Origin of the sequence: Jejudonia soesokkakensis (assembly GCF_042664795.1) — a bacterium.
GTDB lineage: Bacteria > Bacteroidota > Bacteroidia > Flavobacteriales > Flavobacteriaceae > Jejudonia > Jejudonia soesokkakensis.
On sequence record NZ_JBHTBN010000005.1, the window covers coordinates 57,672 to 280,169 of the forward strand.

Genomic DNA, 222,498 nt, shown 5'->3' on the forward strand with positions numbered 1-222,498 from the left:
AGAAATTACTGGTTATATATTTGTTACCTTTCCAGCCATCTTTTAAACTACCAATATTAAATTTTGGAGTTCGTATAAATTCACTTTTCTTCCCAAAATGCCCTTCCAAAACTGCAATTGAGTTGTGGACACTAAAGCCCATAGCGATGGAGAAGAAGGTAAAAAACATTCCAATGTATCGTATGAAACTTTTAAATCCGCCACCATGAATTTTTGAATACGTTAGCCAGTAACACATAAAAAAAATAACAGTACTAAAAGCGAATCCTGCCAGCATAAAAAAAACAGGTTTTAATTCTGGATTGTTTGCTTTAATGTATAACATGGGAACACTCAAAACAGCGACCGTCAGTACTAATAAGAACATACTGCTATTGAGTAAGTGAAAAAAACTATGAAACTTGGTTCTCCATGAAACTGATGGATCCCGCAATAGTTTGAGGTATAATTTCTGAAAGTTCTCTGCAGCACCTTTGTTCCAGCGAAACTGTTGTGACTTAGCAGCACTGATCACTACGGGTAATTCGGCTGGAGTTTCTACATTCTCCAGGTATTTAAATTTCCATTTTTTTAATTGAGCACGGTAGCTTAGATCCAGATCTTCGGTAAGAGTATCCCCTTGCCAGTTCCCAGCATCGATGATGCATTCTTTACGCCAGACACCAGCAGTACCATTAAAGTTAATAAAATGTTTTCCGAAATTTCGTCCCACTTGTTCCATAATAAAGTGGAAGTCTAAAGCGAACGCCTGAATTTTGGTCAATAATGAATAATTTCTATTGATATGTCCCCAGCGGGTTTGAACGACGCCAATTTCAGAATCTTTAAAATAAGGAATGGTTTCTAATAACCAGTTTTTCTTCGGAAGGAAATCTGCATCAAAGATGGCGATAAATTCACCCTTAGCCGACTTTAACCCTTCTTTAAGTGCACCCGCCTTAAAACCGGAACGTATGTCACGACTCATATGTTTAATGTCCAGCCCAGTTTTTTGAAGCTCGGCAATATGCAAAGCAGTTTGCGTAAATGATTCGTCTGTAGAATCATCAAGCACCTGAATTTCGAGCTTTTCTTTTGGATATTCCAATTCCGAAATATTTTTCAGAAGACGTTCCATCACATATAATTCATTATATACAGGAAGCTGAACAGTTACATAAGGAATTTCGGCAGGATTGTTAAAATTGAAGGTTGGAGCATTGTCTGTTTGTTTTTTGGCACGCAGATAATTTACAAACAAGTTGAGCTGTGCTAATGCATACAGGAAAATAAGTATGAGAGCAACAGCATAGATACCAACAATAATGTATTCTAGTATCATTTTTTAAAGGTGTATTTAAAGATCCAACCTAATATTTTAAAGCCTGCAAAGATAGCACCTTTTATCGTTCCCGAAACTTTAGATGTTCCAATCCTGTTTCGGTAATGAACAGGTACTTCTACATACGTGAATTTTCGTTTTAAAGCCTTTAATTGCATCTCTACGGTCCAGCCATAGGTTTTGTCTTGCATTTCTAGTTCAAGTAATTTACCATATTTTATAGCTCTAAACGGTCCCAAATCGGTAAATCTAGAACCAAAAAAAAGCTTCATTAAGCTTGTTGCGAGCCAATTTCCAAATTTCTGCGGAAACGTCATTGATCCGGCTTCACGAAATCGTTTTACTCTGGCACCAATTACAAAATCAATGTTTTGTTCAATAATAGGTTTGATTATTTCTGAAAGTTCTTCGGGATAGTCGCTATAATCACCGTCGAGAAATACTATGATATCGGGTTTTGAGACTTTTTCAGAAACATATTGCATTCCTTTAAGACAGGCATATCCATACCCTCTTCGATTTTCTGAAAGTACAGTCGCTCCCGCCTTTCTCGCATTCCTTTCAGTAGCATCTGTAGAATTGTTACTCACTACGATCACTTCGTCAACGATTGGAGGAATATCTCGAACCACTCGTCCAATGGAATCTGCTTCGTTAAAGGCTGGAATGATAACAGTAATAGTACTCATTTATAAAGAAGCATTTGGATTATCTTTTTTAAAAGCGGCTAGAGAAGTCCATTCCCCTAGCTTTTTATCATTTTTATATTTCTCTGCCTTGATAAGAGTTCCATTTTTATAAATAAGTGCAAAGCCATTTTTTTTGTTAAATTTATACTGATAGCGATGCTCAATTTTCAAATCTTCAGAATAAAAAATCCACCAATTTTCGGCACTACCTTTTTTATAATGTCCTTCTTTAACAGGTTTTCTATTCTGGTCGTAAAAATACCAATATCCGTTGCGTTTCCCATCATCAAAATGTCCTTTTGATGCTATACTACCATTTTCGTGATAAAAGATCCAATAATCGGTCTTTATATCCATTTGTTTCCAGCCTTCAGCTTTAAGAGTTCCATTGGAGTAATAGGACTTAGAGTACAATTTTTCAATAGGATGTGCTGAAGTATAAAAAGCCAGCAGTACCATTCCGAAGAAAATAAAAAAGACACTATTTTGAAATCTCATAAGAGGGTAGACGTAGTAGCTATCGTAACCTAACTTTTCGGCATTAAAAAACCTCCCTCATTATTCTTTCTGAAGGTTTTGTGACTACTATATAGTTGTAAGTTATTTTGAATTAACCAGATCCATAAGGTTTACATCATTGCCAAGCAATATTTCATTACTGTCAATTCGTTCTTTTTGAGAGCCATTTTCCAGTTTTAAGACTCCGCGCGGACATACAGCAGAACAGATGCCACAACCTACACAACTGGAGCGCACAATGTTTTCACCTTTTTGAGCATAGGCTCTTACGTCTATTCCCATTTCACAATAGGTAGAACAATTTCCACAGGAAATACATTGTCCGCCATTCGTCGTTATCCGAAATTTTGACAATAAGCGTTGCTGAAACCCTAGTATTGCGGCCATTGGACAGCCAAAACGACACCAGACACGACTCCCAAAAATAGGATAGAACCCAACACCAATGACTCCGCTAAACATGGCGCCAATTAAAAACCCATAGGTCTTCTGAAGCTGGTAGGAGTCAAAGAAAAATAGTTTTCCAGGAGCACTGAAATACGTAAATAATAAGATTCCAATGATGACCACAAAATAACCTATAGCACCATATTTGGCATCTTTTGCTAATTCTTTTCTTTTAAAGAGCATGACCCACGCAAATACCAAAGTAAGCAACCCAATCACGAACCAGATAAAAAACTCTTTACTAATCCAAAGGTTATCATAGAATACTGTTTTTTGCCCTTCAGCAATAGTAACACCAGTCCCTTCGGGCTTGTCTGTTATTAGTGTGGCAGCTTCTCCATCATTAATTTTATCCAGCGCTTGTTGATTTTCGGCTTTTGACGCAAAGAAATAGTCAATCGTAATCCCATCTGTGTTTTGAAGAGTAGGAGCAGACGCATTTGGATCTTCATTTAAAAAAATAATATGTGTAGCTCCTGCTTTTTGAGCCGCCAAAATTCTTTCATTTAGAGGTTTTCCTTCCGGATCACTCATAAATACCGTTTTATTTTCAAGGTTACTCCATTCGCTAATAGAAGATGATTCGTTTCCTCGTAAGTATGAAAAAATAACAGCAGTGGTCATTATAGTGACAAAAACGACAACACTATGAATTACCCAACGTTCTACTTTCCAGGCTACTTGACGTTTATCACTTAGATGTCGAAAAGGATCTCCGGCAGTTTCAGCAAGGCCGCCACAACCACAAACCCAAGAGCAGTACCATCGCTTTCCATATTTATAAGTTAGGATGGGTGTAATAATAAATACAGAGACCACTCCAAAAATGAGCATGATTAATCCTACATCTCCAGCACTTAAAAACTCATCAATTTTGTATCCTGCAAAAAGATCATAATTTAAGGGCCATATATTTTTAAAATCGTAATACGGTTGGTTCAGTCTTACCAACATTTCCGGTATCAAGAATGCAAATCCTAATTGAAAAAACATGACAGAACAAGTTCGAATGACTTCATACCGATTGTGGCGATATTTCCAAATAAATTTTATCCCAAAGCTAAGAATTGCAAGGGTATAGAGCGTTCCGTACACAAACCATTGGCTCGCAGGATTACCACTAAGCACTTTGCTTAAAGGATCAAACAACGTGATAAGCCCTGTATTATCACCTTCTTTTACAAGTCCTAGATACTGCGGAAACCAGTAGAGAATGATATAAAAACCCGTCATGGTGATTCCCAAAACCCATGCCCAAAACCCTCTAGAGGTCAAGGATTTAAAATAAACCCCATTGTTTTTTATACCTTCATGTTCGTTGAGATAGGCTGCTTTTGCAAACCAGACTGTCCCAATAAAAATGGAAAGTATCGACACAGAAAGCCATATTGGTTTATTTGGAAAATTTAGATTAAACAATGCAAGAAATAATATTGTTAAACCGAGTAGGCCTAAAACAGTCGCTAATTTTTGTTGTGTATTAATAGATTTTGGGGGTTGCCCAGTTAATGACATATCTCTCTGAATTGTACTCATAGTTTTGTCTGAAATTAGGAATGCTTTAAATTAAATAGCTACTTGATTTGTTTTATTAAATTCTGCTAGAATATCTTTCTCATAATGAGCGTAAAATTCTGGATCAAAATTGGCTTCTTTTAAATGGTTTATCACATAGTCTACCTCTCGTTGTTCATTTAGCCATGAGTTAAAAACGTCATGTCTCATTCTAATTCCGAAGGTATTAATACCTAAAAAATGATTAGAATTTTTATCGTAAGCTATTGTAATACATTTTGTGTCATCAGCGTGATGCCAGTGAAAATGCATCTCGTTTTCTTTTTTATGATCTCCACTAAAGACCCAACCATAGGTCTGGTATTCAATATCAAAAAACTTTGCACTGTTGAACCAGTGTCCAGGATTATATTTAATGGGATTTCCACAGATTGTCTGAGCCACAGTTTCTCCCATCATACGGCCAGTATACCAGACAGCCTCAATTGATTTTCGATGACCAATAGCTTCGCGTTGTTGTGCACAATCGCCAATAGCATAGATATTTTTGATGTTTGTTTCTAATCTTCGATTTACTAAAATCCCTTTATCAGTTTCGATTTTGCTATTTGCTAAAAAAGAGATGGAAGGCTTTACACCCGTACAGATCCCGACCATATCACACGCAATTTCTTCTCCAGTTTCTTTGGTTACAACGGCTCTTACTTTTCCATTTTTATCTGATAAAATCTTATCTAAATTTGTATTGTTTCTTAAGTCTACACCATGACTTTTTACATGTCTGGAAATCATTGCAGCTTCGTCGTCTGGCAAGACCCCACTCCAAAAATGTTCTTCCCGTATCAAAAAAGTAACCTCTATATTTCTAGTACGAAGCATTTCGGCAAGTTCAACGCCTATCAATCCGCCACCTACTAAAACGGCTCTTTTACATTCTTTGTTATTAGGTGCATATTTTTCTATTGCTTCAAGATCCTGTTTACTTACCATTCCTACTACTCCATCACTATCGAGACCTTCCCATCCAAATGTGTTGGTAGTTGAGCCAGAAGCTATTATCAATGTGTCATAGGTAAGTGTGTCTCCTTCTTTAAAATAAAGTGTATTGGAGTCAGTTTCTATTTTTTCTACATATCCTTTTTTGAGGTTGAGATTATTTTTATCCCAAAACCAATGTTCATAGGGTTCTATATCTGTCCATCGCATGTGCCCCATGTATACATACATTAATGCGGTACGTGAAAAAAAGTATTCTGTTTCTGCAGAAATTATGGTGATTTTTTTGTCTGAAAGTTTTCTGATGTGTCGAGCGGCAGTTACTCCTGCGATACCATTACCAATAATAACAACGTGTTCCATATAAAAGCCCGAGAAATCAGGTGATTTTTTGATGATTGTACATAGGTCGTAAAATGACCGATGACCTTTACATTATTTTTTGCAAGAGTAAGATACGGTATTTTTTATGTTCTTAGATCATTGAAAACACTTGTCTTAGTAAAAATTTATGTAATTCAAATGTAAGCTAATGAACAATGCATTGACTTAACCAACATAAAATTCAACACATGAAAAAACACGTCATCCTATTATTTGCACTCCTTTTTCTTACAATCTCCAACACCAAAGCACAGACTATAGATACCTTTTTTACTGAAGCCAATTCCTTTTTCTCAGCTTATGTTTCTAAGGGAGAAGTTGATTACACCGCAATCCATAAAAATAAAAATGAACTTACATCACTACTTTCTATTGCCTCAGATATAAAGGTGTCACCTTCTGAAGCTACTAATTTTCAAGCTTTCTGGATCAATGCTTATAATTTGGCAGTTATAAAAGGGATTATCGATAACTACGGAATTAATTCTCCGTTGGATAAAAACGGATTTTTTGATACCACAACATATAGCCTTGGCGGAACAAAGATCACTCTTAATGATATTGAAAATAAAATGCTTCGTGCAAAATTTGACGATGCCCGGTTTCATTTTGTACTGGTATGTGGGGCAAAAGGATGTCCGCCGTTAATTGCTGAAGCTTACATGCCCGGAACCTTGGATGCTCAACTTCAAAGACAAACAAAAAAAGCCCTAAATGATCATTCGTTTATAAAAGTTTCAGATGGGAAAGTTGCTGTTTCAGAAATATTTAAATGGTATAAAGAAGATTTTGTGAAGAACGGAAGCGAGATTGATTTTATTAATACATTCAGAAAGGATACAATTTCAGAAAATACAAAACTTACCTACTATTCCTACGATTGGCGTCTTAATTCGAAATAATTAGGTAGAATTTATAAATGTATTATAGGTCAGGCTGACTTCAATTAACAACAGACTGACGGATATAGCACAATTCTAAAAAACAACTTTACACCAAAATGATGATCCATTCAAAAAAATTAATTTCTCTCAGTATCCTGATATTATTTTCAGGATTTGTAGTTGCTCAAGATGATGAAGATGCGGGAGGCTCGGTAATACAAACCTTAACACCTTCAAAATTAATTGCTAAAGGTCAGTTTGACATTAAATGGTTTAACAATTTATATACGCAAACCGAAAGTACGTTCAGCCCAGACAAGGAACCCAGAGAAACTTTCTTTACTTCAACAATTGAAGGATACACTGGAATAAGTGATGCTCGTAGAATCAACCTTGGTTTAATTCTCGAATTCAGGAGTAATACAGTAGCCGATCGTAGTGCGTTAGATGTTTTTAAATTTGATGGGGAACGAGGTTCGGCACGAAGCGGTTTTACCTCTTTTGCACCTAGTGTAAAATTTGTTCCATTTTCGAGTGTCAACAACTTTTCAATACAATCTTCTTTCTTTATACCCTTAGTGGATAATGAAACAGAAGAGGGAGTCTTTCTGGATCAGAAAGGATTTACATGGCAAAACAGATTCTTTTACGATTATACCTTTCCTGGAGATTCGTTTCAATTATTTACGGAGTTGAATACAGAATTGAATCTTGGGGATAAAGAAGAGAGTTTTGCAAACAACAGTTTAAATCTAACTCCAGGAGTATTCTTGAGTTATTTTCCATCTTCAAAATTTACTGTTTTGGCACTAATACAGCATAGTCAACGGATTGATCTTGGAAATGAATTTACACAGGATTTTACTGCCCTAGGTGGCGGTGCAAAATATCAGCTTACAGATTCCTTAAATCTAGAAGCCTTATATACCAATTTTGTGAGAGGTAATGATACAGGATTGGGCGAAACATTTAACTTGGGAGTAAGAGCTGTTTTTTAATGCTGAAAAATGTATCTTCCACTTCATTAATTCCCATAAAATGAAAAATGTAATACCCTTTTTACTGTGTAGTTTGCTTCTTCAAAGTTGTGACTCACAGACAAAAAAAATAAATGCGATAAGCTTTGTAGCTTCTAGAGAACAAGTAAATCAAGAACACCTAGATCCTATAGTAAAACTCAACGCTAATTATGCAGCGGTCATGCCTTTTGGATTTATTAGAGATCTGGCTTCTCCAGAAGTGCTTTTTAATACAGACAGGCAATGGTTTGGAGAAAGGAAAGAGGGTGTCACACAATATGTGGAGCAACTTCATGCGAATGGAATTGCTGTTATGATGAAACCTCAAATATGGATCAGAAGGGGTGAATTTACCGGATATTTAAAAATGACTACGGAAGAAGATTGGAAGGTGTTTGAAGAATCCTACCAAGATTTTATTTTAACTTTTGCTGAAGTAGCTGCGGAAACCGATGTCGCGCTTTTTTGTATAGGAACCGAATTAGAACAGTTTATCATCGAAAGACCTCAATTTTGGAATACGTTAATAGCTGAAATTAAAAAGGTCTATAAAGGCAAATTGACGTATGCTGCCAATTGGGATGAATACAAGCGCGTTCCGTTTTGGGAACAATTGGATTATATAGGTGTGGATGCCTATTTTCCTGTTTCAGAAAGTAAAACTCCTACTGTTGCTGAAGCCAGACAAGGTTGGCAGCCTTGGAAAAAGGAACTGAAAGAGGTTTCAGAAGAAAATAATAGACCGATTCTTTTTACCGAATACGGTTACCGAAGCGTAGATTTTTCGGGAAAAGAGCCCTGGAAAAGTGAACGTGAAATGCCCGGTCTTAATTTAGAAGCACAAACAAATCTAACCAAAGCGATATTTGAAGAAATGTATCCGGAAAATTGGTTTGCTGGCGGATTTATATGGAAATGGTTTATTAATCATAAAGAAGCCGGCGGGATGGAAAATCATATGTTCACACCACAGAATAAGCCTGTCGAAGATATTATTAGGCAGCATTTTAAGGAAACACGATGAAATATTTCTTGTACATGGTAACCCTATTTGTAGGAACTACTACAGCTGCGCAAACTATTTCTGAAGTGATAGTTCAGGAAAACACGAAGACCAGAACTTCATTTGTGCGAAAAATTACCAATGTAAAAGAAGGACAAACTCTTGATACTTTAGTATTGGAAGCCGACATTATAAGATTAAAGAGATTGCCAGGCACCTCTCATGCGTATTATCAGATCCATAAAAAAGAGGATGGAACATATAAAATTGTATATGGGCTTCAGGAAAATTTTACAATCATTCCTTCAGCAAATGTCTATACGACCAATGATGATGAATTTGCATACAGGATAGGTCTCTATGAGTTTAATGGCTTCGGAAGAAATATCATTTTTGGAGGCTTTTACCAAAAGGACATTTTTAGTAGTTATGGTATCAATTTCAGAGCTCCGTATCTTTTCAGTAAAAAAACAGGAGTTGCTTTAAATTTCCAAGATCTTACCACCGAAGAACCTGTTTTTCTCGATAGTGGTACTGCAACATATAAATACAATAATACCTCTTACGAAATGCTGGGTTTGTACGAGTTTAACTTTAAAAATAGAATAGAGGCCGGGATCAATTATTTTACCGAAAAATATGTCTATCGTGATGGAGCTACCAGTCCAGAAGTTCCACAGAACTTGAAGGTGAAAAAATTATTATACAAGGTCGTGTATGAGTATAATAATGTCGAACGAAATTTTCAATATGTGGACGGATTTAAAAGTACGTTTAACTTCCAATATGTAACAACCAGAAGTGAAGCATTGCCAGAATTTGTCATAGGATTTAACGATTTCGTGTATTATAAAAGAGTAGGAGAGAAGGGCAACTGGGCAACTAGATTGCGTTTAGGAGTCGCAACAAACAACGAAAGCCCTTTTGCACCCTTTGCAGTAGATAACAATCTTAATATTCGAGGGGTTGGAAATACGATAGACAGAGGTACAGCGGCAATCGTTTTAAATACAGAATACCGCCACACAATATATGAGAAGGATTGGTTTGTATTACAAGGAAATGCTTTTATAGATGGAGGAAGTTGGCGTAATCCGGGAGGAGATTTTGGAGACTTTGGAGATGATCAAAACCTACGTATTTATCCTGGAGTAGGGGTCCGATTTATTCATAAAAGGATTTTCAACACTATTTTTAGAATTGATTATGGCTACGGAATTACTACAGATTCAACAAACGGATTTGTAATAGGTATTGGACAATATTTTTAAATCTGCTCAAACTTTAAAAATAAAGGCAATTAGAAAGTTTGAGCAGATTAGATTTTTTTAATATTGAAGTTTTTTACCGCTGTTCTTTCATAGCAGCTTGATATTCTTTTGAAAGTTCTGTCTTTTGTTTTTCAGTAAATACCTTTCCTGCTAGTTGAAAAAAACTGTGCTCTTCATCTTCCAGGTGATGTTCTACTTTGTCGGCCAATTGTTTTGCGTAAGTTAACCATGCAGCACTGTCCATGTCTGCTTCATCAACTTTTTCAATCAATTCATCAATCTCATGATGTTCTGCAATGCCATGACGTGCGTGTTCTATCATCATGTCATTGTCGATAAGAGGTTTGTAAAAGTGACGTTCTTCGGCGATCTCATGCCCTTGTAGTTCGGCTTTTAAGGCTTTCCAAAGTTGTTTTCGGTCTTTTGTTTCTCCAGACGTTTCTAAAATTCTTTTACACAAATCCCGTTGAATGTCATGATCGTCACGAATGGCTTCAAAAATAGTTTTCATAATTGTTAGTTTTTCTGAAAAATACTACCAATATCTGTAGAAGAGTGTTTAAAAAATCCTAAAGTTTATTCGTCTGCAAATACTTCTTGAGGAGCAAGAGGTTTTTCTGAAGAGATAGAAGTCGAATTTCTCAAAATTTGAGGAGCCGGCTGTTTCTTTATGTTTTTAAGGTAATACGCAAATAATTGATCGGCATCTGCACCCAACCATCTTTTTACGTAGATAGTCCAAAAGTGAAATTGAAGTGTCCAGACACCATGTTCACGATAGAGCCGTGCAGAAGAACTAAGCCACTCCTGTATGACAACAAATTTCTTGCGTTCATATAGCTCGTTTATTAAAATATTGTCTTCATAAATAATAAAGGATTCGTCGTAGCCGCCAATTTCATCAAATAATGTTTTAGTAATAAACTGGCTCTGGTCCCCTCCACGGCAAGCTCGCCATGAGAATTTTGTTAACCAACTGGCAAGGCGTAACCACCAATGAGTACTGTCAAATTTCATTTTAAAGCATCCGGCAGGGTTTCCTTTTTTTACTTCTGAAAGTATAAAGGTGTCAAAATTGTTAGGAGGGAAACTATCTGCGTGTAAAAAATATAAGATTTCCCCTGTTGCCTTTCTGGCACCCGAATTCATCTGTTTTGCACGTCCTTTTTCCGAAGCAACTAAAGAAATATCATAGGTGGATTTTTCAGAAAATGACCGTATTAGATCCTGAGTTCCATCCACACTTCCGCCATCGACCAAAATAATCTGAGCGATGTTCTTTTCAGAAGAAAATGTAGTAAGGTGGGTTAAAAGCTTCGAGATATTAGAAGCCTCGTTCAATACAGGAATAATGATACTTATCATAGGTGTAAACATACGAAATAACTTGTCCAAAGGTTTTATTTACACCATAAAAAAACGTTGGTAAATTTTTTTTACCAACGCTTGTTTGTATAATAGGATGGATTCTATTGCTCGTTTAAGCTCCAGTCATACTCTTTGTAGGTAATTGTTGCACCCGCATCAATTTTTACAGTACTGTATTTGTTAATATATCCAGGAATATCCTGCTTTCCATCCACTGTAAAATCTTTCGGATAGAATTTAAAGATTGATGATATTTTAGGATTGTTAGGCTTTATTTCATTCTTGTCGCTATTGATAAACTCTGTAGTCGCTTTATCTAACTGCTCATTAATTTTCCCCGCTGTATAAGCTTCCCTAAGAAGTTTTGGGCATGACATAGAGGCGCAATTAATTGCAAAATGAATTCTGGGTTCATTCATTTTTCTAAGAATACCATTTTCTATACCACCTAAAGAAAGTGCTCTCCCATCGACCATCGCTCTTCCTTTTGTCCAAGCTCCATCAATATCTTTAATACTTTCAGTAGGATAATTTTCAAGAATCAATTTAACAGTATCTGCATTATATAAATTGATATAAAAGGCCAGTAATTCTTGAACGCTCCAGTCGTTGCTTGGATCTTTTCCAGCTAGAAAGGATAAGTAGGCGTCAAGTTTTGCTTCATCTTTTTGAAAGCCTTTATAATCTACGAGTCCTTCACTATTTACGTGTTTTTTTAAAAGAGCATCCCACTCACTGTGATCTACATTTTTGGAGGAGTTTGCAGTAGTTGAGGTCAATTCACCTTCTACCTGTTTTGTGGGTTGTGCCTGACTTCCAATTCCCGCTGCGGAAAGTAAATTGCAACTTTGTAATATAATGGTAGCAAGGGCTACTATTGCGAAGTATTTTAAAAATTTCATGTTTTTGGTTTTGATTAAAGATATATGAAGCCTCTAAAATACTGGGCTTACTTAACATTAAGTTAAGTGTGTTTTAATAAATATTTGGCTTAATCGTTCAGCGCCCAGTCATATTCTTTATATCGTACTCTTGCATTGCTGCTTATTGTTACTTCGGAATATTGGTTGAGGTAGTCAATAAGGCTTCCATTTTGCTTAAAATCTTTACCAAACCAGTCAAATATCTTGGAGATTTCTACCCGATCTGAAGCAATCGTGTTTCGAGACCTGTCATTAATAAACCGATTGGCTAAAAAATCTAATTGAGCATCCACTTCTCCTGCGGTAAATGCGACATTTAATAATGGCGGACAAGAAAAAGAAGCACAATTGATCCCGAAATGTATTCTGGGTTCATCCATCTTGCGTAGAATTTGGTGTTCAATCTCGTCGAGATTGTAGTACTTCTCTCCTAGTTTCCAGTAGCGTTGGTCCCAAGGATCTTTTATATCCTTGATACTCTCCAACGGCATATGACGTAAAATTAAATCGACGGTCATAGCATTGTACGCATTCATCCAATACGCAAGTTTATCTTCTTGTGTCCAGCTATCAGTTGGCATTTTTTGCCCTAAGGAGGTAATGTATTTTCGAAGCGTTAGTTTTTGAGATTCAAATCCGTTGTAGTTTACATTTCCTTCTTTGGTTACATACGCTTTGAGTAACTCATCCCAAAGGGTATGATTAAAAGCTTCAGAAGGAATAACGGCCTCCATTTCTATTTCCGTTTCCGTTTCAATCTCCTCTTCAAGTATACTTTCTTGTTCGGTTTCGGTTTCTTCTGAATTAGTTTCAGGAATTTTAATGGTTACTTCTAATGGTATTACGATCGCTGTTGTGTCTGCGGTCATTTCGGTAGTTTCCGAAGCAGTTTCCGAGGTCATTTTTTTAGAACTTCCGCAGGCTGCTACAAAAAGAACGATTACTAAGACAAAGATGAGTTGTTTCATACTATTATTTTTTTGTTTTAGAAAGTGGATACACCTCCTGATTAAAAAAGCCTTTTGGAAATTGCTCATCCCCATCAAAACCTAATTCGATATCTCTACCGCTGTAAGGTACATGATTTGTACCAAACAAATAATCCCAAATACTAAGGGTTAAACCGTAATTTACTCCATACTTAGTATGTGCTGGCAAGTCTTTTGCGTGATGCCAGATATGCATCTTTGGGTTGTTAAATATGTATTTTAAAAATCCGTAGTCCCAGCCTAGGTTCGCATGGTTCAAATGTCCAACTGTTAATGCGAAAAAATGAACAATGGCGACCTGTTCTACTTCAAATCCGCCAATGATAGCTAATGGTATGTACAAAATTGATTTGTACACCACAGGTTCCATCCAGTGGTATCGTAAATGTGCGGCAAAGCCCATTTCTTTTACTGAATGATGTAATTTGTGAAAATTCCAGAGAAAAGGGACGCGATGTAACAATCTGTGAGTATTCCACTGAACAAAATCTGAAACCAGAAAGAAAATCAGCAGACCTAAGCCAAACGGTAGTGAGTTAAGATTTACTAACTGAAAATCTTTTAAATAGATATGTACAGTGCCAAGCAGATCATTAAAAATCTGTTCTGAAGCATTGGAAAGAAAAATAAGGACAATTAGATTCAGAAGAAAAAAATTGAAAAACATATAAAAGGTGTCCAACCAGAAATCTTTCCTAAAGATTTTCTGATTTCTTCTCCAAGGAAATGCCAGTTCTAATCCCCAGACGATAAGTGATACGATAATTAATCCGTAGAAATAATTTTCCCAGTGAAAACGAGTGATTTCATCCAGTAAATAATTAAAGTATCCTTGATAGGAGTTTTTAAATATGTCGAGATATTTTTCCATAAAAAAGTCTGTTGTAAGGTCGTACAACAGACTTTAAAATTACAATTATAAGTTTACATTAACAGCAACCGCCACCGTCATAATGAAAGGTTGATTCACTAAAATAAATATCATCCCTGTTGAGTGCTTTTAAAGCTGCTGCAGTTTTATCACAGATTGCCAATGGTTGATTTTTTAGTAAGATGTGTCCTTTTTTATCATCAAAATAATCTTGACTTCCGTAGTAAATTGCCGCTTTACCTGTAAAAACACATGGCCCATCTTCGGGCATAGGATCTTTGATGGCTGCGATCTCAATACTTTCGATATAAATTAACTCATCTGTAGGATAATTTTTAGGATCTAATATCCGGTAGGGTTTTCTTGCTCTAATTTCTATGGTGCCAAAACCAACATCGGTCAATGCTTTTACATAGTCTGCAATAGGAAGACTTCCGCTTAAGCAAAGGGCACGTAGGCGTTCATCATTGCGAAGGGTGTCATTCATAGGCTGTTCGCAAGTAGGATCGCTCATTACCAGTTTTCCATGTGGCTTAAGTACACGATACATTTCTTCGATCGCTTTTGTAAGATCTTCTGCTTTAAAAATATTAAATAAGCAATTTTGTGCAGCCACATCAATACTGTTATCTTCTAAGGGTAAATTGAGCGCATCTCCTTTTTTAAGATCTACGAACTCACTTTTAAACCAATCGTTTTGCGCTTCGGCTACTTTAAAGTTTTTGCGGGAGGCTTCCAACATTTCATCCACCACATCGACACCAACGACCCCGCCTTTTTGACGATTAAAGTAAGCAAACTGTAATAATTCCATCCCGCCGCCAACGCCTACATAAAGCATTTTGGGTTGGTTGGAGAGATCACGGGCATGAACGGTGCTTCCGCAGCCATAGTTCATTTCCTGCATAATTTTTGGGATTGTAAGTCCAGGTAACTCCCAGATAGGATTGGTTGTACAGCAAAGCCCAACATCTGGTGTAAGTGCTGCTTCTTTATAAACGTCGTGTGTAGTATCTAAATAGCTCATAGTGTAGTTCCGTCGAGACGGTATTTTAAATGTTTTATTGTTTTTCTGAAATCTTTTTACGCGTTCTATAAATAGCAAAGACTGAGAGCGCGCCTGCTGCTAGCCATACGAGTCTATAGATCCATATGTTTACTTCTGCTCCAAAGAGGGTGACAGCTTCTAACGGATTCACAAACGAAGCACTTAATTTAAAGCCTGCAGCAAATATGATAATAATGGAAAGTGCATATTTAAACATGTTTAAAGAGATTTAATTAATTCTGTAAATAGGGTGATCATTTGTGGTTCTGCTTTTCCAGCTTGTTTGATAATATCTGGAATATCGACCGGCTTTAGGTTATCAGGATCACACTCATCAGTTAATACTGAAACAGCAGAAACAGGCAGTCCTAAATGATTGGCTACGATGATCTCCGGGACAGTACTCATGCCAACAGCATCGGCTCCTATAATTTTTAAATACCGATATTCTGCTCTGGTCTCCAGTTGTGGACCTACCACACTTGCGTATACTCCTTCGTGTAAGGCAATAGTGTGTTTTTTTGCAATTTCTTTGATTTTAGTATTCATTTCAACGTCGTAAGGAGCGCTCATATCTGTAAAACGTTCTCCGAGTTTTTCAACACCTTTGAAGGCCAATGGTGAACCCCCTTGTAAATTAATATGATCATCAATTAGCATGATTTCTCCCTTTCTAAACGAAGGGTTTATCGCGCCAGAAGCGTTACTTACCAATAATTTTTCAATGCCAAGTCCTTTCATCACTCGAACGGGAAAAGTAACATCCAGTAGCGAGTATCCTTCATATACATGAAAACGGCCTTGCATCAAGACTACCTTTTTTCCGCCCAGTTCTCCATAGATCAATTTTCCTTTATGAAATTCAACCGTTGCCGTTGGAAAGTTCGGAATATGATTGTAGCTCATTTCGGCTTCAATTGATACCTCCTCTATTATTTTTCCCAATCCTGTACCTAAAATAATTCCTACTTCGGGTTTTCCAAATCCTCTAGTTTGTAAAAATTCTACCGCTTCTTTTATAAATTTTTTCATAGTTGCTGTTCGATTATTCGAGTTGTACTTTAACTTATATTTTTTATTTCTGAAGGCAAAAATTGCTGAAAGACCTCGATATCCTTGATGTCTTCAAAATAATCCACATCATTTTTTTCTTTTAAGATAGCTATTTTTTCTCCTTTTAAATCTGATAGGGTTGCTGCTTGGACCATGGCAGTTCCCCAAACTTTATTTTTAAATAGTTTAGGCATTATCTTTTTCATTCCTAATAAATAATAACCACCATCTTGAGCAGGCCCTAGTACAAAATCATTTTTTTCAAGTTGTGTAAAAGCGTCCTGTAATTCTGAAGTACTCAAATCATACATGTCACTTCCTATAATAATAGCACGCTGATATCCTAGTTCAAAAATTTCAGTAAACGCATTTTGCATTCGGATGCCTAGATCATTTCCTTGCTGTACTTTTTTACTGAAAATTTCAGTATCCCAAATATCCTTTTCACTATGCTTTTCAGAATAAAATACAAATTTATCAGCTTTCAAGTTTTTTGTGATCGCAACGGTATGATTTAGTAAGAATTTATAAATTTCTAAGGCACTTTCATCTCCCACCGTAGCAGCTAATCTGGTTTTACATTTCCCTAATTCCGGATTTCGGGTAAAAATAATAAGCGCATTTTTTGAAGTTGGGTAGTGAAAAACTTCTTCAGCCTTTTCTTTTCCTCCTGTTTCTTTTACTCCTAATATCCCCATTATTGGTCTATATTTTTATTTAGATTTTTTCTTGAAACAAACATTGCAACACACAGCAACCCGTTAGAAATGATGCCTAGATAATTCGACTTGTTTTCTGAAAAACTTAAGTTATTATAGTTTAAAGAGGCAATGTTAAATAGCATGAATACTAAAAAGGCAACCATTAATACAGAGAAAATTAATTTTTTATTCATATTAATATTTTTTAATTCCTTTGTTCAGCCATTTGCTCCAAACCCTATTAAAAGTATGCACGCTGTCAGTTTCTTTTTCTGAAAGATCTAGTATTGGATAGTCTTTGTTTTTCCATTCAAAAATTCCACCATACAAATTTTGAACATTAGTATACCCCGCTTTTTTCAATTTTTCTCCTACTTGTTCAGATCGAATTCCCAATGAGCAGTACACTACAATGGGTGTGTTTTTATCTTTAATTTTCTCTGAAAATGCTTCCGCAGAAAATTGATTAAACCCTACACATTGTGAGGTTGCAATATGACTCGTTTCAAATTCTGAAGATTCTCGCGCGTCTAAAATGACCACCTCCTCATTGAGCTGAAGCATCCTTAATTCTTCTACAGAAATGTATGGAACACTTCTGGTATTATACAATTGTAATAGCTCGTCCAACGACTTTTGAGCCGTCGCCGATACGCTAAGCAATACTGTAAATAATATGAAGCTAATTTTTTTCAAGGCGTAAATCTAAGTATTTAAAGTTGTATCCCGAAGCCCTGCAACCCACTTTCCACAGGGGGTAATATTTCAGTATTATCCCAAATCCCTGTGACAATGGTGCGTGCATATTCTTCAGGTAATAATCCGTTTTGCATGAGTTGACTTGTCAATCTGTAATTGTACTCCATTGTATGATGAGCATACTCAAATTTTCCATTGCTATCATCCAGTATCGCATACCAAACATGTGGTTCGCCATCGTTTGCAGGCATTCCAATAACACCTGGATTAAGCCATAGTTTTTTCTTTTCAGAATCGTGAAAGGGCAATCCGCAATGTCCTGCAATAATCACGTCACTTTCTGTCGCGTTGAAACTAGCTTCCTTTCGTTTCCACGGAGTCGATTTATAGATAAATTCTGAAATATTCTCAAAACCACCATGCAGGACACATACTTTTTTGTCAGCATAGGTAAACTCCAGATGGTCTGGTAATTTTGAGATATAGGCTAATGAACTTTTAGATAATTTGCTCTGTGCATACGGATACCATAATTGCGAAAAATTATCGCAACGAGAACCTTCTCTAAAGTCACAGCCACAATCTTCTGCGCCATCCCGCAACTGAATTTCGACATTTCCAACTATGCTTTCCACACCCCAAAGCTTAAAGAGCTGCATGGTTTCTTCGGGCTGAGCACAATAGCCTATAATATCACCTGTGCAGATACAATTTTCTGGTGGAATGTTTTGCGCTTCAGCAATTGTTTTAAGCTTCTCAAGCGCCTGCAAATTACTATAGACGCCACCAAAGAGTAACATTTTACCCTTTTTATAACCCAATTGTACTATTTTTTTATCCATGACGGAGCTATATATAAAATGATACACAATATAATTCCCCATACATTCACCCAAAGAAGGTCTGCATATTTGCCTTCCGTAAAAATTAAGGAATGTGGGAAGATTTTAAAAACCAATAATAATCCAAAAACCAATCCGCAAATCACACTTAAATGAAAACTGATTTTAGGCACTTTTTTATTCCAAAAAACAAAGACTGGCGTTAAACCAATAACCATAGTACCACTAATGGTGGTTGCTGAAAGTATTTCGGCATCTAAGAATACAGGTATTGTTCCTATAATGGCTATGACAGCCATTGAAGCCCGACCAAATGTTAGGTTGTTGCCCATTTTTAAGTCGACCGCAAGTAATTTTGAAAAAGAAGAAAAAGTACTGTCGAGTGTTGAGGCTGCAGAGGTGATCATAATAAAGTTGATGACCAACAATATTACAATACCGAAAGCTTTACCTACTTCTACAGCGGCTTGTCCTTTCATTCCTTGCGTTTGCGCATACACTCCAATCAAACTAAATAATACAATGCATAGAGCCCCTAATACACTAGCCCACAAAAAACTTTTTCGAGTCACTTTTGGGGAACTCAAAAAGGCTCTGTCAGTTAGTACAGGATCGTGAAATGGATAGCTAAACGACTGAATAATTGCTGCAAAAAATAAATTTAATCCTAATTCAAAACTCCAGACTCCAGAAGTGGCAGCTTCAGTAACCGTGAATTCACCAGATGAGAAGATAACGCCTAAAATTACAATGAGCAACACCGAAAATAAAACCATCTGGATCACATCTGTAAAAATTGAACTACTCAAACCTCCTTTAATCGCATACGCCAGAGTTAGTGCTGTAAACACTAAAATCGCCCAATAATAGGGTGCACTTCCCTGATCACCAAAGTAAGTTCCAATAACGATCGTATTACTCCATACTTCATTAAAGAGTCGTATCGCGATTAAAATTGAAAATAATGCCATGGCGCCCTTTCCAAATTTAGTAGTGAGAAACTCATGAATACTTTTAAATCCGCCCTTGACACGAATCTGATAGATCAAAATACCAGCTACTGCAAAAGACAAATAATAGCCAGCATACGCGACACCGCCTACAATTCCGTAATCTAATCCCAGATTAGCAGCATTGGTAATACTCTTCGCAAAAATCCATGAGATAATAAGGCTTCCCGTTAACCAAAGTGCATTGGGCGCTTTTTTGCGATGAGTCGCTTTAAAAAACTGATCTGTCGACTTGGCTAACGGGGACAGGAAGAACAGTATCAAACTTGATACGATTATCAATCCCCATTGCCAGATTTCTGTTGTCATGCGTTCTTATATAGTGTGTTTTCTTAAACTATTCATCCCACCAAACCGGGACATTGATGCTATTTCCATTTGTGGCATTTGCTGCCTGTTGGTAGTTTTCGTTGTTTAAGGCTTCTTCTTCGGAAGGGTAGGGCATACGCACAGGAATGAGGCCTTCGTTCAAACTTGCTGAAACCGGATTAAAAACAGGAAACCCTGTTCTTCTCCATTCAATCCATCCTTCATAGCCGTTGATAATTTGAGCGATCCATTTTTGGGTTAAAATCTGTTGTACTGGAGTGGTTCCTGCTGCATCATAGGCTGCTGGACCTGCCAGATAATTAGAAGGTAAGTCGGTTTGCCAATACTCAAAAGCCTGCATAACTCCTGTTTCATATAACATTCTCGCGTCTGCCGTAATCAATCCTCTTTCGGCTGCTTCAGCGAGGTTAAAATAGGTTTCCCAGGAGGTCATAAAGTTGGCATCCAACGTTGAGGTGTCTTCTCTAAACGCAGTTCCTGCCAGTGATAAATTGGCTAGTTCAATCGAAGTGCTGGAGGCATCAATACCATTGATCAACCCTGTAAATTCTGATCCCATAGAGTTTGCCGTAGGTCTAAAAAATTGATTGATCCGAGTGTCATTGAGATTCTCAAGAATCTCTTCCATGGTTTCTGAAAGCACAAAATTGTTAAAATCGCCAATTCTCAACTGCGCTAAGCGGAAACTATTTGGATCGGTATTCGTAAAGTTGAAAATTGCATTCTGAGAATTTGAGGTGAGATAATTCCCTTCAGAAAAAATAGTCTGTAATTCTGCCGAAACATCAACTCTATTCGAAATTCTAAGCAATTGCTTAATTCGTAATGAATTTGCAAAACGAACCCAGGCATCCAAATTTCCATCAAATAAAATATCACCTTCTAACGGAATCACATCGTCGTAATTTTCTATCGCGGCAATTCCCTTGCGTAAATTATCTAAAATTCCTCCTTCTGATTGATAAATATCCTCTTGTAGATCGTATTTAGGAGTTACAGTGCCATTGACACCATTAAAAGCTTCAGCATAAGGAACATCTCCAAAAAGATCGGTTAATCCCGCTGCCATGTACGCTTTCAGTATCAAGGCAGGGCCTTCATAAACCGCGAAAGTTTCCGTAGTCCTGGACTGGGTTAAGATGATTTCATTATCACGCAAATTAGTATAAAATATGGGCCACGGATTTCCACCTAATTGTGGAGATTTAAGCGCGTGGCGGTCAAATAAATTGAAATCTAGTGCCGTTCGGTGTTGCGAAAGCAAATCGCCAGCCACAAAACCTTCATAGCTCATTTGTTCTCCGAAATCATAGATCACTTGGCGTAATAATAAACTAGGTTGAACGCTGTTTGGCGCATTAGGGTTCGTATTAATTTCTTCAAAATCTTTGGTACAGCTGCTTGCAATAAGGATACAAAGCAGGCCGACTATTTTTAGTGTTGTTTTCATGTGTTTCATCTTAAAAGTTTAATCCTGCTTTAAATCCGAAGCTTCTCGTTGTCGCATAACTCATATCTTCCACACCGCTCACAAAATTATTACCTTGAACTGCTAACTGCTCTGGGTCGAAATGTGGGTTTTCGGTGATGGCAAATAAGTTTCTCCCTATGAGTGATAATTTTAGATCGGCTCCTTCTTCAAGACCTAGAAATCCATTCTTTAAATCAAAAGCATACCCTATTGAGAACTGTCGTAATTTCAAATAGGAAGCATCGTAGATATTATTCTCTTCATGATTTCGGTCATAAAACTGACGGTAATAACTTTCGGCCGAAACAGCTACCGTGTTTGGAGACCCATCTGCAGTCACGCCTTGTGCTACGATTCCTCCTTCAGGTCTTATGGTAGTTTCGGCTAATTGTCCGCCAACGTTTCCTAGAGCGCGTGTTCTAGAAACGATTTCTCCTCCTTGACGCCAGTCGAATAAGAAATTTAGATCCCAGTTTTTATACTGAAACTCATTGTTCCAGCCTAACATAAAGTCAGGATTATAATTTCCTAATTTCTGAAGGGTATTATCTGCGATGTACCTTCCGTTTTGGTCAATAATAAAATCACCATTTTCATTCTTAAGGTATCCCGTTCCGTAGAAATCACCAACGCGCCCGCCTTCTTCCACCTGAAAGAATACCGTTTGGTTGGCACTGTCATAAATTCTGCTGAAAGCAAGTGTCAATCGACCATCATCTTGAGGTAAGTCTTCAACAATTGCTTTGTTGGTGCTAAAATTGAAGGTTGTGTTCCACTGAAAATCCGGCTTTTTAATAGGTGTAATCCCTGCAATGATCTCAACTCCTTGCGCACGAACTTTCCCACCGTTCACTACCTGTTGATTGTATCCTGAAGAAATTGCAATCGGTAAAGAGATGATTTGGTCTTCTGTCAACGCATTGTAATAGGTGACATCTAAATTAACACGCCCTTGTAGAAACCGAAGATCTGCTCCAACCTCAAAAGAAGTTACTTTTTCAGGCTTTAGGTTTGCATTTGGAATGAAATTCTGATCGCTAAAGGTTGGTTGCCCATTAAAAGGTGTTTGCGATACAAAAGCTCCCGAAGTCTGATAAGGCCCAGTATCGTTTCCAACCTGTGCGACACTCGCCCGTAGTTTTGCAAATGAAACCTCTTTAGGCAGATCGACTACATTCGACAAAATAAAACTTGTGGAGACCGAAGGATAAAAGAACGAAGTTCCATCTACCGAAAATGGAGTTGCTAACGCACTTGACCAGTCATTACGTCCTGTAATATCTACATACAAGAAGTTTTTGTAGCCAATTTTTGCAATTCCGTAGAGGGAATTGATACGTTTTTCACTTTCAAACTGAAAGACCTCTATTGGAGAAGCTGCATTATTTAAACTAAAAATCCCTGGTTGTGCCAGATTAACTGTCTGAGATTGTTTGGTAGAAGCAGTCTGATCCAATCTATTTCCACCTGCTGAAATATCGAGGTTGAAATCACCAAATTGCTTGCTGTAATTTATAAGAAAATCTGTGTTTACCTCGCGATATAACACATCGTGTTCTGCATACCCACCATTTTTAAAACGGTTAGAACTAAAGTTTCTTCGAAGGCGTCTTTTTTCAGAAGAATAGTCCATTCCGCTTCGCAATGAAACACTAAGTTCGTCTGTAAAATTATGCTTGATGGAGACATTCCCAAAGAGACGGTCCCGCTCAAAGCTGTTTCGGTTTTCTAATAATATGAAATAAGGATTGTCGAAAAAGGTGTAATTGAATGAGTATTGCTGCACACCTTCTAGGCCTGGTTGCCAATAGTTTTTTAAGCTATTGATATCTAGAGATCGTGGTCCCCAGGCAACTAACGAATAATTTACGTTTTCACTTCCGTAACCATTAGACGGACGGTTATCACTACTCGAATTTACGTAGCTAATGGAGCTGGAAATTTTTGTCTTTTCTGTTGGGTCAAAATTAAGTTTGGTCGCAAAGGTCTGTCGATCTAAATTAACACCAGGAATGATTGATTCGCTTCTGGTATCGGTAAAAGAAAAGCGGTAATTTCCTTTTTCAAATCCGCTGGCAACCGCCACATTATTAATCGTCGTAACACCTGTTTCGTAAAAATCTTTCAGGTTATCTGGATGCGAGTTAAACTCGGTTGGCGTAATCGCCAGGCCGCTGTATAGAGATGTATCCCCTCCACGAACAATCGTGCCGTCTGGTAAAACAACAGGGCTGTCAAATTGCGGAATTAAATTTCCAACATCCAAACGAGGCCCCCAGGAATAGGTGATATTATCGTTGATACCGCCTCCAAGACCATCTACATATTCGAATTGACCTGAGTTTCCTTGTCCGTATTCATTCTGAAAGTCTGGTAACTTGAACGCACTATCTATAAAAATTGAAGAGTTGATACTAATTCCAAGTCCTTTGGTATTCTTGCCATTTTTAGTTTCGATAACGATCACCCCGTTTGAAGCTCTCGTTCCATAGAGTGCAGCAGCACTAGGGCCTTTTAAAACTGTAACTGAAGCGATATCATCTGGATTTACTTCCATAGCCCCGTTTCCAAAGTCTATTTCCTGAAATCCTGCAGCAGCTTCATTGGTAAAGTTGAAAACCGTTTGGTTATTAATCGGGATTCCGTCAACGACAAACAACGGATTGTTGTTAGAGAAAGAAGCTTCTCCTCGAATCGTAATCTTTGAAGAAGACCCAACACCAGTTGCTCCCTGTGATACAGTTACACCCGCCAATTTTCCCGAGAGATTATCTAAAAAGTTGATTGATTTAACACTGGAAACCCCTTCTTCGTCTAGGGCTTGTACTGTGTATCCTAACTCGCGGGTTTCACGTTTAATTCCTAATGCGGTAACGACAACTTCGTCAAGCCCTTCGGTGGAGGTGGCAAGTTGAACATAAATGTTTGTTTTATTCCCTACAACATACGTCATGGTTGCATACCCAATCGATGAAAATTGAAGTACATCTGTTTCGGCAGTGGAAACGATGCTGAAATTTCCTTCATCATCTGTTATAGTTGCTTTTTCTCCGTTGTTGAGGATGACATTTACAAAAGGAATAGGGTCGTTAGTAGCGGCAGATGTTACACTACCGGTAATCGTAGTTTGTGAATAGCCAAGTGTCGAAATACACAACAAAATGGCAATGTATAATTGCTTCATTAATTTGGTTTTAGTTATAAATTCAAATGATTTATCTTAAAACCAATAACTTAGCTTTTAGATAAAAGGTTTAAAATGAAGCTGTAGGGGAGACCCTTTGTTGAAGTAGTTTTCCTTCTGAAAAGAAGGGAGTAAGAAGTAAATTTTTTGAACAATAGATTTTTCCGAAGTAATTATAGAAAGGAGTAGTGCATTAATTTTTTCTGAAAACTTTCTGAAGCTATCGATTAAAACCTTTACATCACTAACACTATCAATATCCTGAAGCACTTGTAAAAAAACAACGTTAATTTTCTTCGCTGAAAGTAATCGTGAGATACTTTGGGTTAACTGTGAGGTTTGCCACGGTAATTTTAAGAACGTTTCGGTATTAAATTGAGACTTGTGTAATCCCATAAGATAATAACCCCCGTCTCGTGAAGGTCCTAAGACAATTGGATTGGTTTCAAGCGCTTGGGCTGTCTTTACTAACTGGCTGGTCTGTAAATGAGGCGTGTCATTACCTATAGTGATAATATTATCGAACCCTTGATCATACACAAACTGAATGGCATTTGTGTAGCGTTCGCCAAAGCTAGCTCCTTGCTGCTCTTTTTCAGAAAAATGAAAATAGGGAAGACCGCTGCGCTTAACTTTTGCGATGGTTTGCTTATTTAAGGCTTCAAATAACGCTTCAGAATTTGTAAAACGCTTATCTGAACTCTCTTGTTTGGCAGAATTCGCAAAAATTAATATGGCAGTGTTTTTATTCAATGTTTACTATAATCCTTTCTGAAGTGTCAAGTATTTAATCGGCTACAGTTCCCTGGCAACTGCTTCCAGCGCCTGCGGTACAACCGTAGCAATGTTGTGAAATTACAATATTTCTATCGTTTAAAAGATCTTCGTTATAATCGTTTATATGTTTTACTTTACTAGCCACAGGAAGTTTCAGCATCTGATTAAAATCACAATCAAATAAATAGCCATCCCACGATATGGAAATCGTATTGGTACACATTACATTTTCGACCGCTGCAGGATTGTATGCTTCCACTAGCTGATACATGTAATCCTCGTAATTTTCCGAAGCAATTAAATAATCCAGAAAACGAGCAATTGGTAAATTGGTAATCGCAAAAAGATTGTGGAACTGTATTCCGAAGTCCTCCAGTAAGGCACTTTTAAATTCTTTTTCCATACTTGCTTGGTCGCCCGGCAGGTATGCTCCGTTAGGATTATATACCAAATCAAGACGCAGGCTACTATCTGGCATTCCATACCCTACAGCGTTCAATTCCTGAAGCGCTTTGATGGACATGTCAAAAACACCTTCACCTCTCTGTTTGTCTGTCTTTCCACGAGTCCAGTGCGGCATAGAACTTACCACATGTACATTGTGTTTCTTAAAGAAATCTGGTAAGTCGTAATATTTTTTATTAGCCCGGATGATCGTAAGATTACTTCGAACAATAAAATCTTTAATTCCAGCTTTACTTGCTTCTTCTACAAATCTGCGGAAATTAGGGTTCATTTCTGGCGCACCACCCGTAAGATCCAACGTATGAGCTCCGGTATTTTTAATCACCTCAAGACATTGTTCCATCGTCTCCCAAGTCATAATTTCTTTACGGTCTGGTCCGGCATCTACGTGGCAGTGTTCGCACACCTGATTACACATATAACCGACATTGATCTGTAGGATTTCAAGTTTTTTGGGGCGTAGCGGAAACTGATTCGTTTCTTTTATTTTTTTTGCAAACGTTGGAAGTTCACCTTCCTGAAAGATTCCGTTAGAAAGAATTTCGAGTTGCCGATTGGCATTTGCAAGTTCGTTATCTCGTTTTTGAAGTGATTGTTGTTTTAGTTTTCCCATATATACTTCCCGCGAAGGCGGGATACTCTTTTATTCATTTTCTGCAATTGCAGATTTCAATTTTTACTTTTGAGATTCCGAACCAAGTTCGGGGGTAAGCGACTTCTCAAGTTTTCCAAATGAAAACGAAGTAGCTGCTTACATCTCTAATTTATTTACTTTATTCATCATCATCGTCCCATGAACCAGCGTTGCGCCACTTTTTATAGCGGCTCCTACATGAATGGCTTCCATCATTTGTTCTTTGGTTACACCGCGTTGAAGCGTATCTTTCGTATACGCGTCTATACAATAAGGACATTGCTCGGTATGTGCAACTGCCAATGCAATTAATGATTTTTCACGTGCTGTTAAAGCACCTTCTTCAAATACTTTACCGTAATAATCAAAGAATTTTGTTCCGAGTTCTTCGCTCCATTCTGTTATTTTTCCGAATTTCCGAAGGTCTTTAGGGTCGTAATAAGACATTGTTGTTAGTTATTTAAAAATGTACGTAAGCAGGAAAATTTTGGTTTTCCTGTTGGTAAATATAAGCAAGTAGTCTACGGAAACATAATAAACTTACGCTAGAATTTTCCGAAGCTATTATATAAACTTATTCAATCGAAAGCATAGGAGACTCCTGTAGTAAAACTATATTGCGAATTGGGAATGCCAATTGCGGGCTTGTCGTCGTACACAAAGGTATACGTGGTTTTAAGTGAAAAATTTGTAAACAATCCTACTAATAATGAACTTTGACTAGAGATGCGATAATCACTAAAATGATCTATTCTTGGTTGGTAATATGTGGTGCTTATAAGGGTAAGATTATTTGAAGGATATAAACTAAAGGAAAGATAGGAACTTCCCCGAATATCTCGTTGAATAGGCGTTACTCCATCTGCTACCTCTTCGTATTCGAACATGACTAAAGTGCCAAGATAAAATTTGTATTTTTCAGATTGGGTAAGTTTAAATCGAGGACCCGTTCCTAAAAGGCCTCTAAAATCAATTAAATTAATTTTGTTGTATTGGGCTTGACCAAATGCTTCCCATGTGATGAGAGGCGTTATTTTATAATTGTACCGTATATGTGAGATTAAGCTATTGCTAAAATCTTCATTTTCTATTTTTTGAAAATCCACTTCATTTTTAAAAAGGATAAGATGGTTGTTCATTTTATATTGAACATGAACATCTGTACTCAAAGTAATAAAATCATTCACATTTCTTTTTAATGCAAAATTAAGTGAGGCTGCACCTGAGAATCCTGAAGTGTCTGTGACCTTCCGAAGCGATTCTGCATTTAAAATCTGGCTATTCGCTGTGAGCATATATAAGCAGCAAAAAAGGAGAGAAATTATCTTCATATTGGTGGCGTTAGTTGCAACAAAGATAGAAAAATGAGCAAAAGGTGCGGATACGGAAAATTAATGGTTTAATATGTTAATTTTGTGTTTATTTTTAGGCTAAGAAGATAATCGGAACTATCTTGCGAGACTTTCAAGAAAGTACTAAAGGAATACATAATAAGTAACTTTGAGATAATGAGCATAATAGAAGAAGCTCTTGCGTTTGAGCAGGAAAAAACAAGTTTTAAAACGACAAGCGATCGTATTAAAGCATCACGAAAAGCTAAAGCAATGATTTTAGGAGTGAATGAAATCTATAAAGAGAATCAGGATCCTGAATTAATGGAGCTAATGAAACGGCTTACGGTCGTAAAACAAAAAATTGAAAAACGCTTAAAAGGACGTTCCTTGGCAGCCTAACGATACAACCCGAAACGAAAGTTTCGGGTTTTTTATTGTGCTATTTTTTATTCAATGTGATCCTAGATATTGGTATATCAGAAGAATTATATTTTTTATTTTTTTAAATTTAATTTTGCAATGTTTAAAATAACTTTATCTTTGCGCTCGCTTTAAGCGGGTACCTTAGCTCAGTTGGTAGAGCAACGGACTGAAAATCCGTGTGTCCCTGGTTCGATTCCTGGAGGTACCACAAAAACCCGAAACATTTGTTTCGGGTTTTTTGCTTTACAAAAAAGTAGATTGGGAGAATTCAATGCAATTTAAAGGATCTTTTTGCCAGTTTTAAAATTAATCTTCAAATAACATAATTGCTGAAATTGTGTTGTATTTTTATCGTCTTTAAGCCGAAATGAATTTAATAATCGATGTTGGGAATACTTTTATAAAACTTGCAGTGTTTCATGCAGACTCATTAGTGCACAAGGATGTTATTAAAGCGTCTCGTTTTTCTGAAGCACTTTTAAAAGTCAATAAAACGTATCCTGATATCACAAAATGTATTGTTTCTTCCGTTGGGAAGTTTGATAAAAATTTACTTTTAAATCTTCAAAAAAAAGTTTCGGTGTTACACCTCACTAAAGCAACTAAAGTTCCGTTTACAAATTGTTATACGACTCCAGAAACGCTTGGAGTGGATCGTATTGCGTTAGTAAGCGCTGCTGCAGTTCAGTTTTCAGAAAAAAATGTACTAATAATTGATGCGGGAAGCTGTATTACGTACGATTTTTTAACTGCTGAAAACAAGTACCTAGGGGGTGCTATTTCTCCAGGCTTGCAAATGCGTTTTAAAGCGATGCATACATTTACTGCTAGTTTACCACTGCTTGAATTAAAGAGAATAGATTTCTTACTTGGGAATTCTACCGAAAATTCGATGCAGGTAGGTGTTTTTAAAGCTGTTGTTAATGAAATTCAAGGCTTCATTACACAATATAAGCAAGAATATGATGATTTAACAGTTATTTTAACAGGAGGGGATGCAGAAATTTTGCTAGATAGCTTAAAAAATGACATCTTTGCCAACTCAAATTTTTTATTAGAGGGATTACACTACATTTTAGAACACAATAAGAATTAATGTTAAAACGAATCTTAGTATCAATTTTTATACTCGTAGCGAGTATTTCTGTAGCTCAGGAAGGAACAACTTCCCCTTACTCATTCTTCGGAATAGGAACTTTAAAATTTAAAGGAACTGCAGAAAATAGAGCAATGGGTGGTATAAGTGTGTTTTCAGATAGTATACACCTCAATATACAGAATCCGGCAGGTGTTGCAAATTTGCGACTTGTAAATTATGCAGTAGGGGCTAGTCATAAAAGAATTAGCCAAAAGACAACCGACGAGCAGCAAAATGCACAAACTACATCTTTAGATTATCTTGCTATTGGAATTCCCATGGGAAAATTTGGAGCTAGTTTTGGTTTAATACCATACACCGCTGTTGGATATGGAATAAGTGTTCGAGAGGAAGACTTTGTTTCAGTCTATGAAGGAGATGGCGGTTTAAACAGAGCTTTTTTAACATTAGCTTATACCATTTATCCAGGTTTGAATGTTGGAGCCGATGTTAATTATAATTTTGGAAATATTGAAAATACTGCCACCACAAGACAAGAAGGTGTACAGTTAGGAACCAGAGAATTTAATCGTTCAGATTTATTAGGATTTAGCTTTAATCTTGGAGCACAGTATAAAACAATGGTAACTAATGACCTAGAACTTTCTACATCAATTAGTTATACTCCTGAAACTGATTTTGTTTCAGAAAACTCAAGGACTCTTTCTACTTTCTTCTTAACAAACAGTGGCTTAGTTTCAACAGTTGATAGCAGAGATGTGGAAGTGGATGATACTGACTTTACTTTTCCTTCTCAGTACACCATAGGAGCCGGAATCGGAAAACCTAAAAATTGGTTTTTAGGACTGGAATATACTGATCAAAAAACAAGCAACTTTACCAATAGAACATTTGATATTGATAATGTTGAGTTTACAGATGCTTCTAAAATTAGAGTTGGAGGTTTTTATATACCTAACTATAATGCAGTAGGTAGTTACGCCAAACGTATTGTATATAGGGCTGGAGCTCGTTTTGAAGAAACGGGGATAAATATTAATGGAGAAGATATTAATGAGTTTGGCATATCTTTTGGAGTAGGACTACCTGTAGGACGAATATTCTCAAATATTAACCTTGGTTTTGAAGTTGGAAGAAGAGGAACGACAAGCTCAGGACTAGTACAAGAGAATTTCTTCAACACATTTTTAAGTCTGTCTTTAAATGATAGATGGTTTGATAAAAGATATTATGATTAATACAATAAACACTACCACAATGAAAACAACAAAAATTTTAATCGTAGCACTGGTTTTTTTAGCATTCGGTTTCAATGCTAATGCTCAAATGGATGATTGTAACGCAACAGTGTCATTATTTGCTGCTCCAGCGCAGGCTAAAAATTATAATGAAGCACTAAAAAATTATGATAAGGTAATTAAAGAATGTCCAGGCGAAAGTCTTGCTACCTATCAATTGGCCGAAAGAATGTTTAAGCATTTTATTAATGAAGGTGACAACTCTAAAGTAGCAGATCTAATTAAAGTATATGAATTAAGACTACAATATTTTCCAGAAAAAACAAAAGAAGGAGATGTATTAGGTGATATTGCTCAGCTTAGATATGATAATAAGATGGGTACTACTAAAGAGTTATATGATGCTTTTGCTAAAGCCGAAAGAATAGATCCAGATAATTTTACAAGTCCCAAAAGTATTTTAACGTACTTCAATTTAGGAACTGAATTACAAGATTCAGGAGCTATGGACCTTCAAGAACTTTTTGAGCTTTATGATGCGCTAACCGAAAAGATTGAAGGAAAAGAAAATGATATGGCAAAAATTCTTGCTCCCCTAATGGAAATGCAGGAAAATGGTGAAGCGCTTAGTGAGAAGGATAAAAAGCGAGTTGCTGCTGCGGAAAGTAATATTGAGAACTACGGAAAAGTTAAAAGTAGCCTTAATGGTCTTCTAGGACAAAGAGCAGATTGTGATAATTTAATCCCTTTATATCAAGGACAGTTTGAAGATAAGAAAGACGATGTGAACTGGTTAAAAACATCTGCTGGGAAATTAAGTGGAAAAGATTGTGACACTCCTTTGTTTTTTCAAATGGTACAGCAATTGCACAAATTGCAACCTTCTGCAAAGTCAGCATACTATTTAGGTAGATTAGCAGACAAAGACGGTAATGCAAGTAAAGCCTTAGAGTATTATAACCAAGCTGCAGATCTTGAAACCAATAATAATGATAAAGCAAAAATCTACTATAGCATCGCAGAAAACTTCCGTAAAAAAGGAAGTTATGGACAGGCTAGAAGTTATTACAATAAAATGGTAGACGTAAAACCATCTGCAGGAATTGCTTATTACAAGATTGCACAAATGATTGGTAGTAGTGCAAACAGTTGTGGAAGTACTCCGTTTGAGAAAAGAGCGGTAAACTGGAAAGCTGCAGAATATGCAGATAGAGCTGCAAGGGTAGATCCATCAATCGCTGGAGATGCTAGATCGGCTGCCAGTAGCTACAGGCAAAGAGCTCCTTCTAAAGGTGATATCTTTAATAGTGGTAAAGCGGGTACAACAGTTACTTTTAACTGTTGGGTAGGTGGAAGCGTTAGGGTTCCTAACCTATAAGGATGCAATTCCAAAAACATATTTATAAAAGCGTGATGGCAGCATTAGTTGCCCTCACGCTTTTTGCATGTGAAGGAAATAAAAAAAATGTGCAGCGCCTCAATCTTACAGATAATGCTCCTGTAACAGAAGGTAAAGGGGTTAATTTTAAGTATACAGATTCGGGTCGCGTCGTATACAATGTGCTTGCCAGTAAGTTCTTAGATTATTCTAATTTTGAATTTGGATATGAAGAATTTCCAAACGGAATTGAAGTTAATTTTTATGACGACGATAACGAAAAAAATACGGTAGTTGCAGATTATGCCATCAATTTTACCGAAACAGATATTGTAGATTTAAGAGGTAACGTCGTTTTAACCACGAGTGATAGTATGGTTTTAAAGGCGCAACAGCTGTACTGGGACAAAGGAAATAGCTGGGTTTTTACAGACCAGCCCTACCAGATTAAAAGAAACGGAAACGAAAATAACGGAGCTATGTTTGATTCCAATCAGGATTTCACATATTTTCTATCACGTGATAATCGCGGGACACAAATAATAGATGCCAAAGACAAAGACAAACTCTAATGGGAAATAAAATTTATCGGCTTTTTGAATACGCTTATATCGCTATGGCGATCTTTTCAGCCTATCTGGTATTCGAAAACTGGACAGAAAACAGAAATCGCGCCTATTTATTTGCGTTCTTTACAGTTCTTGCTATTTTTATGTTTTTCTTTAAAAGAAAATTCAGAAAAAAAATAGAAGAGCGTAACGATAATCGTTAACTTTTTGATTTAATTATAATATTATAATCACGTAGCGAACTAGCGTTACTAGAACACTTGGACTACACCATACTTATTATAATATGCAGTTTAATCCTATCCGCATTCTTTTCGGGGATGGAAATTGCATACGTTTCTTCAAATAAAATTCATATTGAAATTGAGAAGAAACAAAATAATTTCTTAGCAAAAGTACTACAGCGAATTACGAAGCGTCCCTCAAAATTTATAGCGACCATGCTGGTAGGCAATAATATTGCATTAGTAGTGTATGGTTTTTTTATGGGAGAATTATTGATGCGTTATATTTATGTCGATGGTTTCCTAGGCGTATTGATCCAAACAGTTATATCGACCATTATCATTTTATTGACAGCAGAATTTTTACCGAAAGTTTTTTTTCAGATTTATGCTAACAGCTTAGTAAAAATCTTTGCGGTGCCTGCGTACTTTTTCTACCTTTTATTCTCTTTGATTTCTGAATTTATTATTTGGATTTCAGATTTGGTGCTAAAATTATTATTTAAAACCGAAGGGGATATCGTGCAATTGAGTTTCAGTAAAATTGAACTGGGTAATTATATTTCGGAGCAAATGGAAACTGCCGAAACTTCTGAAGATCTCGATACTGAAATTCAGATTTTTCAAAATGCATTAGATTTTTCCGAAGTTAAAAGTAGAGAAGTTATGATTCCTCGAACGGAAGTAATAGGGGTCGATATTAGTACTACGCCAAAAGAGCTTACAAAACTGTTTATTGAAACAGGTCTGTCAAAAATCTTGGTGTTTAAAGAAAACATTGATGATATTTTAGGGTACGTACACTCTTTCGAATTGTTTAAGCAGCCTTCTACCTTAAAAAAAGTGTTGATGCCTGTTGTATTTGTGCCTGAAACTATGCTAGTAAAAGACGTGCTAAATATTCTTATAAAAAAACGCAAAAGTATGGCCGTGGTAATTGATGAGTATGGAGGCACTTCTGGAATTATGACTGTTGAAGATATTATAGAAGAATTGTTTGGAGAGATAGAAGATGAACATGATTCTGTTGCTTTAATAGAAGAAATTATAGCGGACGACCATTATAAATTTTCTGCACGGCTGGAGGTTGATTATATCAATGAGATGTATAAATTAAACCTTCCGGAAAGTGAGAACTATGAAACATTAGGAGGGTTTATTGTTAATTTTACCGAGGGTATTCCGCAGCAGAATGAAACCGTTGATATAGAGGGGTACACTTTTAAAATCCTGGAAGTCTCAAATACAAAAATTGAATTGGTAGAGGCAAAAAGAATCACTGAAGAATAGTTTTTGCCGATTTCAAAAATATTTTTACTGCTCTGCTTTCATTACTGTTGAGAAAATGGTATTTTCGCCCACTGAATTAAAGAAAAATAACACCTGAAATTCTAAAGCAGATAACTTTGCAGGAATTTTAATAAAGACAATCTCTTCGTTCGCAATGCGTTACGAATTATAAGAACCTATTTGATAGAAAGATGGCAGTTTTAAACAAAATTAGACAAAGATCAGTATTCCTTATCATCATTATCGCGTTAGCGCTATTCTCTTTTGTATTAGCAGATGTGATACGTAATGGAGGTTTCTCTTCAAGCAAGTCACAAACTACAGTGGCTACAGTGAATGGAAAAGACATTCCCCGACAGGAATTTGCAGAAAAAGTGGACGCATACCAAAGACAGGTAGGACCCAATGTTTCTTCGACTCAAGCGATGAATACCGTTTGGGAGCAACAGTTGCGTACTACTTTATTGAGTGAGCAGTATGAAGCTTTAGGACTTACTGTTGAAAATGATGAGCTTAATGATGCATTGAACTTAGGATTGGCAGATAACCCTACATTTCAAGATGAAAATGGTTTTTACAGCGAAGCTAAACTTCAGGAATATGTGGCGAGTATTAAGAGTAACCCAACTTTATATTCACAATGGACAACTTACATCAATGATATTAAAAATGGAATTCTTGAGACCAAATATATGAATATGGTCAAGGGAGGTCTTGTATCTACCTTAGCAGAAGGGGAACAACAATACCGCTTCGAAAATGATAAAATTAATATCGAGTATGTTTATATGCCGTATGCTTCTGTTACAGATGATGAGGTACCAGTAACAGATGCAGAGATTCAAAAATATATAAAAGATCATCCAAAGGAGTTTGAGGTAGACTCTCAAGTAGATATCCAATATGTTTCTTTTTCTGAAGCACCTTCAGAAGAAGATATTACAGAGGCAGAAAATAATCTGGCAGCACTTTTAGCGCCTTCAAAAAATGAATTTGGAGAAGATGTTCCTGCTTTCAGTAGTGTAGAAAATAATGAAGAATATGTCAATGCAAATTCAGATCAACAGTATGTTGACAGATGGACATACACTAAAAACCTTACAGCGCCTTTAAAAGACACAATTTCAGGAATGAATTCTGGAGATATCTATGGACCTTATAAGGTTGATAACACCTACCGACTTTCAAAAGTTGTAGCCACTCGCCAATTACCAGATTCTGTAAAATCAAGACATATTCTTATTCCTGTTGGATTAAACCCAACAGATAGTATTTCAAGAACAGATGCGCAGGCTAAGAAAACTGCAGATAGTATTCTTGCTATTGTAAAAAGAAATAATTCTAAGTTCCCTGAGTTGGTGACTGCAATGTCTTCAGATAAAGGAAGTGTAGAAAACGGAGGGCGTTATGACTGGTATACTTACAATACTATGGTAGCACCTTTTAGAGATTTTACTTTTGAGGGCAAAACAGGAGATATAGGGATTGCAAAAACACAATTTGGATATCATATTATAGAAATTGAAGGTCAGAAGAACCAACAACGAGTAGCTAAAATTGCTACGATCGTTAAAGAAGTGGAGGCATCTGAGGCAACGTTGAATGAAACGTTTTCTAAGGCTGCCAACTTTGAAGTGGCTGCAAAGAAAAATTGGGATGATGCGCTTGCTTCTCAAGACCTACAGGCAAAACCTGTAAATAAAATTGGCGAATTGGATGCGAACATTCCAGGTATTGGACAAAACAGGCGTATCGTAAACTGGGCTTTTGATGAAGATACAGAAGTAGGAGATGTGACAAAAGAAAAGACAGATACTGGGTATGTAGTCGTTCAGCTTACGCGAAAAAGTGAAAAAGGCTTGATGAGTGTTGCAGATGCTTCGGCAAAAGTAACCCCTATTTTACGAGACAAAAAGAAAGCAGAGATTTTACGTAACAAAGCTACAGGTACTACACTTCAAGAAGTGGCTACTAGTGTAGGTGTGTCTGTGCAAAATGCAACGGCACTTACTATGGCAGCCCCTACAATTCCAGGAGCTGGAACAGAACCAGCGGTTGTTGGTGCAGCGTTTGGAACTGAAGAAGGACAGGAAACAGGATACATAAATGGTAAGAAAGGTGTATATAAAGTACGTGTCTTAAAAAAGACTCCAGCGCCAGAATTACAAAACTATGCGTCCTTTGCAAAAGAGGCGAATGATGCTGTCATCCCTCAGATGAATAACAATGTATACCAAGCATTAAAAAAGTCGGCTAAAATTGAAGATAATAGAGCTACCTTCTATTAATCTTTATTCAAATTCTATAGAAGGCCTTTGTTGAAAAACAAGGGCTTTTTTAATTTACAATGTGTAGTTTTATAGCAGTACTAAAAGAATTTAACGATCATGCAACCCGATAATTTTACGACTACGTTCTTCGGAATAGGGATCATAAACGGAAAAACTCCCGAAAATCTGGGAGTATTGTGGCGTACTGCCCAAAACATGGGAGCAAGTTATATTTTTACTATAGGGAAACGATATGCGAATCAGGCAAGTGACACACATAATGCGGTTAAATCAATGCCGTACTTTCATTATAAAACCTTTGCAGATTTCTTTAAAAATTTACCTAAAGGTGTTCGTATCGTGGGAATTGAAAAAACCGAAACTGCTCAGAATTTGGAAGACTTTCAGCATCCCAAACGATGTGTGTATTTATTAGGAGCCGAAGATCACGGCTTGACCAAAGAGGCAATCGAAAAGTCACATTTTCTGGTTCAGTTTCCATCAGAATTTAGTCTTAATGTGGCTGTTGCGGGTAGTATTGTTCTTTACGATCGTAGTCGCAACAAACCCATGCAATAACGAAGACATTCTTTAAAAATAAATCATTTTTTCTATAGCTTACGACTTTCAGCAATTCGCTGTACCTTTGTCTTATGGAGAAAACTATTCATAAAGCAGGATTTGTAAATATTATTGGAAACCCCAATGTAGGTAAGAGTACTTTGATGAATGCATTTGTTGGAGAACGCCTTTCAATCATTACCAGTAAGGCGCAAACTACTCGACACCGTATTTTAGGAATTGTTAATGGAGATGATTTTCAGGTGATCTTAAGCGATACTCCAGGAATTATAAAACCCGCTTATCAGCTTCAAGAAAGTATGATGGATTTTGTAAAATCTGCTTTTGAAGATGCCGATGTGTTATTGTATTTGGTTGAGTTAGGAGAGAAAGATCTTAAAGATGAAGCTTTTTTTAATAAGATAAAAAATGCTAAAATCCCTGTTTTATTATTACTGAATAAAATAGATAAAGGAAATGAAACCATGCTTGCTGAAGCTTTAGCGTTGTGGAAAGAAAAAGTACCCAATGCCGAAATATTTGCTATTTCAGCTTTGGAAAATTTTGGGGTTTCAGAAGTATTTAATAGAATATTAGAATTACTTCCTGAAAGTCCAGCATTCTATCCTAAAGATCAATTAACTGACAAGCCTGAACGGTTTTTTGTTAATGAAACCATTCGTGAAAAAATCTTGATGCATTACAAGAAAGAGATTCCGTATGCCGTTGAAATTGACACCGAAGAATTTTTTGAAGAAGAAAATATCATTCGGATGCGAAGTATCATCATGGTAGAACGCGAAACACAAAAGGGAATCATTATAGGGCATAAAGGAGCGCCATTAAAACGTGTTGGAATGGAAGCGCGTAAAGACTTGGAAAAGTTCTTCGGAAAACAAGTGCATTTAGAATTATATGTCAAAGTGAATAAAAACTGGCGTAGTAATGAAAAGCAATTGAAAAGGTTTGGATATCATAATAAATAGTTTGGTGGTTGCCCTTAAGATATGATGTATTAATTTGCAAACTACGACTGCGAATGAAAACTAACAACTACCTTTGCAGCCGCAAATAAATTAAAGAATATGAGCATTGTAGCTATTGTAGGTCGTCCCAATGTTGGAAAATCTACCTTGTTTAATAGAATGATACAGCGACGCGAAGCTATTGTTGATTCGGTAAGTGGAGTAACGCGAGACCGTCATTACGGCAAAAGCGACTGGAACGGAAAGGAATTTTCTCTTATAGATACTGGTGGGTATGTAAAAGGAAGTGATGATATTTTTGAAGCAGAAATAGACAAACAGGTTGAGCTGGCAATTGGTGAAGCAGATGCCATCATTTTTATGGTTGATGTTGAAAGTGGAGTTACTGGAATGGATGAAGAAGTAGCACAATTGTTACGAAAGTCCCGAAAACCCTTTTTTCTTGCTGTAAATAAAGTAGATAGTGCTAATAGAGAAAATGACGCCGTGGAGTTTTATTCTTTGGGAGTCGATAAATACTATACACTTTCCAGTATAAATGGAAGTGGTACAGGAGATCTGCTTGATGATCTTGTAAAGTCATTGCCCGAAGAAGAAGAACGGGAAGAGGAAGAAGTGCCTCGTTTTGCTGTGGTAGGGCGTCCTAACGCAGGGAAATCATCCTTTATTAACGCCCTTATTGGAGAAGACAGGTATATTGTAACCGATATTGCAGGAACTACTAGAGATAGTATCGATACCCGCTATAACCGCTTTGGATTTGAATTTAATTTGGTAGATACGGCTGGAATTAGAAAGAAAAGCAAAGTAAAAGAAAATCTTGAATTTTACTCTGTCATGCGAAGTGTTCGTGCGATCGAGCATTGTGATGTTATCCTATTGGTTTTTGATGCAACTAGAGGTTTTGACGGACAAGTGCAAAATATTTTTTGGTTGGCTGAAAGAAATAATAAAGGTGTGGTAATTCTAGCCAACAAATGGGATTTGGTAGAAAAGGATAACCAAACAGTAAAAGACTTTGAGAAATATATCCGGAAACAAATTGAACCTTATACAGATGTCCCTATCATCTTTATTTCTACCATAACCAAGCAGCGTATTTACAAAGCCATAGAAACAGCTGTAGAGGTTTATAAAAACCGTACAAAGCGAATTAAAACAAGTGTCTTAAATGAGACTATGCTCCCGATTATGGAAGCGTATCCGCCGCCGCAACACAAAGGAAAATATGTAAAGGTTAAGTTCTGTACACAATTGCCCACTCCGTATCCAAGCTTTGCTTTTTTTGCAAATTTACCACAATATGTAAAGGAGCCTTATAAGCGCTTCCTTGAAAATAAACTTCGTGATAATTTTGATTTTACGGGCGTCCCAATTACAGTTTATATGCGTAAGAAGTAGAAACTTATTTTTACAACAACTTTAATTTGAGTAAATTAATCATTCACATTGAAGCAATTTAAATTTATGCGTCTGAATTTTAAAAGTTTCTCTTTTTTAAAACTAAGTTTTGTATCTATCACTTGTGTTTTTTTTTATGCAAGCAACTTGCACGGACAAAAACAAGAGAAGTTTATAAGATTTGTAGACTCTGCAGATGTATATGTTCATGATAATCCTGATTTAGCTTGGGAATTTTTAAATTCTATTCCAACACCTGTATCTAAATCTATCGAAGGTCGCCTAGCAGATTATTACATGCTTAAGGGAATGCTATACCATAAATCTGGGGATCAGGCAAAAATCTTAAATAGCTTTATACTTGCTATAAAATATGGAGAAAAAGAGAAAAATTACGATGTAGCTGGTAGAGCAAGCTTGGATTTGTTTTCAAATATCTATGTAGTTAAAAAGGACTCGAGCGCCTTTAAATATCTAGAAGATGCAAAAAGATATTACACTAAAACTAATAATATAAATGGACTTGTAGAGGTAATGCAAATGCCTGCCTATGTTGCTTTTCAAAATCATGAATACCAAAAAAGTATTTCATTGCTATTAGAAAACCTGGAGATATACAAAAATGTAGAAGATGATGCCTACTATTATCTTTTTGCAAACTATATGCTGGTCGATAGTTATATACATCTTGGAGATTTGGAGAACGCTAATAAATATCTCAAAATATACCACTCATTGCAGACTAATCCAACGATAGATTCCTATAATTACCGATCCTACGAAACAAATTTGAATGTCTGTATGGCTTCAGAACATCTTTCCCGAAAGGAAGTTGATTCGGCTCTATATTATTTAAGAGAGATTTCAGATTCAAAAGAATATATGGATTATGTAGCTAAGCAGAACTTTTACAGGTATTTTTCTGAAGCATATAAAATGGATGGAAATCTTGAACTAAGTAAAGTTTATTTGGATTCATTAAAGAATTTTGAGCAGGAATTGTTAGACAGTAATTTAACGGCAAGTTTTGATATTAGTGAAACACTCCTTCAATCTGAAGAAGAATTGAAGTCTGAAAGTTATTTGAAACAACTTAACCGAAATTGGGTTATAATTTTAATTATTGTACTACTTTTTTTAATAGCTATTTTTTCCCTGTATTATAAAAAATTAAACAAACAATTAAACTCTTATATAAATCAAAGGCGAAATTATTCTCATTTAAGTTCCAGTTACGAAAAACTTAAAGTTAAGACCCTTAATTTGGAAGAGTATCTGGCTGAGATAAAAAAAGAAATTAAAAAAATTGCTGCTATTGATGAAGCTTCTTTGCAACGTCAAAAGATTCGGGATATTTATAAAAAAATTAATTTAGAATCGACTACATTAATTAGCAATGGAGAAAATCATTTGAATCTTATTAACGATTTAAATATTGATTTTTTCAACAATTTAAAAACTCAATTTTCTAAACTTAACGATTCAGAGATTATTATTTGTTATTATCTAGCCATGGATTTTAAGAACAAAGAAATTGCACTTTTTTTAAATCGAACGATTCGGGCAATAGAAAGTAAGCGATATCGTATCAGTAAAAAAGTAGGTTTAAAAAATGGCAATGATTCTCTTTCAGAATATCTTAAAGAGTTTTTCTCCACTTCAGAAGATAAGCAGAACTAAAATTACACTAGTCTGTATTCATACATTTTGAGGTTTTTCATTTTTCGAGTAGTGAGTGCGTAGTTGAATTTTGATATTCCAGATCTTGTTTTTAGCATATTTGTTCTAGTATAACCAATATCTAAATTCAATAGAAATGAAATTAAAAAATTACATTGTTGCAGGGCTGTTATTATTTGCAGGATTTGTTCTTAGAGCACAAGAATCTTCAAAAGGAGAAGTTGTTGAAATAAATACTCCAAACCATTTTTTTGTAACACAACCAATGACTACCTACCCAAAAGTTGAGGCTAAGGATGTTCAAAAGCGAGAAGTGCCACGAGGTGGTAAAAGTTCTAAAAACTTAAAAAAACAAACTTTCATAGAGAGTGTTGGTGAAAGTAAAACCAGTGTAGATCCATTGCTTCAAGAAAACCCACTTTCAAGAAGAGCAAACACACCAATTGTCAATTTTGATGGGATCAATTTGGATGTGAGTCCGCCAGACCCAACAGCGGCAGTAGGACCTAATCATGTGGTGCAAATGACAAACGGTCTTTGGAGCGTTTGGGATAAAAATGGAGTCCAAGCCTCAGGATTTCCTAAAGATATCAATATCCCCTTAGGTGGAGTTGTTTCTGGAGATCCAGTCGTTCTCTATGATAGAGAAGCAGACCGTTGGTTTATCTCTCAATTTCAGTTGCCAGATGACAATCAATTTAAAATAGCAGTTTCTACAACTCCCGATCCTACAGGTTCTTTTGCTGTATACAGTTATGATGTTCCTGAAAATGATTATCCTCACTACGGTATTTGGGGCAATAGTTATGTTTGTACTGGAAATTTTAATCCTTCAGAAAGTGGAAGATTTTATGCTTTTAACAGGCAAAAAATGATTGATGGAGATCCAACAGCAGAGATTGCAACTTTGACATTGCCTGGATATATTGGAACTGGAGGTTTTCAAGCACCGCAGCCAGTACATTCAGAAGGAGCAGGTATAGCAGCAGGTCCAGCTCCTATCGTATGGTTTCAAGATGATGCATGGACGGGTGTGAGTGTTGATCATGTAAAAGTTTGGGATCTTTCGATTGATTGGAGTAATCCTGCCGGAGCAACAGTTTCAACTCCATTAGAAATTCCACTTGCTCCTTTTGATTCTTTTTTAGAAGGTACTGGAGGAGATTCGTTTGCGGTATTAGAACAGCCAGGAACAGATCAACGTATTGATCCTATTGTGTTTGCTATGTATTTTCAAGCACATCGATATAACTTTGGAACCCATGAGTCTTTATTATTTAATTTTCCTGTTGAGGTTACAGATGGAAGTCAAATTTCAGGAATTCGTTGGGTAGAATTACGTCGTGCTACTCCAGTAGCTCCTTGGGTTTTATTTCAAGAGGGTACGTATCAGGATGCAGGAGGTGAAAGTGTTTTCTTATCGGGGATAGCAATGGATCAAGAAGGAAATATTGGAATGGGTTATACAAAAACCGGGGCTACTACTTTTCCATCGCTTTATTATACTGGAAGATTAGATGGTGATGTGTTAGGACAAATGACAGTTGCTGAAACTTTGATTGTTCAAGGAACTACTTCGGTGCTGGACAATGCTCGATATGGAGATTATTCACAACTTACAAGAGATCCTGTCGATGATTTAACGTTTTGGTTTACTGGTGAATATTCAGGAGAACCTAGAAAAACTAGAATTGCTTCATTCAAAATTTCTGAAACACTTTCGGTAGACGAGTTAAATGCAAGTTCTCAAAATTTAGTGGTATCCTCAAAAGATAATAGAATATTTGATTTGCAATTGGAAACTTCGGGAACAAGTGATATTTTGAGACTCGCAGTTTATGATATAACTGGAAGACGAGTGTTTCAGAATCAAGTTTCTAAAGACACAGGAAATATGTACAGAACTACAATTGATTTAAGTAATGTTGCATCTGGAACTTATGTTATTGAAATAGGAAATGCAAAGACCAAACTAAACAAGAAAATCCTTGTAAAATAAAACAATATGAAAGTATTAATTTCAATGTTATTTATGGTATTCTTTTTTTCATGTTGTACAACTAAAGGTAAAATGGATGAAAATTTTTTATCTGGAACTATTTTGTATTCAGCAGAAGAGAATGATTGTGCTTACACAATTAAAGTTTCTAATGAAGAGAGTGGTTTTGTTCTTTATGATCCCATTAATTTGGAAGACACTTATATGAAAGAGGGACTAAATGTAAAATTTCAATTTAAGCCACTTAAAATGAAAAACAGATGTGATAAAGCAAATCCAATTAGTATAACACTTATGAAAGCAAAATAAATTTTTGTCTATTTTTTCATAATTTGGGCTGCAGAAATGCAGCCTTTCTATTTAAAAAACTTCCATCTTTTACCATTCTATCATTTTTCTAAAACAACTACTACCATTTTTGTCGGCTAACTTTTTATATAGGGTGTTTTTTTTCATAATTGAAACTACGATTCCATAGTTGCGACACAGAAAGTTTTGTAAAAATGTTGCTTCGCAAATTATCATTTTTACAAAACAACTACCGCCATAATCGTCGGCTAATATTTTATATATAGGGTGTTTTTATTTCTAATTTCGTTTCTCATGATTCAAATTACCATCCTCCAGAAGCACCGCCTCCTCCAAATCCGCCCCCGCCAAAGCCCCCGCCGAAGCCGCCGCCTCCAAAACTTCCTCCGCCCCTAGAACTGCCCCCGCCAAATCCGCCAGTACGTCCCATATTACTTAAAATAATCACGTCGAGTAAACTCCCTCCAATTCCGCCCCCTCCGCGACCTCCTTTGTTTCGCGAGCGAAGAATGATAATGATAATAAAGAAGATGATCATTACCACCACAAAAATGTTGTTGTCGTTATTTTTTTTCTTGAACTTCCGTTCTTCTTTGTATTCTCCTTTCAGCGCTTCAAAAATAGCATCGGCACCTTGATCTAATCCTTTGTAGTAATTTCCTGTTTTAAATTGGGGAATCATTTCCCGATTGATGATTTGCTCTGCAGTTCGGTCACTGATTAAATATTCAATTCCGTAGCCCGTATTGATATCAACCCTACGATCGTCTTTAGCTAGAATAATAAAAATTCCGTTGTCTTTGGTAGCTTGGCCTACGCCCCATTTTTGCCCCCATTTAGCTCCAAGTAAAGAAATATCTTCTCCTTTAGTTGTGCTTATCACCACCATGACAATCTGGGTAGAGGTGCTATCGGCATAGCGAATCAGTTTATTTTCTAAAGCAGATTTTTCAGAAGTACTAAATAGGCTTATATAGTCGTATAATGAAGTTTGTTTGTCAGGAACCGGAGGAATATCAAACTGAGCCGAAACAGTTTCAGAAACAAAACATCCCACTAGAATGAATAGTAAGAATTTATATTTCTGAAAAATTTGTTTCATAAACATAGCTAAAAATTACCCAACAGAAATATCATCGGGAAGCTCATTGATATCTGTTTTCTTATAGGGAAAGTATTTCTTTAATTGCTCGCCAGCCTTTATAATACCATTGACTAGTCCTTGTTTCATGTGCCCATTTTTAAAATGGCCTATAATGATGTCTTTGGTGCTTTCCCAGAAATTAGGGCCTACGACATCATTAATGCCTTTATCGCCCATAATGACCATGGTGCGGTCTTCTACAGCTACATAGATGAGTACTCCGTTGCTTTGCTTGGTATTATTCATGTGCAAAAAATCAAAAACTTCGGCTGCACGGTCAAAAGCATCTATTTTTGAAGTAGACTCCAGGTGTACACGTATTTCTCCAGAGGTATTTTTTTCGGCCATTCGTATGGCTTCAACTATTTCTGCTTCTTCTTTTGCAGTTAAGAAGTCTTCAACTTTAGATTTTCCCATTATCTGTTAAATAGTGTTTCAACATCTGGAGCTTCATCACTACCTTCTTCAGCTTTGTAATATGGTTTTTCTTCAAAACCGATGAGTCCTACAAACATTTTTGCCGGAAACTTATTTACGGTGACATTATATGGATTGACAACTTCATTATAGCGATTGCGCTCTACATTAATTCGGTTTTCGGTACGTTCTAATTCGTTAATAAGTTCCTTGAAATTCTCATTGGCTTTAAGATCTGGATAGCGTTCAAAAACAGCTAATAATCTTGCTAATGCTGAGGTTAAACCTCCTTGCACTTCCTGAAACTGTGCCATTTTCTCTGGAGTAATATTGGTAGGGTCAATGGTGACCGATGTGGCTTTACTTCGTGCTTCGATTACTTTGGTCAATGTTTCTTGCTCAAATTCTGCATACCGCTGAGCTGTACTTACAATATTCGGAATTAGGTCTGCACGTCGCTGATAGGAGCTTTCCACATTCCCCCATTGTTGTTGTACATTTTCGTCTAGGGGAACAAGTTTGTTATTTAAATTTGCCAAGTAGGCTCCAGCAATCAATACAACAGCCAGAATTATGATGACAGGTATCCATTTTTTCATAATGAGTTTGTTTATAGTTGGTCTTTAATTTTAAGTAATTCTGCTTTTACAGTCTCTAATTTACGAATGATCTCAAAATTGTCTAACGTCTTTTTCTTGTTTTCTTTTAAATTAATTTTAGCACCTTCGAGCGTAAATCCCCGTTCTTTTACCAAATGAAAAATTAGCTCTAAATTTTTAATATCTGAAGGAGTAAATTTTCGGTTTCCTTTTGCATTTTTTTTGGGCTGCAATACATCGAACTCTTTTTCCCAAAAGCGGATAAGCGATGTATTTACATCAAATGCACTGGCAACTTCGCCAATGCTATAGTATCTTTTTTCGGGCAATTCTATGTGCATATTATAAGTGAATTCTAAAGTAAGAATTCTGAATTTTGAGGGTTAATCCAGTGACTGGTTTTCCTGTTGTGATTTTTTCAGAAGATCCGCAAACTCCTCTGGAGACAGATTTCCGTAGTAGAAATTTATTGGGTTGATACGTTCATTGTCTTTAAATACTTCGTAATGAAGGTGTGGTGCTTCCGATCTACCTGTACTTCCTACAAATCCAATTAAATCACCACGTTTAACTGTTTGTCCGGCTCGTACATTGTATTTATATAAATGCGCATAGAGACTTTCGTATCCGTAGCCATGATCTATTCGAATATGGTTTCCGTAGCCAGAAGCCGTATTATCTGCTCGTTCTACTCTGCCATCACCAGCTGCATATACAGGAGTTCCTCGGGGTGCGGTAAAATCCATTCCGTAGTGAAACTTTCGTGCTTTTGTAAATGGATCGGTTCTGTATCCATAGCCAGACGCCATACGGGTAAGGTCTTCATTGTTTACAGGTTGGATCGCAGGAATAGCTGCTAGTAGTTTTTCTTTTTCTTCTGCCAGAGCTGCAATTTCATCCAGTGATTTACTTTGTACTACAATTTGTTTGGTTAGAATATCCAACCGCTTGCTAGTATTGATAATTAAATTAGAATTGTCAAAACCTTCCAGGTCTTTATACCGGTTTATTCCCCCAAAACCAGCTTTACGCTGTTCTTCGGGTATAGGATTGGCTTCAAAATAGATACGATATAAATTATTGTCACGCTCAGCTACTTCGGTTAAAACCTCTTCGGCTTCCTGCATTTTTTTATTCAATAATTCAAACTGAAGTTGTGAATTAGCAAGTTCTCTTTTTAAGGCCTTTTCTTTAGGAGTTTCAACATAAGGTAAGTTAAGATAGACCAAGAGCAATAGAAATCCACTTAAGATCATTCCTAATAAACTCAGAAAAAAGATACCAAATTTCCGACCTTTTTTCTTCTCTATTTTGCGATAGGATAGTGTTTCGCTATCATAGTAATATTTAACCTTAGACATACGCTAAAAAAAACTTATTTTTGCTCGTTGATAGGTAGCATTACACGTTGTAACGTTACACAAATATAGAAATTGTTTTTGGCATACCCATACTGCCTATAATTTGAGAAAATAGCGTTGATGAAATCACAGGAAATACGTTCCCAGTTTTTAGAATTTTTTAAGTCAAAATCTCATACCATTGTGCCATCGGCGCCCATGGTGCTAAAAGACGACCCAACTCTCATGTTTGTCAATTCTGGAATGGCGCCCTTTAAAGAATATTTCCTCGGAAACGCTACTCCTAAAAACAATCGAATTGCAGATACTCAAAAATGTCTGCGCGTTTCAGGAAAACATAATGATCTTGAAGAAGTAGGGTACGATACGTACCACCACACCTTATTCGAAATGTTGGGCAACTGGAGTTTTGGAGATTATTTTAAAGAAGAAGCAATCGCCTGGGCATGGGAGTTGTTAACAGAGGTGTTTAAAATAGATAAAGATATTCTTTATGTAACTGTTTTTGAAGGTAGTGATGATGACGACAACCTTGCAATGGATACGGAAGCCTACGATATCTGGAAAAAATTTATTGCTGAAGACCGAATCTTAAAAGGGAATAAAAAAGATAATTTTTGGGAAATGGGCGAGCAAGGACCCTGCGGACCTTGCAGTGAAATTCATGTGGATATTCGTTCTGCTGAAGAAAAAGCAAAAGTGGACGGTAAGTCTCTCGTCAATATGGATCATCCTCAAGTTGTGGAGATCTGGAACCTTGTATTTATGCAATACAACCGAAAGGCAGATGGTTCGTTGCACACCTTGCCTAACAAACATATCGATACTGGAATGGGCTTTGAGCGCTTATGTATGGTGTTGCAAAATGTAACTTCAAACTACGATACCGATGTTTTTACGCCTATTATAAGAGAAATTGAAGCTATTACGAATAGCACTTACGGCACTTTTGAAAAAACAGACGTTGCTATTCGCGTCATTGCAGACCACCTTCGTGCAGTAGCTTTTTCTATTGCCGATGGTCAATTGCCTAGCAATACCGGTGCAGGTTATGTAATTAGAAGAATTCTGCGACGGGCAATCCGCTACGGTTTTACATTCCTAGACACTAAAAAACCTTTTATTTATAAACTGGTTCATACCTTAACCAAACAAATGGGAGAAGCATTTCCAGAATTGGTGCAAGAGAACAATCTTATATCAAATGTGATCAAAGAAGAAGAAGCATCTTTTCTTCGAACACTGGATCAAGGACTTATATTATTAGATACAATTATTTCTGAATCAAACGGAAAAACCATTGAAGGTTCCAAAGCCTTTGAGTTGTACGATACTTTTGGATTCCCCATCGACCTTACGGCGCTTATCTTGAGAGAGCGTGGGTTAGAATTAGATGAAAAAGGTTTTGAAGCTGCATTAAAAGAACAAAAAGATCGCTCCCGTTCTGCTACAAAAGTGTCAACTGGCGATTGGATTATTTTGGCTGAAGATGATGTGGAAGAATTTGTAGGTTATGATACTTTAGAAACCAATGTAAAAATCACACGCTACCGAAAAGTAAAAAGCAAAAAGGATGGGGAGTTGTATCAATTGGTTTTTAATTTAACCCCCTTTTACCCTGAAGGTGGAGGACAAGTAGGGGATAAAGGCTATTTGGAAGCTTCCAATGGAGAAGTAACTTATATTATCGATACCAAGAAAGAAAGCAATTTAATTATACATTTTGCAAAGAATCTTCCTCGGAATCCTGAAGGAGATTTTAAAGCAATCGTTGACGAAAAACAGCGCAACCGAAGTGCTTCCAATCATACAGCTACGCATTTATTACATCAAGCACTTCGAAACATATTGGGAACTCATGTAACCCAAAAAGGGTCTATGGTGCATAGTCGTAGTTTGCGTTTCGATTTTTCTCACTTTTCTAAAGTAACCGATGAAGAACTACGGCAAGTAGAAGATTTTGTAAATGCACGAATACAGGAAAATTTGGAACTGGAAGAGCGTAGGGCCATTCCATATCAGCAAGCAATTGATGAAGGCGCTATTGCTTTATTTGGTGAGAAATACGGGGACGCGGTACGAGCTATCAAATTTGGAAAGTCTATGGAATTATGTGGTGGAACCCATGTTCCTGCTACTGGTAAGATCTGGCATTTTATTATTACTTCGGAAAGTGCTGTAGCAAGCGGTATTCGACGTATCGAAGCCATCACTGGTGATGCTGCAAAAAACTATTTTATCGATAGAAGTACTGCTTTTGCTGAAGTTCAGAAAAGTTTAAACAATGCACAAGATCCTGTCAAAGCGGTAAATAGTCTGCAAGAAGAAAATAACGTACTTCAGAAGCAAGTTGCACAGCTATTAAAAGATAAAGCAAAGAATATAAAGGGCGATCTTAAAAATGAAATTTCCGAAGTTCATGGAGTGAATTTCTTAGCTAAAGAATTAGACCTCGATGCTAACGGCATGAAAGATCTTGCTTTCGAATTGGGTGGCGAGGTAGACAACTTGTTTTTATTATTTGGTTCCAAACAGGAAGGAAAAGCACTATTGACCTGTTATATTGATAAAGAAATAGTGAAATCTAAGAATTTGAATGCGGGTCAAATTGTACGTGAACTTGGAAAACATATCCAAGGTGGCGGTGGCGGGCAACCATTTTTCGCAACGGCTGGTGGTAAAAACCCAGACGGAATCGAAAAGGCGTTGGAAGCAGTGAAAAGTTATTTGAATTAATTTTAATACGAGAAACTACACTTGCAGACTGCAAATTATTTTGCAACCACTTCAATCGTATTCTTAACCTTTTCTGCTATTTTACGAGCTTCAGCGAGATCCTCGTGTACAATTGTGACATGCCCCATTTTTCTAAAAGGGCGGGTTTGTTTCTTTCCGTAGATATGCGGAGTAACACCATCCATCGCCATAATTTTTTCGATGTTTTTGTAAACAACCTCTCCTGTGTGACCTTCGGCTCCTACAAGGTTGACCATAATTCCGCCCACTTTACTTTCGGTTTTGCCTAACGGAAGATCCAAAATAGCACGAATCTGTTGCTCAAATTGATTAGTATAACTTGCTTCGATACTGTAATGTCCGCTATTGTGTGGTCTTGGAGCCACTTCGTTTACCAGAATTTCATCATCTTCGGTCTGAAATAGTTCCACAGCCAATAATCCTACGTGTTTAAAGGCTTCGGAAACTTTTATAGCGATGTTTCTAGCTTTTTCTGAAACAGAATCGTCAATCCGAGCCGGGCAAATGACATATTCTACTTGATTGGCTTCTGGATGAAACTCCATTTCGACCACTGGATATGTTTTCACTTCTCCTGAAGGATTCCGAACGACAATCACTGCCAGTTCATTTTTAAATGAAATAAGCTTCTCTGCTATACAAGCGCCTTCGGCCAATGGAATCACATCTTCTTCGGTGCGTACCACCGAAACCCCTTTGCCGTCATAACCGCCAGTGCAGCTTTTCCACACAAAAGGAAAACTAAGATCTTTCCGAACGATAGCCTCCGTCAACTCAAACTTATCTTTAAATACCAAAAATGGAGATGTTGGAATTTTATGTTGCTTATAAAATTGCTTCTGAACCCCTTTATCTTGTATGTTTTTTAAAGTTTCAGCAGAAGGATATACTTTTTTTCCTTCGGCTTCAAGTTTTGCCAATGCATCAATATTAACTCCTTCAATTTCAAAAGTGAGCACATCTACTTTCTTTCCGAAGTTATATACCGTATCATAATCCATTAGATCTCCTTGCTGAAATGCATCACAGGCGATTTTACAAGGAGCCTCATAACTCGGGTCCAGCACATGCGTTTTAATGTCAAATTTGCGGGTTTCATACAACAACATCTTGCCTAATTGTCCGCCGCCTAAAATACCAAGTGTAAAGTTTGAAGAAAAATAATTTGCCATACTACAAAGGTACAATCTTCTTTGAAATAGGTATCTTTGCAGCCTTAAAGAATTAATTGAATCTTATTATGCATTCGTATGTGGAATTGGTGTAAAAATTTCTTCGGAAAAAATGATAAGAACCTAACAGTAAAAAGATACCCGTCTGTACGGGAATTGAAAATGAAAAATATTGTATTATTTGGCCCTCCAGGCGCAGGAAAAGGAACGCAAGCAGAAGTATTAAAAGAAAAATATAATCTGATTCATCTTTCTACAGGAGATATGTTTCGTTACCATATGAAAAATGGAACCGACCTTGGAAAATTAGCAAAAAACTATACTGAAAAAGGACATTTGGTGCCCGATTCTGTGACTAACGATATGTTGAAGGCTGAAGTGTCGAGACGTATGGAAGAAAATCCAAAAGGTTTTATTTTTGATGGGTATCCGCGTACCAAAGCGCAAGCACAAGTTTTACGAGAGTTTCTGAAAGAGAAAAACACCCAAGTAGATGCGATGGTAGCTTTAGAAGTCGAAGATGAGGTCTTGGTAGAACGATTACTCGAAAGAGGAAAGTCAAGTGGTCGTGCAGACGATGCGAATGAAGAAGTGATTCGTGAGCGTATTGCAGAATATTATAGAAAAACAGATATTTTAAAAGAATACTATCAAACCGATGAAAAGTATTATGGTGTTGATGGTGTGGGTAGTGTTGAAGAAATTACCGAGCGTTTAAGTGATGTCATAGACGAGCTGTAGTTTCTTTATTTATAAATGTTTTATTTTTAACTGTCCCTTTATGGGGACTTTAGGAGTGACTTCCTAAATTATAAAAGATTCTCGCCAGTGCGGGAAGTAACCATGACAGAAGGCAATTTTGTAGACTACGTAAAGATCCATGTTTCTTCCGGAAAGGGAGGACAAGGGAGTGCGCATTTACGTAGAGAAAAATACATTCCAAAAGGAGGTCCCGATGGAGGTGATGGGGGACGTGGCGGTCACGTGATTTTGAAGGCCAATGAAAATATGTGGACGTTATACCATTTAAAATTTAAGCGTCACTTTAGAGCGGGTCACGGAGGTGCAGGAAGCAAACAAACCAGTACAGGAGCCGATGGAGAAGATGTATATATTGATGTGCCGCTAGGGACTGTGATTAAAAACACAGACACTGGCGAAACCCTAAAAGAATTGTTGGAACATGGAGAAGAGTTAATTATAGCAGAAGGGGGCAAAGGGGGAAGAGGAAATGCACATTTTAAATCGGCTACCAATCAGACGCCTCGGTATGCACAACCAGGAATGGATGGCGAAGAAGCTAACTTTACGTTAGAAATGAAAGTGTTGGCAGATGTGGGACTTGTAGGTTTTCCAAATGCAGGTAAATCTACCTTACTTTCAGTAATTACAGCAGCAAAGCCTAAGGTTGCTAATTATGAGTTTACAACACTAAAACCTAATTTGGGTATTGTGGAATATCGCAACTTTCAGACGTTTGTGATGGCCGATATTCCTGGAATTATTGAAGGTGCTGCAGAAGGTCGCGGGCTAGGACATTATTTTCTACGTCATATTGAACGCAATTCAACCTTGTTATTTTTGATTCCTGCAGATGCGCCAGATATCAAAGAACAGTATGAAATACTTTTGGACGAATTAAAACGCTACAATCCCGAATTGTTGGATAAAGATAAATTGGTTGGGATTTCAAAAAGCGACATGCTCGATGAGGAGTTAAAAGCAGAAATGAAAGAGTTATTAGACAAAGAATTTAAAGGCATTCCGTATTTGTTCTTTTCTTCAGTAGCACAACAGGGATTGATGGAGTTAAAAGATACCCTTTGGAAGATGTTGAATGAAACTTCGGTGCATTAACGTTCCTTTACAATCTCTTGGCGTACTTTTTGCGTAGCTTTAGCATAGAAACTATTACCATGAAAACTATATATGCATTCTTGCTTACAACCCTACTTGTTTCCTGCGGAGCAAGCGTAGGGATTGATTATGACAAACAAACCGACTTTTCTCAATACACTTCTTATAATTATTTCCCTACGATAAATTCTGGTTTAAATCAGTTAGACGATAAGCGTATTATACAAGCTACCGATAGCATACTGCAATCCCGGGGATTTACAAAGTCTGAAAGCCCCCAATTTCTTATTAATTTTTTTGCCCGTGAAACTGTATCTAATTCTCGTAATACAATTGGAATTGGTGTAGGTAGTGGTGGCGGAAATGTAGGCGTAGGGGTGAGCGGTGGTATTCCTATTGGAGGTAAAGTAGTGAATCAAGAATTGACCATTGACTTTATTGATGCAGCCAGAGACGATTTAATCTGGCAAGCCGTTATCGATGGAGAGTATAAGGAAAAAGCTTCACCAGAACAACGACAGTTACATTATTTTTCGGTGCTTCAGAAGTCATTGTCTAAATATCCTCCTAAAAAGAAATAAAAAACAGTACTACAAACCTATTTTATGAAATATCTATTTTTTCTATTTTTTATACCTTCAATAGTAATGGCACAAACCGATTTTCAGAATGCCGAAAATTATTTTAAAAAGGAGCAATTCAGTAAGGCTAAACCCCTTTTTGAAAAGTATCTAGCTGAACATCCTTCTCACGAGAAAACGATGGAATATCTGGGCGATATTGCGGGCTATTATAAAGATTGGGATACTGCCATCGATTATTATGAAGTCTTAGTAGAGAAAAATGATAAAAGTGCCAATTATCACTTTAAACATGGCGGCGCATTAGGAATGAAAGCATTATCCATCAGCCGAATTCGAGCAGCCACCTATATTGGCGATATTAAATCTGAATTTGAAACAGCTGCAAGGCTTGATCCTAACCATATAGAGGTGCGCTGGGCATTGGTAGAGTTCTACATACAGTTACCAGGCATTATTGGCGGAAGCGAAAGCAAGGCGATTAAATATGCAAACCAATTAGCTAAGATTTCTCCCGTCGATGGCTATTTGGCCAATGGATATATTGCAGAATATAGTGACCGCCCAAAAGATGCCGAAAAATTTTATAAAAAAGCCATTGAGATTGGTGGTTCGCCAACGACCTACGAAAAACTAACTGAACATTACGAGAAGAACAATAAGCCCAAAGAAGCAATGGAAACTGCTTCACAATCGCTCAAAATTCACAAAAGAAACCAATTAAATTATCAGATAGGTAAGATTGCGGCTCAATATAATCTGGATGCAGAGTTAGGGATTAATTGCTTACAGGCCTATATCGAGAATCATTCGGCTAAGGATGGCGTTCCTAAAGACTGGGCGTATTACCGTATGGCTCAAATTTATAAAAATCAAGGAAAAAAAGCGACGGCTTTAGTCTGGATCAATAAAGCTCTAAAGGACCGTCCCGATTTTGATGAAGCTTTAAAGGAAAAGAAACGTATTGAGGCATTGTAAAATATTCTTACTTTAAACAGTAATTTTCTTATAACTTTACAAGATCGTTTTAGAAAATACCTCATTATCAACCAATTTTTAAATTTCTCCATTCAAAGATGAAAGTACATTTTATTGCCATAGGCGGAAGCGCGATGCATAACCTTGCGTTAGCGTTGCATAACAAAGGATATCAAGTAACAGGAAGTGATGATGAGATTTTTGATCCTTCAAAAAGCAGGTTGGCTGCAAAAGGATTATTGCCAGAAAAATATGGTTGGTTTACAGGAAATGTTACTTCAGATCTGGATGCTGTTATTTTGGGAATGCACGCCAAAGAAGACAACCCAGAGCTATTAAAGGCTAAAGCACTTAATATAAAAATTTATAGCTACCCAGAATTCTTATATGAGCAATCCAAACATAAGACTCGTGTTGTAATTGGAGGTTCACACGGAAAAACCACAATCACATCTATGATTTTACATGTGATGCATTATCATGAGAAAGAAGTTGATTATATGGTAGGTGCCCAACTGGAAGGATTTGAAACGATGGTTCATTTAACCGACGACAACGATTTTATGGTCCTGGAAGGGGACGAATACTTGTCTTCACCAATTGATAGGCGCCCAAAATTTCATTTGTATAAACCCAACATTGCTTTATTAAGTGGAATCGCCTGGGATCATATTAATGTGTTTTCTACCTATGAAAATTACGTAGAACAATTTTCAATATTTCTGAATGAAATTACGAATGGCGGAACTATTGTCTACAATACTGAAGATTCCGAAGTAAAAAGAGTAGTTGAAGAATCAACCGCAACGATAAAAAAAGTGCCTTATAAAACACCAGAGTATTCCGTAGAAAATGGAATGACCTTGCTGGAAACGCTTGAAGGTCCTATGCCTATTGAAGTGTTTGGAAAACACAATCTGAATAATCTAGAAGGGGCCCGATGGATTTGTCAGTTAATGGGTGTCGACGCAGATGATTTCTATGAAGCCATCGCTACTTTTAAAGGAGCGAGTAAACGTCTGGAAAAAATAGCGGAAAGTGAAACGGCAATCGCATACAAAGACTTTGCGCATTCTCCTAGTAAGGTAATGGCAACCACTGCTGCAGTAAAAAACCAGTTTCCCGAAAGAAAACTCATTGCATGTCTTGAGCTCCACACTTACAGTAGTTTAAACCCTGAGTTTCTCAAGGAATACAGAGGAGCTCTGGATGCTGCAGATACAGCAGTAGTGTTTTATTCACCACATGCGGTTATGATAAAAGGGTTGGAAGAAATTAAACATGAACAAATAGAAGCAGCTTTTGACAGAAATGATTTAGTAGTCTTTACCAATCCAACCGATTTTAAAACCTATTTATTTTCACAAGACTTCAAGGATACATCCTTATTGTTAATGAGCAGTGGAAATTATGGAGGATTGGATTTTGAGGAAGTGAAAGAGTATTTGATTTAAGGTTCTAATTGTAAATTTACTTATAATTTATCTACGCAACGTTTATTGATTCAATGCATCTTTAAAATAGAATATCAAAGAATTTGGTATTGTCATTAAAGAAAATGCTTATACTTGATTAATACTTAATTTCAAACAAATCATTATGTATAAGTTGCTTTTATTAAGTATTATTCCTTTTTTTTTAATCTCCTGTAATAAGAACGATAACTCCAGTTCTCAAGATATTGAAGCGTCAAATTATTTTGCTTTAACTTTAGGGAATAGCTGGACCTATGATGTTTTTGAATTTAGAGAATCTTCCGGTAATTATGAACCATTAGGATATAAAATTATTACCTCTATTTCTAGAAAAAAGACTATTAATGGAAAGATATTTTTCTATTTAGAAACTAATGAAGAAGGGAATAATGTAAATTTTAATCTTGTTGATTATGTCGGAAATATTTTCGTAAGAGACTCTCTAGGGTATCTAGTGAGGCCTGATGGTGTCATAAAATTTACAACACAAACTTCAGACCCCTATTTTATTAATGCTACTGGTTTAAATAAACAGTATGGGCAATACATTCCTGAAGTAATTACGTTAGAAACCCCTATGGGCAATTTTCAAGACATTGATTTTAACAAAACATTTTTAGATTTTGAAAATGGAAATAATTCTCATGATCTTGAAAAAACCTATTATAAATCTGGAGCAGGTCTTGTAGTAAAGGTTGTAACTTCAATTAATAATCCAAACTCATCATATTTTTTAGTGCTAACTGACAGTAATGTTAATTAATTAAACCATTATGTGTAAATTCCTTTATTAAAGTATTATTTGTTTGATATTAATTTCTTGTGATAGCGATTATAACTCTACACCTGAAGATATTGAAGCGTACTGGGAATCCAAATGACTATGAAAAAATTGACAATAGGCTAATTGCGACCATTACGGGTACAGAAATAATCAATGGAAAGACATACTACGTTTTTGAAAATTCTTCTCAAGGAATAGCTACCTGCTCTGCATGTGATAATTGTATAGGGAATAATAAAGTGCGTGAAGCAGATGGATTTTTGAAAGATGATGCAGGAATTTTGCAATTTGTGAACCAAGCTTCAGAACCTTATATGATTGGTTCTTATAATTTTGGAGATATATTTGGTAAATACTCTCAAGCGGTTGTTTTTGGAACTCCAGAAGGTGAATATTTTGACTTAACTACAAATGAGATTTACGTAATTCTTCCTAATAGTGAGACCTCAGAAGGCATAGATGTTTTAGCTTATAAAGAATGTGAAAGACTATTAGGTAGATCAATTTCAGCAATCAGCGATTCAAGACCTATTTATTATACGCTGTTTGTAGAAAATGTGATTTTACCAGACTAAGTTATAAATAGATTTCTTCAATAAACACCCTTTTAGTCGAAGGAGTATTTTTTAAAAGCTCCTGCTTGGCATTTTCATAATCCTGCGCATTTTTATCCTGTGACAATTTGAACTTCCCTTCCCAATTTGTAATCGTAATATCAAATGCCTGAATATAATTTACGAATCTGTCCATCGATTTGTTCTCTTTATCGAGTATGTATTTCTGATCAGGTTGTTCTAGAAACTCGGTCATCGCAATCATCGTATTTTTGGCTGCTTCTGGTTCATTGATTAACGAGATAGTTCCTTTTACATGTACGATGATATAATTCCAGGTGGGTAATTGTTGTGTTGTATAAATACTGGGCGAGATATAGGTGTCTGGACCTTTAAAAACTACTGTAACATCTGCTCCATCTACTAATGTTTCAACCTGCGGATTAAATTTATCGATATGCGCCACAAGTTTGCCACTTTTGTCATTGTAGATGATAGGAATATGTGTTATAAAAGGCTCATCATTTTTTGCTGAAACTAACATACCCAACGGATAATTTTTAATGACAGCTATCATTTTTTGAATATCTTGAGACTGGTGATGAGATGGTGGATACATGATAAGGTAGAAATACGAATTTTGAAATACGAAAGTACTACATTATAGGCTGAAACGCTATAGCTTTATTATACTATAGTAATACAGATTTTTCGATTTATATTTTAACCTTCAAAATGGAGAAAGCGCCGATCTAGGTGTTTATTGAAGATTCTTTAACGGTATATTTCTCAAAAATGTTGCTTCGTAATCTATCATTTTTGTTCAATACACCACCCCATCAATAATCCCAATAATTAATCTTATACCCCAAATTGTCTTAAATGATGGTCCAAATGCTTTAAGAAAAATTAACGCTACGTTTATATAATTTGTGAACGCAAGCTACAAATTTTATAAACATACCACCCCTTCAATACATACCCAAAATGTGCTAAACACCAAATTGTCTTAAATGATGGTCCAAATGCTTATACTCCATTTGTCCCCATTGTTGGGTGGTAAATTCTCCAAAAGCAGGATGTTTGGGCCAGTTGTGAGCCTCTCCTTTTTGGTGAAATTCATCAATCAAAGAAAGTAAACGTTCTCGTTCCTTTTCAAAATCTCTATCATCCCTAACCTGAAACTCTTTAGGCGTAGGCATTCCTTTTTTCCATGGCTTATCATTATATAAGCTCTTTTTAAAAAAAGGGATCATGAGTCGCATAAATAAAGGAGGTTTTTTGGGTGTGGTTTTCTCTAGTGGAACTAAGAAAGCTTTCTGGCAATGATGTGCCATTTGTCCAGCAGTCATTTTTCCCCACTGTCTTTGGGAAGTTTCAGACATTGAATTTAGTCTGTTCTTGATTTCGGAATAGGCTTCAGTAGTAAAAAGTGATTTCATGGTTGAGATTTATAACAATAAATATAGACTATTATTTATATATTTGAAAAACTCCCCTCTTAATTAGCTTTCAGCTTTGAAAGATATAAAACCACCATTTTCAATTAAAAATTGGAATGAAGATGATCGTCCGCGCGAAAAATTACTTTTAAAGGGACGCAGCGCCCTTTCTGACGCAGAACTAATAGCGATCTTAATTGGGAGCGGTAGCAGGAATGAAAGCGCGGTGGCACTCAGTCAAAGAATTCTAGCCTCTGTTATTAATAATCTCAAAGAATTAGGAAAGCTAGAGGTAGCGCAATTACAAGAATTTAAAGGAATAGGGGTGGCAAAAGCCGTTACAATTGCGGCTGCTTTAGAGTTGGGGAGAAGGCGAGGAGGTGAAGTTGCTGCTAAGAAAAACAAAATTACATCCAGTACCTCTGTTTTTGAATTAATGCACCCTATTTTAGCTGATCTACAACATGAAGAATTTTGGATTCTATACCTAAACAATTCAAATAAAATACTTCAAAAATCACAACTCAGTAAAGGCGGAATTACAGGAACGCTCGTCGATGTACGAATCGCTTTTAAAAATGCAATACAATTGGGAGCGGTCGCAATTATTTTGGTTCACAACCATCCAAGCGGGACATTAACGCCTAGTGCTGCAGATAAAACCTTGACGCAGAAAATGAAATCTGCCGGAGAAAGTCTGGATATTAAAGTACTGGATCACTTAATCATTACTGAAAATGCGTATTTTAGCTTTGCAGACGAATCTCTTATCTAAGGTGCATGCTATTAGTTTTTACTCAAAAAATAACTCCCAGAATACCATATGTTTTTAAGCATATCTGTACCAGGATTTTAGGGATTGAAGTGACCTTTACTTCGGTTATTGAAGAGTTTATTGCGCATGCTGGGCCTAAACTTTCATATGGAAAACAGCCCATGGGAAACGAGTTTTTTGTGCAAAGTCACGGGCTTTTAACTCAGCAGGGAATTGAAAGTATTGATATAGTTGTTAAAGACTGGGAAGAAACTAAATGTTTTTTTGCAACTTCGGAAAGAAGTATGATTCCTTTTGATATTTTTTCTGCAGCCTTTTACTTGTTAACTCGTTATGAAGAATATTTACCCCATGTAAAAGATGAGTTTGGAAGATATCCTGCTTCAGAGAGTCTAGGGCTAAAAAATAATTTTTTAACACAGCCTATCATAGACGTATGGGCCTATAAGTTTAAAAGCTTACTTCTAGATTCATTTGAAGAGCTCAACTTTCCGAAGAAAAAAATGACCATTCATAATTTAGTGCTCATTCAAGAGCCGTACGCTTTTAAACAAAAAGGTTTTTTTAGATCTATGGTTGGGTACGGAAGCGATCTCATTCAACTGAAGTTCTTACGACTTTTTAAAAGAACGAATGTTATTTTGAAAGTAAGTAAAGATCCTTTTGAAATTTACGAATGGCTTATAGAGACCACAAAAAAAAGCACTGCAAAACTTACGGCATTTTTTCTATTAGGAGAAGCGACACGATTTGAAGAGAGTATCAATACTCGGAGAGAGCAATTTAAATTACTAATAAAACATATAGGCGATTATAAACAAGTAGGACTTATCTTTTCACAACAAGCACTCCAAGAATACGACTTGCTTAAATTTGAAAAACAACGAATTGAGGAGATTACAAATAGAGATTTACAAGGGTCTATAAACACTAATTTTTTAGTAGATCTACCTAATATTTACCGCAATCTTGTAGAGTTGGAAGTAGGCCACGACCATACAATGGTATACCAAAACACACCAGGTTTTAGAGCAGGTACCTGTACTCCTTTTTTATTTTATGATCTTGATTTTGAAATCAAAACACCTCTTATCATACATCCTGTAGCGCTTACTGCAGAATCTTTGTTTCCTTTAAAAGATGCTGAGAGAAGAGTATTATTAGATAGAATGCTCCACGATGTTACTTCTGTAAATGGTACTTTTTCAATGATCTTTAAGAATACAGATTTTTCACTAAAACTCAAAAACAGGGTATGGAGAACCTTATTATCCTCAACATTACATCAAAATGATTAAACATATTTTTTTTGATCTGGATCATACCTTATGGGATTTTGATAGAAATTCTGCACTGGCCTTTAAACGGGTTTTTTTAAAGCATCATATTGAACTCGAAATTGAAAAGTTTTTGGAAGCATACGAGCCTATAAATTTCAGTTACTGGAAAGAGTTTAGAGAAGAACGTGTTACAAAGGAACAACTACGCCGGGGGAGACTTACCGATACATTTAAGATGTTTAATAAAGAGTATTCGCTTGAAATGATCGATGTATTAGCACATAGTTATATAGAAGAACTACCTTTTGACAATCATCTTTTTAGTGGAACAGTAGAAGTGCTTCAGTATCTTTCAGAAAAGTATACCCTTCATATTATTACCAATGGTTTTGAAGAAGTACAGCACCTAAAGCTAAAAAATAGTAAAATCGATCATTTTTTTGAAACAGTAACTACTTCCGAAGAGGTTGGAGTAAAAAAGCCAAACCCAAAAGTATTTCAACGGGCATTAGAAAAAGCAGCTGCCCTTTCTCACGAAAGTGTCATGATAGGGGATACATTTGAAGCAGATATCCTGGGTGCAGAAGCAATAGGTATGCAAACTATTTTTTATAATTACAGAAAAGAAACGCTACCAGAGACATATTGCGTGGTCAATTCCTTACTTGAAATTAAAAGACATCTTTAAATAATAATTAGCGGTATGGGTTCGTTACTATAAAAGATATCCCCAACGTAATGAAAAAGAACCTATTGCTCCCATTTTTGGGTGTCTTTCCATTTTTAATAGCAGCCTCTTGCGTCAAAGACACAGATTTTAATCAAACAGATGATATTGTACTTACTCCAGTTGTAGAGCTGGACCTTATATACTTTAATCTTACCGCAAGTGATTTTTATGACGAAAACACGATGACCGAACGTTTGACGCTGCGAGACACAACAGAAATTCGCTTTCTTGACGACACAGCAACACAGGATAATCTTGTTCGAGCCGATTTCTATTTCGAGTTTACAAATAGTATTCCCAGAGATTTTACGGTAGGGTTTCAGTTTTTAAATGAATTTAATGAAGAAACTTATTTTTCGGGGACACAGGTAAATCAAGGTTCTGAACAAAGTCCAGTTGTTACAATCTTTGAAGATAGAGTGGAAGGTACAGATTTGGAACAACTCACCATGGCAAATAAAGTAATAGTAACAGTAGACATTCCATCTTCTAATGCGACACTTCAAGGAAATCTTGATCTGCAATCCAAGGCAACTTATTTTTTAGAAATAGACCAAGGGCAAGATTAATACTATGAAATATATTTTGCTTTTCATTTTGGTCTTTGGCCTTTCTTCTGCTATGGCACAAAACAAACAAGTGCTGTACGGGCTTGAAGAAATTCCGCAATCGCTATTGCTTAATCCTGGAGGAAAGGTTTCCCAAAAAGCTCATTTTGGGATTCCCTTATTCTCACAATTTCACCTAAATGCAGGAGTCACAGGAGTTACTGTATTTGACATATTTGGTGCTACAGGAGAAAATATAAATGATAAGATTAGACGTGCTGTTTTCACACTGGAGAATACAGACTTCTTTTCTGCCACTCAACAACTGGAGATCATTAACTTTGGCTGGCGATCAAAAAAGGACATATATTTTTCTGGAGGCATTTATGAAGAATTTGACTTTATACTATATTATCCCAGAGATCTTGCCATTTTAGCTTATGAAGGAAATGCAGATTACATTGGTGATCCATTTGACCTTGGGGAGTTAAAGACAACGGGTGATTTACTCACTGTGTATCATTTTGGAGCCAGTAAGGAAATTTCGAAGAAACTAACGGTTGGACTACGGGCAAAATTATATTCGAGCATGTTAAGTTTTAAAAGCACAGATAATAAAGGAACTTTTATTACAACTGAAGGCAATCCCGACAGTAATAATATTTATGAGCATACCCTTCAGGGATTGGATGCAAGTATTCAAACTTCTGGATATGCATCTCTTCGAGAGATGGACGGCTCCTCTCAAGTGGTAAGTGAGATACTGGGTCGCGCGTTGTTTGGAGGAAATATTGGAGTAGGAGTAGACCTTGGAGCGACCTATGAAGTGTCAGATAGGATTACAGCTACAGCGAGTATATTGGATTTTGGCGCCATTTTTCACAGTAAAGATATAGAAAGCTACAATGTTAAAGGAGAGTATACCTTAGTTGGCATAGAACTTATTTTTCCTCCATTAGGAGATGGAGAAGCAACTTTTCCATATTATCAGAATTTGGAAGACGAGTTTGAAGAGCAAATTCCAGTAGATACTTTAAACACAAAGTACACGCAGTTGCGGCCTCTAAAAGTGAATGCGGGCTTACGATATAGCTTCGGAAAGGCTATTGGAAGTAGTGGTGAATGCGATTGTTTGAATATGGGAGCTGGGATTCAAAGAAACCAGGCGGTTGGGCTTCAATTTTATAGTATCCAAAGACCTAAAGGAATTCAAATGGCAGGCACACTTTTTTATTACAGACGGTTATGGAATTTTCTCTCTGCAAAGGCAACTTATACTATCGATTCCTATTCAAAAGATAATATAGGATTTGGTATGGTTGCTGATATAGGAAAAGTAAATTTTTATATTGCCGCAGATAACTTGTTGCGCTATGAAAATCTAGCAAAAGCAAATAGCTTATCTTTACAACTAGGATTAAATATTAAAATAGATAGGGAATGAAAAGGTTAGTACTTCTTTTTTGTAGTTTTTTAATGGTTTCTCAGGTGTTCGCACAAAGATCTGATATAGCTATTAAATATATATCAGTTCCTCAGCAATATGAATTTTTAAAAAGTGTTGACCAGTATCAACTTAATTCTATGACAAAATTCTATCTTAATAAGATGGGGTTTTCTGCTTATTTAGATAATGAATTACCTTCAGCTAACCGTTGCGAAATCTTGACAGCAGATGTCTTGAGAGTAAAACATCTTTTAGTTACGAAGCTTTATTTAAGACTTACAGATTGTAACAATAATGAGGTGTATATTTCTGAAATTGGTAAGAGCTATGAAAAAGAATGGAGGTTAACTTATCAAGATGCATTGCGAGATATTTTTAGAGTTATGGAAGACGAAGGTGCTTCAGCTCAAACTATTTTGCAAAAAAATGAAAAAGACGCTGCGAATGTTGATTTAAATGCATCTGATTTGAAAAAAGATGAAACTTCAGAAGTTATTAAAGCTGAAGTTAAAATGACTGATAAACTAGAAAATGATGAGCCAACTACTTTAACTATTGATGCAACGCCAATAATTACAGAAACTAATGTAATGCCTATCGCCAAGTTTTCAAGCTATACACACAATAACAAAACATTTTTACTTAGGAAAACTACCAAAGGATATTCACTGTATGAAGAAACTTCTGGAACAGGGGATGGTTTACTGCTATTAGGCACGATAACTGTCGAAGATAACATTCTTACTTTTATAGATTCTTCAGATAATAAAAAAGAAGCTTATTTTGACAATGAAAAAAATTTTGTCATTATTCAAGACGGATCATCCTTTGTATATAAGCCCGTAAATTAAAATTTATATTTTTCCTGCCAGAGTGATTGAAGGTGTTTTTTTAGAGTACTTTCTCTAGCATTGTTGCCAGGTACGTATAAAGAAGTGCCTCGAATTTCTTCAGGTAAAAACTCATGTGCTACAAAATTGCCTTCATAATCATGCGCATATTCGTATTCTTTTCCATAACCAAGTTCTTTCATAAGCTTTGTAGGAGCATTTCTAATGGATAGGGGAACCGATAAGTCGCCGGTTTGTTTTACAAGCTTTTGCGCTTTATTTATCGCTATATAAGAGGCATTACTCTTTGGAGAGGTTGCTAGATAAATGGTACACTGACTTAAGATAATTCTTGCTTCAGGATAACCGATGGAGGTCACACTCTGAAAGGTGGTATTGGCTAACACCAAAGCCGTTGGATTTGCCATTCCTATATCTTCGGAAGCTAAAATAACCAACCTTCTTGCGATAAATTTTAACTCTTCTCCTCCTTCGATCATTCTGGCAAGCCAATATACCGCAGCATTAGGATCACTCCCGCGAATCGATTTAATAAATGCTGAAACAATATCATAGTGTTGCTCTCCGGTTTTATCGTATAGCACGGTATTTTTCTGAACCTTTTGTTGTACCATTTCGTTCGTTATGGTAATGTTTTCTCCTTCCGAAGCATTTTCAGAAAGTACTACCAGTTCAAGAATATTGAGCAATTTTCTGGCATCACCGCCAGAAAGTCTTATGATGGCTTCAGTTTCTTTTAAGGTCACATTTTTAGTGCTTAAAACGGAATCATTTTTTAAGGCTCTTTGTAGCAATGCTTCAAGATCTTTTCTGCTAAAGGGTTTTAAAATATATAATTGGCACCGAGACAGAAGGGCAGGTATCACTTCAAAACTTGGATTTTCTGTAGTTGCCCCTATTAATGTAACCCATCCTTTTTCTACAGCACCTAGTAACGAATCTTGTTGCGATTTACTAAACCTGTGAATTTCATCTATAAAAAGAATTGGATTTTTAGATGTAAATAATGAATCACTTTTTTTAGCTTGTTCAATCACCTGACGTACTGCTGCTACGCCACTATCTACAGCGCTTAGGGTATAAAATGGTCTGCCAGATTCGTTCGCGATTATGGTTGCCAATGTTGTTTTTCCAGTCCCGGGAGGTCCCCATAAGATAAGTGATGATAAAACTCCAGACTTTAATTGTGCTGTCAAGGCTCCCTGCTCACCAATGAGGTGTTGCTGACTTAAGTAATCATCAAGACTTTTGGGGCGAATTCTTTCGGCAAGTGGAGTATTCATACCGTGTAAAATTACAAAATAGTACTTTATGCGTCTGCCAATTTATCATACTTTTATCCTTGGTTTACTTTTTGAAATCCAAACAGTATGTCAGAAGAAAAAGGGCTTCAATTTTCACTATCGGTACTTGTTTATCCGCTAGTACTAGTTTTTAGTATGTGGTTGGTATTTTGGGCTGAAACTCGTTTTGGCGTAAATCTTAACCGCTATGGTGTATATCCGCAAAAACTGGAAGGATTGCGTGGTGTCTTATTTTCTCCTTTTATTCATAGTAGTTTGAAACACTTGTTTAACAATTCTGTACCTCTTCTGGTTCTTACTACTGCGCTATTTTATTTTTATAGTAACGTAAAATGGAAGGTATTACTCTTTGGTACTTTAATCACAGGAGTCTTAACTTGGTTTTTAGGACGTCCTGCCTACCATATTGGTGCAAGTGGAGTTGTATATATGTTAGTATCGTTTTTATTTTTTAAAGGGATCTTATCTAAGCAATTTCAGCTCACAGCTTTGTCACTTATAGTTGTATTTCTCTACGGAAGCTTGGTTTGGTATCTTTTTCCTGTTGATGAACAAATATCCTGGGAAGGACATCTCTCTGGTTTTATTGTGGGAACAGTGTTAGCATTATTATTTAAGAAAAATACGATAGAAAATAAAAAGTTTGCTTGGGAGCGAGAGGATTATAATCCAGATGACGATCCATTTTTGCAACAATTTGATGAAAATGGAAATTTTATTGAAAAACCTAAGGAGGACTATATTGACACTGAAACTATAGAGATTGTAAAATCTCCACCCGAAGCATCTTCAGTAAAAATAATTTATACGCTCAAAAAGGAATCTGCTTCAGAAGAAAAAAATGAATAATTATAGGTTTCTTTGTCGTACTGTTTCATAAAGTATGGCACCACAGGCTACAGAAACATTTAATGAATTTATTTCTCCTAATAGAGGTAATGCTGCTTGTTCATCTACTAAATGTAAGACAGATTTTGAAACACCCTTACCTTCAGACCCCATAATAATTGCCATAGGTCTTGTAAGATCTGTATTATAAATGGTTTGTTTTGTTTTTTCAGAAGCAGCTATCGTGATAATATTAGAAGCTTGTAAGTAAAAAATGGCATCTTTAATATGATCTACCTTGCAGATTGGGACATTAAAAATTGCACCAGCAGATGTTTTTACGGTGTCACCGCTTACAGGAGCACCTCCTTTTTTTTGAACAATTATAGCGTCTACACCAGTACATTCTGCGGTTCTTATAATTGCACCAAAATTACGCACATCACTTATCTGATCTAGGATAATAAACAAAGAAGGAGTTTTCTTCTCTAAAGATTCTTCAACGACTTCTTCAATGGTTTTAAAAGTAATTGGAGAGGTAATCGCTACAATTCCTTGATGATTCCCTTTGGTAAGTCTATTTAATTTTTCTATCGGTACATGCGAGACAGATATATTTTCAGTTTCAAGTTCTTTTTCTATTGCCTCCAGTTTATCGCTTGCCAGATCCTTTTGAATAAATACCTTATCAAAGGTTACATTTGCTTTAATAGCCTCTTTTACGGGATAGATGCCAAAAATTGTACTTTCTTTTTTACTCATTGTATGTTTTAATTATTTGCAAAGCTACATAAATTAATAAGGCCGCGACTTGCGCGACCTTATTTTAATATTCGTTCGTAAAATAGAAACTAGTAACCAGGGTTTTGAGTTGTTAGTGGATTGGTATTAATTTCATCCTGTGGTATGGGTAAAACTATTAGATTACTATTTGCGGACAAATTTCCAGCCATTAAACCCAAACGTTTAATATCGTGAAGCAAATGGCCCTCAAACGCTAATTCAAAGCGACGTTCTGGAAATACATTGCTTAACGACACTGATCCCAGTAAAGGTGCCATAGCTCTATCTCTAAGTCTATTTAAATCATTGATAGGGGTGTCACCAATTGCTGTATTGAGTCTTAAGTTACTTTCTGCTCTAATAAGATACATTTCAGCTAAACGCATAAAAGGAACATTAGTATCTTCTACTTGCCATTTTGTAGTTGCAGTACCACTAGAGCCACTTGTATAAAAGAAGCTTCCCCTAACGTCTCCAGTTGGAAAAGAAGAAACAAATTGGTTGGTAATCTCAATATCTGGATTACCACTTCTGCCTCCAAATGCTGAGGTTGCCCAAAATGTGTTCATGATATTTGTACCTTCGGTCAACGTTACTTGAAATGAGAAAACATCTTCACTGGAGTTGCTATCATTATTAAAAGCGTCCTCATAATTGGCAGTTAATGAATGACCGCTAGTACCAATTACTGTATTTGACATATCTCTAGCGCCGGCATAATTGCCTTGTTGAAGATATACGCGAGCCAATAATCCTTGTGCAGCAGCTTTATCTGCAAAAAAGCCATTTGAGGCAGGTAATAAAGCAATTGCATCTGTTAAATCAGTAATAACTTGAGTATATACTTCACCAGCACTACTTCTTGCAATTGGATCAATACTTTGAATTGAGGATTCTAATTTTAGTGATACTCCAATTTGAGTTCCATCACCTTGTTTTGCATAAAAACGAACAAGATCAAAATATGCCAAAGCTCTCATAAATTTTGCCTCACCTTCTATTCTTCTTCTTTTTTCATCACTTGATTCAATAACCCCAAGATTTTCTAAAATTACATTACTGTGATTTACAACTCTATAATTTCTATTAAACAATGCCGTTACAAAACCATTTGAGGGTATGATAGTTTTTCGAATTAATTCATCTGGATCAATGAAAGTACCATCCCAGATTACATCATTTGTATTTCCAACTAATTCAGAAATAATATATGCTTGACCACCATACGATCCTGCGCCACCAGCAACTGCATAGGTTCCTATCATTAAATTTGTAATATCATCTTCTGAATTTACGATCAATTCTACAGTTAAACTGTTTTCTGGCACAAATTCGTCAACGGAGCAAGATAAAAAAAATGCAAAAACCGATACGAATGCTATTTTATATATATAATTTTTCATGATATTTTTTTTAAAATTGCACATTAATTCCTATGGTGTATGTTTTGGCAGGAGGTGCAGAATAAAATTCTGTACCTCTATTTAGTGTACCAGCATCATCCCGAGTTGCTTCAGGGTCATAGCCATCATAGTCTGTGAAGGTTAGTAAGTTAAGACCGGTTGCATATACTCTGAGTGAGTCGAAAGGGCCTAAATCAACAAAATTATAACCTAAAGTGATGTTACGGAGTCTAACAAAATCTGAATCTTGTAAATACCTTGAACTTTGACCTCCCAAGTTACTTCCATCACTTCGTAATTGTGGTACATTTGTAATGTCACCAGGTTGTTGCCATCTATCTAATTGACTTATGCTAGGGTTATCTTCAAATACAAAACCATTTTCTTGAAAACGTCCTGCAGAATTATAAATACTTGCACCAAACTGACCCTGAAATGTAAAGCTAAGGTCTAAATTTTTATAGTTTAATGTATTTGTAAGCCCTGTAATAATATCTGGATAAGGACTTCCTAAAACTACCTGCTCAGCATCATTAAAATTGTTAGTAGTATTTCTGTCAAGTGATCCATCTGGAAGCTCAGTATTAAGAAAATATAATGCATCACCATTTGCAGGGTCTACACCTGCAAATTCAACTAAATAAAAACTTGCTAGTGACTCTCCAACTCTAATAATTTGATCTCCAATAATATTTTCTTCTTGTCCGTCAGAAAGTGAAATTACTTCATTTTTATTGTGAGAGATATTAAAGTTCGTTGACCAATTGAAATGTTTAGATCGTATATTTCGAGACGTTAAAGAAAATTCAATTCCTTTATTTTCTACTCGACCAATATTGGTAAAAATAGAAGAACCATCGATACCAATAGTACCAGGAATAGCTGCATCAAGAAGTAAATCTTCTGTATCTTTTACATAGTAGTCTATCTCTCCAAAAATTCTATTTTTAAATAGACCAAACTCTAATCCAATATCATATTGTGTTGTAATCTCCCATTTTAGTTCAGGATCACCTGCACCAGCTAGTGTTAATGATGGAATTCCTCCATAGGCACCAATGCTCACTGAATTTACATAGTCAAAATTTCCTAACGGCTGATTACCAGTCTGTCCATAACTTGCCCTTAACTTCAAGTTTGATAATGTCTCAGAATTTTCTAAGAATGACTCACGTGAAAGTACCCATCCAATAGAGGCAGCCGGGAAATAACCGTATCTGTTATTTGGGCCAAATCTAGAAGAGCCATCAGCCCTCATTGAGGCCTTCAATAAGTATTTTCCTTGGTAATCATAACTGAATCTAGTAAAGAAAGACACAAGGTTACGTTGTGTTGCAGTACTCGTACCACCATCTATAGTTGCAGCTCCTGCTAAAGTAGTAATTAGTGGATTTGCAAAATCGATTCCTGTAATTAAACTGGCTTTTCTTTGACTGTATTCATAACTCATACCTCCAATTAAATTGATGTTATGAGAATTGTTTATTGAAGTATCAAACGTTAAGAAATTATTTGACGTGTAAAAATCATTAATAATAGTTCTGTTGGATGCTTGTCCATTGTCTGCTCCTTGAAAGTCAGTTTCTGGCCCTCTAAATTCTTCTTCCAACTGGTTAAAGTGTTCATACCCTAATTCGCTCCTAAATGAGAGACTAGGTAGGATATTGTATTGTGCAAAAGCACTTCCTCCAAAATTCCAAATATTTGTTTTATAAAAGGCAAATTTATCTTCTAATAAAAAATTAGGATATAATGTATTGCTATTTATAGTTCCGTCTTGATTAAATGGACTTGAAATAGGAACTTGAGCTATTGCTTGAAGGGGTGTCACAAAGAGGTTGTCTGAAGCAATTCTGTCGATTTCACTTTTTCCAATTCTTAGGTTAGCTCCTGCTTTAAATTTTTCTGAGACACTTCTATCTGCATTTATACGAAAATTATAACGTTCAAGGGTGTTTCCACGAACAATGCCTTCTGTTAGATTACTTCCTAATGACATGTAAAAGGTAGAATTCTCATCACCTCCAGATACTGAAACGTTATTCTCAAGTATGCTACCTTTAACTAAGGCCAAATCTGTCCAATTTGTATCGACTTCAGCATTTCTCCAGTCATTAGTAAAACCATTAGAGTCTGTAGCTAATGCATCTAATTGATTGTCTATCGAAGTTTGAGCGACACCAGAATTTAATCTAGATTCTGTAAATAATTCTACATATTGCTCTGCGTTTAAAAACTCTCTTTTATTAGTGGCTTCACTACGTCCATAAGAAGAATTAAAATTAACTTTCAACTTTCCAGACTTTCCCTTTTTCGTAGTAATAATCACCACACCATTAGTACCTCTCGAACCGTATATAGCAGCAGATGAAGCATCTTTTAATATTTCGATAGACTCAATATTATTTGCATTAAGATTTATTAAAGGATTCGTAGGAGCCCCAGTACCAGATTCTTGATTATTAAGAACAGGAACACCGTCTACTACAAAGAGAGGTTCTTGGGTTCCATTAATACTAGAAATTCCACGAATAGTAAAATTAACACTACCTTCAGCTTTACCATTAGTTTGCTGAATTTGTACACCAGAGAGTTTACCTACTAATGCATTCTGAAAATTTGCATTTGGAACTTCTTTTATATCCTCTGCATCAACAGATGAAATAGCATCAGTCAATTTTCTTTTTGTCGTTGTTCCATATCCTACAACTACCACTTCTTCAAGCTGTGCAGCATCTTCTACCATAGTTACATTTATAGAATTTGAAGTTTCTGTGACTCTAACTTCCTGTGGAACAAATCCCAAGTAAGTAAATACTAAAGTTTGACCAATCGATGCTGATAGAGAGTATTGGCCGTCAATGTTTGATTGAGTTCCATTACTGGTACCTTTTACGACAATATTTACACCAGGTAAAGGCGTTCCATTATTGTCTGAGACTGTTCCTGAAATCGTTTTGATCTGAGCTTGGACTATAGCACAGAATAAAATGAAACAGAACAAGAGTAGTTTTGTTTTCATATGTTGGTTGTTTTATTGTTAATTGTAAAAATGCTAATTAAATGTTAATAAAACAACTTTTGTTAACAAATCGTTATGAAAACAACTTAAAACAAAAAAAATCCCGCCAATTGGCGGGATTTTTAAATGATATGAATACTTGGTTTACTTAGTATCCAGGATTTTGATCTGCTTGAGACAATGATGCATTACGGTCAATCTCATTCTGAGGTATTGGCCATAATAATTGTCTTGCAGTAAAGTTAAGTCCTTTGCTGGTAATTACCTGCTGAGCTAGACCTAATCTCTTTACATCTTGCCATCTTCTACCTTCACCGTAGAATTCAACAAAACGCTCTTGAGCAATTTTTGAAACTACATTAGATGAATTTAAAGGAGCAATAGTACCAAGACCAGCTCTTGTTCTTACTGGATCTACAACAGATGCTGCGTTAGGAGCATTTCTTCTAGCTAATACTTCACCATACATCAACAATACATCAGCATATCTGTAAATGTAAGGTTGAAAGAAAGTACTCTGATACTTGTTAATGAAATTTGTTAAAGGATTTGAAGGATTAACGATTAAGTTTATTCTAGTGTCTCCAGGCTCAAAAGCATCAACTAATTTTTGAGAAGGAGAAACCTCTCTACGACCTGTAGGGGTAAAGAAAGCACTTAATCCGTTTGCATCAACTGCGTTATAGGCAACTCTGAAAATTGCAGATGAATTTGAACTTCCATCCCACAATTCCTCATACGTACCAGTGATAGAATAATCACCAACTAATGAAGCTAATAATGGTTCAGCCAAGTCATATTGACCTCTAAACATGTATACATCAGCTTTCAATAAAGTAAGTGCGTTTTCAGTCATTTGTGTTACTGGATTATTAGAAGCTAGTTTACCTTGAGCTAAATTGATTTCATTCAAGATATACTCATAAACTTCACTTTCAGAAGATCTAGGAACATTTCCAGCTTCTGGACCATCTAATGGCACAGTACCCGTCGGGATTGGTAATCCTCCATACGTTTTAACCATTTGAAAATATGCAAACGCTCTAACTGCATGTGCTTCTGCAACAATTTCAGATCTTCTACTTGGAGAAATTACATTATCTTCAAGATCTTCAGTTAAACGAGCTATTTCTACAGATGAATTTATGGCATTGTAATGACTTGCCATAATATTAGTCATTGCAAAATTGTTTGTCAAGAAATTATTGAACAATGCTTCATCTAAGTGAGGGAATGATCCAGGATGCTCAAGTTCGTCTGCATACAATCCTTGTACCATTTTTGGTTCTGCTCCTGCAACATATCTGCTTTGCAGGTTGTCGTACATTCCGAATAATGCTAATTCTGCTGTTTCTTCATCAACAATAAATTGATTTAGACCTAAAACAGAAGGGTCTGTTAAATTTAGTCTGTCTTCACATCCAACAAATAGGATAGAAACACAAACAATTGCTATTTTTATTATGTTATTTTTCATGATTTTTTTTTTAGAATGATAAGTTAACTCCGAATTTCCATACTTCGGTGTTACCTTGAGTTAAAAAGTCTGTTCCTCTAGATACATTCGAGTTACCAAATACGTTAACTTCTGGATCTGTACCTGAATAATCAGTAATCAACACTAAGTTGTCTGCAGATACATAAAATCTAATCTGGTCAAAACCATTGATTTTAGGTAATGTATATCCTAAAGTTATATTTCTAAGCTTTATATAAGATCCATCTTCTACAAATCTAGTAGAGTCTTGGTTGTTATACGCTCTAGTTTGGTTGTTTGGACGAGGAATATTTGTATCTGTATTTGTTGGTGTCCACCAGTCTAATTGATTTTTAAACTTATTGAATACACCGTTAGCAGCTGTTCCTGCAAAAGCAATGTTGTTATTATATACATCATTACCTTCAGATAAAGCCCATAAGAAACTTAAATCGATATTCTTGTAGTTTAAGTTACTTCTCCAGTTAAGCGTATAATCTGCCCATGGGTCACCTCCATTGATAAAGTCATCGTCATTAAGAACTCCGTCACCGTTTTGGTCAATGTAACGAACATCACCAGCTCCTACACCATCTACAGCAAGAAAAGCAGGTACTTCAGCATCAGTTTGGTATAATCCATCTGCTTCAAGAACGTAGAAATATCCTAACGTTTCACCTTCTTCCACACGGTTTACGAAACCAGTGTTAATAGGGCTTGTGTTACCTTCAGCATCTTTTGGTAAGAAAGTTACCGTGTTTTCAAGCGTACTAAAGTTAAAGTTGTTAGACCATGTTAAATTATCATTGTCGATAACTCTAAGACCAAGATCAATTTCATGTCCTATGTTTTCAATTGCTGCAACATTCTGACTAACAGTAAATCCAGCTTGGTTTAATGGTAATGGTACTGGTAATACAAGTGAATTGTCAAATGTTTGCTTGATATAGTAAGAATAATTTAAATCAATTCTGTTATCAAGAAATTTAGCGTTGAAACCAACATCATACTGCTCTGTTTCTTCCCAACGTGCAGTCTCTGCACCTAACGTTAAGAACGTTGAGTTGCTATCTGCGTATTGAGAAGTTCCTGTTACAGGTGCGTTATACCTTCCAAATGGAGAGTCATTACCTGTAATACCCCAAGATCCTCTAATCTTTAAGTAATCAATAAAATTGTTTTCAAAAAATCCTTCTTCAGATAAGATATATGCGAAAGACACACCAGGGAAATAACCTAATCTATCATCTTTTCTAAACTTAGAAGAAGCATCAAGACGAACAGAACCTTCTAAAATTAATTTGTTCCAGAAAGTAAAACCTAATCTTGAAATTGCAGATAAACGCTCCTCTTCAGAGAAAGATCCAAATGTAGCTAATGGCTCAGTTGCTTCAGAGATATACTGTAATTCAGGACTTGGGAAATTTTGTGCATTTCCTCCAGTAGTTCTGGTTGTTCCTCTTTCAAATTCACCTCCTAAATAAGCTCTTAACTTAATATCGTTATCTAAGAAATTCTTGTTGTAGTTAAATGATTGTCTTATTTGATAGATTCTTCTAGAAGTATGAAATTCTTGTCCAAAACCATTTTCAACTCCAAAGTTACCTTGTGCAGTTGTTACTGGATTGTAAATTCTTTCTCTATACTCAGACTGGTCAAGACCAAACTTTGTTTCAGTAGAAAAATCATCGTTGATATCATAAGTTAAAGCACCATTCGCTAATACTCTAAAAGTACTACCTTGACCTAAATCCTCTAAAGCGTTTTGTAACGGGTTAGAAAATGTAAATTCTGTAAATGGTGTGAAATCACCATTTTCATCTCTTAAAGATAAACCTGGTCTTTCTAGAATACCTGTAGAAAGTACACCAAAAATGTTATTGTCATTTACGATCTGATTGATAAATTCGTCTGTAAGAGAGATACCACCAACAAACTTTAAGTCATCGTTGATACCTTGTGTAACGTTTAAACGAACACTCTTACGATCAAAATCTTGACTTAGTACAGTTCCTTCTTGGAAGAAACGAGATGCACTTAAGAAAAAGTTAGAATCTTCTTTACCTCCAGAAACACTAAAGTTAGTGTTGTGTGTAATAGCATTGTCAACATATACTTCTTCAAGATAGTTGTCACCTACTTCAGCTTGTGTAAGGTAGAAAGCATCCAAAGTTGCTTGATCTGCACCTACTAATTGTGGATTTCCAGTATCTCCAGAAGAAAATGATCCAGATTGTGATCCTGCATTTTCTGCAGCAGTATCACGGAACTTTAACCACTCTCCGTAGTTCATGATCTCAAACTTGTTAATTGGATTTTGGAATCCAACAACACTGTTTACATTGATCTTAAACTTACCAGCTTTACCTTTTTTGGTGGTAATTAAAACAACACCATTTGAACCTCTTTGTCCATACACGGCTGTTGCAGCTGCATCTTTAAGAATTTCAATGCTCTCGATGTCATCTTGGTTCAAGTTAGATAATGCACTGTTTTGTTGTCCACCAAAGTTATTAGAAACAGTCGTACCTGTAAACATAGGAATACCATCAATAACAAACAGCGGGTTACTATTACCGTTAATCGTAGATGCACCACGTATACGGATAGATACCTCCCCACCTGGAGCACCAGAAGTACTACTTACTTGCGCGCCAGAAACTGTACCTTGAAGTGCATTTGCTACGTTAGAAGTAGTAATGCTTTGAACAGTTTCAATGTCTGCTTTCGAGATGTTTATAGCTAAATCTCTTTGAGTCGTATTACCATAAGTGGTAATTACTACCTCGTCAAGAGCGTTACCTGCAGCCATCGCGACATTGATTGTGTTGGCAGTGCCAACTGTTACTTCCTGAGTTTCAAAACCAACATAACTATAAGTCAAAACCTGACCTACAGTAGCATTGATGGTGTAATTACCATCAAAATCTGTTTGAGTTCCTGTACTCGTCCCTTTAATAATTACATTGGCACCTGGTAAAGGCAAACCAGCATCATCAGATACTGTACCTGTAATTGTTTTTAGTTGTGCGAACGATAGTTGCACAACTAACGCCAATAAAAGCGTTAAAATTCCACTAAACTTTGTTTTCATTTTATAAATTATTTGAATTAGCCAGTGCCAAAAGTCACAATAAAAAGTTAATTACACAACTTTTTAAACTTAAAATTTGGTTTTTTTTTAAAGTAACTGTTAAGCTATTGTTAGGAAATTTAAAATTTAGAAGAAAAACTAATGTGTATTTTTGAATTTGAAAAATTAAAAACTTGATTCTCAGAACGCCCGTTCGCAAAATTCAGCTTAAAAAGACCAGACTTTGAATTAATCCCCAATCCAATACCAAAGCTAAAAAGGTTTTGTTTTATATTAATTACAGCGTTTTCAAAATATCCAAGGTCAATAATGCTATGTAAATATAGATTTGGAGAAAATTGATAGCGGTATTCTGTGTTTAAAATGCTAAAAAGAGAAGCGTCAATACTATTCTCATCAAACCCTCTAATACTGTTAATTCCTCCAAATCTAAATAATTCATTCGTAAAATAGGAGTTTGTCGATAACAAGCTACTGGAGCTCTTTATAAAAATAGAGTTTGAATAATTAAGATTAAAAATAGTGGACGCTGTAATGCTAAATCGTAATTGGTTTTCTTTTTCTTGTTGAAAATTTCTTCTTCCTATTTCACTTTCAAGACTTGCAAAGCTCTTATTTGGAAATAAACTGCTCTGTTGTCCTTTAAAATAAGTAATACCTGTAATAATAAAGTTTGAGGTGTAGTCTTCGATAGGGGTTGTAGTGGGTGTGGTTTCTCTAAGGTTGCTGGACTCGTAGAATTTATATCCTATATATGAGTTTGATCTTGGATTTATTTGATAGGTTACCTTGGCTAGTTGATTTGTGGTAACAAAAGTGCTGTCTCTCTTAAATATTTTTAAGCCTGCGCCTAGTCCAAACGGACTTTTAAAAAGGTAGGGCAGGTCTGTCGATGCTTCAAAATTGACCTGCTCTTTTCCATCTGCTTTATAATTTATACGGAGATGCTCTCCAAAATTTAAATTGTTATTTAAAACAATGTCAAGATATCCATTGAATTCAAGTTTTTGGGTATCCTCGTTAGTTGCAAAACCCAATATGCCATCAAAGGTGTTGTTGGTTTGTTTTTCCAGGTAAAAATACACAGTAGTAGAATCTTTTTTGAAAAGAACTTCTGGTTCTTTTAGGGTAGTCACAAATCCAAGATTGTTGAGCGATTGATTTTGATCTAAGATTTTTTTTCTACTGAAAGTTTTTCCTTTCCTTACACCAGCATAATATTTTATAAAGGATATAGGGAATTTTTCGTATCCTTTGACGATAATTTCGTCAACTATCCTTTTAACTCCAGAATCAATATGTAAGGTTGCAGTGAGTGTGGAGGTGTTTTCAATTTCTAGTTCTGAAAGCCTTATTCTAGAAAATGCGTTCCCCTGATTTGTTTTTAAGGTGTTCAATTTCTGAAGGGTAATTGCTGTTAGTTCGTAAGGGAGGATGAAATAATCCTCGTAAATTTCTGAAGTAACTTGTTGTAATTCTTTTTTGGAAATATCAGTTTCAGAAAAGTACACCTTAATATACTGATATTTGTTTCCTAGAAAATACCTTGCTGTAAAAACACTGTCATTTTTTTTCTGAAAGTTTCTAAGTACGCTTTCTATGTATCCTATGCGTTGTAGTCTTGTCGCAATAGAGTCTGCTTCGGATTTTACACTGCTTACATCCGGATGATTCTCTACAAACTGAATCGAATCTTTTAAGGATTCAGAAATACTTATCTCGCCTTTAATTTCTAAGGTAAATTTCTGTGCAAAACTTTCCGAAGAAAAAATCGTATATATATTAAGGTATAAAAATATGTAGAAAATTAACTTCAAAAAGCGTTCTTTTAATGCTGTAAAACTAACGTTTAAACGGGTATTTTAATATACAGATGATAGGTTTATTAAAAAGTTTGTAAAATAAATCAGATAGGGTTTGAATAATTAAATAAATGTTCTATTTTTGCACGCCCTATTTAGAGGGAAATTAATAGTAATTAAAGTATAACAAGGATATTATATGCCAACTATTTCACAATTAGTACGAAAAGGAAGAGCCAAAATAACCAAGAAGAGTAAATCGGCTGCTTTAGATTCGTGCCCGCAACGCCGCGGTGTGTGTACGCGTGTATATACCACTACTCCTAAGAAACCAAACTCTGCGATGCGTAAAGTAGCGCGTGTTAGGTTAACAAACGGAAAAGAGGTAAACGCATACATCGGAGGTGAGGGACACAACCTACAAGAGCACTCGATAGTATTGGTTAGAGGTGGAAGGGTTAAAGATTTGCCTGGAGTTAGATATCATATCGTTCGTGGAGCTTTAGACACCGCTGGTGTAGAAGGAAGAACACAACGTAGGTCTAAGTATGGTGCAAAACGCCCTAAGAAGTAATTAAAAACTTTTAAAGAGAAGACATGAGAAAAAGAGCAGCCAAGAAAAGACCGCTTTTGCCAGATCCAAGGTTTAACGACCAATTAGTAACACGTTTTGTGAATAACATGATGTGGGATGGTAAAAAATCGGTGGCTTTCAAAGTTTTCTACGATGCAATTGACATTGTAGAAGAGAAAAAAACAGACGAAGAAAAAACAGGTTTAGAACTGTGGAAAGATGCATTGTCTAATGTAATGCCTCACGTAGAAGTTCGTAGTCGTAGAGTTGGAGGGGCTACTTTCCAGATTCCTATGCAAATTCGTGCAGACCGTAAGATTTCTACCGCTATGAAGTGGTTGATTGGATATGCAAGAAAGCGTAACGAAAAATCGATGGCGCAAAAGCTGGCTTCAGAAATTTTAGCAGCAGCTAAAGAAGAAGGTGCTGCTGTTAAGAAGCGTACAGATACCCACAAAATGGCCGAAGCAAATAAAGCATTCTCACATTTCAGATTCTAAAAAATGGCACAAAGAGATTTAAAATTCACAAGAAATATAGGTATTGCTGCGCATATTGATGCTGGTAAAACCACAACAACAGAACGTATTCTTTACTATACGGGTGTAAGTCACAAGATTGGTGAGGTACACGATGGTGCTGCTACGATGGACTGGATGGAGCAAGAGCAGGAAAGAGGTATTACCATTACTTCGGCTGCAACCACCTGCACGTGGAAGTTTCCATTGGAAAATGCAGAGCCAACCCCTGAAACTAAAGATTACCACTTTAATATTATCGATACTCCTGGTCACGTAGATTTTACTGTAGAGGTAAACAGATCTTTACGAGTTTTGGACGGATTGGTGTTCCTTTTTAGTGCGGTAGATGGTGTAGAGCCACAGTCTGAAACGAACTGGAGACTTGCAGATAATTACAAAGTGCCACGTATTGGGTTTGTAAACAAAATGGATCGTCAAGGATCCAACTTTTTGGCTGTATGTCAACAAGTAAAAGATATGTTGAAGTCTAATGCTGTGCCAATCGTTTTAAATATTGGTGATGAAGTAGATTTTAAAGGAATTATTGACCTTGTAAAAAACCGTGCTATTGTTTGGCACGATGAAACACAAGGGGCTACATTTGATGTAATCGATATTCCTGAAGATATGAAGGCTGAAGCTCGTAAATACAGAGCGATGCTTATCGAAGAGGTGGCAACGTATGATGAAAACCTTTTAGAGAAGTTCATGGAAGATGAAGACTCTATTACTGAAGAAGAGGTGCATGCTGCACTTCGTGCTGCAGTAATGGATATGGCAATTATTCCAATGATTTGCGGATCTGCATTTAAAAATAAAGGAGTACAATTCCTGTTAGATGCAGTATGTCGTTACTTGCCTTCTCCTGTAGATAAAGAAGGTATTGTAGGAGTTAATCCAGATACTGAAGAAAAAGAATTACGTAAGCCTGATGTAACTGCGCCATTTGCAGCATTAGCATTTAAGATTGCAACCGATCCTTTTGTAGGGCGTTTGGCTTTCTTCCGTGCGTATTCTGGACGTTTGGATGCAGGTTCATATATTTTGAACAATCGTTCAGGAAAAAAAGAACGTATTTCTCGTATTTACCAAATGCACTCTAATAAACAAAATGCTATTGATTATATCGAAGCAGGTGATATTGGAGCAGCAGTAGGATTTAAAGACATTAAGACTGGAGATACAATGTCTGATGAAAAACATCCAATCGTACTTGAGTCCATGGACTTCCCAGATCCAGTAATTGGTATCGCAGTAGAGCCTAAGACAAAGGCAGATGTTGATAAATTAGGTATGGCGTTAGGAAAGCTTGCTGAAGAAGATCCAACATTTACAGTACGTACAGATGAAGCTTCAGGACAGACAATTATTTCTGGAATGGGTGAGCTTCACTTAGATATTATTGTAGACAGATTAAGACGTGAGTTCAAGGTTGAAGTTAACCAAGGACAACCACAGGTAGAGTACAAAGAAGCGATTACCAGACGTGCTGAGCACAGAGAGGTATATAAAAAGCAATCAGGTGGTCGTGGTAAATTTGCTGATATCGTATTTACATTAGAGCCAGCTGAAGAAGGTGCTGAAGGGTTAATCTTCGAATCTGCTATCAAAGGTGGTAATGTTCCTAAAGAATTTATTCCTTCAGTAGAGAAAGGATTTAAAATGGCAATGGTTAATGGACCGTTGGCAGGATATGAAGTAGACTCTATGAAAGTGACATTGACAGATGGTTCGTACCATGATGTCGATTCAGATCAACTTTCGTTTGAGCTTGCTGCAAAACTAGGATTTAAAGCTGCGGCTAAAGCTGCTAAAGCTGTGATCATGGAGCCTATCATGAAGCTGGAAGTTATAACTCCAGAAGAAAATATGGGTGACATTGTAGGAGACTTAAACCGAAGAAGAGGACAGGTAAGTGACATGGGTGATAGAGCGGGTGCTAAAACTGTAAAAGCAACTGTACCATTATCTGAAATGTTTGGTTACGTAACAACGCTACGTACACTATCTTCAGGTAGAGCAACATCAACAATGGAATTTTCACACTATGCAGAAACACCTTCAAATATTTCTGAAGAAGTGATCGCTGCAGCAAGAGGAACCGCTAACGATTAATAATTTCAGCTATGAGTCAAAAAATAAGAATTAAATTAAAATCTTACGATCATAATTTAGTAGACAAATCTGCTGAAAAAATCGTTAAGACCGTAAAGAGTACAGGTGCAGTAGTAACGGGTCCAATCCCATTACCAACTCATAAAAAGATTTTTACTGTATTGCGTTCACCACACGTAAATAAGAAGAGTAGAGAGCAATTTCAATTATCATCTTACAAGAGGTTATTGGATATCTATAGTTCTTCATCTAAGACGATTGATGCTCTAATGAAATTAGAGTTGCCAAGTGGAGTAGAAGTAGAGATCAAAGTGTAATTGCTTTCCGAAGCAATTCGGAAGACATGTCCTGAGCTGCGTGCGAAGGAAAAACGGAAACAAAATAACATTCGGGGTCGAATTTATTTTGGCCCCGTTTGATTTTAAATAAAGATAAGGCCGAGAATCGGCACATTAATAATTAATAAATAAATAATTATGTCTGGGTTAATTGGAAGAAAGATAGGGATGACCAGCATCTTTGACGAAAAAGGAAAGAATATTCCTTGTACCGTTATAGAGTGTGGGCCCTGTGTTGTTACCCAAGTCAGAACCAAAGAGGTTGACGGGTACGAAGCTCTTCAACTTGGTTTCGATGACAAAAAGACTGCTACAAAAGCTGCTGAAGGGCATGCGAAAAAAGCAGGAACCGTTGCAAAACGTAAAGTCGCCGAATTCCAAGGATTTGAAGAAAAATTTAAATTAGGTGATACAATCACTGTAGATCATTTTTCTGAAGGTGAATTTGTAGATGTTTCTGCAACAAGTAAAGGAAAAGGATTTCAAGGGGTTGTTAAACGTCACGGTTTTGGTGGTGTAGGTCAAGCTACTCACGGTCAACATAACCGTTTAAGAGCGCCAGGTTCTATTGGTGCAGCATCATATCCTGCAAGAGTATTTAAGGGAATGAAGATGGCTGGCCAAATGGGGAACGAAAAGGTGAAAGTTGAAAATTTAAGAGTTTTAAAAGTAGTTTCAGATAAGAACCTACTTGTTGTTAAGGGCTGTGTTCCTGGGCATAAAAACGCTTATGTAATGATTCAGAAATAATGAAGGTAGCTGTATTAGATATTAACGGAAAAGACACAGGTAGAAAGGTTGAACTTTCTAAAGAGGTGTTTGGGATTGAGCCTAATAATCACGCTGTTTATCTTGATGTGAAGCAATATCTTGCAAATCAACGTCAGGGAACGCATAAAGCGAAAGAGCGTGCAGAAATCACTGGTTCAACCAGAAAGATTAAGAAACAAAAAGGAACTGGTACTGCCCGAGCGGGAAGTATTAAGTCTGGTTTATTTAAAGGTGGTGGACGTATGTTTGGTCCTAGACCAAGGAACTACTCCTTTAAATTAAATAAGAACCTGAAGCGTTTGGCTCGTAAATCTGCATTGACGATGAAGGCAAATGACAAGGCAATTGTAGTGATTGAAGACTTAAATTTTGAGGCTCCAAAAACAAAGAATTTTACCTCAGTTTTAAAGACTTTAGGGCTTGAGAATAAAAAATCTCTATTTGTGTTGGGAGAGACAAATAATAATGTATATTTGTCTTCGCGAAATTTGAAAGGCACTGAAGTTGTAAAAAACTCAGAATTAAGCACTTACAAAATTTTACATGCAAATAGTGTTGTGCTATTTGAAGGTTCTTTGGAAGGAATTGAAGCAAACTTAAGTAAATAGAAACGAGATGAGTATCTTAATAAAACCTATAATTACGGAAAAAGCCACTAGAGATGCAGAAGATAATAATGTCTTCGGATTTATAGTGAACCCAAAGGCGAATAAGGTAGAAATCAAGAAAGCGGTTGAAGCCACTTACGAAGTTTCTGTAGAAAAAGTTCGCACAATAAATGTCCGCCCTAATAGAAAGACCCGTTATACAAAAACAGGTGTTCAAACTGGTAAAACAAATGCTTACAAAAAAGCAATTGTACAGGTGGCGGAAGGTGATACAATTGATTTTTACAACAATTTGCAAGATTAAATTGCAATAAATTAGACACAAATGTCAGTAAGAAAATTAAAACCCATCACCCCAGGTCAGCGTTTTAGAGTTGTAAATGGTTTTGACGCCATTACAACTGATAAGCCGGAGAAAAGTTTATTAGCTCCGAATAAGAGATCTGGTGGTAGAAACAGTCAAGGTAAAATGACCATGCGCTATATTGGTGGTGGTCATAAGAAGAAATATCGAATTATCGATTTTAAGCGTGACAAAGCAGGTATTCCTGCAACCGTTGCGACTATAGAATATGATCCAAACCGTACTGCTTTTATAGCGTTAGTAAATTACCAAGATGGTGAGAAACGCTACGTTATAGCTCAAAACGGACTTCAGGTTGGTCAAAATATTGTTTCTGGTGAGAGCACTGCTCCTGAGATTGGAAACGCAATGGCCTTAGCCAATATTCCATTAGGTACAATTATTTCTTGTATAGAATTACGTCCAGGTCAGGGTGCTGTTTTAGCGCGTAGTGCTGGAGCTTTTGCACAGTTAATGGCAAGGGATGGTAAATATGCAACAGTAAAATTACCATCAGGTGAAACTCGCTTAGTATTGGCTACATGTATGGCAACTGTTGGTGCTGTTTCAAACAGTGATCATCAATTACTTGTATCTGGTAAGGCAGGTAGATCTAGATGGTTAGGAAGAAGACCACGTACAAGACCAGTAGTGATGAACCCTGTAGATCACCCAATGGGTGGTGGTGAAGGAAAGTCTTCTGGAGGTCACCCACGCTCTAGAAACGGTATTCCTGCGAAAGGATACAGAACCCGTACTAGAACAAAACAGAGTAATAAATACATTATCGAACGTAGAAAGAAATAAGCTATGGCAAGATCGTTAAAAAAAGGACCGTACGTTCACTTTAAGTTGGATAAGAAGGTACAGCAAAATGTAGAGTCAAATAAGAAGACTGTGATCAAAACTTGGTCAAGAGCTTCAATGATTACTCCAGATTTTGTTGGACAAACCATCGCAGTTCATAATGGGAGACAGTTTGTCCCTGTATATGTTACTGAGAATATGGTAGGACATAAACTAGGAGAATTTTCACCTACAAGATCATTCCGTGGTCACGCAGGTGCCAAAAATAAAGGTAAAAAATAATAGGCCATGGGAGTTCGTAAAAGAGAAAGAGCAGAAGCAATCAAGGAAGCAAAGAAGACACAATACTTTGCTAAGTTGAATAACTGCCCTACATCACCAAGAAAAATGCGCTTAATGGCGGATTTAGTTAGAGGTGAGAAAGTAGATAAAGCACTTAACTTATTAAGATTTAGTTCGAAAGAAGCTTCAATACGTTTAGAGAAACTCGTATTGTCTGCAATCGCAAACTGGCAAGCTAAAAATGAAGATGCTTCATTAGAAGATGCAGATCTTTTTATTAAGGAAATCCGAGTGGATGGAGGAACGATGTTAAAAAGACTTCGTCCAGCACCACAAGGTCGTGCACACAGAATTAGAAAACGCTCTAATCACGTAACAGTGGTTTTAGGAGCTAACGATAACACACAAAGCTAGATAAATGGGACAGAAGACAAATCCAATCGGGAATCGCCTGGGAATTATCAGAGGATGGGAATCTAACTGGTACGGAGGGAACGACTACGGTGATAAACTTGCCGAAGACGACAAGATTAGAAAATATGTTCACGCTCGTTTAAGTAAAGCAAGTGTGTCTAGAGTAATTATTGAGCGTACGCTTAAACTTGTAACCGTTACTATCACAACGGCTCGTCCAGGTATCATTATTGGTAAAGGCGGTCAAGAGGTAGATAAGTTAAAAGAAGAGCTTAAGAAAATTACTGGTAAAGAAGTACAGATCAATATCCATGAGATTAAAAGACCTGAGCTTGATGCATTTTTAGTAGGAGCTAGTGTTGCAAGACAAATTGAAAACAGAATTTCATATCGTCGTGCAATAAAAATGGCAATTGCTGCAGCAATGCGTATGAATGCAGAGGGAATTAAAATACAAATCTCAGGGCGTCTTAATGGTGCTGAAATGGCACGAAGTGAGTCGTACAAAGATGGTCGTATTCCTTTATCAACATTTAGAGCCGATATAGACTATGCTTTAGTTGAGGCACACACTACGTATGGTAGATTGGGTGTTAAAGTATGGATCATGAAAGGTGAAGTATATGGAAAAAGAGAACTTTCTCCACTTGTTGGCTTAGCTAAAAAAGGTGGAAAAGGGAATTCTGGTCGAGGTGGTAATAAATCACGTCGTAACAGAAAGTAATTTTTTAAAGAAAACAGAAGATGTTACAACCTAAAAAGACAAAGTTCCGTAAACAACAAAAAGGCCGTATGAAAGGTAATGCTGGTCGTGGTAACCAGTTAGCTTACGGTACATTTGGTATTAAATCTTTAGATTCAAATTTCTTGACTGCACGTCAAATTGAAGCTGCACGTATTGCTGCTACACGTTATATGAAAAGAGAGGGATCTATCTGGATCATGATATTTCCAGATAAACCAATTACAAAAAAGCCTCTTGAAGTACGTATGGGTAAAGGTAAAGGTGCTGTAGAATATTGGGCTGCTGTAGTAAAACCAGGTAGAGTATTATTTGAAGTATCTGGAGTTCCTGTAGCAACAGCAAAAGAAGCATTACGCCTTGCGGCACAAAAGCTTCCAGTTAAAACTAAGTTTGTTGTATCAAGAGATTATCAAGAATAAAATTATTGAAAGATGAAACAATCAGAGATAAACGAAGCATCAACAGCGGATTTACAGGAAGCACTTGCTGACAGAAAGCAAGCGTATACAGACCTTAAGATGGCTCATACCATTACACCGTTGGAAAATCCAATTCAGTTAAAAGGTCATAGAAGAGCGATAGCTAGAATTGCGACAGAACTAACTAAAAGAGACGTACAATAGTACCCACTGCAAGATGGAAGAATTAAAAAGAAATTTAAGAAAAGAACGTGTAGGTGTTGTTACTAGTAGCAAAATGGAAAAATCCATTGTTGTTGCAGAAGTAAAAAAAGTAAAGCACCCTATGTATGGAAAGTTCGTATTAAAAACGAAAAAATATGTAGCACACGACGAGAAAAACGACTGCAACGAAGGTGATACTGTTAAGATCATGGAAACACGACCTATGAGTAAAACTAAATGTTGGAGATTAGTAGAAATCCTAGAAAGAGCTAAGTAATGTTACAACAAGAATCAAGATTAAGAGTAGCAGACAACACAGGAGCTAAAGAAGTTCTTACAATTAGAGTGTTGGGCGGAACAAAGAAGCGTTATGCGTCTATTGGTGACAAAATTGTTGTTACTGTAAAGGAGGCAACTCCTAATGGAAGCATTAAAAAAGGAGCAGTTTCTACGGCAGTTGTTGTTCGTACCGTAAAGGAAGTAAGAAGACCGGATGGATCATACATTCGTTTTGATGACAATGCTTGTGTCTTATTGAACCCACAAGGGGAAATGAGAGGAACACGTGTATTTGGACCGGTTGCAAGAGAGCTTCGTGATAAGCAATTTATGAAAATAGTATCATTGGCACCCGAGGTGCTTTAAGACGATAGTAAGATGGGAAAGCTTAAAATAAAAACTGGAGACGCTGTAGTAGTTACCGCTGGAGATCATAAAGGATCTGAGGGGAAAGTGCTAAGAGTGTATTCAGATAAGAACAAAGCAATAGTAGAAGGAGTAAATACTGTAAAGAAACACGAGAAGCCAAGTGCTGCAAATCCTCAAGGTGGAATTACAGAAAAAGAAGCTCCAATTCATATTTCTAACCTTTCGTTGGTAGATCCAAAATCTGGAGATGCTACACGTGTAGGGTATAGAATGGAAGATGGTAAAAAAGTACGATTTTCTAAAAAATCGAATCAAGTATTATAGTTATGGCATATACACCTAGACTTAAGGAAGAATACAAGAGCAAAGTAACAAATGCTCTTACAGATGAATTTGGCTACAAAAATGTAATGCAGGTTCCTAAATTAGAGCGCATCGTTGTGTCTCGAGGAGTAGGTGCTGCGGTTGCAGATAAGAAGCTAATTGAGTATTCTGTAGACGAATTGACAAATATTACTGGTCAAAAAGCAGTAGCTACTATTTCTAAGAAAGATGTTGCGACATTTAAACTTAGAAAAGGAATGCCTATTGGAGCTAAAGTGACATTACGTGGAGAGCGTATGTATGAGTTTTTAGATAGACTTATTACCTCTGCACTACCTAATGTACGTGACTTCACTGGTATTAACGCTACAGGTTTTGACGGAAGAGGTAATTATTCATTAGGAGTTACAGAGCAGATTATCTTTCCTGAAATCGATATCGATAAAGTAAAGAAAATTGAAGGGATGAATATTACTTTCGTGACTTCTGCTGAAACAGATAAAGAAGCGAAAGCTTTATTACAAGAATTAGGATTACCTTTTAAAAAGAACTAAGAGATGGCTAAAGAATCAATGAAAGCCCGTGAGGTTAAAAGAGCAAAAATGGTAGCTAAGTATGCCGAAAGACGTAAGGCTTTAAAAGAAGCTGGAGACTGGGAAGGTTTACAAAAATTGCCAAAAAATGCTTCTCCTGTTAGACAACACAATCGTTGTAAATTAACTGGAAGACCTAAAGGGTATATGAGAGTTTTTGGTATTTCGCGAGTTATGTTTCGTGAAATGGCAAATCAAGGTTTAATTCCAGGAGTGCGTAAAGCTAGCTGGTAACAAAGTATAAACAGGTAGTAGGTTCGTTTAAAAAAATAACGAAAACCATTATCGTAAATAATAACAAATGACATCAGATCCAGTATCAGATTATCTAACTAGAGTTAGAAATGCAGTAAAAGCAGGGCACCGCGTTGTGGAAGTTCCAGCTTCGAACCTAAAAAAAGAAATTACTAAGATCTTATTTGATCAAGGGTATATTTTAAGTTACAAATTTGAAGATGATAATGGTCCTCAAGGAACTATTAAAATTGCTTTAAAATATGATAAGCTTACAAAAGATCCTGTTATCAAAAAGATTCAAAGAATAAGTAAACCCGGTTTACGTAAATATTCAGGTTCTTCAGAGATGCCACGTATTTTAAATGGATTGGGAATTGCAATTGTTTCTACTTCAGCAGGAGTAATGACAGGAAAGCAAGCCGCTAATCAGAACGTAGGTGGAGAAGTTTTATGTTACGTTTATTAATTAGAAAAGACTAGAAGAAATGTCAAGAATAGGAAAAAACCCGGTAACAATTCCAGAAGGAGTGACGGTCGATATTAAAGACAACGTTATTACCGTAAAAGGAAAATTAGGAGAGTTAACTCAGGAGTTTTCAGATGTTACAATTAAAACGGAAGAAAACGATGTCATTGTAGAGCGTGCAACAGATCATAAAGATCACAGAGCAAAGCATGGTTTGTACAGATCTTTAATCAATAATATGATTGAAGGTGTTTCAAATGGATGGACAAAACAATTAGAGCTAGTAGGAGTAGGTTATAGAGCTTCAAACCAAGGGCAAAAATTAGATTTGGCTGTTGGTTTTTCACACAATATCATTTTGGATATTGCACCCGAAGTGAAAGTTGAAACCATTTCAGAAAAAGGAAAGAATCCTATAGTAAAATTAACCTCTCACGACAAACAATTGGTAGGACAAGTTGCGGCTAAGATTCGTGGTTTCCGTAAGCCAGAGCCTTACAAAGGAAAAGGAATTAAGTTTGTAGGAGAAATATTAAGAAGAAAAGCAGGTAAATCTGCATAAGCAATAGAGTTATGGCATTATCAAAACAAGATAGAAGACAGCGCTTACGTTTTAGAATACGTAAGACAATTTCTGGAACAGAACAACGTCCGCGTTTGGCAGTTTTCAGAAGTAATAAAGAGATATACGCACAACTTATTGACGATGTAAATGGAAAGACAATTACCGCTGCATCTTCAAGAGATAAAGATATTGACGCTTCAAAAGCAAATAAAGTTGAAGCAGCAAAATTAGTAGGAAAAGCAATCGCTGAAAAAGCTCAAAAGGCAGGTGTTGAAACAGTTAGTTTTGACAGGGGCGGTTACCTATATCACGGAAGAGTAAAATCATTAGCTGAAGGAGCTCGCGAAGGCGGCTTAAAATTCTAAGAATATGTATCAAGATTATAAGAACGTAGAATTAGTAAAACCAGGGGGTCTGGAATTAAAGGATCGTCTAGTAGGTGTACAACGTGTTACTAAAGTAACAAAAGGGGGTAGAGCCTTTGGATTTTCAGCTATTGTAGTGGTAGGTGATGAAAACGGAGTAGTAGGACAAGGTCTTGGAAAGTCTAAAGATGTTGCCAGTGCAATTGCAAAGGCAATTGAAGACGCTAAGAAAAACCTAGTTCGTATCCCATTAAATAAAGCGACATTACCTCACGAACAAAAAGGTAAGTATGGTGGTGCAAGAGTAAATCTTTTACCAGCAGCTCCCGGTACAGGGGTAATAGCAGGTGGTGCGGTACGTGCGGTATTGGAGGCAGTTGGAGTACATGATGTACTTTCTAAGTCTCAGGGATCGTCTAACCCTCACAATGTTGTAAAAGCAACTTTTGATGCATTATTACAATTAAGAAGTGCTCAAACTGTTGCAAAGCAAAGAGGTATTTCTTTAGAAAAATTATACAAAGGATAAACGATAACAAGATGGCAAAAATTAAAGTAACAAAGGTAAAGAGTGCAATTAACCGCACGCAGAACCAGAAGAGAATACTTGAGTCTTTAGGTCTAAGAAAAATGGGTCAAACCGTTGAGCATGAAGACACGCCTAATATTCTTGGTATGGTAAATAAAGTACAACATTTAGTTTCAGTAGAAACTGTTTAAGATATATAAAGATGAATTTAAGTAACTTAAAACCAGCAGAAGGTTCGGTTAAAACACAAGGTAAACGTGTGGGTCGTGGTCAAGGTTCTGGAAAAGGCGGAACTGCAACACGAGGACACAAAGGGGCAAAGTCTCGCTCTGGATACTCTAAGAAATTAGGTTTCGAAGGTGGACAAATGCCATTGCAACGTCGTGTGCCTAAGTTTGGTTTCACAAACATAAACCGTAAAGAATATCAAGGTGTTAACCTGGATACACTTCAACAGTTAGTAGACGATAAGAAAATTAAAGATACGCTTGATTTTGATACGATGGTAAGCTTACGCTTAGCTCGTAAAAATGAAATGGTAAAGATTTTAGGAAGAGGAGAATTGAAAGCAAAAATTAAAGTATCTGCACACAAATTTACTGCATCAGCTCAAAAAGCAATTGAAGCTGCAGGGGGTGAAGTAGTAACATTGTAATAAAGCATACCGATGAAATTTATCGATACCATAAAAAACGTTTTTAAAATTGAAGAGTTGCGTAACCGTATCATGGTTACCTTGGGACTTTTATTGGTGTACCGTTTTGGAGCACAGGTAACTTTACCAAGTATTGACGCTTCAAAATTAGCAGAATTCGCTGGAAAATTTGAAGGTGGAGGATTAGGTAGTTTATTAAACGCATTTACAGGAGGAGCTTTTGCAAACGCTTCTGTTTTTGCCTTAGGTATTATGCCTTATATCTCGGCGTCGATTGTGGTACAATTAATGCAAATTGCAGTACCCTATCTTCAGAAATTACAGAAAGAAGGAGAAAGTGGTAGAAAGAAAATCAACCAAATTACAAGATGGTTAACGATTGGTATCTGTCTGGTACAGGCACCAAGTTATCTTTTTGGACTAGAAGCACTAGGAGTTCCTGCCGAAGCATTTATTTTAGGTAAGACACCAATGTTCTTTATTTCTTCTACGGCTATTTTAGTGACGGGATGTATTTTTGCAATGTGGTTAGGTGAAAAAATAACAGACAAAGGAATTGGTAATGGTATCTCTATTTTAATTATGGTAGGTATTATCGCAACATTGCCTCAGTCTTTTGTTCAAGAATTTGCTGCAAGAGTATTTGAATCGAATGGTGGATTAATTATGATCTTAATCGAACTGGTTATCTGGTTTGTTATCATACTTCTATCTGTACTACTTGTTATGGCAGTTCGAAAGATCCCTGTCCAATATGCACGTAGAACAGCCAGTGGAGAATATGAGAAGAATATTTTTGGTGCACGGCAATTTATACCATTGAAGTTAAATGCTTCTGGAGTAATGCCAATCATCTTTGCACAGGCAATTATGTTTGTTCCTTCTGCTGTAGCAGGATTAAGTGATAGCGAATGGGCAACTACATTGCAGGCAAACTTTAGTGATATTTTTGGATTGTGGTACAATATTGTATTTGCAGTTTTAATCATCATATTTACCTACTTCTATACAGCGATCACTGTTCCAACCAATAAAATGGCAGATGATCTTAAGAGAAGTGGAGGATTTATACCTGGTATTAAACCCGGAACAGATACGGCAGAATTTTTAGATAGAATTATGTCTCAAATAACTTTGCCAGGATCTATCTTCTTAGCATTGATAGCAGTTTTTCCTGCATTCGCAGTTAAGTTGTTAGGATTACAGCAAGGTTGGGCACTATTTTATGGTGGTACCTCATTACTTATTATGGTAGGAGTTGCGATTGACACCATGCAACAAATTAATTCATACTTATTAAATCGTCATTATGATGGTTTAATGAAGTCTGGTAAAAACAGAAAAGCAGTAGCATAATTATGGCCAAACAACCCGCAATAGAACAAGACGGAACGATTATCGAAGCATTGTCTAATGCAATGTTTAGAGTAGAATTAGAAAATGGCCACGTAGTGACTGCACATATTTCAGGTAAGATGCGTATGCACTATATTAAATTATTACCTGGAGACAAAGTAAAATTAGAAATGAGTCCTTACGATTTATCAAAGGCTCGCATAACATACAGATACTAAGATGAAAGTTAGAGCATCAGTAAAAAAGAGAAGTGCCGACTGCAAGATAGTTCGCAGAAAAGGCAGATTATATGTAATTAATAAAAAGAACCCTAGGTTCAAACAAAGACAAGGATAAGTTATGGCAAGAATCGCAGGTGTAGATATCCCGAAACAAAAAAGGGGTGTAATCGCGTTAACGTATATCTTCGGAATCGGTAAAAGCCGTGCGGAGCGTATATTGGAAGAAGCCGGAGTTGACAAAGACAAAAAAGTAAACGAATGGGACGATGATGAAATCGGAAAAATTCGTGATGCTGTTGGGTCTTTCAAAATCGAAGGTGAATTACGTAGTGAAGTTCAATTAAGCATTAAGCGTTTAATGGACATCGGTTGTTACCGAGGTATTCGTCACAGAGCAGGTCTTCCTTTAAGAGGACAGCGTACAAAGAATAACTCAAGAACAAGAAAAGGAAAACGTAAAACTGTTGCTAATAAGAAGAAAGCAACTAAATAATCACTAGAGTTATGGCAAAAGCAAATCCAAAAGCAAAAAGTACGAAAAAACGTAAAGTTGTTATTGAGTCTGTAGGTGAAGCTCACATTACGGCCTCTTTTAACAACATTATTATCTCGTTAACAAATAAAAAAGGAGATGTGATCTCTTGGTCTTCAGCCGGTAAAATGGGCTTTAGAGGATCTAAGAAAAATACTCCTTACGCTGCGCAATTAGCTGCAGAAGATTGTGCTGCAGTTGCACATGAAGCTGGACTTCGTAAGTGTAAAGTATACGTTAAAGGACCAGGAAATGGTAGAGAATCTGCTATTCGTTCGATCCACAATGCTGGAATTGAAGTGACTGAAATCATTGATGTTACTCCAATGCCACATAACGGTTGTCGTCCTCCAAAAAGGCGTAGAGTATAACAAATTATATTGGTTCGCCTTCGGGCGAATCAATTCTATTTTTATTAGTACCTTTGCAGGCTCTAATAAGAGAAATAAATAAGATGCCCCGTGGCATCTTTTGGTAGTACATAATAAATATCAATCGAAAGGTATAAAAACTTAGAGGATTAACGTAAGACCTTAATTTAAGTTTCCTTTCAAAAACAACTAGAAATGGCAAGATATACTGGTCCAAAAACTAAAATAGCCCGTAAGTTTGGTGAGGCTATTTTCGGCGAAGATAAATCGTTCGAAAAAAGAAATTACCCTCCGGGACAACACGGTAATAACCGTCGTCGTGGAAAAAAATCTGAATATGCAATCCAATTAGCTGAAAAGCAAAAGGCAAAGTATACCTATGGTATTCTTGAGCGTCAGTTCAGAAATATGTTTAAAAGAGCAACAGCTGCTCCTGGAATTACAGGACAAGTTTTGCTTCAGTTATGTGAGTCACGTTTAGACAACGTTGTGTACCGTATGGGTATTGCTTCAAGTCGTCCAGCTGCTAGACAGTTAGTTTCTCACAGACATATCACTGTAAATGGTGAAAAAGTAAACATCCCATCGTACCAGTTACAAGCTGGAGATGTTGTAGCGGTAAGAGAGAAGTCAAAATCTCTTGAAGCTATCGAAAACTCATTATCGAATGCAAGTCATGTATATGAGTGGATCTCTTGGAATTCAGAAAAGAAAGAAGGAACGTATGTTGCGATTCCTGAACGTCTTCAAATCCCAGAGAACATAAACGAACAGTTTATCGTCGAATTATATTCTAAATAATAAAATAATAATATTGGTATTTAGCCAAAGGATTTATAGTGTTCTTCAAACTTTTAAATCGCGCAACTAAATAACAATTAAAACGAAGAAAAAAATGGCAGTATTTAGCTTTCAGAAGCCTGATAAAGTTATCATGATTAATTCAACCGATTTTGAAGGGAAATTCGAATTTCGCCCTTTAGAACCAGGTTACGGACTAACAGTAGGTAACGCATTAAGACGAGTATTACTTTCTTCATTAGAAGGATTTGCAATTACTTCGGTTCGTATCGAAGGAGTAGACCACGAGTTTTCAACGATTGCAGGTGTAGTAGAAGATGTGACAGAAATCATTTTAAATTTAAAACAAGTTCGTTTTAAAAGACAAATTGATGAAATCGATAATGAAACGGTAACAATTTCAGTAAATAGTTCTAATCAATTAACTGCTGGAGATTTTCAGAAATTTATTTCAGGATTTCAGGTGTTAAACCCAGAAATGGTGATTTGTAATATGGATTCTAAGGTAAATATGAACTTCGAAATTACCATTGAGAAGGGAAGAGGATATGTTCCTGCCGAAGAGAATAAAAAAGCAAATGCTCCTTTAGGTACTATTTTTACTGATTCGATTTATACGCCAATTAAAAATGTAAAATATAGCATTGAAAATTTCCGTGTAGAGCAGAAAACCGATTACGAAAAATTAGTTTTTGAAATCATTACAGATGGATCAATCCATCCAAAAGATGCATTAACAGAAGCTGCTAAAACGCTAATTCACCACTTTATGTTATTTAGTGATGAGCGTATTACTTTGGAGGCAGACGAAATTGCACAAACTGAAACATATGATGAAGAATCATTACACATGCGTCAATTATTAAAGACAAAACTTGTGGATATGGATCTTTCTGTTCGTGCACTTAACTGCCTAAAAGCTGCAGAAGTCGATACTCTGGGAGATTTAGTTTCTTACAACAAAAATGATTTGATGAAGTTTAGAAACTTTGGTAAAAAATCATTAACAGAACTTGAAGAGTTAGTAAACGTTAAAGGTCTTAACTTCGGAATGGATCTTTCAAAATATAAATTAGATAAAGATTAATTAATCATATTTTGCTCTCCAGAGCTTACTGTTCTGGATTTGGTAGCAAGATGATAATAGAAACGTCATGAGACACGGAAAAAAAATAAACCACTTAGGAAGAAAAACTGCGCATAGAAAAGCTATGTTGGCAAACATGGCTTGTTCTCTAATCGAGCACAAGAGAATTAACACAACCGTTGCCAAAGCAAAAGCGTTGAAGAAGTTCGTGGAGCCTGTGATTACAAAGTCAAAAGAAGATACAACTCATAATCGTCGTATCGTTATGGCTACCCTTCGTCAAAAAGAGGCAGTGACAGAATTGTTTAGAGATGTAGCTGTAAAAATAGCAGATCGCCCAGGTGGATACACACGTATCATCAAGTTAGGAAACCGTTTAGGAGATAATGCAGATATGGCAATGATTGAACTTGTTGATTACAACGAGTTATACAATGCAGGTAAAGCTACTAAAACGAAGTCTACACGTCGTAGTCGTCGCGGAGGTTCTAAAACTGCTGCAGCAACACCTACCGAAACAAAAGCTAAAGAAGCTAAAAAAGAAGAAGAATAGATTAATTCTATTTAACAATAAATACCAAGGGATGAGTTTTAACTCATCCCTTTTTTTTGTGAATATATTGGCTATTTGATATTGAATTTTAAATTTAATTTGCGTGCATTTTTTAAAAATTTAATTACTATACCTTATGACAAACAAATTACTTATCCTTTTTTTTGCTTTTCTATGTAAAAGCATGAGTTCTCAAAACTTTAATTTCTCAAGCTTTAATGAACCTTACTCAAATCTAACTGAAAGTACCTCATTAAATAATAGTGAATTCTGGGATGATGATGAATTTATTATTCCTATTGACTTTGAATTTTCCATAAGCACACATACTTTCAATACTATTTATATAGTAGATTGGAGTGTTGGAGGAGTGCTCTCTTCAAATGCTTCTGGAAATGGTATTTTGCCTATTTTTATTCCTATTGGGCAAGATATTGTTAGTAGGTTCGATAGTAGCGCCTCAACTTCTCCTTTATCTTACAAAACTGAAGGTGATGCTGGAAGTAGAATACTTAAAATTGAATGGAACAATGCTGGTTTTTTCGAAGACTCCACACAAAATGATTTTATGAACTTTCAAGTATGGTTATACGAAGGAACAAATGCTATAGAGTATAGATATGGTCCAAATGAAATAAACAATCCAGATGAGTCATTTGAAGGATTATTAGGGCCAAATGTTGGGTTATTCTCATCCATTGATATTAATAATGATATGCTAGTTGATTATGCTTATGTCATTTCAGGCGATCCTTTAAATCCGGAACTAACAGTTTATCAGCCAGGAGACGAATATGATGGGGAAAGTTTAAGCGCTGCGATTCCAGATGGCACAGTTTTTCGTTTTGAAGCCGCAGAACTTGCTATAAATGAATTTGATCTAGATTCATGGGCGTTATATCCTAATCCAACTACAGAGACTATTCATATAAAAACGGATAGTCCACTAATGTCTTTAAAAGTATTTTCAATTGATGGAAAACTCGTCATTAATACCCTAGAAAATAAAACATCACTAGATGTTTCTCATCTTCCTTCTGGTAGTTATTATATTCAATTACTTAGTTCGGTGGGAGTTTCAACAAAACAGTTTGTTAAGTTGTAGTTAAAAGATTAATATAGTTTATAAAAGGAGGGTGTTAAAAACCCTCCTTTTTTGTTGAAAGAAGCTTTTTCAATCATAGTTTATTCCGTCATAAATTTGCTATTTTTGTCAAACTTTTCAATATTATGAAATATCAGACTCGAAAACCCGCACTTATTTTATTAGCAGATGGAACTATTTTCTACGGAAAGGCCGTAGGAGGAAAAGAAGGAAGTGCTTTTGGTGAAGTTTGCTTCAACACTGGAATGACTGGCTATCAAGAGATCTTTACAGACCCCTCTTATTACGGTCAGCTCATGGTTACTACCAATGCACATATAGGAAACTATGGTGTCAATGATGAAGAAGTAGAATCTGAAGGTATAAAGATAGCTGGCTTGATTTGTCGTAACTTCAGCTATCATGCATCTAGAGCAGATTCAGATGGAACGCTCGAAGAATTTCTAGACAAAAATAGTGTGCTTGCGATTAGCGATGTGGATACACGGGCCCTAGTTAATTACATCCGGGATCATGGTGCGATGAATGCTGTAATTTCTACTGAAATTGACAACCTAGAAAACCTTAAAAAGCAATTAGCAGAAGTGCCAAACATGAACGGCCTTGAGCTAGCGAGTAAAGTTTCTACCAAGGAACCTTATTTCTTCGGAAAGGAAGATGCTACCTTTAAAATTTCAGCATTAGATATTGGTATTAAAAAGAACATTCTTCGAAATTTGGCTGAAAGAGATTGCTATATAAAAGTATTTCCTTACAATGCTTCATTTTCAGAATTACAGGATTTTAATCCAGATGGTTATTTCTTGTCAAACGGTCCTGGAGATCCAGAACCTTTAACCGAAGTAATTGAAACTACAAAACAAATCATTGCTACTGAAAAACCACTTTTTGGAATTTGTTTAGGACATCAGATACTAGCATTGGCAAACGGTATTTCTACTTATAAAATGCACCACGGACACAGAGGGATTAATCACCCTATTATAAATTTGATTACTGGAAAAGGTGAAATAACGTCTCAAAATCATGGATTCGCTATCAATCGAGAAGAAGCAGAACAACATGATGATATAGAAATTACACATGTTCACTTAAACGACAAAACAGCAGCGGGAATCCGAATGAAAAGTAAGCCAGTTTTTTCTGTGCAATACCATCCTGAAGCAAGTCCCGGACCACACGATGCTTCCTACTTATTCGATGAGTTTGTGGCAAGTATCAAAAAGCATAAGTTAGAAACCGCTTAAAAATTTATAGAATATCCTCCCCTTTAAGGGGAGGTGTTTTTTTAGAAAGAACTTATTAAAAATAACAAATAACTAAAAAGTAAATAACTATGAGTATCATTATTGACATTCGAGCAAGACAAATTTTTGACTCAAGAGGAAATCCAACCGTTGAAGTTGATGTCATTACAGAACATGGTTATTTGGGTCGTGCAGCAGTACCTTCTGGAGCGTCTACTGGCGAACATGAAGCTGTAGAACTGCGTGATGGAGGCGATGCCTATATGGGTAAGGGAGTACTTAAAGCTGTCGAGAATGTCAATGGAAAAATTGCAGGGACTCTCTTAGGTGTTTCGGTTTTTGAACAAGCACAGATAGACCAAATCATGATTGATCTGGACGGAACAAAAAATAAATCAAAATTAGGAGCCAATGCTATACTTGGAGTTTCTTTAGCATGTGCAAAGGCTGCTGCGAATGAGTTGGGATTACCTTTGTATAGATACGTTGGTGGTGTAAGTGCTAAAACGCTTCCGGTACCCATGATGAATATTATTAATGGTGGTTCTCACAGTGACGCGCCTATTGCGTTTCAGGAGTTTATGGTCATGCCAGTAAAGGCTCAAAGTTTTACCCATGCTATGCAAATGGGATCTGAGATCTTTCATAACTTGAAAAAAGTATTACACGATAGAAATTTAAGTACCGCTGTGGGGGATGAAGGCGGATTTGCACCCACACTTAATGGCACCGAGGATGCACTAGATACGATTGCAAAAGCCACCAAGAATGCTGGCTACACCCTTGGAGATGACGTGATGATTGCATTAGATTGTGCAGCAGCAGAATTCTATAGTGATGGAAAGTATGACTATTCAAAATTTGAGGGCGATAGCGGAAAAGTAAGAAGTAGTAAGGAGCAGGCGGATTATCTCGCAGAACTTTCAGAAAAATATCCCATTATCTCAATTGAAGACGGTATGGATGAAAATGATTGGGAAGGCTGGAAGTACCTTACTGAAAAAATAGGCAAAAAAGTACAGTTGGTAGGTGACGACCTTTTTGTTACAAATGTAGAAAGACTATCGAGAGGTATTTCTGAAAATATTGCGAATTCTATACTCATTAAAGTAAACCAAATTGGAACACTTTCAGAAACCATAGCTGCTGTAAATATGGCTCACAATGCCGGGTATACTTCGGTTATGTCACACAGAAGCGGTGAAACTGAAGATAACACAATTGCAGATCTCGCGGTAGCATTAAATTGTGGACAAATTAAAACGGGTTCTGCCTCCCGAAGTGACCGTATGGCAAAATATAATCAACTGCTTCGTATTGAAGAGCAATTAGATAATGTTGGATATTACCCTGGTAGAAAGACCTTTAAAATATAGAATTTACAATAATTCTTCTAGGGTGTGAAGCTCTTTTATTGAAGTCGCAATCGTATTTAAGTGTTTATTAAATACATCAATAGATTTTTGAGTATGATTTTCTTGCTCCAATAGAGCCGTATAGGCTGTTTGAGCATATTCTTCAGCCTCTAGTGAATGTTTCAGAATTGATTTGTCGTCTTCTAAGTTAATAGAAGCCTTAAGATCAAGCCAACCTCTAGACATAGCCCCTGCAAAAGTTCCTTCAACATCTATGGGTTGATCTGGATATATCATACTTGATATGGCTGTAAGCTCTAAAGAGAAGACTCTCCGTTTATCAGCTAATTTTCTAAGAAGAGCATATAAAGAGGTGTCTTTTACATAAGATAAACTATCAATATATTCCTTATGGACATCGGTATGTTTAGCAATAAGTTTATTTACTTTTCTGTAATTTTCCATGATACAATTTTATTCTTTGTTAGCGTTTAAGGGGGCCTTTGTTGTTAGTTCGCGTACTGGATATGGTATTTGAATATCATGTTCGGCAAATAAGTTATTGATATAGATAATAGCGAGATCCTGTGCGGTATACATTTGACTTTTCTTTACATAATCGACCCAGAATCGTGTCATAAAATGAATGCCACTATCACCAAACTCGGTATAATAAAATTCAATTTTTTCACTTGGATTGGGTGGGAATTTTTCAGTTATAAGATCAGTAACCATTTTTTTAATATTTTCTAGATCACTCCCAAAGGGGACACGACTTGAAACAGAAATACGAGCTCTGGTAACCAAAGAAAAATTTACGAAAGGTTCTTCAATAAATTTTGAATTTGGCATAATCACAAAATGGTTGTCGGGACGTCTCAAAACAAGATTTCGTAAGCTTATTTCATGTACAAAACCTGCGTGTTCTTCGGTTTCAATATAATCACCTATTCTAATTCTGGGTAAAAAGGAGAGCATGATCCCCGAAAAAGTATTTGACAGTGTTCCTTGTAATGCAAGTCCTATAGCAAGGGCAACAACTCCTGCGCCTGCAAGAACAGAGGTTAAAGCCTTATTAAGATCCATAATTCCTAATGCCAAAAAGAACCCAATAATGATAATAAGTGCGTATACAATCTTAGCGACAATGCGACGTATGGATTGATTTTTCATATAGCGACGCAAAATCTTTTTTAGTAAAGAATGTACGCCTCTTGCAATGAGATAAAAAATGAAGAGTACAACAAGAGCAATTCCAATATTGGGCAAACGTAATATAAATGCATCCCACCACCCGTCTAATTTGGTCAATAATCGTTCTGCTATGTCAGCCTCTTGAAATAAAAACATAGTATAAAGTTAAGTAAGTAATGTTGATAATAAAAGTGTTGCAGCGATCCAAAGCAATATGGATAAAATTCCTCCTATAATTAAAAAGTGTTTAAATGAATAAATGCCTGTACCATAAATCAACGCATTGGTTTGGTATCCCACCGGTGTAAAAAAGCTAAAATTAGCTGCAAACATTACGGCTAGAATAAATGGTTTTAGGGGTAGATCAAGTCCCATCGCCACAGAAATTGCGATAGGGGTCATGATGATAGCCGTCGCATTATTTGAGATAGTTCCGCTCATTAGCATTGTAAACCCAAAAATAATAGCCAAAATAATCGTTGGAGATTGGTCAGACAGTAATGCTAATAATTTTTCTGAGATCCAGAGATCTGTCCCGCTATTATTCATCGCAATTCCCAACGGAATCATTCCAGCCAGCAAAAAGATAATCTGCCAGTTTATTTTGTGATAAATATCTTCTAGTGAAATAGATTTGGTTAGTAATAAACTTGCAACTCCAATAAGTGAAGCCGTTAAAATAGTGGTTAATCCAGATGCTGCAATTGCAATGACTCCTAATAATATAAGACTTGTAATTAGCTTTTTGGAAGTAGGGATTGTTGGTGTAGAGTCGTGCTGATTAAGAATGGCTGTGTTCTCAATGTTGTACAGCTGCGAAATGTTTTTTTCTTGTAGTTCCAGTAGAATACGATCTCCAGGTTTTATATTTATTTCCTGAATGTTTTTTCGAATTAAACGTTCTTTAGTATTCCGAAGATTTTTACGTTTTTTGATAGCTATGGGAAATGCCCCTTCAAGAGACATGTTCCGAAGGTTTTTCATGGTTTTTCCCAATAGTTTAGAACCAGGTAACACCAATAATTCTACATAGCGTAAGGTGAACTCTTTTTCAGATTTCTTATTGTCACTCTCCTCTTCAATTTCTATTGTTTTGTTATCGTGAAACTTAAAACCTTCAATTTTTTTTATATCACCTAGGTTGTCAATATCACTCATTAAAACCAAATTGTCACCTTCTTTCAAATTTATATACCTTCCCGGGGCGTTGATGGTATGTTGACCCCGAATAAGTTTGATAATGGAGGTGCCATTTGAGTTTAGAAATTCTATATCTTCTAGACGTTCTCCAATCAATTCAGAATCTTTGTCAACCGAAACCGTAAAGACATATTCTTCAACTGCATATTCATGTTCGAAATCGGCTGCCTTATCTTTAGGCAACCACCTTGAGGCGATCATCATATAAACAACTCCAATAGCTAGTAAGATTATTCCAATAGCTGAAAATTCAAAAAAACTAAATTTATCAGCACCCAAATCCAATGCGATCTGATTTACCAATAAGTTCGTTGAAGTCCCCATAAGTGTGCAGCTTCCGCCGAGAATACCTGCAAAAGAGATTGGCATTAAAAGTTTTGCTGCGGAAAAATTATATTTTTCAGCCAACTGTGATACGATCTTAATAAAGATAATGACTACCGCAGTAGTACTTATAAAAGCTGAAATACCAGCTGAAATGACCATAAAAGCTGGCGTGATTAGCAGCAATGGTAAAATCTTTAATTTTTTTATGACATCGGTAAGCCACTGAATCACTCCATTTTCTTCCAAACCAATCGCTAAAATCATAAGAGATAGCACCGTTATGGTGGCTGGGTTTGCAAAACCGCTAATAGCTTCTTGAGGGGTGGTTAAACCGCACAGAATAAGCGCTACAATAATAAAAAATGAAATTTTATCTATAGGAAATAATTCTGTTACAAAAAGTAAAATAGTAACAGCTAAAATGATAAAAACGGTTAGTATTTGAAATTCCATTCAGCAGTTTTAAGACTTAAAAATATTACAAATAAGAAAGCAGGTCAATTAAAGAAATCATAATATTAAAGAGGTAAAATCGGAATGTATTAAAAGTACTAATAGGAGCGCTACATTTTTTAAGGATTATTTAACCTAACTAAGGGAGTCATTTGTTAAAAAAATCGTCTGATATTTTGTAATTTAGCAGTTCTGAAAAATTTAAATCACCAAAATTAAAATATGTCAAAAATAGCTACACTCGAGATTGATGGGAAGAAATATGAATTTCCATTAGTGGTAGGTACCGAAAATGAAATTGCAATCGATATAAAAACGTTAAGAGCTGCCACTGGTGGTATCACTACGTTGGATCCAGGATATAAAAATACGGGTTCTTGTGAAAGTGCAATAACATTTCTGGATGGCGAAAAAGGAATTCTTAGATATCGTGGCTATTCTATTGAAGAATTGGCAGATAAAGCAGATTTTCTAGAAGTAGCATATCTATTAATTTTTGGTGAGTTGCCTACAAAAGGGCAATTAGAAAAGTTTCATAATGATATTAAGGCTCAATCTCATGTAGATGAAGACGTAAAGAAAATACTAGATGGTTTTCCTAAATCAGCACATCCTATGGGAGTGTTATCTTCATTGACCTCGGCTTTGGTTGCTTTTAATCCGTCTTCAGTTAATGTAGATAGTGAAGAGGAAATGTATAATGCGATTGTAAAAGTGCTTGCAAAATTTCCTGTGCTAACAGCGTGGGCTTATAGAAAAAGAGCAGGCCTACCTTTAGATTATGGTGATAATTCGCTAGGGTATGTAGAGAATTTTCATAAAATGATGTTCAATCGCCCTAATGGAAACTATAGTGTAGATGAAAAAGTAACAAATGCGCTTGACAAGTTATTGATCCTTCATGCAGATCATGAGCAAAACTGTTCTACTTCAACAGTACGAATTGTAGGTTCTTCACATGCTGGTTTATTTGTATCCCTTTCAGCAGGAATCAATGCCCTATGGGGGCCACTTCATGGAGGTGCCAACCAGGCGGTAGTTGAAATGCTGGAGGCTATCAAAGAAGATGGAGGAGATACCCATAAATTTATGGAAAAAGCAAAGGATAAAGAAGATCCTTTTCGTTTAATGGGCTTTGGTCATAGAGTATATAAAAACTTTGACCCTCGTGCAAAAATTATAAAAAAAGCAGCAGATGAAGTTTTATCGAGCCTTGGTATAGAAGATCCTGTCTTAGATATAGCTAAAGGACTTGAGAAAGAAGCGTTAGAAGATTCCTACTTTGTAGATAGAAAACTATATCCTAATGTAGATTTTTACTCAGGTATTATTTATAGAGCTCTAGGAATTCCTGTAGAGATGTTTACTCCTATGTTTGCTTTAGGCCGTTTACCAGGTTGGATTGCTCAATGGAGAGAAATGCGTTTACGCAAAGAGCCAATTGGTCGTCCTAGACAAGTATATATTGGTGAAACTCATAGAGATTTTAAATCAATAGAAAAAAGATAAAATTTAGTATTTCTAAAATTTATAAAAGCATTCGTACCTACGAGTGCTTTTTTTATGTGCTTTTATCTCAAAATAGTATATTTACGAAATGATAGAATTGCATATTACTAACGAATTTTCAAGGCTTCGTTCCGTCATTTTAGGAAGCGCAAAAAGTAATGGGCCTACTCCAAAATTGGAAGATGCCTACGATCCAAAATCTGCACAACATATTAAAAAAGGCACCTATCCTGTAGAAAAAGATATGATTGATGAAATGGAGGCAGTGGCCGCTGTTTTTAAAAAATATGAGGTAGAAGTGTACCGTCCAGAAATTATCCAAGACTACAATCAAATCTTTACTAGAGATATAGGATTTGTAATTGAAGACAAATTTTTTAAGGCGAATATACTACCAGACAGGGAAGATGAGTTTACGGCCATAGAAAAGATTTGGTCCCAAATTCCCAAAGAAAAAAGAATTCAATTCCCTGAAGAAGTACATATAGAAGGGGGCGACGTCATGCCGCATGGTGACTATATTTTTGTAGGAACGTATAGAGAAGATGACTACGAAAAGTATATTACAGCACGAACCAATATGGCAGCAGTTTCTTATTTGCAGGAGCTCTTTCCGCAGAAAATAATAAAATCCTTCAATCTTCGAAAATCAAGTACCATTCCTGAAGATAATGCTTTACACTTGGATTGCTGCTTCCAGCCTATAGGGAAAGGGAAGTGCATCATTCACAAACGGGGTTTTCTGGAAGAAGAGGAGTATGAATGGTTGGTTGATTTCTTCGGAAAAGATAACTGCTTTCATATTGATAAAACTGAAATGTACCACATGAATAGTAATATTTTTTCTATTTCTGAAGAGGTCATAATTTCTGAAAGAAACTTCACAAGATTAAACAAATGGCTTCGCTCACAGGGCTTCACAGTAGAAGAAGTGCCCTACTTCGAAATCTCTAAACAGGAAGGATTACTTCGTTGTTCTACCATGCCGTTACGAAGAGATTAGTAGCCTTAATTTATTTTCACAGCCTTCTATTTATTTTCCTATTTCAAAAACTAAAAGTAGTATTTTTGCAGCTCAGAATTCTAGAAGCTTATGTCTCAAATCACAGATACCATTTTAATGATCCGTCCAGTTGCTTTTCGTATGAACGAAGAGACAGCTGTTAATAATTTCTTTCAGGAAGATTTAGATATAAAAAATGCTGAAATTAATAAAAAAGCGCAAGCAGAATTTGATGCTTTCGTAGAAAAACTTCAAGGTGTTGGCGTACATGTAATTGTTGAACATGATGATCTTGAAATGGACACACCCGATTCCATTTTTCCTAATAATTGGGTGAGTTTTCACAAAGATGGAACGATTGCAATGTACCCTATGTTTGCCGAAAACAGACGTAAAGAAAGAAGAGAAGAAGTGATTACACGACTGGAGAATGAAGGGTTTGTTATTGGTAATTTCATGGATTATACAGCAGCCGAAGCTGAAGGCTTTTTTATGGAAGGCACAGGAAGCCTCTTATTAGACCGAGTTCACAACAAAGTGTATTGTGCTATTTCACCACGTGCAGATGAAGAACTAGTGATTGAATTTTGTGAAGATTTTGAATGTGATCCAGTCATTTTTACTGCTAATCAGACCGTAAATGGACAGCGACTTCCTATTTATCATACCAATGTCATGATGGCATTGGCCGAAAATTTTGCGGTGATCTGTCTTGATACCATCGATGATAAACATGAAAAGAAAACCGTGGTTAAACATCTAAAAGAATCGAAAAAAGAAATCATCACTATTACCGAAGAGCAGATGCATCAATTTGCGGGAAACATGCTTCAGGTTAAAGGAAAAAACCATAAATATATGGTCATGAGTGAAGCCGCAAGAAGTTCGTTACGACCTGATCAAGTAAAAGCTATTCAGAAGCATTGTAAAATTTTAAGCAGTGATTTGACCACCATAGAAACCTGTGGCGGTGGAAGTGCACGTTGTATGATGGCAGAAGTTTTTCTTCCGAAGAAAGATTTGTAATATTTTAGTTATAAATTCACATCTCACGTCGTAGCAATTTTTTTAATCATGCCTGCGAAAATAAAATAGTGAAAAGGTAACATGGTATACCAATACAATCTTCCCCATAATCCACGAGGTCTAAATGTTGCCGTTTGATGTAGTACATTATGCTCGTCAATACAAAATTCTAACCACGCTTCTCCAGGCACGCGCATTTCAGCAAATAAGAGGAGCCTTCGTTCTTTCTTATCGGCCAATATGACCCTCCAAAAATCTAAAGAATCTCCTTCATAAATTTTAGTAGGATGGGTTCGCCCTCTTCGAAGCCCAACACCTCCAAAGAGTTTGTCAAGATAGCCTCTTAATTTCCATAAAAAAGTTCCGTAATACCAACCTCGTTTTCCGCCTATGGACCAGATGTTTTCCAATACTTTATCTGGATTTTCTACTTGTATTTTTTGAGAATCCTTTAGGCATCCTTGGTCTGGAACTTCGACATATTTTTTTAGCTCTTTTCTAAATCGTCCACTTATCATACTATCTTTCCAGCTGGAGACCACCTGATTTTGCTTGATTTTTTTAAAAGCTAATTCTATGGCTTTCAGGTAAGGAATAGGCGTTACTCCCAAAATCTCTTGAAGTCGTTTATCTTTTGTAATAACTTCAATCCGCATACTGTCCACAAGGTTTAAGGCTAATTTATATGAGGTTGATGTGACAAAATACAACCAATATGAAGAAAGTTTTGGCGACATAAATGGGACATCAAGAATGGTTAGATGCAATTCTCTAAATTTTGAATACTGCTGCATCATTTCTTTATAGGTGAGGATGTCGGGGCCGCCTATATCAAAGGATTCATTGTAGCATTTTTCATTCCCTAAAACACCAGTTAAATAGGTTAGAACATCTCGAATTGCAATGGGTTGACAACGTGTTTTTACCCATTTAGGTGTAATCATGACAGGCAATTTTTCACAAAGATCTCTTATTATCTCAAAAGAGGCACTGCCACTCCCTACAATGATTGCGGCTCTTAAAACAGTTAGTTTTGAGGTCCCCTCGTAGAGAATATCTTCTACATTTTTACGAGACCACAAATGTTTTGAAAGATTTTTGTCATTCACAATACCCCCCAAATAAATAACTTGCTTGCAATTGGTAGGTGCTAAATAGGCGTTAAAATTTTTTACTGAAAGTTCTTCTTTTTCATCAAAATCTGAAGTAGAAGCAGACATAGAGTGAATCAAATAATACGCTGCATCGATATCTTTGGGTAGTTTATCTATTTCGACATCTTTAAGGAAATCAATCTCTACCACATCTATTTTTTTCAAAATATCTGGACTAACCGACAATCGATTAACGTTACGAACTGAACATACTACTTGATGTCCTTGTTCGAGTAATAATGGAAGCAGTCGCATTCCAATATATCCGTTAGCACCTGTAAGTAAAATTTTCAATGTATTTAATTTTGTTTAAAGATAACCACTTAGAATTAAACAATGGTTAATTCGTAGTTAATTGAAACCCCTAGAACTAAAAAATCCGCTTACATGGCTGCAAACGGATTTCATTTTCTATTGTATCAGGATTTTAAAATAGCAATATTCTATTTTATCATCTCGTAGCTACGTTTTATAAACGCTGTCATTTCTTCACCTTTCAAAAGATTTTTACTCAATTTCGCAAGGTCTAATGCCTGATTTACCAATCGTTCTTTCTTCTTATTAGTTTTGGTATGTAAAATTTCTGAAACCAACTCATGGTTCGTATTTACAATCAAATTATACATATCTGGCATGTTGCCCATCCCAAACATACCGCCACCGCCGCCAGACTTTTGCATGTCTTTCATACGTCGCATAAATTCTGGTTCGGTAATAATAAACGGATTCGCAGAACTGTCCATTGCCTCTAATTGTACCGAGAATTTTTCAGTAGGAATTGTATCGGTCAAAAATGTTTTTAGGGTTTCTTTTTCTTCTTCGGAAAGTTTTGAAATAGCTTCCTCATCCTTCTTGATCAAATTGTCAATATGATCTCCATCAACTCTGGTAAAGGTTACATTTTCGTTTGTACTCTCTAATTTCTGAATTAGATGCGATATAATTGGAGAGTCTAATAGCAAGACCTCATATCCTTTATCTTTTGCAGACTGGATATAACTGTGCTGCTCATCTTTATCTGAAGCATACAAGATTACCAATTTATCATCCTTGTCAGTCTGGCTATCTTTAATCTTATCTTTTAGTTCTTCAAATGTAAAATAGGAGCCATCAACTGTTGGGAACAACGCAAAACTCTGTGCTTTCTCATAGAATTTTTCTTCGGTAAGCATCCCGTATTCAATAACGATCTTGATGTCATCCCATTTTTTTTCAAAATCTTCACGGTTCTCGTTAAAGAGACTTTTCAGCTTATCTGCAACCTTACGAGTAATATAACTTGAGATTTTCTTTACAGCACCATCTGCCTGCAAGTAGCTTCGGCTTACATTTAAAGGAATGTCTGGACTATCAATAACTCCTCTAAGCATGGTTAAAAATTCGGGTACGATGCCTTCAACATTGTCTGTTACAAATACCTGATTTTGATATAATTGAATTTTATCCTTTTGGATATTCATGTCATTAGTCATCTTAGGAAAGTATAAAATTCCGGTAAGATTAAAAGGATAGTCCACATTTAGGTGAATGTTGAAAAGTGGCTCTTCGAATTGCATTGGATATAATTCGCGGTAAAAAGACGCATAATCTTTCTCTTCTAATTCGGTAGGTTGTTTTGTCCAGGCCGGATTAGGATTATTAATGATATTGTCAACTTCTTGCGTAGGTGCCTTGTCATCTTCCTTGGCATCTTCTGGCTTCGGAAGGGTTTCAGTTTTCATTCCAAATTTAATTGGAATAGGCATAAACTTATTGTATTTGGTAAGAAGTTCTGTGATTTTTCCTTTTTCTAAAAATTCGGTTTCATCGTCAGAAATATGTAAGATAATTTCTGTACCTCGTTCAGTTTTTGAGGATTCTTCTAAGGTATAGTTAGGAGAACCGTCGCATGTCCAATGTGCTGCAGGTTCGTCTTTATAGCTTTTAGTGATGATTTCAACTTTATTTGCGACCATAAAAGCAGAGTAGAATCCTAGTCCAAAGTGTCCTATAATCCCTGCATCTTCACCTTGTTTATCTTTATACTTTTCGATAAACTCTTCAGCTCCAGAAAAGGCGATTTCATTGATATATTTTTCAACTTCTTCTTTAGTCATACCAATGCCCTGATCGATAATATGAAGTTGTTTTTTGTCTTTATCTATTTTTACTTCAATAATGGGATTGCCATATTCTACATTAGCTTCTCCAATATTGGTGAGATGCTTTAACTTTAATGTTGCATCTGTTGCGTTACTAATTAATTCACGTAAAAAAATCTCGTGATCACTGTATAAAAACTTTTTAATAAGCGGGAAGATATTTTCGACCGCTACGTTAATGGTTCCTGTACTCATAATATATTTCCCGTGTTATCGGGAATCTTATTTAGTTAAACTTATTTTCTTTTAAGATCTATTTGTCAAAGAAAGTACCAAGGTAAGTTTTGTGACATGATGTCATCTATGATTATTTTTAACACAACATTGTTTAAATTTTAAGAGAATATATTAAACAGAACAAGTATATTTATCTTACTTAAGTGGGATAATAGATTGCTATGAAACACTAGAATTTTATCTATTATTTTATTGGTTAGGTTGTTTTTAGAGAGGAGGCAGAGGTGCTTCCTCTCTTGTTTTATAAATTAGTATGCATGCATAGTAACTGAGTTGAAAATATTTTAACTGGTTCTCTCTTATACGTATCTTTCGCATCTTAAATCACACGAATGTATACTTCAAAAATTACGGGAACTGGACATTATGTTCCTGAAAATATAGTTACCAATGATGACCTTTCAAAGTTAATGGATACAAACGATGCTTGGATTCAGGAACGTACAGGTATCCAAGAAAGAAGACATATTAAAAAAGGCGATGGCAACTCAACTTCCATTATGGGAGTAAAAGCATCCAAAATGGCTTTAAAAAATGCTAGTTTAGTTCCCAAGGATATTGATATGATCATCTTTGCGACCTTGAGTCCAGATATGTATTTTCCGGGTGGTGGTGTTCAAGTACAAGAAATGATGGGGATGCGAACCGTTCCAGCATTGGATGTAAGAAATCAGTGCAGTGGATTTGTCTATGCCCTTTCGGTAGCAGACCAATTTATAAGAACTGGAATGTATCAACATATTTTAGTCATTGGATCCGAAAATCATAGTGGCGGATTGGACTTTACAACCAGAAGCAGAAATGTGTCTGTCATTTTTGGAGACGGGGCAGGAGCAGTAGTTCTGTCAAGAAACGGTGAAGAAAATTCAGGGATCCTATCAACACATTTACACAGTGAAGGTAAGCACAAGGATGAATTGTCATTGCAAGGGCCGAGTACAGACTACTGGGTGCCAGAAATAATAGCAGATAATCCTCAAGAAAATATTCCATATTATCCGTACATGAATGGACAATTTGTTTTTAAACATGCAGTCGTTCGTTTTGCTGAAGTAATTAAAGAAGGTTTGGCTGCAAACGGATTGGAAGCTTCAGATATTGATATGTTGATTCCGCATCAAGCAAATTTGAGAATATCGCAGTTCGTTCAGAAGAAATTCAGATTGAGAGATGATCAGGTTTTTAATAATATTCAGAAGTATGGAAATACGACAGCAGCATCAATCCCAATTGCACTTTCCGAAGCCGTCGAAAAAGGGAAGATAAATAAAGATGACGTAGTGGTTTTAGCAGCTTTTGGTAGTGGTTTTACATGGGGAAGCGTCATTATTAAATGGTAAGATTTTTTAAAAGAAATAATAGAAAAAGCCTCCCGAAATAAACGGGAGGCTTTTTTTATAGTGACCTGTAACATTAAATTTTTAAAGGCTAATTCAAATAATTTATAAAACAGGGATTTGTTTATTTAATAGACGTAATAGATCTCTATATGTTTCAGTATTTAACTTTTTTAACAAGACTCTAACACACTTTAAAAAAAGTAAACCCAAAGTCTAGAACCTTGGGTTTACTACTCTACTACTAATATTAACACTAACCATCAACGTAAAAAAATTCGCAGTAAAGCAAGAAATATTTCTATTATAGAGACGGAGCAGTTTGGGGTTTGTTACAGACAATAAATCTTTTAACATACTTTTCTGAAAGTTATCTGTGGTCAGATTGTATTTTTCTAAAAAAAAGATGATAAACAAAAAAACAGTAGTGATTGGTGCAAGCTTAAAGTCTACTCGGTATTCCAATATAGCAATTAACCGACTTGTAAAATATGGACATACGGTGAAAGCCATTGGACTTCGAAAGGGTGTGGTTTCAGGTGTTGATATTACTACTGAAAAGGAGTCTTTTGAAGATATCGATACGGTTACATTATATCTCAGTCCTAAACGGCAAGGAGAATATTATACCTATATCATCTCGCTAAAACCAAATCGTGTGATATTCAACCCGGGAACCGAAAATCCTGAATTTTACAAAATGCTTCAACATGAAAATATTGAAGTTGAGGTAGCATGTACCTTAGTTCTTTTGGGTACGAATCAGTACTAATCCTAAAAAGGTGATGAAGCCATTGAGTACCAGAATAAAGAATCCAAATTCAAACTGGAAAAGATAACTGCATAGGAAACTTAAAGCGTATCCTAAAAACGGTGTAAGTATTGCAATAACTGGGACGAGAGAATCGCGAATTTTCCAATTGGTAAATAATCCAAATGCGTAAAGTCCCAATAATGGACCATAAGTATATCCAGCAAAAGTGAATAATTTTGCAATTACAGAAGCATCTCCAATAGCGTAGTTAAAAAATATAATGACTACTATAAGCACCAAGGACATTAAGATATGAATGCGTTTTCGAATTTTAATTTGTGTAGTAGGTTCGTGTTTTTTTTCAATATCTAAAATATCAATACTAAATGAGGTCGTTAGTGACGTAAGCGCGCTATCTGCGCTAGAATAGGCTGCGGCAATTAATCCTAATAGAAAGAAAATCGCAATACCTATTCCTAATCCGCTTTGGGTTGCTATGGTTGGAAAAAGCTGATCTTTATGAGCATCTATTCCATACTGCTCTGCATAGACAGTTAGTAGTAAGCCAAGAGCAAGAAAAATAAAATTTACTACAGTAAGCACAATCGTGAACCAGAACATGTTTTTTTGAGCGTCTTTGAGATTTCTACAGGTCAAGTTTTTCTGCATCATATCTTGATCAAGGCCAGTCATTACGATGGCGATAAAAGCTCCGCTTAAAAATTGCTTGACAAAATGGTCGCCACTTTTCCAGTCGTCAAAAAAGAAAATTTGAGACAAATCACTTTCAGCAATAAAATTGAAAATAGTTCCTGAAGAGATTCCCATAGCATCTGATACATAATATATGGCCACCCCTACGGCTATAAGCATAAATAATGTTTGGAGTGTATCTGTCCATACTATAGTTTTAATGCCACTTTTAAAGGTATATAGCCAAATAAGTAAAATTGTGATCGAAACTGTTGCCCAGAAGGGAACATTCATACTGTCAAACACTAAACTTTGTAATACAATTGCCACCAGATAAAGCCTGAAGCTTGCACCTACGATTCTAGAAAGTAAAAAGAAAGAGGCTCCCGTTTTGTAGGAAGCTTTTCCAAAACGCCCCTCCAGATAGGTATAAATTGAGGTAAGATTTAATCTATAATAAAGAGGGAGTAGGACTATGCCTATCACCGCATATCCAACTGTATATCCTAGTACTACTTGAAAGTAGCTAAACTTTGAAGCTTCAACCCAACCAGGAACCGAAATAAAGGTAACACCACTTAAAGAAGCGCCTATCATTCCAAACGCTACAAGATACCATGGAGACTGCTTTCCTGCTTTAAAAAAATCGGCATTACTTCCTCCTCTATTTGTTAATATTGAAATTAAAATAAGAACGCCAAAATAACTGGCAATTAGCAAAATAATATGTAAGGGCTCCATAATTAACTCGTCTTAGGCTGGGTATGTAAAAATACGAATATAGCACTTGCATGAAAGGTATTTTTTAATACTTTTGGAAACTTTAAAAATTACAATCTTATTTATCTATAAATCTTACTGTTATGAAATTTAGTTTAACTTTTTTATCCCTTTTCATTTTTTTATTTTCGGCGACATCTCAAGTTCAGGATTATCAATTAATGATTGATCAAGGAACTTTTAGTGTTGAGGAAATAGTGACTGTTGGCGAAGCTTATTTTGAGAACCGGGATAAAGGAAAGGGTTCTGGTTATAAACAATTTAAACGGTGGGAATATATGGCGAAACGTTTAATGAACGATGAAGGATATTTAACTCCAGATTCAGAAAGAATAGAAACTTTAAAAGCATATAATGTAACTCTTAATAATAATCAACAACGACAATTATTACAAGATAACTGGACAACTCTAGGTCCGGTATCTTATAATGCAACATCTGGGTGGAACCCAGGGGTAGGAAGAATTACCGGAGTAGCTGTAGATCTAACAAATACAGATATAATTATTATTGGAGGAGAGACCGGAGGGGTCTGGAGAACTGCAGATGGAGGTCAAAATTGGACTCCTTTAGGAGATAATTTTGTAAACTTAAGAGTATACTCTGTTGCAATTGATCCTAACAACCCTACGACTTATTTCTTTGGTTCAAGTAGTGGTTTGATCTATAAGTCTGTAGACTCAGGAAGTACTTGGACAGAAATAGCAGATGTAAGTAATTCGTTGATTAATAAAATTTTAATTCACCCAACAAATTCAGATATTATGTTTGCCTCAAGTCAAAATGTAGGTCTGTTTAGAACTATAGATGGAGGAGATACTTGGACTGAAGTGACCAATGATACAAGAAGTTATGATGTAGAATTTAAAGCAGACGATACTAATATTGTCTATGCTTCTGGAAGCTCGTACCATAAATCAACAGATGGAGGAGCTACGTTCACCACGATGAATACTGGATTTAATTCAGGACCTAAAATGATTGCAGTTTCACCAGATGATGCAGAAATAGTATATGTACTGCAAGCATTTAATGGAGGATTTAGTGGATTATTTAAGTCGTTAGATGGAGGAGATTCATTTTCGCAATTGAGTCATTCTGGACGTAATTTTCTAAATCTTAGTTCAGATGGAACTGGTGGTGGAGGTCAAGCACCAAGAGATATGGATATTGTGGTTCACCCAACAAATATTGATGAAGTGCATTTGGGAGGAGGACAAACATGGCGTTCTTTAGATGGAGGAGTAACCTTTCAACTTTCTTCATTTTGGTTTCTGCCTGATGTTCAAAATTTTAATGTTGGGTATTGTCATGCAGATATAGACTTTATGCAATATTTTAACGGAGAAATTTACGTAGGAAGTGATGGAGGAGTTTTTAAAACACCAAACTCTTCAGGACCTATAAACGTTTCATACTTTGAAGATTTAACAGACGGACTTGGTATTAGACAATTCTATAAAATTGGAATCGCACAAGGCTCAGAACAAAAAATTACAGGAGGTTCTCAAGATAACGGCTCTTCAGTGTATACAGAAGGTACTGGTTGGAAAGATTGGCTTGGAGCAGATGGTGGAGATGGCTTCATTGGAAATACTAGCAATAATACTATTTTTGGTACAACACAATTTGGAAGAATGTATCGCAGTTCAAATGGTGGAAATACAGCTTCAAATGTAAATTTACCTACAAGTAGTCCTGAGGGTAACTTTGTCCCATCATTTGAAAAAGACCCTGTTGATAACTCAATATACATAGCTTACAATAGAATTTATAAATCTTTAAATTCAGGATCAAACTGGACAGCTATCTCCCAGACATTTTCTTCTCCTTTAGATGATTTTAAAATTGCACCAACTAACAATCAGATTATATATGGTGCTAATGGAGGAGCATTCTACAGAACTGAAGATGGAGGAGCGACAGATTGGGTGCAAATGACAAGCCCAGGAGGATCTATTAATTCAATTGCGGTACACCCATCAAATCCTAATAAGGTTGCTGTAGCTACAACAAACTCAAATAGGGTTTTTGTTTCAGAAGATGGCGGGCAATCATGGACCAGTATGAGATTTAATCTCCCTAATTTTAGCGCTCTGTCAGTAGTCTGGGACGATAATGGTCAAGATGGGTTGTATGTAGGTATGGATTATGGTATTTTTTATATTGATAACAGATTTTCAGATTGGCAGCCTTATAGTAATTTACTGCCAAATGTTATCATTAATGAACTTGAAATAAATGTAGCCAATGGGTTGCTTTATGCTGCAACTTATGGTCGTGGATTATGGGTAAGTCCAACTGTAAATACATTGTTGAGCGTTGATGATTCTTCTATAGAAGATGCGATTGTAGTATATCCCAACCCTGCAAATGATGAGATTTCACTATCACTTAGAAATCCTTTAGATGGAGAAATTAGAATATTTGATATTTCTGGAAAACTGGTTCTTTTCGAAGCTAAAGAGACGATTGTAAATAATCATCAAATTAACATTGCTGCTTTAAAAAGTGGAACGTATTTTATTAGATTAAATACTGAAAGTGGTACCGTTACTAAGAAACTTATCAAGAATTAGAGTACAAAACTTTTAGAATGATGCTTCAGAAAGACCTGCCGTTTTTCTGAAGCATTTTTTTTATCTTGCAGCTTCTAAAGGCTCTATGGATTTTTCTTCAAAACTTCTCGAAAATGCGGTTAATGAAATGTCGCAACTCCCAGGAATAGGTAAGCGTACAGCATTGCGTTTGGTGCTACATTTATTGAAACAACCACAACAACATACCGAGTTACTTGTAAACGCCTTGCATACCATGCGCGATCAAATCAATTTTTGTCGTAATTGTCATAATATTTCAGACACGCAGCTTTGTGAAATCTGTGCCAACCCTAACCGGGATGCAAGTATTGTGTGTGTTGTCGAAGATATTCGTGATGTAATGGCCATAGAGAATACTAGCCGCTTTAAAGGACAGTATCACGTATTAGGGGGAAAAATCTCTCCTATGGATGGGGTGGGTCCCGGAGAGTTGACCATTAACTCATTGGTAAATAAAGTAAAAGAAGGAACCATCGATGAACTCATTTTTGCATTGAGCTCTACAATGGAAGGCGACACTACAAACTTTTATATATTCAAACAAATTGAAGGGCTTGATGTAATCACAACAACAATTGCCCGCGGAATTTCTGTGGGAGACGAATTAGAATACGCAGACGAAATTACTTTGGGAAGAAGTATCATTAACAGAATTCCTTTCGAATCTTCACTTAAAAGCAACTAGGTCTTGAATCTCTCTGTAGTCATTCTTAATTATAATGTACGCTACTTTTTAGAGCAGTGTATTAAAAGTGTAGAGCGGGCTACAAAAAATATAGAGGCAGAAATTATTGTCATCGATAACAACTCGCAAGATGATAGCTGTGCAATGGTCAAAAAGCTATTTCCTCAGGTTACACTTATTGAAAACAAAGAAAACGTAGGCTTCAGTAAGGCAAATAATCAGGCAGTAGCCGTTGCTAAAGGCAGGTATATTTGTATTCTTAACCCGGACACGGCTGTGGGCGAAAATACTTTTTTAGACTGTTTGCATTTTGCTGAAGTTAAAGAAGACCTTGGTGCCATTGGTGTTTACCTTTTGGATGGGACAGGTAATTTTCTACCAGAAAGTAAACGAAATTTACCAACACCTCAGGTCTCATTTTTAAAACTTTTGGGTTTTGGAAGGCATTATTATGCGCGAAAAATTGGAGAAACTTCAAAAGGAAAGGTAGATGTTCTTGTAGGAGCATTTATGTTTCTGAAAAAGTCGGTTTATGATGAGGTACTTGGCTTTGATGAAGACTATTTTATGTATGGAGAAGATATTGATCTGTCTTACAAAATTACACAGGCAGGATACCAAAATTATTACCTAGGCACTACCAGTGTGCTTCACTATAAAGGTGAAAGTACACAAAAAGATGCCTTGTATTTGGAGCGGTTTTATGGAGCAATGTCTATTTTCTACCGAAAACATTTCAGTTCTAGTGGTGTTTTAAATTCATTAGTGAATATAGGAGTTTCCGTAGCAAAAAAAGTAAAAGGAAAAAAACGTAGTGTTCCTTCTGAAACTTCAGTAGTATTGGAAAACACCGTAGTGCTTACCGAAAACTTTTCACTACTAAAAAAACTTTCAGAAAGTATGGAACGTCCGTTAAAAGCTTCATCAAAAGCTATTTTTCAGGACTCGATCATTCGAAATACCTTATTTATTTTTGATGCAGAATACATGCCGTATGCACAGATTTTTCAAGTGATGAAACAACTTAAAAATCGAAACAATCAATTTAGAATCTGTCCGCCAAAATCGAACTTTATTTTAGGAAGTGACCAAAGTGATGAAAAAGGTAGTGTGACCGTTTTTTAAGAAATTTGAAACAAGAATAGATTAAAATTTAACTAATTTTGCACTTCATTTAATTTGTTGACAAATTTATTATGGCAAGATTTGAATTAAAACTACCTAAAATGGGCGAAAGTGTTGCCGAGGCTACGGTAACGAATTGGCTAAAAGAAGTAGGAGATACCATCGAGGCAGACGAAGCAGTGCTGGAAATCGCAACCGACAAGGTTGACAGCGAAGTTCCAAGTGAAGTAGAGGGTGTTCTGGTTGAAAAACTTTTTGAAGCAGATGCTGTTGTACAGGTGGGTCAAACAATTGCTATTATTGAAACTGAAGGTGAAGCTTCAGCAACCCAAACTTCGGAAGCTTCAGATAATGAAATGAGCGCGCCAGCTCCAAAAACAGTTGCTGCCGTTGAAGAAACAGTAGCTTCAGCAAAAGAAACAACCAAAGCAATTGAAAGCAACGGAGATCGTTTCTATTCTCCTTTGGTAAAAAATATTGCCAGTGAAGAAGGGATTTCTCAAGACGAAATGGATTCGATTGAAGGTACAGGAAAAGATGGTAGGGTTACTAAAAATGATATGTTGAGCTATCTTGAAAATAGAGGTTCTTCAGCAACCCAGTCACAACCCCAAACGGTTATAGAAGCTAAAAATCCAGAAACTTCAAAAGCTCCAGCGCCTGCACAAAAGGCTCCGGTTTCTGTAAATGGCGGTGACGAAATTATTGAAATGACGCGAATGGGGAAACTTATAGCGCATCACATGGTAGCAAGTGTACAGACTTCTGCGCATGTTCAGTCATTCATAGAGGCCGATGTGACCAATATCTGGAATTGGCGTAAAAAAGTAAAAGATGGTTTTGCAAAACGCGAGGGTGAAAACCTTACGTTTACTCCTATTTTTATGGAAGCAGTGGCAAAAGCATTAAAAGATTTTCCAATGATGAATATCGCAGTTGATGGCGATAAGATTATCAAACGAAAAAATATAAATCTTGGGATGGCAGCGGCATTACCAGACGGAAATTTAATTGTTCCAGTAATTAAAAATGCAGATCAGCTTAACCTTGTTGGCATGAGCAAAGCTGTTAATGACCTTGCGGGTCGTGCTCGCGATGGAGCATTAAAACCTGACGAAATTCAGGGAGGAACCTATACAGTCACTAATGTGGGTACTTTTGGCAGCATCATGGGAACGCCTATAATCAATCAGCCGCAAGTAGGTATTCTCGCTTTAGGAGCCATTCGAAAGGTGCCTGCAGTAATTGAAACGCCAGATGGAGACTTTATAGGTATTCGCTATAAAATGTTCTTGTCACATAGTTATGACCACAGAGTTGTTAATGGTGCTTTAGGAGGACAATTTGTAAAAGCGGTGGCAGATTATCTAGAAAGCTGGGACGTAAAAAGAGAGGTGTAGATTAGTCACTTTCTAATTCTTTTACTACAGTTTCTAAATCATCATACCCAAAGATAGCATAGTTATTATTCCAGATGACAGGGAATTTAATTTTTGTTTCTGAAGTGAGCATCCTTTCAATAAAAGACATAAATTGCCTATACATGGTTGGGTCTTTATGAATGTCAAACGCTTTGTGAGTAATACGTTTTTCGGTTAATGCTTCGGAAAGTGCTGTGCATTTATCGCAACCAGGTGCTACAAAAAGAACCAATCGATCCTGAACAATACTTCGAATATCCCTTGTTTCGGGAGTGAATTGTATAGAAATGTCTTTACGTTCTTTATTTATAATGAGGTCGTAGGTGTATTGAGATTCTTCTCCATCTAATTCTATAAGGGTTGTCATTGGAACTTTTGAGTTTGGCGGAAGGTCTTTTAAAACAGGTTTGGCCGCACTTCTGCGATAGCCTTCTGCTTTAATCAGGAAGAATACATTAAGGGTGTCGTTTGTTTTATTTTCGGCAAATAACTCGACCCGTTTTCCGTTCTTTTCTTCAGTGATAAGGACCTCTAGTCCCTGACCAAAGAAGTTTCCGTAGGTCAACAAGAAAAAACCGAATAGAAATAGTCGAAGTGTCATATTCACAAATTTAGTAATTGTTACCTTTGCAGCATAAATTATACCAATGGAATTACAACTTAGCAAACCACTCTGTTTTTTTGATCTTGAAACAACTGGAACAAATGTCGCTCAGGATCGAATTGTAGAGATTTCAATTTTAAAAGTACATCCCAATGGAAATAAGGAAAGTTTTACCTGGAGAGTGAACCCTACGGTACCCATTCCGCCATCTACAACTGCAATTCATGGGATTTCAGACGAGATGGTGGCTAACGAACCTACCTTTAAAGAATTGGCTCCCAAAGTACATGCGCTTTTAAAAGATAGTGACCTGGGAGGATACAACTCAAACAGGTTTGATATTCCATTATTAGCAGAAGAATTATTGAGAGCCGAGGTTGATTTTGATCTCAAAAAAGCAATGTCTGTAGATGTGCAAACTATTTTTCATAAAAAAGAAAAACGTACACTGGAAGCAGCTTACAAGTTTTATTGTGACAAGGATTTGACAAACGCGCATAGTGCAGAGGCAGATACCAATGCTACCTATGAAGTTTTAAAATCGCAGTTAGACCGATATGACGATCTCGAAAATGACGTTCCCTTTTTAGCTACGTACAGTGCACATAAGAACTATGTAGATTTTGCAGGGTACATAGGGTACAACAAAAAAGGACAAGAGATTTTTAGCTTCGGAAAGCACCGCGGTAAATTAGTAGAAGAGGTGCTTGAAAAAGAGCCTGGTTATTTTGGATGGTTGCTCAATGCAGACTTTCCGTTATATACAAAAAAAGTGCTAACCAGAATCAAATTAAGTAAACTCAATACCAAGCTCTAACATGAAAATTATCTGCGTAGGACGCAATTATACCGATCATATTGAAGAATTGGAAAATGCCAGGCCAGAACATCCTGTTTTATTTTTAAAGCCAGACACTGCTATTCTTCTTAAAAAACAACCATTTTTTATCCCTGAATTTTCTAACGATGTACATCATGAAGTTGAAATTTTGGTAAAAATTAAAAAAATAGGAAAGCACATTGATCGTAAGTTTGCACATAAATATTATGACGAGATAGGGCTAGGAATTGACTTTACAGCGAGAGATCTTCAGTCGCAATTAAAAGAAAAAGGATTGCCTTGGGAAAAGGCCAAGGCTTTTGACGGGGCTGCAGTGATAGGTAAATATATAAACAAGCGTGTTTTTAAAGATGTAAACAACATAAATTTTAGCCTAAAGAAGAACGATACTGTAGCGCAAAAGGGGAATACGGCATTAATGTTGTGGAAAATTGATACGTTAATCGAATATATCTCAAAATATTTTACTTTAAAGATAGGAGATGTTATATTTACAGGAACTCCCAGTGGAGTAGGAAAAGTAAGCCCTAACGATATCCTAACAGGATATATTGAACAGGAAGAAGTTTTTTCGATAAAAGTTAAATAATACATGGCAGAATACTATAATAGAGAAAGTTTAAAAGAAGTCGCTGGGGGCGATGAAGATTTTATGGCGGTAGTCGCTCAGGCTTTTTTAGAAGAAATTCCTCCAGATTTGGCTGCGCTAAATGAGGCTGTGGGTAATGACAATAAAGAATTGGCGTACCAATTTGCGCACAAAATGAAACCCAATTTCGAAATGTTTGGAATTGAGGTTTTAAAGGATATCGCAGCAATTGAAGATTGGACCAAAACCTCAAAAAAAGTAGCTTCTATTCAAGATAATATGGATAGGGTTATGGAAATAGTGACTCATGTAATTGAAGAACTTCAAAAAGACTTTGCAGGTTAATGCTGGCAGAAATTATTACCATAGGTGATGAAATTCTTATCGGTCAGATTGTAGATACCAATTCAGCTTTTATAAGTAAAGAGCTCAATAAAATTGGAGTTCAGGTGTATCAAATAACGTCTGTTCAAGATGATAAAACTCATATTTTAAAGGCATTAACCAATGCTAAAGAGAACGCAGACCTTATTATCGTTACTGGCGGACTGGGGCCTACCAAAGATGATATTACCAAACAAACATTCTGTGAGTTTTTTGACGATACCCTAGTCGAAAATACGGAAGTACTTAAAAACATTAAGCATATATTTTCTACATACATCAAGCGAGAGCCGTTACCTTCTAATTTGCAACAAGCAATGGTGCCTTCCAAAGCTACGATTCTAAATAATGAACATGGCACCGCGGCCGGAATGTGGTTTGAGAGCAACCATAAGGTCTTTGTGTCGCTTCCAGGAGTTCCCTACGAAATGAAGGCTTTAATTTCTAATGATGTGCTGCCAAGAGTTATCAATCATTTTAATCGTCCTTTCATTTATCACAAAACCTTACTTACCTACGGAAAAGGAGAAAGTGAAATACAAGAAATTATTACTAGTTGGGAGGAAGCTTTACCTTCATCCATTAAACTTGCTTATTTACCTTCGTTAGGTAGAGTTCGATTACGACTTTCTTCAAAAGGGTATGATAATGACTTCTTAGTAGCATCGGTAGATTCACAAATGGACAAACTCTATACTATGCTTGACGACATTGCAGTAGGGTATGAGGATGAAACGACCATTCAAGAGCAGATTTCAGAGATATTGCAAAAGGAAAATGCGACTTTAAGCCTGGCTGAAAGTTGTACTGGTGGCTCCATTGCACAAGAGATAACAGCTATCGCTGGATCTTCAGTTTATTTTAAAGGGGGAATTATCCCTTACGCTACTACCTTAAAATCTGACATCTTAGGAGTCAACTCGAGCTTGATTAAAGAGCATTCCGTAGTAAGTCTAGAAGTAGCTGAAGCTATGGCAAAACAATGCCGCAAGCTTTTTGATACCACCTATGCATTGTCTACAACAGGAATAGCAGGTCCTACCAAAGGAGATGGATTTGACGAAGTTGGAACGGTATGTATTGCTATTGCTGGTCCGCAAGGGATTACAAGTGAAAAATTTAGCTTTGGAAAGCCGCGAGAAAGGGTCATAAAAAAAGCAGTGAACAAGGCCTTTGAAATGGTATTAAAAGAAATTTCAAAAAACTAAATTTCTTTTGTTGTGCAAACCAATAATATTACTTAAATTTGCAGCCTGTTTTAAAATAACTATAAAGTTTAAGCAATGTCAAGAGTTTGTGAGCTTACCGGAAAGAGAGCAATGGTTGGAAACAACGTATCTCACGCAATGAATAAAACAAAACGCAAGTTTAATGTAAACTTAGTTAAAAAACGTTTTTTCATTCCTGAAGAAGATAAATGGGTTACCCTTAAAGTATCTACTTCAGCACTAAAAAACATTAATAAAAAAGGTATTTCTGCAGTTATCAAAGAAGCAAGAGCAAACGGCTACTTGACTAAATAATTGCAAACCAGTAAAAGTCTACTACGATGGCTAAAAAAGGAAATAGAGTACAGGTAATTTTAGAGTGCACAGAGCACAAAGAGTCTGGGAAACCAGGAACTTCACGTTACATTACAACAAAGAATAAAAAGAACACGCCAGATAGAATGGAGTTAAAGAAATTTAACCCAATCTTAAAGAAAATGACGGTTCATAAAGAAATTAAGTAATTATAAATATAGATTCCCGCTTTCGTGGGAATGATAAATAAAATTTATCATGGCAAAGAAATCAGTAGCATCGTTACAAACAGGATCTAAGCGTCTTACCAAAGCTATTAAAATGGTAAAATCGCCTAAAACAGGAGCATACACATTTGTAGAGTCTATTATGGCTCCAGACGTAGTAAACGACTGGTTAAACAAACAATAACCTGCGTTAAGATATTTACTAAGAAGCCACTTTTTAACGAGAGTGGCTTTTTGTATTTTTGGGCGTGTCCCAGACGCTCACATTGATTTGGTCTGGGTCGGGCTTTCGTCGTTACATGGTAACGTACTCAATCCCTCACGCATAAATTACGAGTTGAGCGGTATCTAAAAACTTCTCTATTCATCAACGTATAAATTTTTAACATGAGCTTTTTTAAAAAAATATTTAATCAGGAGAAAAAAGAAACCTTAGACAAAGGATTAGAAAAATCAAAAAATACTTTTTTCGATAAACTGTCCAAAGCAGTAGCAGGGAAAAGTAAGGTTGATGATGATGTTTTGGATAATCTGGAAGAGGTATTGGTTTCCAGTGATGTAGGTGTAAACACAACCTTAAAAGTGATTGAACGAATTGAAGCTCGTGTTGCAAAAGATAAATACGTAGGGACAGACGAATTAAATAAAATTCTTCGCGAAGAAATTGCTGGCTTGTTGAGTGAGGTCGATAGTGGTAATGCAACCCATTTTGAAGTGCCTGTACACGAAAAAGGACCTCATGTTATTATGGTGGTGGGTGTCAATGGTGTTGGAAAAACAACCACCATCGGGAAATTAGCAAATCAATTTAAAAAGTCGGGAAAAAAAGTAGTGCTGGGGGCTGCAGATACCTTTAGAGCGGCTGCCATCGATCAATTGCAGGTCTGGGCAGACCGAACAGGCGTTCCTATCGTAAAACAGGACATGGGAAGTGATCCTGCGAGTGTAGCTTTTGATACTTTACAGAGTGCGGTTTCTGAAAACGCAGACGTAGTCATTATTGACACTGCAGGTCGCTTACACAATAAAGTCAATCTTATGAATGAGCTCACTAAAGTAAAGCGAGTAATGCAAAAGGTCGTTCCAAATGCCCCGCATGATGTTTTGTTAGTGCTGGACGGTTCTACAGGCCAAAATGCTTTTGAACAGGCAAAACAATTTACAGCCGCCACCGAGGTAACTTCATTGGCAGTAACCAAACTTGATGGTACCGCAAAGGGAGGAGTTGTAATTGGAATTAGCGATCAGTTTCAAATTCCTGTAAAATACATTGGCGTAGGGGAAGGAATTGACGATCTGCAAGTGTTCAATAAGTTTGAATTTGTAGATAGTTTTTTTAAATAGTTTAACACTTCTTTATTTTTTTAAACCTTTGGCATTTTTATCTTTAGTGGTGATTTTAGTAGTGTAGTACTACAGCTTATTTTAATATCACTTGCTATTTATGATACATCCGCATACCCAATTACAATACATCAACGACGAAATTGGCCATGGTGTGGTCGCAACAAAATTTATCCCTGCAGGGACTATTACTTGGGTTTTGGACAAACTAGATAGGACATTCACTATAAAAGAATTTCAAAAACTCGACAAGCTATATCAGGATATTTTAGATTTTTATACCTACCGAAATAGTAAAGGTAATTTTGTTCTTTGTTGGGATCATGGTCGCTTTGTAAATCATAGCTTTAAATCTAACTGCCTTTCGACAGCTTACGATTTTGAAATAGCGATTCGGGATATTCATCCTGGCGAACAATTAACAGATGATTACGGGTATTTAAATATTGAAACTCCTTTTAGGGCTGCCGAAGAAGGCACTAAACGTAAAACGGTATATCCAGACGACCTTAAAAATTACCATAAGGTCTGGGATAAGAAAATTGCAGCTGTTTTTCCTCAAATATTAAAAGTGGATCAGCCACTCGATAAATTACTTTCAGATAAAACCAAAAAAGAAATTTCAGAGGTGATTAATGGAAATAAGCCTTTGGCTTCAATTCTTGAAATTTATTACGAAGCTAATTAATAAGTGCACTAATTTTTCCCCATAAATTATTATCATATCCAGAAGGGCCTAATAATTCACTTCCTCCATTACCTCCCATTCTTACAACTACCATATTTTTGCTGGGAATCACATATAATTTCTGATCATCCTTTCCTAGTCCTGCAATCAAATCTGATGGGGCATTTGGGATAAGAGTCCCAGAAAACTGTGCCGTTGACTGTGGGAGTCTATAACTTTCTTTCCCATTTAGCCACCAGAGATATCCATAGCTTTTATTCAATTCCTGTGAGGTATTAGTCATGGCTTCAAAATAAGAAGCATCGATAAGTTGTTCTTCTTTCCAAGCTCCTTTGTTAAGATTTAATAAGCCAAACCGAGCCATACTTCTTGCGGAACTAAAATAAACATTGTTATAGCCCAGTGTAATCCATGCGCCATTCATCCCTATTTTGTCTTTTACCTTTTCTGAAAAATATGTGGTGAATCCTGTTGGGGTAGCTGCATCCAGTACTGGTTGCAATAAAGTGTAAAAGGCATTATGATAATACCAAAAAGTGCCAGGATCACTAAGATAGCGTAAGCACTCTGGATCATAACATGCAGTATTGTCAACTGTGTAATCTCCCCCAGAAGTCATGGTGAGTTGGTGAAACAATTGAATAGTATTTTCCTGAGCTAGGCTCATACTTGTCCAACCTTCCCCTAAAAACTGGGAACTCATATTCTCAATAGAAAGTAGCCCCTCGTTTTCGGCAATACCTACCGTAAATGCTGTTAGGGTCTTACCAGCCGAATTCCAAGGTTGAAAATCGTCATTCGAGGCGCCATTATAATATTCTTCAACCACAATTTTGCCATCTTTTAGAATGATAAAGGCTTCGGTGTTAGTTTCTGAAAGAAAAGTAGTCAATTCAGGTAAAGCACTTTCATTCCAATTCTGCTCTGAAATTGTAGTGGTTTGCCATTCCGAAGAATTTATAGGTGGAAAATAAAGCGTTTCCATAGGTTGCATGTCATCTACAATTTCTTCAGTCGAATTATTATCACTAGAACAAGCGATAAGAAAACCTAAAAGGAGAAGTAAATATTTCATTATTAGTACGTTTCTTCTTTGACAAATTTAACTAACAAAGGTTTAAAAGATTGTATCTTTGCAGTCCGAAAATTTATGCATGAGAACGAAGACATTAAAAAAGAATAAGATAAATGTAGTTACCTTGGGTTGCTCTAAAAATGTGTACGATAGTGAAGTACTCATGGGGCAACTTCGCGCTAATAATAAAGAGGTGGTTCATGAAGAGGAAGGAAATGTTGTAGTGATCAACACCTGCGGATTTATTGCCAATGCTAAAGAAGAAAGTGTCAATACTATTTTAGAGTACGTTCAGAAAAAAGAAGAGGGCATCGTCGATAAAGTTTTTGTGACGGGTTGTCTTTCTGAACGATATAAACCAGACCTTCAAAAAGAAATTCCAAATGTGGATCAATACTTTGGAACCACAGAATTACCTGGCCTTCTAAAAGCTCTGGGAGCAGATTATAAACATGAATTGATAGGTGAACGTTTAACAACTACGCCAAAAAATTATGCGTATTTAAAAATTGCTGAAGGGTGTGATCGTCCATGCTCGTTTTGTGCCATCCCAATAATGAGAGGAAAGCACAGGTCTACACCTATAGAGAATTTAGTTACCGAAGCCGAAAAATTAGCAGCCAAAGGAGTGAAGGAATTAATTCTTATCGCTCAGGATTTAACGTACTACGGACTTGATCTTTACAAGAAAAGAAATCTGGCAGAACTGCTTCAAGCACTTGCAAAAGTAGAAGGTATCGAATGGATTCGATTACATTATGCATTTCCAACAGGATTTCCAATGGACGTATTGGATGTGATGAAAAACGAACCTAAGATTTGTAACTATATTGACATTCCATTACAGCACATTGCAGACCCCATATTAAAATCGATGCGCCGCGGAACGACCAAAGCGAAAACAACAAAACTGCTGGAAGAGTTTCGCGCTGCAGTACCTGAAATGGCAATACGAACTACATTAATTGTAGGGTATCCAGGAGAAACACAGGAAGATTTCGAAACCTTAAGAGACTGGGTGATTGAACAACGCTTTGAGCGTTTGGGTTGTTTTACGTATTCTCACGAAGAAAATACACATGCCTACAATCTAGAAGATGATGTGCCTGAAGATGTAAAGATAGATCGTGCAAATAAAATCATGGAGATTCAGTCGCAAATTTCGTGGGAATTGAATCAGCAGAAAATTGGTAAGGAATTCAGAGTGCTCATTGACCGTAAAGAAGGTACTTATTATATAGGACGAACAGAATTTGATAGTCCCGATGTAGATAACGAAGTACTTATTAATGCGGAAGAAGGCTACTTACGAACAGGAGAATTCTTTACCGTGAAGATTACCGCAGCAGAAGATTTCGATTTGTATGCAGAAGTAGTGCACTAGTAAATCGGTTGAGTGATTAGCTAGTTTCTTAAAAGGGGTTTTCCTATTTTTGAAGAAACTAAGTTTTATGCGGAATCCCTACTTTATTATTTGCTGTGTATTTCTTCTATTTTCATGCAAAGAAAATAAGAAGGAAACTCATCAACTGCCTACAGTTGAACCCCTTTCCGTTATACAACTTTTTGATAATCCTTCAGAAGAGAAGAGCCAATTGCCAAGACTGTTTAGTAACGGAAATGCCCTTTATTTCTCCTGGGTTACAAGAAAAGATTCGACAGATCACTTACATTTTTCAGTATTAAAAGATAGTACTTGGACACTACCTTCAGAAATTACAAGTGGAAAAGATTGGTTTACCAATTGGGCCGATTTCCCCGCGATTGCTGAAAATAAGGGTACAGTATTGACAAATATCCTTCAGAAATCGGCAAATGGCACTTACACATATGATATAAAATTGAATCTCTATGATGAGACCCTGAAACAAATTCAGGGAGAACAAGATTTTTTTCTACACGATGATGGCACCAAAAGTGAACACGGTTTTGTATCGATGCAGCCTTACAATGATGGTTTATTTCAAGTAGCCTGGCTCGATGGAAGAAATACTTCTGCTGCTCATGATTCTGAAACTCATGAAAGTGCTGGTGCCATGACGTTGAGAACCGCACAAGTCTCCTATAATGGAACGATAGCAAATAGAGTAGAATTGGATAATCGTGTCTGTGATTGTTGCAATACTGCAATGGCGATCACTAATAAAGGCCCTGTGGTAGTCTATCGAGACAGAAGTGATGATGATATTCGGGATATTTCTATTACCAGATTGATAGATAGCATTTGGACAAAACCTGAAACCATACACAAGGATAACTGGAAGATTGCGGGTTGTCCTGTAAATGGACCGGCAGTTGATGCCTTAGATGATCATCTTGCCGTCGCATGGTTTACTGCAAAAAATGATAAGCCAAAAGTACACGTTATATTTTCAGAAGATAACGGAGAAACGTTTGATATCCCAATTCGTGTGGATACAAACGAAAGTTTAGGGCGGGTAGATCTGGTGATGCTTTCTAAAGAATCGGCTGCAATCGTTTGGATGGAACTATTGGAAGATGAAACCTTGATTCAATTAATAAAAGTGAATAGCAATGGATCCAGAGGAGAGGTTATGACAGTTTCTAAAACAGATTCATCTCGTGCAAGTGGCTTTCCGCAGTTAGAAAAAGTAGGTGATACCTTATTTCTGGCCTGGGCGATGCTAAAAGAAGGAGGATCATCCATTAAAACAGCAAAGGTTGCTATTGCGCAACTATAACAACGTTTTATACCTAAGACCCATAGATTTTAAATCCACTAAATTATTAATATCTCCCTTCTCATAATAGGTCATACGTTTCCGGAGCCAACCACCACGGCAGCTGGCACAAGAATGATGCAGCTCATTTCTATTTTTAAAGAGCGGGGTTACACCATAACTTTTGCAAGTACAGCATCCATTTCTGAAAAGTCTCAAAACCTAGAGGAACTTGGAATTTCTTCAGAAACTATTGAACTTAACAGTTCAAGTTTTGATGTATTTGTTAAAAAACTTGAGCCAACAATCGTCCTTTTTGATCGCTATATTACCGAAGAACAATTTGGTTGGCGTGTGGCTCAAATGTGCCCAGAAGCACTTCGTATTTTGGATACCGAAGATTTGCATTTTCTACGGAAGGCACGACAGGAAGCTGTAAAAAATAATATTCCTGTTACGAAAGCGTATCTATTTACTGAAACAGCAAAACGTGAAATCGCGAGCATCCTTCGTTGTGACCTTTCGCTTATCATTTCTGAAGTTGAAATGCAGCTTCTAAAAGAGACATTTAAGATCTCTGAAGCTTTTTTACTATACCTGCCTTTTTTGATCGAACCGTTAGCCGCTTCAGAAAAACTCACATTGCCAACTTTTGATGAAAGACACCATTTTGTTACTATTGGTAATATGTTCCATGCACCCAATGTAGATTCGGTGCTTCAGCTAAAAAAAGAAATCTGGCCACAGATTAAAAAGCGATTACCTAAAGCTGAATTGCATGTGTATGGTACGTATGCTTCTCAACAAATTATTCAGCTTCATTCAAAAAAAGAAGGATTTCTAATAAAAGGATGGGCACCTTCAGTTAGAGAAGTAATGACACATGCGAGGGTATGTGTAGCGCCAATTCGATTTGGTGCGGGATTAAAAGGCAAACTCATAGATGCAATGCAATTTGGGACTCCTTTTGTAACTACCCAAATGGGAGCAGAAGGTATTTTTACTTCGGAAAGTACTTTGGCGTATACAGAAGATAATAATGAAAAATTTGTGGATACTGCCGTTACTTTATATTCAAATAAAAAAGATTGGTTAGTAGGGCAGCGACTAGGGTTTGCGACGATAGAAAGTCGTTTTAGAAAAAAAAGTTTCGAACCAATTCTTATGGAGAGGATAAAACATCTTTTGACAAAATTATCTTCTCATAGAAATCAAAACTTTATAGGACAGGTGCTGCAACACCATACGTTACAGAGCAGTAAATATCTAAGTAAGTGGATAGAGGAAAAAAATAAAGCATCGGGAATGAGTTAATAATTAAACTTTTCGAGTTACAAGATATTAAGTACAACCCTTACATTGCACTGTCTATTTACTTCACTTAGACATTGTGATTAATTAAAGTTGATTTGGAAGATTAATTGCTATGAAAGAAAACCTTCTCTTCGTCACTGTCGGGAAGGTTTTTTTGATGCTGTTTGTTGTGCCTAAAAATTATAATGTGAATTTGTTATTGTTTACAAAAAAGATAGCATTGACAAAGAGTAACTTTCCGTTTTCCCAGAAAGATCGAAATAGTACATCATCGACCATATAGATCATACTTCCACTTCCCATGCGCTCTTCTGCGAACACAACAGAATTTGTTAACCCTTTAGTGGCTTTTTCACCTGCAAATCCAGATACAACTACAGGAGTATCCTTGATATATCCTACATTATATCCACTATCTAAAAAAGCATAAGAAGTTCCTCCTAATTTTAAAGAGTAGTAGTCTTTATCGTATCCAAACGCCATTGGGTGTGTTACATCCAGTGTTGTTTTAAAAATGCTTCCTGTAATTAGATTGGGTACCTGCGCACGTTCACGTTGGTCATATGGGATTAAATTATCTGCTGAATTTTCTTCTTTTTCTTCAGAATCGTCTTCATCTTTATTAGAAGTGAGATTAAATCCTTCTTTGTCTGCAAAAGAACGAACAGCAGCTCCTATAGCAATGACTTTTCCGCCAGACCGAACCCAATCTTTTAAATCAGTAAGGGATTCTTCGGTAAGGATACGTCCGTACCAGCCTTCAGGCATCACTAATACATCATACTTTTGAAGCACTGACACGCTAAAATCATCTGTATTAATAGAAGTGATTGGGTAATTTAATTGTGTTTCAAAAAAGTGCCATAGCGCTCCATAGCTGAGAGATGACGTACCTTCTCCTTGTAACATTGCTATCCGCTGATTGTTAATTAACTTAACATCGGGGGATCCAAAATCGGTAATTGCATCCGCAAAACTTGTGTTTGATGCGTATAACTTACGATTGTGTTTGTTGGCAATTTCAATTAGTTTTTTGCTGAAAGTTTCATTCATCCTGTTATCACTTTTGGTAATGACAAGGCTTCCGCGTCCGAAGGTCTTTCCGCCAAAAATCAATTTCTTTTCTGAAAAGCGCACTCGGATATCCTCCTGCAATAACTCTGACAAAAACGCAGCATCCTGCATGCTATCCCACTTTGAGATATATCCTGCAGCATTCGCCAAGGCTACATTGTTAATAGTTTCCAGATTTTGAACACTCCCATTGACAAGAGAGGTACTTGCTATAGCTTCTAGTCCATACGCATACGGGATACTCCAAGCTGTAATATCGTAAGTGAGCGGTTCATCCAGTTTTGCAGTTGACTCAAATAATACTTTGACCATCTTCCCCTTTGGCTGATTTGTTGATACAACCAACGCGCCTGCAGCATCCATGCTTCCATCTTTTTGAGTGGTATAGTTATAGCCACTTACCTTTCCGCCATTCGCAAAACTGTACTTAATCTCGTGTTTATCCAACAGATGTGTGAGAGCTTTAATTTTGTCAGTACTGCCTTTTAACACATAACTCTTGAATTTTAGGTTTGTGTTGTCAAAGAATTTTTTAAACTCAGTATTTAGCCTGGCAGCATTCTGAGAAGAAATTTCAACAGTAGAAAGTGCTGTAGTTGTATGGTGTGCCACACGATCTACCAAGGTTAATTCAAAACCTTCGTCGGTGTTAATTCCTAAGCCAGCTCTTCCGTGACCTGCTTGTTCGTAAGTCATACCAATAGCGCCCATAAAAGTTGGATAGGTGTCCCCATAACTTGGATATAATAAGTCAAAACGTTCGCGGGTAAAAAATAGCCAACCTTCATCATCAAAATAGCTGGCGTGATTTTTACCAATTTCTGTTTGAAAATCTCGCTGGAAATCAGTTATAATCTCATGAAAAGGTTCTGCAGCAGGTGCAAAATAATAAGGCTCATTGATACCCTGTTCGTGAAAATCTACGTGTACGTGCGGCATCCATTTATTATAGATCTTTAATCGTTGCTGGGTTTCTACCTGTGATGCCCATGCCCAGTCCCGGTTGAGGTCAAAGAGGTAATGGTTAGGTCTTCCCCCTGGCCAGGGTTCATTGTGTTCTGTCGCTGCTTGCTTCGGATTGTAAGGAGTGGCTTTTACCTGATTATACCAATTGGCATACCGATCACGTCCGTCCGGGTTTACGCAAGGATCAATAATTACGACCGTATTTTGTAGCCAGGCTTTTTTTTCAGTAATTAATCTATATAAAGAGCTCATGGAAGCTTCGGTACTTGATGCTTCATTACCATGAACATTATAACTTAACCATACAATTGCAATTTCTGGGGTTGCATTTCCAGCAAGAATCCCTGTGTTTTTTAAATTATCCTGTCGAATTTGCTCAATATTGGCGAGATTTTCTGGCGTAGAAACTATCGCATACGTAAGCGGTCTGCGTTCATTTGTTTTTCCATAAGTGTCATAGGTTACCATACTACTATTTTTGGCAACATGCTCAAAATAGGTAACTACATCTGCATGTCGTGAAAATTGAGTACCTAGTTCGTAGCCTAGAAATTCTGAAGGAGATTGAACTTGAGCTTGCACAAACGAGATAAAAAGAACGAGTGGTAAGATTAAAAATCGTTTCATTGGTGGGTTTTAATATGAAAGGCTAAAGCTACTAAAGTTTTGCCAAATTCTGTATTCTGAAGTTGTTATTATATATTATCATTATTTTTGAAACACTAATTGCAGTAATCCTATGCCTAAAAGTTTTATCCCGTATCAAAAAACTGGTTATTTTTCAAAATTGATAGGTGATTATCTTGCGCAAGATTCTTCTTTAAAGCAGTTCTACGGAAAGTTCCCCACGCTGGAAAATTGTAAGGAGCAGTTGAATGAAAAAAAGAGTTCATACAGTGCCAATTCAAGAAATGTTCTAAAACAACAACTGAAGCTTCAGTATCAAGATTTTGAAACTTCTGAAGCTACCCAGCACAATATTGAGTCGCTTGCCAAAGACAATACATTTACCATCACCACAGGGCATCAACTTAACTTGTTTACAGGACCCTTATATTTTTTATATAAGATCTTTTCGGTCATAAATCTTTCAGAAAAATTAAATAAAACCTATCCTAATTATCACTTTGTCCCTGTGTATTGGATGGCAACCGAAGATCACGATTTTGAGGAAATCAATTATTTTAATTTCAATGGAAAGAAAATTGTCTGGGACAGACAAGACGGCGGAGGTGTAGGCGAATTTTCTACCGAAGGTTTACAGGAAGTAAGGCAGGTTGTTGCAAAAGTTTTTGGTACTACTGAAAACGGAAAGAAACTCACATCTCTTTTTTCTGAAGCCTATACAGAGCATCCCAATCTTGCCGATGCAACACGCTATTTAGGAAACGAACTGTTTAAAGAATACGGTCTTGTAATTGTCGATGGAAATGATGCAGTATTAAAAAAAGCTTTCATCCCGTTTGCTGAAAAAGAACTTGACGAAAATATTTCTTTTAAAAAAATTACTAAAACAATTAAAGCACTTCTTCAGGCAGGATATAGCGAACAGGTACATCCGCGCGAAATCAATTTATTTTATGTAACCGAAGGAATTCGGGAAAGGATTATCGAAAAGCAAGAAAAGTTTTATGTCAACGAAACAGATTTGGTTTTTACCAAAGACGAAATCTTTAAAGAACTTAATAGACATCCGGAGCGGTTTTCGCCAAACGCTTTATTGCGACCTTTGTATCAAGAAGTAATCTTACCTAATATCTGTTATGTTGGTGGTGGTGGTGAATTGGCATATTGGTTTCAGTTAAAAGCATATTTTGAAGGTGTAAATGTTCCGTTTCCTATAGTGTTATTACGTAATTCTGCGATATTGGTACCTGCTAAACTTTCAGAAAAACTAAAAAAACTAGATGTTTCAATTACAGAATTATTTCAAAAGCAACACGAATTAAAGACAAACGTTACCAAAAAACTTTCAGAAGTAAAGATTGATTTTTCAGCTCAGAAAGAACTGCTGGAAGCTCAGTTTAAAGATTTATATACCCTTGCCAACAAAACAGATGCGTCATTTATGGGAGCGGTTGCCGCTCAAGAAAAGAAACAAAAAAATGGATTAGACCATCTCGAAAAACGGTTACTAAAAGCTCAAAAAAGAAAATTGGCAGATCAATTGGACCGACTTACACAATTGCAGGATTCCTTATTTCCTGGGCAGAGTCTTCAAGAACGTAATACCAACTTTTCTGAATTTTATCTTCCATATGGCGAGGATTTATTCAAAAAATTAAAGCAACAGTTAGATCCATTGTCACATGAGTTTTCCATTATTACCTTATAATGTCGCGAGTCTGCTATTGTCTATATAATCACCATATAGGTTTTTATAATGTACTTTTCGTTCAATACTTTTAATGACTTCGGCTGCAAAATCTTTTTCATAGGCGCGACTCATCATGTTTAATCCGCCAGGACTAAACACATTAATCTCCATTAATTTATCACCAACAATATCTATCCCAACTAAGAACATGCCATCTTGGACTAACTTTGGACGAACAATTTCTGCTAGTTCTAACATTTGATCTGTAACTTTTACTTTATCGGGTTTTCCTCCCGCATGAATATTACTTCGAATATCTCCTTCGGCATTGACACGCTGTATCACTGCGTAAGCATCATCGACCTTTAATGGTTCGCCATTCATTAAGATAAGTCTTGTGTCCCCTTTGGTTGCTGCGGGTAAATATTCCTGTGCGATTACATACCCATCTCGACTAATGGCTTCGATGGTCTGACTTAAATTATGTTCATTTTTTTTATCCATCCTAAACACATTGGTTCCTCCACTTCCTTTTAAGGGCTTAAGGATCATTTTTTGTTTCTGACTTTTAAAAAATTCTCTTATTTCATTTTCATCACGGCTTATGATGGTCTCTGGACGTAATATTTCTGGAAAATGCTGAAAATACATTTTATTTACGGCGCTTGCCAGACTGGTTGGATGATTTACTACGAGCACATTATTTCTTACCGCTATTTCACCAAAAATAAAAGCTGCATTTTGAGCCCATTCGCGTTCGCCAATTTCATCACTAGGGTCATTACGAAGAAACAATACATCCAGATCTTCTGAAGAAATTTTTGTCAATTCCTGTTCCTGAACAGCCTTGAAATAAGTTTCCTGACTTTTAAATTTCCGGTCTGAAATGGTCTTACAAAGTGCTGTCAAATTACCGTCACTGGCATACCCTAATTCGCCAACACCAATGTAAAATACCTCGTGTCCCCTTTTGTAGGCTGCATAACCCATCGTTGGTGTAGAGTATTTTACTTGTTCGGTGGCGTGGTCATTTATTACAAATGCAATTTTCATAGTCTTTAGTTTAAAAGTTCGGTTAGGGTTATTCCTTTTCGTATTTGTTGTAAGCGTTCCTGTACTGAGGGACGTTCTAAAAATCTTGGTAATTCGGGCTTCTTTAGCACATTTCGGTAGATTAATTCTTCAATCAACGGAACATGGTTGGTATTAAATTTTCCAGCATATAGGGTTTCTAATTTTCCTCCGTCTTTAAGATAATCTAAAACATTGATCAATCCTGCGAGGTATACTGCATCTTTTGTGAGTCCGCCACCTCTATAAATCCGCATTGTAATATAGTATGCCGTCCGTTCTGGAAAATTATACTCTTTATGAAGCAAGTGAAAGGTGTCTACAAATGTAGCTCCAGAGACCAGACTGTCTGCAGCAACAACACGTCCTGCAAGTAATCGAAGCCTGTTTTTGGTCAAGCCACCCACAAGATATTCAGACAGCACAGCAAGTCCTTCCTGTAATTGATCATACCCTGCAAAACCTGCATACATTTGTTTTAGTGGTTGGCTTTTTCCATTGCAATACGTTAATATATGGGTTGCGATTTCATGTTGTATCAAGGCGTCACATCGATTCGAATCCATGTTAAGTTGATCACTAATGAGTAGTGTCGTTTCTGAAACCATAATTCCAGCAACATCACTACGAATTTCTAAGGCTAGCTTTAAGTGTGGAAATTTTTCTTGGTAATAATCAATTTCTTTTTGAGCGTGTTCTGCAAATTCATGACAAGTAAATTTATCAATTTCTGAAGCATTTTCTCCTTCAGAGAAAGTGTTGAGAATTTCTTTTGCTCCATTTAAAACATCTTCTTCTATACGACCATATAAACTTTCCCCTACAAAACGAAAACTATCGGTACCCCGCTCTTCCAGCATAGTAAGTTGTTTCTCGATCTCCAGCCGTTTGTCACGCAAAATGTAAGCGAGGGTAGGATCATCTACCTTTTCAATTGGAATATCATACAGCTTTCTTTTTTCCTGTTCAGGATCTAATGCGATTAATCTATAGGTAAAGGAGGGTTTTTTGGAAAATTTACTTTCTTTAAATTGTTCCCATTGTTCGCTGCTATTGACAGGTGTAGTTCGTAGTAGAAAGGACATGCCTTCACTAATTTCGGCCAGATCATGATCTGCCTGCATGGTTATTTTATCAAGACTCGTTTTCCCGAGCATTAGAAAATGATCATACGGATTTGAAGTCTGTACCCGGATAAATTCAAACACCGTTCTTTTAATTATTTCTGAAAGATAGGTTGCAAATTTTCGGTAAAAAATAGAATACACTTGATTTTCGGAAGGTCGCTGATAAATAGTTGGAACCGAAATACCAATCGTCAAACTACCTGAAGCTTTAGACTGATCGATAGTCATTAAAGGTTCTAATCTATCGGGATGACGCATATTGGTGTCATTGACTGTTGAAGAAACTTCGGGATATATAAGTCGCATTTCATCAATTCCTATTTGTAGCGCTTTTATGGTAGCGGGAGCTTTATCTTTTGGACATGAGATTTCAAAGGTAGCATCGTGATTGTTTCGTTCGGGCCACATTTCAAGAATAAGAAACGAATTAAGTTTTTTAGACATTGAGGTTGCAATACATTGAATCAATTCTGAAATATCAACCGTGTCTTTAACTATTAAATACGAAGCCTGCGTTTTTAATAATCCCGAAAAGTATAAATCCGGCTTTTTATATCGGTAAATACAGATATAAGGCAATACTTTATCAATATGCAACATACCGCCTTCTGGCAGCTGCTCATTAATGGGTAATTGCGACTCTAAATCTCCACAAACCGTTTGCAGTAATGGCTCTTCAATCATAAGACCTAAAAATACTATTTATTCATCGCATTTTTGTAAGATGCATAGGAGATTGGCATTAGTTTAACGGCGATTGTTAAGGTCGTGTCAAAGGGTTTCAAATTTTCAACTTATTTTTTAAGTTCGAAGCATTTTCTAACTTAAAATTTTAAGTATTTTTGTGGATGCAAAATAACGTCCTCATTTTAGATTTTGGTTCTCAGTACACTCAGCTTATAGCACGAAGAGTTAGAGAACTTAATATTTACTGCGAAATTCACCCGTACCATAAAATTCCTGAAGATTTATCTTCTTTTAAAGCTGTAATTCTTTCTGGTAGTCCGTTGTCTGTAAGAGCTGAAGACGCTGCACATCCAGACCTTTCAGAAATAAAAGGAAAATTACCGCTCTTGGGTGTCTGTTATGGTGCTCAATATTTGGCACATTTTAACGGAGGAAACGTGGCTCCTTCAGATATTAGAGAATATGGAAGAGCTAAATTAACAATGATCAAAGATGCCGAAGGTTTGTTTGCAAATATTGCTGAAGGCTCTCAAGTTTGGATGAGCCATAGTGATACTATTGCAGCGTTGCCTACTGGTGGCGTCCGATTGGCGAGTACAGCAGATGTGATGAACGCAGCTTACAGAATAGAGGACGAAGAAACGTATGCAATTCAGTTTCATCCGGAAGTATATCATACTACAGATGGAAAGCAACTACTTGAAAACTTTCTAATCCATATTGCGGGAGTAGAAGCCTCTTGGACCCCAGCAGCTTTTGTAGATACTACTGTAGCTGCCCTTAAAGAGCAAATTGGAAATGAAAAGGTAGTGCTAGGTTTAAGTGGTGGTGTAGATTCTACGGTTGCAGCGATCCTCCTTCACAAAGCGATAGGAAAACAATTGCATTGTATTTTTGTAAACAACGGCTTACTACGCAAAAATGAATATAGTGATGTGCTGCTTCAGTACAAAGGGATGGGACTTAATGTAAAAGGAGTAGATGCTTCGGCACGTTTCTTGGACGCGCTTGCAGGAAAAAGTGATCCTGAAGAGAAGCGTAAAGCCATTGGGCGGGTTTTTATTGAAGTATTTGACGACGAAGCTACTTCAATTACAGGTGTAACTTATCTCGCACAAGGAACTATTTATCCAGATGTCATAGAAAGTGTTTCAGTAAATGGTCCATCGGTAACTATAAAATCACATCACAATGTAGGTGGATTACCAGATTTTATGAAGCTTAAGGTCGTTGAGCCGCTACGAATGTTATTTAAAGATGAGGTGCGTAGAGTAGGTGCAGAAATGGGAATTGATTCAAAATTATTAGGAAGACATCCATTTCCTGGACCTGGCTTAGCAATACGTATTCTGGGAGCTATTACAGCAGAGAAAGTAAGTATCCTTCAGGAAGTAGATCATATTTTTATTGAAGGATTGCGCAAATGGAATTTGTACGATAAAGTATGGCAGGCTGGTGCCATGTTACTGCCTGTAAATAGCGTAGGGGTAATGGGCGATGAACGAACCTATGAAAAAGTGGTTGCGCTAAGAGCTGTTGAAAGTACAGACGGTATGACGGCAGATTGGGTAAATTTACCCTACGAATTTTTGCAGGAAACGAGCAATCATATAATAAACCGTGTGAAAGGCGTTAATAGAGTAGTGTATGACATAAGCTCGAAACCACCTGCAACTATTGAGTGGGAATAATTTAAATAGGTATTAAGAAATAATTTAAAGCATAAGTTGTACATTACTAACAAAATAAATCTGACGTGAAATATTTTATTTATTTAAGCTTACTTTTCGTATTGTGCGATTCTTGTACAGCAGCTGTTGTACAACAAAACTATCAGAATCATACCGTTAAAAAGGGAGAAACAATTTTTAGTATTTCCCAAACCTATGGAGTTTCTGAAGCAACTATTTACAAATTTAATCCAGATACGAAACAAGGAGTTCGTGAAGGAGCTGTTTTAGTATTGCCAACAACCGATTTAATTAATACGACCAGTGATTCGGTTACTTTTAAGATGCATAAAGTAAAGCGAAAAGAAACGTTGTTCAGTATTTCTCAGACCTATAATGTGAGTCAGGACGATTTAAAAAAGTACAATAAAGAACTGTATGCGCGACAACTAAAAAAGGGAGAAAAAATACGAATTCCAGTCACTGCTAGCGTTGTCACTACAAATACATCAAATAATACTGAAACTTCTAATAATACCACAAATGTTTCAGAAAATAAAGCAACCCATACCGTAAAAGCTAAAGAAACTATGTATGGTATTGCTAGAATGTATGGGATTACCATTCCTGATCTTCAGAAATTAAATCCGGGTCTTGGAGAAAATGTAACCATAGGAACAGTTTTAAATATTCCTTCTTCTGAAAAAGTTTCCACTTCAACAATTGACACCGATGAATTTGATTATTATGAGGTGCAACCTAAAGAAGGGTTTTATAGATTAAAGGTAAAATTAGGGTTAACCGAAGCGCAAATCATCGAACTGAATCCTTATGCGAAAGACGGATTAAAAGATGGAATGATTTTAAAGATTCCAAAAGAAGTAGCCGAAAGTGTTGCAGATTCTAATGTTCAAAAAATAGATCTAGAAAGCATTATTAGCAATCGGAGTAAAAAGAAGATTGCTGTGCTATTGCCTTTTCAGTTAAATAAAGCAACAAGTGATTCTACTTCGACAAATGTAGATTTAATTAAGAAAAATGCAACGGTGCGTGTCGCGCTCGATTTTTACAGCGGAGTGTTAATGGCAGCCGAGTTTGCAAAAGATAAGGGAATCTCCATCGAAATAGATGTATATGATACCGATGCAAACGAAGGCAAAACCCGTTCTATCATTAATGGTAATGACTTCGAAGATACTGACGCTGTCATTGGACCCTTACTTCGAAAAAATGTTGAGATAGCAGCCGATGAGCTTAAACGAGATAACATTCCTGTATTTTCTCCTTTAAGTAACCGTGAAATAGAGATGAAATCTAATCTGTTTCAAACGTTGCCTACCGATAAAATGCTTCGTAAAAAATTATTCTCTTATTTAAAAGACAATGAAGCAAATAAAAACTTTTTGGTTATTGCAGATCCTAAAAAAGGAACTCAAAAGTCCGAAATACTTTCGGCTTTTCCTCAAGCGAAAACGGTAAACCTTCGTAAGGATGCCTTTTTGTATGTTCAAGATATTGATTCCAAACTTGACAAAACAAAAGAAAACTGGATTATTCTAGAGTCTGAAAATCCTGTTTTGGTGAGTAATGTCGTAGGATTGCTAAATGGGATGCCTTCCAGTAACAACTTGCGATTATTCACGTTTGATAAAAATGATGCCTATGACTATAATGATGTTTCAAATCTGCACTTGGCTAAATTGAATTTTACATTCCCTTCAGTAAATAAAAGTTATAATCATAATGATAAGAATGCGTTTTTAATTAGTTATAAAAACGAATATGGAGTCTTACCTAATAAATATGCTGTGCGTGGGTTTGATGTAACGTATGACGTGTTATTGAGACTCGCTATTGCCAATGATATTTATGATTCGATGGATAGCGATTATGAAACAGAATATATCGAAAATAAATTCAGATATACAAAAAGATTTTTGTCTGGATATGAGAATGAAGCAGTCTATCTTGTAAAATATAATAAGGACCTTCTTTTTGAAGAAGTAGAATAATGGGAACCTCAAAAGTAACATACCAAGGTAATTTGCGCACTTCCAATGAGCATATTAAATCAGGAGCTACTTTTATTACAGATGCTCCCACCGACAATAATGGAAAAGGAGCCGCTTTCTCTCCAACAGATACCGTAGCTACAGGCCTTGCCAATTGTATGCTCACGATTATGGGAATCAAAGCAACAGATCTAGCGGTAAATCTTGAGGGTGCTACAGCAGAAGTAACAAAAACGATGGCTGCAAACCCTCGCAGGATATCAGAAATTAAAATCGTGTTTAATCTGCCTGGAGGTGTTTCAGAAAAACACAGAGCCATACTTGAAAATGCAGGGAATACCTGTCCGGTTCATTTTAGTCTGCATCCAGACATCAAAAAAGACATTACTTTTAATTGGAAGTAAAAAGTATGATCTCACTTCGCAGAACTACTACTTCAGATATAGATTTCAAATCACTAGTAAAATTATTGGATGCCGAATTGGCAATTCGGGATGGGGATGATCATGAATTCTATAATCAATTTAATAAACTCGATTCTATACCTTATGTTGTCGTCGTATATAATGAGAGCACTCCTATAGGTTGTGGCGCTCTAAAAAACTACAATAAGAATACGGCTGAAATCAAAAGGATGTTTACGCTGGATAGCTTCCGCGGAAAAGGGATTGCTACAAAAATTCTTTCAGCATTAGAAACATGGGCAATGGAATTAGGGTATGACTATTGCATTTTGGAAACAGGAATTAGGCAACCAGAAGCAATTGCTTTGTATCAAAAATGCGGATACCAACAAATAGAGAATTACGGGCAATACGAAAATGTAACAGAGAGCCTTTGTTTTAAGAAACGACTCAATAAATTTAGTAGATAAGCGTTAGTTTTTTATGAAAGCATTTCTTTTTGTATCGATTTTTTTGGCTTCGCTTTTTTCTTCGGAAAGTGATGAGAAAAAAATTGCATGGAATGAAAACAGTAAACTTAGCTGGTCCGATTTTAAAGGAACTCCTAGTGGAAGTAGGGAATATGTAGCTAGTACTAATTCTGGAATATCATTTTCATATTCATATGGAGAACGCAATGGTAAAATTAATTTAGAGTATACAATTCAGAGTAATTTTTACCCAAATTTATCCTGGTACCGCCCGGAAATAGTAAACGACTATATTTTACGGCACGAACAGGCGCATTTTGATATTTCAGAACTTTTTGCCCGAAAACTCAGAAAAAAAGTGGAAGCTATTCCATTGACCAAAAATATCAAGAAAGAAATTGATGCTGTTTATAGTGCTAATGAAAAAGAACGTCAAGACATACAACATGCTTTTGATAAAGAATCGGTACACTCCCGCAATGAGGAGGGTGAGTTAAAATGGCAACGATTTATCGCGGCTCAATTAAAAAAATATGAACGCTGGAAATAATCCCAACCCAAAGCACCTTGAAGAACTCGCAAATTATAAAATGCCCTTCGGAAAGTACAAAGGTCAATTATTAGTGAAGATTCCAGAACCTTATTTTGTTTGGTTTAAGCAAAAAGGTTTCCCTGAAGGTAAATTAGGACGGATGTTAGAAGAAATGTACGAGATTAAAGTGAACGGATTGGAAGGTCTGTTAAAGCCACTAATTAACACTACCAAATATTTATAAGCAACGGGTTCAATAATTTTTCATCTAGATAAAAATATATCGTATGAAATTTTTGAAAAAATATAAGAGCCTATTACCAGAGGTCATTTTAATTCTCTCGACTTTCTTTTATATGTTCAATAGTGGTTTTATCATAAACCCAATTGCGGTAGCCATTGTTATTGCTATTGTAGCTCAAATTTACTTTAATAATTTGATGACTGGCATTGTAATGGCATTGTTATTCTCAATGATATTTGGCTACCTCTTTCTTGCATTATATTCAGATATTGTTAAATTCGATACCCTTTCAGATGCTTGGCAAATGATTGTTTTTGGTACCGCCTATCTAGGTATAAGTCTGGCAGCTTCTATTGGTATGGTATTCAAATATATTATGAGAGATACTTTAAAAGAAAATGCTGCTATACACTCAAATCTTTCCGAAGAATAACAATAGCGTTAAATTATAAAAAGGCTGTTTCAGTAGCTAATAAATACCTACCTTTGCATCCCGTATAGCGAACAAAGTAAAGGCATCTATGAACACTACAAAATATATCTTCGTAACGGGCGGAGTATCTTCATCTCTGGGAAAAGGCATAATTGCTGCCTCACTAGCCAAACTATTACAGGCGCGAGGATATAGAGTGACTATTCAAAAATTAGATCCGTATATTAATGTGGATCCGGGAACTTTAAATCCTTATGAGCATGGTGAATGTTATGTGACAGACGATGGCGCTGAAACAGATCTCGATCTAGGGCATTACGAACGTTTCCTAAACACACCCACTTCTCAAGCAAATAATGTGACTACCGGTAGGATTTACCAAAGCGTAATTGACAAAGAACGCCGTGGTGAATTTTTAGGAAAAACAGTTCAGGTAGTACCACATATCACCAATGAAATTAAAGAACGGATTCAAATATTAGGGAAAAGTGGCGATTATGATATTGTCATTACTGAAATTGGAGGAACAGTCGGGGATATTGAATCGTTGCCTTATATAGAGTCGGTGCGTCAGTTAAAATGGGAACTGGGCGATGATAATGCCTTGGTCATACATTTGACCTTGATACCGTATTTATCTGCAGCTGGAGAATTAAAAACAAAACCTACACAGCACTCTGTTAAAACACTTATGGAAAGTGGAATTAAGGCAGATATCTTGGTATGTAGAACGGAGCATGAACTTTCCGAAGATTTAAAAGCTAAATTAGCCCTTTTCTGTAATGTGAAAAAGGAAGCAGTTATCCAGTCCATTGATGCTTCGACTATTTATGACGTTCCAAATTTAATGTTGGAAGAAGGTCTGGACAATGTGACCATTGAAAAATTAAAACTTAAAGATGCAGGTGAACCAGATTTGGAGCAATGGAATCAATTCTTGAAACGCCATAAAAATCCAAAAAGCGAAGTGAATATTGGTCTTATTGGTAAGTATGTCGAATTACAAGATAGTTATAAGTCAATTTTAGAATCTTTTATTCACGCAGGTGCCGAAAATGAAGTTAAGGTAAATGTAACTTCAATACATAGCGAGCATCTTAGTGAAAAAACTATTAAAAAAGAATTTGTTAAGCTAGACGGAATATTAGTTGCTCCAGGTTTTGGAGAACGAGGAATTGAAGGTAAGATTGAAGCAGTTAAATATGCCCGTGAATATAAAATTCCTTTTTTAGGGATTTGCTTAGGCATGCAAATGGCCGTGATAGAATATAGTCGAAACGTTTTAGGTTTAAAAGATGCAAATTCCAGCGAAATGAGCAAAAAAACAGCAAATCCTGTAATTAACTTAATGGAGGAGCAAAAAAGCATTACAGACATGGGAGGAACTATGCGTTTAGGTTCTTGGAAATGTGAACTTGTCGCAGATAGTATCGTTGGTAATGTCTACAAAACTTCAAGTATTGAAGAACGTCACAGGCATCGTTATGAATACAATAATGCCTATCGAAAGCAACTGGAAGCTGCCGGACTAAAAACTACAGGTATTAATCCTGAAACTAATTTGGTTGAAATTATTGAAAACCCAGATCACCCTTGGTTTGTAGGGGTTCAATATCATCCCGAATATAAAAGTACTGTTGCAAATCCACATCCATTATTTGTGGCATTTGTTAAAGCAGCACGTACCTTTGCCGAAAATAAATAATACGACAATTTGGCTGAAAGAATGGCGAAGGCTAGATTGTTGACAAGTAGATCATGACTTTTAAAATATTAAGATTTTTCTAGGTCAGTTGAAGATTTTTATAAAATTAACTTAAAAGATACCCACCTTAGTGGGCATTAAAATGGACGGAAAGAAATTTGATTTAAACTCACTCATAGGTTTTGTGCTTATTGGAGGTATCCTCATTTGGATGCTGTATCTCAATGGCCCTACGGAAGAGGAGATACAAGCCGAGAAAGCAAAAACGGAAGCGGCTGCACAAGCCGAAACTGAAACTCTAGAAAAAGAGGATGTTACTCTTACCGAAGCTACCGAGGAATTTTCAGTTGCAAATCAGCAAGATTCGTTAGCACTTGAGAAGTTACAAAATAGATTAGGCTCTTTTGCATATTCAGGTACTTTACCTTCAGCAGAAGAAAATACAACAGTCATTGAAAATGATGTATTAGCACTTACCGTTAGTAACAAAGGAGGCTATATCATAGAGGCAAGACTGAAGAAACATAAAACTTTTGATTCGATTCCAGTATATCTTATTAAAGATGGAAATGCTTCATTGAATCTTCAATTTTCTTCAGAAAATAGATTACTGAACTCTAAAGAATTATTTTTTGAACCAGAACTAACAAAAAATGGAGAAAATCAGGTATTAACCATGCGTTTAAAATCGGACGCAGATGCTTATATCGAATACCGTTACGAGTTAGCCCCAGGTGAATATATGTTGGATTTTAGTTTAAAATCACAGGGATTGTCTGGTGTAATGGATACATCACAACCTATGTACCTTGATTGGAGATTAAAAGGATATCGTCACGCAAAAAGTATTAGTTATGAGAACAGATATTCACGCTTAACCTACGAATTTGAAGGAGACGATCACTCAAAATTATCGGCAACCGGAGAAGATGATGATTTAGAAAAAGATGTAAGCTGGATGAATTTTCGTCAGCATTTCTTTAGTTCCATGCTGTTAACCGATACCCCCTTTGAAGAAGTAGCATTGACTTCGGTAGATCTTGTAGAGGATGAAGATATTGATACGGTGTTTACAAAACAATACGGCGCTAAGATGTTATTAGCCCCTAAGGGTGGAGCATTGGCGTATAATATGAATATGTATTATGGTCCTACTGATTACCAGATATTTAAAAAATATGACCGAAACCTTGACGAAGCCATGCCGTTGGGTTGGGGGATTTTTGGGATGATTAACAAGTACATTATTATTCCTTTATTCGGAATGTTAAGCGGATGGTTACCTGCCGGTATTGCTATTATTTTGCTTACTGTATTAATCAAATTAGCATTATCTCCTGTTCAGTATAAACAATATGTTTCTCAAGCGAAAATGAAGGTATTAAAGCCAGAATTAGATGCTATTAAAGAGAAGTATAAGGATAATAAAATGAAGATTCAACAGGAAACTATGAAACTTCAAAATGTTGCTGGAGCCAGTCCACTCAAAGGATGCTTACCGGCACTATTGCAAATTCCTGTATTCTACGCGCTATTTACATTTTTTCCTACAGCATTTGATTTGCGGCAAAAAAGTTTTTTATGGGCAGACGATCTTTCGAGTTATGATGTAATAGCCGAGTTGCCATTTAGAATTCCACTTTACGGAGATCACGTAAGTTTATTTCCTATTTTGGCATCTATAGCTATTTTTGTATATATGACGATGACCATGGGACAAAGCATGCAAGCACAGCAGCAGCCAGGCATGCCTAACATGAAATTTTTAATGTATTTGTCACCTTTGTTTATGTTGGTTTTCTTTAATCAATATGCCAGCGGACTTTCGTTGTACTACTTTACTTCAAACTTAATTACGATAGGGATTATGTTGGTGATTAAGAACTTTATCATTGACGAAGAAAAGATCAAGGCGAAAATAGCTGTCAATAAGAAAAAGCCTAAAAAACAAAATAAGTTTCAGCGTAAAATGGCAGAGATGATGGAACAGGCAGAACAACAAAAGAAAGCTGGAAAACGGTAATCTTTTTAATCTTTAGATATTTTATGCCAAAACCCTTTTACAGATTTTGGCATTTTTTTTGTCAATTAAAAACGGTGGTACTAGAATGATGTCACCACCGTTGTATATAAAATAATGTCTATGAAAACTATCTATTTATTTTTCTTCGGAATGTTCGTAGGAACCCTTGCGCTTTCAGCTCAAAATGATATTAATAAACTGGATTCCAATGGAAAACGCCACGGGTTATGGAAAAAATACTATGCAAACAAGCAACTTCGCTATGAAGGTACTTTTGATCATGGTAAGGAAATAGGTACATTTAAGTTTTACTGCGAAATCTGTAAAGATCAGCCTGAAGTAGTGAAGGAGTTTTCTAAAGATGGAACTGCATCTGTCAAATTTTACTCGAAAGAAGGTAAACTAATGAGTGAAGGAAGGATGAATGGTAAAAATAAAATGGGAGTTTGGATTTTTTATGCCGAAGAATCTGAAACCCCTATCATGCAAGAAAATTATAAAAACGGAGTTTTGGATGGTGAAAAATTACTTTTCTATCCAGATGGCTCCATTACAGAAAAATTACTATTCGTAAATGGAGTGCAGGAAGGAGAAAGCTTATTTTACTCTCCAAAGGGCATCGTGCTGAAGCAACTCACGTTTAGTAACAATAAATTAAATGGTCCGGCAATCTATAGGGATGCTTCTGGAAATATAACTATGAAAGGAAATTATAAAGATGGACAAAATTCTGGCACTTGGCTCTTTTATAAAAATGGGCGCGTTCTTTTTGATAAGACCTATTAATTACACAGAATTTCAGACTAATTATAGTAATTTTGCAACTCTAAAGTCGTAGAAAGCAATTTTTTAAAAGTGATCCCAATCTAGGGAAATGAATATGAAAAAGCGAGTAGTTGTTGGACTTAGTGGAGGAGTCGATTCGAGTGTTGCTGCCTATCTTTTACAGGAGCAGGGTTACGAAGTGATAGGTTTGTTTATGAAAAATTGGCACGACGATACAGTAACCATTTCAAATGAATGTCCGTGGCTCGAAGATAGTAATGATGCGATGCTCGTCGCTCAAAAGCTGGGGATTCCTTTTCAGACAGTTGATTTAAGTGAGCAGTACAAAGAACGAATTGTCGATTATATGTTTCATGAATATAAAATGGGACGTACACCAAATCCAGATGTATTATGTAATCGCGAGATCAAATTTGATGTGTTTATGAACATTGCTTTGGATCTGGGAGCAGATTATGTAGCTACAGGACACTATTGTAGAAAAGCAACTGTGGAGGTACGTGGAAAAGAAGTCTATCAATTATTAGCAGGAAAAGATCCTAATAAAGATCAGTCTTACTTCCTTTGTCAATTATCACAAAAACAACTGAAAAAAACCTTATTCCCTGTAGGAGAATTATTAAAGCCAGAGGTTAGAAAAATTGCAAAAGAACAGGATCTAATTACTGCCGAAAAAAGAGATTCTCAGGGTTTATGTTTTATTGGGAAAGTGCGATTACCAGAATTTTTGCAACAACAATTAGCGCCTAAAAAAGGAGTAATCGTTGAGGTGCCTGGAGATCTTTCGGTATATAAAAATACAAAAACTAATTTTTCTTCGGAAGTTGAGCGTTTGCACTATCTTTCAGAAAAAAAACAATATTCTCTTACTGATGGTAAGATCGTTGGGGAACACCAAGGGGCACATTATTTTACGAGAGGACAACGTAAAGGGCTCGCTGTTGGTGGCACGAAAGAGCCACTTTTTGTTATTGAAACAAATGTCGATGATAATATAATATACACTGGTCAAGGAAAAAAGCATCCTGGGTTGTACAGAAGAGGATTATTTGTGAAAAATGATGAGGTGCATTGGGTACGGGAAGACTTACAACTTCAAGAAAATCAAGTAATGGAAGTAGAGGCAAGAATTCGATATAGGCAATCTCTTGAAAAAGCAACACTTCATCAAACAATCTCCGGACTTTATGTTATATTTGATACACCTCAATCTGCCATTACAGAGGGGCAATTCGTGGCCTGGTACCAAGGAGAAGAATTGTTGGGAAGTGGCGTAATATCTTAAAAACCTATGAAAAGAGTATTACTAGGATTTATATTTTTTATTAGTGTGCCTGTAGTAGCACAGGAGGATGCACTTGTTTATTTTGCAGACAAAGAGAATGTAGCTGAAAGTTTAGCAAATCCGATTTCAATTCTGACACAAGCTGCCATCGACCGTAAGGAAATGCATGGTACGCCTATCGATGAACGTGATGTTCCTGTAACGGAAGATTATATCATCCAAATTGAAGCCTCTGGTGGTATTGAAGTATTTGCAAAGTCAAAATGGCTTAACGCTGTGTATGTCATTGGTACGCAATCAAATATTTCAAATTTATTAAGCTTAGACTTTGTGACAGATATTGAGTATATGGACAAAAGTTTAAATGCTCCAAGACCAGCGTTGGAAGATGCACAAGATAAATTTGAATTTGAGACCTCAGCTTCAAGAATCATCTATGATTATGGTGCAGCAACCAATCAAGTAGAAATGCTTGCTGTAGATTTTTTACATGAAGAAGATTTTACAGGAGAGGGAATACCTATTGCAGTTATGGATAGTGGTTTTCCTAATGTGTTTAGCAACCCTGCATTTTCAGCAGCAGTAACAGAAAACAGAATAATTGACACCTACGATTTTGTAAGAAATGAAACGGGTATAGATGGTAATGGTTCTCATGGAGCCAGAACTTTTAGTGATATAGCCGGATTGCTCGACGGACAGTTTGTAGGAACTGCACCACAATCTACATATTATTTGTACGTTACTGAAGATTCTAGATCTGGTATGGAAAGTCCCGTCGAAGAAGCTTATTGGTTAGAAGCCTTGGAAAGAGCTGATAGCTTAGGCGTTTTTGTTACAAATACCTCCCTAGGGTATCAGGATTTTGAAGATTCAAGATATGATCATTCGTATGAAGATTTAGATGGTCAAACAACGATAGGAGCAAGGGCTGCAAATATTTCTTTTGAAAAAGGAATGCTTAGTGTTACATCGGCAGGGAATGATGGAGGCGGATTCACATTTGTAGGAACTCCTGGAGACGCAATAGGAATATATACAGTAGGAGCAGTAGATGCCAACGAAAATTTTGCCAGTTTCAGTTCGATAGGTCCAACTGTGGATGGTCGTATCAAACCAGATGGGATGGCACAAGGTCGAGATGCAGCCGTGGTTGATGAAAATGGAAACGTAACCATAAATAATGGTACATCTTTTAGTTCTCCTATCATGGCCGGAGCCATTGCAAGTTTATGGCAATCTAGACCACAAACTACCAATGGTCAAATCATGCAATTAGTAAGAGAAGCTTCCTCCTTATTTACTAACCCTACCGATGAGATGGGGTACGGAATTCCAGATTTTCAGGAAGCGTATAATGCGTTACAGGCTTTAGCAATAGATGAATATTTATTAAGAGAAAACTTTGCATTGTACCCTAATCCTTTCAGTACAGAAGTTAATTTTTCATTTCCTGAAAATATATCCAAAGCAAGTGTTGAAATTTATAATGTGTTGGGTGAAAAAATTTTGGAAAAGGAAATTTCTTCTGTAAATAATAGAATAGATACTTCAGCAATTACTTCGGGTGTATACATCGCAAAAATTTCTTCGGAAGGAAAATCGAATAGCTTTAAAATTGTAAAGCAGTAGTGGACAATAGCATAACAAAATTATTCAATATAAAATACCCGCTTATCCAGGCTGGAATGATATGGAATAGTGGTTGGCGTCTAGCTAGTGCTGTAAGTAATGCTGGCGGATTGGGATTATTAGGTGCGGGTTCTATGTATCCGGAAGTTTTAAGAGAACATATTAGTAAGTGTAAAAAGGCAACAGACAAGCCATTTGGAGTGAATGTGCCCATGCTTTACCCAAATTTGGAAGAAATTATAACTATTATTATTGAAGAGGGAGTTAAAATAGTATTTACTTCTGCGGGGAATCCTAAATCCTATACACAGCATTTAAAACAACATGGAGTTACGGTAGTGCATGTCGTAAGTAGTGTGAAATTTGCTTTAAAAGCGCAAGAAGCTGGTGTAGATGCTGTAGTCGCAGAAGGCTTTGAAGCTGGCGGACATAACGGCCGTGAAGAAACCACCACTTTTACACTGATTCCAATGGTGAAGGAGCAGTTAAATATTCCATTGATAGCTGCAGGAGGGATTGCAAATGGTAAAGGAATGCTGGCTGCAATGGTACTCGGTGCAGATGGAGTTCAGGTAGGAAGTCGTTTTGTAGCTTCGGAAGAAAGTAGCGCTCATAGCGCTTTTAAGGAATTGGTAGTGAATGCTAAAGAAGGTGATACACAATTAACACTTAAAGAGCTCGCTCCTGTTAGAATGTTAAAGAATAAATTCTTCGAAGAAGTAATGCAATTGTATACTACAAATCCTTCAAAAGAAGATCTTATAAAACTATTAGGTCGTGCCAGAGCTAAACGTGGAATGTTTGAAGGTGATCTAGAAGAGGGAGAATTAGAAATTGGTCAAATAGCAGGACTTATTCATGACATAAAACCAGCAGCTCAAATTGTGAAAGAAATGGTTACAGAATTTGAAGCCGCTAAAACAATGGTAAACCAATTGTAGCTAATTTTCAAATGACCCTCCTACTTCAGCAAGAATAAAATAGATGACCGGTTCGTTATTTACCATCTTTGGTAAATTAGAGGTATAAAATAAGAACTCTAATCCGCTTTCATATAAAGATTTTTCAGAATACAAAGCAAAAAAAAGCCCTGGCAGTTGCCAAGGCTTTGTAAAAAAAGTTTACTCAGTAATATATTATAGTACTTTCACGTTAATCGCGTTTAATCCTTTTCTTCCTTCTGTAAGATCAAATTCTACTTCATCGCCTTCTCTAACCTCGTCGATCAATCCAGAAATGTGAACAAAATGTTCTTTGTTAGTTTCTTCTTCAGTGATAAAACCAAATCCTTTAGTGTCATTGAAGAATTTTACTGTTCCTTTACTCATTGTAATAGTTTAATTAATTAATAAAGCGCAAAAGTAGCTTTAAAAATTGATATCATGGTGTTTTTAACACAATATTTTTAAAAGGAGACAAAATTTACAGCTCAATAAGCACTTGATTTCGAGTGAGGTCTTCAAAAGTTTCACGTTTTCGAATCACATGTGCTTGATCGTTATGCCATAAAATTTCGGCAGGACGATATCTAGAATTATAGTTGCTCGCCATAGTGAAACAATAGGCTCCTGCATTTTTAAAAGCTAAAATATCTCCTTCGCTTATTTCAGTAATACGACGATTATTTGCAAACGTATCGGTCTCGCAAATATAACCTACCACGCTATAAAATCGTTCACGCCCTTTGGGATTGCTAATATTAACAATTTCGTGCTGAGAGCCATACAACATGGGTCTTATTAAATGGTTAAAGCCGCTATCTACTTGTGCAAAAACTGTGGAGGTAGTCTGTTTTACTACATTTACTTTGGCTAGAAAGAAGCCCGCTTCACTAACTAAAAATTTACCTGGCTCAAAGGCAAGTGTAAGTTCTTTGCCATAGCTTTTACAAAATTCATTAAAACGCTTTGTGAGTTTTTTGCCTAACTCTTCGATGTTTGTTTCAATATCACCTTCTTTATACGGAACTTTGAATCCGCTCCCAAAATCTATAAAATCAAGATGCTTAAAATGAGTCGCTGTATCAAATAAGATTTCCGAAGCATATAAAAACACATCAATGTCAAGAATATCACTTCCCGTATGCATGTGAATCCCGTTGATATGCATGCCTGTATTTTCTACAATCCTTCTAATATGTGGCAATTGGTGAATAGAAATACCAAACTTACTATCAATATGTCCTACCGAAATATTTGTATTGCCGCCTGCCATAACATGCGGATTAATACGAATGCAAACTGGAATAGTTGGATGTTTCGTTCCAAATTGTTCTAAAATCGAAAGATTGTCAATATTGATCTGAACCCCTAATTTGGCAGCTGTTTCAATTTCTTCTAAGGAAACGCCATTGGGTGTGTAAATAATTTGGTCTGGTGACGCTCCTGCTTCCAACCCTAGTCGAACTTCCTGAATAGAAACAGTATCAAGACCTGCACCTAGAGTATTCAATAGTTTTAATACTGAAATGTTTGAAAGTGCCTTGACTGCATAGTTAATTTTTAACTGTTTGACACCTTTAAACGCATTGCTTAATCGTTTGTATTGTGATTCGATTTTATTAGAATCATAAACATAAACGGGACTATCGAACTCCCGTGCAACCGTCAAAAGGTTTTGGTGTGTCATTGTAACTTGTTTTAAGTGCTCTTATTCAAGAAGCTGTTAATTAAAATTAAGGCACCAAAAGTAAATACAGAGGTCTTAAACTTCATAAAAAAAACCTTAAAATTTTAGTTTTTATTCTCAAGCTAAGAAATACATTTCTATTTTCTGAAACTTCGGGCATTCGTCAGGATTTTTTATTTCATATTTAGTATTTTTGTCGTTCTTAAAAGAAAACACACCCGTATGAACTTACACGAATACCAAGGAAAAGAAATATTAAACAGTTTTGGTGTTGAAATCCAACGAGGAATCGTTGCACAAACTCCTGCTGAAGCTGTAGAAGCTGCAAAAAAACTAACCGAGCAAACTGGAACAGGATGGCATGTAATTAAAGCACAGGTACATGCTGGAGGTCGTGGAAAAGGCGGAGGTGTTAAACTTGCTAAAAATCTTGGCGAAGTTGAACGCATTGCAAATGATATTATAGGGATGAACCTTATTACCCCTCAAACATCTGCCGAAGGTAAAAAAGTACATCAGGTGCTTGTTGCCGAAGATGTATACTATCCTGGCGATAACGAACCAGAAGAATACTATATGAGTGTGCTTCTCAATCGTGCAACAGGTAAAAACATGATCATGTATTCTACCGAAGGAGGTATGGATATCGAGAAAGTGGCCGAAGAAACCCCACATTTGATCTTTCATGAAGAAATTGATCCTGCCTTAGGACTACTAGGATTTCAGGCTCGTAAGATTGCATTTAATCTAGGGTTAAGCGGACAAGCATTTAAGCAAATGACAAAGTTTGTTGCAGCTTTATACAAAGCCTACACAAACAGTGATTCTTCACTTTTTGAAATAAATCCTGTGTTAAAAACATCAGATGATAAGATTATTGCAGTAGATGCAAAAGTTACTTTAGATGATAATGCATTGTTTCGCCACAAGGATTATGCAGCCATGCGTGACAAACGTGAAGAAAATCAGACAGAAGTTGAAGCTGGTGAAAAAGGATTAAATTATGTTGATCTGGATGGGAATGTTGGATGTATGGTAAACGGTGCTGGATTGGCAATGGCAACCATGGATCTTATTAAACAAGCTGGTGGTGAACCCGCAAACTTCCTTGATGTAGGAGGAACTGCAGATGCAGAACGGGTGGAAGCTGCTTTTCATTTGATTTTAAAAGATCCTAATGTGAAGGCAATTCTGGTCAATATTTTTGGCGGAATTGTACGATGTGATCGGGTAGCTCAAGGAATTGTAGATGCGTATAAAAATATGGGAACTATTAATGTGCCTATCATTGTTCGACTACAGGGAACTAATGCCGATATCGCAAAAGAATTGATTGATAATAGCGGACTCGATGTACAAAGTGCTATCGAATTTCAGGAAGCTGCAGATAAAGTACAGGCAGTATTATCATAGTTTACATCTAAAATTTTTACAGAAAGCTCTGAAAATATCTTCAGAGCTTTTTTATTTTCGCTAAATGGAACTGAAAAAACAAGCCCTTATTAGCGATTTAATAGTCATGGCTAGAGCAGATGGAAAGGTAGCCGACGCAGAATATGAATTTGTATTACGTCTTGCAGACAGAATGGGTTTTCACAAGCGAGAAGTCGATGCACTCTTTGAAAATCCGCAACCATCTCAACCCTTGTTTTCGGAGTTAGAACGCATCACACATTTTTATAAACTCATTTTATTGATGTATGTGGATAATGAAATTCACGAACAGGAAGTTATTACTGCTCGTAATTTTGGATTAAAAATGGGCATTCGTCAGGGTGTGCTTGATCAAATCATCAATAGAGTAGTGAATTATGAAGATGGTATTATTCCTTCAGAAGAATTGATGAAAATTTTTAAAACCTATTATAATTAAATTTTTTTCGAAAAATCTTTGATGTACTCAGTGTCTACTGTGGAGTCGAATGCTGTTTTGGCTTCAGAAAGAAGGATCTTTAATTCATTTTCTATGGCTTTGGTGTAATCTTCAGAAAATACTTCTCTATCCTTTAAATAGCTTAACATCCAAACCATTTTTTGTACTATGATGGGATCATGTTTGCAGTAGGTTCTTAAGGAAGCCATTACATTGTAAAGTAAATCTGCAAAGGGTACAATCGCAATTTTAATTCGTGTTTCTCCTTCAGAAACGATCACTCCACTATCGCTTTTTTGTATGCGGAGCGCGAATAATTCGGTTAAATAATCTACAGCATTAATACAAGTGCCTGGATCATTTATTCCTGGCGACATTGCTTTTACAGCTATTTCGGTTATTTGTTTAAAAGCAAGAATGTAATTGTCTTCCACAAGCTCTCCTCTTGAAAAATTAAAATTGGAAAACAATTCTTTACGCATGTCATCATCCAATTTTTTATCTGAATAAATAAACGAAGCATGTTGCAATACGAAAAATCCTTTAGGTATTGCTATGTAAATATGAACATCATACTTTTTACAAAAATTAATGACATTTTGTAATGATATATTCTGAAAGTACCCGCTTTTATTTGTCGTATAGTGATTCCAATTGGTATGTCCTGGAAAATGTAGATTATTCTTGATGTCAATCTCCTTTTCTTTATTAATAATGTAATCCAATCGTTCTTTGGATTTTTCAAATATGTTATCCAGTATATTACTAATCTGAATGCTCTGTGACATATTGTGGATAAAGTAAATAAAGGCAGCAAGGCATATGATGGTGAGGAGAATTCCAATGATGATAGAGAGTCCAGGAAGTGAATACTTTTTATCTTCAGGTTCAATTGAGAATAAAGTAAAAATCATATAGAGAATAGAGGCGAGATAGGTTCCAAGAATTACCTGATTTTTTTTATCACTAATCAATCCTGGCAAAAGACGTGGTGAAAAATTGCTTGACGCTTGGCTAAGTAGTAACATCACCATAGAAAAACTAAACACCATCATAGAAATAAGACCACCAATACAAGCACTAATTATTGTAAGGGCAGTGTCTCCGTCTTCTAGCATTAATTGCGGAAAGTTTTCCAATATTTTTTTAGAAATTCCCCCCTTTTCAAAGTACACCATGATAAAGGCTAAATTGAATCCTACAAATGCAAGTAAGGAAGGATAAAAAGCAATCTTGCTTTCAATGACATTAAAAAAAGTACGAATTCTATTGTAAATTTTTTTCATAGTGCTGTATCACTTCGTGAATATCTTTTTCTGAAACTAAAAGTACTGCTAAAATCTGTTTCTTCACTAAAATTCGGAGGCTTGAAAAAACAGAAAGTCTTAAAATTGACAAAAGGTCAGTTATAATCTCAAAAATAACGACAAGTTGACTTGTTTTTTACAATGGAATTCTATTTGCTTAATACTTTGCAAGAATTAAAAAAAACAAAAAACAATATACTATGAAACTAGTAAAAAGAAATAACGGATTTTTGCCATCAATTTTTGATGAGCTTTTTTTAGAAAATAGATTGGATGTGCCTAATTATGAAAACTTTAGCAGTCCAAAAGTGAATATTAAAGAAAATAATACGAACTTTATCATTGAAGTTGCAGCCCCTGGATTAGAAAAAGAGAATTTTGAAGTTGCGATTGAAGAAGATCAATTAAGTGTTTCCTATAAAACTGAAAATATTTCAGAAAATAATTCTTCTGAAACAGCAGAAAACACTAAATTTACCCATAAAGAGTTTAATTTTTCAAAATTTACTCGCTCTTTTACGTTGCCAGATACTATAAATAAAGAAGATATTAAAGCTTCTTATGTACAAGGAATACTGTCAATTTCATTAGAAAAAGTAGAAGAAAAGAAAGAAATTAAAAGAATGGTTGAGATTTCATAATTGAAATTTAATTTGGTTAGTTAGTTGAAATGACCTCGTGCTACTCAATCGGTGCGAGGTTTTTTTGTGCCTTAATTTTGACCTCTTCTGCGGCGACCTCCCGTTCGGTGTGGTTTTGGATTTTTACCTTTAGTAGGAGAAGGTTTTTTTGTGACACTATCTACAAACGAACTATTGTCACTATCTTCAACACTATTTTTTAATTCCTCCAACTCTTTTTCGGTGAGGTCTCTCCACTTACCTATTGGAAGTTCTCCTAAAAGTAAATTCATAATACGAATTCGTTTCAATTCAACCACCTCGTATCCCAGATATTCACACATTCTGCGTATTTGTCTGTTCAATCCTTGGATTAAAACAATTCTAAACACAAACCGGCTTATCTGTTCTACTTCACATCTTTTTGTAGTGGTTTCCAATTCAGCAAGAGGAATTCCGCTGCTCATTCGGTTTATAAAATCTTTAGTAATGGGTCTATCTACGGTGACGATGTATTCTTTTTCATGTTTGTTTCCAGCACGTAAAATCTTATTTACAATATCGCCATCATTTGTCATTAATAACAAACCTTCACTGGGTTTGTCAAGTCTCCCAACATGAAAAATGCGTTCTTCGTGTCCAATAAAATCTACTACATTTCCTTCGATACGCGTATCTGTTGTACAGGTTATGCCCACCGGTTTATTTAGCATGATATAAACGAGTGTAGTATTTTCAGAAATTAGCTTTCCGTCAACATGGATTGTATCATTTGGCATCGCACGGTCTCCCAAAGTAACTTTCGTTCCGTTAATAGTGACCTTGCCTTCTTCAATAAATTTGTCGGCTTGTCTTCGGGAACAAAAACCACTATCACTAATGGCTTTATTAATTCTAATGGAATCGGGGTGATGGCTCATAGCACAAAGATACAATAATGAACATCGCTTTAAAATCGTTAAACTTACTTTAAACATAAAGTACAATTTCTAGCATCCTGCTATCTTTACTATCTAACAAATTACTATGGCAATCTTAGGGTCTATTATTAAAAATGCAATTGACGTGCGTGATGCACTGGTTTCTGAAACAACTCCAATTGAAGCACAAGAAGAAGTCCTAAAAAAATTATTAGAAACTGCTAAAAATACTGCCTTCGGAAAGTATTACGGTTTTAAGAAAATTCTGGAAAGCGAACATGTAACAACTTCCTTTGCTAAAACAGTTCCGTTTTTTGATTATCATAAAATGCGATCTCAATGGTGGAATCGGGTAGAAGAGGGGCTTGAAGATATTACTTGGCCAGGGAAACCATCTTATTTTGCATTGAGTAGTGGAACCACTGGAAAAACGAGTAAGCGTATTCCTGTAACAGATGAAATGATAGATGCAATTCGAAATACGGGAATAAAGCAAGTTGGAGCATTGTCCAATTTTGATCTACCAGCCGACTTTTTTGAGAAAGAAATTATGATGTTAGGTAGTTCAACCGATTTAACCAAAAGAGACGAATTTCTGGAGGGAGAAATAAGCGGAATCTCTGCGAGCAATATACCCTTCTGGTTTCAAGGATATTATAAACCTGGCGAAGAAATAGCCAAGATTGATGATTGGGATACACGCGTACAAACCATTGCTGAGCGTGCTAAAGAATGGGACATTGGAGCCTTAAGTGGAATTCCGTCATGGATGGAATTAATGCTGAAAGAAGTGATCAAATATCACAATGCCGAAACGATTCACGATGTCTGGCCAAATTTACAAGTCTATACAAGTGGAGGAGTGGCCTTTCAACCCTACGAAAAAAGTTTTAAAAAATTATTGTCAAAACCTGTTACTGTTATTGATACGTATCTGGCTTCCGAAGGATTTATCGCCTACCAGCAGAGACCAGATACCACGGCAATGAAATTGGTTACAGACAATGGAATTTATTTTGAATTTGTTCCTTTTAAACCAGATTATATTAATGAAGACGGATCGCTTAAACAGGATGCTCCAGTAATTTCTATTGCTGAAGTTGAAAAAGACCAAGATTATGTATTGGTTATGAGTACAGTTTCTGGAGCCTGGCGCTATCTAATTGGCGATACCATTGCATTTACCGACGTAGAAAAAGCCGAAATTAAAATTACAGGAAGAACCAAATTCTTTTTAAATGTGGTTGGTTCGCAGCTTTCAGTAAATAAAATGGATGTGGCTTTGCGTGAATTGGAACAGGAATTCGATATTGAAATCCCAGAATTTACATTGGCTGCAGTTAAAATAAAAGATGATTTTTACCATCATTGGTATTTAGGAACTGAAGGTGCTATTGACGAAGAAACCCTCGCTGAAGCGCTTGACAACGCTTTGAAATCGGCAAATAAAAATTATAAAGTAGCACGTAGCAAAGCGCTAAAAGGTGTTAAAGTTACAGTTGTTTCTCCTTCTGTTTTTCATGAATGGAGTGGAAAGAATAAGAAAAAAGGAGGACAAGTTAAAATGGAGCGGGTAATGAAGGAAGAGAAGTTTAAAGAGTGGGAAGCATTTGTAAAAGAATTAAAAAATGAGTAGGGTAGAAATACGCTTTGCTTTTTTTAATTGTGTTCATTGATGAGATGCATCACTTCTTCAGGTGACATATATAATTTTCGAAGCTTGGCTTTGTATCGTTCTGAAATGGAAGCGTGATCTAAAATAAAATTTTTTGTTTTTAAAATATATTCACCCATTCCGTGAAGAATTGCAAAAGTATCGGCTGCACGTTCAACTTCCTGAATATGCGCATGCGAAAACAAATACTTTGCGCCAAAAATAAGCATCCCAAAAGCAGATCTATTCCTATAGTCCATTACATGACCCAGCTCGTGACCCAACCAGCCAATCATTACGTCACTTGGGATCTCATCAATGGATAGCTCTTCCTTATCAATTTGAATTTTCCGACTTATTAATATAATATACGCTCTATTGTCACGAGAACCAAAAAAACTTCCCCAGGTAGGTTGCGCCTGCATCGTCGATTTCTTAATGTTATCCTTAAACTGAAACGTAATTTTACAATCTGCCAATTCTGGGAAATAAGAAAGGGCTTTTAGTGCTTCTTTCTGTATGGACTTCGGAATGATTTTCGTTTCAATATTGCTGGATCTGGTAGATATCATAGAAAATCAAAATACAAAAATTGAGTTTTAATTCTGTTAAGGCGATGATAAAAGATAGCCTATTGTACAGTTTCCAGATCTTTCTGAAGCATTTTAATTTTATCACGTAATTTCGCTGCCATCATAAAGTCTAATTCCATAGCAGACTTTTCCATCGCTTTCCGAGTATCACGAATACGCTTTTCAATTTGCGCTTTTGTCAAATATTCTGGTTCTGTTGGTTCGGCCGCAAGACTTTCCGCAGTTTCAAAAGTGTATGCTTGTGCTTTTGATTTTGTAAGCGCATTGTCAAAAGATTTTTTAATGGCAGTAGGAGTAATATTGTTTTCTTTGTTATATGCAATTTGCTTGGCGCGTCTGTACTCAGTACCATCAATCGTTTCCTGCATGCTTTTGGTGATTTTATCGGCATACATTATTGCTTTTCCATTCAGGTTACGAGCGGCACGACCTACAGTCTGAGTTAATGATCTGTTACTACGTAAAAATCCTTCTTTGTCGGCATCCAAAATAGCCACTAATGAAACTTCAGGCAGATCCAGCCCCTCACGTAATAGGTTAACACCAACGAGCACATCAAATAATCCTAATCGCAGATCTTGCATGATTTCTACACGCTCCAAGGTATCAACATCACTGTGAATATAGCGGCAGCGTACTTGTACACGAGTTAAGTATTTAACTAATTCTTCCGCCATGCGTTTTGTCAAGGTGGTCACTAAAACGCGCTCATCTTTTTCAATCCGTTGCTGCATTTCCTCCAGTAAATCATCTATCTGATTCAAACTTGGACGTACTTCAATTGGAGGATCCAATAATCCTGTAGGTCGTATAATTTGCTCTACATAGACACCGCCACTTTTTTCCAATTCATAATCGGCGGGAGTTGCGCTCACATAGATCACTTGATTTTGCATCGCTTCAAATTCTTCAAATTTTAAAGGCCTATTGTCCATGGCCGCCGGTAATCTAAAACCGTATTCCACCAGATTTTCCTTTCGGGATCTGTCACCACCATACATTGCACCCACTTGCGGAATGGATACATGACTTTCATCTACGATCATTAAATAATCATCTGGGAAAAAGTCCAGCAGACAGAAAGGTCTGGTGCCGGGTAATCTTCCGTCGAGATAGCGAGAATAATTTTCAATTCCGCTGCAATAGCCTAATTCACGGATCATTTCCAGATCAAATTCAGTACGTTCATGCAGGCGCTTTGCTTCGAGGTGTTTTCCTATTTCTTTAAAGTAGTCTACCTGTTTTACCAAATCCGTCTGTATCTCCTTAATGGCTCCTTGTAAAACATCTGGCGAAGTCACAAACATATTGGCCGGATAGATATTCAGACGGTCATATTTTTCTACTACTTCATTGTTTTGCGGATTAAATGCCTCAATTTCTTCAATCTCATCTCCAAAAAAGTGAATTCGGAACGCGTTATCAGCATATCCAGGAAACACATCTACCGTATCTCCTTTTATTCTGAAACGTCCGTGACTAAATTCAGCTTCAGTCCGTGCATACAATGCCTGCACCAATTGATGAAGCAGTTTTGTTCGAGCAATGATTTGTCCTTTTTGAAGTGAGATTACATTCTTCTGAAACTCTACAGGATTTCCAATACCATACAAACAGGAAACTGAAGCTACCACTAGTACATCACGCCTCCCCGAAAGTAAAGAAGAAGTCGTACTCAGTCGCATTTTTTCAATCTCTTCATTAATAGAAAGATCTTTTTCTATGTAGGTTCCGCTGGAAGGAATAAATGCTTCTGGCTGGTAATAATCATAATAGGAAACAAAATATTCAACCGCATTATCTGGAAATAGGTTTTTAAACTCAGAATACAATTGAGCAGCTAATGTTTTATTGTGGGCTAATACCAAAGTCGGTTTCTGAACATGCTCCACCACATTGGCCACGGTAAAAGTTTTACCACTTCCGGTTACTCCAAGGAGAGTCTGGAATTTTTCTGAAGCTTCAATCCCTTCCACCAATGATTTGATAGCGGTTGGCTGATCTCCGGTAGGTTTAAAATCTGATTTAATTTTGAATTTCATAGACAAGCAAAGATACAAAAAGGAAGCAGCATTTTTGACTCTTGGGGAGCTGTTAAAGTTGCGTAAAATAACTCCAAAGACCATGTTAAGGGGAATTCAAAATAAAGTAACAAACACTATCTTTAATAAAATTTAAAGATTATGACTAAGAAAACACCCATGCTTGATAAAGACAAAAAAAACGAGCAGCAAATTGAAAATCAGGATTATCCGGGAGAACCAAATTCAGCTCCAAATAGTAAAAAATCATCAAACGAAAGTCCTTCAAAAGAAAATCCAAAAAAAGTACCCGAATCGAATGATAGAGCAGGATATGGTGAAAAAGTTAAAAGGAGTGATAAAGACCTTCCTAAGATCAACGAGGATAGCACAGAAGAGGAATAAAATTATCGCTTCAGTGTAAAGTGACTTTTATAAGTGCCTCCTTCAAAAAAGTGAGCCACAAACCAATAATCGTTGGATGGTAATGGATTTCCATTATAGGTGCCATCCCATCCAATTGAGGTAGGTGAAATTACTTTTAGCAATTTTCCGTAGCGATCAAAAATCTCCACTCGCTGAATTTGTAAATTAAAGGTGTTGACACCTACCACCTGCCATGTATCATGAAAACCATCATTATTGGGTGTCACCACGCGTGGGAAATCTAAAACATATACCGTTTCTGAAACTATTCCGCAGCCATTTTTATCGCGAACAAACACCGTATACACTCCACCCAATACATTCTCAAAAGTGTTATTATCCTGATAAAACAAATCAGGATCTAGTGAATATTCGTAATCTCCTGCGCCTTGTGTTGTTACTGTGATAGAGCTTTCATTATGGTACTTAGGTGTCACTACAACGTCTATTTGAGCCAACTCAGATTCTACCACATCGATTGTGTTGGTCGCTTCACATGTGTACGTTTCACCATTAATAATTTCCGTAAAAAAAGCTGTCACTGTGTAGGTGTCTGGTTCATTAATTTCAATGGTTGCAGTCGTTTCTCCTGTTGACCATTCATAAGTATAATCGTCTGGATCGCCAATAATATCTGCAGAAAGTGTAATCGTTTCAGGGAAAGTATTTAGGCAATAAAACTGGGTGGATTGGGGCTCAAATTGTGGTGTAGGAACGACGTTTAAACTCACTTCTGCAATTCCTTGGCAACCACTCATTCCTTCAATTCGCGCAAAAATTGTTTGCTGTTGTGGAATTTGATTTCTGAAAGTTTCAGAGATATTATTTTGTCCATTTCCAGCATCCATATACGATTCATGATAAGTCACAGTAAGGTCAGGCAGAATATCCATTTGTATTTGTGTGGTTACTTCTGAAAGGTCGAAGGTTGCAAAGTTCATTGCGTCATCCTCAGAGCATTCTACAAGGGTATAAGGAGCAAAGGTATTGTCTGTTGTCCTTAAAATAACGGAAGCGATATCAAAGCAATTAAAGGGATTGATGACACGAGCATAGACGATTTGATTCACCGTTGGGTTTTCATATTCACTCGGATTTGTAATCGGATCAAAATTAGTTTCGGCATCCACACGACGTTCAAAAAAGTTCACGATTTGCAACGAGTTGTCATTATTGGTAATAGCTTCAGTAGCATCAAACAAATTAAAAATTGCAAAACCGTCTTCAATTTCTTCACATTGAAAAAGTGTTGTATTATTTGTAACGACTGGAGGTGAATATTCAATTAAAATAGTATCTGTAGCAAGACAACCCATTCCATAGTCAATTTCAACAGTATAGTTACCTGGCATACTAACATCCAGTGTCGCCATCATTTCTGAAGGTAATAAAACTCCATCCTTAAACCATCTGTAACCGTTAGGAACAGAATTAGGAGGTGTCGCATCCAGCGTAATCATTTCCTGATCACATAAAGGGGTGTTGGTGACGAAGCTTCGGTCGTTTCCTAAATCGGCACTGATCGTAAAACTACTTCCTTCCAAGAATACAGCCGAGTCAAATCTGAAATTTTCTTCATCTGCCAATACCAGCTTTATATGGTACGGCTGGTTGGGAATTACGGGACTTTCCGCAGCTAGAATGGTCGTTTGTCCGTTAAAATTAATAGGAGCATTTGCATCGTTAAAGCTTCCAAAGTAGGTTTCGTTAATCGCTGGACAGCCACCTGGAATTTCTGGATGTACAGTGGTTACCAATACAGGTGTGGTGGTGTCTGGAATTAATGCAATATTTTCGTAAGTGCCACCACTAGCAGGTCTAATTAAGAACGCAAATGCATCACTAAATCGACAGGTGTTAGGGTTGCCCTCTTGATATTCTTCACTGGCAAAAATATAGCGAAACCTAATATTATCTGCATTAGGAGTAAAATCGAATTCGATAATGGTAGCATTGGTTGTATTGCTTATTTGCAGAGCCATCTCGAGATCTATGTCTCCTGTCCAGTTTGGAGCATCATCATCACTCAAGGTCGCATTGGGGCCCGGGACATTTTGTAGCTTTCCGGTGCTTAATACCAATCCTTCCTGAAACGGGAAACTACTTCCGCCAGCATTAAAATATCCATAGCTAAGATTGCCGTCTGCAAATTGGCCTCCTACGACATTCGTAACCTGTATATCTGAAATACAACCACTGTTTATAAGCACATCCTCAATAAGTTGCTGGGGTGTAAAATTGGTGTTTACTTGAATGTTTTGTGCAGAAACAGTACTGAAGAGACTCAGTAAAAAAATTAAAATAATATAAAGTGGGAAACCTTTCAATCTTCTAAATTCAATAGCTCGGCAAAACTATCAAAACCTTCTTGGAAATCTAATGAGTTTAACAAAAATTAATAGGTTTAATTTAACTAGCCCAGTATTTAAATGAAAAGAAAAATAACAATGCTAGTACAAGTCCTAACATGATTCCAAAAAAGATACTTACTAATAGTTTTCCTTTAAAATGTGCTTTTTTAAAAAACAGCCCATATACGAGATATTGGCACAAAAAAATGAAAGTTCCATAAATAAGAAGTGCGATGATACTCCCAGGATCTTTTAAAAAATTAAAGTTGTAATAACCTTCATCTATAAAACCTAAAAGCAAAGCAAACACTATAGCACTTGCTAGTAATGATAGTAGGTTCTTTGTATCTTTTGTCCGATTGGTGGTTGTCATACTTAATTGTTTATGAAAAGATACCCTTGTGAAGAGAGGTTGCGTATTATGTTTTCCGAATAAGTCTTTTGTTGATTTTGACCCTGTCATTAATGATTAATTTCACAAAATATAAATCTTCGGGAAAGTCTGAAGCATCAAATTGAAAGTCAAAATTATGTTCCCCGGCTTTTTTCTGTGATTCTTGGAATAATTCTCTTACCACTACATTTTTATCATTGAAAATTGCGATACTTACAGACGAAGGCTGTGAAAAGTAATAGGTGAAAGTGCCACCCATAGTTCTCTTAGGCTTATCTGTAGCAGGTATACTTCTAATTTTTTCTTGAGTAGAAACACCCAGAACTTCTCTAGTAAAACTTTGAAAATGAGTGCCTGTATTATTTTCATCATCCAAACTATAAATATCTTCGACAGAGTGATTATCTGTAATTGCCCATATTGCATGTTGGGCTATGCTATTAAAGCTTTTGGTCTGTTCAATTTCCTGAGTAAGTTTTAATAAATTTCCTGAAGCAACTTTGCCCGCCGAATAGGTATCTTCATCTCTAGGAGCTCTGTTATTTGATTGAACACACATTCCTTGAATTGCCTTAGTCACAGGAGTATTTGTAACGATAAGGTCATTGGCTTCTGTGGTAATAATATCTTGCACTTCTGGATCTGTTGAAACAAATAGTTGTCCATTTGGAATGGTAATATTAATTTTCTTGGAAGTCAGATTTGTAACCGTAATCGAAAGTGGTTCAAAATAGTGCGTGCTTTCAGGTGTTTTTTTTACTTCTACTGTGACCATGCCTTTGTTGATTGCTTCGGAAAGTTCATAAGTCGGTGTGTTGTGAATAGGTGGATGAGCGCATAGAAATACCAAAGCACATACTGTTGCTAGAAGTTTCATATTCAAAATTTAAAGTGGTTACTTTAAAAACGTAAACTCCTTAGTAATAGTGTGTATTCTTAGTAATTTATATACACAAACCCTACATAGGCTTCCGTAAATTGCGGGTCATTTAACACCAACACATAATAATACGTACCCACAGGAACTAGGCCTTCGCCATGCAATAATCCGGTATTAGGAACTCCGTTCCAGAAGCCTTCCTCATTTCCACCTTCGTATAATAAGTTTCCTTTCCGACTGTAAATTTTTAAATTGAAATCTGTAAATACATTGAGCAATCCAGAGATCTCAAATTCGTCATTGATAGTATCATTATTAGGCGAAAATCCTTCAGGAATAAATGGCGGACAATTTTCTGTGGTAATCTGAAATGCACTTGTGTCAAAACAGATTTCGTTTTCCAGACGTACATAAATCGTTTGTGGGTCACTGGTGTTTGTAAATTGTCCCGGGTCTAAAATCGGATTTGAATTTGTGTTGGCATCTTCTTCAGAAAGGAAATACGTAATTGTGTCTCCAGCAGATGTAGCTATTTCATCGTCTTGTTCGGTTAAATCAAAAGTGGCTGTATCAAAGCCTTCGTCACATTCGGTCAATAATGGTATCATACCTATTGGGGGAATACTCATAAATGCTTCAGAAACCTGAAAGGTGTTATTGAATTCGTTTAATTCTTCCACAATGCCCATTCCAAATCCGGTATCGTCCACAACAACCAGTAACGTAAAATTGTCGGGTACTGTAGGCGCTAACGTAATTTCAATACTGCCATTTTCAGAAGCACCAATAGCAATTTCAGATTGGGTCTGTGATTGTGCGACTAGCGTTCCATTCACATAAAAAGCAATGGGAGTTCCTGCAGGTAATGCTAGCGTTCCTAGTGAGTTAAAAACAATGTAATTTACAGTAAGATCCCGCTCTCTGCAGGCGTTGAGGTTATTTGTAATTTCAATGGTAGCATCGGGTAGTGGGCAAATAATAACCTCTACTGTGAAGCTATCGATGACGAAGCAGTCCGGATTTGAAACCCGAATAAATAGGGTTTGAGGATTCTGTGTATTCTCAAAAGCTTCGGGGGTAGTAATCGGATTCATACCATTTTGCGCATCACTTTCCGAAGTATAATATGAAAGTATATTTACAGGATCAATCTGCAGTGTGGCTTCCGTAAGATTAAAAAATTCGGTACCAACAGCATCACAAACTTCCAAATTTTGAAGTCCGATAACCTCAGGAAAAACCAACAAATGAAAATCAACCCTAGTTTCATTATTGAGTTCATTCAATTCCAAAACAGTGCTGTTGCCGTTTCCATCGTCATCAACAGCAGCAGTAAGAGTAAAATCAGCTGGAATCGCTGGAGGAATAGAAACATTGATGCTTCCGCTTTCTTGTTCGTTAATCGCAAGCTCTTGCGTAGTTATAGCTTGTCCTACAAGTGTATTGTTTGCATAAAAGGCAATGGGTATATTGGCAGGAAGTACATCTGTACTATTTATATTGAGAACAGTATAGTCTAGGAGAATGTCTCTATTTCCACACTCGGTCCCTCCTTGAGCAGTATCTATAGTAATGGTAGCATCTGGCAGTTCTACATTTAAAACAGTAATTATTTGGTTGATCATTACCAGATCCTGATTCGAAGTAAGTTCGATCACCGCACTGGTATCTCCCGGCTGAATATTGTTTTCAATACTATAAAAATCGATATCCATATTATACAACTCGTTCGAGTTTGTAAAACTATTAGTGCCGTTAAAAGCATTATTGGCAGGATTTAGAGGATCGTTACTCAAAATGCTTCCGTTAATGCGAAGTGTTTCGTTATTGGCAATAGTTGCATCACCTTCCCAGGCCAGAAATCCTATTTTTGCCCCTGCATTGTCAAGTACATTAAGATTTTCAAGAGTAATTGCTATGGCAGGATTGCTGCTAAAAACTGTCTCTAATCCTTCAAAAATGTTGATTTGATTGAGCGGTAGTGTCTCGTCCTCGTAAACAACAGTAACTGCCCAGCCTCCATAATTGGTAGCGCTTCCTCCATTGCTTTGACAAAAAGGTTGTATGGCTTCAAGTAAGTCTAATTCTGAAAGGGTATAGGTACCATTTCCATTAGATGCTAAAAAAGAGGTAATGTCTGCCTGTGCAGCAAAAAAATCATAGCTAACTCCATTGTTTGCCGTATAAGAAAATGCAAATTCACGTTCTGATGTAATAGGCGTTCCGTTAAGTGCTACTTCAAAATCTCCAGTGCCAGAACCCGACCAATACAAATAAGCTGCAATTACTTGCTGATTGTTTTCTAGAGTAAACGCAGCACTACTTTGCGAGAGGATTTCACAATTTCCGCCCTGACCTCCATTTTCTTCAGGATTTAAAGTGTTTCCGAAGGAAAGATAGTCATAACGACCATTGAGTTGTCTAAATAGTTCAACATCTTGAGCTACACAAAGATTTGCGTAAAGAAATAAAAGAAGTCCAATACAGGTATGAATGCGTGGCATTGCAGGGAATTAATATTCTAAATATACAGAATAATTAATTCCTTTTTTGAATTTTCTATAGATCTCTTCTTTTTAATAAAGCGTACGACCAGTAGATAAACAACGCGGTCCAAACCAATACAATAGCAACTTGGTACCAATGTAGGCCATAATCCTTTGTAAATTCTTCGCCACCTATTTGACTAGCTACAGACTGTATAGCACCTAATCTTGTAATTGGTTCTTTGATAAGGTTGCTCATGGACGCTAATGGAAAGAATTGCATTACTTGATCACCCAGCTCTGTCCCTTTTTTATAGTCTAAATAACTAAAAATAATAGCAAAGATTCCTTCAATGATTTGCCACAACCCGAGAAAACCTAAAGCGAAAGCAGAACGTTTTACTAGAACACCCAAAAATAAACAGAAGCTAAAAAAGCCCAATAGTTTTATGAAATAGGCAAGCAGATATTCCATGTCACTAAACACAATTGAGAGTTCTGTATAGTCTGAAAAGATACTCCCAAGAATGATGGATACAATAAAAAGAAATACTGTTGACAGAATAGAGAAAAATACGACGGTAAGTACTTTTGAAGCTAAAAATTCTTTTTTGCTCAATCCGTCGATGAGGTTTTGCTTTAATGTTTTGTAGCTGTATTCATTAGAAACCATTGAAACGATAACAATGGCTAAGAAAATTTTTAACCAAGCCGCAAACCAGCTATTAAAATGCCAGATAAATGGAAAGTTAAAAATTCCTTGGTCTGCAATCCGAAAGTTAATTTGTCCAAAATCGAACTCGTACGAAGCGATAAGTGATATTAAACAAATTAGGACAAAATAGGTTATGGTCAAGACCTTTGCAGATCTGCTATATCGTAATTTCTGAAATTCTATATTGAGTAATCGTAACATGCGGCTAGGTGTTTTTGGTAAGTTCAAGGAATTGTTCTTCAAGGCTTTCTTTACGTTTCACGAGGTGTGAAAGTGAGATTCCTTTTTCAAAAAGGTACTTGTTTAATTCTGAAGCATCCAAAGGGTCGTTGAGGTATCCAACTACCGCTTCATTTTCAGTTTTAATCAACCCAAATGCTTTGTGACCTTCCAGCGCCGCCTGAAGCGTCACCATATCATTACTTTTTAACGTAAAGAAACCATGACTAGCATTCATACCTTCTACAGGACCACTGTATAAACTAATCCCTTTTCTTAAAATGACTACATGGCTGCATACTTTTTCAACCTCATCGAGAAGGTGAGAGGCAAGCAAAATTGTAGTTCCCTGGGCTGCAATTGTTTTAATGATCTCACGTATTTGATGAATCCCTTGCGGGTCCAACCCATTGGTAGGTTCATCTAGAATTAAAATCTCCGGATCGTTTAACAATGCCGAAGCAATGGCCAAACGTTGTTTCATCCCTAATGAATACGCTCGAAATTTACTTTCTTTTCTATCCAGTAACCCAACTAGTTCTAATTTTTCTTCAACTTTGTCATTAGAAACTCCTTTGATTTTACAAACCAGATTTAGATTTTGTACTGCAGACATGTACGGATAAAAATTTGGACGTTCAATTATGGCGCCTACACGTTTTAATGCCTGGTGGGTAGAAGTGCTCCCATCAAACCAGGTAAAGTTTCCCGAAGTTTTATTAACTACATTAAGTACGATTCCTAAGGTAGTTGATTTTCCACTTCCGTTAGGGCCTAGAATTCCGTATACATTCCCTTTTTCTATGGTAAAGGAGAGGTCATTGACGGCAACAAGGCTTCCAAATTTCTTGGTAAGATTGTTAATGGTGAGAATTGTTTCCAAAGAATCTATGTTTTGATTGGTTAGTAATGTGACGGTCCAGGAGAAGATTTGTTACATTTTAAAGAAACCGTTGTCAGCTGCAGTATTCAGTTTTATTGAAAATTTTCAACAATGCATGCTTGTTAACTTTTCTGTTCCTTATTAAAATACACTAGATAATAATACATTTGCTTTTCTTCGTCCCAGCCTTTTTCCACAAAACGTTCGGCACTTTCAGGATTAATAAAATCCATTTTAATCTGTATGTTCGTATCTAGGTTGATCACATTCTTTATCTTTTTACGGGCAGCAGTCACTGCCGTATTTGCAATTGGAAATGTAGTAAGATCTTCAATACTGTATTTTGGAGATTTTTCAGATTTATAATGATTAAACTCCGGAATTAGATCTGGATTGCTAATCACATCATTCATAAAAGCGCTTTCTTCGAAGGTATCGTTTTTCGCAAAATGATTAACCGCACGGTTCATAAACAATACTTCCTCCTTTTTATCTTCGGCAGGTAATACCACATCTTTTGCAAAATCCTGACAGAATTTTAAATACTTTTTGGTGTAAAAGTTATCATCTTCAAAAGCATCAACCCCTAAGAAACTTTCCAGCCAGTAACGGGTGTCGTAACGATTGCTATCTACGGAAAGAATTTTATAGCCTTCTTCTTTTTTGGTATTAAAAATCAACGCTCCTTTATCTAGCTTGTTAAGGTTTACCCCTTGCTGAAGCAGCGCATCTAATTGGTTATCTTTTTCAGAAAACTGAAGAAAATCTTGTTTTAATTCTGATTTAAAAATCCCAATACCGTCTACTTTTTCACCATCAATCTGAAGATTTTCAAGATATGCCACATACACCTCTCCACTTTTTATGTGTGGATGCTCCGATTGATCAAATAAGTATGTTGCAATGTGTTTGCTATTTTCATGGGCTGTCGATGGATCTTCAAACATTTTTGAGACCATCATAAACAGTTCATGAAATTCTAAATCGGTATCGTGTGAAAACTGAAAATAATTCTCCTCCTTATCGCGAAAGGGTTTCAGAAAAAATTCTTTTAAAAGTGGCGCTAACTCATCATCCATATGATAAGGTTGCTGTGATAAAAAGATAGACTCGTTTCTACTTTTGTTTCCCACACGGTGTATAGAAATAGAAGCGATGTTTGCAGAATATAAGTTGATCATTTGAAATGTTGATTGTTAAGTGTTATATGTAAAGTACTAGAATATTGTGACTGCAAACAGGTAATTTAATTAATTCCAATTTTCGTCAAAATCCAAGTCTTCATAATCTTCTGGGTCCAGTTCGAGGTCTTCGTTATAATCAAGCGCGTCTTCGTCACCTTCGGCAATAAATTCAAGCTCAGTGGCTTCTTCTGGTATTTCACCCACAGCAAACATAAGATTAGGATAACTTTGTCCGTCCTCGTATTCGGTTACTTCGGCAAGTTCTACAAGGAATGTCCACATATTTAAAAAGTCGTAAATATAAATGAGTTTTGTTTGTTCTTCCCAAACAGTATCTTCAAGAATAGTGTCGTGCATTACTCTTACTTTTTCATCACCTTCACTCATGTCAAACAAGGCTATTTCTTCACCCTGTTCCCATTTTTCGTTACTTACGTAGAAAGATGCCATTTCCTGTCCAGCAAATCCAAAAGCCTGAGTGATGACATTATGAAAGTCTTCCATAGTGCTGGAAGCTTCTATTTCTATATCACGAAACACATCTTCGTGGTTGTCCAAAATTATTCTAAAACGGTAAATCATTACTGAAAATTAAGAGGACAAAGGTACAAAAAATTGAAAGTGTTGGCAGCTTTAAAAAGCTATGAATTCAGGATTTATTTTATATAATTTTTGTAACTATTGTCTCATTACAAATTTTGGAATATGCTTTTTCCAAGCCTCTAAAATCACATAAAACTGTAACCCGAATAATAAAGAAGCAATCACAAGGTGTAATGGCTGAGATAATACAGGAAAGTCGAAATAATACATAAGAATTCCTGTAAGTGCTTCTAATATAATTAGTAAGAAAATCCAGTTAATTTTTGACAGCCCGTAGTTGTGTTTTCGATTGAAAAACCACAACCAAGCATTCAGTGCAAAAACAATAATTGAAAAAGTTCTATGTATATAAAAAGTCATAGTAGGATTGTCCAACCATTGGGATTTGGCATCATACCCTACAAGAGCTACTTGGTCATCTACAAATTGCCGAACTTGAGTCCCCAATATAATCTGTATCATGGTTAACACTAATGCAAAAACCAACAGCATCACATATTTTTTTGAAACTGAAAATGTTTTTTTATTATTTTTTGAAAGATATAAAAGGTATAAAAGGAATGCGACAATAAGCAGTGCCATGACCATATGGATGGTGATTTTTACGGGTGACAGCACAGAGTAAACCACCGTTGCCCCGAGCCAGCCCTGAAAGCCAATAGCAAATACGGAAAGCCACGAAAGTAGGGTGATTTTTTTGTTATCACGCCATTTCCAAATGGAGAGAATAGCCATAATTAGCATTGCGAGCCCTGCAAGTGCACCTAATAAACGGTTGATATACTCAATCCAGGTATGCCAGACATTGAAAATTGCGTAATCATGTCTTGTGTAAAGCTCCCAGTTTTCTTCGGAAAATTTTGAAGTTGTAATAAAGTCTCTTGTGGCTACTTGTAACGCTTCGTTCCTAATGATAACCTGACCTTTTTCAAATGACCGATTAGGTTGCCATTCCAGTTCTGAAGCTTCGGTAGGCGGAATATAATATCCAAAGCATTTAGGCCAGTCGGGGCAACCCATACCAGAGCCTGTCATACGTACCATCGCTCCTGCAACGATGACGAGATAGACTAGAATAAGTGTTATTTTGACCCAGTTTCTATACACAGGTTACTTGGTTTTTTTTTGTTTCAATCCAATTGCTTTTCCTTTCTCGAGCATATACTCTTTTGCAGCTTGATATTCGTTTGGAATTTCCCCTTCCAATATCGCTTCTTTGATGGCGTCTTTTATGATTCCAATTTCTCTCGAAGGCTTTAGGTCAAACGTCTCCATGATTTCTTCTCCACTTACCGGAGGCTGAAAGTTTCGCACATGATCGCGTTCTTCAACTTCAACAATTTTATCACGTACCAATTGAAAATTCTGATGGTATTTTTTGAACTTCCTAGGATTTTTAGTGGTGATATCGGCTTCACATAAAGTCATGAGATCTTCTACATATTCTCCTGCATCAAAAATCAATCTACGAACTGCACTATCTGTTACATCTGTTGCTAACACGATGGGTCGGGAACTCATCAATACCATTTTCTGAACGAATTTCATCTTATCATTCAAAGGCATTTTAAGGCGCTTAAATAATTTATAGACCATCTTTGAACCTACAAATTCATGGCCATGAAACGTCCAGCCTATTTTTTTATCAAAACGTTTGGTGGGTGCTTTACCAATGTCATGTAATAAAGCTGCCCATCGCAACCAAAGGTTATCGGTGGTTTCAGCAATATTGTCTACCACCTCCAAGGTATGCCAAAAGTTATCTTTATGTCGCTGTCCTTCTTTCTCATCAATTCCCTGTAGGGCTACTAATTCTGGAAATATATGGCGAAGCAAGCCAGTTTTATGTAATAAGGCAAATCCTTTTGATGGCACTTTTGATGCTAAAATCTTATGAATTTCATCAACAATTCGTTCTTTGGAAATGATCTTGATACGATCTGCATTTTTTGAAATTGCCTCAAGCGATTGTTTTTCGATTGTAAAATCCAATTGTGTTGCAAATCGTATCGCACGAAGCATCCGTAACGGGTCGTCACTATAGGTGATGTCCGGGTCGAGTGGCGTGCGAATGATCTTATCTTCAAGATCTTGAAGACCATTAAACGGATCGAGTAACTTTCCGAAGTCTTCATCATTCAAGCTTAGGGCTAGAGCATTGATCGTAAAATCACGACGATTTTGATCATCCTCCAGCGTGCCATTTTCAACAGCTGGATTTCGGCTGTCTTCACGATATGATTCTTTGCGGGCACCTACAAACTCAAGTTCGATACCGCCTGTTTTAAGCATGGCGGTTCCATAATTTTTGAATACTGAAACTTTAGGATTTCCCGGACAGCGTTTTGCAACTTCTTTAGCAAGTTCAATTCCGCTACCAACAGTTACTACATCTATATCTTTGGCAGTACCACGATCTAATAAAAAATCACGTACAAATCCGCCAATTACATAGCTTTCTAAACTAAGATTAGATGCTGCCTGAGTAATAATTCTGAAAACAGGATTTTTTAAAGCAGATATATAGGTGTGGTTCGCCACTTTCTTGTGTTTTTATCTTAAAGAAAATACGAGCTAATTAGTTGTCTGCTAACTTCGTTTACTCACGAATTACAGTTACTTTTCCATCTTTTGTAAGCTTAATAATAGCAGATGGAGCAGCGGTTTTCTTTGTGCGATGCAAATTTACAACATAGTCTACCCCTTCCAAAATCTCTGGGCTTATTTCTTTAAAGCTTCGGGGAGTTTTAGCGCCGCTAATATTTGCTGAAGTAGATACAATGGGACGACGTAATTTTCGGAGTAATTTGGTGCAGAAATCATCTTTAGTGACACGAATTGCCAGCGAATTATCTTCAGCAATTAGATTTTCGGCCACACGAATAGGATCATCATAAATGATAGTGGTTGGTTTTGCGGCATATTTTAAAATGTCATAAGCTACTTCTGGAATTTCTTCCACAAATTGGTTCAGCATTTTAAAATCACTTACCAGGCAGATTAGTGATTTTGAATCGGCTCTTTTTTTGAGTTTATAGATTCGGTCAATCGCATCAGGATGTGATGCATCACAGCCAATTCCCCATACCGTATCGGTAGGATAGAGAATTAGACCTCCTCTTTTAAGTGTTTCCAGTGCTTTGTTAACTTCGTCGTACATTTTTCTGAAGGTTTTTCAAGCTTCAAAAGTAGGCAATCATTCGATATGTAACTAATTATCCTATCTTTGAATTTTAATTGCTACGGAAGAATTTTTTATGAAAACTGCACTTTTAGTCTCAACGTATAACTGGCCCGAAGCATTAGCCCTAGTTTTAAAAAGCGTCGAGCAGCAGTCTCAACTGCCAGACGAACTACTAATAGCAGATGATGGTTCTACTCAAGAAACCACAAAACTTATTGAAGAATTTAAAAAGCGTACCAGGATACATGTTATTCATGTCTGGCATGAAGATGAGGGTTTTAAACGTTCTGAAATTTTAAATAAAACAGTGGCACAATCCAATGCAGACTACCTTATTCAAACAGATGGAGATTGTATTCTTCATCGAAATTTTATCAAAGACCACAAGTCTTTTGCAAAAAAGGGATTGTACCTGTATGGAAGTCGGGTGAATATCAAGCAATCACACCTCGACACCCTTTTTTCTGAAAGTCAGACTAATTTTTCGGCATTCTCTAAAGGAATAAAAAAAAGGACGAGGGCATTACACATTCCTATTCTAAGTAGGTTGTATGGTGAAAAAAAGGAGCTTTCAAAAAAGCTGAGAGGTTGTAATGTTTCTTTTTGGCGTGCTGACTTTATAGCGGTGAACGGATATAATGAAGATATGACAGGTTGGGGGAGAGAAGACAGTGAGTTAGTCATACGAATGGTGAATTATGGAATCACAGGTCGTCGTTTACGTTACCGCGGAATTGTATTTCACATCTTTCATAAAACATCCTCAAAAAGTAAACTGAATATCAATGAGAGCATCCAGCAGCGTGCCATTGATGAAAACCTTACACGTTGTAAAAACGGAATCGATAAGTATCTTTAATTGGCATTTAAAAAATTAAGAATTGCTTTTGCAGCCCTTTCTGAAGCTGTTGATCCTGCTTCAGTATAATAATTTTCTTCCGTTATTTTTTCCTGAACTGGTTTATAGATCGAAAAGTTTTCCGAAGCATTTCTAAGAGCAGTTCCTAGGGTTTCAGTATGTTCAACAACATCACCACATTGCCAAAAACGAAACTTTGGATCTTCATTGAAATCTACCTTTTCAGCATTTATAAAGATACAAGCTCGCGGATTGATAATAAATTCATACACCTGGCTGGAGACATCACCAAGATAGATGTCTGCTTTGTTAATGTACACCATGTCGACACTTTTTTCACTCCCCAAGTCCATATGAATAGTCGGGCAATGAAAGTATTTTTCTGGAATGCTATCAATTGTATCCCCGCCCACTTTATGAAACAGATTAATATGAGGTGCAAAGATTAAATTGTACTCCTGCTGATTGTAAAAATAGTCAAGTATTTGTAATCCCTGAGTGTGCCAAGAGGATAATGGAGGAGAGAAATGCGGATTATAAAGCACAATTTTTTTTTGATTTGGAAACAGATTCATGCTCGAGACGTCTGGAACGGCATTAATTTTTGGATATCCAACTACAGCATGATGTTGTGCAAGGAGATTATTATTTTTTAGTAACTCCAAATAATTCTTCCCTGGAAGAAGCTGCAAATCAAAATCCAGTTGTTGTGGTTTAAGACTGTATCCACGTCCAGGAGTACCGTGGGTAATCTTAATGAATTTAGGAACATTTGCTTCCCCACGGGCTTCAGTAAAATACCTGTGAAAAAAGTCGGTAAAAATGATGGCATCAAATTTTTTAAGAATATACGCTCTGTTTTTCTTGATCCAGAATCCTTTTCTTGGGATAGATCTACCTTTTAATGTATCTGTAAAGGCTCTAAAGGGAGCTGTTTTTAATTGTTCGATGATAACTTCGTCTCCATTTAGACGGCTCAGTGTTTTATGAAGATAGGCGTGTTTGTCTGGGTAAGTAAGTATACTCACACTAGATGTTTTTGAAAGCGCTATAGCAACGGTTACAAAATGATTGATATGGTGAATTTCATCTAAGAATAGTATGGCAATCTTTTTTTGTGACATCTGTTTGTTTATACTGTGATGAATCTATGTAAAAATACTCTATTTTAAATCGTATTTTTACCGAATGAAAGTAGTTTTTTCAGAAAAATATGAATTGTACAAAGAGGATATTTTAACAATTCTAAACACATTTCCACAGGGCGGAAAAAGCTTAAAAGAAGGCGGGAGAAATACCCTCAAGGTATATGAAGTAGGAGCCATACCAATTAATATTAAATCTTTCAAAGTCCCTAATGCTATCAATAAGGTCGCCTACAGGTTTTTTAGAAAATCAAAGGCAAAACGTTCTTTTGAATATGCTAGTTTGCTTTTGGAGAAGGGAATTGGGACACCGGCACCCATTGGGTATGTGGAGGATAATAGTTCTGTTAGCTTCGGAAAGAGCTTCTATATAAGTGAACATCTCGAACCCGATTTGACTTTCAGAAAACTAATCCGTGAACCCGATTATCCAGATCACGAAAATATTTTGAGACAGTTCACGCAGTTTACATTGCGGCTTCATGACAGTGGTGTGTTGTTTAAAGATCATTCACCTGGCAATACTTTAATCAGAAAAAACGGGAAAGACTATGAATTTTTTCTAGTTGATTTAAATCGTATGCAATTTAAGGAACTTACTTTTGGAGAGCGAATTCAAAATTTTTCACGCTTAACACCTAAAAAAGATATGGTGGCAATTATGAGTGATGAATATGCTAAAAATACCACTTGGAAGTATGATGCTATTTTCTCTTTAATGTGGAAAGAAACAACACATTTTCAGGAAAAATTTCACAGAAAGAAACGTCTTAAAAAGAAACTCCTTTTCTGGCGCAATTAAGACCTTTTTTTACGCAATAGCCAAAGTTTTGCATAGCGCATAAATACTGTATACCCCTGTATATACCCAATCGTTAGACCCACTACACCGTCTCTAAAACCACCTTGTATAATATAATGTTTAAAGAAACCCCAAAAAGGTTTAATGATAAAGTGATAGCCTGTCAACCTTCCCGTTTTCTTATCGTAATCTTTTGCTTGCCACCAAGCATAGCGATTCATTTTTACAAGATATTTATCCAAAGAAATATAGGTGTCATGGTAAAATTTATTTTTTAAATGACCTACAGTTCCATCTGCTATGATTTCGGCATGCACATTTTTATCTTGATAGCGACACGCATCTCTTTTAAATAATCGAATGACTTTGTCGTTTTTCCAACCACTATGTTTTACAGGTTCTCCCATAAAATGATTATTTCTTCCAATCCAATAAGCCACCGTATTATCTTTAGGGGGGTTATTTAAAATTTGAAGAATTTCAGCTCTTAGTTCGGGTGTTACACGCTCGTCTGCATCAACTAGCAAGATCCATTCGTGTTGCGCCTGTGGAATGGCCCAGTTTTTTTGAGAAGCCGAATATTGATATTCTCTACGCAAGACAGTATCTGCAATCTCAAGGGCTTTGTCATAGGTGCCATCTGTGCTTAAGCTATCTACTACCATTACTTCATCTGCAAAATCGACCGAAGCTAGGACAGCCTCTATATTGTGAATTTCATTTCCCGTGGGTATGATTGCAGTTAATTTTAAGCGATCCTGGGAAAGCGGGATTGACTCAAATGAACTCTTTTGAGGTTTCTCTAGTGTGAATGCTTGCGAATTTGATGTAAAGGAAAAATGTTTCAATCGCTTTCTAATTTTAAATTTTCTGATAAGGTTCAAAGGTTTTTTACGAAGCCCACTTTTATCCTCATGCAGATAATAGATGCAAGAATCCAAGATTCGTTGGCTCGATTTGCCATCAAAATAGGGATGAAGTTCCAAAATAAAGGCATTAATATTATTTATTAATTCTTTTGAAGGCGTAAGCGCTTGATTAAAAGAGGATTCTATTTTTGAAGTTTCAGTAACATGAATCAAATAATTATGCGGAAATGTGTGGTTAAAAGTGACAACAGGTTTTTTTTGGAGTAAAAATTCTTGAATTGCAGACGTAGTATCTGCAAATAGAAGATCACTTTGCTTAAAAATTGGAATCAGATCTGTAGTGTCGTAAAAGGTGAAAAATTCATTTGTTAGTCCTTTCCATTTTTCCACAATATGGTTTGGAATTTTTGGATGTAATACCATTTTAAACATATAATTCCCAGTGGTTGACAACCTTTTAATTTCATCATAAACTAAATCGTTATATGCGAGGCTTAGTCTTTCAGTAAAAGTTGAAGCAATCATGATAACAGGTAAAGTGCCTTCAGCTTTTGCTTCTATTGGGAATAATGGATCGACTTTACTCCAACCGGTCTCCATGACTTTAAAATGTTTGTGCTTTTTTTCAAGTTGTTTAAATATAGAAGTAGTGCTAGGTCCTTGTGTGCAATACAGATCAAAAAAACCTCTAATTCTGAATTCACTAAAAATATGCTTTTTTGAAGGCCTTTTTTGTGCCAAAAACCCATGAAAAATCTGAACTTTTAATCCCGAAATAAAATCAGGAACCATATTGGTTGCTGTTAAAACAATGTGGGGTTTGTAATCAATAACATCTTTTATCTCTGTTAATACGTTGGATTTAGACTTTAGGTTCTCTTTGCCGTCTTGTTCATCTGCAAACCATTGCACTTCATACCCTCTATTAAATATTGCAACTTCTAGTGGATTTCCTACTGGAATAGAATAGCTATACGATATGTAGATAAGAAACCTGTATTCCATTATACCTTTTCTATAAACTGAATTAACTGGTCCTGAAAAAGTTCTGGTTTAAACTTTTTGTAGTATGGTGTAGCTTCCTTTCTGGCTTCATTCATATCTTCTTTCGTATGTTTTATAAAGTCTGAAAGATGAACCGCTACATTTTTAGTTGTATCGTTTCCATGAAACCAATTTTCTTTATTTAGATGTGGAGAAAATATTATAAAGGTAGGAATCTGTAATGCCTTGGCCATGTTTACGGCACCACCTTCATTTCCTATTAACGCATCACAATGTGAAGTTAACGCCATAAATTCTCTTAAATTTTTTCCATAGAGATCAAAATAAATACGATTCTGAGTCTCTTTACTGCATAATTCAAATAGCTGCTTCGCTTGTTTTTTCTGATTAGGAATATAATTGAAGAGTAATTGTGAGTCAGGTTTTTGTTCAATTATCATGTCTAGAACTTTAGCCATATATTTTGGCGGATACGTTTTTTGATCTGTACTTCCTAAAACACTTATCATAAATAAAGGTTTCGACGAAATTATCTTATACTCTTCAAGAGTTTTAGAAGCAGTATCAATTTCTTCTGAAGTAAGATAAATTTTAGGAACTACCTCTGTAAATTCAACACCCAATGGTTTTAAAAGTTTAAGTCTGTTTTCGATAGCAAGACTGGTATTGTATTTAGGTTTTTTACTTCTTTTTATATTATGGCTATAAATAAATGAAGTGTTCTTTTTTTTGTAGGCTATACTTATTGGAGCTCCCGATCGAAAGCTAATAAATTTACTACTTAGCTTTCCGTAAACATCAATAACTACATCGTAATTTTCGGCATTGATATTTTTTAAAAATTTAAAAAACCTCAGGTAGTTTGATTCAATTTCGGGTGTAAAGAAGACAAATTTATCTATATGCGGATGATTCTCTACAACAGGAAACGTATGTGTGTTAACAAGATAATGTAGTGTTGCTTCAGGAAATTTCTTTTTTAAAGCTTCAAAAAGGATGCTGGACGTAAGTACGTCGCCAATCATTTTTTGCTGTATGACAAGTATTTTTTTCAGAAACTATATTCAGAAATTAAACGGCAACATCATATTCACGAAGGGCATCGTTTAACGATGTCTTTTTATTAGTGCTCTCTTTTCGCTTTCCTATAATCAACGCACAAGGCACATTAAATTCTCCTGCAGGAAAAACTTTTTTATAACTTCCCGGAATCACCACAGAACGTGCAGGGACCAACCCTTTTGTCTCGACTGGTGTGTCTCCTGTTACATCAATTATTTTTGTGGAAGCAGTTAATACTACATTGGCTCCAAGTACGGCTTCTTTTTCAACACGTACTCCTTCCACAACAATACAACGTGATCCTATAAAAGCATTGTCTTCAATTATCACAGGTGCAGCCTGTAAAGGTTCTAATACACCACCTATGCCTACGCCACCACTTAAGTGTACGTTTTTACCTATTTGAGCACAACTTCCTACCGTTGCCCAGGTATCAACCATGGTTCCTTCATCAACATACGCTCCAATATTAACATAACTGGGCATCATGATCACTCCTTTTGAAATGTACGCCCCATGTCTTGCCACTGCATGTGGAACCACTCTAATTCCTTTGGCTTCGTAGCCTCTTTTTAGAGGAATTTTATCATGATATTCGAAAATACCAGCTTCCATCGTTTCCATTTTTTGAATAGGAAAATACAACACTACTGCTTTTTTTACCCATTCATTTACCTGCCATCCATTAGCGGTAGGCTCTGCACAACGAACAATTCCTTCATCACATAAGCGTACGACTTCTCTTATAGCAGCGATAGTTTCAGTATTCGTTAAAAGGGAGCGGTCGTCCCAGGCTTTTTCTATGGTTTGTTGTAATGGATGCATTTTCAGAAATTAAATGAATAGTAAGCTACAAAGATAATCTGTCTATGGAAAACTCCCTACATTTTAGTATACTATTCCCTAATGCTTTATTTTTGCAGCCTATATGGGAAGGATACTTTCAATTGATTACGGCACGAAACGAACTGGCATTGCTATTACCGATGAGCTGCAGATTATTGCTTCGGGTCTTACGACAGTTGATACCAGCACATTGTTAGATTTTCTGAAAGATTATTTTTCTAAAGAAAATGTGGAATTGGTTTTGGTAGGCGAACCTACTCAGAAGGACGGGAGTCCCAGTGATGTAGAAGAAGAAATTCAGAAATTTTTAAAGGCTTTTTTTACGCTTTTCCCATTGATGGAAGTAAAGAGAATAGATGAGCGTTATACCAGTAAAATGGCGTTTCAGACTATGATCGATAGCGGAATGAAGAAAAAACAAAGACGAAATAAAGCATTGATCGATGAGATAAGTGCAACAATCATCTTACAGCAATACTTATATAATTTATAAGTTGACTAATGATTAAATTTTAACAGAGAATGGTTTTACCAATAGTTGCCTTTGGCGATCCGGTTTTAAGAAAAAAAGGAAAAGAGATTCATAAGGAATATCCTAAATTGGATGAATTGATTGAAAACATGTTTGACACCATGTACGGAGCTCGTGGTATTGGTCTGGCGGCACCACAAATTGGAGTTCCCATTCGCTTGTTTTTAGTAGATGCCACTCCTTTTGAAGATGATGAAGATCTTACAGAAGAAGAACGTGCCCTTTGTGCGAGCTTTAAAAAAGTATTTATTAATGCAAAAATACTTTCTGAAGAAGGGGATGAGTGGGTGTTTAATGAAGGCTGTTTAAGTATCCCAAATGTGAATGAAGATGTGTTTAGAAAGCCAAAAATTACCCTTCAGTATATGGATGAAAACTTTGAGGAACACACCGAGGTATTTGACGGGATTGTAGCACGTATCATTCAACATGAATATGACCATATTGAAGGAATTTTATTTACTGATAAACTTTCTCCGTTAAAAAAACGTCTCATTAAGGGGAAACTGGCAAATATTAGCAAGGGTAAGACAGATGTTGCGTACCGGATGCGTTTTCCACAAGCCAAAAAGAAACGTTAAATCGTTGCATAACTCAATCAAACCTTAGATATTTACAATCCTCAATAAAAAAAGGAAACACTATATGAGTTTAGAAAAAATCTTATCTATATCTGGGAAACCTGGATTATACCAATTGAAAACACAAACCAGAAATGGTTTTTTAGCTGAATCATTGTTGGACGGAAAGAAAATCAGTGTGAGTGGAAGACACAATGTAAGCCTCTTAAGCGAAATAGCAATCTATACGCTGACTGAAGAAGTGCCGTTGCGGGATGTTTTTTTAAAGATTTCTGAAAAAGAAGAAGGGGGCGAGGCTATTAGTCATAAGGAACCCAAAATTAAACTAGAAGAATATTTTTTCGAAATATTACCAGATTACGATGAAGACCGTGTGTATGCGAGTGACATCAAGAAAATAATCCAATGGTACAATTTGCTTCATAAAAACGGAATTACAGATTTCTCAGCACCTGAAGAAACCGAAGAGAAAATTGAAAAGGATGTTATTAAAGCAGATCCTAAAACACCAAAAGCTGCAAAAGTTTCTACCACTAAAGCGACCTCTGTCGCAAAAGGTGGTGCTTCAAAAAATATGGCAGCTAGAAAGAAATAACCTTCTTTTATATACTTATAAATAATCCCAAGCTCATAAAGTTTGGGATTTTTTATTTTATAACTTTTTAAAAGTTACCCGTTTTTTAATATTTTCTGAAAGTATAGTGCTTATTTTTAACCTATGAATTCAAGAAAAGATCAGTTAAAAGCATTTGATCGCTTACTTACCATTATGGATGAGTTGCGAGAACAATGCCCGTGGGACAAAAAGCAAACCATGCAAACACTTCGGCATTTGACCATAGAAGAAACCTATGAATTAGGCGAGGCCATTCTCGAAAATGATCTGGAGGAAGTAAAAGGAGAATTGGGTGATTTATTATTACACATTGTATTCTATGCAAAGATTGGTAGTGAAACAAATGACTTTGACATTGCAGATGTAACGAACCAGATATGCGAAAAACTAATTTCACGACATCCGCATATTTATAGTGATGTGAAAGTGGCAGATGAAGAAGAGGTAAAGCAAAACTGGGAAGCTTTAAAATTAAAAGAAGGGAAGACAAGTGTGTTACAGGGAGTTCCTAAGTCGCTGCCAGCACTAGTAAAAGCCAACCGAATTCAGGATAAAGTGGCGGGTGTAGGTTTTGACTGGGAAGAACCGCAACAGGTATTTGAGAAACTTCAGGAAGAATTGGGTGAGTTGCAACATGAAGTGAATGAAGGCAATCAGCAAGAAATTGAATCCGAATTTGGTGATGTGCTATTCTCTATGATTAATTATGCGCGCTTTTTAAAAGTAGATCCAGAAAACGCATTAGAACGTACTAATAAGAAATTTATAAAGCGTTTTCAGTATTTAGAAAAGAATGCAAAAGAATTGGGAAAATCCCTCAAAGAAATGACACTAGAAGAAATGGATGTGTATTGGGAGGAGGCGAAAAGAGAGTAGGCGGTAATCAGTTATCAGTTCTCAGTTATCAGTTGTCAGTTATCAGTTGTCAGTTGTGAGTTGTCAGTTGTGGGTTGTCAGTTGTGGGTTGTCTCTTAAAAATGATGAGGTGATTATTTTGAAAATAGAATCAACTGCTCTTTAATTTCTAATTCTTTAAAAACAAAGTTATCTTTAATCCATCGTAAATTTTCTTCAGAATAAAAAACCACGTGAGTCGTGTCACGGATATACCACCAGTCTTTTACATCGGTATTTTGAGGAATGATTTCTGTCTTACAGTATAATTTTCCGTTCGGTTTTAAAAGCGAATGAAGTAAGTTAAACTCTTTGTGTGGATCGTAGAAATGCTCCATAACCTCACAACAAATGATAAAATCGTATTTTAATTTTAATGCTTTAATTTTAGGGTGGAAAAAGGGGTCATACAAATTAATATTCGAATATTCTTTATCATTTAATAATTTGGTGATCACAGGGCCTGTGCCTGCCCCAAAATCCAAACCATCAGCCTCTGGAGGAAAATCCTGAACTATTGCTTCAACCATTGGAGATACAAATTTCTGAAAGTTTGGATCTTCTACATTATTGTGATGTGCTAAGTATCGAGATTTTTCGGTAGCAGCATCCACATAATGTTGCGGATGCTTATAAAGTGTTTTGCAGTGGGTACAGGTTAAAAATAAAATTCCATTAATACGTTGCTTTTTCCGCGTAGCATCCTTTTTACAAAGCGGACAAACGTGCATGGTTACGCGTTACTTATAGATCTTAATGTTTTCAGTTTTTCTTTCCAAACCTCAAGATCTTCTTTGTGTTTCGCAATATTTTTATGAACCTCTTTTACCAACGGGTTATCATCTTCAACATGTTTAAAAAATTGAAGATTATTCTGAAGTTGTAAAATTTCAGACTTAGTTTCATCCACTTTTTTGCTTAAGAAAAATTGTTCGTTTCTAAGCTTGCGCTCATCATCCTGAGAAACAATGGCATTTATTTTATTTTCAAATTTGATAAGTTCGGTTTCCTTTTTGCCAAGATCCAATTGACCAAATAGTCCGTCGAGCTTTTTATTAAATTGCTGCTCTACATTGCGCTTGTTATAAGGTACACGACCAATTTCTTTCCATTGGGTAATTTTATCTTTTATGATAGCAAGATCCTCTTTATGATTCCCTGTAAGTTTAAGATCATTTAAGCTTTCAAGCATCTCACTTTTTTGCTCATAATTGGCAACTTCCTCCTTGTTTGCTTCATTTTTAACCGCGTGAATACGGTCAAAATAGTGATTACAGGCTGCTTTAAATTGCTTCCAAATTTTATCGCTATCACGACGTGGAACGTGTCCAATTTTTTTCCAGTCACTCTGGATTTTCTTCATCAAGGGTGTTACGGTCTCAAAATCATCACTCTCTTTATTTTCTTCAGCAATTTTTATAAGCGCTCGTTTCTTTTCAAGATTTACAAACTGTTCTTTTTTCTGGTCTTTGTAGAATTTATTTTTTTGGCGGTTAAATTCTCTTGTCACCTCTTTAAAACTATTCCATGACTCTTTGTTTTTGTTGCGCGGTACCTTTCCTACTTTAAAGAATTCGTCCCTCAACTCCTGAACTTTTTTGATTGTATTTTGCCATCCTTTATGGCTTTTAGGAGATTCTTGAGAAACAACAGCTTGTATCTGAGCTACAATTTCTTTTTTTGTTTCAAAATTTTCTTCAAATTTCTTTTCTAGTTCAGCCTGTGCTTCCTGACGCTTGTCATGTATTATTTTGGTAGCAGCACTAAATTTATCCCACACATCATCTCGATATTCTTTTGCCACAGGACCAATCTCTTCCTTCCACATTTTATGTAACATCTGCAATTCTCTAAATGCTCTGTTTACATCTTCACTGGCTGCAAGCTCTTCGGCACGTCCAATTAATTTTAATTTTTGTTCAAGATTGTGCTTAAAATCAAGATCTCTAAACTCTCTATTTAAATGTAAAAAATCATAAAAATTTTCTACATGATGGTGATATGTATTCCAAACAGTATTGTACGCGTCCCTCGGGATAGCACCTGCTTCGTGCCATTTTGATTGGATATCTTTAAAATGATTGTAGGTTGTGTTTATATTCTCTTCGGCACTTAGGAGTCCCTTGAGTTCTTCAATTAATTCCTGACGTCTGGCTAAGTTAGCCTGCAGGTCTTTCTTTAGATTTTTATAATAATTATTTCGTTTTTCCTTATAATCGAAATATAGATTATTAAACTCTTTCTTTAAAGGAGACGTAAGATGAAAATCTATAATATTTCCGCCCTCAGCCAAGAATTCCTCTTTTTTAGCTTCTAATTCTTCAGAAAATTTAGAATTAAATTCAGACCGAATTTCCTCTACTTCTTTTTTGATTTGCTGAATAGGTTTCTCTTTTATCAAGGTGCCTAGAGCTGCAATCAATTCTTTTTTAGAAAGTGAACTATAATCAACATCTTCTTGTTCTTCTTCGGAATCTTCTTCATCATCATCTGAAGACGCTACTTCTTCTTCGTCTTCAATTTCAGCGTCGTCATTCTCATCTTTGTTTGTTTCTGTTGCATCTGAAACAACCGGTTTAGCTTCAGCTTCTTCCACCATTGCAGCAGCATTGTCATCCAATGTTTCATTGTTGCTGTCTCCCTCTTTAGGAGTCTTATCTTTGGTGGAGGCTACTGTTTCAGCTTCTTCTTTAATGGCTTCTTCTAGAGAAGCTTCTTTTAATTCAGTTGCTGTTTTAGGCTTAGAGGTTTCAGAAGTTTCAGTAGCTATTGAAATTTCTTTTTCTTCTTCTTTTGGAGTGTTCTCGTCAGACATGTTTTTCAATGTTAAGGCTCGTTAGTTATGGGAGCAAGATACTAACTAACGCTTAGAAACCAAAAGTTAGTGCCGGGTTTATAGTTTTTTTAGGAAGGATTATTTTTTCCAGATAGCCCAGGCTTTTTTTGCCTGATGTTCTAACATCCTTAATCCGTTCACTACTCGCGCTCCTTTTGCAAACCCTCTTTTTAAAAATTCGGTTTCTTGAGGATTATAAATAAGATCAAACAATACGTGATCTTTAGAAAGAAATTGGTAAGGAATATTAGGAAATTCCTGAGTATTTGGAAAAGTACCTAAAGGAGTTGTATTCACTATTAAATAATGGCTGGACATAACTTTATGGTTAAGTTGATCATACGTTATGGTTCCTTTTTTTTGTTTTCTTGACACGAAAACATAGTCAAAATTCATAATTTCAAGTACGTAGGCTACGGCTTTTGAAGCACCTCCTGTTCCTAAAATAAGTGCCGTTTTTTCCTTTATGGGCAAGTAGTCCACCAGTGATTTTGCAAATCCGTAGTGGTCTGTATTATAGCCTACCAATTTACCTGTCTTCGTAATTTTAATGGTATTTACAGCACCAATGGCTGCTGCTTCTTTGTGAACACGGTCCAGTTTAGGAATAATAGCTTCTTTATAGGGTATGGTAACATTTAAACCTTTAAGTTCTGGGTTGGATTCTAGTATACAAGAAAATTCATCCAGCGAATCGATGTCAAAATTCTGATAAGTATCATTTCTTTTTTCCTTTTCAAATTTTATTGTAAAAAAAGTCTTAGAAAAAGAATATCCAATATCTTTACCTATAAGTCCGTACTTAGCCATTGTTTTGTTTCTTAGCAGTTTGATACCAGCCTAAGCTCAAAACTATGAGAATACCCACAATAATGAAAAATATGGCAAGAAAAGTTTCGAGCGAAAATTCTGACGGCAAATACCGATCGTAATCTTTAATAATTTCTCTGTTGTTTGCGTCATATTGTATGTTTCCTGCTGCGTCCAGATCCATGATTTTGTTCTTCCAAGGCCAAACAACTCCAAGTGAGCCTGCTATAAAACCGATAATAACTGCATAGGTTGCATTTTTAAAGTGTTTTAGAACATAAGCTAACATGTGCGACAGTGATACCAATCCCGTTAGAGAGCCTAATGAAAATACGGCCAGTACTTTAAGTAGTTCTATACGCTCTGGGTCATCGATAAAGCTAAAGTCCCATTGAATAACATCTGCAAAAGTATCATACAGTGCATTTACAGAATCTACTAGTAGAAGGACATAATTTCCAAGTAGAATTAAAATGAATGAGCCTGATAAACCAGGGAGCGTCATGCCGGAAACGCTAATAATTCCGCAGGCAAATACAAAGATAAGATTGCTGTTCTCTTTAGCCGGTTCTAGAAAACTTATGCTTACTCCAGCGATAATTCCGCAGAGTAGGTAGGCGATATATTTTCGGTTCCATTCGCCAAAATCTTTTGCAATATAATAAATAGATCCAATGATCATTCCGAAGAAAGCACTCCACACATAAAGCTCAAAATTAACGATGAGATAATCCAATAATTTTGAAACACTAAAATAACTAAAGATCATTCCAAGGATTAGCAACAACAAAAATTGCCCGTTGATGTAATGGTAGCAACTTTTAAATCTTCCGTTAATTAACAACGCAAAAGCTTTTCGGTTTATCTTTTGTAACGAATAGATAAACTCTTCATAAAAACCTGCAACAAAGGCGACCACTCCTCCAGATACCCCAGGAACTTTATTAGCAGCACCCATGCCCAATCCCTTTAGGAAGAGCCATGTTTTGTCGCTAAAACTCCGGGTGTGTTCCATAAGTTATATTGGTTTTTTTGCAGCCAAACGTTCTAAAATGAAAATTACTAAAAACCCTATGAGAGCAAATAGGAGTGCTAACCAAAGGTGTGATTCACCTTCAAAGTTTTGAGGAAGAATACTTTTTTCTAAAAATGGTACTTCTTCACCACTATGTGACATTCTGTATTCCAATACTTTTTTCCAAGGCCATATCTTATTTAGAGCGCCAATCATAAATCCAGTTAATACAGCGAGTATGATGTTTTTGTGGTATTTAAATAGCCAGTTAAGAACCCTAGAAAATACCTTTATCCCAATGATGGCTCCTGCGCCAAAAACTAAAAGTTTGACCAAAGCTCCAGAGAACACCTCCCAATTTAATGTTGCAATTCCTTCTCCTAATTGCGTTAATGTTCCAATGACAGCTTCATAAGCTCCTAATAACAATAATATAAAGGCACCTGATATGCCTGGCAAGATCATGGCAATGATGGCTACAAAACCAGCCAGGAAAAGAAACCATGTGCTATCTGGAGTACCAATAGGTTTTGCAAGTGTGATCATATATGCAAAAACAGCAGCCAGAAGTAAGGCGATGATAACTTTATAATTCCACCGATTGATCTGTTTTCCTACATATAAAATACTAGCGATTACTAATCCGAAGAAAAACGCCCAGACTAAAATAGGATAGGTGGTAAGTAGGTGTGTAATTATTTTTGCAAGTGATAGAATACTAATTGCAACTCCAGTAAAAAGTGCTAAGAGAAAGGAAAGGTTATAGTGACCCCATGCAGTTCTAAAATTTTCTTTTTTCCACAATTTAAAAAAACCAAGATCAAATTTGTGAATGGTTTCTATTAATTCTTCATAAATTCCGGAGATAAAGGCGATTGTTCCGCCAGAAACACCTGGTACTACATCTGCAGCACCCATGGCTAGTCCTTTTGAAGTTATGATAAGGTATTGTAGAAAAGTACGTTTTGGCATCTTAGAAAATGATAATGATGCTCAAAAGTACACAATTTACAACGAAGGTTTTTTGTGTTTTTTGATTATTTCTCTAACTGAACTTCGAACATAAACTGTAGGAAAAAGTTCTTCAATGATCATTAAAAAATCTTCATTGTATTTTAAAGCATTTTTTAAATGGAACTCTGCTTTACGGTCTTCAGTTAAATAATAATAGAGGCCTGCCAATCTGAATTCAATTTCGGCATTTTCTTTATAAAATTCTGTTGCCTGAAACAAATTTTTGATTGCTGCATTATATTCTCCCAGTTGTATTAAAATGTCACATCTCATTAACCAAGTTTCCAGCTCATAATTCCCTAACTCTAGTGTCTTTCTAAAACCGTGCTCGGCTTCTTCAAAAAGATTAAGGCGAGTATTAATTTTTGCAAATCGTTTCCAATACAATACATTTTCACTATCAATATTTAATGCCTTGTCGATGTAGTACAATGCTTTTTGGTAGTCCTTATTTTTTATATAATAGTCTGTTATAGCAATCCAGCCTTTATCCAGCAATCCATCTTCTTCTACACACTTACTGTAAAATTGTAGTGCTAATTCGGCATCTCCTAATTTTTCGTAACATTTACCTATTCGCAAAAGGGCAAATGATGTTGGGTCATCTAATCCTAAGGTTATTGTATAACTGTCAATTGCTTCCTCAAAACGCTTTAACCGTTCGAGTGTTTTTCCTTTCTCAAGATAGGCTCCAATAAATCTGTCGTCACTAATGATGGCAAAATCAAAAGCAGCCAATGCTTTTTTATACTCTTTTAAAATATAATATTGTTTTCCTACTTGGTGCCAGGCAACTTCAGAATATGGGTTTTTATTTAAAAAGTCATTGAGGTAATCAATAGCAGCTTCATGCTGTTCAAGATATTCAAAGCAATATATTATATTATAAAGTGCAGAATAATCTGCTTCATCTTGTTCAAGACACTTCATAAAATGAAACTTTGCATTTTCAAAATCTTCCAAGAATAAGTATTCCATGCCAATTAAGGATAGTACATCACTTTGATCTTCGGTTATTTTTAATGCCAATTCCAACAAATCAATGGCTTCGTTATGCTGATCTCTACGCGAAAGTATGTTTGCTTTTTGGATATAAATCTCTTCATTAGATTGTTCCATGAGGTGTAATTCATCCAGCATTTGCTCTGCAATGTCCAGCTTGTTCTCAAAAATGAACATTTCAATTTGATACAATCTTAGGTTTGTAGAAGATGGATGCTGTTCTAGCCCCAGCTTAGTAGCTTTTTTTGCAAGTGACATTTTCCCGTTTTCCAGATAATGATTAATAATCTCCTCAAACTCATCAGAGTCGAAAAAAAGGACATTATTAGTCTTTAACATGGATTCGAATCGGGAAAGGGAAACGTTGTTGTGCTCGTTGGGACTTAAATGCATACGTAGCGATTTAACAGTTCATCTATTTTAAAGATACTAATGTAAAGGGGCTTTCAAGAGTTATGCCGTCTTTCTTGTTAACAGGATTATTAACATAACGTTAAGTTTGTATGTTTCTGAAAATAAAGTATTTAGGCTAACTAATCTTTTTTAAAATACCATCCATAACGCTTGTCAAGATGTCACAGCCTTCCTTTATTTCTGCTTCTGAAATGGTTAGAGGTGGCGTAATACGTATCGCTTTAGGTTCAAAAAGCAGCCAAAACAGGATTAATCCGTGTTTTTTACATTCAAGAATTATTTCTGAAGCAACTTCGGAAGAGGTTGTCATAGCAGCCAACATAAGCCCTTTACCACGAACTTCTGTAATGAGGGGATGTTGTAATAATTTCCGGAAAAGTATTTCCTTCTGAAGCGTTTCTGCCATCAACTCACTTTCAGTAATTTCCTGAAGCGTTGCCAAGGCCGCAGACGCAATTACTGGATTTCCACCAAAAGTAGTGATATGCCCCAGTTTAGGATTTTCTTTCAGCAGTGCCATATGTTTTTGCGAAGCAGTAAACGCGCCAATAGGTAATCCGCCGCCCATTCCTTTTCCCATGACCAGAATATCTGGCACTACTTCAAAATGTTCAAATCCAAATAATTTCCCTGTACGTCCAAATCCGGGCTGAATTTCATCCAGAATTAATAAAGCACCTACTTTTTCACAACGTTGCTTGACTTTTTTTAAATACTCCTTTTTGGGAAGAATAAATCCTGCGCCTCCTTGGATTGTTTCGAGAATAACAGCTGCAGTACGTGACGTTATTTTTTTCAGATCATCCAGGTGGTTAAAAGCAATAGGATGACAGTTGGGCAGTAGTGGGCCAAAAGGAGTTTTACGTTCTTCAAACCCCATGACGCTTAAGGCGCCGTAGGTATTTCCGTGGTACGCATGATGTGCGTAGAGAATTTCCGAACGGCCCGTAACTCTTCTCGCTAATTTTATAGAACCATCAATGGCCTCGGTACCACTGTTGACAAGGTAGGTTGTTTCTAATGGAGCAGGTAATTTTTGGGCTAACAACTTAGAAAGCGCAACAGCAGGGGATTGAATATATTCACCATACACCATAACATGCAGGTATTTGTCTGTTTGTTCTTGAATGGCTGCAACAACTCTTGGATGGCAATGTCCAAGGCTACAGGCAGATACACCGGCGACAAAGTCAAGGTGTTTTTTGCCTTGTGAATCATAAATATAAGACCCGCTTGCATGCGAAACTTCCATTGCCAGAGGATGTGGTGTCGTTTGAGTCTGATATTTAAAGAAATCATGATTCATGATACTATCCATCTTCGTTTTCCTTTTCCTGTGTTTTAAATTTAGGATCGCCTTTACGATTCTGAAGGTCTTTTGGCTTTAGTTTTGAATCTTTAGGCAGTTCTATATCCTCCAGAGATTTTTGATCAAAAAACTCTCCTTCATACTCAGGCAACGGAATTCCCTTGATTTTAGGTAGTATGGGTTTTGGTTTTCCTTTAAAGAGATCTTCTTTGACCAATAATCGTTCTTCACCCCGCCAGTTAAAATTGGGAAGTAATCGAGCATTTTCGGGGAATTCTGAGGGCGGATAAATCTTTCCAGGTACTTTTTTTATAAACTTTACACCTGTAATTTGTTGGTTTTCAAGATACATCTCGAGAGAGCTCGAAGTGGTGTTGTCAATACCAATAAGTTCCTGTTCGTCATTCCGCATGAAGAAAATAACTTCAACATTTTTGTCAATGCTTATAGAATCGAGTTCGTTATTATGAAATAATCCAATTAATTTTTGCCCTTTCACTTGATTATAACCGGTTCCTAGCGTATCCTTCTGAATTAAAAATGCATTATTAAACACTTTTAGGGTATCTAGTTTTTCAGTTACTGTATTTGATAGCACATGAATGGTGTCACCCGTCATTTGGTTGTTTCCTGTCCATAACACCGGATTGCGCAGTAATTTTGTGATTCCAGTTTTTTCATTTACATAAATCGAGTCACATTTTCCACTGGTAGGTGCTTCTCCAGGAAGGCCGCGTTTAAACATTCTCGCTTTATAGTATCCTTTTAAAATTCGGTTTTCTGGTTTGCCGGTAATGCGTAAGGTGTCTGCATGAACGTAAATAGAATCATTGTCCCGAAGCGTAGCTGCAACTGCACGTTTCGTTATAAACACCGAGTCTTTTTCACGATATACTTCTGCGTAATGTCCAGTTACAGTACTTTTGTTAATCGTATCCAGCACTTTAATATTGTTAGTTGCAGAGGCAAAGCTTCGATTGCGATCAAAATAGATACTATCGCCATAAAGTGTTCTGTTTTCATAGTCAATGCGAGAGTTTTTTACAAAATAGCCTGTGTCACCTCGTGTATCATAATAGCCCCGTTCACAATAAACCGTACTTGCTTCACTTACTATGGTAGACTTTCCGTAGAGATAAGCGCCGCCTGTTTCGCTATAAAAGTCTAATTGTTCGCTATTGACTGTGTACTTCGGATTGACAATCTTAACATTAGATAAGAATTGATATTTTTTACTTTCTGCATAATAGCGACCCACTCTACTGGTAAGCGTTGAGGCCGTGTCACGAACAGTACCACCACTGCGGTAATAAGCCTGTTGTTTTATACGATCAAAATATAGTGTATCTGTTTTAAGTGTGGTTTTAGGTTCGGTAAGGATAACATTACCACTGGCAAAGGCAAACTGAGTATTCCCATTGTATTCGGCATATTTACTCACCATAGAAACTGTGTCTCCTTGAGTAATCCGAACATCACCGTATGCTTTTACAAAATTGTCTTTTGAATAGACATAGGCCTGATTGCACCACATTTCGACACCTTCATGAACAATGTAAACTTGCTCGTTTTGCTCTTTAGTATAGATAATAGCGTCAGGAAACTCTGGTTTGATTTCAATGTAACCAGATTGAATGTCAACTTTTTGTTTTAATGTGTCTGTCTGCGCAGAAAGGATACTTCCGAAGAAAATAAAACCTAAAAAGATGTACCTATGTAATTTCAAGAGATATAGTATTAACAAATAAGAAGCAAATCGTTGTTCATATTCTTTAAACGCTAAGATATACTATAAATTTCACTACCCATTATCTATGAATCGTCTGTGTCCTGTCTGGACCTACCGAAACGATCTTAATTGGGATCTCCAATTCTTTTTCTAAGAAATCGATGTATTCATTTAAGGCTGGTGGAAATTGCAACGGATCTGTCATTTTGGTCAGATCTTGTTTCCAGCATTTAAAAGTTGAATAAATGGGCGTTACATTTTCTGGTTCGATGTTGTAAGGTAAATGCGTAATAGTTTCTCCTTTGTATTTGTAAGCGGTACATACCTTAAGTTCGTCAAATCCTGAAAGTACATCTCCTTTCATCATCATTAATTGAGTAACACCATTTACTTCACAAGTGTATTTTAAAGCTATAAGATCTAGCCATCCACAGCGGCGGGGTCTCCCTGTAACTGCTCCAAATTCGTTTCCAACTTTAGCCATTTCTGCTCCCACATCGTCAAAAAGTTCGGTAGGGAAGGGGCCAGAACCTACTCTTGTCGTGTAAGCTTTAAAAATTCCATACACATCTTTCACCTTGTTAGGTGCTATTCCGAGTCCTGTACATGCTCCGGCAGCAGTGGTGTTAGAGGATGTGACAAACGGATAGGTTCCAAAGTCGATATCTAATAAAGAGCCTTGCGCACCTTCGGCAAGAATAGACTTACCAGATTTTATGGCCTGATTGAGATATTCTTCACTATCAATAAAGGTAAGCTGTTTTAGAATTTTAATAGCTTCAAAAAATTCGGCTTCCATTTCATCCAAATCGTACTGTACATCTACATTATAAAAAGCGATCATGGCTTCATGTTTATTTGCCAATGCACGGTATTTTTCTTTCCAGTCTGTCAATTCTAAATCACCCACACGAATACCATTTCTTCCGGTTTTATCCATGTAGGTAGGGCCAATCCCTTTTAAGGTAGAGCCAATTTTTGCTTTTCCTTTGGAGGCTTCGGAAGCTGCATCGAGCAATCTATGTGTAGGAAGAATAAGATGCGCTTTCCGAGAAATAATAAGTTTCGCTTTATAGTCAATGTCAAATTGATCTAAGCCTTCTAGTTCCTTTGCAAATACGACAGGATCAATAACGACACCATTTCCAATTACATTCATAGCTGTTTTATGAAAAATCCCGGAAGGAATCGTTCTTAGTACATGCTTAATGCCATCAAATTCAAGGGTGTGACCAGCGTTGGGACCTCCCTGAAACCGAGCGATGATATCATAATTTGCGGTAAGTACATCGACGATCTTTCCTTTTCCTTCGTCTCCCCATTGTAATCCAAGTAGTAAATCTACTGCCATGATGCTATGCGTTTGGTTGTTTTTTATTTCCGTAGAAATATAAAGAGTGTTTGGTTATTTCAATATCAAAAACCTCTTCTATTGTTTTTTTAATATTTTGGATGCGCGGATCACAAAACTCAATAACTTCCCCATTGGAAAGAATCACGTGATCGTGTTGCTTGTCAAAATATGATTTTTCGTATTGTGCCTGATTTTGTCCGAATTGATGCTTGCGAACCAGTCCGCACTCCAAAAGCAACTCGATGGTATTATACAGTGTGGCTCTGCTCACTCTATAATTTTTATTCTTCATATTGATATACAAGGATTCTATGTCAAAATGATCGTTGTGATCATAGACTTCCTGAAGAATAGCAAATCGCTCGGGTGTTTTACGGTGTCCTTTTTCTTCCAGAAAACCTGTAAACACGTTTTTTACGATGGCTTGATTATTTTGATCTGTTTTAGAACTCATATTAAGGCTGCAAAGTTAGGTATTTATACCCGTGTAACTTTATCTATACCATTTATTTTTTTAATGTTTTCAACCAAATTATTAAGAATGTTCTTGTTTTTAACTACGACTACAATTTTACCCGTAAATACACCATCATTACTATCAAAGTGAACACTTTTCATGTCGATATGCAAGTTGTTAGAAACTACTTTAGTTACATCGTTTACAAGGCCCACAGCATCAATTCCAGTTATTCTTAGCTCAGCTTTAAATTCTCTTTGTGTAGAATCGATCCATTTTGCAGGCATGATACGATAGCTGTAATTACTTTGAAGCTGAATGGCATTAGGACAGTTTTGCTTATGCACTTTAATACCGTCATTTACAGTTAAAAAACCAAACACATCGTCCCCAGGTATGGCATTGCAACAATTTGCCATTTTGTAGTCAAGCTTGTCCTCTTCTTTTCCAAAGACTAACTGGTCATACTTTTCGGTGATTTCATCTTTATTAATTTCTTCTTGATTTCCAGGCTTACGCATGCGATTCTTAAAGAAACTAACCAATGCATTGCTTCTGGAAGAGGCAAAGTCTTTTAATTTTGGGTTATCTATGATGCCAGCTCCTACTCTGTAAAAAAGATCCTGACTGGTTTTTAGCTTAAAATAATTGACCAGTTGGTTTATGGTCTTTTCGTCCAATGTAATTTTTAAAGATTTTAGTTTTCTTGTCAGAACAACTTTGCCTTCGGCTGCAATTTCCTTGCGTTCTTCTTTAAGAGAAGATTTAATTTTTGATCTTGCTCTACCCGTAGTTGCATAGTTAAGCCAGTTGTTGGTGGGTGTAGATTTTTCAGAAGTAATTATCTCTACCTGATCACCACTTTTAAGTTCATGGCTCAACGGGACTAGTTTTCCATTAACCTTGGTCCCTCTTGTGTGTAAACCGATTTCGGTATGGATATGAAAGGCAAAATCCAGTGCTGTGGCTCCTTTAGGAAGTGAATATAAATCTCCTTTTGGGGTAAAGATGAAAATCTCTTTTGCGTATAAATTGAGTTTAAATTCCTCAACAAAATCTACGGCACTTATATCTTGATTTTCGAGCGTATCCTGAAGTTTGTTGAGCCAGTTTTCGAGTCCGCCATCATCACTACTTTTATTTTTATACTTGAAATGAGCAGCATATCCTTTTTCTGCAATTTCATTCATTCGTTCACTTCGTATCTGAACTTCTACCCATCTCCCTTTAGGGCCCATGACAGTAATGTGTAATGCTTCGTAGCCAGTGGATTTTGGAGAAGAAATCCAATCACGTAATCGTATAGGGTTTGGACGAAAATGATCGGTAACGATCGAATAAATTTTCCAGGCGATAAATTTTTCTTCGTCCAGTGTTTTACTTTTGTAAATAATTCGAACAGCAAATTTATCGTAGACTTCATCGAAGGTGACATTTTGAGCCAGCATTTTTCTTCGGATGGAAAAAATAGATTTTGGGCGTCCTTTAATGGTGTATTCAAGCGCTTCGGCATCCAGAGAGTCTTTTATAATTTTAGAAAATATATCGATATATTCATCCTGCTCTTCTTTGCTTTCTTTTATTTTGCTCAGAATGTCTTTATAAACATCTGGTTCTGTATATTTTAATCCCAGGTCTTCAAGTTCAGTCTTAATGTTGTAAAGCCCAATACGATGTGCCATAGGTGCGTAAATGTAGAGGGTTTCACTTGCAATTTTAACCTGCTTATGTTCGGGCATGGAGTCCATAGTTTGCATATTATGCAAACGGTCTGCTATTTTTATAATAATGACCCTTATATCTTCATTAAGGGTAAGCAGCATTTTTCTAAAATTTTCTGCCTGTAACGATACATCCCCATCATAGGGCATGTTGGATATTTTCGTGAGTCCGTCTACAATTCTTGCAACAGTTTCACCAAAAAGTTGTTCCAGGTCTGCCAGAGTATATTGGGTGTCTTCTACCACATCGTGAAGAAGGGCTGCAGCGATAGATGTTGCATCAAGTCCAATTTCTGAAGCGACGATTTTTGCAACTGCTATAGGATGAAAAACATACGCCTCGCCACTTTTGCGGCGCTGATCTTTGTGTGCATCTACCGCAACATCAAAAGCGCTTCTAATTAATTTTTTATCGTCTCTGGATAAGGTGCGATAGCTAATTTTTAAAAGTTCTTTGTATTCTTTGGCGAGTTGTTTTTTCTCTTTTTCTAGGGCCTCTGCTGTCATACATTAAAAATACAATATTCTTCAAGAGTGATGAAATAGAAATCTTATAAAATTTTAGAAACCAATTAAGAGTTAGTTGTGCGTTGCCGTTTTGCCTCAAAAATAAGAATGCCAGCTGCAACAGACACATTCATAGAGTCAATTTCCCCTTCCATTGGGATAAGAATGTTCTTAGTACTTTTAGTTCGCCATACTTCTGAAAGTCCTGTAGCTTCAGTTCCAACAACAATTGCAGAAGGGACAGTATAGTCTATTTCATGATAGACATTCGAGTTTTGGAGCGTTGCAGCATAAAAGTAAATCTTATTTTCTTGGAGAAATGCAATAATTTCTGAAGTAGTTCCCATTACAATTGTATTCGTAAAAACACATCCCACACTACTTCGAATTATATTGGGATTGTAAAGATCTGTTTTAGGATTGGCAATGAATACGGCATCCAGATTAGCTGCATCTGCGGTTCGTAATAAGGCACCAATATTACCTGGTTTTTCGGGAGCTTCAGCAATAAGTAGTAATGGATTTTTATTTTTAAGCTGAAAGTTTTTTAGGGATACGTCTTTGCTTTTTGCAATGGCGAGAATCCCTTCGGTTGAGGTTCGATAGGCTATTTTGTGATAGACCTCTTCTGTAATTTCTATGATTTCTGAAACAGTTTCAGAAAAATCATCAATTTTTTCAGAAAAAATAGCTGGACAAAGTATAAGTGTTTTTATGGCAAACTTTCCTTTTAACGCGAGTTTAATTTCACGTACCCCTTCAACAACAAATACACCTGATTTCTTGCGTTCTCTGGATTTATTCTGAAGCAAAATAAGTTGTTTTACCAACGGATTTTGAAGACTGGAAATTACTTTATTCATAAATGTAAAGATACATTTTTCAAAAATTAGCGTAGGTTTTAAATATGTATCATTATCTGTATCTTGCACGAAAAATAGGTGCTATGAAAAAAGTTGTATGTTTTGTTCTATTCAGTATTGTATTTCAATTGCAGGCTGCTGAGGGGTTTTGTCCTGTAAGTTTGGTGCCAGAAATTAATGCTTGTGAAGGAGAAACAGTTACCTTAGATGGAACAACGACTGCCAGCGGATATACCTATCAATGGTTTAAAGATGGAACTGTATTGCCCAACGAAACGAATGCGACGCTTCTAGTTACTCAAGCCGGACTGTATCGCGTGGAAGCTACAAACGGTCCAACCTTGTGTTTTAGTGAATCTACAGTTGCTTTTTTGGACGCACCGGATATAACATCTCCTACACCTCTTCAAGTTTGTGACGAAGATAATGACGGATTTACATCTTTTGATCTAACTGTAAAGGATAGTGAGATAACAAACGGTAATCCAGATTATATTGTGCTTTATTTTTTAACGCAGGCCGACTCTCAAAACAATGTGAACCCATTAATAAGCCCATACACTAATACGATCAATCCGCAAACGTTATTTGTTCGTGTGGAGGATGTAACAACTTCTTGTACGTCTTTTACAACATTAGAATTGCAAGTGATTATTTTGGAATCAGGGATTCCTAATGATATCACAGTAGAAGACCCAGACAATGATGGAATTGCTGTATTTGATTTAACTGTAAATGATGTTATACTTCTTAACGGACAGAATAGTGAAGATTTTTCAATAAATTATTTCGTAACCCAAGCAGATGCTCTTAATGATTCGAATGCTATTAGCAATCCAGGTCAGTTTACAAACTCTGTAAATCCACAAACTATTTATACGAGAATTGCATCGCTGTTGAATAGTTGTTTTGATACTTCAAGTTTTAATATAACAGCAGAGTTTATGCCTGCTCCCGATGAAGACAATGATGGTGTGCCCGATGAAGATGAAGATATAAATAATAATGGAAATCTTGAAGATGATGATACAGATGGAGATTCGTTACCTAACTATCGCGATAGTGATGATGATGGCGATCTTGTTGAAACCATTGATGAAATTACAGGAATTGGTGCAGGAAGATTGTTATACGGAAACCGAATTTTTATCGATACAGATGAAGATATGATTGAAAATTATCTGGACGATGACGATGATGGCGACCTGGTGCTCACTAAAGATGAAGATTATAATGGCAATGGAAACCCAATTGATGATGATACCAATGGGAATAATATTCCAGATTTTCTGGATGCAGAGGCCGCCTTGGGAGTTGATGAAGTTTTTGTAAATTCGTTACGCTTATTTCCTAATCCGACAGCTTCAGTAGTGACCATTAGTTCTCCACAATTAGGTGCGCAATTTCGTATCGTTATTTATAATGCTGAAGGAAAAATTGTTCAGGAAAATGAAACCGTTTCCCAAGTAAACAGGGCTACGATATCTCTTTCAGCGTTGAAAACAGGCGTCTATTTTCTGAAGGTTGTTTCCGAAGAAAAACAAGCAATACTTCAATTTATAAAAGTATAATTATCGCGCTTTTTGCTTTTTGTTTTCAATATAATCCATGATTACAAGGACGGTAAGTAGCATGCCCAGCGCATAAATGCTATCTTCTACAGGAACTGTAAGAACGCGGATTCCGAGATTTTCGGTATTATCATACCAAACTACCTGATCTTCAATACCGGTTCCAGTTAATATGCCGTTGACAATAAAGAACGGAAATAACATTACTAAAAAGGTGGGTAGAAATTTTGCCAGTACCTGAGGTTTGTAATTGTAGATCAAACCTAAAAGTATAATCGCATACGAAAAATTGATGAGTGTATACCACTTGTCATACGCATACCAAAGCGTGATAATTAAAATAGACTGCAATGCCACATAGCAAATAGAAGTAGTCTTGGTAGAAAACCCCCAGTTTTTTATTAGATAGGATAGTGAATAATGACTAAAAATACAGGCATATGGAATGCATATAAAAAACAACCATTCTTCGATAGGCAGATTTAATATTTTGTAGCCAGTGATATAAGCGTCATTAAATCCCCAGATGCCATTGTTGGTAAAGATAACATCCCACGAAATGAAAAACGCCATCATAAAGAAGGTACCTATGGCAAATGACTTCCACTTTTTATAAAACTGAAGCTTGGGATGAAAACTGAATAGGAATGGAACTGAAAAAGAGCCAGCATTAAGCCAGAGGTACAGGTATTCCATAGTTACTTTTTAAAATATTTTAAGGGCGGAAAGAGCATTCCGAAGCATTCACCTTCTTGTTTGCCAAGATGTTTGTGATGAATTTTGTGTGCTCGGCGAATTCCTTTTGCATACCAGTTATTAGCATTGCGAAACATTTTAAAGCGCTGATGAATAAAGATATCATGTACAAAAAAGTAGGTAACTCCGTAAGCAAATATTCCTAAGCCAATGGGTAATCCTGCCCAAAATCCATAATATTGCCATCCAACAAAACAACCAATACTTACTGCTGCGTAGAAGATGAAAAAGAAATCATTACGTTCCCACCAGCTGTTGTGGTCTTTGTGGTGATGATCTTTATGTAGTTTCCATAGAAAGCCATGCATAACATACTTATGGGTGAACCAAGCCATAAACTCCATGATACAAAAGGTGGTTAGGAAAATTAAAATCCAGAAAAGAATCAACATTTATCGCACTAATTTTAATTGGTATTTCACGTAGCTACGGGTTAAAAGGCCAAATTTTTCGTAATTGGGCACTCGTATACGTGTATTTTTTATTTCTACTGCAGGTGTTTTAGCCAGTTTTTTTAATAATCTCCTGTAGTACCTATAGGCCATAAAAACTCCAAACTTGGCTTCGGCAGGTAACATTAAAATGCCTTCATAGCCTTTTTTAAAGTCACTTTCAATATCTGCTATAATAACTGCTTTTGAAGTTTCATCCAGCGCATCGAGATTGGTGTTTGGAAAATATGTTCTGCTCAAACCTTCAAAGTCTTCTTTTAAATCTCGAAGGAAATTAACCTTTTGAAAGGCAGAACCTAAGTGCATAGCTGCGTCTTTAAGAGCTTCATATTTTGCAACATCTCCTTTTACAAATACTTTTAAACACATCAATCCTACAACATCTGCAGATCCATATATGTACTGTTTGTATTCTTCTTCGGTGAGATAATCTTTTTTGGTTAGATCCAGACGCATACTATCCATGAAGCTATTAATAAGTGCTTCATCTATATTATATTTATGAACAGTATGCTGAAATGCATTTAGAATAGGATTTAAATGAATTTTATCTTCAAGGGCTTCTGCTAAGGATTTTTCAAAACGAGAAAAAAGTGTTGGTTTGTCATAGTCATGAAAGCTATCTACAATTTCATCTGCAAATCTTACAAATCCGTACACATTATAAATATCCTGACGAATAGTAGGGGCCAGCATCTTTGTTGCTAACGAGAAGGATGTGCTGTAAGTATTGGTAACTTGCTTACTGCATGATTGAGATACGATGTCAAATAATTCTTTCAATGTTATTTTTTTTCAATTAAACCTGCTACTAATTTTCCTGAAATAAGTGAAGGTGGAACGCCCGGCCCCGGTACACTTAGCTGTCCTGTAAAAAACAAATTCTTTACTTTTTTGCTTTTTAGCTTTGGACGTAAAAAAGCAGTTTGTAGTAGTGTATTTGCTAAGCCATAGGCATTGCCTTTATATGAATTGTAATCTTCTATAAAATCATTAATACAAAACGACTCTTTAAATATAACGTAATTTTTTACTTCTTGGTTGGTTAGCTTTTCAAATCTATTCATGATGATGCTAAAGTATTTTTCACGTAATGCTGAAGTATCTTCAAGTCCTGGTGCTAGCGGTATTAAAAAGATACCAGCTTCTTTACCTTCTGGTGCAGCATTTTTATCAGTTTTTGAAGGAAAGCTTGCGTAGAAGAGCGGATTTTCTGGCCAGGCTGGAGTGTCATAGATTTCTCTTGCATGTGCTTCAAAATCTACATCAAAGAAAAGGGTATGATGTTCTACATTTTTTAATTTTTTATCAAAACCTACGTAGAAAAGTAACGAAGAGGGTGCAAATGTTTTTTTCTCCCAATAACTTTCAGAATACTGACGGTGTGGAACATCTAATAGAGTTTCAGTATGATGATAATCTGCTCCGCTTAAAATAATATCTGCCTTAATTTCTTCGGAATTTACAATAATAGATGTAGCTGTTTTATCTGAAACATTAATTTTTTCTACGTTCTGATTGGTCTTAATTGTGACCCCTAATTCTTCGGCAAGAGCTTTCATTCCTTTTATTACAGAATACATGCCATCTACTGGGTGAAACGTTCCTAGTCCAAAATCTGCATAATTCATAAAACTGTAAAAGGCAGGTGTATTTGAAGGTTTTGCACCTAGAAATAGAACAGGAAACTCAAGGATGGAAACTAATCTGGGATTATTAAACTCCTTTCGCACCTGTTTACTAATCGTACTGAAAAATTGCCCTACTTTTTTCATGGTAACAGGGGTAACCAATTCTAAAGGTGAAACACCAGGTCTGTAGACAAGGTCTTTGATCGCAATATTGTAATTGTCTTGTGCAGCATCCATAAACTTTTTAAGCTTGAGAGAGCTTCCAGGCTCTTCAGCTTCGAAAGCTGCACTTATTTTTTCCAAGGTATCTTCTATAGTAATAAAATCTCCTTCTCCAAAATAGACACTATAGGCAGGGCTTAATTTTATAAGGTCGTAATAATCTGAAGGATCTTTTCCAAAATCATTATAAAACCGTTCAAAGACATCTGGCATCCAGTACCAGGTTGGTCCTATATCAAAAGTAAAACCATCTTTTTTAAGTTGGCGTGCTCTACCACCTACCGTATTGTTTTTTTCATAAATAGTGACCGTATTCCCTGCTTTTGAAAGATACGAAGCGGCCGCTAATGAAGAAAACCCAGAACCTATAATTGCGATATTCTTTCCCATTTGTTTAACAAATTTAAGTTTTCTTGAAACAAAAATCCGATATTTTATTTTTTTATGAAATTTTTACCATTTCAATTTTTTGGTAGAACTCGTCAAAATCATTCAATATAAAAATGTTTTCTGGTATTTTATTTTTTTTAATGCATTGTGTTTTAGGACCTAGAAGCCAGAATTCGGGCTGATTGTTTTTGTCAATTTTGCTCGTAATTTTTTCAATAAACTTTTTAACATTAACTTCTTCAGGTTGAATAGTAAGGTACGTGACAAAAACCACTTCTTGCTTGTGTTCTAATAAGTTTTTCAAATCTGAAATAGGGATGCTGGTGCCAAGATAAATTACGTTCAGCCCGGCTCTTGTCAATTCATATTGGGCATACATTAAACCAATATCATGCAATTCATTTCTAGGTAAGAAAAGTGCAAATGTTGGAGAATCTGAATCTGAAGTTGATTCTTGTGCAACATCAATGTTAATTATGATCTTTTGTTTGATCGCTTCTGAAATAAAACTTTCATGAATAGGGTCTATAGTGCCTGTTTGCCATAGCATGCCAATTTCACTAAGAAGTTTTATAAACACATTTTTAAAGATATAAGTGAAATCATACTTTTCTCGAAGAACTTGGTATGTTTCATTAAAAAGATGGATGTTAAATTCTAACATGGCCGATTTGAACATTTTTAGCGCATAGTCATCTGAATGTTCAAGGGCTATTTTTTTTACCTCACTTTTTATCTCTTGATCTTTTAGCTTGGCAATTTTAGAAATTTTATGACCGTCATTATAGAGAAAGGCGATATTTAAAATACGTTTTAAACTATCATTATTATATTTTCTAATATTAGTATCGGTTCTTTCGGGATGAAGTAGATTATATCTTTTTTCCCAGATACGAATGGTATGTGCTTTTACACCTGTTAAATTTTCAAGGTCTTTAATACTAAATTGAGATTTTACTTGCATAAGAGAGCACGCCAAAAAATGAGATGTGAAAGTACTAAAACTTTAAGTATAATATCTATTATGTAGGATTTTCCTTTAGTAGTATATATGATTATAATACGATAAAACTAAAAAAAAAGCTACTTTTTTCAAAATAGCTTTGTACCCGGGATGGGACTTGAACCCACACGCCCAAAGGACACATGGCCCTCAACCATGCCTGTCTACCAATTCCAGCACCCGGGTGAATTATCTGAGTACTTGTTTATATTTGAAACCTATTTCGTAACGGCTATAAACAAAAAAAGTTAAACAAAGAGTTTAACTTTTTTGTGACCAGTCTGGGGCTCGAACCCAGGACCACCTCCTTAAAAGGGAGGTGCTCTACCAACTGAGCTAACTGGTCTTCGCTAATGCGGGTGCAAATATACTATCATTATATTAGATTTTCAAAGCTATTTTAAATTAAATTTGATAAAATTTAATTTGGTAGTTTTAACCCTTGATTTTTAAGAAAAAAGCATGCAAATAATTTTAGTTGGTTACATGGGAAGTGGAAAATCGTATGTAGGAAATCTACTTGCCGAAGTAATAAATTACCCTTTTATAGATCTTGATTCTTATATAGAAAAAAGGGAAGGATATAGTATTTCAGAAATTTTTCAGAAGAAAGGGGAGCTTTATTTCAGAAAAAAGGAAACGGCTTATTTAAAAGAAATTCTTTCAGAAAAAAGTAATTTAATTTTAGCTACAGGAGGTGGTACTCCTTGTTATGGAGCAAATAATGACCTAATTAATTCAAAAGGAGCATCTACAATATATCTAAAAACAACGATTGAAGAATTGGTTGAGAGATTGTTTTCAGAAAAATCGAAACGTCCTTTGATTGAGCACCTTACAACTAAAGCGCTATTAGAAGACTTTATAAGAAAGCATTTGTTTGAAAGGAGTTTTTATTATAACCAATCACAACGAGTTATCACAACAGATAATAAGTCTAGAGAGCAAATCGTAGAAGAAATTGTTGCAGGTTTATTCTAAAACGGCCCGATTATTATTGGGTTCAAATATCACCGAAACATTCTCATTAAGAGATGTCGAAAGGGAGATTCCTTTAAAATCTGCTTTTATAGGATATTTCTTATGATTTCGATCTACTAGCACAGCTGTTTTAAACTGTTTTAAAGGTACCTCAAGAAAGTGTTTCACGCCGTAAATAAGTGTGGTGCCAGAATGTAGTACATCATCTACCAAAACAACCGACTTGTTTGTATAGCTTTCTGATGGTATAGAAGTAGTAACAGCTTCGGTAGGTTTCTTTTTATTGATTTTTACTTCGCAAAGCTCAATTTTAATTGGAGATATTTTTTCAACAGCTGTTTTTAATTTTTTTGCAAAAAGAAAACCATTCTCTTTAATACCTGCAATAATTATCTTTTCCTCAGTATGGTTAGCTTCATAAATTTGATAGGCAATACGCCTAATTTTATGAGCTATCTGTTTTTTGTCGAGTATAATTGTTGTTGTGTCTTGCATGGTCTTTTGCTTTATTCAAATATACTAAAGGTTTTATTCTTCTTCACTTGTATAATTTGCAATATCCCGGCGGTCTTTTTTGGTAGGTCTCCCTGTACCTTTTTTGCGATAGTATTTTTTTGCAAATTGTAGTAACTCTTGATTTTCAAATGCGTCTTTGGGAGTAGTGTCCTTTCGGTACATATCTACAAGCTTTGCACCTAGTCTGTTTTGAGGTAAATCTAATACTGTAAGCGAATAATTGATTTGGTTTTTGCGAACTGTAACGGCGTCTCCAGGATAAACATCTCTGGCAGGTTTTACAAGGTCTCCATTGACTCGTATGGCGCCTTTTTTACAGGCATTTGTAGCGATACTGCGGGTTTTAAAATACCGAATACACCATAAATATTTATCAATACGCATACCAATTTTAAAAAACAACGTTAATAGTAAGAGCAAAAATAATCGAAAATTGTATCTTGCGCCCACAAAAAATAAACTATGAATAAAAAATTTTTCTTATACCCATTTTTGGCTTTAACTATTTTATTACTAAGTGCTTGTGGGGATGATGATGATGGAGATGACTCAACACCGGCAAGGGATCGCGGAGAAGAAGCGATAGCTGCGCAATTAGAAATAGAAACCTATTTAGGAAGTCATTTTTATAACTATGAAGAGTTTGCTAATCCGCCAGCAGATTTTGATAATAAAGTCAGGATCGATACAATTGCTGGGGAGAATGCAGATAAAATTCCATTACTTGAGCAAGTAGAATTTAAGATTGTTCAAGACCGATTTGAAGAGGATGTGGAATACAAATTATACTTTTTAAAAGTTACCCAGGGTGGAGGAGACTCTCCAAACTTTCCAGATATTGTTAATGTAACCTATGATGGTTTTAATTTAGAAGGTGAAGTTTTTGATAGTTCATTAATACCTGCACAATTTGATCTCACTCTTACTATAGATGGATTTCAGGATGTCTTAGTAGAATTTAATGGGGCAAGTGTAATTATTGATAATCCAGATGGGTCAATTTCTTATGAGAACTTTGGAATAGGAGCAATGTTCGTTCCTTCTGGGTTAGGATATTTTGACAATGCTGCAATTTCATCCTCTTTAGAAGCCTATTCTCAGTTGGTCTTTACTTTTCAGTTAATAGATGCTAGAGTAGGTGATCAAGATAATGACGGTATTCCTTCCATTATGGAAGATTTAAATTTGAATAATAGAGTTGATGATGATGATACCGACGAAGATTTAAGGCCTAATTATTTTGATAGTGATGATGATAATGACGGAAGACCTACTCGCGATGAAATTGAAATTGATTCTCAGGGGAATATTACCTTCCCAGATGTGGATGGTGATGGAATACCAGATTATTTAGATGCTGATAGTTAATTCGGAAAGAGTTATATATTTAAAACGCCTTACACATTGTAAGGCGTTTTTGATTTGGCTCCTATCATTACATATGTTACATAGGATTGCAAAAAAAGATTGTTATTTTCTTTTTAGTACTTTTTCTGAAGCTTTTACAATAGCTTCAGCATTTAGACCATATTTTTCCATAAGTTGCTCTGGAGTTCCAGATTCACCAAACGTATCTTGTGTGGCAACAAATTCTTGCGGGGTTGGATGACTTTCAGAAAGTATTCTCGCTACACTTTCGCCAAGACCTCCCAGATAATTGTGTTCTTCGGCAGTTACAATACAGCCTGTTTTCTTAACGCTTTTTACAATAGCGTCTTTGTCGAGAGGTTTTATAGTATGAATATTTACAACCTCGGCAGAAATTCCTTTTTCGTTTAGCGTTTCAGCAGCCTGAAGCGCTTCCCAAACCAAATGACCTGTAGCGACAATAGTTACGTCATTTCCTTCCTGAAGCTGCACCGCTTTCCCTATTTTAAAATTTTGATCTTCTGCAGTAAAATTAGCTACTTTGGGTCTTCCGAAGCGCAAATAAACAGGGCCTTTATGTTCTGCGATGGCGATTGTCGCAGCCTTTGTTTGGTTGTAATCACAAGTGTTAATTACGGTCATGCCAGGTAGCATTTTCATCAAGCCAAGATCTTCAAGAATTTGATGGGTTGCTCCATCCTCACCTAAAGTAACACCGGCATGGGATGCACATATTTTTACATTTTTACCACTATAAGCAATGCTTTGTCTAATCTGATCGTATACACGTCCTGTTGAGAAGTTAGCAAATGTTCCTGTAAAGGGTATTTTGCCACCTATAGTCATACCAGCAGCCATTCCCATCATATTAGCTTCGGCAATTCCCACTTGAAAAAAGCGCTCTGGGTGATTTTCTTTAAACTCGTCCATCTTTAAAGAACCTGTTAGATCTGCACATAAAGCCACTACATTTTCATTGGTCTTTCCTAATGCTGTCAATCCGGCTCCAAAACCTGAACGTGTATCCTTTTTTCCGCTGTCTGTATATTTTTTCATAGTACTTGCCCGCCTTAGCGGATAATTTTTTGTTGATTAATAATCACCTAAAGTTTCTGGATTTTGAGCTAAAGCATTTTCTAGCTGCTCGTCATTGGGTGCTTTACCATGCCAGGCATGTGTATGCATCATAAAATCAACACCATGTCCCATAACAGTATGTAGTAACACACAAATTGGTTTGCCGTTTCCAGTTTTCTTCTTTGCAGTTTTCATTCCGTCAAGTATGGATTCTAGGTCGTTCCCTTTATTGATAATTACAACCTCCCATCCAAAAGCTTCAAACTTTTCTTTTACATTTCCTAGCGGAAGCACATTTTGAGTCGATCCATCAATTTGCTGTCCATTTAGATCAATGGTGACAATTAAATTATCTATGTTGTTTCCTGCAGCATACATAATCGCTTCCCAATTCTGTCCTTCCTGCAATTCTCCGTCCCCGCAAAGAGTGTATATTAAATGAGAGTCCTTATTTAATTTTTTTGTTTCTGCAGCTCCAATTGCTACGGAAATTCCCTGTCCTAATGAGCCAGAAGCGACTCTAATTCCTGGTAGTCCTTCATGAGTTGTTGGATGCCCCTGTAAGCGAGAATCTAATAATCTGAAGGTATTTAGCTCTTCTACAGGAAAATATCCAGAACGTGCCAAAACACTATAAAAAACGGGAGAAATATGACCATTGGAAAGAAAAAATAAATCTTCACCTTTTCCATCCATATCAAACTCTTTTTTTCTATCCATAAGCTCTTGATAGAGCGCGACAAAAAATTCTGTACAACCTAGTGATCCGCCAGGATGACCAGAGTTAACTTTATGGACCTGTCGTAAAATATCCCTTCGTACTTGGATCACTAAATCATTAAGTTCTTTAATAGTAGGCATAAATGTATCATTTTTTAGATGTTTCAAAAGTACGGTATTCGACGTGTGATCCAAAGTGGAATAAGAGTCACTTATTAACGATTTAGAGCTTTTGTTAACAGAACAGAGCAGCTTTCATTGTTGGGTAATTTCATTTTGCTTCTAGGGATTTATTCTATCTTTGCGCTTTCAGAAACACAACATTTTTTAATGAACTTCAAACTAACAGCAACAGATCAAAATTCACAAGCCAGAGCAGGAACGATAACTTTGGATCATGGACCCATAGAAACTCCTATTTTTATGCCAGTAGGCACTGTTGCAACTGTAAAAGGGGTACATCAAAAAGAATTGCGTGAAGAAATTAATCCTGACATTATTCTAGGTAATACCTATCATTTATACCTACGTCCGCAAACCGATATTATTGAAAAAGCGGGCGGTCTTCATAAATTTATGAACTGGGACCGGAATATTCTAACAGACAGTGGAGGTTACCAAGTGTATTCACTTTCAGCAAATCGAAAAATAAAAGAAGAAGGTGTAAAATTTAAGTCGCATATCGATGGAAGTTATCACACCTTTACACCAGAAAATGTCATGGAAATTCAGCGTACCATTGGCGCTGATATAATTATGGCATTTGATGAATGCACACCGTATCCTTGTGATTACAACTATGCTAAACGCTCAATGCATATGACACATCGCTGGTTAGAAAGATGTATAAGTCACCTTGAGAAGCTTCCGTTTAAATATGATTACAAACAAACCTTTTTTCCAATAGTTCAGGGAAGTACCTACAAAGATCTGCGTAAACAATCTGCCGAGTATATTGCGGGTGTAGGAGCAGAAGGAAATGCTATTGGCGGACTTTCAGTTGGAGAACCTGCTGAGGAGATGTACGAAATGACCGAAGTGGTGACTGCAATACTTCCTAAAGAAAAACCACGTTATCTAATGGGAGTTGGCACTCCAATCAATCTGCTTGAAAATATTGCCTTGGGAATTGATATGTTTGATTGTGTCATGCCTACACGTAATGGTAGAAACGGAATGATCTTTACTGCTCATGGTACCCTAAATATGAAAAACAAAAAATGGGAAGCAGATTTTTCTGCCTTAGATGAAATGGGTATTACGTGGGTAGATACCGAATATAGTAAAGCGTATGTGCGTCATTTATTTACTGTCAATGAAATGCTAGGGCGACAAATTTGTACGATTCACAATCTGGGCTTTTATCTGTGGCTAATGCGAGAAGCCAGAAAACATATAATTGCTGGTGATTTTACCTCATGGAAAAATAAAATGGTACAACAAATGGATAAACGGTTATAACGATGTTGAGTATCCTTGATAAGTATATTTTAAAGAAATATCTGGGCACCTTTGGGCTTATGTTATTGCTTTTTATACCAATAGGAATTACTGTTCACCTTGCTGAAAAAATTGATAAAATATTAGAAAACGAAGTGCCTTTTATAACGGTAGCCCTCTATTTTGTTGATTTTACTATTTACTTCGCAAACCTTCTTTTTCCTTTGTTCTTGTTTCTTTCGGTAATTTGGTTTACTTCAAAACTGGCAAATAATACAGAGGTAATCGCTTTTTTAAGTAGTGGAGTTTCATATTACAGATTTTTAAGACCTTATATGATTGGGGCAACCATTGTATGTATAGGAGGAATATTTCTAGGAATGTACCTCGCTCCAAGTGCAAGTGAAGGGTTTAACGAGTTTTCATATAAATACCTAAAAAAGGGAAAAAAGGATCGGGACCAATCCAATGTATATCGACAAATTAACGACAATGACTATATTTATGTTAGTTATTTTAATGTCAAGAATCAATCAGGTAGCAACTTTACTTTAGAACATTTTGAAGGCAATGAGATGAAGTATAAAATTTCTGCAGGAAATATTAGGTATAATGATAAGGATAGTACCTATACGTTAAGTAATTATACAAAACGAACAGTAGGGGAGGACGAAGATATTCTAGAAACAAGACCTAAAGTAGATACCACCTTTACTTTTGAAATGGAGGATCTCACACCCGTAGATTATATTGCCGAAACCAAAAATTTCACAGAGCTTCGGACTTTTATAAAACGTGAAAAAGCACGCGGATCTTCTTACATTAACAGATATGAAGTTGTACAATACAAAAGAATAAGTTTACCAATTTCTGCTTATATATTAACGATAATCGCAGTAGCAGTATCTTCGGTCAAAAGACGGGGGGGAATGGGTATTAACCTCGCTATTGGAATTGCAGTTGGGATGGTGTTTGTCTTTTTTGATAAAATCTTTGGTACTATGGCAGAGCAAAGTGATATGTCGCCCTTGGTTGCGACTTGGTTGCCAAATATTGTTTTTGGTATTTTAGCACTTTATCTGTTACGCAATGCAAAACGCTAAACTTACCAATTACCTTCATTTACACTTTATCGTTTTTATATGGGGATTTACAGCCGTACTTGGAGCTTTAATATCTATAGGAGCAATCCCTTTGGTGTGGTTTCGAATGGTATTGGCAACTGGCTTTATCGCGCTTTTCATTGGCTATAAAAAGATAGGTCTTAGATTTTCAAAGAAAACTCTGCTGGGTTTTTTATTAGCAGGATTCATCATTGCAGCACATTGGCTGGCTTTTTTTGGAGCAATTAAAGTTTCAAATGTTTCAGTTACGCTGGCAATCATGTCTACCGGGGCTTTCTTTACTTCGTTATTAGAACCCCTTTTTTATAAGCGAAAAGTTATAGGATATGAAGTGCTATTTGGACTTTTAGTTGTTGTGGGGCTGTACATAATATTTAATGTAGAAACCGAATATATCTTCGGAATCCTCCTCGCATTGTGTGCTTCTTTTTTAGGGGCTTTGTTTTCAGTGATTAACGGAAAATTTGCAACAAAGTATAATGCTTCAGCAATTTCATTTTATGAATTAGGCTTCGGAATGTTATGCATAACAGTCTACTTAGCTTTCAGCGGAAGCTTTACAGCAAACTTTTTTGTCTTAACAGCCAATGACTGGATTTTACTCCTATTGCTGGCTTCTGTGTGTACAGCATACGCATTTATAGCTTCCGTACACGTAATGAAGTGGATAAGTCCTTATACCGTAATGCTAACAATAAATATGGAACCTGTATACGGAATCATCCTTGCTTTGCTCTTATTGGGTGATAGCGAAAACATGAGTTCGCAATTTTATTATGGAGCAGCGATCATCCTGCTAACAGTGATCGCAAACGGAATAATTAAAACCCGCAATGAAAGAAAACGCAGGACTTCATAGAAAGCTAACAACAAAATTTTATCTTTGTAAGCTATACTAAAAACTTTTCAAGTAAAATACATATGGAATATCTTGAATTTGAATTACCTATCAAAGAACTACAGGAACAATATGAAAAGGCCTGCCAGATTGGGGAGGACAGTGATGTAGATGTTACCAACACCTGTAAGCAGATAGAAAAGAAACTTAAAGAAACTAAGAAAGAAATCTATAAAAACTTGACGCCTTGGCAGCGAGTTCAATTGTCCAGACACCCTAACCGTCCTTATACAATGGATTACATCAAAGCCATTTGTGGAGATTCATTTTTAGAATTACACGGTGACCGTAATTTTAAGGATGACAAAGCAATGGTTGGCGGACTGGGGAAAATAGGAGATCAAAGCTATATGTTCGTTGGGCAACAAAAGGGCTACAATACCAAAACACGTCAGTATCGAAATTTTGGTATGGCAAATCCAGAAGGTTACCGAAAAGCGCTACGCTTAATGAAATCTGCCGAAAAATTTGGAGTGCCTGTAGTATGCTTAATTGATACACCGGGAGCATTCCCAGGGTTAGAAGCCGAAGAAAGAGGACAGGGTGAAGCTATTGCCCGAAATATCTTAGAAATGACACGCCTTAAAGTACCTATCATCGTTGTGATCATAGGTGAAGGCGCTAGTGGAGGAGCGTTAGGAATAGGCGTTGGAGATAGGGTGTTGATGTTGGAAAATACATGGTACTCGGTCATCTCACCAGAAAGTTGTTCTTCTATATTATGGAGAAGTTGGGAATTCAAAGAAGTTGCTGCCGAAGCACTAAAATTGACAGCGACCGATATGAAAAAACAAAAACTAATCGATGTAATTGTTAAAGAACCATTGGGAGGAGCACATACCAACAGAGAAGATACTTTTAAAACAGTTGCCACTGCAATCGATAAAGAATATAAAGCGTTAAAAGATTTATCACCAAAAGATTTAGTTGAACAACGCATGGACAAATATTCTGAAATGGGAGTCTTTAAAGGATAATTTCAGCAATACCAAGACATTAAAAAATTCGAAGCTGACCCTTCGAATTTTTTTTGTGGTTATTAACATGTTATCTGTAGTTTTCAACAATTAGATGTAGATATTCACGTTCAAATTACAACGCATACTCTTAACATTTTCTTTACATTCGTGCCATGGAAAAACTAAAGCCCCAGCAATCATATGCATCTCGTTCTGCGCAAGTAATTTCGCTTGAAAAAGGAAAAATTCCACCTCAAGCTATTGATTTGGAAGAAGTTGTGCTTGGAGCTATGATGATTGATAAAAAAGGTGTGGATGAGGTAATTGATATTTTGTCTGATGATGTTTTCTATAAAGAAGCTCACCAACATATATTTGCAGCCATACATACACTCTTCGAAAATAGTGAGCCGGTTGACTTATTAACCGTTTCGGCTCAATTAAAAAGAGAACAAAAGTTGGATGTTTCTGGAGGTGAATTTTACCTGGTTCAACTAACCCAAAAAGTATCTTCCTCGGCACATATTGAGTTTCATGCGCGTATAATTCTTCAGAAGTATATTCAACGTAGTTTAATTAAAATTTCGAACGAAATAATCGAAGACTCCTACGATGAAACAACCGATGTTTTTGATCTGTTAGACACAGCAGAATCTAAATTATACGAAATTACTCAAGGCAATATTAAGCGTTCTTCTGAAACTGCACAGCAATTAGTAATACAGGCAAAGAAAAAAATTGAAGAAATTGCAAATAAGGAAGGACTTTCGGGAGTACCTTCAGGGTTTGACAAGGTAGATAAGCTCACTTCTGGTTGGCAGCCTAGTGATTTAATCATTATCGCAGCACGTCCTGGTATGGGTAAGACAGCATTAACCTTGTCTATGGCTCGAAATATTGCTGTAGAACATAACATTCCTGTGGCATTTTTCTCACTGGAGATGTCCTCGGTGCAATTAATTACTCGATTAATTTCTTCCGAAACAGGATTGTCTTCTGAAAAGCTGAGAACAGGTAACCTTGAAAAGCATGAATGGGAACAGTTGAATGTAAAAGTAAAAGGGCTGGAGAAAGCACCTTTATTTATTGACGACACTCCTTCATTATCTATTTTTGATCTTCGGGCCAAGGCAAGACGTTTGTCTTCCCAACACGGAATTAAACTTATTGTGGTAGATTACCTTCAGTTAATGACAGCAGGCGGCAGTCAGAAGGGTGGGAATCGTGAACAAGAAATTTCTACCATTTCCCGAAACTTGAAAGCCTTGGCAAAAGAATTAAACGTACCTGTTATTGCCCTTTCACAATTATCCCGTGCGGTTGAAACCCGTGGAGGAAGTAAAAGACCTTTGTTAAGTGACCTTAGAGAATCTGGTGCTATTGAGCAGGATGCCGATATTGTATCGTTTATTTACCGCCCAGAATATTATAAAATTGACGAATGGGATGATGAAGAGCGTACGCCAACCGATGGGCAAGCCGAGTTTATCGTAGCTAAACACCGTAATGGAGGATTGGACGAAATAAGACTTCGATTTGTAGGTCATTTAGGTAAGTTTGAAAATTTAGAGACTTTTAATTTTACCAATGAAATTCATTCAAAAATGAATGCTGCCGCCAATGACGACACTTTTAAAACAGACAATCTCCCGAGTCCTGATGAAGCTTTTGGAAGTTCGATGAATGATGACTTGTCCGGTTCAAATGACGATGAGGTTCCTTTTTAATTCATTATAATAACCTATTTTAATTCCTTTGTAGTGACTACTTTGGCGTAGTATTTGCCGTTATCGCTATGATTCTACCCTAATTTTTAGGTAGAATAGTTATATTTATCCTATGTCAAAATTATTTTCAATTCTCTTTGTTTTATTCTTTTCAATGAATGCCTGGGCTTCCTATATTTTAATCCCCATGGATGCCGAAGGACAAAAAGAACATCTTAAAGCCTACGGAATAACTTACTGGACTCTTGAAAAAAATGCCAAAGTAAAATGGTTGTTGAACTATCGCGGAGGATCTTTTTTATTGCCAGACTCTGAAGAAATTAAAAAAGAATGCCAGATTAGAGGTGTTTCTTTTGAAGTGATATCAGATTCAAAAGCAGAACAAATACTTACATTAATAAGTAGTCCATCTCAAAATATGGAAGCTGTAGTTTTGGAAAAAGCACCAAGAATTGCTGTATATTCTCCAAAAAGTAATTTACCCTGGGATGATGCCGTGACTATGGTCTTAACCTATGCCGAAATACCATATACTACAATTTATGATGAAGAAGTAATGGGTGATCAATTATTGCTTTATGACTGGTTACATTTACATCATGAGGATTTTACAGGTCAATACGGAAAATTCTACAGAAGTTACAGAGCGACACCTTGGTATATTGAAGAAAAGAAAAACGCGGAAGCGTTGGCTGCCAAAATGGGGTATGATAAAGTTTCCGAAGCCAAAAGAGACGTCGCCTTAAAAATTAGGGATTATGTTGTAGGAGGTGGATTTATGTTTGCGATGTGTAGTGCGACCGATAGCTTTGATATTGCATTGGCAGCTTCAGACGGAGTGGATATTTGTGAACCTATGTTTGATGGAGATCCAAGTGACCCTGGGTACCAAAGTAAAATTGATTTCAGAAAAACATTTGCATTTAAAGATTTCACGCTGGAAAGAAACCCTATGGTCTATGAATTTTCTTCCATCGATATGACTGCTAAGCGGAGGATAAATAAAGAAACAGATTATTTTACGTTGATGGATTATTCAGCAAAGTGGGATCCAATTCCTTGCATGTTGGTTCAAAACCATACCGCCCTAGTAAAGGGATTTATGGGACAGACTACTTCCTATGACAGAAATGAAATTAAGTCAAATGTTTTGATAATGGGTGAAAATAAAGCAAACGGTGAGGCTAGATATATCCATGGGATTAAAGGAAAAGGATTTTTCACTTTCTATGGAGGCCATGATCCTGAAGATTACCAGCATCGAGTAGGTGATGCTAAAACAGAGTTGGCGTTGCATCCCAATTCGCCTGGCTATCGGTTAATTTTAAATAACGTATTGTTTCCTGCTGCAAAGAAGAAAAAGCAAAAAACCTAAATTATTTTTTATACTGAAGGTTTTTATAGAAATCTTTTGGAGGTAATACAGTAATTTCTACACGCCTATTCATTTTTTTATTTTCGACGGTTGTATTTTCTAACTTAGGTTTTGTTTCTCCGAAGGCTTTAATATCATAATCATAAAGTGCCTCATAGCCAAGTAGTGCTTCAATTCGATCTTTTACTGTTAGACATCTGTTTTCTGAAAGTACTTGGTTGTATTCATGTTCACCATCACTATCGGTATGACCTTCAATTCGAATTGTAGCTTTGTCTACTTTTTTTATAGTTTCTGAAAGTTCTATAAGTGTTTTATGTGCCTCTTCTTTTAATTGAAACTTTGCAATATCAAAGAGTACATCAGCATTAATCGTTAGTTTGATCACACTATTTACAGCAGCAATAGCATCAATATCGGCTCCGGCCGTTTTACTTTTGCACATTCCTTTCAAATCTGTAATGCGTAGATAATAGTATACTACATCTGTTGGGATTTTATGATCCTCAAGATCAATACTTGATTTTCCTCCACTAATTTTTCCGGCAGCTAACCAGGTATTTCCATCTTCTGAAATTTCAATACTGGCAGACTCCCGCGAGGGTCCAACCTCAAAAATATAAAGATCTCTTCCTGGTAAATTCATAAATCCATTGTCTGTAAATGCGACTGTAATAGTGCCTGCACAACCTATAGAGGTAAAATTTGGGATATGATAATTTTTATAATCTGGTTCGTGCAAACACTGTAGCGGATCACTAAATTTTTCAATAGGTTCAGGAATTCCCATTTTAAAACTGACCAGCGAGTCGGCAAAAGAAATTTTCCCCAATGGAAGATATATAGATTCGTATCTGTCAATACGATATTTCTTGCCTGTTTTCTGGGCAGATACAGGAAGCATAATGATAAAAACAAGTATAAAAATAAGATGTTTACACATGTTAAAAATTTACACTAATATAGAAACTATTTTTTTGGCAATAAAAAACCCACTCTAAAGGAGTGGGTTTTAGTGAAATAATAAGGTGAATAATTCTTATTTTACTTTCTTTACGATCGCTTCAAAAGCTTCTGGATGGTTCATCGCTAAATCGGCAAGTACCTTACGGTTCAATTCGATTCCTGCTTTTTTCATTCCACCCATAAACTGTGAATAAGACATTCCATGCTGACGAGCACCTGCATTGATACGTGTGATCCACAAGGCTCTAAATGTTCTCTTTTTTGCACGACGGTCTCTGTATGAGTAAGACATTGCTTTCTCAACAGCATTTTTTGCAACCGTCCATACGTTTTTACGTCTTCCAAAGTATCCTTTGGCTTGCTTCATTACCTTTTTTCTTCGGGCTCTTGAAGCAACTGAATTTACTGATCTTGGCATAATTTAATTGTTTTTTGTAGCAGGCGATTCAATATTGAATTCTTGTATTGGCCTAACTCCAGGGTTTAAATATTTGTTTTAACCGGTTAAACAGATTTACTTCAAACGAAGCATTTGTTTAACATTACTTTCATCAGCCTCATGAACTAATCCATCATGGGTTAATGCTAACTTGCGCTTTTTAGACTTCTTTGTTAAGATGTGGCTTTTAAACGCATGCTTTCTTTTAATTTTTCCTGTACCTGTTAGCTTAAAACGCTTCTTTGCACTGGATTTTGTTTTTTGTTTCGGCATGTTTCCTTTATTTATTATTATTTCACTTTATATACTCTATAAACGAGTATAACTTTTTATAATGACTCCTTTTGGAGATTATTTCTTTTTGGGAGCAATAAACATAATCATACGTTTGCCCTCTAATTTAGGCATTTGTTCAACCTTTCCAAGTTCCTCAAGTTCCTGAGCTAATTTTAATAACAAAATTTCACCCTGGTCTTTGTATATGATAGAACGACCTTTAAAAAACACATAAGCTTTTAATTTTGCTCCATCTTTTAGAAATTTTTCGGCATGTTTCTTTTTAAACTCATAATCATGATCATCTGTATTAGGACCAAACCTAATTTCCTTGATGGTCACTTTAGTAGCTTTTGCCTTCATTGCCTTCTCGCGTTTCTTTTGCTCGTAGACAAATTTTTTGTAATCCATAACCTTACAAACCGGAGGTTTGGCGTTTGGAGAAATTTCCACAAGATCCAACTCTTGTTCTTCAGCGATTTCTAATGCTTTTTTAATTGGGTATACCCCAATCTCTACATTGTCACCTACGAGTCGTACTTCGTCTTCACGAATCTTTCGGTTAATTCTGTGTTGGTCTTCTTTAATGATCCTTGCAGGACCCCTGCTTCTTTTTCTACGTATTGCTATGGCTATATAATTTTAATTAAACTTTAAATTCTTTTATTTCTTTTTTGACTTCTTCAGAAATCATCTTCCCAAAGTCATCCACAGACATGGTGCCCATATCTCCTTCACTGTGTTTACGTACAGATATCGTGCCGTCTTTTTCCTCTTGTTCCCCTACAATCAACATATACGGCAATTTGTTCATTTCTGCTTCCCGTATTTTCTTCCCAATAGTTTCATTGCGGTTATCTACAAGGGCGCGAATTTCGTGATTTTCAAGCAAATTTAAAACTTTTTCAGCGTATTTTTCATATTTTTCGCTCAATGATAAGATAGTTACCTGTTCTGGCATGAGCCAAAGCGGGAAATTTCCTCCAGTATGTTCGAGTAAAATAGCAATAAAACGCTCCATACTTCCAAAAGGTGCACGGTGAATCATCACAGGTCTGTGAAGCTCATTATCACTCCCTTTATAAGTTAGATCAAAACGCTCTGGCAAATTATAATCAACTTGAATCGTACCTAATTGCCAGCTTCTTCCTAAGGCATCTTTGACCATAAAGTCTAATTTCGGACCATAAAAAGCAGCTTCTCCCGTTTCAACCACATAATCTAGCCCCTTATCTTTAACAGCGCTTAAAATAGCAGCTTCCGCTTTCTCCCATGTAGCAACATCTCCAATATATTTTTCGGGTTTTGTTAAATCTCTAACGGATACTTGCGTGGTAAAATTTTCAAATCCTAAAGATCCAAAAACATACAATACCAAATCAATCACATTTTTAAATTCTGCATCCAATTGATCGGGAGTACAAAAGATGTGCGCATCATCTTGAGTAAAACCACGTACACGAGTTAGTCCATGTAATTCTCCACTCTGTTCATAGCGGTACACCGTTCCAAATTCTGCAAAACGTTTAGGTAAATCTTTGTATGAAAAAGGTTTGTTATTGTAGATTTCACAGTGATGTGGACAGTTCATAGGCTTCAGCATAAATTCTTCCCCTTCATTGGGTGTTTTAATTACCTGAAAACTATCCTCACCATATTTCGCAAAATGGCCAGAAGTTACATATAATTCTTTACTGCCAATATGAGGAGAAACCACCATTTCATATCCAGCCTTTTTCTGAGCTTTTTTCAGAAAATTTTCCAAACGTTCTCTCAGCGCAGCACCTTTTGGAAGCCATAACGGTAATCCTTGACCAACTTTTTGAGAAAAAGTGAATAGTTCCAGTTCTTTCCCCAATTTTCTATGATCCCTCTTTTTTGCCTCTTCCAGTAATGCTAAATATTCTGTTAGCTCTTTTTGCTTCGGAAAACTTACTCCATAAATACGCGTAAGTTGTTTATTTTTCTCATCACCTCTCCAATAAGCACCTGCGATACTCATTAGTTTTACAGCTTTTACAATGCCTGTATTCGGAATGTGACCACCGCGACATAAATCTGTAAAAGTATCATGATCACAAAAAGTGATAGTTCCGTCCTCCAGATTTTCTATGAGCTCAACTTTATACTCGTTATTTTGCTTTTTATAATACTCAAGAGCTTCATTTTTTGACATTGATCGCATCGAAAACTCATGCTTGCCACGAGCAATCTCAAGCATTTTTTTCTCGACGTCTGCTAAATCTTTCTCGGCAAACGTTCGGTCGCCAAAATCCACATCATAATAAAAACCAGTATCGATTGCAGGTCCTATCGTTAATTTAACCCCTGGGTACAGTTCTTCAAGAGCTTGCGCTAAAATATGAGCAGAAGAGTGCCAGAAGGCTGTTTTTCCTTCTGGATTATTCCAGGTGTATAAAACAAGACTACCATCTTCAGTAAGTGGGGTAGAGGCTTCGACTGTTGTATTATTAAATGAAGCTGAAATCACATTTCTTGCAAGACCTTCACTAATACTTTTAGCGACATCCATAGGAGTCACTCCAGATTCAAATTGTTTTACACTTCCATCTGGCAGGGTAATCGCAATCATAGATTAAGTTTTTATACTTAGCTTATGTGCTAAGCAGGCGCAAAGATACTACGATTACAATCGTTTTACAATACACAATGTAAAGTTGTTTTTAGAATGTTTATTTTGGGTGTTGCGACACTTGAGTTTGCTACTCAAGTGTCGCCAGGCTTTCGCCAGTCGCTTCCAGACGGCATCGTCTGGGGAGCTCCAACAATGGCTCAATCCCTAACACAGAAATGCGGGTGTTGCGGCATGTACATTATTTAGTATATATATAAAGGTATAAGGCGCTATAGAAAAGGGGTTAAATGCTAAATTAAACGAAGTCAATTGCTTGCAAAACCTTCAAAAAAAAGATTAAAAAAAGTTGAAAATAATTTTGGTGGTGTTCTAAAAAGGGTTGTATATTTGCACCCGCTTAGAGAAAGAAGTATTACTTCAAAATTCAAAAGCAAAATAAGTTCATTTTTTTCTGAAATTATTTAAAAAAAACATTGCAGTTGTAAAAAACTGTTGTACATTTGCACCCGCTAAAACAATGAGTGACTCAAAAACATGATTTGAATACGCGAAGCAAAGTATTAAAAGTTCATTGATATATTGAAATTGACAGCGTATGGGTTTGGATTGGAAACAATTCGGACTTGTATTGAAAACTAAACTAAGAGAAATAGATTTACCTTGAGAATTTTTTAATGAGTTCAAGCTTATT

The 222,498-nt window shown here is 36.3% G+C and carries 219 protein-coding genes and 3 tRNA genes (1 of these 222 cut by a window edge); 124 read left to right on the forward strand and 98 right to left on the reverse strand.

The annotated features are described in order from the left end of the window. From ACFQO1_RS10075 to ACFQO1_RS10095, 5 genes are all read right to left on the reverse strand, one after another. Positions 1-1,321 carry the 5' portion of a cellulose synthase family protein gene (locus tag ACFQO1_RS10075; RefSeq protein WP_380217923.1) on the reverse strand. It extends 170 nt beyond the left edge of the window, so the window shows 1,321 of its 1,491 coding nt (coding positions 1-1,321); the start codon lies at positions 1,319-1,321; its stop codon lies beyond the left edge, outside the window. Beyond that, positions 1,318-2,010 (reverse strand): glycosyltransferase family 2 protein, encoded by a 693-nt coding sequence (locus ACFQO1_RS10080; RefSeq protein WP_380217924.1) that lies wholly within the window; start codon positions 2,008-2,010, stop codon positions 1,318-1,320. The genes ACFQO1_RS10075 and ACFQO1_RS10080 overlap by 4 nt, the downstream gene beginning before the upstream one ends. After that, a complete protein-coding gene (locus tag ACFQO1_RS10085) occupies positions 2,011-2,508 on the reverse strand; it encodes a toxin-antitoxin system YwqK family antitoxin (protein ID WP_380217925.1) in 498 nt (165 codons plus the stop codon). Between the two features lie 102 nt (positions 2,509-2,610). Beyond that, positions 2,611-4,512 (reverse strand): 4Fe-4S binding protein, encoded by a 1,902-nt coding sequence (locus ACFQO1_RS10090; protein WP_380217926.1) that lies wholly within the window; start codon positions 4,510-4,512, stop codon positions 2,611-2,613. A gap of 30 nt (positions 4,513-4,542) precedes the next feature. Beyond that, the gene (locus ACFQO1_RS10095; protein ID WP_380217927.1) at positions 4,543-5,850 is read right to left on the reverse strand and encodes an NAD(P)/FAD-dependent oxidoreductase; all 1,308 of its coding nucleotides are present in this window, start codon (positions 5,848-5,850) and stop codon (positions 4,543-4,545) included. 209 nt (positions 5,851-6,059) lie between these two features. Here ACFQO1_RS10095 and ACFQO1_RS10100 point away from each other — a divergent pair, with 209 nt between their 5' ends. The 4 genes from ACFQO1_RS10100 (at position 6,060) to ACFQO1_RS10115 (ending at position 10,048) form a co-directional block, all read left to right on the forward strand. After that, on the forward strand, positions 6,060-6,773 hold the full coding sequence (locus ACFQO1_RS10100; RefSeq protein WP_380217928.1) for a DUF547 domain-containing protein: 714 nt from the start codon (positions 6,060-6,062) through the stop codon (positions 6,771-6,773). A gap of 98 nt (positions 6,774-6,871) precedes the next feature. Beyond that, complete coding sequence (locus tag ACFQO1_RS10105; protein ID WP_380217929.1) at positions 6,872-7,753, forward strand: hypothetical protein; 882 nt, start codon at positions 6,872-6,874, stop codon at positions 7,751-7,753. A 40-nt stretch (positions 7,754-7,793) separates the two neighbouring features. Then, the gene (locus tag ACFQO1_RS10110) at positions 7,794-8,798 is read left to right on the forward strand and encodes a glycoside hydrolase family 113 (protein WP_380217930.1); all 1,005 of its coding nucleotides are present in this window, start codon (positions 7,794-7,796) and stop codon (positions 8,796-8,798) included. Further along, complete coding sequence (locus tag ACFQO1_RS10115) at positions 8,795-10,048, forward strand: BamA/TamA family outer membrane protein (protein WP_380217931.1); 1,254 nt, start codon at positions 8,795-8,797, stop codon at positions 10,046-10,048. The genes ACFQO1_RS10110 and ACFQO1_RS10115 overlap by 4 nt, the downstream gene beginning before the upstream one ends. Positions 10,049-10,121: 73 nt before the next feature. Here ACFQO1_RS10115 and ACFQO1_RS10120 read toward each other — a convergent pair whose 3' ends face one another. From ACFQO1_RS10120 to ACFQO1_RS10205, 18 genes are all read right to left on the reverse strand, one after another. After that, a complete protein-coding gene (locus ACFQO1_RS10120) occupies positions 10,122-10,559 on the reverse strand; it encodes a hemerythrin domain-containing protein (protein ID WP_380217932.1) in 438 nt (145 codons plus the stop codon). A gap of 65 nt (positions 10,560-10,624) precedes the next feature. Then, positions 10,625-11,413 (reverse strand): TIGR04283 family arsenosugar biosynthesis glycosyltransferase, encoded by a 789-nt coding sequence (locus tag ACFQO1_RS10125; RefSeq protein ID WP_380218156.1) that lies wholly within the window; start codon positions 11,411-11,413, stop codon positions 10,625-10,627. A 104-nt stretch (positions 11,414-11,517) separates the two neighbouring features. Then, on the reverse strand, positions 11,518-12,318 hold the full coding sequence (locus tag ACFQO1_RS10130; RefSeq protein ID WP_380217933.1) for a DUF547 domain-containing protein: 801 nt from the start codon (positions 12,316-12,318) through the stop codon (positions 11,518-11,520). A gap of 89 nt (positions 12,319-12,407) precedes the next feature. Continuing rightward, entirely contained in the window at positions 12,408-13,307 is a 900-nt protein-coding gene (locus ACFQO1_RS10135; RefSeq protein WP_380217935.1) for a DUF547 domain-containing protein, read from the reverse strand. Between the two features lie 4 nt (positions 13,308-13,311). Continuing rightward, entirely contained in the window at positions 13,312-14,199 is an 888-nt protein-coding gene (locus ACFQO1_RS10140; RefSeq protein WP_380217936.1) for a sterol desaturase family protein, read from the reverse strand. 58 nt (positions 14,200-14,257) lie between these two features. Then, a complete protein-coding gene (arsM, locus tag ACFQO1_RS10145; RefSeq protein ID WP_380217937.1) occupies positions 14,258-15,226 on the reverse strand; it encodes an arsenosugar biosynthesis arsenite methyltransferase ArsM in 969 nt (322 codons plus the stop codon). A gap of 34 nt (positions 15,227-15,260) precedes the next feature. Further along, positions 15,261-15,464, reverse strand: a complete 204-nt coding sequence (locus tag ACFQO1_RS10150; RefSeq protein ID WP_380217938.1) for a hypothetical protein — start codon at positions 15,462-15,464, stop codon at positions 15,261-15,263. A gap of 2 nt (positions 15,465-15,466) precedes the next feature. Then, the gene (locus tag ACFQO1_RS10155) at positions 15,467-16,279 is read right to left on the reverse strand and encodes a purine-nucleoside phosphorylase (protein ID WP_380217939.1); all 813 of its coding nucleotides are present in this window, start codon (positions 16,277-16,279) and stop codon (positions 15,467-15,469) included. A gap of 29 nt (positions 16,280-16,308) precedes the next feature. Continuing rightward, on the reverse strand, positions 16,309-16,998 hold the full coding sequence (locus ACFQO1_RS10160; protein WP_380217940.1) for a TIGR04282 family arsenosugar biosynthesis glycosyltransferase: 690 nt from the start codon (positions 16,996-16,998) through the stop codon (positions 16,309-16,311). A 198-nt stretch (positions 16,999-17,196) separates the two neighbouring features. After that, a complete protein-coding gene (locus tag ACFQO1_RS10165; RefSeq protein ID WP_380217941.1) occupies positions 17,197-17,697 on the reverse strand; it encodes a rhodanese-like domain-containing protein in 501 nt (166 codons plus the stop codon). A 17-nt stretch (positions 17,698-17,714) separates the two neighbouring features. Further along, positions 17,715-18,542, reverse strand: coding sequence for a metallophosphoesterase family protein (locus ACFQO1_RS10170; protein WP_380217942.1), 828 nt, complete (start codon positions 18,540-18,542; stop codon positions 17,715-17,717). Continuing rightward, complete coding sequence (locus tag ACFQO1_RS10175; RefSeq protein ID WP_380217943.1) at positions 18,527-19,861, reverse strand: sodium:solute symporter family transporter; 1,335 nt, start codon at positions 19,859-19,861, stop codon at positions 18,527-18,529. Before ACFQO1_RS10175 ends, ACFQO1_RS10170 begins: the two co-directional genes overlap by 16 nt. A gap of 28 nt (positions 19,862-19,889) precedes the next feature. Continuing rightward, positions 19,890-21,332, reverse strand: a complete 1,443-nt coding sequence (locus tag ACFQO1_RS10180) for a SusD/RagB family nutrient-binding outer membrane lipoprotein (protein WP_380217944.1) — start codon at positions 21,330-21,332, stop codon at positions 19,890-19,892. 10 nt (positions 21,333-21,342) lie between these two features. Continuing rightward, positions 21,343-24,537, reverse strand: a complete 3,195-nt coding sequence (locus ACFQO1_RS10185; protein WP_380217945.1) for a SusC/RagA family TonB-linked outer membrane protein — start codon at positions 24,535-24,537, stop codon at positions 21,343-21,345. A 57-nt stretch (positions 24,538-24,594) separates the two neighbouring features. Next, positions 24,595-25,290, reverse strand: a complete 696-nt coding sequence (locus tag ACFQO1_RS10190; RefSeq protein WP_380217946.1) for a TIGR04282 family arsenosugar biosynthesis glycosyltransferase — start codon at positions 25,288-25,290, stop codon at positions 24,595-24,597. Positions 25,291-25,324: 34 nt separating this feature from the next. Continuing rightward, positions 25,325-26,392, reverse strand: coding sequence for an arsenosugar biosynthesis radical SAM (seleno)protein ArsS (arsS, locus tag ACFQO1_RS10195; RefSeq protein WP_380217947.1), 1,068 nt, complete (start codon positions 26,390-26,392; stop codon positions 25,325-25,327). Between the two features lie 138 nt (positions 26,393-26,530). Beyond that, positions 26,531-26,860, reverse strand: coding sequence for an arsenosugar biosynthesis-associated peroxidase-like protein (locus ACFQO1_RS10200; protein ID WP_380217948.1), 330 nt, complete (start codon positions 26,858-26,860; stop codon positions 26,531-26,533). A gap of 131 nt (positions 26,861-26,991) precedes the next feature. Continuing rightward, entirely contained in the window at positions 26,992-27,744 is a 753-nt protein-coding gene (locus ACFQO1_RS10205) for a DUF481 domain-containing protein (protein WP_380217950.1), read from the reverse strand. 177 nt (positions 27,745-27,921) lie between these two features. Here ACFQO1_RS10205 and ACFQO1_RS10210 point away from each other — a divergent pair, with 177 nt between their 5' ends. The 15 genes from ACFQO1_RS10210 (at position 27,922) to ACFQO1_RS10280 (ending at position 43,174) form a co-directional block, all read left to right on the forward strand. After that, positions 27,922-28,146: a hypothetical protein gene (locus tag ACFQO1_RS10210; RefSeq protein WP_380217951.1), complete on the forward strand. Its 225-nt coding sequence runs from the start codon at positions 27,922-27,924 to the stop codon at positions 28,144-28,146. A 159-nt stretch (positions 28,147-28,305) separates the two neighbouring features. Continuing rightward, positions 28,306-28,378 (forward strand) — tRNA-Phe (locus ACFQO1_RS10215). 159 nt (positions 28,379-28,537) lie between these two features. Then, positions 28,538-29,266, forward strand: a complete 729-nt coding sequence (locus ACFQO1_RS10220) for a type III pantothenate kinase (RefSeq protein ID WP_380217952.1) — start codon at positions 28,538-28,540, stop codon at positions 29,264-29,266. Beyond that, a complete protein-coding gene (locus ACFQO1_RS10225; RefSeq protein ID WP_380217953.1) occupies positions 29,266-30,507 on the forward strand; it encodes a hypothetical protein in 1,242 nt (413 codons plus the stop codon). The genes ACFQO1_RS10220 and ACFQO1_RS10225 overlap by 1 nt, the downstream gene beginning before the upstream one ends. 19 nt (positions 30,508-30,526) lie before the next feature. Continuing rightward, on the forward strand, positions 30,527-31,885 hold the full coding sequence (locus ACFQO1_RS10230; protein WP_380217954.1) for a hypothetical protein: 1,359 nt from the start codon (positions 30,527-30,529) through the stop codon (positions 31,883-31,885). Between the two features lie 2 nt (positions 31,886-31,887). Then, positions 31,888-32,457 carry an LPS export ABC transporter periplasmic protein LptC gene (lptC, locus tag ACFQO1_RS10235; RefSeq protein ID WP_380217955.1) on the forward strand — a complete coding sequence of 190 codons (570 nt, stop codon included), beginning with the start codon at positions 31,888-31,890 and terminating at the stop codon, positions 32,455-32,457. Beyond that, complete coding sequence (locus ACFQO1_RS10240; protein ID WP_380217956.1) at positions 32,457-32,657, forward strand: hypothetical protein; 201 nt, start codon at positions 32,457-32,459, stop codon at positions 32,655-32,657. The genes lptC and ACFQO1_RS10240 overlap by 1 nt, the downstream gene beginning before the upstream one ends. Before the next feature lie 117 nt (positions 32,658-32,774). Further along, positions 32,775-33,968 carry a hemolysin family protein gene (locus ACFQO1_RS10245; RefSeq protein WP_380217957.1) on the forward strand — a complete coding sequence of 398 codons (1,194 nt, stop codon included), beginning with the start codon at positions 32,775-32,777 and terminating at the stop codon, positions 33,966-33,968. Between the two features lie 191 nt (positions 33,969-34,159). Further along, positions 34,160-36,256: a peptidylprolyl isomerase gene (locus tag ACFQO1_RS10250; RefSeq protein WP_380217958.1), complete on the forward strand. Its 2,097-nt coding sequence runs from the start codon at positions 34,160-34,162 to the stop codon at positions 36,254-36,256. A 99-nt stretch (positions 36,257-36,355) separates the two neighbouring features. Beyond that, the gene (locus tag ACFQO1_RS10255; RefSeq protein ID WP_380217959.1) at positions 36,356-36,817 is read left to right on the forward strand and encodes an RNA methyltransferase; all 462 of its coding nucleotides are present in this window, start codon (positions 36,356-36,358) and stop codon (positions 36,815-36,817) included. A 74-nt stretch (positions 36,818-36,891) separates the two neighbouring features. Then, positions 36,892-37,785 carry a GTPase Era gene (gene era / locus ACFQO1_RS10260; RefSeq protein ID WP_380217960.1) on the forward strand — a complete coding sequence of 298 codons (894 nt, stop codon included), beginning with the start codon at positions 36,892-36,894 and terminating at the stop codon, positions 37,783-37,785. A 99-nt stretch (positions 37,786-37,884) separates the two neighbouring features. After that, positions 37,885-39,186, forward strand: a complete 1,302-nt coding sequence (gene der / locus ACFQO1_RS10265; RefSeq protein WP_380217961.1) for a ribosome biogenesis GTPase Der — start codon at positions 37,885-37,887, stop codon at positions 39,184-39,186. A gap of 147 nt (positions 39,187-39,333) precedes the next feature. Then, positions 39,334-40,866, forward strand: coding sequence for a helix-turn-helix transcriptional regulator (locus tag ACFQO1_RS10270; protein WP_380217962.1), 1,533 nt, complete (start codon positions 39,334-39,336; stop codon positions 40,864-40,866). Positions 40,867-41,002: 136 nt separating this feature from the next. Beyond that, positions 41,003-42,865: a T9SS type A sorting domain-containing protein gene (locus ACFQO1_RS10275; RefSeq protein WP_380217963.1), complete on the forward strand. Its 1,863-nt coding sequence runs from the start codon at positions 41,003-41,005 to the stop codon at positions 42,863-42,865. Positions 42,866-42,871: 6 nt separating this feature from the next. Further along, complete coding sequence (locus tag ACFQO1_RS10280; protein WP_380217964.1) at positions 42,872-43,174, forward strand: hypothetical protein; 303 nt, start codon at positions 42,872-42,874, stop codon at positions 43,172-43,174. Between the two features lie 304 nt (positions 43,175-43,478). Here ACFQO1_RS10280 and ACFQO1_RS10285 read toward each other — a convergent pair whose 3' ends face one another. Genes ACFQO1_RS10285 through ACFQO1_RS10305 form a run of 5 tightly spaced genes read right to left on the reverse strand, consistent with a single transcriptional unit; the run spans position 43,479 to position 46,695 of the window. Next, positions 43,479-44,276 (reverse strand): TPM domain-containing protein, encoded by a 798-nt coding sequence (locus ACFQO1_RS10285; protein ID WP_380217965.1) that lies wholly within the window; start codon positions 44,274-44,276, stop codon positions 43,479-43,481. Between the two features lie 15 nt (positions 44,277-44,291). Continuing rightward, positions 44,292-44,735, reverse strand: a complete 444-nt coding sequence (locus ACFQO1_RS10290) for a TPM domain-containing protein (RefSeq protein WP_380217966.1) — start codon at positions 44,733-44,735, stop codon at positions 44,292-44,294. After that, positions 44,735-45,334, reverse strand: a complete 600-nt coding sequence (locus tag ACFQO1_RS10295) for a LemA family protein (RefSeq protein WP_380217967.1) — start codon at positions 45,332-45,334, stop codon at positions 44,735-44,737. The genes ACFQO1_RS10290 and ACFQO1_RS10295 overlap by 1 nt, the downstream gene beginning before the upstream one ends. Positions 45,335-45,345: 11 nt before the next feature. Continuing rightward, positions 45,346-45,675 (reverse strand): MerR family transcriptional regulator, encoded by a 330-nt coding sequence (locus tag ACFQO1_RS10300; protein WP_380217968.1) that lies wholly within the window; start codon positions 45,673-45,675, stop codon positions 45,346-45,348. A 42-nt stretch (positions 45,676-45,717) separates the two neighbouring features. Further along, positions 45,718-46,695, reverse strand: a complete 978-nt coding sequence (locus ACFQO1_RS10305; protein ID WP_380217969.1) for a M23 family metallopeptidase — start codon at positions 46,693-46,695, stop codon at positions 45,718-45,720. A 120-nt stretch (positions 46,696-46,815) separates the two neighbouring features. Between ACFQO1_RS10305 and alaS the strand changes: the two genes are divergently transcribed. Then, entirely contained in the window at positions 46,816-49,431 is a 2,616-nt protein-coding gene (gene alaS, locus ACFQO1_RS10310; RefSeq protein ID WP_380217970.1) for an alanine--tRNA ligase, read from the forward strand. 35 nt (positions 49,432-49,466) lie between these two features. Here alaS and ACFQO1_RS10315 read toward each other — a convergent pair whose 3' ends face one another. Further along, on the reverse strand, positions 49,467-50,624 hold the full coding sequence (locus ACFQO1_RS10315; protein WP_380217971.1) for a 5-(carboxyamino)imidazole ribonucleotide synthase: 1,158 nt from the start codon (positions 50,622-50,624) through the stop codon (positions 49,467-49,469). A gap of 162 nt (positions 50,625-50,786) precedes the next feature. On the opposite strand from ACFQO1_RS10315, the gene ACFQO1_RS10320 reads away from it, so the two are divergent. From ACFQO1_RS10320 to ACFQO1_RS10350, 7 genes are all read left to right on the forward strand, one after another. Beyond that, on the forward strand, positions 50,787-51,365 hold the full coding sequence (locus ACFQO1_RS10320; RefSeq protein WP_380217972.1) for an adenylate kinase: 579 nt from the start codon (positions 50,787-50,789) through the stop codon (positions 51,363-51,365). A gap of 102 nt (positions 51,366-51,467) precedes the next feature. Further along, positions 51,468-52,481: a GTPase ObgE gene (gene obgE, locus ACFQO1_RS10325; protein WP_380217973.1), complete on the forward strand. Its 1,014-nt coding sequence runs from the start codon at positions 51,468-51,470 to the stop codon at positions 52,479-52,481. 59 nt (positions 52,482-52,540) lie between these two features. After that, a complete protein-coding gene (locus ACFQO1_RS10330) occupies positions 52,541-53,062 on the forward strand; it encodes a DUF4136 domain-containing protein (RefSeq protein WP_380217974.1) in 522 nt (173 codons plus the stop codon). Positions 53,063-53,086: 24 nt separating this feature from the next. Further along, complete coding sequence (locus ACFQO1_RS10335; protein WP_380217975.1) at positions 53,087-54,040, forward strand: tetratricopeptide repeat protein; 954 nt, start codon at positions 53,087-53,089, stop codon at positions 54,038-54,040. A 98-nt stretch (positions 54,041-54,138) separates the two neighbouring features. Then, complete coding sequence (locus ACFQO1_RS10340; RefSeq protein ID WP_380217977.1) at positions 54,139-55,494, forward strand: UDP-N-acetylmuramate--L-alanine ligase; 1,356 nt, start codon at positions 54,139-54,141, stop codon at positions 55,492-55,494. Between the two features lie 145 nt (positions 55,495-55,639). Next, positions 55,640-56,278 carry a hypothetical protein gene (locus ACFQO1_RS10345; protein WP_380217979.1) on the forward strand — a complete coding sequence of 213 codons (639 nt, stop codon included), beginning with the start codon at positions 55,640-55,642 and terminating at the stop codon, positions 56,276-56,278. Positions 56,279-56,370: 92 nt separating this feature from the next. Then, a complete protein-coding gene (locus ACFQO1_RS10350; protein ID WP_380217980.1) occupies positions 56,371-56,874 on the forward strand; it encodes a hypothetical protein in 504 nt (167 codons plus the stop codon). Between the two features lies 1 nt (position 56,875). On the opposite strand, the gene ACFQO1_RS10355 is transcribed toward ACFQO1_RS10350, so the two are convergent. Further along, entirely contained in the window at positions 56,876-57,472 is a 597-nt protein-coding gene (locus tag ACFQO1_RS10355) for an FMN-binding negative transcriptional regulator (RefSeq protein ID WP_380217981.1), read from the reverse strand. A 373-nt stretch (positions 57,473-57,845) separates the two neighbouring features. After that, on the reverse strand, positions 57,846-58,295 hold the full coding sequence (locus ACFQO1_RS10360; RefSeq protein ID WP_380217982.1) for a DUF1569 domain-containing protein: 450 nt from the start codon (positions 58,293-58,295) through the stop codon (positions 57,846-57,848). Between the two features lie 76 nt (positions 58,296-58,371). Between ACFQO1_RS10360 and radC the strand changes: the two genes are divergently transcribed. The 6 genes from radC to ACFQO1_RS10390 are packed head-to-tail and all read left to right on the forward strand — an operon-like array spanning position 58,372 to position 63,926. After that, on the forward strand, positions 58,372-59,070 hold the full coding sequence (gene radC / locus ACFQO1_RS10365; RefSeq protein WP_380217983.1) for a RadC family protein: 699 nt from the start codon (positions 58,372-58,374) through the stop codon (positions 59,068-59,070). A gap of 5 nt (positions 59,071-59,075) precedes the next feature. After that, complete coding sequence (locus ACFQO1_RS10370) at positions 59,076-60,368, forward strand: DUF7033 domain-containing protein (protein ID WP_380217984.1); 1,293 nt, start codon at positions 59,076-59,078, stop codon at positions 60,366-60,368. Continuing rightward, on the forward strand, positions 60,361-61,038 hold the full coding sequence (locus tag ACFQO1_RS10375; RefSeq protein ID WP_380217985.1) for a YjjG family noncanonical pyrimidine nucleotidase: 678 nt from the start codon (positions 60,361-60,363) through the stop codon (positions 61,036-61,038). Before ACFQO1_RS10370 ends, ACFQO1_RS10375 begins: the two co-directional genes overlap by 8 nt. 50 nt (positions 61,039-61,088) lie before the next feature. Beyond that, complete coding sequence (locus ACFQO1_RS10380) at positions 61,089-61,649, forward strand: hypothetical protein (protein WP_380217987.1); 561 nt, start codon at positions 61,089-61,091, stop codon at positions 61,647-61,649. A gap of 4 nt (positions 61,650-61,653) precedes the next feature. Continuing rightward, a complete protein-coding gene (locus tag ACFQO1_RS10385) occupies positions 61,654-63,072 on the forward strand; it encodes a DUF5723 family protein (RefSeq protein ID WP_380217989.1) in 1,419 nt (472 codons plus the stop codon). After that, the gene (locus ACFQO1_RS10390; RefSeq protein WP_380217990.1) at positions 63,069-63,926 is read left to right on the forward strand and encodes a hypothetical protein; all 858 of its coding nucleotides are present in this window, start codon (positions 63,069-63,071) and stop codon (positions 63,924-63,926) included. Before ACFQO1_RS10385 ends, ACFQO1_RS10390 begins: the two co-directional genes overlap by 4 nt. On the opposite strand, the gene ACFQO1_RS10395 is transcribed toward ACFQO1_RS10390, so the two are convergent. Then, the gene (locus ACFQO1_RS10395) at positions 63,923-65,209 is read right to left on the reverse strand and encodes a replication-associated recombination protein A (protein ID WP_380217992.1); all 1,287 of its coding nucleotides are present in this window, start codon (positions 65,207-65,209) and stop codon (positions 63,923-63,925) included. The two genes, ACFQO1_RS10390 and ACFQO1_RS10395, sit on opposite strands and share 4 nt — an antisense overlap. Before the next feature lie 87 nt (positions 65,210-65,296). Here ACFQO1_RS10395 and ACFQO1_RS10400 point away from each other — a divergent pair, with 87 nt between their 5' ends. Beyond that, positions 65,297-66,079: a rhomboid family intramembrane serine protease gene (locus tag ACFQO1_RS10400; protein WP_380217993.1), complete on the forward strand. Its 783-nt coding sequence runs from the start codon at positions 65,297-65,299 to the stop codon at positions 66,077-66,079. On the opposite strand, the gene rlmB is transcribed toward ACFQO1_RS10400, so the two are convergent. The 6 genes from rlmB to ACFQO1_RS10430 form a co-directional block, all read right to left on the reverse strand. After that, positions 66,080-66,820, reverse strand: a complete 741-nt coding sequence (rlmB, locus tag ACFQO1_RS10405) for a 23S rRNA (guanosine(2251)-2'-O)-methyltransferase RlmB (protein ID WP_380217994.1) — start codon at positions 66,818-66,820, stop codon at positions 66,080-66,082. Between the two features lie 89 nt (positions 66,821-66,909). Next, positions 66,910-68,244 (reverse strand): RagB/SusD family nutrient uptake outer membrane protein, encoded by a 1,335-nt coding sequence (locus ACFQO1_RS10410; protein ID WP_380217995.1) that lies wholly within the window; start codon positions 68,242-68,244, stop codon positions 66,910-66,912. 10 nt (positions 68,245-68,254) lie between these two features. Beyond that, entirely contained in the window at positions 68,255-71,266 is a 3,012-nt protein-coding gene (locus ACFQO1_RS10415) for a SusC/RagA family TonB-linked outer membrane protein (protein WP_380217996.1), read from the reverse strand. 148 nt (positions 71,267-71,414) lie between these two features. Continuing rightward, a complete protein-coding gene (locus ACFQO1_RS10420; RefSeq protein WP_380217997.1) occupies positions 71,415-72,743 on the reverse strand; it encodes a RagB/SusD family nutrient uptake outer membrane protein in 1,329 nt (442 codons plus the stop codon). A gap of 10 nt (positions 72,744-72,753) precedes the next feature. Beyond that, positions 72,754-75,837: a SusC/RagA family TonB-linked outer membrane protein gene (locus tag ACFQO1_RS10425; RefSeq protein WP_380217998.1), complete on the reverse strand. Its 3,084-nt coding sequence runs from the start codon at positions 75,835-75,837 to the stop codon at positions 72,754-72,756. A 119-nt stretch (positions 75,838-75,956) separates the two neighbouring features. Continuing rightward, the gene (locus ACFQO1_RS10430; protein ID WP_380218000.1) at positions 75,957-77,654 is read right to left on the reverse strand and encodes a BamA/TamA family outer membrane protein; all 1,698 of its coding nucleotides are present in this window, start codon (positions 77,652-77,654) and stop codon (positions 75,957-75,959) included. 184 nt (positions 77,655-77,838) lie between these two features. Between ACFQO1_RS10430 and rpsL the strand changes: the two genes are divergently transcribed. The 35 genes from rpsL to eno all read left to right on the forward strand — a co-directional run bounded on the left by rpsL (position 77,839) and on the right by eno (position 98,811). Beyond that, the gene (gene rpsL, locus ACFQO1_RS10435) at positions 77,839-78,213 is read left to right on the forward strand and encodes a 30S ribosomal protein S12 (RefSeq protein ID WP_024770883.1); all 375 of its coding nucleotides are present in this window, start codon (positions 77,839-77,841) and stop codon (positions 78,211-78,213) included. 23 nt (positions 78,214-78,236) lie between these two features. Beyond that, positions 78,237-78,713, forward strand: a complete 477-nt coding sequence (gene rpsG / locus ACFQO1_RS10440; RefSeq protein WP_380218001.1) for a 30S ribosomal protein S7 — start codon at positions 78,237-78,239, stop codon at positions 78,711-78,713. 3 nt (positions 78,714-78,716) lie between these two features. Beyond that, entirely contained in the window at positions 78,717-80,849 is a 2,133-nt protein-coding gene (fusA, locus tag ACFQO1_RS10445) for an elongation factor G (RefSeq protein ID WP_380218002.1), read from the forward strand. 11 nt (positions 80,850-80,860) lie between these two features. After that, entirely contained in the window at positions 80,861-81,166 is a 306-nt protein-coding gene (gene rpsJ / locus ACFQO1_RS10450; protein ID WP_010181931.1) for a 30S ribosomal protein S10, read from the forward strand. A 159-nt stretch (positions 81,167-81,325) separates the two neighbouring features. Then, on the forward strand, positions 81,326-81,937 hold the full coding sequence (gene rplC, locus ACFQO1_RS10455) for a 50S ribosomal protein L3 (protein WP_380218003.1): 612 nt from the start codon (positions 81,326-81,328) through the stop codon (positions 81,935-81,937). Continuing rightward, complete coding sequence (gene rplD / locus ACFQO1_RS10460) at positions 81,937-82,566, forward strand: 50S ribosomal protein L4 (RefSeq protein ID WP_380218005.1); 630 nt, start codon at positions 81,937-81,939, stop codon at positions 82,564-82,566. Before rplC ends, rplD begins: the two co-directional genes overlap by 1 nt. 7 nt (positions 82,567-82,573) lie before the next feature. Beyond that, positions 82,574-82,870: a 50S ribosomal protein L23 gene (gene rplW / locus ACFQO1_RS10465; protein WP_380218007.1), complete on the forward strand. Its 297-nt coding sequence runs from the start codon at positions 82,574-82,576 to the stop codon at positions 82,868-82,870. Between the two features lie 21 nt (positions 82,871-82,891). Next, positions 82,892-83,716, forward strand: coding sequence for a 50S ribosomal protein L2 (rplB, locus tag ACFQO1_RS10470; protein WP_380218008.1), 825 nt, complete (start codon positions 82,892-82,894; stop codon positions 83,714-83,716). A 3-nt stretch (positions 83,717-83,719) separates the two neighbouring features. Further along, positions 83,720-83,998: a 30S ribosomal protein S19 gene (gene rpsS, locus ACFQO1_RS10475; RefSeq protein WP_093139317.1), complete on the forward strand. Its 279-nt coding sequence runs from the start codon at positions 83,720-83,722 to the stop codon at positions 83,996-83,998. A 6-nt stretch (positions 83,999-84,004) separates the two neighbouring features. Further along, complete coding sequence (gene rplV / locus ACFQO1_RS10480; protein ID WP_380218010.1) at positions 84,005-84,412, forward strand: 50S ribosomal protein L22; 408 nt, start codon at positions 84,005-84,007, stop codon at positions 84,410-84,412. A 4-nt stretch (positions 84,413-84,416) separates the two neighbouring features. Continuing rightward, positions 84,417-85,136 (forward strand): 30S ribosomal protein S3, encoded by a 720-nt coding sequence (rpsC, locus tag ACFQO1_RS10485; RefSeq protein ID WP_380218011.1) that lies wholly within the window; start codon positions 84,417-84,419, stop codon positions 85,134-85,136. Between the two features lie 20 nt (positions 85,137-85,156). Next, entirely contained in the window at positions 85,157-85,576 is a 420-nt protein-coding gene (rplP, locus tag ACFQO1_RS10490) for a 50S ribosomal protein L16 (RefSeq protein ID WP_380218012.1), read from the forward strand. Positions 85,577-85,588: 12 nt separating this feature from the next. Further along, positions 85,589-85,780, forward strand: coding sequence for a 50S ribosomal protein L29 (rpmC, locus tag ACFQO1_RS10495; RefSeq protein WP_380218013.1), 192 nt, complete (start codon positions 85,589-85,591; stop codon positions 85,778-85,780). A gap of 13 nt (positions 85,781-85,793) precedes the next feature. Further along, entirely contained in the window at positions 85,794-86,057 is a 264-nt protein-coding gene (gene rpsQ / locus ACFQO1_RS10500) for a 30S ribosomal protein S17 (protein WP_380218014.1), read from the forward strand. After that, positions 86,057-86,425 carry a 50S ribosomal protein L14 gene (gene rplN, locus ACFQO1_RS10505; protein ID WP_380218015.1) on the forward strand — a complete coding sequence of 123 codons (369 nt, stop codon included), beginning with the start codon at positions 86,057-86,059 and terminating at the stop codon, positions 86,423-86,425. Before rpsQ ends, rplN begins: the two co-directional genes overlap by 1 nt. Positions 86,426-86,437: 12 nt before the next feature. Next, positions 86,438-86,752 carry a 50S ribosomal protein L24 gene (gene rplX, locus ACFQO1_RS10510; RefSeq protein WP_380218016.1) on the forward strand — a complete coding sequence of 105 codons (315 nt, stop codon included), beginning with the start codon at positions 86,438-86,440 and terminating at the stop codon, positions 86,750-86,752. 2 nt (positions 86,753-86,754) lie between these two features. Beyond that, entirely contained in the window at positions 86,755-87,306 is a 552-nt protein-coding gene (rplE, locus tag ACFQO1_RS10515) for a 50S ribosomal protein L5 (protein WP_380218017.1), read from the forward strand. Between the two features lie 3 nt (positions 87,307-87,309). Further along, positions 87,310-87,579 (forward strand): 30S ribosomal protein S14, encoded by a 270-nt coding sequence (gene rpsN, locus ACFQO1_RS10520; protein ID WP_380218018.1) that lies wholly within the window; start codon positions 87,310-87,312, stop codon positions 87,577-87,579. A gap of 67 nt (positions 87,580-87,646) precedes the next feature. Then, positions 87,647-88,048: a 30S ribosomal protein S8 gene (gene rpsH, locus ACFQO1_RS10525; RefSeq protein WP_380218020.1), complete on the forward strand. Its 402-nt coding sequence runs from the start codon at positions 87,647-87,649 to the stop codon at positions 88,046-88,048. A 19-nt stretch (positions 88,049-88,067) separates the two neighbouring features. Next, on the forward strand, positions 88,068-88,610 hold the full coding sequence (rplF, locus tag ACFQO1_RS10530; RefSeq protein ID WP_380218021.1) for a 50S ribosomal protein L6: 543 nt from the start codon (positions 88,068-88,070) through the stop codon (positions 88,608-88,610). An 11-nt stretch (positions 88,611-88,621) separates the two neighbouring features. Further along, complete coding sequence (rplR, locus tag ACFQO1_RS10535) at positions 88,622-88,978, forward strand: 50S ribosomal protein L18 (protein ID WP_380218022.1); 357 nt, start codon at positions 88,622-88,624, stop codon at positions 88,976-88,978. A 4-nt stretch (positions 88,979-88,982) separates the two neighbouring features. Beyond that, positions 88,983-89,507, forward strand: coding sequence for a 30S ribosomal protein S5 (gene rpsE, locus ACFQO1_RS10540; protein WP_380218024.1), 525 nt, complete (start codon positions 88,983-88,985; stop codon positions 89,505-89,507). Between the two features lie 11 nt (positions 89,508-89,518). After that, complete coding sequence (gene rpmD, locus ACFQO1_RS10545; RefSeq protein ID WP_380218025.1) at positions 89,519-89,698, forward strand: 50S ribosomal protein L30; 180 nt, start codon at positions 89,519-89,521, stop codon at positions 89,696-89,698. 11 nt (positions 89,699-89,709) lie between these two features. Then, positions 89,710-90,162 (forward strand): 50S ribosomal protein L15, encoded by a 453-nt coding sequence (rplO, locus tag ACFQO1_RS10550; protein WP_380218026.1) that lies wholly within the window; start codon positions 89,710-89,712, stop codon positions 90,160-90,162. A 12-nt stretch (positions 90,163-90,174) separates the two neighbouring features. Continuing rightward, positions 90,175-91,518 (forward strand): preprotein translocase subunit SecY, encoded by a 1,344-nt coding sequence (gene secY / locus ACFQO1_RS10555; RefSeq protein ID WP_380218027.1) that lies wholly within the window; start codon positions 90,175-90,177, stop codon positions 91,516-91,518. A gap of 2 nt (positions 91,519-91,520) precedes the next feature. Then, entirely contained in the window at positions 91,521-91,736 is a 216-nt protein-coding gene (infA, locus tag ACFQO1_RS10560) for a translation initiation factor IF-1 (RefSeq protein WP_013073244.1), read from the forward strand. A 1-nt stretch (position 91,737) separates the two neighbouring features. Next, a complete protein-coding gene (gene ykgO, locus ACFQO1_RS10565) occupies positions 91,738-91,854 on the forward strand; it encodes a type B 50S ribosomal protein L36 (RefSeq protein ID WP_013305171.1) in 117 nt (38 codons plus the stop codon). Positions 91,855-91,857: 3 nt separating this feature from the next. Next, the gene (gene rpsM, locus ACFQO1_RS10570) at positions 91,858-92,232 is read left to right on the forward strand and encodes a 30S ribosomal protein S13 (RefSeq protein ID WP_380218028.1); all 375 of its coding nucleotides are present in this window, start codon (positions 91,858-91,860) and stop codon (positions 92,230-92,232) included. An 11-nt stretch (positions 92,233-92,243) separates the two neighbouring features. Further along, complete coding sequence (gene rpsK / locus ACFQO1_RS10575; RefSeq protein WP_380218029.1) at positions 92,244-92,642, forward strand: 30S ribosomal protein S11; 399 nt, start codon at positions 92,244-92,246, stop codon at positions 92,640-92,642. Between the two features lie 195 nt (positions 92,643-92,837). After that, on the forward strand, positions 92,838-93,443 hold the full coding sequence (gene rpsD / locus ACFQO1_RS10580) for a 30S ribosomal protein S4 (protein WP_380218030.1): 606 nt from the start codon (positions 92,838-92,840) through the stop codon (positions 93,441-93,443). A 94-nt stretch (positions 93,444-93,537) separates the two neighbouring features. Beyond that, on the forward strand, positions 93,538-94,530 hold the full coding sequence (locus tag ACFQO1_RS10585) for a DNA-directed RNA polymerase subunit alpha (protein ID WP_380218031.1): 993 nt from the start codon (positions 93,538-93,540) through the stop codon (positions 94,528-94,530). A gap of 67 nt (positions 94,531-94,597) precedes the next feature. Beyond that, positions 94,598-95,083, forward strand: a complete 486-nt coding sequence (gene rplQ / locus ACFQO1_RS10590) for a 50S ribosomal protein L17 (protein ID WP_380218032.1) — start codon at positions 94,598-94,600, stop codon at positions 95,081-95,083. A 184-nt stretch (positions 95,084-95,267) separates the two neighbouring features. Beyond that, positions 95,268-96,188, forward strand: coding sequence for a T9SS type A sorting domain-containing protein (locus ACFQO1_RS10595; protein WP_380218034.1), 921 nt, complete (start codon positions 95,268-95,270; stop codon positions 96,186-96,188). Positions 96,189-96,313: 125 nt separating this feature from the next. Continuing rightward, positions 96,314-97,435 (forward strand): glutamine-hydrolyzing carbamoyl-phosphate synthase small subunit, encoded by a 1,122-nt coding sequence (gene carA, locus ACFQO1_RS10600; protein ID WP_380218035.1) that lies wholly within the window; start codon positions 96,314-96,316, stop codon positions 97,433-97,435. A gap of 89 nt (positions 97,436-97,524) precedes the next feature. After that, positions 97,525-98,811 (forward strand): phosphopyruvate hydratase, encoded by a 1,287-nt coding sequence (gene eno / locus ACFQO1_RS10605; protein WP_380218036.1) that lies wholly within the window; start codon positions 97,525-97,527, stop codon positions 98,809-98,811. Between the two features lie 3 nt (positions 98,812-98,814). Here the strand turns inward: eno and ACFQO1_RS10610 are convergent, their stop codons facing one another. The 3 genes from ACFQO1_RS10610 to ACFQO1_RS10620 are packed head-to-tail and all read right to left on the reverse strand — an operon-like array spanning position 98,815 to position 101,964. After that, entirely contained in the window at positions 98,815-99,255 is a 441-nt protein-coding gene (locus ACFQO1_RS10610) for a PA2169 family four-helix-bundle protein (protein ID WP_380218037.1), read from the reverse strand. Between the two features lie 9 nt (positions 99,256-99,264). Beyond that, positions 99,265-100,140: a mechanosensitive ion channel family protein gene (locus ACFQO1_RS10615; protein ID WP_380218038.1), complete on the reverse strand. Its 876-nt coding sequence runs from the start codon at positions 100,138-100,140 to the stop codon at positions 99,265-99,267. 9 nt (positions 100,141-100,149) lie between these two features. Then, positions 100,150-101,964: an SLC13 family permease gene (locus ACFQO1_RS10620; RefSeq protein ID WP_380218039.1), complete on the reverse strand. Its 1,815-nt coding sequence runs from the start codon at positions 101,962-101,964 to the stop codon at positions 100,150-100,152. Between the two features lie 222 nt (positions 101,965-102,186). On the opposite strand from ACFQO1_RS10620, the gene ACFQO1_RS10625 reads away from it, so the two are divergent. The 3 genes from ACFQO1_RS10625 (at position 102,187) to ctlX (ending at position 105,502) form a co-directional block, all read left to right on the forward strand. After that, positions 102,187-103,473 (forward strand): citrate synthase, encoded by a 1,287-nt coding sequence (locus ACFQO1_RS10625; RefSeq protein WP_380218040.1) that lies wholly within the window; start codon positions 102,187-102,189, stop codon positions 103,471-103,473. Positions 103,474-103,561: 88 nt separating this feature from the next. Beyond that, positions 103,562-104,476, forward strand: a complete 915-nt coding sequence (locus ACFQO1_RS10630) for a dimethylarginine dimethylaminohydrolase family protein (RefSeq protein ID WP_380218041.1) — start codon at positions 103,562-103,564, stop codon at positions 104,474-104,476. 90 nt (positions 104,477-104,566) lie between these two features. Next, the gene (ctlX, locus tag ACFQO1_RS10635; RefSeq protein ID WP_380218042.1) at positions 104,567-105,502 is read left to right on the forward strand and encodes a citrulline utilization hydrolase CtlX; all 936 of its coding nucleotides are present in this window, start codon (positions 104,567-104,569) and stop codon (positions 105,500-105,502) included. A 23-nt stretch (positions 105,503-105,525) separates the two neighbouring features. Here the strand turns inward: ctlX and ACFQO1_RS10640 are convergent, their stop codons facing one another. Then, positions 105,526-106,950: an SDR family oxidoreductase gene (locus tag ACFQO1_RS10640; RefSeq protein WP_380218043.1), complete on the reverse strand. Its 1,425-nt coding sequence runs from the start codon at positions 106,948-106,950 to the stop codon at positions 105,526-105,528. A gap of 149 nt (positions 106,951-107,099) precedes the next feature. Continuing rightward, entirely contained in the window at positions 107,100-108,992 is a 1,893-nt protein-coding gene (gene htpG / locus ACFQO1_RS10645; RefSeq protein ID WP_380218044.1) for a molecular chaperone HtpG, read from the reverse strand. 374 nt (positions 108,993-109,366) lie between these two features. Here htpG and ACFQO1_RS10650 point away from each other — a divergent pair, with 374 nt between their 5' ends. After that, complete coding sequence (locus tag ACFQO1_RS10650) at positions 109,367-110,374, forward strand: 3-oxoacyl-ACP synthase III family protein (protein WP_380218045.1); 1,008 nt, start codon at positions 109,367-109,369, stop codon at positions 110,372-110,374. A 406-nt stretch (positions 110,375-110,780) separates the two neighbouring features. Further along, positions 110,781-111,143 carry a CoA-binding protein gene (locus ACFQO1_RS10655; RefSeq protein ID WP_380218157.1) on the forward strand — a complete coding sequence of 121 codons (363 nt, stop codon included), beginning with the start codon at positions 110,781-110,783 and terminating at the stop codon, positions 111,141-111,143. Here the strand turns inward: ACFQO1_RS10655 and ACFQO1_RS10660 are convergent. Beyond that, entirely contained in the window at positions 111,114-112,559 is a 1,446-nt protein-coding gene (locus tag ACFQO1_RS10660; protein ID WP_380218046.1) for a sodium:solute symporter, read from the reverse strand. The genes ACFQO1_RS10655 and ACFQO1_RS10660 overlap by 30 nt on opposite strands. A gap of 122 nt (positions 112,560-112,681) precedes the next feature. On the opposite strand from ACFQO1_RS10660, the gene ACFQO1_RS10665 reads away from it, so the two are divergent. The 4 genes from ACFQO1_RS10665 (at position 112,682) to ACFQO1_RS10680 (ending at position 118,408) form a co-directional block, all read left to right on the forward strand. Then, positions 112,682-115,177, forward strand: a complete 2,496-nt coding sequence (locus tag ACFQO1_RS10665) for a T9SS type A sorting domain-containing protein (RefSeq protein WP_380218047.1) — start codon at positions 112,682-112,684, stop codon at positions 115,175-115,177. Between the two features lie 85 nt (positions 115,178-115,262). Continuing rightward, complete coding sequence (gene recR, locus ACFQO1_RS10670; RefSeq protein WP_380218048.1) at positions 115,263-115,883, forward strand: recombination mediator RecR; 621 nt, start codon at positions 115,263-115,265, stop codon at positions 115,881-115,883. Between the two features lie 3 nt (positions 115,884-115,886). Further along, positions 115,887-117,008 carry a glycosyltransferase family 2 protein gene (locus ACFQO1_RS10675; protein ID WP_380218050.1) on the forward strand — a complete coding sequence of 374 codons (1,122 nt, stop codon included), beginning with the start codon at positions 115,887-115,889 and terminating at the stop codon, positions 117,006-117,008. A gap of 71 nt (positions 117,009-117,079) precedes the next feature. Beyond that, positions 117,080-118,408, forward strand: a complete 1,329-nt coding sequence (locus tag ACFQO1_RS10680) for a dihydrolipoamide acetyltransferase family protein (RefSeq protein ID WP_380218051.1) — start codon at positions 117,080-117,082, stop codon at positions 118,406-118,408. 1 nt (position 118,409) lies between these two features. Here ACFQO1_RS10680 and ACFQO1_RS10685 read toward each other — a convergent pair whose 3' ends face one another. Then, entirely contained in the window at positions 118,410-119,030 is a 621-nt protein-coding gene (locus ACFQO1_RS10685) for a glutaredoxin domain-containing protein (RefSeq protein WP_380218052.1), read from the reverse strand. A 46-nt stretch (positions 119,031-119,076) separates the two neighbouring features. Between ACFQO1_RS10685 and ACFQO1_RS10690 the strand changes: the two genes are divergently transcribed. From ACFQO1_RS10690 to ACFQO1_RS10730, 9 genes are all read left to right on the forward strand, one after another. After that, positions 119,077-119,850: an exonuclease domain-containing protein gene (locus tag ACFQO1_RS10690; RefSeq protein ID WP_380218053.1), complete on the forward strand. Its 774-nt coding sequence runs from the start codon at positions 119,077-119,079 to the stop codon at positions 119,848-119,850. 1 nt (position 119,851) lies between these two features. Further along, positions 119,852-120,463 carry a fumarylacetoacetate hydrolase family protein gene (locus ACFQO1_RS10695; protein WP_380218054.1) on the forward strand — a complete coding sequence of 204 codons (612 nt, stop codon included), beginning with the start codon at positions 119,852-119,854 and terminating at the stop codon, positions 120,461-120,463. A gap of 3 nt (positions 120,464-120,466) precedes the next feature. Beyond that, complete coding sequence (locus ACFQO1_RS10700; protein ID WP_380218055.1) at positions 120,467-120,808, forward strand: Hpt domain-containing protein; 342 nt, start codon at positions 120,467-120,469, stop codon at positions 120,806-120,808. Beyond that, positions 120,808-122,055 carry a competence/damage-inducible protein A gene (locus ACFQO1_RS10705; protein WP_380218056.1) on the forward strand — a complete coding sequence of 416 codons (1,248 nt, stop codon included), beginning with the start codon at positions 120,808-120,810 and terminating at the stop codon, positions 122,053-122,055. The genes ACFQO1_RS10700 and ACFQO1_RS10705 overlap by 1 nt, the downstream gene beginning before the upstream one ends. 75 nt (positions 122,056-122,130) lie before the next feature. Next, positions 122,131-122,370, forward strand: coding sequence for a 50S ribosomal protein L28 (rpmB, locus tag ACFQO1_RS10710; RefSeq protein WP_380218058.1), 240 nt, complete (start codon positions 122,131-122,133; stop codon positions 122,368-122,370). 26 nt (positions 122,371-122,396) lie between these two features. Next, positions 122,397-122,579 carry a 50S ribosomal protein L33 gene (rpmG, locus tag ACFQO1_RS10715; RefSeq protein WP_045081706.1) on the forward strand — a complete coding sequence of 61 codons (183 nt, stop codon included), beginning with the start codon at positions 122,397-122,399 and terminating at the stop codon, positions 122,577-122,579. A gap of 49 nt (positions 122,580-122,628) precedes the next feature. Further along, complete coding sequence (locus ACFQO1_RS10720) at positions 122,629-122,781, forward strand: DUF4295 domain-containing protein (RefSeq protein ID WP_380218059.1); 153 nt, start codon at positions 122,629-122,631, stop codon at positions 122,779-122,781. 203 nt (positions 122,782-122,984) lie between these two features. After that, positions 122,985-123,941, forward strand: a complete 957-nt coding sequence (gene ftsY, locus ACFQO1_RS10725; protein ID WP_380218060.1) for a signal recognition particle-docking protein FtsY — start codon at positions 122,985-122,987, stop codon at positions 123,939-123,941. A gap of 100 nt (positions 123,942-124,041) precedes the next feature. Next, on the forward strand, positions 124,042-124,629 hold the full coding sequence (locus ACFQO1_RS10730; protein ID WP_380218061.1) for an SET domain-containing protein: 588 nt from the start codon (positions 124,042-124,044) through the stop codon (positions 124,627-124,629). Here ACFQO1_RS10730 and ACFQO1_RS10735 read toward each other — a convergent pair. Further along, positions 124,622-125,704 carry a serine hydrolase domain-containing protein gene (locus ACFQO1_RS10735; protein WP_380218062.1) on the reverse strand — a complete coding sequence of 361 codons (1,083 nt, stop codon included), beginning with the start codon at positions 125,702-125,704 and terminating at the stop codon, positions 124,622-124,624. The genes ACFQO1_RS10730 and ACFQO1_RS10735 overlap by 8 nt on opposite strands. 79 nt (positions 125,705-125,783) lie before the next feature. On the opposite strand from ACFQO1_RS10735, the gene rimO reads away from it, so the two are divergent. From rimO to ACFQO1_RS10750, 3 genes are all read left to right on the forward strand, one after another. Next, on the forward strand, positions 125,784-127,088 hold the full coding sequence (rimO, locus tag ACFQO1_RS10740; protein WP_380218063.1) for a 30S ribosomal protein S12 methylthiotransferase RimO: 1,305 nt from the start codon (positions 125,784-125,786) through the stop codon (positions 127,086-127,088). A 67-nt stretch (positions 127,089-127,155) separates the two neighbouring features. Beyond that, positions 127,156-128,406 (forward strand): hypothetical protein, encoded by a 1,251-nt coding sequence (locus ACFQO1_RS10745; protein ID WP_380218064.1) that lies wholly within the window; start codon positions 127,156-127,158, stop codon positions 128,404-128,406. Positions 128,407-128,520: 114 nt separating this feature from the next. Further along, positions 128,521-129,699, forward strand: coding sequence for a glycosyltransferase (locus ACFQO1_RS10750; protein ID WP_380218065.1), 1,179 nt, complete (start codon positions 128,521-128,523; stop codon positions 129,697-129,699). 180 nt (positions 129,700-129,879) lie between these two features. On the opposite strand, the gene ACFQO1_RS10755 is transcribed toward ACFQO1_RS10750, so the two are convergent. After that, entirely contained in the window at positions 129,880-132,366 is a 2,487-nt protein-coding gene (locus tag ACFQO1_RS10755; protein ID WP_380218066.1) for a M14 metallopeptidase family protein, read from the reverse strand. A 112-nt stretch (positions 132,367-132,478) separates the two neighbouring features. On the opposite strand from ACFQO1_RS10755, the gene bshC reads away from it, so the two are divergent. Further along, the gene (gene bshC, locus ACFQO1_RS10760; RefSeq protein WP_380218067.1) at positions 132,479-134,074 is read left to right on the forward strand and encodes a bacillithiol biosynthesis cysteine-adding enzyme BshC; all 1,596 of its coding nucleotides are present in this window, start codon (positions 132,479-132,481) and stop codon (positions 134,072-134,074) included. Here bshC and ACFQO1_RS10765 read toward each other — a convergent pair. Beyond that, on the reverse strand, positions 134,069-135,109 hold the full coding sequence (locus ACFQO1_RS10765) for a glutathione synthetase (protein WP_380218068.1): 1,041 nt from the start codon (positions 135,107-135,109) through the stop codon (positions 134,069-134,071). The two genes, bshC and ACFQO1_RS10765, sit on opposite strands and share 6 nt — an antisense overlap. A gap of 5 nt (positions 135,110-135,114) precedes the next feature. Beyond that, positions 135,115-136,938: a flavohemoglobin expression-modulating QEGLA motif protein gene (locus ACFQO1_RS10770; protein WP_380218069.1), complete on the reverse strand. Its 1,824-nt coding sequence runs from the start codon at positions 136,936-136,938 to the stop codon at positions 135,115-135,117. A gap of 164 nt (positions 136,939-137,102) precedes the next feature. Between ACFQO1_RS10770 and guaA the strand changes: the two genes are divergently transcribed. The 13 genes from guaA (at position 137,103) to ACFQO1_RS10835 (ending at position 151,078) form a co-directional block, all read left to right on the forward strand. Then, positions 137,103-138,632, forward strand: a complete 1,530-nt coding sequence (guaA, locus tag ACFQO1_RS10775) for a glutamine-hydrolyzing GMP synthase (RefSeq protein ID WP_380218070.1) — start codon at positions 137,103-137,105, stop codon at positions 138,630-138,632. A gap of 65 nt (positions 138,633-138,697) precedes the next feature. After that, on the forward strand, positions 138,698-140,623 hold the full coding sequence (locus tag ACFQO1_RS10780) for a LysM peptidoglycan-binding domain-containing protein (protein WP_380218071.1): 1,926 nt from the start codon (positions 138,698-138,700) through the stop codon (positions 140,621-140,623). Then, entirely contained in the window at positions 140,623-141,027 is a 405-nt protein-coding gene (locus ACFQO1_RS10785; protein ID WP_380218072.1) for an OsmC family protein, read from the forward strand. The genes ACFQO1_RS10780 and ACFQO1_RS10785 overlap by 1 nt, the downstream gene beginning before the upstream one ends. Before the next feature lie 5 nt (positions 141,028-141,032). Beyond that, the gene (locus tag ACFQO1_RS10790) at positions 141,033-141,497 is read left to right on the forward strand and encodes a GNAT family N-acetyltransferase (protein ID WP_380218073.1); all 465 of its coding nucleotides are present in this window, start codon (positions 141,033-141,035) and stop codon (positions 141,495-141,497) included. A 13-nt stretch (positions 141,498-141,510) separates the two neighbouring features. Continuing rightward, positions 141,511-142,047, forward strand: a complete 537-nt coding sequence (locus ACFQO1_RS10795) for a DUF922 domain-containing protein (RefSeq protein ID WP_380218074.1) — start codon at positions 141,511-141,513, stop codon at positions 142,045-142,047. Next, on the forward strand, positions 142,031-142,273 hold the full coding sequence (locus ACFQO1_RS10800; protein WP_380218075.1) for a DUF3820 family protein: 243 nt from the start codon (positions 142,031-142,033) through the stop codon (positions 142,271-142,273). Before ACFQO1_RS10795 ends, ACFQO1_RS10800 begins: the two co-directional genes overlap by 17 nt. Before the next feature lie 43 nt (positions 142,274-142,316). Continuing rightward, positions 142,317-142,706, forward strand: coding sequence for a hypothetical protein (locus ACFQO1_RS10805; protein ID WP_380218076.1), 390 nt, complete (start codon positions 142,317-142,319; stop codon positions 142,704-142,706). 88 nt (positions 142,707-142,794) lie between these two features. Continuing rightward, positions 142,795-144,411 carry a CTP synthase gene (locus ACFQO1_RS10810; protein WP_380218077.1) on the forward strand — a complete coding sequence of 539 codons (1,617 nt, stop codon included), beginning with the start codon at positions 142,795-142,797 and terminating at the stop codon, positions 144,409-144,411. A 142-nt stretch (positions 144,412-144,553) separates the two neighbouring features. Then, on the forward strand, positions 144,554-146,434 hold the full coding sequence (gene yidC, locus ACFQO1_RS10815) for a membrane protein insertase YidC (RefSeq protein ID WP_380218078.1): 1,881 nt from the start codon (positions 144,554-144,556) through the stop codon (positions 146,432-146,434). Between the two features lie 120 nt (positions 146,435-146,554). Beyond that, positions 146,555-147,220: a toxin-antitoxin system YwqK family antitoxin gene (locus ACFQO1_RS10820; protein WP_380218080.1), complete on the forward strand. Its 666-nt coding sequence runs from the start codon at positions 146,555-146,557 to the stop codon at positions 147,218-147,220. Between the two features lie 94 nt (positions 147,221-147,314). Beyond that, positions 147,315-148,505: a tRNA 2-thiouridine(34) synthase MnmA gene (mnmA, locus tag ACFQO1_RS10825; RefSeq protein WP_380218081.1), complete on the forward strand. Its 1,191-nt coding sequence runs from the start codon at positions 147,315-147,317 to the stop codon at positions 148,503-148,505. 6 nt (positions 148,506-148,511) lie between these two features. Continuing rightward, positions 148,512-150,137, forward strand: a complete 1,626-nt coding sequence (locus tag ACFQO1_RS10830; protein ID WP_380218083.1) for a S8 family peptidase — start codon at positions 148,512-148,514, stop codon at positions 150,135-150,137. Further along, a complete protein-coding gene (locus tag ACFQO1_RS10835) occupies positions 150,137-151,078 on the forward strand; it encodes an NAD(P)H-dependent flavin oxidoreductase (protein WP_380218084.1) in 942 nt (313 codons plus the stop codon). The genes ACFQO1_RS10830 and ACFQO1_RS10835 overlap by 1 nt, the downstream gene beginning before the upstream one ends. Before the next feature lie 195 nt (positions 151,079-151,273). Here ACFQO1_RS10835 and ACFQO1_RS10840 read toward each other — a convergent pair whose 3' ends face one another. After that, positions 151,274-151,465 carry a cold-shock protein gene (locus tag ACFQO1_RS10840; protein WP_380218085.1) on the reverse strand — a complete coding sequence of 64 codons (192 nt, stop codon included), beginning with the start codon at positions 151,463-151,465 and terminating at the stop codon, positions 151,274-151,276. 94 nt (positions 151,466-151,559) lie between these two features. Continuing rightward, positions 151,560-152,765, reverse strand: a complete 1,206-nt coding sequence (gene lysA / locus ACFQO1_RS10845; protein WP_380218086.1) for a diaminopimelate decarboxylase — start codon at positions 152,763-152,765, stop codon at positions 151,560-151,562. A gap of 222 nt (positions 152,766-152,987) precedes the next feature. Here lysA and sucC point away from each other — a divergent pair, with 222 nt between their 5' ends. Both sucC and ACFQO1_RS10855 read left to right on the forward strand, forming a co-directional pair. After that, positions 152,988-154,178: an ADP-forming succinate--CoA ligase subunit beta gene (gene sucC / locus ACFQO1_RS10850; protein WP_380218087.1), complete on the forward strand. Its 1,191-nt coding sequence runs from the start codon at positions 152,988-152,990 to the stop codon at positions 154,176-154,178. 64 nt (positions 154,179-154,242) lie between these two features. Beyond that, entirely contained in the window at positions 154,243-154,638 is a 396-nt protein-coding gene (locus ACFQO1_RS10855) for a tellurite resistance TerB family protein (protein ID WP_380218088.1), read from the forward strand. Here ACFQO1_RS10855 and ACFQO1_RS10860 read toward each other — a convergent pair. Next, positions 154,635-155,924, reverse strand: coding sequence for a DUF2254 domain-containing protein (locus tag ACFQO1_RS10860; RefSeq protein WP_380218089.1), 1,290 nt, complete (start codon positions 155,922-155,924; stop codon positions 154,635-154,637). The genes ACFQO1_RS10855 and ACFQO1_RS10860 overlap by 4 nt on opposite strands. A 221-nt stretch (positions 155,925-156,145) precedes the next feature. Between ACFQO1_RS10860 and ACFQO1_RS10865 the strand changes: the two genes are divergently transcribed. Then, positions 156,146-156,586 (forward strand): Hsp20/alpha crystallin family protein, encoded by a 441-nt coding sequence (locus ACFQO1_RS10865; protein ID WP_380218090.1) that lies wholly within the window; start codon positions 156,146-156,148, stop codon positions 156,584-156,586. 71 nt (positions 156,587-156,657) lie between these two features. On the opposite strand, the gene rluF is transcribed toward ACFQO1_RS10865, so the two are convergent. Further along, the gene (gene rluF / locus ACFQO1_RS10870; RefSeq protein WP_380218091.1) at positions 156,658-157,485 is read right to left on the reverse strand and encodes a 23S rRNA pseudouridine(2604) synthase RluF; all 828 of its coding nucleotides are present in this window, start codon (positions 157,483-157,485) and stop codon (positions 156,658-156,660) included. A 106-nt stretch (positions 157,486-157,591) separates the two neighbouring features. Between rluF and ACFQO1_RS10875 the strand changes: the two genes are divergently transcribed. Then, positions 157,592-159,121 (forward strand): GH3 family acyl-acid amido synthetase, encoded by a 1,530-nt coding sequence (locus tag ACFQO1_RS10875; RefSeq protein WP_380218092.1) that lies wholly within the window; start codon positions 157,592-157,594, stop codon positions 159,119-159,121. 23 nt (positions 159,122-159,144) lie between these two features. Here ACFQO1_RS10875 and ACFQO1_RS10880 read toward each other — a convergent pair whose 3' ends face one another. Beyond that, on the reverse strand, positions 159,145-159,711 hold the full coding sequence (locus ACFQO1_RS10880; RefSeq protein ID WP_380218093.1) for a hypothetical protein: 567 nt from the start codon (positions 159,709-159,711) through the stop codon (positions 159,145-159,147). 59 nt (positions 159,712-159,770) lie between these two features. Then, complete coding sequence (gene uvrB / locus ACFQO1_RS10885; RefSeq protein WP_380218094.1) at positions 159,771-161,774, reverse strand: excinuclease ABC subunit UvrB; 2,004 nt, start codon at positions 161,772-161,774, stop codon at positions 159,771-159,773. Positions 161,775-161,915: 141 nt separating this feature from the next. Here uvrB and ACFQO1_RS10890 point away from each other — a divergent pair, with 141 nt between their 5' ends. Continuing rightward, entirely contained in the window at positions 161,916-162,158 is a 243-nt protein-coding gene (locus ACFQO1_RS10890; protein WP_380218095.1) for a hypothetical protein, read from the forward strand. A gap of 2 nt (positions 162,159-162,160) precedes the next feature. On the opposite strand, the gene ACFQO1_RS10895 is transcribed toward ACFQO1_RS10890, so the two are convergent. From ACFQO1_RS10895 to ACFQO1_RS10945, 11 genes are all read right to left on the reverse strand, one after another. Next, positions 162,161-164,506: a T9SS type B sorting domain-containing protein gene (locus tag ACFQO1_RS10895; protein WP_380218096.1), complete on the reverse strand. Its 2,346-nt coding sequence runs from the start codon at positions 164,504-164,506 to the stop codon at positions 162,161-162,163. Positions 164,507-164,588: 82 nt separating this feature from the next. Next, positions 164,589-164,903 carry a hypothetical protein gene (locus tag ACFQO1_RS10900; RefSeq protein WP_380218097.1) on the reverse strand — a complete coding sequence of 105 codons (315 nt, stop codon included), beginning with the start codon at positions 164,901-164,903 and terminating at the stop codon, positions 164,589-164,591. Positions 164,904-164,949: 46 nt separating this feature from the next. Beyond that, positions 164,950-165,801, reverse strand: a complete 852-nt coding sequence (locus tag ACFQO1_RS10905; protein WP_380218098.1) for a hypothetical protein — start codon at positions 165,799-165,801, stop codon at positions 164,950-164,952. Positions 165,802-165,860: 59 nt separating this feature from the next. Continuing rightward, a complete protein-coding gene (locus ACFQO1_RS10910; protein ID WP_380218099.1) occupies positions 165,861-168,308 on the reverse strand; it encodes a T9SS type B sorting domain-containing protein in 2,448 nt (815 codons plus the stop codon). A 55-nt stretch (positions 168,309-168,363) separates the two neighbouring features. Then, the gene (locus ACFQO1_RS10915) at positions 168,364-169,206 is read right to left on the reverse strand and encodes an ABC transporter permease (RefSeq protein ID WP_380218101.1); all 843 of its coding nucleotides are present in this window, start codon (positions 169,204-169,206) and stop codon (positions 168,364-168,366) included. 4 nt (positions 169,207-169,210) lie between these two features. Next, complete coding sequence (locus tag ACFQO1_RS10920) at positions 169,211-170,107, reverse strand: ABC transporter ATP-binding protein (RefSeq protein ID WP_380218102.1); 897 nt, start codon at positions 170,105-170,107, stop codon at positions 169,211-169,213. Positions 170,108-170,229: 122 nt separating this feature from the next. Then, positions 170,230-171,288, reverse strand: coding sequence for a nucleoid-associated protein (locus ACFQO1_RS10925; RefSeq protein ID WP_380218103.1), 1,059 nt, complete (start codon positions 171,286-171,288; stop codon positions 170,230-170,232). Positions 171,289-171,357: 69 nt separating this feature from the next. After that, positions 171,358-171,873 (reverse strand): IS1096 element passenger TnpR family protein, encoded by a 516-nt coding sequence (locus ACFQO1_RS10930; RefSeq protein ID WP_380218104.1) that lies wholly within the window; start codon positions 171,871-171,873, stop codon positions 171,358-171,360. A 96-nt stretch (positions 171,874-171,969) separates the two neighbouring features. Further along, positions 171,970-173,001 carry a COX15/CtaA family protein gene (locus ACFQO1_RS10935; RefSeq protein WP_380218105.1) on the reverse strand — a complete coding sequence of 344 codons (1,032 nt, stop codon included), beginning with the start codon at positions 172,999-173,001 and terminating at the stop codon, positions 171,970-171,972. Between the two features lie 3 nt (positions 173,002-173,004). Further along, a complete protein-coding gene (locus ACFQO1_RS10940; RefSeq protein ID WP_380218106.1) occupies positions 173,005-174,435 on the reverse strand; it encodes a CCA tRNA nucleotidyltransferase in 1,431 nt (476 codons plus the stop codon). 58 nt (positions 174,436-174,493) lie between these two features. Next, on the reverse strand, positions 174,494-175,054 hold the full coding sequence (locus ACFQO1_RS10945; protein ID WP_380218107.1) for an L-threonylcarbamoyladenylate synthase: 561 nt from the start codon (positions 175,052-175,054) through the stop codon (positions 174,494-174,496). A gap of 97 nt (positions 175,055-175,151) precedes the next feature. Here ACFQO1_RS10945 and ACFQO1_RS10950 point away from each other — a divergent pair, with 97 nt between their 5' ends. Then, positions 175,152-175,937, forward strand: coding sequence for a glycosyltransferase family 2 protein (locus ACFQO1_RS10950; protein WP_380218108.1), 786 nt, complete (start codon positions 175,152-175,154; stop codon positions 175,935-175,937). Here the strand turns inward: ACFQO1_RS10950 and ACFQO1_RS10955 are convergent. Next, positions 175,934-177,061, reverse strand: a complete 1,128-nt coding sequence (locus tag ACFQO1_RS10955; RefSeq protein ID WP_380218109.1) for a hypothetical protein — start codon at positions 177,059-177,061, stop codon at positions 175,934-175,936. The genes ACFQO1_RS10950 and ACFQO1_RS10955 overlap by 4 nt on opposite strands. Before the next feature lie 64 nt (positions 177,062-177,125). Here ACFQO1_RS10955 and ACFQO1_RS10960 point away from each other — a divergent pair, with 64 nt between their 5' ends. Continuing rightward, the gene (locus ACFQO1_RS10960; protein ID WP_380218110.1) at positions 177,126-177,884 is read left to right on the forward strand and encodes a lipopolysaccharide kinase InaA family protein; all 759 of its coding nucleotides are present in this window, start codon (positions 177,126-177,128) and stop codon (positions 177,882-177,884) included. On the opposite strand, the gene ACFQO1_RS10965 is transcribed toward ACFQO1_RS10960, so the two are convergent. From ACFQO1_RS10965 to ACFQO1_RS10975, 3 genes are read right to left on the reverse strand one after another with little or no spacing between them, the layout of a single operon-like run. Further along, positions 177,881-179,758 carry a glycosyltransferase gene (locus tag ACFQO1_RS10965; protein WP_380218111.1) on the reverse strand — a complete coding sequence of 626 codons (1,878 nt, stop codon included), beginning with the start codon at positions 179,756-179,758 and terminating at the stop codon, positions 177,881-177,883. The genes ACFQO1_RS10960 and ACFQO1_RS10965 overlap by 4 nt on opposite strands. Continuing rightward, a complete protein-coding gene (locus ACFQO1_RS10970; RefSeq protein ID WP_380218112.1) occupies positions 179,758-180,783 on the reverse strand; it encodes a glycosyltransferase family 9 protein in 1,026 nt (341 codons plus the stop codon). The genes ACFQO1_RS10965 and ACFQO1_RS10970 overlap by 1 nt, the downstream gene beginning before the upstream one ends. 46 nt (positions 180,784-180,829) lie before the next feature. After that, positions 180,830-181,645 (reverse strand): 2,3,4,5-tetrahydropyridine-2,6-dicarboxylate N-succinyltransferase, encoded by an 816-nt coding sequence (locus tag ACFQO1_RS10975; protein WP_380218113.1) that lies wholly within the window; start codon positions 181,643-181,645, stop codon positions 180,830-180,832. Positions 181,646-181,748: 103 nt separating this feature from the next. Between ACFQO1_RS10975 and ruvX the strand changes: the two genes are divergently transcribed. From ruvX to mazG, 4 genes are all read left to right on the forward strand, one after another. Beyond that, positions 181,749-182,159 (forward strand): Holliday junction resolvase RuvX, encoded by a 411-nt coding sequence (gene ruvX, locus ACFQO1_RS10980; protein WP_380218114.1) that lies wholly within the window; start codon positions 181,749-181,751, stop codon positions 182,157-182,159. 29 nt (positions 182,160-182,188) lie between these two features. Then, positions 182,189-182,779, forward strand: coding sequence for a peptide deformylase (gene def, locus ACFQO1_RS10985; RefSeq protein WP_380218115.1), 591 nt, complete (start codon positions 182,189-182,191; stop codon positions 182,777-182,779). A 64-nt stretch (positions 182,780-182,843) separates the two neighbouring features. Then, positions 182,844-183,374 (forward strand): DUF5606 family protein, encoded by a 531-nt coding sequence (locus ACFQO1_RS10990; protein ID WP_380218116.1) that lies wholly within the window; start codon positions 182,844-182,846, stop codon positions 183,372-183,374. 123 nt (positions 183,375-183,497) lie between these two features. Further along, positions 183,498-184,271, forward strand: a complete 774-nt coding sequence (gene mazG, locus ACFQO1_RS10995) for a nucleoside triphosphate pyrophosphohydrolase (protein WP_380218117.1) — start codon at positions 183,498-183,500, stop codon at positions 184,269-184,271. A gap of 113 nt (positions 184,272-184,384) precedes the next feature. On the opposite strand, the gene ACFQO1_RS11000 is transcribed toward mazG, so the two are convergent. The 12 genes from ACFQO1_RS11000 to ACFQO1_RS11055 all read right to left on the reverse strand — a co-directional run bounded on the left by ACFQO1_RS11000 (position 184,385) and on the right by ACFQO1_RS11055 (position 199,320). Further along, entirely contained in the window at positions 184,385-185,020 is a 636-nt protein-coding gene (locus ACFQO1_RS11000) for a class I SAM-dependent methyltransferase (protein WP_380218118.1), read from the reverse strand. 2 nt (positions 185,021-185,022) lie between these two features. Then, complete coding sequence (locus ACFQO1_RS11005) at positions 185,023-187,104, reverse strand: DUF349 domain-containing protein (protein ID WP_380218119.1); 2,082 nt, start codon at positions 187,102-187,104, stop codon at positions 185,023-185,025. Between the two features lie 99 nt (positions 187,105-187,203). Then, on the reverse strand, positions 187,204-187,935 hold the full coding sequence (locus tag ACFQO1_RS11010) for a shikimate dehydrogenase family protein (RefSeq protein WP_380218120.1): 732 nt from the start codon (positions 187,933-187,935) through the stop codon (positions 187,204-187,206). Next, positions 187,928-188,950 (reverse strand): DUF368 domain-containing protein, encoded by a 1,023-nt coding sequence (locus tag ACFQO1_RS11015; protein ID WP_380218121.1) that lies wholly within the window; start codon positions 188,948-188,950, stop codon positions 187,928-187,930. The genes ACFQO1_RS11010 and ACFQO1_RS11015 overlap by 8 nt, the downstream gene beginning before the upstream one ends. Before the next feature lie 3 nt (positions 188,951-188,953). Beyond that, positions 188,954-189,922: a DUF368 domain-containing protein gene (locus tag ACFQO1_RS11020; protein ID WP_380218123.1), complete on the reverse strand. Its 969-nt coding sequence runs from the start codon at positions 189,920-189,922 to the stop codon at positions 188,954-188,956. Between the two features lie 36 nt (positions 189,923-189,958). Beyond that, complete coding sequence (locus ACFQO1_RS11025; RefSeq protein ID WP_380218124.1) at positions 189,959-191,359, reverse strand: tetratricopeptide repeat protein; 1,401 nt, start codon at positions 191,357-191,359, stop codon at positions 189,959-189,961. A gap of 136 nt (positions 191,360-191,495) precedes the next feature. After that, positions 191,496-192,686 carry an aspartate aminotransferase family protein gene (locus ACFQO1_RS11030; RefSeq protein ID WP_380218158.1) on the reverse strand — a complete coding sequence of 397 codons (1,191 nt, stop codon included), beginning with the start codon at positions 192,684-192,686 and terminating at the stop codon, positions 191,496-191,498. Positions 192,687-192,690: 4 nt separating this feature from the next. Then, positions 192,691-194,415, reverse strand: coding sequence for an OstA-like protein (locus ACFQO1_RS11035; RefSeq protein ID WP_380218125.1), 1,725 nt, complete (start codon positions 194,413-194,415; stop codon positions 192,691-192,693). An 82-nt stretch (positions 194,416-194,497) separates the two neighbouring features. Continuing rightward, positions 194,498-195,769 carry an adenylosuccinate synthase gene (locus tag ACFQO1_RS11040; protein ID WP_380218126.1) on the reverse strand — a complete coding sequence of 424 codons (1,272 nt, stop codon included), beginning with the start codon at positions 195,767-195,769 and terminating at the stop codon, positions 194,498-194,500. A gap of 4 nt (positions 195,770-195,773) precedes the next feature. Beyond that, complete coding sequence (locus ACFQO1_RS11045; RefSeq protein ID WP_380218127.1) at positions 195,774-196,226, reverse strand: Fur family transcriptional regulator; 453 nt, start codon at positions 196,224-196,226, stop codon at positions 195,774-195,776. A gap of 23 nt (positions 196,227-196,249) precedes the next feature. Beyond that, positions 196,250-198,457 carry a RelA/SpoT family protein gene (locus ACFQO1_RS11050; protein WP_380218128.1) on the reverse strand — a complete coding sequence of 736 codons (2,208 nt, stop codon included), beginning with the start codon at positions 198,455-198,457 and terminating at the stop codon, positions 196,250-196,252. A 65-nt stretch (positions 198,458-198,522) separates the two neighbouring features. Continuing rightward, the gene (locus ACFQO1_RS11055; protein ID WP_380218130.1) at positions 198,523-199,320 is read right to left on the reverse strand and encodes a TrmH family RNA methyltransferase; all 798 of its coding nucleotides are present in this window, start codon (positions 199,318-199,320) and stop codon (positions 198,523-198,525) included. 83 nt (positions 199,321-199,403) lie between these two features. Here ACFQO1_RS11055 and ACFQO1_RS11060 point away from each other — a divergent pair, with 83 nt between their 5' ends. Then, complete coding sequence (locus ACFQO1_RS11060) at positions 199,404-200,891, forward strand: T9SS type A sorting domain-containing protein (RefSeq protein WP_380218131.1); 1,488 nt, start codon at positions 199,404-199,406, stop codon at positions 200,889-200,891. Here ACFQO1_RS11060 and ACFQO1_RS11065 read toward each other — a convergent pair whose 3' ends face one another. The 7 genes from ACFQO1_RS11065 to ACFQO1_RS11095 form a co-directional block, all read right to left on the reverse strand. Then, positions 200,892-201,587 carry a lycopene cyclase domain-containing protein gene (locus ACFQO1_RS11065; RefSeq protein WP_380218132.1) on the reverse strand — a complete coding sequence of 232 codons (696 nt, stop codon included), beginning with the start codon at positions 201,585-201,587 and terminating at the stop codon, positions 200,892-200,894. Between the two features lie 2 nt (positions 201,588-201,589). Then, positions 201,590-202,039 carry a sterol desaturase family protein gene (locus ACFQO1_RS11070; protein ID WP_380218133.1) on the reverse strand — a complete coding sequence of 150 codons (450 nt, stop codon included), beginning with the start codon at positions 202,037-202,039 and terminating at the stop codon, positions 201,590-201,592. Further along, the gene (locus ACFQO1_RS11075) at positions 202,040-202,882 is read right to left on the reverse strand and encodes a phytoene/squalene synthase family protein (protein WP_380218134.1); all 843 of its coding nucleotides are present in this window, start codon (positions 202,880-202,882) and stop codon (positions 202,040-202,042) included. It lies immediately after the preceding gene. 2 nt (positions 202,883-202,884) lie between these two features. Further along, positions 202,885-204,342, reverse strand: coding sequence for a phytoene desaturase family protein (locus ACFQO1_RS11080; protein WP_380218135.1), 1,458 nt, complete (start codon positions 204,340-204,342; stop codon positions 202,885-202,887). Positions 204,343-204,394: 52 nt separating this feature from the next. After that, complete coding sequence (locus ACFQO1_RS11085) at positions 204,395-205,306, reverse strand: MerR family transcriptional regulator (protein WP_380218136.1); 912 nt, start codon at positions 205,304-205,306, stop codon at positions 204,395-204,397. Positions 205,307-205,448: 142 nt separating this feature from the next. Further along, a tRNA-Leu gene (locus ACFQO1_RS11090) sits at positions 205,449-205,531 on the reverse strand. Positions 205,532-205,618: 87 nt separating this feature from the next. Next, positions 205,619-205,691, reverse strand: a tRNA-Lys gene (locus ACFQO1_RS11095). 116 nt (positions 205,692-205,807) lie between these two features. Here ACFQO1_RS11095 and ACFQO1_RS11100 point away from each other — a divergent pair. Continuing rightward, on the forward strand, positions 205,808-206,326 hold the full coding sequence (locus ACFQO1_RS11100; RefSeq protein WP_380218137.1) for a shikimate kinase: 519 nt from the start codon (positions 205,808-205,810) through the stop codon (positions 206,324-206,326). Here the strand turns inward: ACFQO1_RS11100 and ACFQO1_RS11105 are convergent. Together ACFQO1_RS11105 and ACFQO1_RS11110 are read right to left on the reverse strand one after the other, a co-directional pair. Further along, a complete protein-coding gene (locus ACFQO1_RS11105; protein ID WP_380218138.1) occupies positions 206,318-206,821 on the reverse strand; it encodes a phosphoribosyltransferase family protein in 504 nt (167 codons plus the stop codon). The two genes, ACFQO1_RS11100 and ACFQO1_RS11105, sit on opposite strands and share 9 nt — an antisense overlap. 33 nt (positions 206,822-206,854) lie before the next feature. Then, positions 206,855-207,226 carry an RNA-binding S4 domain-containing protein gene (locus ACFQO1_RS11110; protein WP_380218139.1) on the reverse strand — a complete coding sequence of 124 codons (372 nt, stop codon included), beginning with the start codon at positions 207,224-207,226 and terminating at the stop codon, positions 206,855-206,857. Between the two features lie 78 nt (positions 207,227-207,304). On the opposite strand from ACFQO1_RS11110, the gene ACFQO1_RS11115 reads away from it, so the two are divergent. Then, complete coding sequence (locus tag ACFQO1_RS11115; RefSeq protein ID WP_380218140.1) at positions 207,305-208,210, forward strand: FKBP-type peptidyl-prolyl cis-trans isomerase; 906 nt, start codon at positions 207,305-207,307, stop codon at positions 208,208-208,210. Positions 208,211-208,312: 102 nt separating this feature from the next. On the opposite strand, the gene ACFQO1_RS11120 is transcribed toward ACFQO1_RS11115, so the two are convergent. Then, positions 208,313-209,266, reverse strand: a complete 954-nt coding sequence (locus ACFQO1_RS11120; RefSeq protein ID WP_380218141.1) for a transketolase family protein — start codon at positions 209,264-209,266, stop codon at positions 208,313-208,315. Positions 209,267-209,302: 36 nt separating this feature from the next. Continuing rightward, on the reverse strand, positions 209,303-210,148 hold the full coding sequence (locus tag ACFQO1_RS11125; protein ID WP_380218160.1) for a transketolase: 846 nt from the start codon (positions 210,146-210,148) through the stop codon (positions 209,303-209,305). Between the two features lie 189 nt (positions 210,149-210,337). On the opposite strand from ACFQO1_RS11125, the gene tgt reads away from it, so the two are divergent. The 6 genes from tgt to ACFQO1_RS11155 all read left to right on the forward strand — a co-directional run bounded on the left by tgt (position 210,338) and on the right by ACFQO1_RS11155 (position 217,530). Continuing rightward, the gene (gene tgt, locus ACFQO1_RS11130; RefSeq protein ID WP_380218142.1) at positions 210,338-211,468 is read left to right on the forward strand and encodes a tRNA guanosine(34) transglycosylase Tgt; all 1,131 of its coding nucleotides are present in this window, start codon (positions 210,338-210,340) and stop codon (positions 211,466-211,468) included. A 2-nt stretch (positions 211,469-211,470) separates the two neighbouring features. After that, positions 211,471-212,550, forward strand: a complete 1,080-nt coding sequence (locus tag ACFQO1_RS11135; protein ID WP_380218143.1) for an LptF/LptG family permease — start codon at positions 211,471-211,473, stop codon at positions 212,548-212,550. After that, positions 212,537-213,430: a DMT family transporter gene (locus ACFQO1_RS11140; RefSeq protein ID WP_380218145.1), complete on the forward strand. Its 894-nt coding sequence runs from the start codon at positions 212,537-212,539 to the stop codon at positions 213,428-213,430. Before ACFQO1_RS11135 ends, ACFQO1_RS11140 begins: the two co-directional genes overlap by 14 nt. A gap of 62 nt (positions 213,431-213,492) precedes the next feature. Continuing rightward, positions 213,493-214,446, forward strand: coding sequence for an acetyl-CoA carboxylase carboxyltransferase subunit alpha (locus ACFQO1_RS11145; protein ID WP_380218146.1), 954 nt, complete (start codon positions 213,493-213,495; stop codon positions 214,444-214,446). Between the two features lie 155 nt (positions 214,447-214,601). Further along, positions 214,602-216,155 carry a replicative DNA helicase gene (gene dnaB / locus ACFQO1_RS11150; protein ID WP_380218147.1) on the forward strand — a complete coding sequence of 518 codons (1,554 nt, stop codon included), beginning with the start codon at positions 214,602-214,604 and terminating at the stop codon, positions 216,153-216,155. 112 nt (positions 216,156-216,267) lie between these two features. Next, positions 216,268-217,530 carry an asparagine synthetase B gene (locus ACFQO1_RS11155; RefSeq protein WP_380218148.1) on the forward strand — a complete coding sequence of 421 codons (1,263 nt, stop codon included), beginning with the start codon at positions 216,268-216,270 and terminating at the stop codon, positions 217,528-217,530. Position 217,531: 1 nt separating this feature from the next. Here ACFQO1_RS11155 and ACFQO1_RS11160 read toward each other — a convergent pair whose 3' ends face one another. The 5 genes from ACFQO1_RS11160 to thrS all read right to left on the reverse strand — a co-directional run bounded on the left by ACFQO1_RS11160 (position 217,532) and on the right by thrS (position 221,804). After that, a complete protein-coding gene (locus ACFQO1_RS11160; RefSeq protein WP_380218149.1) occupies positions 217,532-218,473 on the reverse strand; it encodes an OmpA family protein in 942 nt (313 codons plus the stop codon). A gap of 96 nt (positions 218,474-218,569) precedes the next feature. After that, positions 218,570-218,914: a 50S ribosomal protein L20 gene (gene rplT, locus ACFQO1_RS11165; protein ID WP_380218151.1), complete on the reverse strand. Its 345-nt coding sequence runs from the start codon at positions 218,912-218,914 to the stop codon at positions 218,570-218,572. A gap of 96 nt (positions 218,915-219,010) precedes the next feature. After that, entirely contained in the window at positions 219,011-219,208 is a 198-nt protein-coding gene (rpmI, locus tag ACFQO1_RS11170) for a 50S ribosomal protein L35 (RefSeq protein ID WP_380218152.1), read from the reverse strand. A 78-nt stretch (positions 219,209-219,286) separates the two neighbouring features. Then, the gene (infC, locus tag ACFQO1_RS11175; protein WP_380218161.1) at positions 219,287-219,799 is read right to left on the reverse strand and encodes a translation initiation factor IF-3; all 513 of its coding nucleotides are present in this window, start codon (positions 219,797-219,799) and stop codon (positions 219,287-219,289) included. 58 nt (positions 219,800-219,857) lie between these two features. Then, positions 219,858-221,804, reverse strand: coding sequence for a threonine--tRNA ligase (gene thrS / locus ACFQO1_RS11180; protein ID WP_380218153.1), 1,947 nt, complete (start codon positions 221,802-221,804; stop codon positions 219,858-219,860). Positions 221,805-222,498 lie beyond the last annotated feature (694 nt).

What these genes read in the sequence shown, in the direction of transcription:
- secY (WP_380218027.1), top strand. Translation starts at nt 90,175, where the DNA reads ATGAAATTTATCGATACCATAAAAAACGTTTTTAAAATTGAAGAGTTG.
- arsS (WP_380217947.1), bottom strand. Translation starts at nt 26,392, where the DNA reads ATGGGAAAACTAAAACAACAATCACTTCAAAAACGAGATAACGAACTT.
- lptC (WP_380217955.1), top strand. Translation starts at nt 31,888, where the DNA reads ATGCAATTCCAAAAACATATTTATAAAAGCGTGATGGCAGCATTAGTT.
- rpsL (WP_024770883.1), top strand. Translation starts at nt 77,839, where the DNA reads ATGCCAACTATTTCACAATTAGTACGAAAAGGAAGAGCCAAAATAACC.
- guaA (WP_380218070.1), top strand. Translation starts at nt 137,103, where the DNA reads ATGCAAAATAACGTCCTCATTTTAGATTTTGGTTCTCAGTACACTCAG.
- ACFQO1_RS10420 (WP_380217997.1), bottom strand. Translation starts at nt 72,743, where the DNA reads ATGAAAAATAACATAATAAAAATAGCAATTGTTTGTGTTTCTATCCTA.
- ACFQO1_RS10620 (WP_380218039.1), bottom strand. Translation starts at nt 101,964, where the DNA reads ATGGAATTTCAAATACTAACCGTTTTTATCATTTTAGCTGTTACTATT.
- rpmI (WP_380218152.1), bottom strand. Translation starts at nt 219,208, where the DNA reads ATGCCGAAACAAAAAACAAAATCCAGTGCAAAGAAGCGTTTTAAGCTA.
- ACFQO1_RS10810 (WP_380218077.1), top strand. Translation starts at nt 142,795, where the DNA reads ATGAACACTACAAAATATATCTTCGTAACGGGCGGAGTATCTTCATCT.
- ACFQO1_RS11160 (WP_380218149.1), bottom strand. Translation starts at nt 218,473, where the DNA reads ATGTGTAAACATCTTATTTTTATACTTGTTTTTATCATTATGCTTCCT.
- ACFQO1_RS10180 (WP_380217944.1), bottom strand. Translation starts at nt 21,332, where the DNA reads ATGAAAACAACACTAAAAATAGTCGGCCTGCTTTGTATCCTTATTGCA.
- rplD (WP_380218005.1), top strand. Translation starts at nt 81,937, where the DNA reads ATGAAGGTAGCTGTATTAGATATTAACGGAAAAGACACAGGTAGAAAG.
- rplN (WP_380218015.1), top strand. Translation starts at nt 86,057, where the DNA reads ATGTTACAACAAGAATCAAGATTAAGAGTAGCAGACAACACAGGAGCT.
- htpG (WP_380218044.1), bottom strand. Translation starts at nt 108,992, where the DNA reads ATGAGTACAGGAACCATTAACGTAGCGGTCGAAAATATCTTCCCGCTT.
- ACFQO1_RS11015 (WP_380218121.1), bottom strand. Translation starts at nt 188,950, where the DNA reads ATGGAACACACCCGGAGTTTTAGCGACAAAACATGGCTCTTCCTAAAG.
- rplV (WP_380218010.1), top strand. Translation starts at nt 84,005, where the DNA reads ATGGGAGTTCGTAAAAGAGAAAGAGCAGAAGCAATCAAGGAAGCAAAG.
- rplX (WP_380218016.1), top strand. Translation starts at nt 86,438, where the DNA reads ATGGGAAAGCTTAAAATAAAAACTGGAGACGCTGTAGTAGTTACCGCT.
- ACFQO1_RS10830 (WP_380218083.1), top strand. Translation starts at nt 148,512, where the DNA reads ATGAAAAGAGTATTACTAGGATTTATATTTTTTATTAGTGTGCCTGTA.
- ACFQO1_RS11100 (WP_380218137.1), top strand. Translation starts at nt 205,808, where the DNA reads ATGCAAATAATTTTAGTTGGTTACATGGGAAGTGGAAAATCGTATGTA.
- ACFQO1_RS10615 (WP_380218038.1), bottom strand. Translation starts at nt 100,140, where the DNA reads ATGTTTTTATTTCAAGAGGCTGACATAGCAGAACGATTATTGACCAAA.
- rplF (WP_380218021.1), top strand. Translation starts at nt 88,068, where the DNA reads ATGTCAAGAATAGGAAAAAACCCGGTAACAATTCCAGAAGGAGTGACG.
- ACFQO1_RS10700 (WP_380218055.1), top strand. Translation starts at nt 120,467, where the DNA reads ATGGCAGAATACTATAATAGAGAAAGTTTAAAAGAAGTCGCTGGGGGC.
- ACFQO1_RS10130 (WP_380217933.1), bottom strand. Translation starts at nt 12,318, where the DNA reads ATGAAATTTTTAAAATACTTCGCAATAGTAGCCCTTGCTACCATTATA.
- ykgO (WP_013305171.1), top strand. Translation starts at nt 91,738, where the DNA reads ATGAAAGTTAGAGCATCAGTAAAAAAGAGAAGTGCCGACTGCAAGATA.
- ACFQO1_RS10975 (WP_380218113.1), bottom strand. Translation starts at nt 181,645, where the DNA reads ATGCATCCATTACAACAAACCATAGAAAAAGCCTGGGACGACCGCTCC.
- ACFQO1_RS10080 (WP_380217924.1), bottom strand. Translation starts at nt 2,010, where the DNA reads ATGAGTACTATTACTGTTATCATTCCAGCCTTTAACGAAGCAGATTCC.
- rpsN (WP_380218018.1), top strand. Translation starts at nt 87,310, where the DNA reads ATGGCTAAAGAATCAATGAAAGCCCGTGAGGTTAAAAGAGCAAAAATG.
- ACFQO1_RS11005 (WP_380218119.1), bottom strand. Translation starts at nt 187,104, where the DNA reads ATGTCTGACGAGAACACTCCAAAAGAAGAAGAAAAAGAAATTTCAATA.
- ACFQO1_RS10255 (WP_380217959.1), top strand. Translation starts at nt 36,356, where the DNA reads ATGCAACCCGATAATTTTACGACTACGTTCTTCGGAATAGGGATCATA.
- ACFQO1_RS10595 (WP_380218034.1), top strand. Translation starts at nt 95,268, where the DNA reads ATGAGTTCTCAAAACTTTAATTTCTCAAGCTTTAATGAACCTTACTCA.
- ACFQO1_RS10930 (WP_380218104.1), bottom strand. Translation starts at nt 171,873, where the DNA reads ATGATTTACCGTTTTAGAATAATTTTGGACAACCACGAAGATGTGTTT.
- rplO (WP_380218026.1), top strand. Translation starts at nt 89,710, where the DNA reads ATGAATTTAAGTAACTTAAAACCAGCAGAAGGTTCGGTTAAAACACAA.
- ACFQO1_RS10865 (WP_380218090.1), top strand. Translation starts at nt 156,146, where the DNA reads ATGAAACTAGTAAAAAGAAATAACGGATTTTTGCCATCAATTTTTGAT.
- ACFQO1_RS10225 (WP_380217953.1), top strand. Translation starts at nt 29,266, where the DNA reads ATGTTAAAACGAATCTTAGTATCAATTTTTATACTCGTAGCGAGTATT.
- ACFQO1_RS11140 (WP_380218145.1), top strand. Translation starts at nt 212,537, where the DNA reads ATGCAAAACGCTAAACTTACCAATTACCTTCATTTACACTTTATCGTT.
- ACFQO1_RS10110 (WP_380217930.1), top strand. Translation starts at nt 7,794, where the DNA reads ATGAAAAATGTAATACCCTTTTTACTGTGTAGTTTGCTTCTTCAAAGT.
- ACFQO1_RS11070 (WP_380218133.1), bottom strand. Translation starts at nt 202,039, where the DNA reads ATGTTGATTCTTTTCTGGATTTTAATTTTCCTAACCACCTTTTGTATC.
- ACFQO1_RS10340 (WP_380217977.1), top strand. Translation starts at nt 54,139, where the DNA reads ATGAAAGTACATTTTATTGCCATAGGCGGAAGCGCGATGCATAACCTT.
- ACFQO1_RS11115 (WP_380218140.1), top strand. Translation starts at nt 207,305, where the DNA reads ATGAATAAAAAATTTTTCTTATACCCATTTTTGGCTTTAACTATTTTA.
- ACFQO1_RS10315 (WP_380217971.1), bottom strand. Translation starts at nt 50,624, where the DNA reads ATGGCAAATTATTTTTCTTCAAACTTTACACTTGGTATTTTAGGCGGC.
- ACFQO1_RS10295 (WP_380217967.1), bottom strand. Translation starts at nt 45,334, where the DNA reads ATGAAAAAATGGATACCTGTCATCATAATTCTGGCTGTTGTATTGATT.
- ACFQO1_RS10755 (WP_380218066.1), bottom strand. Translation starts at nt 132,366, where the DNA reads ATGAAACGATTTTTAATCTTACCACTCGTTCTTTTTATCTCGTTTGTG.
- ACFQO1_RS10665 (WP_380218047.1), top strand. Translation starts at nt 112,682, where the DNA reads ATGAAATTTAGTTTAACTTTTTTATCCCTTTTCATTTTTTTATTTTCG.
- ACFQO1_RS10205 (WP_380217950.1), bottom strand. Translation starts at nt 27,744, where the DNA reads ATGAAGATAATTTCTCTCCTTTTTTGCTGCTTATATATGCTCACAGCG.
- ACFQO1_RS10425 (WP_380217998.1), bottom strand. Translation starts at nt 75,837, where the DNA reads ATGAAAACAAAGTTTAGTGGAATTTTAACGCTTTTATTGGCGTTAGTT.
- ruvX (WP_380218114.1), top strand. Translation starts at nt 181,749, where the DNA reads ATGGGAAGGATACTTTCAATTGATTACGGCACGAAACGAACTGGCATT.
- ACFQO1_RS10795 (WP_380218074.1), top strand. Translation starts at nt 141,511, where the DNA reads ATGAAAGCATTTCTTTTTGTATCGATTTTTTTGGCTTCGCTTTTTTCT.
- ACFQO1_RS10240 (WP_380217956.1), top strand. Translation starts at nt 32,457, where the DNA reads ATGGGAAATAAAATTTATCGGCTTTTTGAATACGCTTATATCGCTATG.
- ACFQO1_RS10705 (WP_380218056.1), top strand. Translation starts at nt 120,808, where the DNA reads ATGCTGGCAGAAATTATTACCATAGGTGATGAAATTCTTATCGGTCAG.
- rluF (WP_380218091.1), bottom strand. Translation starts at nt 157,485, where the DNA reads ATGAGCCATCACCCCGATTCCATTAGAATTAATAAAGCCATTAGTGAT.
- ACFQO1_RS11040 (WP_380218126.1), bottom strand. Translation starts at nt 195,769, where the DNA reads ATGGCAGTAGATTTACTACTTGGATTACAATGGGGAGACGAAGGAAAA.
- carA (WP_380218035.1), top strand. Translation starts at nt 96,314, where the DNA reads ATGAAATATCAGACTCGAAAACCCGCACTTATTTTATTAGCAGATGGA.
- ACFQO1_RS10660 (WP_380218046.1), bottom strand. Translation starts at nt 112,559, where the DNA reads ATGGAGCCCTTACATATTATTTTGCTAATTGCCAGTTATTTTGGCGTT.
- rplR (WP_380218022.1), top strand. Translation starts at nt 88,622, where the DNA reads ATGGCATTATCAAAACAAGATAGAAGACAGCGCTTACGTTTTAGAATA.
- ACFQO1_RS11125 (WP_380218160.1), bottom strand. Translation starts at nt 210,148, where the DNA reads ATGCCTACTATTAAAGAACTTAATGATTTAGTGATCCAAGTACGAAGG.
- ACFQO1_RS10105 (WP_380217929.1), top strand. Translation starts at nt 6,872, where the DNA reads ATGATGATCCATTCAAAAAAATTAATTTCTCTCAGTATCCTGATATTA.
- era (WP_380217960.1), top strand. Translation starts at nt 36,892, where the DNA reads ATGGAGAAAACTATTCATAAAGCAGGATTTGTAAATATTATTGGAAAC.
- ACFQO1_RS11110 (WP_380218139.1), bottom strand. Translation starts at nt 207,226, where the DNA reads ATGCGTATTGATAAATATTTATGGTGTATTCGGTATTTTAAAACCCGC.
- ACFQO1_RS10410 (WP_380217995.1), bottom strand. Translation starts at nt 68,244, where the DNA reads ATGAAAAATTATATATATAAAATAGCATTCGTATCGGTTTTTGCATTT.
- rplT (WP_380218151.1), bottom strand. Translation starts at nt 218,914, where the DNA reads ATGCCAAGATCAGTAAATTCAGTTGCTTCAAGAGCCCGAAGAAAAAAG.
- ACFQO1_RS10370 (WP_380217984.1), top strand. Translation starts at nt 59,076, where the DNA reads ATGCTATTAGTTTTTACTCAAAAAATAACTCCCAGAATACCATATGTT.
- ACFQO1_RS10900 (WP_380218097.1), bottom strand. Translation starts at nt 164,903, where the DNA reads ATGACAACCACCAATCGGACAAAAGATACAAAGAACCTACTATCATTA.
- rplC (WP_380218003.1), top strand. Translation starts at nt 81,326, where the DNA reads ATGTCTGGGTTAATTGGAAGAAAGATAGGGATGACCAGCATCTTTGAC.
- rpsS (WP_093139317.1), top strand. Translation starts at nt 83,720, where the DNA reads ATGGCAAGATCGTTAAAAAAAGGACCGTACGTTCACTTTAAGTTGGAT.
- rpmG (WP_045081706.1), top strand. Translation starts at nt 122,397, where the DNA reads ATGGCTAAAAAAGGAAATAGAGTACAGGTAATTTTAGAGTGCACAGAG.
- ACFQO1_RS11025 (WP_380218124.1), bottom strand. Translation starts at nt 191,359, where the DNA reads ATGCATTTAAGTCCCAACGAGCACAACAACGTTTCCCTTTCCCGATTC.
- arsM (WP_380217937.1), bottom strand. Translation starts at nt 15,226, where the DNA reads ATGAGCTATTTAGATACTACACACGACGTTTATAAAGAAGCAGCACTT.
- ACFQO1_RS10395 (WP_380217992.1), bottom strand. Translation starts at nt 65,209, where the DNA reads ATGAATACTCCACTTGCCGAAAGAATTCGCCCCAAAAGTCTTGATGAT.
- ACFQO1_RS10585 (WP_380218031.1), top strand. Translation starts at nt 93,538, where the DNA reads ATGGCAGTATTTAGCTTTCAGAAGCCTGATAAAGTTATCATGATTAAT.
- ACFQO1_RS10160 (WP_380217940.1), bottom strand. Translation starts at nt 16,998, where the DNA reads ATGGGGATATTAGGAGTAAAAGAAACAGGAGGAAAAGAAAAGGCTGAA.
- ACFQO1_RS10925 (WP_380218103.1), bottom strand. Translation starts at nt 171,288, where the DNA reads ATGATCAACTTATATTCTGCAAACATCGCTTCTATTTCTATACACCGT.
- ACFQO1_RS10790 (WP_380218073.1), top strand. Translation starts at nt 141,033, where the DNA reads ATGATCTCACTTCGCAGAACTACTACTTCAGATATAGATTTCAAATCA.
- ACFQO1_RS10805 (WP_380218076.1), top strand. Translation starts at nt 142,317, where the DNA reads ATGAAATTTTTGAAAAAATATAAGAGCCTATTACCAGAGGTCATTTTA.
- ACFQO1_RS10820 (WP_380218080.1), top strand. Translation starts at nt 146,555, where the DNA reads ATGAAAACTATCTATTTATTTTTCTTCGGAATGTTCGTAGGAACCCTT.
- rplW (WP_380218007.1), top strand. Translation starts at nt 82,574, where the DNA reads ATGAGTATCTTAATAAAACCTATAATTACGGAAAAAGCCACTAGAGAT.
- ACFQO1_RS10375 (WP_380217985.1), top strand. Translation starts at nt 60,361, where the DNA reads ATGATTAAACATATTTTTTTTGATCTGGATCATACCTTATGGGATTTT.
- ACFQO1_RS10220 (WP_380217952.1), top strand. Translation starts at nt 28,538, where the DNA reads ATGAATTTAATAATCGATGTTGGGAATACTTTTATAAAACTTGCAGTG.
- ACFQO1_RS11045 (WP_380218127.1), bottom strand. Translation starts at nt 196,226, where the DNA reads ATGAGTTCTAAAACAGATCAAAATAATCAAGCCATCGTAAAAAACGTG.
- ACFQO1_RS10945 (WP_380218107.1), bottom strand. Translation starts at nt 175,054, where the DNA reads ATGTACGACGAAGTTAACAAAGCACTGGAAACACTTAAAAGAGGAGGT.
- ACFQO1_RS10150 (WP_380217938.1), bottom strand. Translation starts at nt 15,464, where the DNA reads ATGTTTAAATATGCACTTTCCATTATTATCATATTTGCTGCAGGCTTT.
- obgE (WP_380217973.1), top strand. Translation starts at nt 51,468, where the DNA reads ATGACAGAAGGCAATTTTGTAGACTACGTAAAGATCCATGTTTCTTCC.
- ACFQO1_RS10690 (WP_380218053.1), top strand. Translation starts at nt 119,077, where the DNA reads ATGGAATTACAACTTAGCAAACCACTCTGTTTTTTTGATCTTGAAACA.
- ACFQO1_RS10155 (WP_380217939.1), bottom strand. Translation starts at nt 16,279, where the DNA reads ATGAAAAAATTTATAAAAGAAGCGGTAGAATTTTTACAAACTAGAGGA.
- ACFQO1_RS10250 (WP_380217958.1), top strand. Translation starts at nt 34,160, where the DNA reads ATGGCAGTTTTAAACAAAATTAGACAAAGATCAGTATTCCTTATCATC.
- ACFQO1_RS10630 (WP_380218041.1), top strand. Translation starts at nt 103,562, where the DNA reads ATGATAGAATTGCATATTACTAACGAATTTTCAAGGCTTCGTTCCGTC.
- rpsG (WP_380218001.1), top strand. Translation starts at nt 78,237, where the DNA reads ATGAGAAAAAGAGCAGCCAAGAAAAGACCGCTTTTGCCAGATCCAAGG.
- ACFQO1_RS10695 (WP_380218054.1), top strand. Translation starts at nt 119,852, where the DNA reads ATGAAAATTATCTGCGTAGGACGCAATTATACCGATCATATTGAAGAA.
- ACFQO1_RS10970 (WP_380218112.1), bottom strand. Translation starts at nt 180,783, where the DNA reads ATGATTGGCGACGTACTTACGTCCAGCATCCTTTTTGAAGCTTTAAAA.
- rplP (WP_380218012.1), top strand. Translation starts at nt 85,157, where the DNA reads ATGTTACAACCTAAAAAGACAAAGTTCCGTAAACAACAAAAAGGCCGT.
- ACFQO1_RS11155 (WP_380218148.1), top strand. Translation starts at nt 216,268, where the DNA reads ATGTCAAAATTATTTTCAATTCTCTTTGTTTTATTCTTTTCAATGAAT.
- rpsC (WP_380218011.1), top strand. Translation starts at nt 84,417, where the DNA reads ATGGGACAGAAGACAAATCCAATCGGGAATCGCCTGGGAATTATCAGA.
- ACFQO1_RS10305 (WP_380217969.1), bottom strand. Translation starts at nt 46,695, where the DNA reads ATGTCTAAGGTTAAATATTACTATGATAGCGAAACACTATCCTATCGC.
- ACFQO1_RS10120 (WP_380217932.1), bottom strand. Translation starts at nt 10,559, where the DNA reads ATGAAAACTATTTTTGAAGCCATTCGTGACGATCATGACATTCAACGG.
- ACFQO1_RS10840 (WP_380218085.1), bottom strand. Translation starts at nt 151,465, where the DNA reads ATGAGTAAAGGAACAGTAAAATTCTTCAATGACACTAAAGGATTTGGT.
- ACFQO1_RS10650 (WP_380218045.1), top strand. Translation starts at nt 109,367, where the DNA reads ATGTATACTTCAAAAATTACGGGAACTGGACATTATGTTCCTGAAAAT.
- ACFQO1_RS10100 (WP_380217928.1), top strand. Translation starts at nt 6,060, where the DNA reads ATGAAAAAACACGTCATCCTATTATTTGCACTCCTTTTTCTTACAATC.
- ACFQO1_RS10170 (WP_380217942.1), bottom strand. Translation starts at nt 18,542, where the DNA reads ATGGATAAAAAAATAGTACAATTGGGTTATAAAAAGGGTAAAATGTTA.
- ACFQO1_RS10735 (WP_380218062.1), bottom strand. Translation starts at nt 125,704, where the DNA reads ATGAAATATTTACTTCTCCTTTTAGGTTTTCTTATCGCTTGTTCTAGT.
- der (WP_380217961.1), top strand. Translation starts at nt 37,885, where the DNA reads ATGAGCATTGTAGCTATTGTAGGTCGTCCCAATGTTGGAAAATCTACC.
- mnmA (WP_380218081.1), top strand. Translation starts at nt 147,315, where the DNA reads ATGAAAAAGCGAGTAGTTGTTGGACTTAGTGGAGGAGTCGATTCGAGT.
- ACFQO1_RS11105 (WP_380218138.1), bottom strand. Translation starts at nt 206,821, where the DNA reads ATGCAAGACACAACAACAATTATACTCGACAAAAAACAGATAGCTCAT.
- ACFQO1_RS10390 (WP_380217990.1), top strand. Translation starts at nt 63,069, where the DNA reads ATGAAAAGGTTAGTACTTCTTTTTTGTAGTTTTTTAATGGTTTCTCAG.
- alaS (WP_380217970.1), top strand. Translation starts at nt 46,816, where the DNA reads ATGAAATCACAGGAAATACGTTCCCAGTTTTTAGAATTTTTTAAGTCA.
- ACFQO1_RS10320 (WP_380217972.1), top strand. Translation starts at nt 50,787, where the DNA reads ATGAAAAATATTGTATTATTTGGCCCTCCAGGCGCAGGAAAAGGAACG.
- ACFQO1_RS10800 (WP_380218075.1), top strand. Translation starts at nt 142,031, where the DNA reads ATGAACGCTGGAAATAATCCCAACCCAAAGCACCTTGAAGAACTCGCA.
- yidC (WP_380218078.1), top strand. Translation starts at nt 144,554, where the DNA reads ATGGACGGAAAGAAATTTGATTTAAACTCACTCATAGGTTTTGTGCTT.
- ACFQO1_RS10685 (WP_380218052.1), bottom strand. Translation starts at nt 119,030, where the DNA reads ATGACACTTCGACTATTTCTATTCGGTTTTTTCTTGTTGACCTACGGA.
- ACFQO1_RS10135 (WP_380217935.1), bottom strand. Translation starts at nt 13,307, where the DNA reads ATGAAACAACTCATCTTTGTCTTAGTAATCGTTCTTTTTGTAGCAGCC.
- ACFQO1_RS10720 (WP_380218059.1), top strand. Translation starts at nt 122,629, where the DNA reads ATGGCAAAGAAATCAGTAGCATCGTTACAAACAGGATCTAAGCGTCTT.
- rpsJ (WP_010181931.1), top strand. Translation starts at nt 80,861, where the DNA reads ATGAGTCAAAAAATAAGAATTAAATTAAAATCTTACGATCATAATTTA.
- ACFQO1_RS11135 (WP_380218143.1), top strand. Translation starts at nt 211,471, where the DNA reads ATGTTGAGTATCCTTGATAAGTATATTTTAAAGAAATATCTGGGCACC.
- ACFQO1_RS10285 (WP_380217965.1), bottom strand. Translation starts at nt 44,276, where the DNA reads ATGAAACAAATTTTTCAGAAATATAAATTCTTACTATTCATTCTAGTG.
- ctlX (WP_380218042.1), top strand. Translation starts at nt 104,567, where the DNA reads ATGTCTCAAATCACAGATACCATTTTAATGATCCGTCCAGTTGCTTTT.
- ACFQO1_RS10765 (WP_380218068.1), bottom strand. Translation starts at nt 135,109, where the DNA reads ATGAAAATTGCATTTGTAATAAATGACCACGCCACCGAACAAGTAAAA.
- ACFQO1_RS10345 (WP_380217979.1), top strand. Translation starts at nt 55,640, where the DNA reads ATGTATAAGTTGCTTTTATTAAGTATTATTCCTTTTTTTTTAATCTCC.
- ftsY (WP_380218060.1), top strand. Translation starts at nt 122,985, where the DNA reads ATGAGCTTTTTTAAAAAAATATTTAATCAGGAGAAAAAAGAAACCTTA.
- ACFQO1_RS10905 (WP_380218098.1), bottom strand. Translation starts at nt 165,801, where the DNA reads ATGAAACTTCTAGCAACAGTATGTGCTTTGGTATTTCTATGCGCTCAT.
- ACFQO1_RS10875 (WP_380218092.1), top strand. Translation starts at nt 157,592, where the DNA reads ATGGCAATCTTAGGGTCTATTATTAAAAATGCAATTGACGTGCGTGAT.
- ACFQO1_RS11060 (WP_380218131.1), top strand. Translation starts at nt 199,404, where the DNA reads ATGAAAAAAGTTGTATGTTTTGTTCTATTCAGTATTGTATTTCAATTG.
- eno (WP_380218036.1), top strand. Translation starts at nt 97,525, where the DNA reads ATGAGTATCATTATTGACATTCGAGCAAGACAAATTTTTGACTCAAGA.
- sucC (WP_380218087.1), top strand. Translation starts at nt 152,988, where the DNA reads ATGAACTTACACGAATACCAAGGAAAAGAAATATTAAACAGTTTTGGT.
- ACFQO1_RS10125 (WP_380218156.1), bottom strand. Translation starts at nt 11,413, where the DNA reads ATGATAAGTATCATTATTCCTGTATTGAACGAGGCTTCTAATATCTCG.
- ACFQO1_RS10095 (WP_380217927.1), bottom strand. Translation starts at nt 5,850, where the DNA reads ATGGAACACGTTGTTATTATTGGTAATGGTATCGCAGGAGTAACTGCC.
- ACFQO1_RS10335 (WP_380217975.1), top strand. Translation starts at nt 53,087, where the DNA reads ATGAAATATCTATTTTTTCTATTTTTTATACCTTCAATAGTAATGGCA.
- ACFQO1_RS11000 (WP_380218118.1), bottom strand. Translation starts at nt 185,020, where the DNA reads ATGCACGTTTGTCCGCTTTGTAAAAAGGATGCTACGCGGAAAAAGCAA.
- ACFQO1_RS10185 (WP_380217945.1), bottom strand. Translation starts at nt 24,537, where the DNA reads ATGAAGCAATTATACATTGCCATTTTGTTGTGTATTTCGACACTTGGC.
- ACFQO1_RS10140 (WP_380217936.1), bottom strand. Translation starts at nt 14,199, where the DNA reads ATGGAAAAATATCTCGACATATTTAAAAACTCCTATCAAGGATACTTT.
- rlmB (WP_380217994.1), bottom strand. Translation starts at nt 66,820, where the DNA reads ATGAGTAAAAAAGAAAGTACAATTTTTGGCATCTATCCCGTAAAAGAG.
- rplQ (WP_380218032.1), top strand. Translation starts at nt 94,598, where the DNA reads ATGAGACACGGAAAAAAAATAAACCACTTAGGAAGAAAAACTGCGCAT.
- ACFQO1_RS10385 (WP_380217989.1), top strand. Translation starts at nt 61,654, where the DNA reads ATGAAATATATTTTGCTTTTCATTTTGGTCTTTGGCCTTTCTTCTGCT.
- lysA (WP_380218086.1), bottom strand. Translation starts at nt 152,765, where the DNA reads ATGACACACCAAAACCTTTTGACGGTTGCACGGGAGTTCGATAGTCCC.
- ACFQO1_RS10890 (WP_380218095.1), top strand. Translation starts at nt 161,916, where the DNA reads ATGACTAAGAAAACACCCATGCTTGATAAAGACAAAAAAAACGAGCAG.
- ACFQO1_RS10750 (WP_380218065.1), top strand. Translation starts at nt 128,521, where the DNA reads ATGATGCAGCTCATTTCTATTTTTAAAGAGCGGGGTTACACCATAACT.
- ACFQO1_RS10990 (WP_380218116.1), top strand. Translation starts at nt 182,844, where the DNA reads ATGAGTTTAGAAAAAATCTTATCTATATCTGGGAAACCTGGATTATAC.
- bshC (WP_380218067.1), top strand. Translation starts at nt 132,479, where the DNA reads ATGCCTAAAAGTTTTATCCCGTATCAAAAAACTGGTTATTTTTCAAAA.
- ACFQO1_RS10610 (WP_380218037.1), bottom strand. Translation starts at nt 99,255, where the DNA reads ATGGAAAATTACAGAAAAGTAAATAAACTTATTGCTAAACATACCGAT.
- infA (WP_013073244.1), top strand. Translation starts at nt 91,521, where the DNA reads ATGGCCAAACAACCCGCAATAGAACAAGACGGAACGATTATCGAAGCA.
- ACFQO1_RS11080 (WP_380218135.1), bottom strand. Translation starts at nt 204,342, where the DNA reads ATGGGAAAGAATATCGCAATTATAGGTTCTGGGTTTTCTTCATTAGCG.
- ACFQO1_RS11065 (WP_380218132.1), bottom strand. Translation starts at nt 201,587, where the DNA reads ATGGAATACCTGTACCTCTGGCTTAATGCTGGCTCTTTTTCAGTTCCA.
- ACFQO1_RS10880 (WP_380218093.1), bottom strand. Translation starts at nt 159,711, where the DNA reads ATGATATCTACCAGATCCAGCAATATTGAAACGAAAATCATTCCGAAG.
- rpsE (WP_380218024.1), top strand. Translation starts at nt 88,983, where the DNA reads ATGTATCAAGATTATAAGAACGTAGAATTAGTAAAACCAGGGGGTCTG.
- ACFQO1_RS10360 (WP_380217982.1), bottom strand. Translation starts at nt 58,295, where the DNA reads ATGAAATCACTTTTTACTACTGAAGCCTATTCCGAAATCAAGAACAGA.
- ACFQO1_RS10965 (WP_380218111.1), bottom strand. Translation starts at nt 179,758, where the DNA reads ATGGAATACAGGTTTCTTATCTACATATCGTATAGCTATTCTATTCCA.
- ACFQO1_RS10280 (WP_380217964.1), top strand. Translation starts at nt 42,872, where the DNA reads ATGAAAGTATTAATTTCAATGTTATTTATGGTATTCTTTTTTTCATGT.
- def (WP_380218115.1), top strand. Translation starts at nt 182,189, where the DNA reads ATGGTTTTACCAATAGTTGCCTTTGGCGATCCGGTTTTAAGAAAAAAA.
- ACFQO1_RS10415 (WP_380217996.1), bottom strand. Translation starts at nt 71,266, where the DNA reads ATGAAAACAAAACTACTCTTGTTCTGTTTCATTTTATTCTGTGCTATA.
- thrS (WP_380218153.1), bottom strand. Translation starts at nt 221,804, where the DNA reads ATGATTGCGATTACCCTGCCAGATGGAAGTGTAAAACAATTTGAATCT.
- ACFQO1_RS10115 (WP_380217931.1), top strand. Translation starts at nt 8,795, where the DNA reads ATGAAATATTTCTTGTACATGGTAACCCTATTTGTAGGAACTACTACA.
- ACFQO1_RS10745 (WP_380218064.1), top strand. Translation starts at nt 127,156, where the DNA reads ATGCGGAATCCCTACTTTATTATTTGCTGTGTATTTCTTCTATTTTCA.
- uvrB (WP_380218094.1), bottom strand. Translation starts at nt 161,774, where the DNA reads ATGAAATTCAAAATTAAATCAGATTTTAAACCTACCGGAGATCAGCCA.
- ACFQO1_RS10730 (WP_380218061.1), top strand. Translation starts at nt 124,042, where the DNA reads ATGATACATCCGCATACCCAATTACAATACATCAACGACGAAATTGGC.
- ACFQO1_RS11145 (WP_380218146.1), top strand. Translation starts at nt 213,493, where the DNA reads ATGGAATATCTTGAATTTGAATTACCTATCAAAGAACTACAGGAACAA.
- ACFQO1_RS11020 (WP_380218123.1), bottom strand. Translation starts at nt 189,922, where the DNA reads ATGCCAAAACGTACTTTTCTACAATACCTTATCATAACTTCAAAAGGA.
- ACFQO1_RS11120 (WP_380218141.1), bottom strand. Translation starts at nt 209,266, where the DNA reads ATGAAAAAATATACAGACAGCGGAAAAAAGGATACACGTTCAGGTTTT.
- ACFQO1_RS10175 (WP_380217943.1), bottom strand. Translation starts at nt 19,861, where the DNA reads ATGACAACAGAAATCTGGCAATGGGGATTGATAATCGTATCAAGTTTG.
- ACFQO1_RS11010 (WP_380218120.1), bottom strand. Translation starts at nt 187,935, where the DNA reads ATGGCTAAGTACGGACTTATAGGTAAAGATATTGGATATTCTTTTTCT.
- ACFQO1_RS10230 (WP_380217954.1), top strand. Translation starts at nt 30,527, where the DNA reads ATGAAAACAACAAAAATTTTAATCGTAGCACTGGTTTTTTTAGCATTC.
- ACFQO1_RS10090 (WP_380217926.1), bottom strand. Translation starts at nt 4,512, where the DNA reads ATGAGTACAATTCAGAGAGATATGTCATTAACTGGGCAACCCCCAAAA.
- rpmD (WP_380218025.1), top strand. Translation starts at nt 89,519, where the DNA reads ATGGCAAAAATTAAAGTAACAAAGGTAAAGAGTGCAATTAACCGCACG.
- ACFQO1_RS10355 (WP_380217981.1), bottom strand. Translation starts at nt 57,472, where the DNA reads ATGTATCCACCATCTCATCACCAGTCTCAAGATATTCAAAAAATGATA.
- ACFQO1_RS10625 (WP_380218040.1), top strand. Translation starts at nt 102,187, where the DNA reads ATGTCAAAAATAGCTACACTCGAGATTGATGGGAAGAAATATGAATTT.
- ACFQO1_RS10330 (WP_380217974.1), top strand. Translation starts at nt 52,541, where the DNA reads ATGAAAACTATATATGCATTCTTGCTTACAACCCTACTTGTTTCCTGC.
- ACFQO1_RS10680 (WP_380218051.1), top strand. Translation starts at nt 117,080, where the DNA reads ATGGCAAGATTTGAATTAAAACTACCTAAAATGGGCGAAAGTGTTGCC.
- ACFQO1_RS10300 (WP_380217968.1), bottom strand. Translation starts at nt 45,675, where the DNA reads ATGCACATAGAATTGCCCGAAAAAAGATACTATAGCATTGGCGAAGTT.
- ACFQO1_RS10860 (WP_380218089.1), bottom strand. Translation starts at nt 155,924, where the DNA reads ATGAAAAAAATTTACAATAGAATTCGTACTTTTTTTAATGTCATTGAA.
- rimO (WP_380218063.1), top strand. Translation starts at nt 125,784, where the DNA reads ATGAGAACGAAGACATTAAAAAAGAATAAGATAAATGTAGTTACCTTG.
- ACFQO1_RS10400 (WP_380217993.1), top strand. Translation starts at nt 65,297, where the DNA reads ATGTCAGAAGAAAAAGGGCTTCAATTTTCACTATCGGTACTTGTTTAT.
- ACFQO1_RS11030 (WP_380218158.1), bottom strand. Translation starts at nt 192,686, where the DNA reads ATGAATCATGATTTCTTTAAATATCAGACTCAAACGACACCACATCCT.
- rpsK (WP_380218029.1), top strand. Translation starts at nt 92,244, where the DNA reads ATGGCAAAAGCAAATCCAAAAGCAAAAAGTACGAAAAAACGTAAAGTT.
- ACFQO1_RS10200 (WP_380217948.1), bottom strand. Translation starts at nt 26,860, where the DNA reads ATGTCTTATTACGACCCTAAAGACCTTCGGAAATTCGGAAAAATAACA.
- ACFQO1_RS10785 (WP_380218072.1), top strand. Translation starts at nt 140,623, where the DNA reads ATGGGAACCTCAAAAGTAACATACCAAGGTAATTTGCGCACTTCCAAT.
- rpsQ (WP_380218014.1), top strand. Translation starts at nt 85,794, where the DNA reads ATGGAAGAATTAAAAAGAAATTTAAGAAAAGAACGTGTAGGTGTTGTT.
- ACFQO1_RS10770 (WP_380218069.1), bottom strand. Translation starts at nt 136,938, where the DNA reads ATGATTGAAGAGCCATTACTGCAAACGGTTTGTGGAGATTTAGAGTCG.
- ACFQO1_RS10855 (WP_380218088.1), top strand. Translation starts at nt 154,243, where the DNA reads ATGGAACTGAAAAAACAAGCCCTTATTAGCGATTTAATAGTCATGGCT.
- rpsH (WP_380218020.1), top strand. Translation starts at nt 87,647, where the DNA reads ATGACATCAGATCCAGTATCAGATTATCTAACTAGAGTTAGAAATGCA.
- mazG (WP_380218117.1), top strand. Translation starts at nt 183,498, where the DNA reads ATGAATTCAAGAAAAGATCAGTTAAAAGCATTTGATCGCTTACTTACC.
- ACFQO1_RS10245 (WP_380217957.1), top strand. Translation starts at nt 32,775, where the DNA reads ATGGAAATTGCATACGTTTCTTCAAATAAAATTCATATTGAAATTGAG.
- ACFQO1_RS10955 (WP_380218109.1), bottom strand. Translation starts at nt 177,061, where the DNA reads ATGTCACAAAAAAAGATTGCCATACTATTCTTAGATGAAATTCACCAT.
- rpmC (WP_380218013.1), top strand. Translation starts at nt 85,589, where the DNA reads ATGAAACAATCAGAGATAAACGAAGCATCAACAGCGGATTTACAGGAA.
- ACFQO1_RS10275 (WP_380217963.1), top strand. Translation starts at nt 41,003, where the DNA reads ATGAAATTAAAAAATTACATTGTTGCAGGGCTGTTATTATTTGCAGGA.
- rpmB (WP_380218058.1), top strand. Translation starts at nt 122,131, where the DNA reads ATGTCAAGAGTTTGTGAGCTTACCGGAAAGAGAGCAATGGTTGGAAAC.
- ACFQO1_RS11055 (WP_380218130.1), bottom strand. Translation starts at nt 199,320, where the DNA reads ATGAATAAAGTAATTTCCAGTCTTCAAAATCCGTTGGTAAAACAACTT.
- recR (WP_380218048.1), top strand. Translation starts at nt 115,263, where the DNA reads ATGGATTTTTCTTCAAAACTTCTCGAAAATGCGGTTAATGAAATGTCG.
- ACFQO1_RS10960 (WP_380218110.1), top strand. Translation starts at nt 177,126, where the DNA reads ATGAAAGTAGTTTTTTCAGAAAAATATGAATTGTACAAAGAGGATATT.
- ACFQO1_RS10210 (WP_380217951.1), top strand. Translation starts at nt 27,922, where the DNA reads ATGAGCATAATAGAAGAAGCTCTTGCGTTTGAGCAGGAAAAAACAAGT.
- ACFQO1_RS10380 (WP_380217987.1), top strand. Translation starts at nt 61,089, where the DNA reads ATGAAAAAGAACCTATTGCTCCCATTTTTGGGTGTCTTTCCATTTTTA.
- ACFQO1_RS10915 (WP_380218101.1), bottom strand. Translation starts at nt 169,206, where the DNA reads ATGTTACGATTACTCAATATAGAATTTCAGAAATTACGATATAGCAGA.
- rpsD (WP_380218030.1), top strand. Translation starts at nt 92,838, where the DNA reads ATGGCAAGATATACTGGTCCAAAAACTAAAATAGCCCGTAAGTTTGGT.
- rplB (WP_380218008.1), top strand. Translation starts at nt 82,892, where the DNA reads ATGTCAGTAAGAAAATTAAAACCCATCACCCCAGGTCAGCGTTTTAGA.
- fusA (WP_380218002.1), top strand. Translation starts at nt 78,717, where the DNA reads ATGGCACAAAGAGATTTAAAATTCACAAGAAATATAGGTATTGCTGCG.
- tgt (WP_380218142.1), top strand. Translation starts at nt 210,338, where the DNA reads ATGAACTTCAAACTAACAGCAACAGATCAAAATTCACAAGCCAGAGCA.
- ACFQO1_RS11085 (WP_380218136.1), bottom strand. Translation starts at nt 205,306, where the DNA reads ATGCAAGTAAAATCTCAATTTAGTATTAAAGACCTTGAAAATTTAACA.
- ACFQO1_RS10085 (WP_380217925.1), bottom strand. Translation starts at nt 2,508, where the DNA reads ATGAGATTTCAAAATAGTGTCTTTTTTATTTTCTTCGGAATGGTACTG.
- ACFQO1_RS11050 (WP_380218128.1), bottom strand. Translation starts at nt 198,457, where the DNA reads ATGACAGCAGAGGCCCTAGAAAAAGAGAAAAAACAACTCGCCAAAGAA.
- ACFQO1_RS10910 (WP_380218099.1), bottom strand. Translation starts at nt 168,308, where the DNA reads ATGCCACGCATTCATACCTGTATTGGACTTCTTTTATTTCTTTACGCA.
- rpsM (WP_380218028.1), top strand. Translation starts at nt 91,858, where the DNA reads ATGGCAAGAATCGCAGGTGTAGATATCCCGAAACAAAAAAGGGGTGTA.
- rplE (WP_380218017.1), top strand. Translation starts at nt 86,755, where the DNA reads ATGGCATATACACCTAGACTTAAGGAAGAATACAAGAGCAAAGTAACA.
- ACFQO1_RS10950 (WP_380218108.1), top strand. Translation starts at nt 175,152, where the DNA reads ATGAAAACTGCACTTTTAGTCTCAACGTATAACTGGCCCGAAGCATTA.
- dnaB (WP_380218147.1), top strand. Translation starts at nt 214,602, where the DNA reads ATGGAAAAACTAAAGCCCCAGCAATCATATGCATCTCGTTCTGCGCAA.
- ACFQO1_RS10290 (WP_380217966.1), bottom strand. Translation starts at nt 44,735, where the DNA reads ATGGGAAAATCTAAAGTTGAAGACTTCTTAACTGCAAAAGAAGAAGCA.